General features: G+C 40.7%; 202 protein-coding genes, 2 pseudogenes and 2 riboswitches (1 of these 206 cut by a window edge). Of the genes and pseudogenes, 104 read left to right on the top strand and 100 right to left on the bottom strand.

The window, feature by feature from the left end; all coding sequences use genetic code 11:
- The 3 genes in view from H6G28_RS03990 to H6G28_RS03980 are tightly spaced (at most 47 nt apart) and all read right to left on the bottom strand, a layout consistent with a single transcriptional unit that may run on beyond the window.
- A protein-coding gene (locus H6G28_RS03990) for an alpha/beta hydrolase (protein ID WP_190669113.1) crosses the window boundary here: on the bottom strand, positions 1-418 show its 5' portion. Its footprint begins 224 nt before the window's first position; 418 of the gene's 642 nt are visible here — the first part of the coding sequence; it begins with the start codon at positions 416-418; the stop codon falls past the left edge of the window.
- A 23-nt stretch (positions 419-441) separates the two neighbouring features.
- Positions 442-2,370 (bottom strand): helicase-related protein, encoded by a 1,929-nt coding sequence (locus H6G28_RS03985; protein WP_190669111.1) that lies wholly within the window; start codon positions 2,368-2,370, stop codon positions 442-444.
- 47 nt (positions 2,371-2,417) lie between these two features.
- Positions 2,418-3,512: a serine/threonine-protein kinase gene (locus H6G28_RS03980; RefSeq protein ID WP_190590416.1), complete on the bottom strand. Its 1,095-nt coding sequence runs from the start codon at positions 3,510-3,512 to the stop codon at positions 2,418-2,420.
- Between the two features lie 244 nt (positions 3,513-3,756).
- Between H6G28_RS03980 and vapB the strand changes: the two genes are divergently transcribed.
- Entirely contained in the window at positions 3,757-3,972 is a 216-nt protein-coding gene (gene vapB / locus H6G28_RS03975) for a type II toxin-antitoxin system VapB family antitoxin (protein WP_190590327.1), read from the top strand.
- Complete coding sequence (locus H6G28_RS03970) at positions 3,969-4,355, top strand: type II toxin-antitoxin system VapC family toxin (protein ID WP_190590326.1); 387 nt, start codon at positions 3,969-3,971, stop codon at positions 4,353-4,355. The genes vapB and H6G28_RS03970 overlap by 4 nt, the downstream gene beginning before the upstream one ends.
- 284 nt (positions 4,356-4,639) lie before the next feature.
- Here the strand turns inward: H6G28_RS03970 and H6G28_RS03965 are convergent, their stop codons facing one another.
- The 3 genes from H6G28_RS03965 to H6G28_RS03955 all read right to left on the bottom strand — a co-directional run bounded on the left by H6G28_RS03965 (position 4,640) and on the right by H6G28_RS03955 (position 8,295).
- Positions 4,640-6,874: a glycoside hydrolase family 57 protein gene (locus H6G28_RS03965; RefSeq protein WP_190669109.1), complete on the bottom strand. Its 2,235-nt coding sequence runs from the start codon at positions 6,872-6,874 to the stop codon at positions 4,640-4,642.
- A gap of 136 nt (positions 6,875-7,010) precedes the next feature.
- Positions 7,011-7,241 carry a NifU family protein gene (locus tag H6G28_RS03960; RefSeq protein ID WP_062293460.1) on the bottom strand — a complete coding sequence of 77 codons (231 nt, stop codon included), beginning with the start codon at positions 7,239-7,241 and terminating at the stop codon, positions 7,011-7,013.
- A 475-nt stretch (positions 7,242-7,716) separates the two neighbouring features.
- On the bottom strand, positions 7,717-8,295 hold the full coding sequence (locus H6G28_RS03955; protein ID WP_190669106.1) for an Alr1449 family protein: 579 nt from the start codon (positions 8,293-8,295) through the stop codon (positions 7,717-7,719).
- Positions 8,296-8,377: 82 nt separating this feature from the next.
- Between H6G28_RS03955 and ureE the strand changes: the two genes are divergently transcribed.
- Positions 8,378-8,818 (top strand): urease accessory protein UreE, encoded by a 441-nt coding sequence (gene ureE, locus H6G28_RS03950; RefSeq protein WP_190669301.1) that lies wholly within the window; start codon positions 8,378-8,380, stop codon positions 8,816-8,818.
- The gene (locus H6G28_RS03945) at positions 8,796-9,485 is read left to right on the top strand and encodes an urease accessory protein UreF (protein ID WP_190669104.1); all 690 of its coding nucleotides are present in this window, start codon (positions 8,796-8,798) and stop codon (positions 9,483-9,485) included. The genes ureE and H6G28_RS03945 overlap by 23 nt, the downstream gene beginning before the upstream one ends.
- A 486-nt stretch (positions 9,486-9,971) precedes the next feature.
- Here H6G28_RS03945 and H6G28_RS03940 read toward each other — a convergent pair whose 3' ends face one another.
- Complete coding sequence (locus tag H6G28_RS03940) at positions 9,972-11,903, bottom strand: hybrid sensor histidine kinase/response regulator (RefSeq protein WP_190669103.1); 1,932 nt, start codon at positions 11,901-11,903, stop codon at positions 9,972-9,974.
- Between the two features lie 909 nt (positions 11,904-12,812).
- On the opposite strand from H6G28_RS03940, the gene H6G28_RS03935 reads away from it, so the two are divergent.
- Entirely contained in the window at positions 12,813-13,220 is a 408-nt protein-coding gene (locus H6G28_RS03935; RefSeq protein WP_190590321.1) for a response regulator, read from the top strand.
- Positions 13,221-13,338: 118 nt separating this feature from the next.
- Here H6G28_RS03935 and cdf31 read toward each other — a convergent pair whose 3' ends face one another.
- Together cdf31 and H6G28_RS03925 are read right to left on the bottom strand one after the other, a co-directional pair.
- Positions 13,339-14,229 carry a CDF family zinc efflux transporter Cdf31 gene (gene cdf31, locus H6G28_RS03930; protein ID WP_190669101.1) on the bottom strand — a complete coding sequence of 297 codons (891 nt, stop codon included), beginning with the start codon at positions 14,227-14,229 and terminating at the stop codon, positions 13,339-13,341.
- Positions 14,230-14,468: 239 nt separating this feature from the next.
- Positions 14,469-15,218 carry an ATP-grasp domain-containing protein gene (locus H6G28_RS03925; RefSeq protein ID WP_190669099.1) on the bottom strand — a complete coding sequence of 250 codons (750 nt, stop codon included), beginning with the start codon at positions 15,216-15,218 and terminating at the stop codon, positions 14,469-14,471.
- 83 nt (positions 15,219-15,301) lie between these two features.
- Here H6G28_RS03925 and H6G28_RS03920 point away from each other — a divergent pair, with 83 nt between their 5' ends.
- Entirely contained in the window at positions 15,302-15,652 is a 351-nt protein-coding gene (locus tag H6G28_RS03920) for a hypothetical protein (protein ID WP_190590318.1), read from the top strand.
- 122 nt (positions 15,653-15,774) lie between these two features.
- On the opposite strand, the gene H6G28_RS03915 is transcribed toward H6G28_RS03920, so the two are convergent.
- Positions 15,775-16,773 carry an RNA polymerase sigma factor, RpoD/SigA family gene (locus H6G28_RS03915; protein WP_190590317.1) on the bottom strand — a complete coding sequence of 333 codons (999 nt, stop codon included), beginning with the start codon at positions 16,771-16,773 and terminating at the stop codon, positions 15,775-15,777.
- Positions 16,774-17,215: 442 nt separating this feature from the next.
- Here H6G28_RS03915 and H6G28_RS03910 point away from each other — a divergent pair, with 442 nt between their 5' ends.
- Positions 17,216-18,715 (top strand): acyl-CoA synthetase, encoded by a 1,500-nt coding sequence (locus tag H6G28_RS03910; RefSeq protein WP_190669097.1) that lies wholly within the window; start codon positions 17,216-17,218, stop codon positions 18,713-18,715.
- Between the two features lie 261 nt (positions 18,716-18,976).
- On the opposite strand, the gene H6G28_RS03905 is transcribed toward H6G28_RS03910, so the two are convergent.
- Together H6G28_RS03905 and H6G28_RS03900 are read right to left on the bottom strand one after the other, a co-directional pair.
- Positions 18,977-21,232: a DUF1796 family putative cysteine peptidase gene (locus tag H6G28_RS03905; protein WP_190669095.1), complete on the bottom strand. Its 2,256-nt coding sequence runs from the start codon at positions 21,230-21,232 to the stop codon at positions 18,977-18,979.
- Between the two features lie 82 nt (positions 21,233-21,314).
- Positions 21,315-21,464 carry a hypothetical protein gene (locus H6G28_RS03900; RefSeq protein ID WP_190590311.1) on the bottom strand — a complete coding sequence of 50 codons (150 nt, stop codon included), beginning with the start codon at positions 21,462-21,464 and terminating at the stop codon, positions 21,315-21,317.
- Between H6G28_RS03900 and H6G28_RS03895 the strand changes: the two genes are divergently transcribed.
- From H6G28_RS03895 to H6G28_RS36685, 4 genes and pseudogenes are all read left to right on the top strand, one after another.
- On the top strand, positions 21,464-22,129 hold the full coding sequence (locus H6G28_RS03895; RefSeq protein ID WP_190590310.1) for a Uma2 family endonuclease: 666 nt from the start codon (positions 21,464-21,466) through the stop codon (positions 22,127-22,129). The genes H6G28_RS03900 and H6G28_RS03895 overlap by 1 nt on opposite strands.
- 262 nt (positions 22,130-22,391) lie before the next feature.
- A complete protein-coding gene (gene devC, locus H6G28_RS03890) occupies positions 22,392-23,558 on the top strand; it encodes an ABC transporter permease DevC (RefSeq protein ID WP_190590309.1) in 1,167 nt (388 codons plus the stop codon).
- Between the two features lie 20 nt (positions 23,559-23,578).
- Positions 23,579-24,253 (top strand): annotated as a pseudogene (locus H6G28_RS36690) (DevA family ABC transporter ATP-binding protein); the annotation flags it as partial.
- Positions 24,254-24,283: 30 nt separating this feature from the next.
- Complete coding sequence (locus H6G28_RS36685) at positions 24,284-25,054, top strand: cyclic nucleotide-binding domain-containing protein (RefSeq protein ID WP_242054448.1); 771 nt, start codon at positions 24,284-24,286, stop codon at positions 25,052-25,054.
- 2 nt (positions 25,055-25,056) lie between these two features.
- Here H6G28_RS36685 and H6G28_RS03880 read toward each other — a convergent pair whose 3' ends face one another.
- On the bottom strand, positions 25,057-26,253 hold the full coding sequence (locus tag H6G28_RS03880; RefSeq protein WP_190669092.1) for an HlyD family efflux transporter periplasmic adaptor subunit: 1,197 nt from the start codon (positions 26,251-26,253) through the stop codon (positions 25,057-25,059).
- Between the two features lie 418 nt (positions 26,254-26,671).
- On the opposite strand from H6G28_RS03880, the gene H6G28_RS03875 reads away from it, so the two are divergent.
- Positions 26,672-26,866, top strand: a complete 195-nt coding sequence (locus H6G28_RS03875) for a hypothetical protein (RefSeq protein WP_190590413.1) — start codon at positions 26,672-26,674, stop codon at positions 26,864-26,866.
- Positions 26,867-26,947: 81 nt separating this feature from the next.
- On the opposite strand, the gene H6G28_RS03870 is transcribed toward H6G28_RS03875, so the two are convergent.
- Positions 26,948-27,265, bottom strand: coding sequence for a hypothetical protein (locus H6G28_RS03870; RefSeq protein WP_313933924.1), 318 nt, complete (start codon positions 27,263-27,265; stop codon positions 26,948-26,950).
- 218 nt (positions 27,266-27,483) lie between these two features.
- Here H6G28_RS03870 and H6G28_RS03865 point away from each other — a divergent pair, with 218 nt between their 5' ends.
- Both H6G28_RS03865 and H6G28_RS03860 read left to right on the top strand, forming a co-directional pair.
- A complete protein-coding gene (locus H6G28_RS03865) occupies positions 27,484-27,783 on the top strand; it encodes a hypothetical protein (protein WP_190590306.1) in 300 nt (99 codons plus the stop codon).
- Between the two features lie 8 nt (positions 27,784-27,791).
- Positions 27,792-28,229 carry a type II toxin-antitoxin system VapC family toxin gene (locus H6G28_RS03860; RefSeq protein WP_242048418.1) on the top strand — a complete coding sequence of 146 codons (438 nt, stop codon included), beginning with the start codon at positions 27,792-27,794 and terminating at the stop codon, positions 28,227-28,229.
- A 71-nt stretch (positions 28,230-28,300) separates the two neighbouring features.
- On the opposite strand, the gene H6G28_RS03855 is transcribed toward H6G28_RS03860, so the two are convergent.
- The 8 genes from H6G28_RS03855 to H6G28_RS03820 form a co-directional block, all read right to left on the bottom strand.
- Positions 28,301-29,356, bottom strand: coding sequence for a saccharopine dehydrogenase family protein (locus tag H6G28_RS03855; protein WP_190669090.1), 1,056 nt, complete (start codon positions 29,354-29,356; stop codon positions 28,301-28,303).
- 108 nt (positions 29,357-29,464) lie between these two features.
- Positions 29,465-29,770: a putative quinol monooxygenase gene (locus H6G28_RS03850; RefSeq protein WP_190669088.1), complete on the bottom strand. Its 306-nt coding sequence runs from the start codon at positions 29,768-29,770 to the stop codon at positions 29,465-29,467.
- A 201-nt stretch (positions 29,771-29,971) separates the two neighbouring features.
- The gene (locus H6G28_RS03845) at positions 29,972-31,612 is read right to left on the bottom strand and encodes a lipoxygenase family protein (RefSeq protein WP_190669086.1); all 1,641 of its coding nucleotides are present in this window, start codon (positions 31,610-31,612) and stop codon (positions 29,972-29,974) included.
- A gap of 200 nt (positions 31,613-31,812) precedes the next feature.
- On the bottom strand, positions 31,813-32,760 hold the full coding sequence (locus H6G28_RS03840) for a hypothetical protein (protein WP_190669084.1): 948 nt from the start codon (positions 32,758-32,760) through the stop codon (positions 31,813-31,815).
- Positions 32,761-32,811: 51 nt separating this feature from the next.
- On the bottom strand, positions 32,812-34,245 hold the full coding sequence (locus tag H6G28_RS03835; RefSeq protein WP_190669082.1) for a c-type cytochrome: 1,434 nt from the start codon (positions 34,243-34,245) through the stop codon (positions 32,812-32,814).
- A gap of 26 nt (positions 34,246-34,271) precedes the next feature.
- The gene (locus tag H6G28_RS03830; protein WP_190669080.1) at positions 34,272-34,703 is read right to left on the bottom strand and encodes a hypothetical protein; all 432 of its coding nucleotides are present in this window, start codon (positions 34,701-34,703) and stop codon (positions 34,272-34,274) included.
- A 95-nt stretch (positions 34,704-34,798) separates the two neighbouring features.
- Positions 34,799-36,271: a c-type cytochrome gene (locus tag H6G28_RS03825; protein WP_190669078.1), complete on the bottom strand. Its 1,473-nt coding sequence runs from the start codon at positions 36,269-36,271 to the stop codon at positions 34,799-34,801.
- A 381-nt stretch (positions 36,272-36,652) separates the two neighbouring features.
- Positions 36,653-38,293 carry an NADH:flavin oxidoreductase gene (locus H6G28_RS03820; protein WP_242054445.1) on the bottom strand — a complete coding sequence of 547 codons (1,641 nt, stop codon included), beginning with the start codon at positions 38,291-38,293 and terminating at the stop codon, positions 36,653-36,655.
- Positions 38,294-38,715: 422 nt separating this feature from the next.
- Between H6G28_RS03820 and H6G28_RS03815 the strand changes: the two genes are divergently transcribed.
- The 4 genes from H6G28_RS03815 (at position 38,716) to H6G28_RS03800 (ending at position 43,905) form a co-directional block, all read left to right on the top strand.
- Positions 38,716-40,716: a hypothetical protein gene (locus H6G28_RS03815; RefSeq protein ID WP_190669074.1), complete on the top strand. Its 2,001-nt coding sequence runs from the start codon at positions 38,716-38,718 to the stop codon at positions 40,714-40,716.
- Between the two features lie 229 nt (positions 40,717-40,945).
- Positions 40,946-42,355: an esterase/lipase family protein gene (locus tag H6G28_RS03810; RefSeq protein ID WP_190669072.1), complete on the top strand. Its 1,410-nt coding sequence runs from the start codon at positions 40,946-40,948 to the stop codon at positions 42,353-42,355.
- A gap of 116 nt (positions 42,356-42,471) precedes the next feature.
- Positions 42,472-43,263, top strand: a complete 792-nt coding sequence (locus H6G28_RS03805; RefSeq protein WP_190590294.1) for an SDR family NAD(P)-dependent oxidoreductase — start codon at positions 42,472-42,474, stop codon at positions 43,261-43,263.
- Positions 43,264-43,479: 216 nt separating this feature from the next.
- The gene (locus H6G28_RS03800) at positions 43,480-43,905 is read left to right on the top strand and encodes a hypothetical protein (protein ID WP_190669070.1); all 426 of its coding nucleotides are present in this window, start codon (positions 43,480-43,482) and stop codon (positions 43,903-43,905) included.
- Positions 43,906-43,949: 44 nt separating this feature from the next.
- Here the strand turns inward: H6G28_RS03800 and H6G28_RS03795 are convergent, their stop codons facing one another.
- Positions 43,950-44,495: a cytochrome C gene (locus H6G28_RS03795; protein ID WP_190669068.1), complete on the bottom strand. Its 546-nt coding sequence runs from the start codon at positions 44,493-44,495 to the stop codon at positions 43,950-43,952.
- Between the two features lie 664 nt (positions 44,496-45,159).
- On the opposite strand from H6G28_RS03795, the gene H6G28_RS03790 reads away from it, so the two are divergent.
- The 11 genes from H6G28_RS03790 to H6G28_RS03740 all read left to right on the top strand — a co-directional run bounded on the left by H6G28_RS03790 (position 45,160) and on the right by H6G28_RS03740 (position 52,588).
- Positions 45,160-45,597 carry an RrF2 family transcriptional regulator gene (locus tag H6G28_RS03790; RefSeq protein WP_190590291.1) on the top strand — a complete coding sequence of 146 codons (438 nt, stop codon included), beginning with the start codon at positions 45,160-45,162 and terminating at the stop codon, positions 45,595-45,597.
- A gap of 95 nt (positions 45,598-45,692) precedes the next feature.
- The gene (cysK, locus tag H6G28_RS03785) at positions 45,693-46,655 is read left to right on the top strand and encodes a cysteine synthase A (protein WP_190590290.1); all 963 of its coding nucleotides are present in this window, start codon (positions 45,693-45,695) and stop codon (positions 46,653-46,655) included.
- Positions 46,656-46,670: 15 nt separating this feature from the next.
- A complete protein-coding gene (locus H6G28_RS03780; protein WP_190590289.1) occupies positions 46,671-47,363 on the top strand; it encodes a J domain-containing protein in 693 nt (230 codons plus the stop codon).
- 29 nt (positions 47,364-47,392) lie between these two features.
- Positions 47,393-48,073: a Uma2 family endonuclease gene (locus H6G28_RS03775; protein WP_190669066.1), complete on the top strand. Its 681-nt coding sequence runs from the start codon at positions 47,393-47,395 to the stop codon at positions 48,071-48,073.
- A 306-nt stretch (positions 48,074-48,379) separates the two neighbouring features.
- Positions 48,380-48,610 (top strand): restriction endonuclease subunit S domain-containing protein, encoded by a 231-nt coding sequence (locus H6G28_RS03770; protein WP_190669064.1) that lies wholly within the window; start codon positions 48,380-48,382, stop codon positions 48,608-48,610.
- Between the two features lie 126 nt (positions 48,611-48,736).
- The gene (locus H6G28_RS03765) at positions 48,737-49,609 is read left to right on the top strand and encodes a 6-carboxytetrahydropterin synthase (protein WP_190669062.1); all 873 of its coding nucleotides are present in this window, start codon (positions 48,737-48,739) and stop codon (positions 49,607-49,609) included.
- Between the two features lie 124 nt (positions 49,610-49,733).
- Complete coding sequence (locus H6G28_RS03760; RefSeq protein WP_242054444.1) at positions 49,734-50,822, top strand: NAD(P)H-dependent flavin oxidoreductase; 1,089 nt, start codon at positions 49,734-49,736, stop codon at positions 50,820-50,822.
- A gap of 176 nt (positions 50,823-50,998) precedes the next feature.
- On the top strand, positions 50,999-51,712 hold the full coding sequence (gene hetL / locus H6G28_RS03755; RefSeq protein ID WP_190590286.1) for a heterocyst differentiation pentapeptide repeat protein HetL: 714 nt from the start codon (positions 50,999-51,001) through the stop codon (positions 51,710-51,712).
- Between the two features lie 122 nt (positions 51,713-51,834).
- On the top strand, positions 51,835-51,978 hold the full coding sequence (locus tag H6G28_RS03750; RefSeq protein WP_190669059.1) for a hypothetical protein: 144 nt from the start codon (positions 51,835-51,837) through the stop codon (positions 51,976-51,978).
- Entirely contained in the window at positions 51,972-52,205 is a 234-nt protein-coding gene (locus H6G28_RS03745) for a hypothetical protein (protein WP_190669058.1), read from the top strand. Before H6G28_RS03750 ends, H6G28_RS03745 begins: the two co-directional genes overlap by 7 nt.
- Positions 52,187-52,588, top strand: coding sequence for a type II toxin-antitoxin system VapC family toxin (locus H6G28_RS03740; protein WP_190669056.1), 402 nt, complete (start codon positions 52,187-52,189; stop codon positions 52,586-52,588). The genes H6G28_RS03745 and H6G28_RS03740 overlap by 19 nt, the downstream gene beginning before the upstream one ends.
- Positions 52,589-52,690: 102 nt before the next feature.
- Here the strand turns inward: H6G28_RS03740 and acsF are convergent, their stop codons facing one another.
- Positions 52,691-53,746 (bottom strand): magnesium-protoporphyrin IX monomethyl ester (oxidative) cyclase, encoded by a 1,056-nt coding sequence (gene acsF / locus H6G28_RS03735; RefSeq protein WP_190590282.1) that lies wholly within the window; start codon positions 53,744-53,746, stop codon positions 52,691-52,693.
- A 265-nt stretch (positions 53,747-54,011) separates the two neighbouring features.
- Between acsF and hemF the strand changes: the two genes are divergently transcribed.
- Positions 54,012-55,055, top strand: a complete 1,044-nt coding sequence (gene hemF / locus H6G28_RS03730) for an oxygen-dependent coproporphyrinogen oxidase (RefSeq protein ID WP_190669054.1) — start codon at positions 54,012-54,014, stop codon at positions 55,053-55,055.
- A 93-nt stretch (positions 55,056-55,148) separates the two neighbouring features.
- Complete coding sequence (locus H6G28_RS03725; RefSeq protein ID WP_190669297.1) at positions 55,149-55,973, top strand: acyl-CoA desaturase; 825 nt, start codon at positions 55,149-55,151, stop codon at positions 55,971-55,973.
- 480 nt (positions 55,974-56,453) lie between these two features.
- Here the strand turns inward: H6G28_RS03725 and H6G28_RS03720 are convergent, their stop codons facing one another.
- Positions 56,454-57,404 carry an RpoD/SigA family RNA polymerase sigma factor gene (locus H6G28_RS03720; protein WP_190590280.1) on the bottom strand — a complete coding sequence of 317 codons (951 nt, stop codon included), beginning with the start codon at positions 57,402-57,404 and terminating at the stop codon, positions 56,454-56,456.
- A 259-nt stretch (positions 57,405-57,663) separates the two neighbouring features.
- Between H6G28_RS03720 and H6G28_RS03715 the strand changes: the two genes are divergently transcribed.
- Positions 57,664-58,035 carry a hypothetical protein gene (locus H6G28_RS03715; protein ID WP_190669052.1) on the top strand — a complete coding sequence of 124 codons (372 nt, stop codon included), beginning with the start codon at positions 57,664-57,666 and terminating at the stop codon, positions 58,033-58,035.
- 150 nt (positions 58,036-58,185) lie between these two features.
- Positions 58,186-59,088 carry an aminoglycoside phosphotransferase family protein gene (locus tag H6G28_RS03710; RefSeq protein WP_190669050.1) on the top strand — a complete coding sequence of 301 codons (903 nt, stop codon included), beginning with the start codon at positions 58,186-58,188 and terminating at the stop codon, positions 59,086-59,088.
- A gap of 458 nt (positions 59,089-59,546) precedes the next feature.
- Here H6G28_RS03710 and H6G28_RS03705 read toward each other — a convergent pair whose 3' ends face one another.
- A complete protein-coding gene (locus H6G28_RS03705) occupies positions 59,547-60,713 on the bottom strand; it encodes a homospermidine biosynthesis protein (protein WP_190590277.1) in 1,167 nt (388 codons plus the stop codon).
- A 107-nt stretch (positions 60,714-60,820) separates the two neighbouring features.
- Positions 60,821-61,342: an O-acetyl-ADP-ribose deacetylase gene (locus H6G28_RS03700; RefSeq protein WP_190669047.1), complete on the bottom strand. Its 522-nt coding sequence runs from the start codon at positions 61,340-61,342 to the stop codon at positions 60,821-60,823.
- A 600-nt stretch (positions 61,343-61,942) separates the two neighbouring features.
- On the opposite strand from H6G28_RS03700, the gene cobO reads away from it, so the two are divergent.
- A complete protein-coding gene (gene cobO, locus H6G28_RS03695; protein ID WP_190669045.1) occupies positions 61,943-62,638 on the top strand; it encodes a cob(I)yrinic acid a,c-diamide adenosyltransferase in 696 nt (231 codons plus the stop codon).
- Positions 62,639-62,699: 61 nt separating this feature from the next.
- Here the strand turns inward: cobO and H6G28_RS03690 are convergent, their stop codons facing one another.
- Complete coding sequence (locus H6G28_RS03690) at positions 62,700-63,416, bottom strand: hypothetical protein (RefSeq protein WP_190669043.1); 717 nt, start codon at positions 63,414-63,416, stop codon at positions 62,700-62,702.
- 516 nt (positions 63,417-63,932) lie between these two features.
- On the opposite strand from H6G28_RS03690, the gene H6G28_RS03685 reads away from it, so the two are divergent.
- A complete protein-coding gene (locus tag H6G28_RS03685) occupies positions 63,933-64,628 on the top strand; it encodes a Uma2 family endonuclease (protein WP_190669041.1) in 696 nt (231 codons plus the stop codon).
- Between the two features lie 35 nt (positions 64,629-64,663).
- On the opposite strand, the gene H6G28_RS03680 is transcribed toward H6G28_RS03685, so the two are convergent.
- From H6G28_RS03680 to H6G28_RS03660, 5 genes are all read right to left on the bottom strand, one after another.
- A complete protein-coding gene (locus H6G28_RS03680) occupies positions 64,664-64,999 on the bottom strand; it encodes a XisI protein (protein ID WP_190590273.1) in 336 nt (111 codons plus the stop codon).
- Positions 64,987-65,403, bottom strand: a complete 417-nt coding sequence (locus H6G28_RS03675; RefSeq protein ID WP_190590272.1) for a XisH family protein — start codon at positions 65,401-65,403, stop codon at positions 64,987-64,989. The genes H6G28_RS03680 and H6G28_RS03675 overlap by 13 nt, the downstream gene beginning before the upstream one ends.
- Positions 65,404-65,513: 110 nt before the next feature.
- Positions 65,514-66,497 (bottom strand): RNA polymerase sigma factor, RpoD/SigA family, encoded by a 984-nt coding sequence (locus tag H6G28_RS03670; RefSeq protein WP_190590271.1) that lies wholly within the window; start codon positions 66,495-66,497, stop codon positions 65,514-65,516.
- A gap of 674 nt (positions 66,498-67,171) precedes the next feature.
- A complete protein-coding gene (locus tag H6G28_RS03665) occupies positions 67,172-68,908 on the bottom strand; it encodes a helicase HerA domain-containing protein (protein ID WP_190669039.1) in 1,737 nt (578 codons plus the stop codon).
- A 109-nt stretch (positions 68,909-69,017) separates the two neighbouring features.
- Positions 69,018-69,809: a glutathione S-transferase family protein gene (locus tag H6G28_RS03660; protein WP_190590269.1), complete on the bottom strand. Its 792-nt coding sequence runs from the start codon at positions 69,807-69,809 to the stop codon at positions 69,018-69,020.
- A gap of 426 nt (positions 69,810-70,235) precedes the next feature.
- On the opposite strand from H6G28_RS03660, the gene H6G28_RS03655 reads away from it, so the two are divergent.
- Positions 70,236-71,051 (top strand): fasciclin domain-containing protein, encoded by an 816-nt coding sequence (locus H6G28_RS03655; RefSeq protein ID WP_190669037.1) that lies wholly within the window; start codon positions 70,236-70,238, stop codon positions 71,049-71,051.
- A gap of 194 nt (positions 71,052-71,245) precedes the next feature.
- Here the strand turns inward: H6G28_RS03655 and H6G28_RS03650 are convergent, their stop codons facing one another.
- Together H6G28_RS03650 and bchI are read right to left on the bottom strand one after the other, a co-directional pair.
- Positions 71,246-71,497 (bottom strand): hypothetical protein, encoded by a 252-nt coding sequence (locus H6G28_RS03650; RefSeq protein ID WP_313933925.1) that lies wholly within the window; start codon positions 71,495-71,497, stop codon positions 71,246-71,248.
- A 103-nt stretch (positions 71,498-71,600) separates the two neighbouring features.
- The gene (bchI, locus tag H6G28_RS03645; protein WP_190590266.1) at positions 71,601-72,725 is read right to left on the bottom strand and encodes a magnesium chelatase ATPase subunit I; all 1,125 of its coding nucleotides are present in this window, start codon (positions 72,723-72,725) and stop codon (positions 71,601-71,603) included.
- Positions 72,726-73,102: 377 nt separating this feature from the next.
- On the opposite strand from bchI, the gene H6G28_RS03640 reads away from it, so the two are divergent.
- From H6G28_RS03640 to H6G28_RS03635, 3 genes are all read left to right on the top strand, one after another.
- Positions 73,103-73,318, top strand: coding sequence for a hypothetical protein (locus H6G28_RS03640; protein WP_190590265.1), 216 nt, complete (start codon positions 73,103-73,105; stop codon positions 73,316-73,318).
- 223 nt (positions 73,319-73,541) lie between these two features.
- A complete protein-coding gene (locus H6G28_RS36550; protein WP_190590264.1) occupies positions 73,542-73,727 on the top strand; it encodes a hypothetical protein in 186 nt (61 codons plus the stop codon).
- Between the two features lie 167 nt (positions 73,728-73,894).
- Positions 73,895-74,206: a DUF6679 family protein gene (locus H6G28_RS03635; RefSeq protein WP_190590263.1), complete on the top strand. Its 312-nt coding sequence runs from the start codon at positions 73,895-73,897 to the stop codon at positions 74,204-74,206.
- 50 nt (positions 74,207-74,256) lie between these two features.
- Here the strand turns inward: H6G28_RS03635 and H6G28_RS03630 are convergent, their stop codons facing one another.
- Positions 74,257-75,927: an MBL fold metallo-hydrolase gene (locus H6G28_RS03630; RefSeq protein ID WP_190590262.1), complete on the bottom strand. Its 1,671-nt coding sequence runs from the start codon at positions 75,925-75,927 to the stop codon at positions 74,257-74,259.
- A gap of 260 nt (positions 75,928-76,187) precedes the next feature.
- Positions 76,188-76,310: a DUF8629 family protein gene (locus H6G28_RS37925; protein WP_524538604.1), complete on the bottom strand. Its 123-nt coding sequence runs from the start codon at positions 76,308-76,310 to the stop codon at positions 76,188-76,190.
- Positions 76,311-76,728: 418 nt separating this feature from the next.
- On the opposite strand from H6G28_RS37925, the gene H6G28_RS03625 reads away from it, so the two are divergent.
- Positions 76,729-77,319 carry a ParA family protein gene (locus tag H6G28_RS03625; RefSeq protein ID WP_190590261.1) on the top strand — a complete coding sequence of 197 codons (591 nt, stop codon included), beginning with the start codon at positions 76,729-76,731 and terminating at the stop codon, positions 77,317-77,319.
- Positions 77,320-77,324: 5 nt separating this feature from the next.
- Positions 77,325-77,588: a CopG family transcriptional regulator gene (locus H6G28_RS03620; protein WP_190669035.1), complete on the top strand. Its 264-nt coding sequence runs from the start codon at positions 77,325-77,327 to the stop codon at positions 77,586-77,588.
- 89 nt (positions 77,589-77,677) lie between these two features.
- Here H6G28_RS03620 and H6G28_RS37270 read toward each other — a convergent pair whose 3' ends face one another.
- Together H6G28_RS37270 and H6G28_RS03615 are read right to left on the bottom strand one after the other, a co-directional pair.
- The gene (locus H6G28_RS37270; RefSeq protein ID WP_277877372.1) at positions 77,678-77,800 is read right to left on the bottom strand and encodes a hypothetical protein; all 123 of its coding nucleotides are present in this window, start codon (positions 77,798-77,800) and stop codon (positions 77,678-77,680) included.
- A gap of 131 nt (positions 77,801-77,931) precedes the next feature.
- Positions 77,932-78,090, bottom strand: a complete 159-nt coding sequence (locus tag H6G28_RS03615) for a TMEM175 family protein (RefSeq protein WP_190669033.1) — start codon at positions 78,088-78,090, stop codon at positions 77,932-77,934.
- Between the two features lie 217 nt (positions 78,091-78,307).
- Here H6G28_RS03615 and H6G28_RS03610 point away from each other — a divergent pair, with 217 nt between their 5' ends.
- Both H6G28_RS03610 and H6G28_RS03605 read left to right on the top strand, forming a co-directional pair.
- Complete coding sequence (locus tag H6G28_RS03610; RefSeq protein ID WP_190590257.1) at positions 78,308-78,709, top strand: sugar ABC transporter permease; 402 nt, start codon at positions 78,308-78,310, stop codon at positions 78,707-78,709.
- The gene (locus H6G28_RS03605; RefSeq protein WP_190669031.1) at positions 78,702-80,615 is read left to right on the top strand and encodes a caspase, EACC1-associated type; all 1,914 of its coding nucleotides are present in this window, start codon (positions 78,702-78,704) and stop codon (positions 80,613-80,615) included. Before H6G28_RS03610 ends, H6G28_RS03605 begins: the two co-directional genes overlap by 8 nt.
- 190 nt (positions 80,616-80,805) lie before the next feature.
- Here H6G28_RS03605 and H6G28_RS03600 read toward each other — a convergent pair whose 3' ends face one another.
- Together H6G28_RS03600 and H6G28_RS03595 are read right to left on the bottom strand one after the other, a co-directional pair.
- Positions 80,806-81,090 (bottom strand): type II toxin-antitoxin system RelE/ParE family toxin, encoded by a 285-nt coding sequence (locus H6G28_RS03600; RefSeq protein ID WP_190669028.1) that lies wholly within the window; start codon positions 81,088-81,090, stop codon positions 80,806-80,808.
- Positions 81,090-81,356, bottom strand: a complete 267-nt coding sequence (locus tag H6G28_RS03595; RefSeq protein WP_190669026.1) for a type II toxin-antitoxin system ParD family antitoxin — start codon at positions 81,354-81,356, stop codon at positions 81,090-81,092. The genes H6G28_RS03600 and H6G28_RS03595 overlap by 1 nt, the downstream gene beginning before the upstream one ends.
- A 197-nt stretch (positions 81,357-81,553) precedes the next feature.
- Between H6G28_RS03595 and H6G28_RS03590 the strand changes: the two genes are divergently transcribed.
- Positions 81,554-81,757 (top strand): hypothetical protein, encoded by a 204-nt coding sequence (locus H6G28_RS03590; protein WP_190669024.1) that lies wholly within the window; start codon positions 81,554-81,556, stop codon positions 81,755-81,757.
- Here the strand turns inward: H6G28_RS03590 and H6G28_RS03585 are convergent.
- The 4 genes from H6G28_RS03585 to H6G28_RS03575 all read right to left on the bottom strand — a co-directional run bounded on the left by H6G28_RS03585 (position 81,719) and on the right by H6G28_RS03575 (position 83,858).
- Entirely contained in the window at positions 81,719-82,297 is a 579-nt protein-coding gene (locus H6G28_RS03585) for a Uma2 family endonuclease (protein ID WP_190669022.1), read from the bottom strand. The genes H6G28_RS03590 and H6G28_RS03585 overlap by 39 nt on opposite strands.
- A 30-nt stretch (positions 82,298-82,327) precedes the next feature.
- Positions 82,328-82,486, bottom strand: a complete 159-nt coding sequence (locus tag H6G28_RS36545; RefSeq protein WP_190590251.1) for a hypothetical protein — start codon at positions 82,484-82,486, stop codon at positions 82,328-82,330.
- A 305-nt stretch (positions 82,487-82,791) separates the two neighbouring features.
- Positions 82,792-83,025 carry a hypothetical protein gene (locus tag H6G28_RS03580; RefSeq protein ID WP_242049171.1) on the bottom strand — a complete coding sequence of 78 codons (234 nt, stop codon included), beginning with the start codon at positions 83,023-83,025 and terminating at the stop codon, positions 82,792-82,794.
- Positions 83,026-83,219: 194 nt separating this feature from the next.
- Entirely contained in the window at positions 83,220-83,858 is a 639-nt protein-coding gene (locus tag H6G28_RS03575) for a Uma2 family endonuclease (RefSeq protein WP_190669018.1), read from the bottom strand.
- 54 nt (positions 83,859-83,912) lie between these two features.
- On the opposite strand from H6G28_RS03575, the gene H6G28_RS03570 reads away from it, so the two are divergent.
- On the top strand, positions 83,913-84,491 hold the full coding sequence (locus H6G28_RS03570; protein ID WP_190669016.1) for a Uma2 family endonuclease: 579 nt from the start codon (positions 83,913-83,915) through the stop codon (positions 84,489-84,491).
- 4 nt (positions 84,492-84,495) lie between these two features.
- Here the strand turns inward: H6G28_RS03570 and H6G28_RS03565 are convergent, their stop codons facing one another.
- Both H6G28_RS03565 and H6G28_RS03560 read right to left on the bottom strand, forming a co-directional pair.
- Positions 84,496-87,882: a PAS domain-containing sensor histidine kinase gene (locus H6G28_RS03565; protein ID WP_242054443.1), complete on the bottom strand. Its 3,387-nt coding sequence runs from the start codon at positions 87,880-87,882 to the stop codon at positions 84,496-84,498.
- A gap of 135 nt (positions 87,883-88,017) precedes the next feature.
- Entirely contained in the window at positions 88,018-89,496 is a 1,479-nt protein-coding gene (locus H6G28_RS03560) for an integrase (RefSeq protein ID WP_190669014.1), read from the bottom strand.
- Between the two features lie 121 nt (positions 89,497-89,617).
- On the opposite strand from H6G28_RS03560, the gene H6G28_RS03555 reads away from it, so the two are divergent.
- The 6 genes from H6G28_RS03555 (at position 89,618) to H6G28_RS37920 (ending at position 93,191) form a co-directional block, all read left to right on the top strand.
- Entirely contained in the window at positions 89,618-90,262 is a 645-nt protein-coding gene (locus H6G28_RS03555; protein WP_190590246.1) for a sporulation/spore germination protein, read from the top strand.
- Positions 90,263-90,593: 331 nt separating this feature from the next.
- On the top strand, positions 90,594-90,869 hold the full coding sequence (locus H6G28_RS03550; protein WP_190590245.1) for a type II toxin-antitoxin system TacA family antitoxin: 276 nt from the start codon (positions 90,594-90,596) through the stop codon (positions 90,867-90,869).
- Positions 90,862-91,377: a GNAT family N-acetyltransferase gene (locus tag H6G28_RS03545; RefSeq protein WP_190669012.1), complete on the top strand. Its 516-nt coding sequence runs from the start codon at positions 90,862-90,864 to the stop codon at positions 91,375-91,377. The genes H6G28_RS03550 and H6G28_RS03545 overlap by 8 nt, the downstream gene beginning before the upstream one ends.
- A 229-nt stretch (positions 91,378-91,606) precedes the next feature.
- Entirely contained in the window at positions 91,607-91,987 is a 381-nt protein-coding gene (locus H6G28_RS03540; protein WP_190590243.1) for a helix-turn-helix domain-containing protein, read from the top strand.
- A 107-nt stretch (positions 91,988-92,094) separates the two neighbouring features.
- Positions 92,095-92,382, top strand: coding sequence for a GIY-YIG nuclease family protein (locus H6G28_RS03535; RefSeq protein WP_190669010.1), 288 nt, complete (start codon positions 92,095-92,097; stop codon positions 92,380-92,382).
- Positions 92,383-92,834: 452 nt separating this feature from the next.
- A complete protein-coding gene (locus H6G28_RS37920; protein ID WP_524538603.1) occupies positions 92,835-93,191 on the top strand; it encodes a hypothetical protein in 357 nt (118 codons plus the stop codon).
- 46 nt (positions 93,192-93,237) lie between these two features.
- On the opposite strand, the gene H6G28_RS03525 is transcribed toward H6G28_RS37920, so the two are convergent.
- The 4 genes from H6G28_RS03525 to H6G28_RS37265 form a co-directional block, all read right to left on the bottom strand.
- On the bottom strand, positions 93,238-95,067 hold the full coding sequence (locus H6G28_RS03525; protein WP_190669008.1) for an SUMF1/EgtB/PvdO family nonheme iron enzyme: 1,830 nt from the start codon (positions 95,065-95,067) through the stop codon (positions 93,238-93,240).
- Between the two features lie 52 nt (positions 95,068-95,119).
- Positions 95,120-95,497, bottom strand: coding sequence for a Pepco domain-containing protein (locus H6G28_RS03520; protein ID WP_190669006.1), 378 nt, complete (start codon positions 95,495-95,497; stop codon positions 95,120-95,122).
- Positions 95,498-95,606: 109 nt separating this feature from the next.
- Entirely contained in the window at positions 95,607-95,879 is a 273-nt protein-coding gene (locus tag H6G28_RS03515) for a helix-turn-helix domain-containing protein (protein ID WP_190669004.1), read from the bottom strand.
- A 110-nt stretch (positions 95,880-95,989) separates the two neighbouring features.
- Complete coding sequence (locus H6G28_RS37265) at positions 95,990-96,118, bottom strand: hypothetical protein (RefSeq protein WP_277883216.1); 129 nt, start codon at positions 96,116-96,118, stop codon at positions 95,990-95,992.
- 255 nt (positions 96,119-96,373) lie between these two features.
- On the opposite strand from H6G28_RS37265, the gene rsmA reads away from it, so the two are divergent.
- Both rsmA and ispE read left to right on the top strand, forming a co-directional pair.
- Positions 96,374-97,216, top strand: a complete 843-nt coding sequence (gene rsmA / locus H6G28_RS03505; protein ID WP_190669002.1) for a 16S rRNA (adenine(1518)-N(6)/adenine(1519)-N(6))-dimethyltransferase RsmA — start codon at positions 96,374-96,376, stop codon at positions 97,214-97,216.
- Positions 97,209-98,156 (top strand): 4-(cytidine 5'-diphospho)-2-C-methyl-D-erythritol kinase, encoded by a 948-nt coding sequence (ispE, locus tag H6G28_RS03500; protein WP_190668999.1) that lies wholly within the window; start codon positions 97,209-97,211, stop codon positions 98,154-98,156. Before rsmA ends, ispE begins: the two co-directional genes overlap by 8 nt.
- A 192-nt stretch (positions 98,157-98,348) precedes the next feature.
- Here ispE and H6G28_RS03495 read toward each other — a convergent pair whose 3' ends face one another.
- Positions 98,349-98,639 (bottom strand): hypothetical protein, encoded by a 291-nt coding sequence (locus H6G28_RS03495; protein ID WP_190590235.1) that lies wholly within the window; start codon positions 98,637-98,639, stop codon positions 98,349-98,351.
- Between the two features lie 178 nt (positions 98,640-98,817).
- On the opposite strand from H6G28_RS03495, the gene H6G28_RS03490 reads away from it, so the two are divergent.
- Positions 98,818-99,141, top strand: a complete 324-nt coding sequence (locus H6G28_RS03490) for a DUF3082 domain-containing protein (RefSeq protein ID WP_190590234.1) — start codon at positions 98,818-98,820, stop codon at positions 99,139-99,141.
- Between the two features lie 46 nt (positions 99,142-99,187).
- Here the strand turns inward: H6G28_RS03490 and H6G28_RS03485 are convergent, their stop codons facing one another.
- From H6G28_RS03485 to H6G28_RS03465, 5 genes are all read right to left on the bottom strand, one after another.
- A complete protein-coding gene (locus H6G28_RS03485; protein ID WP_190590233.1) occupies positions 99,188-100,015 on the bottom strand; it encodes a response regulator transcription factor in 828 nt (275 codons plus the stop codon).
- Between the two features lie 153 nt (positions 100,016-100,168).
- Positions 100,169-101,464 (bottom strand): PAS domain-containing sensor histidine kinase, encoded by a 1,296-nt coding sequence (locus tag H6G28_RS03480; protein ID WP_242054441.1) that lies wholly within the window; start codon positions 101,462-101,464, stop codon positions 100,169-100,171.
- A gap of 814 nt (positions 101,465-102,278) precedes the next feature.
- Positions 102,279-104,033, bottom strand: a complete 1,755-nt coding sequence (locus H6G28_RS03475) for a response regulator (protein WP_190668997.1) — start codon at positions 104,031-104,033, stop codon at positions 102,279-102,281.
- A gap of 21 nt (positions 104,034-104,054) precedes the next feature.
- Entirely contained in the window at positions 104,055-107,030 is a 2,976-nt protein-coding gene (locus H6G28_RS03470; protein ID WP_190668995.1) for a response regulator, read from the bottom strand.
- 315 nt (positions 107,031-107,345) lie between these two features.
- The gene (locus H6G28_RS03465) at positions 107,346-108,278 is read right to left on the bottom strand and encodes an alpha-amylase family protein (protein WP_190668993.1); all 933 of its coding nucleotides are present in this window, start codon (positions 108,276-108,278) and stop codon (positions 107,346-107,348) included.
- Positions 108,279-108,387: 109 nt separating this feature from the next.
- Between H6G28_RS03465 and H6G28_RS03460 the strand changes: the two genes are divergently transcribed.
- Complete coding sequence (locus H6G28_RS03460) at positions 108,388-108,741, top strand: hypothetical protein (protein ID WP_190589347.1); 354 nt, start codon at positions 108,388-108,390, stop codon at positions 108,739-108,741.
- Entirely contained in the window at positions 108,738-109,067 is a 330-nt protein-coding gene (locus tag H6G28_RS03455) for a hypothetical protein (RefSeq protein ID WP_190589348.1), read from the top strand. The genes H6G28_RS03460 and H6G28_RS03455 overlap by 4 nt, the downstream gene beginning before the upstream one ends.
- Positions 109,068-109,087: 20 nt before the next feature.
- Here the strand turns inward: H6G28_RS03455 and H6G28_RS03450 are convergent, their stop codons facing one another.
- Together H6G28_RS03450 and H6G28_RS03445 are read right to left on the bottom strand one after the other, a co-directional pair.
- Positions 109,088-109,243 (bottom strand): hypothetical protein, encoded by a 156-nt coding sequence (locus tag H6G28_RS03450; RefSeq protein WP_190589349.1) that lies wholly within the window; start codon positions 109,241-109,243, stop codon positions 109,088-109,090.
- A 41-nt stretch (positions 109,244-109,284) separates the two neighbouring features.
- Positions 109,285-110,424, bottom strand: a complete 1,140-nt coding sequence (locus H6G28_RS03445; protein WP_190668991.1) for an acyltransferase family protein — start codon at positions 110,422-110,424, stop codon at positions 109,285-109,287.
- A 156-nt stretch (positions 110,425-110,580) separates the two neighbouring features.
- Between H6G28_RS03445 and H6G28_RS03440 the strand changes: the two genes are divergently transcribed.
- The 4 genes from H6G28_RS03440 (at position 110,581) to H6G28_RS03425 (ending at position 117,183) form a co-directional block, all read left to right on the top strand.
- Positions 110,581-112,101 carry a glycoside hydrolase family 10-like protein gene (locus H6G28_RS03440; RefSeq protein WP_190668989.1) on the top strand — a complete coding sequence of 507 codons (1,521 nt, stop codon included), beginning with the start codon at positions 110,581-110,583 and terminating at the stop codon, positions 112,099-112,101.
- Positions 112,102-112,732: 631 nt separating this feature from the next.
- Positions 112,733-114,775: a pentapeptide repeat-containing protein gene (locus tag H6G28_RS03435; protein WP_190668987.1), complete on the top strand. Its 2,043-nt coding sequence runs from the start codon at positions 112,733-112,735 to the stop codon at positions 114,773-114,775.
- Between the two features lie 329 nt (positions 114,776-115,104).
- Positions 115,105-116,349 carry a bifunctional sterol desaturase/short chain dehydrogenase gene (locus H6G28_RS03430; RefSeq protein WP_190668985.1) on the top strand — a complete coding sequence of 415 codons (1,245 nt, stop codon included), beginning with the start codon at positions 115,105-115,107 and terminating at the stop codon, positions 116,347-116,349.
- 264 nt (positions 116,350-116,613) lie between these two features.
- Positions 116,614-117,183 carry a Uma2 family endonuclease gene (locus H6G28_RS03425; RefSeq protein WP_190668983.1) on the top strand — a complete coding sequence of 190 codons (570 nt, stop codon included), beginning with the start codon at positions 116,614-116,616 and terminating at the stop codon, positions 117,181-117,183.
- A gap of 282 nt (positions 117,184-117,465) precedes the next feature.
- On the opposite strand, the gene H6G28_RS03420 is transcribed toward H6G28_RS03425, so the two are convergent.
- Both H6G28_RS03420 and H6G28_RS03415 read right to left on the bottom strand, forming a co-directional pair.
- Positions 117,466-119,616 carry a sensor histidine kinase gene (locus H6G28_RS03420; protein WP_242049162.1) on the bottom strand — a complete coding sequence of 717 codons (2,151 nt, stop codon included), beginning with the start codon at positions 119,614-119,616 and terminating at the stop codon, positions 117,466-117,468.
- Between the two features lie 93 nt (positions 119,617-119,709).
- On the bottom strand, positions 119,710-122,286 hold the full coding sequence (locus tag H6G28_RS03415) for a sensor histidine kinase (RefSeq protein ID WP_190668979.1): 2,577 nt from the start codon (positions 122,284-122,286) through the stop codon (positions 119,710-119,712).
- Positions 122,287-122,544: 258 nt separating this feature from the next.
- Here H6G28_RS03415 and H6G28_RS03410 point away from each other — a divergent pair, with 258 nt between their 5' ends.
- The gene (locus tag H6G28_RS03410; protein ID WP_190589357.1) at positions 122,545-122,958 is read left to right on the top strand and encodes a heavy metal-responsive transcriptional regulator; all 414 of its coding nucleotides are present in this window, start codon (positions 122,545-122,547) and stop codon (positions 122,956-122,958) included.
- 71 nt (positions 122,959-123,029) lie between these two features.
- Here H6G28_RS03410 and xseB read toward each other — a convergent pair whose 3' ends face one another.
- Positions 123,030-123,263, bottom strand: coding sequence for an exodeoxyribonuclease VII small subunit (xseB, locus tag H6G28_RS03405; protein ID WP_190668977.1), 234 nt, complete (start codon positions 123,261-123,263; stop codon positions 123,030-123,032).
- Complete coding sequence (gene xseA, locus H6G28_RS03400) at positions 123,263-124,510, bottom strand: exodeoxyribonuclease VII large subunit (RefSeq protein WP_190668975.1); 1,248 nt, start codon at positions 124,508-124,510, stop codon at positions 123,263-123,265. Before xseA ends, xseB begins: the two co-directional genes overlap by 1 nt.
- A gap of 509 nt (positions 124,511-125,019) precedes the next feature.
- Here xseA and recA point away from each other — a divergent pair.
- Positions 125,020-126,090 carry a recombinase RecA gene (gene recA, locus H6G28_RS03395; protein WP_190589360.1) on the top strand — a complete coding sequence of 357 codons (1,071 nt, stop codon included), beginning with the start codon at positions 125,020-125,022 and terminating at the stop codon, positions 126,088-126,090.
- Between the two features lie 195 nt (positions 126,091-126,285).
- Here recA and H6G28_RS03390 read toward each other — a convergent pair whose 3' ends face one another.
- The 3 genes from H6G28_RS03390 to hemL form a co-directional block, all read right to left on the bottom strand.
- Positions 126,286-127,050, bottom strand: a complete 765-nt coding sequence (locus H6G28_RS03390; RefSeq protein WP_190589361.1) for an FHA domain-containing protein — start codon at positions 127,048-127,050, stop codon at positions 126,286-126,288.
- 379 nt (positions 127,051-127,429) lie between these two features.
- Positions 127,430-129,049, bottom strand: coding sequence for a serine/threonine-protein kinase (locus tag H6G28_RS03385; RefSeq protein ID WP_190589362.1), 1,620 nt, complete (start codon positions 129,047-129,049; stop codon positions 127,430-127,432).
- Between the two features lie 355 nt (positions 129,050-129,404).
- Entirely contained in the window at positions 129,405-130,703 is a 1,299-nt protein-coding gene (gene hemL, locus H6G28_RS03380) for a glutamate-1-semialdehyde 2,1-aminomutase (protein ID WP_190668973.1), read from the bottom strand.
- A gap of 108 nt (positions 130,704-130,811) precedes the next feature.
- On the opposite strand from hemL, the gene H6G28_RS03375 reads away from it, so the two are divergent.
- From H6G28_RS03375 to H6G28_RS03365, 3 genes are all read left to right on the top strand, one after another.
- On the top strand, positions 130,812-131,006 hold the full coding sequence (locus tag H6G28_RS03375) for a ChaB family protein (protein WP_062297230.1): 195 nt from the start codon (positions 130,812-130,814) through the stop codon (positions 131,004-131,006).
- Between the two features lie 97 nt (positions 131,007-131,103).
- Complete coding sequence (gene hisIE / locus H6G28_RS03370; protein ID WP_190589364.1) at positions 131,104-131,754, top strand: bifunctional phosphoribosyl-AMP cyclohydrolase/phosphoribosyl-ATP diphosphatase HisIE; 651 nt, start codon at positions 131,104-131,106, stop codon at positions 131,752-131,754.
- 672 nt (positions 131,755-132,426) lie between these two features.
- Positions 132,427-132,624, top strand: coding sequence for a DUF2811 domain-containing protein (locus H6G28_RS03365; RefSeq protein ID WP_062297234.1), 198 nt, complete (start codon positions 132,427-132,429; stop codon positions 132,622-132,624).
- 169 nt (positions 132,625-132,793) lie between these two features.
- Here H6G28_RS03365 and H6G28_RS03360 read toward each other — a convergent pair whose 3' ends face one another.
- Positions 132,794-133,513 carry a response regulator transcription factor gene (locus H6G28_RS03360; protein ID WP_190589365.1) on the bottom strand — a complete coding sequence of 240 codons (720 nt, stop codon included), beginning with the start codon at positions 133,511-133,513 and terminating at the stop codon, positions 132,794-132,796.
- A gap of 594 nt (positions 133,514-134,107) precedes the next feature.
- Between H6G28_RS03360 and H6G28_RS03355 the strand changes: the two genes are divergently transcribed.
- Entirely contained in the window at positions 134,108-134,731 is a 624-nt protein-coding gene (locus H6G28_RS03355) for a CPP1-like family protein (RefSeq protein WP_190589366.1), read from the top strand.
- Between the two features lie 179 nt (positions 134,732-134,910).
- Here the strand turns inward: H6G28_RS03355 and H6G28_RS03350 are convergent, their stop codons facing one another.
- The 3 genes from H6G28_RS03350 to H6G28_RS03340 all read right to left on the bottom strand — a co-directional run bounded on the left by H6G28_RS03350 (position 134,911) and on the right by H6G28_RS03340 (position 137,126).
- The gene (locus H6G28_RS03350; RefSeq protein ID WP_190668971.1) at positions 134,911-135,609 is read right to left on the bottom strand and encodes an HAD family hydrolase; all 699 of its coding nucleotides are present in this window, start codon (positions 135,607-135,609) and stop codon (positions 134,911-134,913) included.
- A gap of 163 nt (positions 135,610-135,772) precedes the next feature.
- Entirely contained in the window at positions 135,773-136,627 is an 855-nt protein-coding gene (gene trpC / locus H6G28_RS03345; protein WP_190668970.1) for an indole-3-glycerol phosphate synthase TrpC, read from the bottom strand.
- A 223-nt stretch (positions 136,628-136,850) separates the two neighbouring features.
- Positions 136,851-137,126, bottom strand: a complete 276-nt coding sequence (locus H6G28_RS03340) for a HetP family heterocyst commitment protein (RefSeq protein WP_190589369.1) — start codon at positions 137,124-137,126, stop codon at positions 136,851-136,853.
- Positions 137,127-138,180: 1,054 nt separating this feature from the next.
- On the opposite strand from H6G28_RS03340, the gene H6G28_RS03330 reads away from it, so the two are divergent.
- Positions 138,181-138,588, top strand: a complete 408-nt coding sequence (locus H6G28_RS03330) for a KTSC domain-containing protein (RefSeq protein ID WP_190668968.1) — start codon at positions 138,181-138,183, stop codon at positions 138,586-138,588.
- 284 nt (positions 138,589-138,872) lie between these two features.
- Here the strand turns inward: H6G28_RS03330 and H6G28_RS03325 are convergent, their stop codons facing one another.
- The 3 genes from H6G28_RS03325 to H6G28_RS03315 form a co-directional block, all read right to left on the bottom strand.
- Positions 138,873-139,880, bottom strand: a complete 1,008-nt coding sequence (locus H6G28_RS03325; RefSeq protein ID WP_190589372.1) for a DnaJ C-terminal domain-containing protein — start codon at positions 139,878-139,880, stop codon at positions 138,873-138,875.
- 299 nt (positions 139,881-140,179) lie between these two features.
- Positions 140,180-140,704, bottom strand: a complete 525-nt coding sequence (locus H6G28_RS03320; protein WP_190668966.1) for an AAA family ATPase — start codon at positions 140,702-140,704, stop codon at positions 140,180-140,182.
- A 295-nt stretch (positions 140,705-140,999) separates the two neighbouring features.
- Complete coding sequence (locus tag H6G28_RS03315) at positions 141,000-142,289, bottom strand: glucose-1-phosphate adenylyltransferase (protein ID WP_190589374.1); 1,290 nt, start codon at positions 142,287-142,289, stop codon at positions 141,000-141,002.
- Between the two features lie 502 nt (positions 142,290-142,791).
- Between H6G28_RS03315 and H6G28_RS03310 the strand changes: the two genes are divergently transcribed.
- Positions 142,792-146,979 (top strand): chemotaxis protein CheB, encoded by a 4,188-nt coding sequence (locus H6G28_RS03310; RefSeq protein ID WP_190668964.1) that lies wholly within the window; start codon positions 142,792-142,794, stop codon positions 146,977-146,979.
- A gap of 120 nt (positions 146,980-147,099) precedes the next feature.
- Here the strand turns inward: H6G28_RS03310 and H6G28_RS03305 are convergent, their stop codons facing one another.
- Positions 147,100-149,007, bottom strand: coding sequence for a transketolase (locus H6G28_RS03305; protein WP_190668963.1), 1,908 nt, complete (start codon positions 149,005-149,007; stop codon positions 147,100-147,102).
- Between the two features lie 889 nt (positions 149,008-149,896).
- Here H6G28_RS03305 and polA point away from each other — a divergent pair.
- A complete protein-coding gene (gene polA, locus H6G28_RS03300; protein ID WP_190668960.1) occupies positions 149,897-152,815 on the top strand; it encodes a DNA polymerase I in 2,919 nt (972 codons plus the stop codon).
- Between the two features lie 106 nt (positions 152,816-152,921).
- On the top strand, positions 152,922-153,878 hold the full coding sequence (locus H6G28_RS03295) for an alpha/beta fold hydrolase (protein WP_190668959.1): 957 nt from the start codon (positions 152,922-152,924) through the stop codon (positions 153,876-153,878).
- A 167-nt stretch (positions 153,879-154,045) separates the two neighbouring features.
- Here the strand turns inward: H6G28_RS03295 and H6G28_RS03290 are convergent, their stop codons facing one another.
- The 3 genes from H6G28_RS03290 to cofH form a co-directional block, all read right to left on the bottom strand.
- On the bottom strand, positions 154,046-155,563 hold the full coding sequence (locus H6G28_RS03290; protein ID WP_190668957.1) for a family 10 glycosylhydrolase: 1,518 nt from the start codon (positions 155,561-155,563) through the stop codon (positions 154,046-154,048).
- A 334-nt stretch (positions 155,564-155,897) separates the two neighbouring features.
- Positions 155,898-156,293 (bottom strand): photosystem II protein Psb27, encoded by a 396-nt coding sequence (gene psb27 / locus H6G28_RS03285; protein ID WP_190589380.1) that lies wholly within the window; start codon positions 156,291-156,293, stop codon positions 155,898-155,900.
- A gap of 167 nt (positions 156,294-156,460) precedes the next feature.
- A complete protein-coding gene (cofH, locus tag H6G28_RS03280; protein ID WP_190668955.1) occupies positions 156,461-157,594 on the bottom strand; it encodes a 7,8-didemethyl-8-hydroxy-5-deazariboflavin synthase subunit CofH in 1,134 nt (377 codons plus the stop codon).
- A gap of 424 nt (positions 157,595-158,018) precedes the next feature.
- Between cofH and H6G28_RS03275 the strand changes: the two genes are divergently transcribed.
- The 3 genes from H6G28_RS03275 to H6G28_RS03265 all read left to right on the top strand — a co-directional run bounded on the left by H6G28_RS03275 (position 158,019) and on the right by H6G28_RS03265 (position 162,835).
- The gene (locus H6G28_RS03275) at positions 158,019-159,392 is read left to right on the top strand and encodes an MptA/MptB family glycosyltransferase (RefSeq protein ID WP_190668953.1); all 1,374 of its coding nucleotides are present in this window, start codon (positions 158,019-158,021) and stop codon (positions 159,390-159,392) included.
- A 348-nt stretch (positions 159,393-159,740) separates the two neighbouring features.
- Entirely contained in the window at positions 159,741-160,976 is a 1,236-nt protein-coding gene (locus H6G28_RS03270) for a glycosyltransferase (RefSeq protein ID WP_190668951.1), read from the top strand.
- A gap of 185 nt (positions 160,977-161,161) precedes the next feature.
- The gene (locus H6G28_RS03265; protein ID WP_190669290.1) at positions 161,162-162,835 is read left to right on the top strand and encodes a glycosyltransferase family 39 protein; all 1,674 of its coding nucleotides are present in this window, start codon (positions 161,162-161,164) and stop codon (positions 162,833-162,835) included.
- A 367-nt stretch (positions 162,836-163,202) separates the two neighbouring features.
- Here H6G28_RS03265 and H6G28_RS03260 read toward each other — a convergent pair whose 3' ends face one another.
- From H6G28_RS03260 to ntrB, 4 genes are all read right to left on the bottom strand, one after another.
- Positions 163,203-163,847 carry a universal stress protein gene (locus H6G28_RS03260; RefSeq protein WP_190669288.1) on the bottom strand — a complete coding sequence of 215 codons (645 nt, stop codon included), beginning with the start codon at positions 163,845-163,847 and terminating at the stop codon, positions 163,203-163,205.
- A 201-nt stretch (positions 163,848-164,048) separates the two neighbouring features.
- A riboswitch (cyclic di-AMP (ydaO/yuaA leader) is annotated at positions 164,049-164,188 on the bottom strand.
- 17 nt (positions 164,189-164,205) lie between these two features.
- A complete protein-coding gene (locus H6G28_RS03255; protein ID WP_190669286.1) occupies positions 164,206-165,042 on the bottom strand; it encodes an ABC transporter ATP-binding protein in 837 nt (278 codons plus the stop codon).
- Between the two features lie 182 nt (positions 165,043-165,224).
- Positions 165,225-166,667: an ABC transporter substrate-binding protein gene (locus H6G28_RS03250; RefSeq protein ID WP_190668949.1), complete on the bottom strand. Its 1,443-nt coding sequence runs from the start codon at positions 166,665-166,667 to the stop codon at positions 165,225-165,227.
- Positions 166,668-166,780: 113 nt separating this feature from the next.
- On the bottom strand, positions 166,781-167,632 hold the full coding sequence (gene ntrB, locus H6G28_RS03245; protein ID WP_190668947.1) for a nitrate ABC transporter permease: 852 nt from the start codon (positions 167,630-167,632) through the stop codon (positions 166,781-166,783).
- Positions 167,633-167,728: 96 nt separating this feature from the next.
- Positions 167,729-167,932: riboswitch (cyclic di-AMP (ydaO/yuaA leader) on the bottom strand.
- Positions 167,933-168,259: 327 nt separating this feature from the next.
- Here ntrB and H6G28_RS03240 point away from each other — a divergent pair.
- On the top strand, positions 168,260-169,450 hold the full coding sequence (locus H6G28_RS03240) for a sensor histidine kinase (RefSeq protein ID WP_190668945.1): 1,191 nt from the start codon (positions 168,260-168,262) through the stop codon (positions 169,448-169,450).
- Positions 169,451-169,532: 82 nt separating this feature from the next.
- Complete coding sequence (locus H6G28_RS03235) at positions 169,533-169,985, top strand: hypothetical protein (RefSeq protein WP_190669284.1); 453 nt, start codon at positions 169,533-169,535, stop codon at positions 169,983-169,985.
- A gap of 13 nt (positions 169,986-169,998) precedes the next feature.
- On the opposite strand, the gene rnc is transcribed toward H6G28_RS03235, so the two are convergent.
- Together rnc and H6G28_RS03225 are read right to left on the bottom strand one after the other, a co-directional pair.
- Positions 169,999-170,706, bottom strand: a complete 708-nt coding sequence (rnc, locus tag H6G28_RS03230; RefSeq protein WP_190589386.1) for a ribonuclease III — start codon at positions 170,704-170,706, stop codon at positions 169,999-170,001.
- 5 nt (positions 170,707-170,711) lie between these two features.
- Complete coding sequence (locus H6G28_RS03225) at positions 170,712-171,149, bottom strand: secondary thiamine-phosphate synthase enzyme YjbQ (protein ID WP_190668944.1); 438 nt, start codon at positions 171,147-171,149, stop codon at positions 170,712-170,714.
- A gap of 167 nt (positions 171,150-171,316) precedes the next feature.
- Here H6G28_RS03225 and H6G28_RS03220 point away from each other — a divergent pair, with 167 nt between their 5' ends.
- Positions 171,317-171,994, top strand: a complete 678-nt coding sequence (locus H6G28_RS03220) for an ATP-dependent Zn protease (RefSeq protein ID WP_190668942.1) — start codon at positions 171,317-171,319, stop codon at positions 171,992-171,994.
- A 283-nt stretch (positions 171,995-172,277) separates the two neighbouring features.
- Here H6G28_RS03220 and H6G28_RS03215 read toward each other — a convergent pair whose 3' ends face one another.
- A complete protein-coding gene (locus H6G28_RS03215; protein WP_190589511.1) occupies positions 172,278-172,982 on the bottom strand; it encodes an actin-binding WH2 domain-containing protein in 705 nt (234 codons plus the stop codon).
- 22 nt (positions 172,983-173,004) lie between these two features.
- Positions 173,005-174,558: an NAD(P)/FAD-dependent oxidoreductase gene (locus H6G28_RS03210; protein WP_190668940.1), complete on the bottom strand. Its 1,554-nt coding sequence runs from the start codon at positions 174,556-174,558 to the stop codon at positions 173,005-173,007.
- 121 nt (positions 174,559-174,679) lie between these two features.
- On the opposite strand from H6G28_RS03210, the gene H6G28_RS03205 reads away from it, so the two are divergent.
- From H6G28_RS03205 to H6G28_RS03180, 6 genes are all read left to right on the top strand, one after another.
- Positions 174,680-175,168 carry a hypothetical protein gene (locus tag H6G28_RS03205; RefSeq protein WP_242048331.1) on the top strand — a complete coding sequence of 163 codons (489 nt, stop codon included), beginning with the start codon at positions 174,680-174,682 and terminating at the stop codon, positions 175,166-175,168.
- A gap of 169 nt (positions 175,169-175,337) precedes the next feature.
- Positions 175,338-175,667, top strand: a complete 330-nt coding sequence (locus H6G28_RS03200) for a DUF6464 family protein (RefSeq protein WP_190589391.1) — start codon at positions 175,338-175,340, stop codon at positions 175,665-175,667.
- 192 nt (positions 175,668-175,859) lie between these two features.
- On the top strand, positions 175,860-179,057 hold the full coding sequence (locus tag H6G28_RS03195) for a GAF domain-containing sensor histidine kinase (protein WP_190668938.1): 3,198 nt from the start codon (positions 175,860-175,862) through the stop codon (positions 179,055-179,057).
- Between the two features lie 156 nt (positions 179,058-179,213).
- A complete protein-coding gene (locus H6G28_RS03190) occupies positions 179,214-180,428 on the top strand; it encodes an AAA family ATPase (protein ID WP_242048332.1) in 1,215 nt (404 codons plus the stop codon).
- Positions 180,429-180,430: 2 nt separating this feature from the next.
- Positions 180,431-181,078, top strand: a complete 648-nt coding sequence (locus tag H6G28_RS03185; RefSeq protein ID WP_190589393.1) for a DUF3226 domain-containing protein — start codon at positions 180,431-180,433, stop codon at positions 181,076-181,078.
- 200 nt (positions 181,079-181,278) lie between these two features.
- The gene (locus H6G28_RS03180; RefSeq protein WP_190668936.1) at positions 181,279-182,475 is read left to right on the top strand and encodes a site-2 protease family protein; all 1,197 of its coding nucleotides are present in this window, start codon (positions 181,279-181,281) and stop codon (positions 182,473-182,475) included.
- Positions 182,476-182,566: 91 nt separating this feature from the next.
- Here H6G28_RS03180 and H6G28_RS03175 read toward each other — a convergent pair whose 3' ends face one another.
- The 3 genes from H6G28_RS03175 to H6G28_RS03165 form a co-directional block, all read right to left on the bottom strand.
- The gene (locus tag H6G28_RS03175) at positions 182,567-182,836 is read right to left on the bottom strand and encodes a hypothetical protein (protein ID WP_190589395.1); all 270 of its coding nucleotides are present in this window, start codon (positions 182,834-182,836) and stop codon (positions 182,567-182,569) included.
- Positions 182,837-182,986: 150 nt separating this feature from the next.
- Positions 182,987-183,250 (bottom strand): hypothetical protein, encoded by a 264-nt coding sequence (locus H6G28_RS03170; protein ID WP_190589396.1) that lies wholly within the window; start codon positions 183,248-183,250, stop codon positions 182,987-182,989.
- A gap of 42 nt (positions 183,251-183,292) precedes the next feature.
- Positions 183,293-183,844 carry a DUF4870 domain-containing protein gene (locus H6G28_RS03165; protein ID WP_190589397.1) on the bottom strand — a complete coding sequence of 184 codons (552 nt, stop codon included), beginning with the start codon at positions 183,842-183,844 and terminating at the stop codon, positions 183,293-183,295.
- Positions 183,845-184,148: 304 nt separating this feature from the next.
- Between H6G28_RS03165 and H6G28_RS03160 the strand changes: the two genes are divergently transcribed.
- Positions 184,149-185,150, top strand: a complete 1,002-nt coding sequence (locus H6G28_RS03160) for an SDR family oxidoreductase (protein ID WP_190589398.1) — start codon at positions 184,149-184,151, stop codon at positions 185,148-185,150.
- Positions 185,151-185,174: 24 nt separating this feature from the next.
- Positions 185,175-185,420 (top strand): annotated as a pseudogene (locus H6G28_RS36680) (DUF4383 domain-containing protein); the annotation flags it as partial.
- On the opposite strand, the gene H6G28_RS36675 reads toward H6G28_RS36680, so the two are convergent.
- The gene (locus H6G28_RS36675; protein ID WP_242048334.1) at positions 185,353-185,529 is read right to left on the bottom strand and encodes a hypothetical protein; all 177 of its coding nucleotides are present in this window, start codon (positions 185,527-185,529) and stop codon (positions 185,353-185,355) included. The pseudogene H6G28_RS36680 and the gene H6G28_RS36675 overlap by 68 nt on opposite strands.
- 174 nt (positions 185,530-185,703) lie before the next feature.
- Here H6G28_RS36675 and H6G28_RS03150 point away from each other — a divergent pair, with 174 nt between their 5' ends.
- Positions 185,704-186,651 carry a YihY/virulence factor BrkB family protein gene (locus H6G28_RS03150; protein WP_190589399.1) on the top strand — a complete coding sequence of 316 codons (948 nt, stop codon included), beginning with the start codon at positions 185,704-185,706 and terminating at the stop codon, positions 186,649-186,651.
- Positions 186,652-186,701: 50 nt separating this feature from the next.
- Here H6G28_RS03150 and H6G28_RS36670 read toward each other — a convergent pair whose 3' ends face one another.
- Entirely contained in the window at positions 186,702-186,887 is a 186-nt protein-coding gene (locus H6G28_RS36670; RefSeq protein ID WP_242048335.1) for a hypothetical protein, read from the bottom strand.
- Between H6G28_RS36670 and H6G28_RS03145 the strand changes: the two genes are divergently transcribed.
- From H6G28_RS03145 to H6G28_RS03135, 3 genes are all read left to right on the top strand, one after another.
- The gene (locus H6G28_RS03145) at positions 186,874-187,293 is read left to right on the top strand and encodes a DUF4112 domain-containing protein (protein ID WP_242048336.1); all 420 of its coding nucleotides are present in this window, start codon (positions 186,874-186,876) and stop codon (positions 187,291-187,293) included. The two genes, H6G28_RS36670 and H6G28_RS03145, sit on opposite strands and share 14 nt — an antisense overlap.
- Positions 187,294-187,302: 9 nt before the next feature.
- Positions 187,303-188,238 (top strand): alpha/beta fold hydrolase, encoded by a 936-nt coding sequence (locus tag H6G28_RS03140; protein ID WP_190589401.1) that lies wholly within the window; start codon positions 187,303-187,305, stop codon positions 188,236-188,238.
- A gap of 461 nt (positions 188,239-188,699) precedes the next feature.
- Positions 188,700-194,690 (top strand): AAA family ATPase, encoded by a 5,991-nt coding sequence (locus H6G28_RS03135; RefSeq protein ID WP_190668934.1) that lies wholly within the window; start codon positions 188,700-188,702, stop codon positions 194,688-194,690.
- A 475-nt stretch (positions 194,691-195,165) separates the two neighbouring features.
- Here H6G28_RS03135 and H6G28_RS03130 read toward each other — a convergent pair whose 3' ends face one another.
- The 5 genes from H6G28_RS03130 to sbcD form a co-directional block, all read right to left on the bottom strand.
- Positions 195,166-196,164 (bottom strand): formylglycine-generating enzyme family protein, encoded by a 999-nt coding sequence (locus H6G28_RS03130; RefSeq protein WP_190589403.1) that lies wholly within the window; start codon positions 196,162-196,164, stop codon positions 195,166-195,168.
- An 84-nt stretch (positions 196,165-196,248) separates the two neighbouring features.
- On the bottom strand, positions 196,249-197,352 hold the full coding sequence (locus tag H6G28_RS03125; protein ID WP_190589404.1) for an HAD family hydrolase: 1,104 nt from the start codon (positions 197,350-197,352) through the stop codon (positions 196,249-196,251).
- 144 nt (positions 197,353-197,496) lie between these two features.
- Complete coding sequence (locus H6G28_RS03120; RefSeq protein ID WP_190589405.1) at positions 197,497-199,305, bottom strand: arylsulfatase; 1,809 nt, start codon at positions 199,303-199,305, stop codon at positions 197,497-197,499.
- Positions 199,306-200,316: 1,011 nt separating this feature from the next.
- Positions 200,317-200,439 (bottom strand): hypothetical protein, encoded by a 123-nt coding sequence (locus H6G28_RS37260; RefSeq protein ID WP_277877244.1) that lies wholly within the window; start codon positions 200,437-200,439, stop codon positions 200,317-200,319.
- A 261-nt stretch (positions 200,440-200,700) separates the two neighbouring features.
- A complete protein-coding gene (gene sbcD, locus H6G28_RS03115) occupies positions 200,701-201,927 on the bottom strand; it encodes an exonuclease subunit SbcD (protein WP_190668933.1) in 1,227 nt (408 codons plus the stop codon).
- A gap of 217 nt (positions 201,928-202,144) precedes the next feature.
- On the opposite strand from sbcD, the gene H6G28_RS03110 reads away from it, so the two are divergent.
- The 4 genes from H6G28_RS03110 to H6G28_RS36665 all read left to right on the top strand — a co-directional run bounded on the left by H6G28_RS03110 (position 202,145) and on the right by H6G28_RS36665 (position 205,471).
- Positions 202,145-203,155, top strand: a complete 1,011-nt coding sequence (locus H6G28_RS03110; RefSeq protein ID WP_190668931.1) for a hypothetical protein — start codon at positions 202,145-202,147, stop codon at positions 203,153-203,155.
- Between the two features lie 65 nt (positions 203,156-203,220).
- Positions 203,221-203,697 (top strand): hypothetical protein, encoded by a 477-nt coding sequence (locus H6G28_RS03105; protein WP_190668929.1) that lies wholly within the window; start codon positions 203,221-203,223, stop codon positions 203,695-203,697.
- A 140-nt stretch (positions 203,698-203,837) separates the two neighbouring features.
- Entirely contained in the window at positions 203,838-204,935 is a 1,098-nt protein-coding gene (locus H6G28_RS03100; protein ID WP_190668927.1) for a tetratricopeptide repeat protein, read from the top strand.
- A gap of 140 nt (positions 204,936-205,075) precedes the next feature.
- Positions 205,076-205,471 (top strand): ribosomal maturation YjgA family protein, encoded by a 396-nt coding sequence (locus H6G28_RS36665; protein ID WP_313949886.1) that lies wholly within the window; start codon positions 205,076-205,078, stop codon positions 205,469-205,471.
- Positions 205,472-205,490: 19 nt separating this feature from the next.
- On the opposite strand, the gene H6G28_RS03090 is transcribed toward H6G28_RS36665, so the two are convergent.
- On the bottom strand, positions 205,491-206,699 hold the full coding sequence (locus H6G28_RS03090) for a lysozyme inhibitor LprI family protein (RefSeq protein WP_242054440.1): 1,209 nt from the start codon (positions 206,697-206,699) through the stop codon (positions 205,491-205,493).
- 899 nt (positions 206,700-207,598) lie between these two features.
- Between H6G28_RS03090 and H6G28_RS03085 the strand changes: the two genes are divergently transcribed.
- From H6G28_RS03085 to H6G28_RS03070, 4 genes are all read left to right on the top strand, one after another.
- Positions 207,599-208,780 (top strand): autotransporter outer membrane beta-barrel domain-containing protein, encoded by a 1,182-nt coding sequence (locus H6G28_RS03085; RefSeq protein ID WP_190668923.1) that lies wholly within the window; start codon positions 207,599-207,601, stop codon positions 208,778-208,780.
- A gap of 375 nt (positions 208,781-209,155) precedes the next feature.
- Positions 209,156-210,883 (top strand): pentapeptide repeat-containing protein, encoded by a 1,728-nt coding sequence (locus tag H6G28_RS03080; RefSeq protein ID WP_190668921.1) that lies wholly within the window; start codon positions 209,156-209,158, stop codon positions 210,881-210,883.
- A 348-nt stretch (positions 210,884-211,231) separates the two neighbouring features.
- Positions 211,232-214,228, top strand: coding sequence for a UPF0182 family protein (locus H6G28_RS03075; protein ID WP_190669282.1), 2,997 nt, complete (start codon positions 211,232-211,234; stop codon positions 214,226-214,228).
- A 296-nt stretch (positions 214,229-214,524) separates the two neighbouring features.
- Positions 214,525-215,505, top strand: a complete 981-nt coding sequence (locus tag H6G28_RS03070; protein WP_190589414.1) for a magnesium transporter CorA family protein — start codon at positions 214,525-214,527, stop codon at positions 215,503-215,505.
- Positions 215,506-216,050: 545 nt separating this feature from the next.
- On the opposite strand, the gene H6G28_RS03065 is transcribed toward H6G28_RS03070, so the two are convergent.
- From H6G28_RS03065 to H6G28_RS03050, 4 genes are all read right to left on the bottom strand, one after another.
- Complete coding sequence (locus H6G28_RS03065) at positions 216,051-216,332, bottom strand: Precorrin-3B methylase (protein ID WP_190668919.1); 282 nt, start codon at positions 216,330-216,332, stop codon at positions 216,051-216,053.
- Between the two features lie 317 nt (positions 216,333-216,649).
- Positions 216,650-217,942, bottom strand: coding sequence for a guanitoxin biosynthesis MATE family efflux transporter GntT (gntT, locus tag H6G28_RS03060; RefSeq protein ID WP_242054439.1), 1,293 nt, complete (start codon positions 217,940-217,942; stop codon positions 216,650-216,652).
- A 109-nt stretch (positions 217,943-218,051) separates the two neighbouring features.
- A complete protein-coding gene (locus H6G28_RS03055) occupies positions 218,052-219,419 on the bottom strand; it encodes an NAD(P)/FAD-dependent oxidoreductase (RefSeq protein WP_190668916.1) in 1,368 nt (455 codons plus the stop codon).
- A 408-nt stretch (positions 219,420-219,827) separates the two neighbouring features.
- The gene (locus tag H6G28_RS03050; protein ID WP_190669278.1) at positions 219,828-220,988 is read right to left on the bottom strand and encodes a glycosyltransferase; all 1,161 of its coding nucleotides are present in this window, start codon (positions 220,986-220,988) and stop codon (positions 219,828-219,830) included.
- Between the two features lie 129 nt (positions 220,989-221,117).
- Between H6G28_RS03050 and shc the strand changes: the two genes are divergently transcribed.
- The 8 genes from shc to H6G28_RS03010 all read left to right on the top strand — a co-directional run bounded on the left by shc (position 221,118) and on the right by H6G28_RS03010 (position 230,590).
- A complete protein-coding gene (gene shc / locus H6G28_RS03045) occupies positions 221,118-223,025 on the top strand; it encodes a squalene--hopene cyclase (protein WP_190668913.1) in 1,908 nt (635 codons plus the stop codon).
- A gap of 420 nt (positions 223,026-223,445) precedes the next feature.
- Entirely contained in the window at positions 223,446-224,636 is a 1,191-nt protein-coding gene (locus H6G28_RS03040) for a DUF4336 domain-containing protein (protein WP_190668911.1), read from the top strand.
- A 716-nt stretch (positions 224,637-225,352) separates the two neighbouring features.
- Positions 225,353-225,811: a hypothetical protein gene (locus H6G28_RS03035; RefSeq protein WP_190668909.1), complete on the top strand. Its 459-nt coding sequence runs from the start codon at positions 225,353-225,355 to the stop codon at positions 225,809-225,811.
- A 186-nt stretch (positions 225,812-225,997) separates the two neighbouring features.
- Positions 225,998-228,640 (top strand): tetratricopeptide repeat protein, encoded by a 2,643-nt coding sequence (locus H6G28_RS03030; RefSeq protein WP_190668907.1) that lies wholly within the window; start codon positions 225,998-226,000, stop codon positions 228,638-228,640.
- A 144-nt stretch (positions 228,641-228,784) separates the two neighbouring features.
- On the top strand, positions 228,785-229,156 hold the full coding sequence (locus tag H6G28_RS03025) for a hypothetical protein (RefSeq protein WP_190668905.1): 372 nt from the start codon (positions 228,785-228,787) through the stop codon (positions 229,154-229,156).
- Positions 229,157-229,274: 118 nt separating this feature from the next.
- A complete protein-coding gene (gene vap15, locus H6G28_RS03020) occupies positions 229,275-229,523 on the top strand; it encodes a type II toxin-antitoxin system VapB15 family antitoxin (RefSeq protein WP_190668903.1) in 249 nt (82 codons plus the stop codon).
- Positions 229,489-229,905 carry a putative toxin-antitoxin system toxin component, PIN family gene (locus tag H6G28_RS03015; protein WP_190668901.1) on the top strand — a complete coding sequence of 139 codons (417 nt, stop codon included), beginning with the start codon at positions 229,489-229,491 and terminating at the stop codon, positions 229,903-229,905. The genes vap15 and H6G28_RS03015 overlap by 35 nt, the downstream gene beginning before the upstream one ends.
- 238 nt (positions 229,906-230,143) lie before the next feature.
- Positions 230,144-230,590, top strand: a complete 447-nt coding sequence (locus H6G28_RS03010; RefSeq protein WP_313949885.1) for a hypothetical protein — start codon at positions 230,144-230,146, stop codon at positions 230,588-230,590.
- Positions 230,591-230,686: the final 96 nt, after the last annotated feature.

Here is a 230,686-nt window from a genome sequence, read left to right as displayed (position 1 = left end):
AATATCCACTCATCACCACTAAACCAGCCAGGGGTAACTTTAAACCCACTTCTAAAGTCATCGCCCCACCTTGCGAAAAGCCACACAAAATTGTCCGTGATAAAGGTATGCCAGTGCTGCTTTCTAAAGATTGCAAAAAGTCAGTGAGTAATTGCCGACTTTCTGGCAAACCCTCATACATATTTTCCATTCGCAAGTCATACCACGCCTTACCCACAGCAGAATAAGGATGGGGATAAGGTGCATTGGGAAACACAAACTGGTAATTCGGTAACTGGAAATAAGGTAATAAAGATGCGACATCCTCAGCATTAGCACCCCAACCGTGCAAAGCCACAATTAAGCCAACCGGGGGTTGAGAATTAGCCGAGGGGACATTGATAAATTGTAAAGACAGATGCTTGCTCCTGAAATTCAACTCTTCTCAATTGTCTAAGAATTTTACTCTGCTTCATCTTCTAGCAGAATGGTATTGAGAAGATTGAGTTCATTGGATGCCATAAAGTAGCGATCGCTAAACACTGTTTCTAATTGTGTAAAAATCCGTCTACCTGCCACAGCTACCCAAGGAAATGTGCGATAGTGAGGGACTACGGGAATGATTAAGCCTTGAGGAGTTAAAGAACGTCCTAGCGCACTTCTCCAAGCTTGCGGATCTTGTAATACTTGTTGACGGGTATCATCTTCTGATTGTTCGTTCCAGAAATGGGGATAGTCTAGTGGTAAGCCAATAACTATGTTTTTGGTTTTCAACGCTTGAATTGTGGAAGATTCAATCACAAATCCTTCTTGTTCCCGACTTAAGAGCTTATATAATTCGTTAGCTGGACGTTTGAGTTTTGATGGAAATTTGAATTTCTTACTTTCAGCAATTTCTTTTAGACAGCCTAAAAGACGACTGCTATTTTGTTTAATATCAGATTTCCATGCTTCAAAACTAAATATTTCTTCAGTTTTGCGATCGCTCCAATCTTCTATCCAGAAAGGGCCTATACAAGTTAGACTATCGGGTATCTCTAGTGCATCATGATCTAAAGATGGCAGTAAAGAACTCTGAAGCCTAGACACAGCTTTCACTAAAGCTTGTAAGGTTTGATAATTTGCATAGGACTTGGCATTTTTTTCGGATGATTGACCTCTTAAATCGAAATGTTTAAAGATGCTTGTAGATAACTGTTCCGCCCTTTTAACAATTGCTTTTGCTTCTTGAGGATGACTATCGCTAATAAAAACTTTGGCTTCACGCAAGAAATCTAATAAATCATCAGACATCAAACGCAATAATTCTTCATCCCCAACAGAGCCAACGGGTACAAATGCAATTCTATTTTTATTCAGTCCTGCATCGCCTTTAATGCGGGTAAGAATTGTAGAGCGTAACATTACCAGCAAAGTTAATAAATCACTGGACTGACGCAACCATAGTCTTTTAGGGTCGATATCCTCTCGTTCAATGATGAAATCATTGATGAGCATAACTAACCGTCTTGCTTTGTTATCTCCAGAAACTTCTTCTCCAGTTTCTAGATGTGTATACATTCCTCGACCACGGTAAATTAATTGGGCGACTTCCATTAAAGCGGCTTCAATATTAAATCGGGGAATTGCAGCGATGATGCAATCTGTTTTTGGGAAGGAAACACCTCTTGCGCCTGAAGAAGTCATCAGGAAAACTCGAACTTCATCCCGTCGTGGCGGCTTGACTAATGTCAATCGCTGATCGGGTGATACACTTTGATCCAAAACCTCTACGTCTTTTTTGTTTAGGAGAGCTTCTTTACCAGTAGTCAATTTTTCCTGTAATTGACGTAAAAAAGCTTTATCCTGAGCGAAGAAAATTAGCTGCTCTGCACCTTTGTTTAACCCATCCTTGATTTCTATGTAGGCATTTGTTAGGGTCTCTTCTTCTGATTTTTCTCGAATTGCTTGTCTAATTGTCTGCTCTGTACCGTCACTATTTTGTCCTGGTTTAATAGGAGACAACCTAATACTGTAATCAATGGTGAGTTTACTGGCGGGGTAGCTATTTGTCATGACGTGTAGCGTTGGGTGTTTTTTGGGGCCAATTTTAGTAGAAGTCCCTGTCACCCGAAAAGATTCTTCCCTTCGACTTTGACTAATTAAAACTTTATCAGGAGCGCGATCGCCTGAGTTCAAAAAGCTATCCAACACAACTTCATTACTGAGTGAAGCATCAGCCAGAATCAGCACAATTTTAAATGGAGATTGATTTGTCTCAAACGGTTTAATAAATTGCTGTTCCAACCATTCTGCTAACTTACGCACAAAGGGTGCGCCTGCACCATCACCAGCGAGTTCATCCACCATGACAACTATAGTGGGAATCCGCGCTGCAAATGCTGAAGGCAATCGTTTTTGGCGAGATGAGATTTAGGGATAAGGGAGATGCTTAATATTTAGACTGAAGTTAAGTAAGAATTTAACTGACGGTGCAATTGTTTATGGTTGAGTTTAGCTTTCCATTCTCGAATTGCGATCGCAGTTTTGGCTGTCGGTGAAATGTATGTTTGTTGGGTTGGTTTTGGTTCGGGTTGAGGCTGGAATGTTCGCAGGGGTTTTGTAGTTAAACAGTTACTTAAATTAGGTAAATTCTTCTCTAGATTTAATGCTTTAATCACATCATCTACAGTCTTGAAGCGATCGTCTAAGGAAAACCTCACCATTTTTCCTAAAATCCGGGCAAAGTGATCACTAATATTCACTTCTTTTTGCCAGCTAATTTCCCCTGTGGATGTATCATGTTCAAAGTCTAAAGGCCCTTTACCAGTTAATAAATACAGACAAGTGACTCCCACTGCATAGATATCACTGGCGTAAACTGGCCGCAATGCAAACTGTTCTGGTGGTGCAAATCCCATAGTCCCGACAAAATTAGTTGTTGCTGTTTTGTAACCAGAATCTTCAGAAATATCAACTAACTTTTCTTTAACTGCACCAAAATCAATCATCACCAATCTTTGGTCATCTTCACAACGCAACAAGTTTTGGGGCTTAATATCTCGATGAATTACCCGATTTTGATGGATATATTGCAATATCGGCAGAATTTCTTGTAAAAACTGCTTCACTTCGGCTTCAGTTTTCACGCCATTACGTCTGACTTCTCGCGCTAAAGTACAACCCCGCACATATTCCTGCACTAAATAAAACTCACCATTTTTTTCAAAGTAGTCTAACAGCATAGGGACTTGCGAATGACTACCAAGTTGCGCTAGGGTTTTGGCTTCTTGTTCAAATCTCTGACAAGCTTTTTCCCAACTTTTGGTACTGGTGGTTTTTGGGCAGAGTTGTTTAATTACACATAAAGGACTTCCTGGTAAGCGGGCGTTTCTGGCTAAAAAGGTAATGCCAAAGCCACCTCTACCTAAAATTCGCAATATCATATAGCGATCGCGGAATAGCTGCGTAGAACCACACAATTGAGCCAGTTGATTTCTTTGTAAACTGTACTCGTCTGGAAAATGGGTAATGTTTTCAGAAAAGCGATTCATGGTTTTCAAACAGCTACTCTGCATTGTTTTCAATGTAACTTTAAAAATATTTTTTTGCCAGTATCATTACTGCATGTTTGTAAAACTTTTTCAAAGTCTTCTATCGCCCAACACTTGATGCTCTCAAGTGGAACAACAAAAACAGTTGAGGGATGCAGTAGAATAACTCAACTTTTAGACCTGTGCTAGTCAGTAAGTCACGGTTCCCTTTGCTAAAATTAGAGGTGTCTATAAAGGCGGTCTGATGCTTGAAACCACCATCCTTGAACACCTCAAACAACTACCTGAATCTCTCCAGCAAGAAGTCTTACACTACACTCAATTTCTCCTGGCAAACCACGTCAAAACCAAATCTGTCTCCCCAAAACGTCAAGCTGGCTTCCTCAAAGGCACTTTTAGCTTACCCCTACCAGAAGACTTCGATGAGCCTTTGGATGATCTGAAGGAATACATGGAATGACGGCATTACTGTTGGACACTCACGCTTTTATCTGGTATTCAGAAGATGATCCTAACTTGCCTGACTCACTCAAAGCAGAGATTGATCATACAGAGCGCGTTTATCTCAGCATCGCCACATTATGGGAAATTGCGATCAAGCTTAACCTCGGTAAACTCTCACTTCAGGCAAATTACGAATTAATTGAAGCTAGTTTAGAGCCTGCTGGAATCAACCTCCTGCCGATCGCTTTTGCTGACACGATACAAATCCTCAAACTCCCACTCCATCACCGTGATCCGTTTGATCGCATTCTAATTGCCCAAGCAATACGCCATAATTTGGTGATCGTCAGTCGTGATCGTGCATTTGCGGCTTATCCAGTACAACTGTTGTGGACATAAAAATTTTGGCGTTGCATAAATGCGGGATGAAATCATAAAATTCCACTTTTAAAACTCTTGCTCTTTGCGCCTTTGCGCGGCAGTCGCTTCAAGTCGGCAGAGCCGCCCAACGCGCTGCCTTGCCTTTGCGTGAGACAAAAATCATCCCCGTAATCAGCAACGCCAAAATTTTTTGCTCAAAGCGTCAAGCTCTGGACTCGAACGTTTTAATAACAGATACACCCAACAAAGCATAAAGACTGAAGCAGTTGTTTCATACTTCAGCCTTCATACCTGATATTTTCCTACGGTACTTCAATCGGAATCAAAGCATTTTCTGGCAAATAGTCGGAGAAACGCCCATTATCAGCCAGCACTAAAACCAAACGCAGGGGATAATCAGGTGGAACTTGCAAATCTGCCCAAGGTACTGATAATTCTAAACAAGTATCTAAAGCTACTTGGGCGCGGCTAAAGCGGGGTTGCCATTGATAATCTTCTGCGGCTTCGCGGAATTGTACTGATTGTGTGAGTAAATTAATTTCCAAATGGTGATGATACAAATAATTGACTGGTGCTTGCTGCGGCACATCTTTTAAGGGAATTGGGCTATTGTGCATGGTTTTATCAGGATAGAACCACAGCAAATTTAACTCTGGCGGTAATTCCTGTCCTGGTTTGACACCACTTTTGAAGTCTAACCGGATATAAAAGTTGAGGTGATCTACCCCATACCAAAGTCGTTGGATGAGGCTGCTGTTGTGCATTGTGCCTCTCGCACCACCAACTTCGATTCTGCCGGCTTTGTCCCAATCTTGTTCGTCACCACGGCCGTCAATGACGGGGTGAATAAAGCTTTCTGGAAGATGGTTGGCACGAATTTCATGTACTTCTACAGCTTGATAGAGATAGGCTGGTACGGGTTCGTTTAAGGCTTTGTAAATGCCAGCCAGATGCTCTCGAAATAATTCATCAAAAATGGCATCTTGATTGGAAGAATGTCCTTCGCCAAACCACCAAAACCAGTCTGAACCTTCAGCAGCGTACAAAGCTTCCCAGGCGGCTGGGTTAGTTTCTTCGGTGGCTTCTGGATGGCTGGCTAACACGGCTCTGGCTTGGGTGAGGTAGTCCCAAGCTTTATTTTTTGCTGGGTCGCCAATCCAGGTGGTAAAACTACCATCTACCCAAGAACCACTGTGTAATTGCTCTTGGGGAATGGTGGCTGTGGGTGGGAATTTTTCAATAAATTCCGAGACGGTGACAAGTTGCAATTGGGGGTCATTGCTGAGATTGTGATACAAAGCTTCCAGGAACAGTTTGCCGTCTTGGGGATAAAATTCCCAACAATTTTCGCCATCTAAAGCAATGGTGACTAACCAAGGTTGGTCGCTGGGGTTTTCGCGTTGCTTTTTGGCGATCGCTTGCAGATGTGCCACTAAGTTGGCGGCGGCTTGTTTCGGCTGCATTGAACCGTAGGTAAAGCCAATTAAATCAGACAATCTATGGTCGCGGAAAACAATCGCTAAATCACCTGCTGGAGTTGTTAAGCGATAAGGGCGATACAGCACTTCTGGTTGCTGGACGTTCCCTGCACCATCCCGATGGAAGAAGTGTCGCAATGTCCAACCCAAGACCGCCTCGTCTGAGCAAATCCACTTAAATCCTTGTTTAATAATATACGGCAATACTTCTGGACTTACAGATTGTTCCGAAGGCCATAAACCTCTGGGTTCTTGACCAAAACGCTCTGTATACATATCCCAGGCTTTGCGTAGGTGGCGGGGAATGTCTTCTGCCCATTGAAAACGATGCTCTGGTAAGGTCATATTCGGCACTGCTACCCGACCAGAGTTAGTATCAGCCAGCAAAGGCATAATCGGGTGAGTGTAGGGCGTGGTTGTGACTTCTAATTGCCCTGTTTGCTGCATTTTCCGGTGTTGGGGAATAATGCGACTTAATATTTGGCGTTGTTTGGCGTAAATTTGCTGGCGATCGCTTAAACTAAAATTCCGCCCTTGTTTTAACCAAGCAGCAATTTCTGGGTCATCCCAAAACAAAGGATCTATCCAAGCTAAATTGTGCCAAGCCAGCAAATCGCTGTAATCCTGCACACCCCAATTTGCTAAACACCAAGCTTGTCCTTTGTCTTGCCTTTGTTGATATAACTCAGCATAACGGGGATGCGGATCAATCAAGGTGTGGTGATTGGCATCAAAGAAATGTTGGACAATAAATTCGTGCTGTTCTCTGGTTAGTTGTTCAGCAGCAGTTAAGCTGGCTGTTAAATAAGGGTCAAAAGCTGTACCAGCAATGTAATCTTCTAATTGCAATATCAAAGAAGGTACCAAATTCACCGTTTGGTGTAACTTGGGATATTGTTCCAGGATTAATATTAAATCTAAATAATCTTTAGTGCCGTGTAAGCGTACCCAAGGTAGCTTGTATTGTTGGGTAGATGAAAGTGAAACGCCGCTGTCAGGAGATTTGTACAGCGGCTGATGTTGATGCCAAATAAAGGCAACATAAAGTGGATGGGACATAATCGGTAATGATTAAAGATTAGGGATGAGGACTTAGGGATTTATAAAATGAAAAGTTTAAAGGCAAAAGTAAAAAGCGTTAAATTTTGACTTTTTACTTTTGACCTTTGACTTTTTACTTCTGATCCCTCAGTCCCTAAATTACTTGTTCAACTTCAGCAATTTCGGGAATCATTTCCTTAAGGCGGCGTTCCAGACCCATTCTCAGGGTCATTGTGGAGCTAGGACAAGAACCACAAGCACCTTGTAACCGTAATCTGACCACAGGGCCATCAAGTTCTACAAGTTCCACGTTACCGCCATCAGACATCAAATAAGGGCGCATTTCATCTAAAACGGTTTCTACGTTGTCAATTGTCAATTCCATTGTTTTAGACCTGTGAAGTTAGTGATGGTGATGAGGTATGAGTTTTTCGTAGATTTTTGGCACTACTAGCAACTCAATACCCACAGCTTTGTTTTTTAGCTTTGTTAAATCAATCCTAGATCCAATTGTCGCTAGATTGCTTGGCGTAGTTTTACCTTTGTTGTTTGACACAAAACAATCACTAGCGACTCAACAGCTAACATCCAGCCCTGTGACGGGATTCGTGAACTTACTAGTTAATCGAAGTGAAATACATCATAACTTTACCTTACTCCCCAGGCATATATATAGTGTTTTCATATACAGTCACAAAAATTGGGTGTGGGGAGTGTGGGGAGTGTGGGAAGTGTGGGTGTGGGGGAAAGAAAATCTTGCTGTCAGTTCTCCACTCTACTTTTCTGTAACCAAAAAAGTGCTGAATTAAAAAGTGTATATTACTACTCAGCACTCAGCACTCAATACTCAGCACTCAGCACTAATCTGGAAAAGCTAAACCTGTTCTGGGATCGCGGATATATAGTCCTAGGGTGAGACTCCGCATCACTTCATCCCAAACGGGTGTTAACTGTTCGGCTTGGTCTGCCCAAAATTCAAAGGTAATTAAGCATTGTATATTTGAGCCTAAACCGATGCAAATTCGAGAAAAAGCTTCTCTTGGTTCGGCTTGGGTGTCAATAAATTTAAGTTCTGTCCACACAACTCTGGCGGTTTGGCGTTTGAGGGTGATAACTTCGCCTTTCTCAATGACATCGCGGCTGTCTTCTTCTACGATTTTCTTTAAGGTAGCTTTCAGGGGAAACAAACTCCAGTCGTGGGGTGGTAGGTGATTAAAAGATACTTCTAAACAGCAGTCATCTTTGGGTGGTTTTTTATCCATGAACTTGAAGGATTTTTCTTGGGGTTCAAATACCCAATTTTGGGGAACGTTGAAGCGCACAGCCCCCCGGTTAGCGACAAATATTTTATAGCCTGATGGAGATTCCCAGTGGTGGTCGGGTTGGAGATCAAGCGTTTCTTTAATCCACTGGAGATTGCTTTTTTTACGCTTTGCCATAGTTTTAGCGATCGCTCACTTCGTTAATAATATCAAATTAATGAATGTTGAATGTTTCGCGCAAAGGCGCAAAGGTGCAAAGATGATTTTGACTCAACGTAAACCACCAGATGCTAATGCTGTGGTGAGTTTAACTTTAGCACTGACGGCACAAGAACGGACTCGCAGCCGTCATCGGTTTGAAATGGAAAATGGTCAGGTTGTGTTTTTGCGTTTACCCAGGGGGACTGTGTTACGGGATGGCGATATTCTACAAGATGAAAATGATGGTAGTTTAATGAGAATTGTTGCGAAGCCAGAATCTGTGCTGACTGTCTCGGCTGCATCACCACTGTTGTTAATGCGAGCAGCATACCATCTGGGTAATCGTCATGTACCTGTGGAAATTACGCCGAGTTATTTGCGTTTGTCACCAGATAATGTTTTACAAACGATGTTGGTACAGTTAGGACTGGAAATTAAAGAAGAAATTGCACCGTTTCAGCCAGAATTAGGGGCTTATGGACACCATCACCCTCACTGATAGTCATTTTTTGGCGATTTTGCAGTTAGCCAGCCCCGCTTTACCTGTGGGCGCTTACAGTTATTCTGAGGGTTTGGAAACTTTGGTAGAACATGGCATTATTACCAATCAAGATAATTTAAAACATTGGCTAACCTCAGAGTTACGTTACGGCGCAATTCGGTTAGAGGCGGCGGTGATGTTACGGGCGGCTGAATCTACAAAGATGGGGAATGTTGAAACTCTCTGTTATTGGAATCGCTGGTTATCGGCGGCGAGAGAAACCCAAGAATTACGCAACTCTAGTTGGCAGATGGGGCGATCGCTTGTGCAATTACTTGGTAAACTACAGCCAGAGTTACTCTCAACTATTCATAGTCTGGGTAATCGTTGCAATTATGCAGTTGCTTTTGGCATTGCTGTTGCTCATTGGCAAATTCAACCCAATGCTGCTTTACTCGCATATCTCCATAGTTGGGCTACTAATCTCATCACCGCCGGAATCAAACTCATTCCCCTCGGACAAACCGCCGGACAAGAATTATTACTCGGTTTACAGCCCTTAATGAGTGCAACTGTTCAAGAAATTCTTGTGTTAGAGGATGATGAATTAAGTTGTTGTAGTTGGGGCTTATCTTTAGCCAGTATGCAGCATGAAACGCAGTATACGAGATTATTTAGAAGTTAAACATCACTGAATTTTAGAATCCCGCCTCGGCATCAATTCCGAGTCTCATAGTGCAAGTCATCTCAAGATTACTCAACCCAAAATGTATTCCAGTCCATGTTTTTTGGACTTTATACCATTTCACTCTAAACATGATACAGATAGGCAAGCAGCGCCTCGACTCCGCTCGGCGACCGGAAACAAAGGTGTAGAGGAAGTGATACCAAATTAAAAAATGATTGCGACAAATGGATGGCTCAAAAGCTTACCAATCAACCCTTACCCAATCCAAAATCTGTCTTGAAAAGTTTGCTCAAGTCGGGGAACCCGCCCACGCAACTTTTCGCAAAATCTAAAATCCAAAATGGTATGATTTGTATCAGTAATTTCGTGAATTGGTATTAGCTATCAGCCTGGAACTAAATTTCTAGGCGGGATGTGGTTGAACACGAGAATTTTTGGCTTGTGTGTACCCCGTAGCCCTGTCCTGATGTTTACTGGGGGAATTTACGGCAAAGGAAGTTTAATACTGAAAGTAGAACCTTGTCCTGCACCCAGACTGATAGCTTGGATCGTACCACCATGTAGTTCTATTAAATAACGAGCGATCGCCAAACCTAAACCTAAACCGCCTTGTTTGGGAGTCTGTTCATCTTGGCGGTAGCGTTCAAATATATAAGGTAAAAATTCTGGGCTAATTCCAATACCTGTATCAGAAACAGTTATTTCAATATGAGATTCTTGACGCAATAGTTTTACATCTATCCGTCCGCCGTTTGGGGTGAATTTAATGGCGTTGGAGAGTAAATTACCGAAAACTTGCAGCAAGCGATCGCCATCTCCAGTTATTGTTGATATGGACTGATCAATCACAGATTCAATGTGAATGTTTTTCGCCTGGGCGCTGGGGTAAGCCGCCTGAATAGATTGACTGACAATCGCCACTAAATAAACTTGTCTCAATTCTAGTTGTAACTTGCCTCGCAGAATCCGAGACATATTCAGCAAGTCTTCTAAAAGTTTCGCCTGTGATTGGGCGTTGCGTTCAATTGTTTCAAGGGCGTGGTTGATATTTTCGGGACTCATATTTCTCGTCCGCAGTAACTGTGTCCAGCCTAAAATCGCATTCAAAGGCGATCGTAAATCATGGGATACCATCGCCACAAACTCATCTTTTGCGCGGTTAGCAGCTTCCGCTTCCGCACGGGCGGCTTGTTCTAATTGCAACAATCGCTGACGTTCTGCTTCTACAAGTTTGCGTTCGGTGAGATCCAGCACAAAGCAAGCACTATAACCTCTGTGATCTGTATCATCAATTCGCGCAATTCCGACCAGCACCGACACACGCTGACCATCTTTACGAAAATATTCCTTCTCAAAAGGAGTACAAACCCCAGAAATCTTTAATTCTTCTACTTTTTGCTGATCAAGAGAGTGATATTCTAATGGAGTTAAAGTATCCCAACGCAGATTTCCAGCGATTAATTCTGCCCGACTGTAGTCTAACAATTCTAAAAAAGCATCATTAGCTTCATAAATCAGACCGCTAAAATCAGCAAAATAAATCCCAATCACATTCGACTCGACAATTCTGCGAAACTTGGTTTCACTTTTTTGCAGTGCAACTTCATGATGTTTGCGAGTAGTAATATCATAAGCTGTGCCGACAATTTGACGTGGCGAACCATCTGCGTTTCTGGTGAATACCGTATCTCGACTGTAAAACCAACACCATTGGCCATTTGCATGACGCATCCGGTATTCAAATTCCAAAATTTCGTTATTTTGAATTGTGGCAATTTTTTGCAGATGTAAAAAGAATAAAGGCAAATCATCAGGATACATTGTTTGTACCAAAAATTCCTGCCCCAAATCTTTAATTTGCTGGGAAGTATAACCTAGCAATCTATTAACTTGTCCATTCAGATATAGATTGCGTTGTTCTAGCAAATCATAAACATACAAAATTCCTGGGGTTGTTTCCGCAATGCGTTCGATGAATTGCTGACTTTCGCGCAACCGTGCTTCACTTTGCTGTAATTCTTGACGCAACTTAACTTGTGCGACTGCTGAGTGAATAGTTGAATGCAAACGTCCGGCTGTTGTTTGTCCTTTGACTAAATAATCATGAACCCCACTTTTCATCGCTTGGACAGCAATGGCTTCATTACCATACCCAGTCAACATCACCACGGCTGGAACGGGTTTGGCTAGTTTCAGCAATTCTGCCAAAAATTCTAGCCCATCCATATCTGGCAATAAAAAATCTAATAAAATGCAGTCTGTCGGAAATTGGCGATATATTTCTAAGGCTTTCTCTCCTGATGCTGATTCGAGAATATTGTAATTATATTCCTGGTCTTGCAGCAGATAGCGACGATAAGCCTCACGGTCTTCTGAGGAGTCATCAATAATTAAAATTGTCAGCAGTTGCACCATGACTAGTTGCTTGCAGCATCAGGGAAAATCAAAATATATAACCAACGAGTGATAAAAATTTTAAATCTTTATACCTATTGGTGGATATCAATTGGCGGAAAAATATAGACGTTCACACAATGTCGATAGCATATTGTATCTCTTTTGAATGAGAAACAGCAGTCAAGATAATTTAGATATGACGCACAAAGGTTGTCTGTGGAGATTGGATTTAGGGGTGTAAGGGTGTGAGGTATAAGGGTTTTGGATAAATACACCTCTACACCTTTACAGCCTTGCTGAAAGCCTTGATTTTTAGTTTTGATGCGTAATTCCTATAATTGTTGCATCGGGATGAGTTGGAGAATTTTAATTAATCCCAGCAAATTATATCATAAAAAGTATTATTTTTTACATCGGACTGATTTTGGTATCAGCAATAAGTTCTGACATCAAAATTTAAAATCTTGCTCTTATACAGCACTTTTGAAGTCAGTGAGGTACGCCATGAATATTAAGTAATGAGTAATAAGTAGTGAGTAATAAGTAAATTTTTTACTCATTACTCACTACTTATTACTTTTTTCCCATCAGTTGCTGTATCTCATAAACATTGAATCTGCTGTATATCTTAAGAAATAAGACTTTAGTTAGAGTATGATTCAGCTTAATCATCTGTTATATTAAACAGGATATTGATGAGAGTATTATTTATTTTATCTGTAAATAATTATTCACAAAAATTAATTAACATACTAAACAAAAAACCAGCAAATAAAAAGTATCCAATACTAATTATCGTAGATAAAATGAGTTTTTTTAGGTAAAATCTGCTGTGAAAGCAGTAAAATTATTAATAGTATGCTCGCTGAGGAAAAACAAAAATTTCGCTTGGAAAAATCAGCATTTTTCAATGTAAACGGAGATTGTATGGAAGCTCCTCTACCGCTTGCGGGCTTAAATGTTTTGGTAGTTGATGATGATGATGATAGCCGTTTTTACGTCACTACCGTGTTAGAAACAGATGGAGCCAATGTTGTTGCAGTAGCATCAGCCGCAGCTGCACTAGAAGTATTAATGACACTACAGCCAGAAGTTTTAGTATGTGATATTGCTATGCCGGAGGAAGATGGTTATACACTGATCCGCAAAGTACGATCGCTCAAACCAGACCAAGGAGGAAGAATCCCAGCGATCGCTTTAACCGCCTACGGTGATACAGAAGACCGTATCCGCGCCTTAGAAGCAGGTTTTCAAACTCATGTTGCAAAGCCAGTTGACCCAAATGAACTAGTGGCGATCGTAGTTAAGTCGGTAACTAAGTGTGAAAATTATTAGGTTAGAGGTTAGAGGTTAGAGGTTACAGGTTAGAGGTTAGAGGTTATAGGTAATATATCTCTCCCTTGTCTCCCTTGTCCCCCTTGTCCCCCTTGTCCCCCTTGTCCCCCACATCTCCCTAACTAAAACTAATCTGTTCAGATTTATACTCTGGCGGTTCGACGTGAATTAATATCCTCACAGGGTGAAAGCGTTCTTGCAAGAGTCTTTCTACATTTTCTGTGATCTGGTGTGCAGTTTCTACATCTGGTGCATCTACAATCAAGTGCATTTCGATGAAAACTTGCCTACCTAAAACGCCTCTAGAAGCAATATCATGGCAGTTTATTACTCCTGGTACAGAAGTGGCGATTTCATGGATTGCTTCTGGTGCGATCGCCATTTGATCTACCAGCCAAGGTAAATTAGCTTGTAACACTGACCAGCCACTCCAAAACACCAGCAAAGCCACAGGAAACGCCAACACTATATCTAACCATTGAAAACCCAGCCAAACCCCAATCAAACCAAAAATTACCGAAATCGTCACCCAAATATCGCTCATCGTGTGCATCGCATCAGCAATTAAAATTGGGCTACCTACACGCTGACCAACTCTCCGTTCGTAAAACGCCACAAAAATATTTACGCCCAAAACTATTAGTAATAACCACAACTCAGGCGGTGCAATTCTCACAGGTTCACCACCTTTTATAATCCGCTCAATTGCTCCTTGAAGAATTTCAAAGCAAGCTATCCCTAAAAATGCTGCAATTCCTAAAGCTCCCACCGCTTCAAATTTTTGGTGTCCGTAAGGATGTTCACGGTCAGGATGTGGCGAAGAAAATTTACTAGCAAATAATCCTAAAACATTATTGGCACTGTCTGTCACACTATGCAAAGCATCAGCTAATAAGCTTAAAGAACCAGTCCAATAACCCACAACAGCCTTTAACCCCATCACGAATAAATTTAGCAGCAGGGTAATTATTAAAACTTTTCTAACAGTCTGGCGATTATCGTAAGTCATAGATATTTTTTAACAGTAAGTTCTATGACTTATAAGTGTAAAACTCAAAATGTTAATTAGGTAAAATAACTTTTTGCTTGTTTAGAATTATTGTCTATATACCCTATAATATTTTGTCGTATTTGTTGCGATTAATTACACTTAATTTCTGCCATAAGCTTAGTATTATTAATGCCTCAACTTTTATCATCAGCGACTTATTATCATTAATTTCTGCAAAAAATTCATTAATTTTCTTTTTAAATGAATACTCCAGTCAGTTCACACCATCGGGTCACAATTAAATCTGTATACAAAGACTTATCCAAACCATAGCTACCTAAAGCAAAACCATCGTTCCACTCAATCAGCGCAGTAACACCATCTGACAAAACACCAAAGTCAATCCCGTAAGCAGCAGTTCCTTCACCAGAAACGTTTAACAACTGCACTGCTTCTGTAATCACGCTTAAATCAACTGCTACAGATGAATTTCCCCAGTAATGTTTAATTCCCACAATCTCACCGCGAATCACAAAAACCCGATACTCTGACAACCACTCAACAACCTCAGAACAATATACAGGTGTACGGTGAGATGTTCCTTGCAAATACATTAAATCGCTGGGTGAGGCAAATACATGACCTGTAAACTGCTTTTTGCGATTTTGAGGTTTAGCAAATATGGGTGCATGATCATCATAAATTCGCTGAATAATCTGCCCAACTGTACTTTGCCAAATTTGCCGATGCAGAAATGCTTGTAAACACTGGGGATAATCAGTAAGATTTGGCAAATCTATACCTAGCTGTCGTAATGCGCCCAATACTACTGGGATATAACCAGCAACTAATGTGTCAGTAGCCAATGGTAGCTGTCGCCTGTGTAGACGTTTTTCGGTAAAAGTTTCAACCGCAATTCCTCGGTGATTTAACTCCGCCAATAAATCAGCCATTTCCGGTTCCATTCGTCCATTACCCTTTTCTTGGATAAATGCTTTCTGAATCATCTTGACCTTTGGTAGAGATGCCCCAGTCTAGACGAACTCTTCCGGTACTATTAAGTAAGTATCAAACAAATTTAATCAAGCCCATGTCTTCAACTCCTCTGACATTAAACTTAGTTGAAGGTTCTGTATCCTTCAGTTTTTCACCCCAAGCCGCACGAGAATTAAAAGCGGCGATTGATCAATTAATGGCAAGTCTGAAAGCTGTTGCGGCTAAACCTGCGGCTGGTGGTAAAGTCACCCCCCAACCGCCTTTAGAATATCGTTATACTGGCGAGGTATTTTTAGAAATTTTCTGTAATCCTAATATCTGGCCGACTCCCTTTGCTGCTAAAGTTTTGTTGACAGTGCGAGATGTCACCATTCGCTTAACTACAGAAGCTGAACTCACTCGCCTCATTGAAGACATTAACCAATATTTAGAACAAGTTGGGTAAACGGGTACTGAATTGAAAGTACTGTTAGCGGTAGCGGGGCGTTGAGCAGCGTGCTGAGTAAACATACTAATGACCAGCAGAGTGGGTACATAAACTCAAATCAAACATTTTTGCGGGAGGTATTAACTAGCCAAATAGCCGCTAATTTTATCTTTGTGTCGGCGAAGAGTGCTTAAAGCTTGCGATTCGATTTGTCGTACTCGTTCTCGACTAATACCCATCTGTTTGCCAATCTCAGATAAAGATAGGATATTTCCATCTGTCAAGCCAAATCTTAAGGTTAATATTTCGCGTTGCTGAGGATTTAATTTTAATAATAAATCTTGGATATTTTGTTTGAGAAAACTTTGGTCGGCGTATGATTCAGGAGAGATGCCATCATCTTCTAGCATACTAGATAATTCTGTATCTCTTTCGGGGCCGACTCGTAATTCTAAAGACAAAGGTTGGCGTGCTAAGAGTAGACAATCTCGAACTTGTTGTGGTTCTAAAGATAATGCTTGAGCAATGTCAACGGCGGAAGGAGTACGACCTAATTTTTGTGCTAGTTCCCGTTGAGTACGTTTGATTTTATTGAGTTTTTCTGTAATATGAATAGGTAGGCGGATAGTGCGTGCTTGTTCTGCGATCGCTCTTGTGATAGATTGACGAATCCACCAGTAAGCATAAGTGGAAAATTTGTATCCTCTTTGAGGTTCAAACTTTTCAACACCTCTTTCTAAACCTAAGCTTCCTTCTTGAATTAAGTCCAAAAAATCTAAATTGCGTTTTTGATATTTCTTCGCTATCGAAACAACCAGCCGCAGATTAGCCCTAATCATTTCTGCCTTGGCTTGATATCCTTGCTTGAGTTGTTGTAATAGTTCTGCTTCACTCAGATGGACAGATTCTGCCCATTCTGATTGTGTTGGTTGGCGCTGTAACTGCACAGTTAATTTTTCTTTAGCAGCCAGTAAAGTCATCATTTGTTGGACTTGCTGACCAAATTTTATTTCTTGTTCATGACTTAATAAAGGGATACGTCCGATTTCATGCAGATAACTACGCACCAAATCAGCCGGAAAAACAGATTTTCTGTTGGTATTGCTTGCTTCAATCGATTTATCAGATAGGTATTTCATTTTTCTATCATCCCTATAAGAATTTCTGGATTTAGCAGAAAATGATTAGCATCCTAAATATCAAAGGTTAAGTATTCGCTAAAATTTAGCCCGCGATAACTAGATACACTTTTCTATTTGAGAATTAACTTTTCTTAATGTAATAGCTTGATGTTACAGGAACTTGTCAAAGATTTGAAAAAATCATGTCTATGGAAAAATGATATCAGTTTTATTTGAGATATGAATAAAAGAGACAAGGGAGATAAGGGGGACAAGGGAGACAAGGGAGACAAGGGGGACAAGGGGGACAAGGTAGAGAGATGTTTATAAATTATTTAGGATTACTACTTAACTAAAAAATAACCAGTATAAATGAAGTTGAAAAAGTTCAGAAAAGTATTTAAAAGTGCTATATGCTTTCAGTAATTAGACTGAATTAAGTATAAATTGGTAAACAAAAGTGAATCTCCCTTTAATTACTCGTGCTGAAGCACATAACAAGAAAATAGCGATTATTGCAGATACAGGAGTATTTACATATCAAGATTTGCTGCAAGCTTCTGGTCAAATAGCGGCAAATCTATTACAAAATACAGTAGATTTACAAGAACAGCGAGTAGCTTTTTTGATTCCGCCTGGGTTTGAGTATGTAGCGACACAGTGGGGAATTTGGCGTGCTGGTGGTATAGCTGTACCTCTGTGTATTTCGCACCCAAGACCAGAATTAGAGTACGTAATTATCAATTCAGGCGCATCGATGATTATTGCCCATCCACAGTATGAGGATATCATGCGATCGCTCGCCACAGAAAACAATCTCAGATTTATCCTGACTTCGGACACACCACCAAATCATATTGTTAATCTGCCAGAAATAGATATTACTCGACGTGCGTTAATTCTCTACACCAGTGGGACAACAGGCAAACCCAAGGGTGTGGTGACAACCCATCAAAATATTCAAGCGCAAGTTACCAGTTTAATTACAGCTTGGGAATGGACATCAAGCGATCGCATTTTACACGTACTCCCCTTACATCATATTCATGGCATTATCAACGTCCTCACCTGTGCTTTGTGGGCTGGCGCAGAATGTCTGATGTTAAGCAAATTCGATGCAGAAGTTGTGTGGAATCGCATTTGCGAGGATGACTTAACTTTATTTATGGCAGTTCCAACGATTTATGTAAAATTAATCGCCGCTTGGGAAAGCACCACAGCTGAACGCCAACAAACTATGACCGCAGGTTGTAAAAAAATGCGTCTGATGGTTTCTGGTTCTGCGGCTTTACCCGTGCAGGTTTTAGAAAAATGGCAAAATATCAGTGGTCATTTTCTCCTAGAACGCTATGGAATGACCGAAATTGGGATGGCGCTGTCAAATTCTTTACATGGTCAACGTCATGCAGGTTATGTTGGTCAGCCTTTACCGCAAGTAGAAGTAAGATTAGTTGATGAAAGCGGAGAAATAGTACCAGCAGAAACACCAGGCGAAATTCAAGTTAAAAGCCCTGGCGTATTTTTAGAATATTGGCAAAATCCCCAAGCAACCGCCAAAACTTTTAAAGACGGCTGGTTTTGTACAGGAGATTTAGCGGTAGTAGAGAACGGAAATTACCGCATTCTCGGACGAATGAGTGTAGATATTATCAAAACGGGCGGCTATAAAGTATCAGCCTTAGAAATTGAAGAAGTGTTAAGAACTCATCCCGATATCCAAGAATGTGCTGTGGTGGGAGTTGCTGATCCTGAGTGGGGTGAGCGAGTTTGTGCGGCGTTGGTACTGCATCCCCAACGCCAGTTAACATTAGAATCCTTTCGGAGTTGGGCAAAAGAGCAATTGGCAGTTTATAAAGTGCCAACTAAAATACTCACAGTTGCCGAGTTACCCCGCAATGCAATGGGGAAAGTAACGAAGCCGGCAGTGGTTGAGTTATTTCGTTGCATAATTGCAGGATGATTTAGCTCACGCAGAGGAGGCAGCGCGTTGCGGGGGTTCGCCCCGTTGTAGCGACTGCCGTCGCGCAAAGACGCAAAGAGAACAAGGAGTTTGAAATCCTGTCTGATCAAATTTTATCCCATGATTCAGCAACGCCTAAAAATACGATCGCTCAAACTCTCATTCTCCGCGCCTCCCTTCGGGTTCGCAGTTCCTTCAAGTCGGCAAAGCCGCCCAACGGACTGCTCACTGCGTCTCTGCGTGAGTAAACAATCATAGTCTTCATTCCTTAAAGCGCACGTTGGGAGGACACCAAAACAAATTTTTGCTGGAAATACCCAAAGATTCTAAAATTCCCCGCATAATTTCTGTGCAGTACATCCAATGTTCCAAGTCATCATACATCCGGTCGGGATTAAACTCGGCATTGTAATGCAGCACATTGGGAATATCTAAAAACTCATCAGAGTTTTGGGGCGAAAGTAGCAAAAGTTGAAATGGCTTACCTTGGCAGTGTTTTTCTAGTTTGCTGACTAAATCTAACACGCCGCCGCGATCGCATATACCAGTGCGGACAAACAGTGCTTGGTCGCAATTTTCAACTGTGTACCAAAATCTTTGAGAACGTGCTGTATAGCGTACCCGCATCCGTTCATACACCGGAGACATATCATATACAGGGTTGTCTGTGGCTTCAACTTCATGGGCAAAGGATAAACCAGACCATTTGCTATGATAAATTCTCCCTGCTTCTGGACTGTAATCTAGCAAGCTGGGATTCCACATATCGTAAAAACGATTTTCAATGATATCTGCGATGTCTGCAATCTTGGTCGTGCGGGTCAAGTCAAAGGGAAAAGCCGGGCCATCATATTCCATTTTGTATAACATCATCCGCACCGCACAGCGATCGCCCAACGGCACAATTGCCACGCGACTAATGTCTGATAATTTACATTGATATCGAAATAACACCGCCGACTGTGATGGAATTTTCACTCGACTTTCCAGCCCATCTTTACCAATCATCATCGTGCGGAAGGGAATACCTGGGTGTAATGGGTCTTCGTAAACACCTGCTGGTACAGCTTTTAATGCTTGCCTGACTTCTTTCCACATGGGATGAATGTTATATTCATGGTCTGACTCATTAATTACCCAGAGGTGACTTTCATCTTTTTGCAAGATTCCCAAATGCCCATCATAAAACAAAACTTGGGAGTCATTGGGGGCGAATAAATTAAAAGCGGCAGTATATTCTAAATCAGATCCTGATGGTATTTCTACGGTTGTAGCGATCGCGCCATCTTCCTGTACAGCAAAAAATGGCAGTGTTCCCGGCTGGGGATTTTTGGCAACGTAAATACCAGGAAGCAACTTGGCTTTGCTCTGCACAACCGTTTGGAGTTCTTGCCAATAAGGCGCAATGGTGTAATTGTGGGGTGATGGATTACTAATTCGCAGACTTTTTTCTTCGATGTAGGCACAAACATAAAATCCCGCATGATCAAGATAAATCGGAATTTCGTTGGGTTGCCAGAAATGGGGGTTTTCTTTGGCTAATTTGGCTTTGTCGATATCAAATAATTGTAGGTCGATCGCTTCAAACATCAAGCGATGACCGAAGGTGTTGGGATGCGCCGGGTCAAAAGATATCCCCTCCCACCAGCGTCCTTGGCCATTATCTAAGGCTGGCAACCAATTCAAAATCGGCACACCCCAATTTAAAATTCTGTTGTGGGTATCTTTTAACAGCCAGTAATGCTCAGGAGAATAATTGTTATTGGGATAAACACCCCCTAAAATTGGCAACGCGCCGAGTTTGCGCGTCATTTTCACCAACTGCTGCAAACCGCTTTCAAACCGCCTTTGTACCGCCCGCCGTTCGTGGGGCGCACAATAAGCCAATCCTTCGTTCCCCAAAGATAAAGCAATAATTACGACATCAGGTTGTTCTGGTGTAACTACTGAAGCAAAGCGAGCGATCGTTCTGCTGACATTGGCTCCCGCTTCTGATACATTAACTACTCTATGCCCATATTTTTGTTGTAAAGTTTCCTCTAGTAGTCCAGCCCAACCGTCAAATAACCAAGCTTTATGACCCAAGGCCACAGAACTACCAATCACTACTATTTTTAAACTGTCAGAATCTGCTGTGAATACTGGTTTAGCAGTAGTTGACTGCTCAAGATAGCCGAAGGGATACGGCTGTAAATAACCGAATGCCCCGTCATCCACAACAATAGTACTGGAATGGTCATGGTTAATCGGTAGCCAACGATTCCACCCAAAAGCTTCCCATTCCCCATAATTACTAGTATTGAAACGCACATACTTGTATTCAATTTTCTGATCATCACCAGTATCTAAAGATGGCTGAATGTCAATTTCATCTGTCCACCATAAAGGATAGCGATCGCCACTGGTGCGGAGGCGAACACATTTAGTAATATCCCACGAACCCAACTCGGAAGTAGAACCAAGCAGCCCAATAGATTCACCAGTTTGGGTATATGCACTAACCTGGAAGCGATACATAAGATTTTTTGTGAATTTAAGAATAAAATGCCACTGGAAAGGTTGAATCCTCCAGATGCTTTGACAGTATCACATACTACATCTAAAGTCTGTATTCCAAGAACCTTCCAGAAAAATTCATAGCAATCAGGAAGGAAGTCCCGACAATAAATATTCTTTGGTGTCTGGTGAAAGCGTTATTATAGAGGCGATCGCAAATCACACTCCATCGGACTTGTAAGGTGTCTGGCAATGACCATCTCCTTAGAACAATTTAGCCAATCTTCTCTGGTGTTTCAGCAGTATGATGCAACTTGGCAAGACTATGAGAAGGTGCGAGATAACCCCGATATCGATTGGCGTAAAATTGCATTTCATCAGGGATGGTTGTGGGTTGATATGGGAACAGAAGGACTAGGACATTCTTCTTTTAGCGATTTGATAACCATAATTTTTGGTTTCTGGGCGTTCCTACACCCAGAGATAGTATTGCAATCCTACGGACGCTGTTTAATTGAAAATCCCGAAACCCACGCCTGTGCGCCAGATTTAGTTTTGTACAAAGGTGAAAATATTCCGAGATGGCAACCAGGTGAACCACGTCGGATTATTCTTGATCGTCATCGTCTACCGGATTTAGTGGGAGAAATTGCTGATACCACTTTAGGTATTGATTTGGATGAGCAAAAGCAACTTTACGCTAGTTTAGGAATTGCAGAATACTGGGTAATTGATGTTAAAGGAATGCGACTATTTGCATTTGGTTTAACTGCAACAGGTATCTATCAAGCGATCGAAGTTTCTCAGGTGTTGACAGGTTTACCCATCGCTCTGATTGAACAAACACTAGAAAGATTACCCCAAGAAACTAACACCGCAGCCGCTAATTGGTTAATGCAGCAATTACAAACAAAATAAGTGCAAATTTAGAATAGACAATTTGGCGTTGCATAAATGCGTGATTAATTAAGCTTTTTTCACAAGGTTAACGATAGATGTTTCGCGCAAAGGCGCAAAGGCGCGAAACAAAATTCATCCTCTTAATCAGCAACGCCTGTTTTTTTAGCCGCGAATTCCATTCGTCGGGGCTAGGTGCAAGATATGTCTATACAGTGATAGCAAAGGCATAAAATTGGGAAATTTAAGATTAATCTATTCCAATTGACACACAAAAGTTTACATGAATTTTTTGGGCAGAGTCCCCTTAGCTTGGTTGCAATTGACTCGCTATAAACTACGCCTAGTTGTAGCGATTTTAGGTATTGCTTTTGCAGCTATTCTGATTTTTATGCAATTAGCATTTTTAGATTCTCTCTATGAAAGCCAAACAGCACTGCATAAACTCCTCAAGGCTGATTTGGTTTTAATCAATACTGATATGAAAACTTTGGCGAACACTGGGGATTTTTCCCGCCAATATTTATATCGCGCCCTCAATTTTAGGGAAGTTGAATCTGTAAATTATGTCTACCACGCACGAGATGATTTCCGCTATGGTAGTGTTCGCGGCGGCAAAGGAATTATTATTTTAGGGATTAATCCAGATAATGTTCCTTTTGAGATTAAAGACTTTCAGACAGTTGCACATCTTTTAAAAGCTAGAGGCGTGGTTTTATTTGATCGTAACTCCGACGCAAAAGAATATGGCAGTGTTTTTCAAGATTTGCAAGTAGGAAAACCAATCGCGGCTGAAATAGCTGGACATCAGGTTTGGATTAGTGGCTTAGTAAATTTTGCTGGTGCTTCTTTTGCTGATGATGGTAATTTGATTACCAGTAGTATGACTTTTAACTATCTATTTCCTCATCGTTCTTCTAATAATATTACCCTGGGTTTAGTGACTCTTAAACCAGGAGTAAATTTACAGGCGATCGCTCAACAAATCCGCGCTCAACTTCCTCGCAAAGTGCGGTTGATGACACGCCAAGAATTTATCGAATATGAAAAGCATTATTGGGCTACTAGTGCGCCTATTGGATTTGTCTTTACTACAGGGGTTTTTGTCGGTTTCTTAGTAGGAGTAATTATTGTCTATCAAATTCTTTATGGTGAAATTACCGACCATTTACCAGACTACGCCGTTCTCAAAGCTAGAGGTTATAAACATCGTTTCTTTTTAAATATTTTGTTTCAAGAAGCATTGATTTTGGCAGTCTTGGGTTATATTCCTGGTCTAATCATGTCTTTGGGATTATATGCCATTGTCAATGGTGCCACATCTTTACCGATGAATATGACATGGCCGCGAGCTTCTCTGGTGCTGTTATTAACAATAATTATGTGCTTTACTTCTGGTTTTGTGAGTATGAATAAGCTCAGAGAGTCTAATCCGGCTGACCTATTTTAAATTAGTAATTAATCTGAATTATTGTGGTTAATCAAACAGTTATTTCTATTCAAAATCTCAATCACTTTTTTGGGGAAGCCGCACTCAAAAAGCAGATTCTATTTGATATTAATATCACTATTAAAGCCAAGGAGTTTGTCATTTTAACTGGCCCTTCTGGGTCAGGAAAAAGCACATTGCTGAGTTTAATTGGCTGTCTGCGTTCGGTACAACACGGCAGTTTAAATATTTTAGGACAGGAACTCAACGGTGCAACCCAAGAACAATTAGTCCAAATGCGGCGGAATTTTGGTTATATTACCCAATCCAGTAATTTACTCGATTTTTTAACAGTCCAGCAGAATATTCAAATGTCTTTGGAATTACAGCCGGATTTTTCTGTACAGGCGGCGCGGGCGAAAACAATTGCTATTTTAGAATCTGTAGGATTAAGGGAAAAAATCGATGTTTATCCTAAAAATCTGTCTGGGGGACAAAAACAACGGGTAGCGATCGCTTGTGCGTTGGTAACTCAACCCAAGTTGGTACTCGCTGACGAACCAACAGCCGCACTGGATAAATCTTCAGGACGTAATGTCGTCGCTTTAATGCACCGTTTAGCCAAAGAACACAATAGTGCTGTTCTCATGGTGACTCATGATCATCGCATCTTGGATTTGGCTGATCGGATTGTGCATGTGGAAGATGGCAAACTCGGTTTAGCTTTAAACCAAGAACTATCTTTGATGTTACCGGGTTTTGATGAAGCCTTACTAGAAAAAGCCAACACTAAACCAACCGTGTTGACTTACGCATCCGAGGAAATCATTGTTCGTCAGGGAGAACCAGCGACGAAATTTTATATTCTCCTGGAAGGAGATGTAGAAGTTTTCCAAGATTTCCCCGATCAGCCGACTCGCTTGTTAAATCGGCTGAGTCGTGGAGATTATTTTGGGGAAGTTGGTTTACTGCGGGGTGGAAAACGTACAGCAACAGTGCGTGTCACCAAAAATTCAGAAGTGAAAGTGATGGTGATTGAGGAAGAATTATTTCAGTTGTTCGTGAATAACTCAGAGTTGACTAGTAATGATGTCGTTCGTCGTTTGCATCAACGGGTAATGACAAGTCATTTATCCAAAGCCTTACCCAACGTCGATCCATCAGAAATTGTGGCGATCGCTTCTCAATCTAAGGGAAGTCAATACAAAGCCAATTCTATTATTGTTCAACAAGGGGAATTTGGCGATCGCGTCTACTTGATATTAGAGGGAGAAGTGGAAGTATTTGTGATTGATCAAGGGGAATCCAGAACAATTCAACTCAAATCAGGTGAATATTTTGGGAATGTACAATTTTCCAGTGGTCAAAATTATCCTGTTAATCTTCGAGCCATAGCTTGTACTGACGTTGAATTGATGGCAATTCATCGAGACAGTTTTTGTAATTTAATTTTAAAATCCAATACAAATTCCGATATCGTAGCTGCTGCACTCCACCATCAATTTCTCAACTTGTGATTTCAATTAATCTGAATTGAGGCTCTAACTTGTAACTTATTCAATGTCCTCACCCGTTCGCTGTCATCGGGACGCAGGCGAATTTTCACTTTCACGATTCTAACATCAGCTTTGGCGGTGGGATCATCATTAATGATTCCTGGCTGTTCAATTTGCAATCCAATTTGATCTACCTCTCCTTTGATTTCTCCAGTAAATCCACCATATTCACTGACAATTGTTGCTTCCTGACCGATTTTTACATAATGAATATCACTTTCGTAAACTTCAGCAATCACATACATTTGTTGTGTTTGTCCGATATCAACAATTCCTTTATTACCCACAACTTCACCAACTCTGGTGTTAATACTTAAAATTTGCCCAGCTACGGGTGCTTTCACATAAAGAGATTCCAAATCAACTTTTGCTTTTTCTAATTGAGATAAAGACTCATTCAATTCTGCTTTAGCAACTAAAATATCTGTGGGTTTGACATGAGCTAAACTATCTAATGTTGCTTCCGCAGCTTTTACACGTTCCTTACCGATGCTCACTTGTTTGCGGAGATTGGCTTTGGCTTCTTGCAATTTTTGTTCCTCAATCTCCACTTGTAAACGTCTCTTTTCCGTTTCAGCTACAGAAACCGCTCCTTTATCCAATAACTCCTTGTAGCGTTCATAGTCATCTTGGGTTTTGCGTAATTCAATTTCTTGACTAGCAATCACAGATTGTTGCACTTTGATATTTTCAGTTAATTCCGCTTGTGTTTCTGCAACTTTCATGCGTTGGGCTTCAATTTGTCCAGACTCTTCACCAGCTTGCACCTGCGCTAAACGCGATCGCGCCACAATCACTTTCGCTCTGGCATTTTCTATACTTGCTTGATATTGGTTCACATTATCCATAACTGCAATAATTTGGTCTGCACTCACTTGTTCCCCTTCTTTTACCAACAGTTTCGCCAAACGTTGATTTGCGCCTGTCGCAGACAAATGAATAATATCTCCTTGTGGTTCTAATATTCCTAAAGCTGCCACACGAACTATAGACTGTTGACTACTTGATGTTGCTTGTAATTTATTCTGATTAGTATTCCTTGATTGCCTATTAATAATCACAACAGCAAGAATACTAATCGCAGTAATGATGGACAAACCTATAGTAATTAATTGTAGCTTTGATATCGGTTTATTTTGATTAAATTCAATTTTTATCATTGTTGTATCAGAAAAAAATTCTGTTATGAAATATGATGATTACAAATAGAATGAGAAAATCATGTTCATTTTAATGAGCATGAAATATAGCAGTCTTATTTGATATATGCACAACACAGAAAAAGGATGTCAGGCGGACAAGGAAGGCAAGGGGGAGATATTTGTAAATCATTGAGGATTGCGGTAGATGTATAATTGATATGTTTATCCAGGTATTTTCCTGCTAAAAATATTACTTTGTAGGTTTGTAATTCTAGACATCAGGTTGACCGATTCTTATTTTCAGTTTTCCCTTAACAGTGGCTTCGCTAACAATTATCTGGTAAAAGAATTTTGGCGCGAGTTTAGTCGGGTAGTGAGTATGTTGAGTCTAGGCTTTGGATTGGGGTTAGTTGGTGGGTATCAATTAGGAGAGACTATGAAGCGTTATCAGGTCATAATTGCAACTACTACTGGAACATTAGCTGCGATCGCTTTTGGCTATTTCGGAGTCCAAACACTCGGCAAAGATACAATGTACAGTATCAGCGCGGGAATGTTTGGAGTGGGAGCGGGAGCTTCTGTGAGTCAAGTGGTAAGCAACAGAAAGCAGCGACGGACAGTAAGAACTTAATTAGAAAGTCAATAGCCAACAAAAATACCCCCTGATTGATCAAACAGAGGGTGAAAAAATTTTGGATTTTATATTCAAACTCTAGGACAAGGCTTTCGCTAACGCTTCTCCCAGTTGTTTGAGGGCTTTTTCTTTGGCAAAATCGGCGGCGGAACGTGCTGACTCTGCAAGAATTGTATCAGTGTTGGGAGTTAACTTTAATGCTCCACCGAGATACCCAAGAGCCTTGACGTAATAATCAGACAAGTTGGTAGAAGCTAAACGTTTCACCATTTGGTGATCACCACTTTGAAAAGCGGTTAAAGCTTGGCGATGTAATTCGGTTTCGGGAGTTCCTAAAACTTCCAGGATAGCGTTAACGGCTTGGTTGACTTTTTCTAAGGTGAGTTCAGATGACACGGCTTGTATGATTGCGATGTTTGTAACTACATATAGCAGAATACAGATCAGAGGTAACAGTTGTGTAGGGCGCGTTAGACGGCTCAAATGTTGTCAAAAAACAGATTCTTGATATCTCACGCACCCTACTAATATGCCAGTTACGTAAGTCCTGTCATAATTAGAATTAACTACTATTGCCATAGATCCATAATTTAAGTATGGAGTTGAAAAACAACATGGACAATAACAAAATTGAGGTGACTGGAATCAGTGAACCTCTCCTCCAGTTGATTGATGAGCGAGTGAGGCACTTTGGAGGCGACAGAGCAGCATATATCCGTAATTTGATTGAAAAGGATATATTCGGCACATCACACCGACACAAACAACAAAGTATCGATCTGGGTACAAAGCGTACTTTTGACCCACAACAATGGTCAGCTGACATGAAATTATTAGCTCAAGGTGCGGAAAAAATACCAGTTTTACCGCCAGAAGCATTTATCCGTGAAAGCATTTATGGGAATCATGACTGATGCTGTTCATGGCAGATACAAACATTCTATTACGGTTCGTTTCTCCTTCAGATCCAAATCATATTTTGGTTCGTGATGCCATATATTCTTTATTGCAAAGGGGAGAAGAAATCTGTTACACATCACAAATTCTGGGAGAATTTTGGAATGTATGTACGCGACCTACAACGGCACGAAGCGGTTTTGGCTTATCAATTGAGGAGACAGACCAGAAAACTCAAGTGATAGAACGTTACTTCAATTTTTTGTCTGATAGCGCCGCCGTTCATACACAATGGCGGCGTTTAGTTGTGGATTATAGGGTGTCTGGGGTTAAGGTACATGATACACGGCTGGTTGCAGCAATGTTGGTGCATGGATTAACCCATATCCTGACATTTAATGTTAGTGATTTTGCCCGTTATTCAGAAGTTAGTGCTGTTCACCCCAAAGACATAACACCATAAGACAATTGAGAATCTAAGTTTGTACTGCAAAATCTTCTGGATCAATTCCCCAATTTGCCAAAGGTGATAGTTTAATCACTCCATCTTTTTACTCCAGGTATTTCTAATACCAAATCCGCACCGTAAACATTCCCTGGGGTTTGAAATCCTGGCTTAACTTCACCTTGGATGATGTGTTTAATCACTACTACAGCAGCTAAAGCCGTAAAATCGTAAGCTTCGGGGCCGATGAGTTTTGCTGTAACTTGACGACCAGATTCATCTTCTGCAATAGCAACAACTCCAACTTTACCTTGAGCGCGTTCTGCTGCACTTGGCCCTTGTGGGAGTTGTTTAATTAAACTCGCTAAGGCGCTTTGGAAAAGAGATGAGTTAAATAACCAGCCTAAATACTGACTGCTTTCCATCAGAAAACTTACCGGGTTGGGAAAGACTGTGTAAGTTTCGATATTGGGAATATTTGTACTGTGGAATGCGGTAACAAGATCAGCACGCCAAGGGTTAGTTACGGCGGTGACTAAACCCGCACCAAAATTAACTTGACGTTTTTGTTCTGCTGGTCGAGAAGGAATTAGTTTGCCTGCTTTGCGGACGACACCCATTTCATGTAAGCTGGGCAGGACAGTATTGGCAGTTCCTTGAGAAACACCACCTTCAGTTTCATAGATTAAGGTGAGACTGTTGGCGGTTGGTAACTGAGATTTGAGGTAAATTGCAAGACAATCTGTCGGGACGACACCAAACCCAACGCCAGGAAGCAGCATAATTCCTGCTTGTTTCGCCTCCTCATCCCGTGCTGCTAAAGCCTGAAATTCGGGAACTTCGCCAGCGATATCTAAATAATGGGTGTGAGTTTGCAAACAGACATCAACGAGTGATTTGGCAGTTTTCGCAAACGGCCCGGCACAATTGAGAACAACTGTAACATCTTGCAGAGATTGTGCGATCGCCTGCGCGTCATCCAAACTAAACACCCGAAAATCAAAGTTTAATTTCTCCGCAATTGATACCAATGCACCTTGATTTCTTCCAGCCAAAATTAACTCTACACCCTGACTTTTTGCCGTTTCTGCTATTAATTTCCCTGCATAGCCAGTCGCACCATACAATAACACCTTTGCCGTCATGATTTTTCCCAAATTAAATGTTCACAAATCCCCCTAACCCATAACTTATACACATTCAAATCCCCCCCTTTTTAAGGGGGGTTAGGGGGGATCTAAACTTAACTTGACTTAATTATTAATAATCTGCTGCCATAGTTTAACTTCTGGTGGTTCTATTAAAAATTCCTCTGCTTTAGCCCCCAGCGCCCGAATATAAGGCTGTTGTAAATGTTGATCCAAAATTGCTTGACTAGCCCAATTTTCATGCAGCAAAAACACAGAAGGGTCTTCGATAGATTGATGTAAATCATAATTAATACATCCATCTTCCGCACGAGTGAGCGCAATCACCGGTTCAAATTCTGCTCTAAATTTATCTTCTAAACCTTGTTTTACTTTTAACCGAGCCGTAACTGTAACTTGTTGACTTGACATGATAGATTCTCCTGTTTAAATAGATACAGGACTTACGCACCAAGATTGTCTATGAAGATTGGGTGTAAGGGTTTTAAATACATACACTCCTACACCATCGCCAAAACCCTTGATTTTTCGTTTTTATGCGTAAGTCCTAAGATAAAAATAGGGAGTTGAGATAATAAAATTTTCACTACTCCCTACTCCCCACTCCCTTTTCTAAGTATTGATACTGTTAATAATCTGGGAAGGTTTGAGGAAATTATAAGGTATAGGACGAGTTTGATTTCTAATATCAATTTGTCGTTCTATATCATGCAAATTTTGTTGGAACTGTACCACTAATTCCTGTGCCAATGGGTCAGCAAATTCCTCATCATAATAACCCAATTTATCATAATGGTAAGATGTTAAAATATGCGTCCACATTACTTGGTCAGCAGCTTGCTTAAATGGTGGCAATATCTTCATGATGGTTTGCATATCTACACCCTTACTTTCGGGAGTTGGATGATAAGCTGCATAAGGCATATTCGGTACGAAAGCCATGTATTCGTACTGAGAGAAATTTAAAGCCGAATGGAAAGGAGCGCAGGTAAAAACTACAACCGTAATAATTTGAATTAATTGGTCGATAGTTTCTATTTTTTCTGGCATTCCTTTAACACGTCCACCATCTTGAGCAACTAATTCTCTTGCCCAATTTTGCAATTCATAATCTTCGCTTAAGTCTTGAGGCGTTTGGTAATAAAGTTGCAAATAATCTGTGACAAATTTATGAATAGCATCCCAAACCAACATCCCATCATCCCGGAACGGAAAATGCGGTAATATATCTGGGTCATCCATATTTTGACTTTTCATTAATGTCGGGAAGACAAATTTATCAACACTCCATTCTTGGTAAGTTTTGACGACAAACGTTAAAGATTCTTCCAAAGAACCAGCCATAAATTCATCGACTGGGCCACCTGGTTGTAAAAAGTGGGTGCGTCCCAAATCGTTATCAAATAACATAAACCGGAAGTGTGGTTTGAGTAGTAAAGCAATGGGATGATTGGCTGCTAATTGGCGTGCCGTGGCAATACAAAAAGGAGCCATAACAGCATGAGTATAGGCAAAATGACTACCTAATTCTTGATGGTTGCCGTCAGCAATCTGCACAGAAGTTTTGGCTAAAAACCAATCTAGATAAGGGTCATCGGGAGTGTAAATCAATCCATCTGTCCCAGCATCATTATTTAATTTAATCGCCACTGGACGCAAAGAACCACCATTTGGTAAACCATTGCTCTGCCAGTAAAATAAAGCTTGAGGCTTAGGTAAATACTTTCTCACATTTTGAGAAGTTCCACCTTTAATATCAAAGAGTGTGGGATAATCTAATAGGTAAAGTTTACCTTCTTTGAGAGCCGCTTCTAAGTTACTTTCTGTCCCGACAGATTTTTGAAATTGTGCGTTTGTGATACCGAGATTTGCTGGTAAACTATCAATTCTCCGAAGTGCTAAAGGGTTAGCACCTGATAATCTTTGCTCGGCGAAACATGAATCGGTTTTATAATTATTCATCACTGCTGGTTTAGGTAGCAGTGTCAACAGTTCTTCGTATTCTTCTAATTCATCTAAAGGGTCAAGAAAATTTCTAGCTTTGGCAGCTAACATATTTGGTGCTAGATTTGCCATACTAGCGAGGCGTTTAGCTGTATATTCTGCCGAGAATAGTTCTTGATGGGGGACTTTATCAATAACGGGAATAGGAGCTAGATAATTATGATTAAATTTATAATCTTCTCGATTTTTGACTAGCTCATCTTTACGGATGTTGGGGTTAGGATCTACCTGGGGTAAGTATGGTTTCATGATAGTTTTTAAGGAGGAAAGGAGGACAAGGGGGATAAGGGAGACAAGGAGGAAAGGGAGACAAGGGGGATAAGGGGGACAAGGGGGACAAGGGGGACAAGGGAGACAAGGGGGACAAGGTAGAGAGATGTTATGTTTTGCTTGGCTTTGTCCAGCTAATGAATATGAATTATTATTTAGACTGGGAGAGGTCGAGAAACTCAACCAAATCTGGGAGTTTCTTGTTGGACAACATTAATGATTTCTTCAGTTACTTTGTCGTTGCGCCAGTAGCTACCATGTGCGTCGCCACCAGAAAGCAAGGGTAAAAGTGTTTGTGCAAATGGTATTTCTAACCATCCGGCGTTGTGGGTGAGGATATCTTGAATATCTAAGTATTTGGTATCTCCATCCACTAAATCGATCATCAGTTTTTGCAGTGGGTAAGCAATAGGATCACCAGGATGAAGATAATTGCGCCAAGGTAGTTTTTTACCTTGACGTAATTCTTGCAGACACTCTAAAAATTTTTGCAGGTTGGGTGTAATGTCGTGGCTACTGGGTGAATCTTTACTATCTTTACCGGGGTTGATATTGGTCAAGCTAAAGATGGCTACAGGTGAACCGAGGGTGTGAATACTTGCAATGGGAATCCCTTGACGACGATCGCTATTTTTCCCAGCTACACCAAAAATGCTATCGCGGATAGCCATCACATCATCTTTACCGGGTGCTTTATCTTCATCCCAACGGCTGGCAAACAAAAGATCAAACAAAATCACTGTTCCCCAACTGTGGCTGACTATGTGCAGACGATCATCAGGTTGGGCTTGATGTAACCCGTTGGCGATCGCTTGAGTTTTCATGCGGTTGACAACTTTTGCACCAACATGACGGCTAATATAAAGTGCAGCATCGCCAGCAAAGGGAATAATTTGCTTTTCTCGAAATTCTTTAAACCAAACATCTTTCCAATAAGGTGAGACTCGAAGTTGTCCTAGCAGTTTATTTTCTAGTTCTTCGTTGACATCACCCCAGTAAAGAGAGATTTTTCTGAGATTTCGTTGGCGATCGCTTGCACTTTTTCTCAGACGTTCAAACAGTTCATCGGCGTATTTATCGTTGCGGATACTTACACCATGAATAAACAACACATAGTCTGTAGCCATTTCAACACCCCTTTTCTGCAAGTTTTATCGAAACGACGATGCTGCTTAGGTCTATAAGGTTTTTAAGTACTCAATCAGTGCTTTTTTATCGTCATTAGGCAAATCAGTACCATAAAGATGTCCCTGATTGGAATTAGCAGCAACGGTCGTATCATATTCAAAACCTACACGTTCAGCTTCTGTTCCTTCGGAAATAAAGCCAACTCTTTGCGAATCGTAAACATCGTAGCCCCGATAAAAGGTTTTGGGACGATCCTCTGGTTTTGCGAACAAATCTTGCAGAGATGGAACAGAACCATTATGTAAATATGGCGCTCTAATCCACAATCCATCCAGAGATACAGCCACATAGCCATCAGTTTTCCGTAATTGGCTGAAATCCCAAGGATAGCCATCACCAAAGTGATTGTAGGTGTCGGCGGCTTGCTGCGTCCACATATCTAAACGATGGCGGTCTGTTCCTACTTCTTCTACAGGAATGACTGTACCTGTTCTTTCACCACCAAAGGCGTGACAAGATGCACAGTTGTTAGCAAAGATTTGACTTCCTTGCGTCGCTAATTTCTCATCCACTGGGAAAGGATATTTAGGTGGCGCAAGTGTAGTGATATAGTCTTCTACTCGTTGCAAATCAGCAACAGGTAAAGAATCTTTCGTTGCACCATCCCCAATTGCGCCTGTTTGCACAGTTTCTTTGAGAGAAGTTTCTAAACCATCCCAATGCAAAGCAAATCCTTTGTGTAGTGCCTGATTCCAAATCGGCATCATATCGGAGTTACCGATAGTGTCATCTTTGGGCAGTTTTAAGGTGTTGAATTTCACCGGGTTAAACGGATCAATTCGACCAGGCCCCCAGTTAGGACGAGAATCCATCCAAGCAAAATCGGCGCTTTGTTGTAGCAGGGCTTTTTTAGTTTGGGGAATAATCAAAAACCGATAAAGTAAGTTTTCGATCCAAGAAAACTCATGATTATATTTGATTTCATCTAAAATATAATCGGCGTTAAATCTGGGGTCGCTGGCGGCTGCACCCAAAAAGCGCACATAAGCTTGGGAATTGAATTTGTTAGAAGGCCCAGCCGGGAAAATATGAGGTTTTTCTAGGGGACTGGTTCTATATGTAGCAGTATGACAAACCGCACAAGTTATACCTACACGGGGGAATCCAATGGTTTTTTTCGTAAAACCAACTGGGGTTTCTTTGCCTTCTTCCCAAGTAATTCCTAAAGAAGTGTAACCGCCTGGCCCTGGTAATTTATCAGGAAAGATGCGGGGTAAAACTAACCAAATCCAATAAGGTATTCCTTGGGCTGGTTCTGTACCAATGGAACCATATTTAAAATGTTCTGCTGGTGATTTGTAGGTAAGCGGCACATCCCGAAATAAATGATACCAAGCAATGTAACCTACACCCCCGACTAACAACACAAAAACTAAAGCAATGCTGGCGAGAATTCTGCCTAATTTCTCTTTAAATATTTTCATAAAATGACATTGCTCCTTGGTAGAAATTAGGAGAATTGTTTGGCTGGTTCTTTGGCGATCGCCTCAGCATTTTCACTCCGCGTCGCTAGAGTTAAGAAAATTGCTTCTACTACACCAAAAAATAAGTCTACAAAGGCAATCGATAAAAAGCCTTTATCTTGCCCAAAAAATAACACGGCACAAATAAAAAATGTCGAACCAAAGGCTCTAGATGGGAATATTGATATCCAAGCCGTTGCCCGATAGCGATTAGGATCAATTGCACCTGGAATGTAAAATGCACTAATGATAAATAACAGCATTCCCGCCGTTCTTACCCAGATAATTGGGTCTGGTTGGTGCATCTTTAAAAACCACAACATTAACTCTGGAAAGAAGCATGAGGGAATCACAAACAACATATTTACAATAATTCCCAACCAAGTTATACGGCTAAACCACTTTGTGTATGTATTCATGATTAGTTCCTAATTTACAGTATAAAAAATCTCCTCCACCAGCATTATTTTCTGCATAAGCTTTAACTGTTCTGACTCCTGAATTCTTGCTAAGATTACAGTTGCTTCATGTACTCAACCAACGCATCTTTGTCTGCTGGTGAGAGTTCAGTTCCATATACATGGCCGCTGTTGCTGTTTCCAGCTTCGTTCGTATCAAATTTAAAATATTGTTTGCCGTTTTCTTGGGCAACAGTTGATACAAACCCAACTTTTTCCCGATCAATCACATCGTAACCCCGATAAAATTCTTTGGGTCGATTCTCTGGTTTTTCTAGCAAATCTCGCAAAGTGGGAACTGAACCATTATGTAAATAAGGGCCGCGTAACCAAATACCATCTAGAGGTGAGTTAGCATAGCCATTTGTTTTACGGAAATTCTTAAACCGCCAAGGATAACCTGCATACAAAGTATTTTGGTTAGATAAAGTTTCGTAGGTAAAGGAATTTAAGCGATGAGGATCTGTACCAATTTCTTGAATGGGTACAACTTTACCTACATATTTTCCGTCAAAGGCATGGCAACTAGCGCAATTATTGGCAAACAGTTGTTTTCCGGTAGCAGCTAAAGTTTGATTAACTTCATAGGGATATTTAGGTTCTGGTAATGTCAATAGCCAATCAGCCACTCGTTTAATTCTATTTAAATCAATTGTCGTGGGTGTAACTCCCGCACCTAAAGCGGCACTTTTGTTACGTTCATCAACAGATTTGTTATTCCCATCCCAGTGTAATTCCATGCCTTTACGTGGTTTTTGATTCCAAATGGAAGGGAAATCGGATGTGCCGATTAATTCATCCTCACGCAATTTATCCATTGGGAAATGAAATTGAATTGATTTATAAGGATTGAATGTATCGACTCTACCCGGCCCCCACTCTGGTTGATCATCAATAAATTTCAGGCGGTTTCTTTGATTAATTAGTGCGTCGCGGGTTTGGGGAATAGCAATAAACTGATAAACTAGCTTTTCTATGGGATTTAAACCGCCACTAATTTTTTCAATTTCTGGCAGCATTCGGTTGGTAGTAAAGCGCGAATCGATCGCTACATCTGATAAAAATTTAATATATCCCTGCAAGTTGACGACATTAGCAGGCATAGCTGTGATAATTTTGCGATCGCTATTTGGTGTATCACGTATTGTCCCGGTATGGCACACCGCACAATTCAAGCCAACACGGTTAATAAACACCCGCCGTTGCGAAAACCCAATGGGTAAATCTTTTCCTTTTTCTTGAATAAATCCCAAGGAAGTATAACCTTTAGCGGGTAATTTATCAGGAAATAATTCTGGCAGAACTTTCCATATCCAGTAAGGAACTCCATTGACCGCCTCACTACCAATGGAACCATATTTAAAATGTTCTTGGATATCAGCATAATCAACTGGGGAGTTAGATATAACAGGCCAAATTAAAAATATAACTACTGCTACAACTCCCACAATTGCAGCCACAATCCACTTAAAAACCGCCTTCGTTCCCTTTACGACGGTGGGAACTAGCGTCGGACTTGTTTGAGTCATGACAAAATTACTCTCTGGTTAATAGTCAAGAGTCAATAGTCATTTGTCATTAGTAAATTGATGTTTTATGCAACTTTTTCTTAAACCTAATCCCCAACCCCTTCCCCTACAAGGGAACTATGGTGTATACACAAATATTCGTGTAGTACATCTGTCCCGCCTCGGAATTCATTCCGAGTCTCATAGCGCAAGTCATCTGAAGATGACTCAACTAAAAATGTATTCCAGTCCACTTAAGTGGACTTTGGCTATGGGCCTGGAACTTTAGTTCAAGGCGGGATGCGGTTTCATACAGCAAATTTTCGACTTGTGTGTCCACCGTAGGGGAGAGCTTTAAAAATAAATTGCACACCTCATTAAATCTGAATGACAAATGACAAATTAAATGTGTAATGCTGGAACTTCTGCGTTATGTTTTGCCGAATCATCACTATGAAAGACTGACATGACTTCTTTGATCATTGCGTCATAGTCATTATCAAAGCGACTGAGTTCATAACAACCCAGGGGATTTTCAATGACATTCAGCAGACATTTATTACAGTAAGTACATGGTCTATCGGGTAAGTCTTTACCTTGTTGCAATTGTTTTGCTAAATCGTTATTGGCAATCAATTGTCGAGCAATTGTCACACCATCACAATAGCCATCTTCAATAGCTTTGCGAATAAATGAACCTTGTTGAAAACCACCAGTACACAAAACCGGAATATTCACGGCTTGTTTAATTGCTTGGGATGAAAGTAAGTTTCTACCTTGGTTTTCTGCCAATAATTTTCTCATGACATCATCGGCGACATCATCACCAGTAAAGGCTGGCGGTGGGAGTTTTCTTTTCACCCGATTCCATAAGAATTTGAAAATTGGGTGTAGCAGTTTGTAACGGAATAAGATGTAGTTGCGAGTTGTATTTTCTCCACTAGAAAGCATTGTGTCATAAGTTTTGGTGATGACATCAAAATTAAAATCACCAATGGGGTTAAGCGGATGAGGGAATAAGCTTCCTACAGAGACATGAACAGCATCAGCACCAGCTTTTTCAGCCCATTTACAAATCTGTACAGATTCTTCTAAAGTATTGCCGGGTTTTTCACAAGGAATCACAGCATCGTTGTAATCAATGGCACTAATTTTAAATTGCAGATGAAAATCATTACCAACTTCTTGCCGAATTGCCCGAATTACATCTAGTAAAAACCGCGCCCGATTTTCGAGTGAACCACCATATTCGTCGTTGCGATCGTTAATTCCTGAACTGAGAAATTGGTTAAATAAATAACCGTTAGCACTGTGTAATTCTACTCCATCCAATCCCGCTAAACGCGCCCGTCTTGCGCCATCAGCAAACATTTGGATGGTTTCTTTAATTTCTTTTAAGGTCATTGCTTGGCAGCGCAAGCCGTGAAAAGATTCAGTATTACTGGTAGAACTTAATCCTTTTAAACCATCGTTTTCTACACCACCAATGTCTTGCTGTCTTCCTGAATGGCTGAGTTGCAAAATGAATTTACAGTCGTATTCATGTACTTTTTCACCGACTTTGCGCCAAAAAGGAATCCTATCATCGCAGTGAATTGTGGCATAGTTGGGCATAATCCGGCCGCGAATTGTTACAGGTACAAATGAAGTAATAATCGCGCCAACTCCACCACGGGCAAATTTTTCTTCCCAGTTAATTCTGGCTTGAGTACCTGAACCATCATAGTTATCCCACCTACCGGATATACTGGAGCGAAAAATCCGGTTTTTGACCGTGAGATTCCGAAATTGCAATGGCTTAAAGATAATATCGTTCTCCATACTCTCCCCCCTGTTTGCAATAGAATCAAGTATTAAAATTATTACTGTGTCAACAAAAACTACCCAGATAACTACCATTGATAGATGTTCTGGGGCTTCGTTTGAAATACTTACAAGTTCAAAATTGAGTTTTTCGGATTTCAGGTCAAAGATTAAGTTTTTGTTACTTAGTCTGCTGACCAAATATTCAACTAAAGGCTTACCCGTTAATGGTTGAGCCATTAAATCAGATTTTTTTATGAATGAGTTAAACTAGCATTCTCAACAAAACAAATCTTAAGAAATCCTGTTTTTGATGCTAAGGTTAACGCAACATTAATACTCGCTCCCAAACATAATTTGTTACAAAATTAACCTAGTTTAAAATCTCGCTTACAAGATAACAAATGATATTGATGATGCCAGGGTAAATTTACAATTTTTTAAGTAAATCAGTTGACAAAATAACGGTTTTCTTAGTGACGTTTGGTTAACTTGTGTAGTAATTTCATATATGACCGTGCCTAAAATTAAGGTGCAATATTCTTTATTTGCCATTAGCCAAAAATCTCTGAAAGATAAATCAGGAAAGCGGCAAATTAATGGTGAAGCTTTGTTATTAAGATGCACCTGATTAGGTTTAGGTGTTACTCATAGAGAGTTGTATGAACAAAATACGCCTACTGTGGAAGGGCTGTTTGGTGGTTGTAGCGGCGATCGCAATTATCATTTGCGGTTGGTACAGCACCCCAACAGCTCTAGCTGATGAGTATGGTGAAACACCTGCTCCCATCTCTCAAAAGTATAATGATGCGGATTATGCTGATAACTGCGATGGTATCGGATATCTCCCGCCATATACTAAAGAAAATCTCACTGACGCTGAAAAAAGAGGCCGTTGTACTTGGTACTTATGGACTGGTGGTAATGGCGAATACTATCGGGATATCGCCAAGCTCACCCACGGCAATGTTGACTTACTCCAGCTAATTGACTCGAAGTACCATGATGAGCGTTTGAAACGCTTTGGTGCAATCAACGACCCCGGATGTGAAAAAGCCACAGAACCAGATAAATATGGGTTGTTGTTGGATAAGTGTAAAGACCCTCTTTCTACTGGTGTGATTGGGTTACGTAAGTTCCCAAACCCCAAATTTGATCCAGCAAAATGGAATGCTGAGAAATACGTCAAGGATGTATCTATTGAGCCTCCATATCTGATTGGACAGTCTTGTGCTATTTGTCACGTTGCTTTAGACCCACTCAACCCGCCCAAAGACAAAGAACACCCCCAATGGGAAAACCTTGTGCCAGCTTTGGGTAATCAGTACATTAAGGAAGCTGCATTATTTTCGCTCAAACTCAGAGATGATAGTTTCATCAAACAAGTCTTGCTGGCACAACGTCCCGGCACATCTGACACCTCAAGAATTGCGACAGACCATATTAATAATCCTAATGCGATTAACGCCATTTTTAATTTAGGCGATCGCCCCACATATCCCGAAGTGATGAACGATGGTTCCACCAAAAATGTTAATCACATTCTCAAAGATGGTGCAGACTCCACAGGTGTAGCTACAGCTTCTTTGCGTGTGTACGTCAACATTGGGATGTGTGGTGACTATTGGCTAAAACTGCACGAACCAATGTTAGGTCGAACCCCCCAACGTCCTTTTGATATTGAAACCGCCAGAAAGAATTGCGAAGGCTGGAGACAAACAGAAGCACGGATGGCTGATGCAGAAGCATTCCTCAAAACTATCAAACCGATGCACCTCAAAGATGCACCCGGTGGTGACGCTTTCTTAACCAAAGATGACAAGGTTCTCGAACGTGGCAAGATAGTTTTTGCTGATACCTGTGCATCTTGTCACTCTAGTAAAAAGCCACCTGCTGAAATTGCAGCAGACCCCGAACAAGCGAAGAAATGGTACGAAGAATCAGTACTGAGTAGCAATTTCCTCGACCACAACTTTTTATCGGATGACCAACGCTACCCAGTCACACTACTTGGTACTAACATTTCTCGTGCTTTAGGAACCAACGCGACTAAAGGCCATATTTGGGATCAGTTCTCTTCTAAAACTTATAAAGAACTACCTTCTCCTGGTCAAGTAACGCTGCATAATCCCTTCGATCAAGCCAAACCAATTAATTTCCAAATACCAGCAGGTGGCTTAGGATATTACCGCACACCTTCACTAATTAGTATTTGGGCAACTGCACCATTTCTCCATAACAACACTTTAGGTTTGTATAACGAAGATCCTTCTGTGCAAGGTCGGATAACAGCCTATAACGATGCGATGGAAAAACTGCTATGGCCAGAAAAACGGGAAAACATTATCAGCAGAACTAACAGCAAAACTAAATTAGATTTGCCTCCAGGAGATCCCAATCCGAGATTGCGTTTACCTGTACCTAAAGGTACACCTGTCAACTTGTTGGCAAACGTCAATATGAGAGAGGCGATTACTTCTCTGAATCTGGGTAACTTATTCCAAGATTTAAGACCAGGAGGTGGCATCAAAGGTAAACTCGCCCGCGTATTATTGAGAGCGAATAAATCTCCTGACTTCATTGAAGATAGAGGTCATACTTTTGGTTCTGATTTGTCTGATGAAGACAAAAAAGCACTCATCGAGTTTGTGAAAACCTTCTAAACAACTCGTCAGAATGCTGATCATTTAACTATTCGTTCCTAAGTACAACTTAGGAACGATAAATATTTAGAATCAGGACTTACGCACCAAGATGGTATGTGGAGATTGGGTTTAGGGGTGAAAGGGTATGGGGTATAAGGGTTTTGAATAATACACCCCTACACCCTGGTCTAAACCCTTGATATTGCGTCTCACTGCGTATGAAAAATAATAAAAATGGAGAATATAAATGCAGTATTTACCAATTATTTATGTGCGTGGCTATGCAGGAACAGATCAAGATGTTGACCAAACGGTGAATGATCCATTTTACGGATTTAATAGTGGTTCAACTCATATTCGGGTGGGAGAAAAAGGTACGCCGGAAAAGTTCTTTTTTGAAAGTCCTTTGTTGCGTTTGATAACTGACCACGGTTATCGTCCGGTGTTTGATAATAAGCAGTTGAGCAGTAATATCAAAACTATTTGGATTTATCGATTTTATGATATGACTTCACCGAGTTTTGGTGAAGAAAAAACCGTCAGGCTAGAAATGGAGGAAATTGCTGAGGGTTTACGAGATTTAATTAATGTTGTGAAAAAAGAAAGTGGTGCAAACAAAGTTTATTTAATCGCTCATTCAATGGGTGGTTTGGTCTGTCGGAGTTTAATTCAAAAAATTTATCCAGATCATAATGAAAAAGCGGAAGACCATATTGATAAATTGTTTACCTATGGCACACCGCATGGGGGAATTTATTTTCAAGTCGGGGGTGGTTTAATTGAAGGTATCAGAGATACTTTGAGATGGAATAATTCTGATGATTTTGGCCCGCAAAGAATGTATGAATATTTCACACCAAAAGTGAAATTAGCGCCAGATTTACCCCAAAATTTTGATACTCAAAGTCTAGATAATGCTTTTTCACCAGATAGGGTTTTTTGTATTATTGGTACAAATGCGCGTGATTATGAAAATGGTGCTGGTTTGTCACAAAAGGCTGTGGGGCCGCAGAGTGACGGTTTAGTACAAATAGATAAAGCTTATGTCAGAGGGGCGCATCGCGCATATATTCATCGGACTCATGGCGGCCGTTATGGGATGGTTAATTCCGAGGAAGCTTATCAAAATCTCCAAAGATTTTTGTTTGGTGATATCAAGGTAAAGCTATCCTTGAGTAATGTAGAATTAATTGACAGCAAAAATACTTTTTATCAAATGGAAGTCCGGGTGGCTTTGCGTGGTCTTCCTACTCCCATACACGAACAAGCCATTGACCGTTATTGTCCCATCACGGTGGAATTAATGCGGGATAAGCCTGTACCTTTGTTTACGGCTTTCTTAATTCCGCGCTATGCAGTAAACGCCGATAATACCTGTAGATATGCAATTCGGTTAGCGTTGCATTCCTTTACAAAAAAAGAAAGAGACTGGTTGTTTGATAGTCACATTGACCAGTTACCTTTATGGTCTGATTATTTAATTGTGGATGTTACAGCCGAAGATAATATATACAAAGCAAAATATTGTTGGAACTCTGAAAGTTTAGAACCAAATATTGATTTAAGTTTAGGTGCTGATATTCTCTTACCGCAACGTGGTCGAGATGTAGTTGGTGCAGAATCAGCTATTAAATTGGAAATTTCGCAATGGCAATAATGTTATTCCTGAAGCACCAAGACTATCTGTTAAGAATGTGTGTAAGGTTTTAGGGGTGTAAGATTTGATAACACTTACAACATTACTGTTTACTCGATTTTAACTAAGGTAAAGTTATGCAAAGCGATCGCAGAAAAACTGCCCTAATTACTGGTGCATCTGGTGGGATTGGTTATGAATTTGTGAAGTTATTTGCTCAAGATAAATACAATTTGGTATTAGTTGCCAGAAGTGAGCAGAAACTCCATCAAATTGCTGCTGAATTAAGAACTAACTTTAGGATTGAGGTCAAAGTTATTGCTAAAGATTTAGCGAATCCTGCTGCGCCAGAAGAAATTTTTGCTGAGTTACAACAAGCATCAATTAAGGTTGATATTCTGATTAACAATGCGGGATTTGCCAGCTATGGTTTGTTTAACGAAACAGATTTAACTGCGGAATTACAAATGCTGCAAGTTAATGTGATGTGTCTGACTCATTTAACCAAGCTGTTCCTGAAAGATATGGTGAAGCAAGGTTATGGCAGAATTTTGAATTTGGCTTCAACTGCGGCTTTTCAACCAGGCCCGTTAATGGCAGTTTATTATGCCAGTAAGGCTTATGTACTATCATTTTCAGAAGCGATCGCTAATGAATTAGAAGGTACAGGTGTCTCTGTAACTGCACTCTGTCCAGGGCCGACAGAATCAAATTTCCAAAAACGCGCCGCAATGGAAGACTCAAAACTTGTCAGTGGTCAAAAAATTATGGATGCGGAAACTGTGGCTAAAATCGGCTATGATGCCTTGTTTGAGAATAAAACCGTAGTTGTTCCTGGTTTGAAAAATAAACTACTTTCTGAAAGTGTGAGATTTACACCCAGAAAACTTGTGACCAAAATCGTCAGAAGTATGCAAGAAAGTAAATAAGACAAGGGAGACAAGGGGGACAAGGGGGACAAGGGAGATAAGAGAGCAGTATTTCTACCTTGTCTCCCCCCTCTTCCCTCTCTCCCTTGTCTCCCCCCTCTTCCCCCTCTCAGCACTCAGCACTTTTCTCGCATCAGGATTTACACTAATACACAATTTACTCAGTACGGTGTTAGGCTGAAGTCCTTAAATACCAACTGTGTAAATTCTGATGCCATGTCTAAATTAGTATCAGCTTTATTAATTACCGCAACTTTGCTATTAACTGCCAGCCATGACTCAAAAATTTCATTGGCTGGAACTTGTGCTTCTAACTGTGGTAAGGCTCCACTTCAATTTACACCAGGACAACGTGTCCGCGTGCAAGTAGTTAACAGAACTCCGCGTGTGCTGAAACTGCAAAAACCTTCCATTACTGACCCAATTTCCCTCAATCCCGGACAGATTTTATATTTAGATCAGCTAGAAGGCACAGAACCAAACACATCTTTAATATTTTGGGATGAAACGGGTAGGTCAATAGAAGCTAATCTTTCTCGACCGAGTTTAGCTACCTTGCGTGTAGAATTGCGTCCGACTTGGCGCGTTCCTGGCGATCGCTCGGTGTACATTCAAGATGATGGTAGGATAAACGTGCTTTGAAGAAGGGAGGAGGGTGATTAGAGTTAGGTTTGAATCCCCTTCTTTCAATTAGAATTTTCCCATTCAGCAGACAGGCGACGAAAATTAAATACCTCGGCGCTGGGATGACAGCTAACACAGCTACTGAGTTGTAAGGGACGGGGTAAATCAACTTTAGGATGCAAAGCCTTAAACAAACGCGATTTATTCAAGCGATAGGGTGTTTCTTCGTCATTTCGTTGACTGCGAGAGAAATTAGCCAGATATCGCCACACCAAAATTCGGGGCGGATCAACTAATGGCTGGAGTTGTACACCATAATGTTGGGAGTCTTCTAAAAGATTTTTCCAAGTTTGGGTAGGTAAAACTTCTGGAGGGATGGCTATATGACATTTACCACAATTTTCGATGTATAGTTCTTGTCCTAGCCCGTATGCAGCCGGAACTACATCAACTGTGCCGATTTCTGAAGTAGGAGTCGCACTGTAAACACTGTTTGCTGACGCAAATAGCCAACCCATCACCAGACTCCAAGATACAATGACCAAAAATAAACCAAAAGGGCGGCGTTTTTTGCGTTGACGAGATTGGCGTTTGACAAGATTTAACATTCCTCACATCCGTTATATAAAACTTACTCAAACTTATCTATTTAGACTTTTCTAGAAAAGATAACTTGTACTAAATAGAGTTCGATGTTTACTTTCTGCTTCACTCTGGTAATGTCGGCATTATCCAGTCCACAGACTAACACTGTCTAACTGACAGCACTTCGACAGGCTCAGACCAGAGACTTGTAGCTAATCATTGTGACTGATCCGGCGTTGCTGATGTTGCGTTAGGTATTTGATTTGTGTGATAGCGATCGCACCTCACCTGGATTTCTCTCTTGTGAGAAATCCAGGGGTGTGGGAGGGGTGGGAAGTGTGGCTTTCAAGGGCAGGTTTTTAAACCTTCGATAAATAGTTGAGAATATTCTCAATTATGAAACGTAGTTTTAACTGTTCAGACAATAATTTTGGTTTTAAAAGCCCAAAAATTTGTCTAATAAAAAAAGCCTGCCCTTGAAAGACTCCCCACACTCCCCTCTCTCTCCACACCCGCTACCCATACGTGAGAAATTCGGGTTCAAATCTCATCTTCCCTCATTTCACGTTAATCGCATTAATCCAAAACCCCAGCAATTAACCGGAGTATACTAGAAAAGTATGAAATATTTATCTATCTTTCATACTTCATACTTCATAATTCATACTTCAACTTTAATTACTGCCTGTGGAACTATCGTGTAAATCAGAATACGCAATTCTTGCCCTCATCGAAATGGCAACTCATTACGAAAACGGTGAACCGATGCAAATTCGGCAAATCGCTGCTCAACAAAGCATACCCGATCGCTATTTAGAACAACTTCTGGCAACCTTAAGACGTGGAGGTATTATCAAGAGTCAACGCGGCTCTAAAGGTGGCTATCTATTGTCGAAAGAACCTTGGAAAATTACGATATATGAAGTTTTAGAATGCTTAGAAGGTTTAGATGTACGTGTGAGCGAAGAAACATCGACTATCAAAAGTTTAGATAGTGCCGTTATCGATGAAGTCTGGCAAGAAGCCTGTCTAGCTGCAAATGCTGTTTTACAAAACTATACACTCCAGGATCTTTGTGAAAAAAGAGATGCCCGTAAACAGCTAGACATCATGTATTACATTTAGTTATTAGTCAATGCTCAATGGTCAATAGTCAATGGTCAATAGTTTTTACTCTTGACTGTGGACTATTGACTCTTGACTAATTACAAAGGAATATTATGCGAGTTGCCCGTAACATTACAGAAATTATTGGTCGTACGCCCTTAGTCCAGTTAAATCGTGTTCCCCAAGCCGAGGGATGTGTAGCACAAATATTAGTCAAGCTAGAAAGTTTGAACCCGTCAGCATCGGTAAAAGACCGCATTGGGATTAGCATGATTAATGCAGCCGAAGCCGAGGGATTGATTTCTCCTGGAAAGACTGTATTAGTCGAACCAACTTCCGGGAATACCGGCATCGCCCTAGCAATGGTAGCAGCCGCTAAGGGTTATCGCTTAATTTTGACAATGCCAGATACCATGAGTGGCGAACGACGGGCGATGTTACGCGCTTATGGGGCAGAATTAGAATTGACTCCGGGGCTGGAAGGTATGGGTGGTGCAATTCGCCGCGCCCAGGAGATAGCTAATACTACGCCACACGCATATATGTTGCAGCAATTTCGCAACCCGGCGAATGCCAAAATTCATCGAGAAACAACCGCCGAAGAAATTTGGGAAGATACCGAGGGTCAGGTAGATATGATTGTTGCTGGAGTGGGTACAGGTGGTACGATTACTGGTGTAGCAGAAGTTCTAAAAGCACGAAAACCAAGTTTTCAGGCGATCGCAGTTGAACCAGCCAATAGCCCAGTCTTATCAGGCGGACAACCAGGGGCGCACAAAATCCAAGGGATTGGTGCGGGGTTTGTACCGCAAGTTTTAAAGATGAAGTTTATTGATGAAGTAATTACTGTGACTGATGAAGAAGCGATCGCATACAGTCGAAGGTTAGCTAGAGAAGAAGGTTTATTATCGGGAATTTCTAGCGGTGCGGCTTTATGTGCTGCAATTAAAGTTGCCCAACGCCCAGAAAAAGCCGGACGCTTAATTGTGATGATTCAACCCAGTTTTGGCGAAAGGTATTTAAGTACACCGTTGTTCCAAGACCTGGAAGCAAAAATAACTACCAGCGTCAGCTAAAAATTACTTAGACTAATGGTGAATTCCAAACAAACTGAGAACCACTACGAAACTCTCAAAATTAATCCTAATGCCAGCCAAGCGGAGATAAAACAAGCTTATCGCCGCTTGGTAAAATTATTTCATCCTGATAGCAATCAAAAAACAGCCGATAAAGATGAAATTATCCGCATCAACGCTGCTTATGAAGTCTTAGGTGATAGCCAAAGTCGCCTTGACTATGACCAAAAATTGCAAGATGAATCTCAAAATCGCCAACAACGGGCAGCATCAGCGCAAAAACATTACCAAGCCAATCGAAAATCAGGTAAAAATGTTGATGAACAAATTGAAGAATGGCTACGTTTAATTTATCAACCAGTTAACAGCGTTCTTGGTGAAATACTGGATTCCCTAGAAGAGCAAATTGAGCAATTAGCCGCCGATCCTTTTGATGATCAATTATTAGAATCATTTCAAGAATATTTAGATATTTGTCGAGACGAGATTAAACAAGCTCAATTTATTTTTCGTTCACTGCCTAATCCCCCTAGTTTAGCGAGAACTGCGGCACATCTCTACTACAGCATTAATCAAGTAGCCGATGGTATAGAAGAATTTGCATACTTTCCACTTAGCTATGACGATCGCTATCTGCACACAGGTCAAGAAATGTTTCGCATAGCGACCAGATTATACTACGAAGCCCAAGATTCAGTGCATAAATAAAATTAAATTGATAGCTAAAGGAGAACAGGATGAATAATGCGATCGCTGCTAATACAACTTTAGCTGAAACATTACCACCCCAAAATATAACCATACTGCACGGCATTCAATGGGACACCTATCAAAATTTAGTGCGAGATTTAGAGTCACAACCAGGAACCAAACTGACTTATGATAACGGAACTTTAGAAATACTCATGCCTCTACCACCCCATGAAACTTTTAAGAAATTACTTGGTCGCTTTGTTGAAGTAACGACAGAAGAATTAGGAATTGAAATTCGCAGTTTAGGTTCTACAACTTGGACACGAGAAGATTTACGCAAAGGTTTAGAACCAGATGAGTGTTATTACATTCAAAACGAATTAGCTGTGCGCGGTAAAGATGTCATCGATTTAACACTTGATCCGCCCCCAGATTTAGCAATTGAGGTTGATAATACTAGCAGTTCAATGAATCGAATGGGGATTTATGCGGCGCTAAGAGTACCAGAAGTATGGCGTTTTGACTGTGAGACTTTGACAATTTGCAGCTTAGTTAATGAAGAGTATCAACCTTGTGAAATTTCTTTAGCATTGCCAATATTTAAGGCTGCTGTGCTGATGCAATTTTTAGAATTAAGTTTAACAATGGGGGAAACAAGTTTAATTCGTTATGTACGGCAATGGGTAAAAGAACAATTAGCAAAATCATCCACAGTGATTGAGTGAAAATATTGAAGATTCGCGGGAGGATTTATCTCACGCAGAGACGCAAAGGCGCAAAGAAGAGAGGAGTAATACCAATTCGCAATTCGCAATTTGCAATTAAGAAATCTGGCTCAAGTAAGACTTTCCTGATTTCTATCTGTCGCATTCTTCTTTCAAATTGGTATATAGCGGTTCTCATTCCAGTGAGGTACATTTCCCTAGCCTCTAGCCTCTTTTCTCCATCTACTTGTACTGCACTCAACCGAGAAACGCTATAAGTATTTCGTGTTAGTTTAAAATCAAAGCGTTGCATAAAAACCATACATTATGTCATCAACAGCAATTACTACTGTAGTCAAAATGATGGAATCTTTACCGATTGAGGTACAAGACCGCATTGCAGAACATCTGCGAGAGTACATTGATGAATTGCAAGATGAAATTAGATGGAATATTGCTTTTAAAGGAACTCAATCAAAATTGATTGCTGCGGCTAAACAAGCTAAACAAGAAATTGCCGAAGGAAAAGCAACTTTAATGGATTATGACCAGTTATGATGTCAGTGGTCTGGAGAGATACCCGCACTAGCAAGATATTATTCCTCTCACCACAGACAAAGAAATTAGTTTATGCTGGAAAAAGTGAAAGATTAAGAAAATTTAAATTTTTCTCCCAGTGTACTCATGCAATGTATCGTAAATCGCCGCGCTCAATTTTCGGCTAGTCATCGCTATTGGCTACCCGAACTGAGTGATGCTGAGAATTTTGAGAAATTTGGTGCTGGCTCAAAATTTCCTGGACATGGACACAACTATGTCTTATTTATTTCCCTGGCTGGGGAATTAGATAAGTATGGCATGGTGCTGAATTTGTCTGATGTCAAACAAGTCATTAAACGCGAAGTTACCAGCCAACTGGATTTTTCTTATCTCAATGATGTCTGGGCAGAATTTCAAGAAACTCTCCCCACCACTGAAAATATTGCACGGGTTATCTGGCGGCGGTTAGCACCCCACTTGCCTGTAGTCCGCGTACAGTTATTTGAACATCCTGAACTTTGGGCAGATTATATGGGAAACTCAATGGAAGCTTACCTCAGTATCAGTACTCACTTCAGTGCCGCACACCGTTTGGCACATCCTGATCTCAGCTTAGAAGATAATACTGAGATTTATGGTAAATGCGCTCGGACAAATGGCCACGGACACAACTATCATTTAGAAGTGACGGTGAAAGGCGAAATTGATCAGCGCACCGGGATGATTGTTGATTTGGGTGCATTGCAGAAAGCGATCGCAGATTATGTGGTAGAACCATTTGATCACACCTTTTTGAACAAAGATGTACCTTATTTTGCTGAGGTTGTGCCGACTGCGGAAAATATCGCTCTATATATTAGTAATTTACTGCGATCGCCCATCCAAGAACTAGGAGCCAAGCTTTACAAAGTCAAACTCATCGAAAGCCCCAATAACTCCTGCGAAATCTACTGCACAGATACAGAATCAGATACTGTCGGTGCAGTAGATAGCCAACCTGTTTTAGCTAGGTTGTAGTTGTTCTAGAGGCGCGAATTTCCGCGTCTCTAATTTTTCATCACCAGAAATCCCAGCAAAAAATGACTATCCAAGAAAAGTCACACCGAGATGATAAAATTACTCCTTAGCTATTTAGTTAAGAATGAGTAATAATCAAATGCCCTCGATGCTTCATCCCTTGCAAATTGGTAAACATATCGCCCGTTATCCCATTATGCAAGCGGCAATGGCAGTGAGGGTTGCTGGCGCACAATTGGCTGGCGCAGTTGCAAATGCTGGGGGCGTGGGGATGATTGCTTCCCTGGGACTGGGCTTAGATTCTCCCTACTTTAATCAACGCAAACCGAGTAGTTTTTTTAGTGCCAATCGACTCGCACTTATTGATGAATTGTCTAAAGCCAGATGTATCAGCCCTGATGGGGTGATAGGCGTGAATATTCTTGTCGGTACGAAAGATTACGCCGAATTAGCCACAACCGCCGCAGCCGAGGGTGCAAATTTAATTGTGACTGGGGCAGGAATGCCTTTAACTTTACCAGAGTACACGGCTGATTTTCCTGATGTTGCCCTAGTACCAACGATCGCTAATTTTGATGCAGCCCAGTTTCTTTGTCAAACTTGGAAAAATCGATATAATCGCCTACCCGATGCCTTAATTGTGGAAAACTGCCAGAAGGTAGGCGGACATTTTACCCAATGTGAACAGATAAATGTGCCGGGGTTTTCAGTTGGCTGGGTGGTTTCGCAAATTCGGGATTATTTAGCCGAGACGATGGGTGTGAGGATACCTTTGATTGTGACAGGTGGCATTAGCGATCGCCACGATATTGATCAAATGTTAGCAATTGGCGCTGATGGCGTGCAGATGGGTACTCGCTTTATCACCACAATTGAATGTGATGCCAATCAGCGTTATAAAGAACGTCATTTACAAGCGAATTTAGCAGATATTGTTACTGTACCCAGTCCTGTCGGCAAACCGAGTCGGGCTTTACGCAATGCCTTCGCAGAGGAAATTATGACAGATTCATCACAGAAAAGGTCTTGTATTGCCAACTGTTTAGAAACTTGTCTGTTTCGAGACAAAGGTAAAACCTACTGCTTACTCAATGCCCTAGCGCAAGCTGCCCGTGGTGATGTGGAACATGGTTTAATTTTTTCTGGTGCTAATGTTAGCCATCCAGGGCGTATGATGTCTGTTGCAGAATTGATGGCAGATTTGACGGCTTAACACCAAAAGTATGGGTAACTTATTGCTAAATCTGCGTTGTGGCTAATGCTGGGCTTTAATTAACTTGAGTTCGACAAACATCACCAAAAAGACGAAAAATGATTCATCGAACTCATATTTAATTACAATTAAGTTTTAAAGTAATTGCTGAAACTGGAAATTTTTAACATTAATTTATGAACATAAATGACATTCTCAAATCCTATGTTGCTGGTAAAAGAAACTTCCAAAAACTGAATTTGCAAGAAGCAGAATTAACTAATGCCAACCTTACAGGTGTAGACTTTAGCTATGCTGATTTGCGCCAAACCAGACTGGGTAAAACTAATCTGAGCCAAGCTTGTTTACGAGAAGCAGATTTAAGTGAATCTATTCTTTGGGGTATAGATTTAAGTGACGCAGATTTATATCGTGCTGTTTTGCGAGAAGCTGATTTAACGGGTGCAAAATTAGTTAATACTCGGTTAGAAGAAACTAACTTAATTAAGTCAAGTTTGTGTGGGGCTAATTTGCATAAAGCAAACTTATCGCGTTCGCTGCTATTTCAAGTTGATTTGCGTCCTAGTTCTAACCAGCGCACAGATTTAGGATATGCACTGTTGACTGGAGCAGATTTGAGTTACGCTGACCTGAGAGCGGCTTCTTTACATCACGCTAACTTAGATCAAGCCAAGTTGTGTAGAGCTAATCTGAGTAAAACAATACAGTGGGGTAACTTAGCGGCCGATTTAAGTGGGGCTAGTTTACAAGGTGCAGACTTGAGTTATGCCAATTTAGAAAGTGCAGTTCTGCGAAAAGCCAACCTCCAAGGTGCAGATTTAACGGGGGCTATTCTCACCAATGCTGATTTTCAAGGAGCAATTATGCCTGATGGTAGGATTCATGATTGAAGAGGAGCGATCGGGTAGTAGTCCATAGTTAAGAAGTGTTGTTAAGACCACAAAAGAGCTTGAGATTCTGCAAAAACATACATTTACGGGTAAAGAAAAGTTTGGCGTATGTAATTGCCATCATGAATATAATTTTGCATGGCATTGATGCGCCAGCCATCATAAACGCAGTACAAACCATCAGGTTCAGTGCCGCCGAAACCTCTAGGTTGAGCGAAGCCGAAACCCAATTAACCATCAAATACATAAGATTTGACTTATGCTGATTCAGAAAATTGTCCAAGAACTGCAAAACATCCCCGAAGATAAACTCGCAGAAATTTATGATCTGATTCACTACTTTCGCTTAGGTTTAAATCGGGAAACTGCCCAACCTCTGACGATAAGCGAACTTGAACCGCGTACCCCAGGATTACTAACAGGAAAACTCAGCGATGCTTTTTTTGAACCCTTACCGGAAGAAGAACTTCAGCAATGGGAAGAAACTACCTAATTGACACACATATCCTATTATGGTGGCTCTTTGATGACCCAAAACTCGATACTGAATGCCGAGACATCATTCGCAACCCCGATCATCGCATTTTCGTGAGTAGTTTTTCTGCTTGGGAAATTGCCACTAAATACCGCATTGGGAAACTACCTGAAGCAAAACAACTCGTTGAGCAATATTCACAGATATTAAATCGGGCAAGATTTATCGAATTTGGAATCACCTCAGCCCATGCACTCAGAGCCGGAAGTCTACCAATTGCCCATCGAGATCCCTTTGATCGTATGAGCATGGCTCAAGCGGAACTCGAAAGTTTGCCCGTCATCACTTACGATACAGCATTTCAAACGGGACTGATTCAGGTAATTCCCGACCACAAGTAAAGACTATGAATGAAGCCGAAACCTCTAGGTTGAGCCCAAAGTTTACTCAGTTCATAGTCATGGGAATACTGCTTGGGTAATATAGAATGTCTTGAAGCAAGACTAACGCACAGTTTCTCGCAAAGCCTCAGCATCAATGGGCTGGATGAGATAAAGCAAGAGTAAGTTCCAAACAATAGCCGTGATTAAAGGTAGTTTACGTATCAGCTTGATAAATTTGGGCTGAGAACTACGTTCAATTTCGGCAATTTGTAAGTTATGAGCCGCGCAGCGTTGTAAGCGCGGGAAAAATTGGGGATGTTCGGTATTTAACATTACAGGAAAAGCCCGTCCGGCGGTTTCATTGGTGTTGTAAACTACTTGACGGTCAAATTCTGTTGCATCTAGTCCTAAAGTTTTGTAAAAACCAGTCCGTTCATGAACTGTCATTGTGTGGGTAGCAAATACCGACAGCAAGAAAAAGCGACTCCACAGTTTAGCTTTCCAGTTGTTCCAGAGTTGCGGTTGAGAACGTAACAGCGCCTTAAATATGTCTCCGTGGCGGTTTTCGTCCTGACACCAGCTTTCAAAGTAGCGGAAGATGGGGTAAAACTGGTTTTCCGGGTGCTGTTGTAGATGTCTGTAAATAATGATGTAACGCCAATAGCCGATTTTTTCTGAGAGATAGACGGTGTAGAGTACCCATTCTATCGGGAAAAACGTATAGGTGCGGGTTTTCGTCACCATTGCTAAATCTAGGGAGAGTTTAAAATCCCCCATTGCTTTGTTGAGAAAGCCGGCGTGGCGGGCTTCATCTCGCGCCATGAGTTGAAACATCTCTGCTAGTAAGGGACTGCGATGTTTCAGCTTGCGCGACAACTCCTTGAACAGCAAAAAGCCAGAAAATTCAGAAATGCAAGAGCGTTCTAAATAATCAATAAACGCTTGTCTCGCTTCACCTTCTATGTGTTCCCAAGACTGTTCAAATGCTTCATCCCGAACAAAGTGGTGGCGGTTATAGTCGGCTCGCATCTCGGCTAACATCGCTTGTAATTCTGTATCTTGAGTAGACAAATCTAAGTTGGCTGCTTTTTCAAAATCTGTTGTATAAAAGCGGGGAGTGAGTACAGTTTCTTGGCTGGGGGTTTTAATTCCTGGCTTGGGTAGAGTATTAACCATAAGTAATGCGGTAATCAAGTAAATAATTTCATAACTATCAAGTTATGATAAGTGGGATTCTTTGGCTAGACCTCTTTACAATCCTTCAGTAAAGTCGGAAATAACCAGACGCTAGATACTGTAGTTGACTAGAGAAAAGTCTTTGAGGGCAGGGGTTGGGATAGTTTATTAAGTTTTGAAACTTATCGGTTGCAAATTCAATTCATAACTATAGAGCTATTAAGTGGTGATAATTTCACCGACCTGAAATTATAGAGGTTTTACCATGCGCCGTCATTTCGATAAGTCTCTGCAAGAATATCCACATCACACAACCTTCCTCCCATCACCGAATCACAGCATACCCAAGGATTCACGGCAGCGAGTGTTACAATTCATGCAAAACATCCAGGATGAGATTTGCACAGGGTTAGAGCAAATTGACGGAGAAGCAAGTTTTCAAGAAGATTATTGGGAGCGAGAAGAAGGTGGGGAAGGACGTACCCGCGTGATTAGAGAAGGGCGGGTGTTTGAACAGGGGGGTGTGAATTTTTCCGCAGTCTGGGGAAAAAGCTTACCAGCTTCAATTTTGACTCAACGTCCAGAAGCAGCAGGACATGAGTTTTTTGTCACAGGAACGTCGATGGTGTTGCATCCTCGTAATCCCTTTGTACCAACAGTACATCTTAACTATCGCTACTTTGAAGCTGGGCCGATTTGGTGGTTTGGTGGCGGTGCAGATTTAACGCCATATTATGCCTTTACTGAAGATGCGGTTCACTTTCATCAGACGTTGAAAAATGCCTGTGATTCTCACCATCCAGAGTATTACCCAACTTTTAAGCGGTGGTGCGATGAATACTTTTATTTGCATCATCGTCAAGAACAGCGCGGTATTGGCGGGATTTTCTTTGATTATCAAGATGCTAGTGGTAAGCTTTACGTCGGTTCCCAAACAGATACTCCAGCCGCCATTTACAGCCAAAAAGTGGGAAATGTCGATCGCAATTGGGAAGATATATTTGCGTTTGTCAAGTCTTGCGGTGAAGCTTTTTTACCTGCTTACTTGCCCATTGTAGAACGGCGACAAGAAATAGAGTATGGCGATCGCCAGCGTCATTTCCAACTGTACCGTCGGGGTCGTTACGTCGAGTTTAATTTAGTTTACGACCGAGGCACAGTATTTGGCTTACAAACCAAGGGCAGAACCGAATCTATCCTGATGTCATTACCACCTTTAGCACGCTGGGAATATTGCTATCAAGCAGAAGCAGGAACCCCAGAAGCGGAACTGACGGAAGTTTTTCTTCAGCCTAGAGATTGGGTGTAAGAAAGGCAAAAGGCAAAAGGCAAAAGTAAAAAGTAAAAATTTTACTTTTTGAATTTTGAATTGGGATGAGGAGTGTTTGTGAAATTTAATTCCATGAAAACTTGGTCAGATAATCCCCAATCATTACGTCTTGATTGGCTAACTGTCGCATTTTTTGCGATAATTCATGCTCTGGCATTGTTAGCACCGTGGTTTTTTTCTTGGTCGGCGTTGGGTGTGCTGGTGTTGCTACATTGGCTATTTGGCAGTATTGGAGTTTGCCTGGGATATCACCGAATGTTGAGTCATCGTAGCTTGCGTGTGCCTAAGTGGTTGGAATATGCGATCGCAATTTTGGGGGCGCTATCTTTGCAAGGCGGGCCAATATTTTGGGTAGCGGGACATCGTTTACACCATGCTCACACAGAAGATGAATACAAAGATCCCTACTCAGCCCGCAGAGGTTTTTGGTGGAGTCATATTTTATGGATTTTCTACCCCAACAAAGAGTTTTTTGATTATGACTGTTACCGAAGATATGCACCGGATTTAGCGCGAGATGGTTTTTACCGTTGGCTAAATCGCTACTTTTTAATATTACAAATTCCTGTCGCCTTGCTGTTATATGCCTTCGGTGGTTGGTCATTTGTCATCTATGGTGTGTTTTTGAGATGTGTAATTTTGTGGCATACAACTTGGTTTATCAACTCAGTCACGCATTTATGGGGATATCGCACATTTGAGTGTAATGATAATTCGCGTAATCTCTGGTGGGCGGCGATTCTCACCTATGGCGAAGGATGGCACAACAATCACCATGCTTATCCTCATGTAGCGAGGTGTGGTTGGCGCTGGTGGGAAATTGATATGACTTGGTGGACAATTAAATTGTTGAAAAACCTGCGTTTGGCACAAGATGTCAACTTACCACCGAAGTAGATTCTATTCTTGCACCAAGCCCCGACAAATGGAATTCGCACGCCAGTAGTATGAAACCTTATCCCGCCTGGAACTAAAGTTCCATGCTCATAGCCAAAGTCCACTCAAGTGGACTAATGAATTTTTAGTTGAGTCCTCTTCAGAGGACTTGTGCTGTGAGACTCGGAATTAATTCCGAGGCGGGATAGATGCACTCAACTCAGATTTGTGTATACACCACAGCCTTTTCAAGAGCAGGGTTAGGGTGGTGTAAAAAATATTTGATACATCAGTTATGACGTTTAAAACATACTCTTACAAATACAACTGTAGGGGTGAACAGCCGTTCACCCCTACAATTTTTTTTCTTGATTTTCAAGATAGTTACTACGCCAAAATTGGTTTTGAGTCTTAACTGAACCTTATAAAGCCAAAATGGGTAACATTCTCAAAAACTGAGTATCCTTTTTTCTCACTCAGCACTTAAAACTCAGCACTTGCTCAAGAAGATAGATATTGCCCCATTTCTGGTTGTTGACGACGCAGAACATTCATGGCTTGCTGCTGAATTTGACGAACACGTTCGCGGCTGACATTGAGCTTTTCGCCAATTTGTGCCAAACTCCGTTCTTGGTTATCTAGCAGTCCAAAACGCAAAATTAATACTTCACGTTGTACAGGTTTCAGTGATGATAACCAGTTATCCAAGTCTTGACGCAGCATTTCTTGGGTAATTTGGTCGTTGGGGGAGATGCCATTATCACTTAAAAGTTCACTGAGTTCTGTGTCTTGGTTATCACCAACTTTTAAATCTAAAGAAATTGTCGAACTAGCAGCACTGAGATATTCTCGAATTTGGCTGGGTTCGATGTCCAATTTTTGACCAATTTCTGCCACGGAAGGACGACGACCGAGAGTTTGAAACAGTTCTCGCTGGACTTTCTTGATTTGATTGAGTTTTTCGTTAACGTGAATTGGTAGCCTAACAGTGCGGGATTTTTCAGCGATCGCTCTGGTGATAGCTTGGCTAATCCACCAGTAAGCGTAGGTTGACAATTTATAACCACGATTGGGGTCGAATTTTTCTATCCCTCGTTGCAAACCAATTGCACCTTCTTGAATTAAATCCAATAACTCTAGGTTGCGACGCTGATATTTTTTGGCGATGGAAACCACCAGTCGGAGGTTTGCTGTCACCATTTTTTGCTTTGCGCGTTGACCAATATGGCGGATTTGAGTGATTTCAGATTCGCTTTTGTTGACAAAATTAGCTAATTCTGCTAACGTAGGTTCCCTATCTAATTGTTCACTCAGCTTTTGTTTCTGCTCCTCAATGGCAATCATTTGCTGTACTTGCCTGCCATAAGTGATTTCTTGGTCTGAGGTGAGTAGAGGAAACTGGCCAATCTCTCGTAAATAAATGCGTACCATGTCAGGACTTAGGCTGGACATACAACTTTCAAACTGTGCTTATTTGATAATTTCAGACGAATCTAAAAGTATAAATCAAATAGACTCAGAAAAAATGCCAATTCGCACAAGCCATTTTGTGCTGCGATCGCGCCTGTAGTAGTTCATCAACCGAATATTGCGTGTAGATCCAGCAGGGGTGCAGGGTGCAGGGGGAATTGGGGAAAGCAAAATTCTCTGGGCAGGCTACTAGATGAGGGGTTTTAACGATAGACTGGGGAAAATTCTGGAGAAAACCTTCATGGCAAAGTCAAACGGGGCTAAAGGCGAAACCACAACTCAAGATGTAGTTACCAATACCGAGGATACAGACACGCTACAAGATGCACCCGCACCAGCCGAAAGTAGCCAAGATATTGATGAAATTCTCAACTCGCTGAAAGCTTTACTTAGCAGTGTGGAAAAACTGCAAAAGGTACGTCAAGAAGTTGGCGACATCAAGCCTTTAGTCCAACGAATGCTAGATGGTGAATTATTGGCTGGTGAAGAACTAGAATTACTCAAAACAGGGGTAAGCGGTTTAGTACGTTTAGTTCGGGCTTATGGTGATCATCAAACTGCACTAGCAAAGGCGCAACCTGCAAGAAACCTGTTAGACGAAATCCTGAAATAAGGCTAGAGGCTAGAGGCTGGAAAAATGTACTTTATCCAGATGAAATATGCTGTTACGCAAAATTAAATTCATGGAGAGAGGTGATAGTAAAAGAATGTGTGTAATTAATTTAGTTTAATTACTTAGCTAAAGTTTTTTGCGATCGCCATTATGACTAGTCCACCAGAAACAGCTCGTCTGGAAAATGCCATTAATGCTGCTTGTACAGTCGCCAAACAACAAGGGCTGAAATTTGCTGAAGCTGTGGTGCTGCAAGACAGAAGTAATTTAGTCATTCATTTACGCCCTGCGCCTGTAGTTGCACGCATCGCCACTACAACAGGTACAGTGCGGTTTGGTGATACGTGGTTTGCTAAAGAAATTGCCGTAGCCAGCTATTTAGCCGCCGCAGGCGCACCTGTGGTTAGTCCCAGCAACCTCATTCACCCAGGGACTCATCAGCACAATGGGTTAGTTCTGAGTTTTTGGGAATTTGTCGAAGAAATAGATAAATTACCAGATGCGACTGTTGTGGGAAAAACTTTGCGAGAATGCCATGAAGCTTTAGTCAACTTTGCAGGTGATTTGACAGTTTTAGATCCGTTAACTGAGAGTGAAAATCTGCTGTCTAATCTCATATCTCAAAACGCATTCAGCCTCAAAGATAGCGAAATGTTGCAAGCGGTTAATTATCACCTCAAAAGTCAATTTCAGCAGCTTCAGTTACCAATGCAACCTCTTCATGGCGACTCCAATTTTTCTAATGTCCTGAACACAACAGGCGGCGTATTGTGGACAGATTGGGAAGATACTTTTATTGGGCATATTGCTTGGGACATTGCTTGTTTAATTGCTTCTAGCTATGTTTTCGACACTGAGATGGAACGTGCAACGGCAGCTTTAAATGGTTATGGACTAGCCATAGATCAAGAAATATTAGATTTGTTTATCGAAGCGCGGACTTTTCAAGGTGTTTTGTGGAATTTTATTATCGGACAACAACATCCAGAGAGTCTACAACGGTTAGAAGTTCGGTTACGTTGGTTGCGCGATCGCTTCTCTACCATTGCTTAATTTATACCAGGACTTACGCATCAAAATTTTCTGTGGGGATTGGGTGTGAGGGTGTAAGGGTGTAAGGGTTTTGAATACTTACACCCTCATACCCCTGCACCCTGTTCTAAAACCTTATACCATTTTGGATTTTAGATTTTGCGAAAAGTTGCGTGGGCGGGTTCCCCGACTTGAGCAAACTTTTCAAGACAGATTTTGGATTGAGACAGGCTTTACTGGTAAGCTTTTGGGCAATTCATTTGTCGCAATTATTCTTCAATTTGGTATTATTTTTTCGTTTTTTTGCGTAAGTCCTATATACAGTTTTTTCGGAATATTTTGCTATTGATCGCTAAAGATAGCATTCCTAAATCATTCGTGAACCAAAAGATCCCCGACTTCTTCAAGAAGTCGGGGATCTGAGCATTTCGATTTTCACAAATCAAATACGATAGCCTCTAACCCCTAACCTCTAGCTTCTACTGAATCACTCTACCGCAAGGATAAGTTGCAACACCTTGGGCTGCATCTCCAACCACAGCCGCAGGTACTTTGTCAGATGGTTGGTTTTTAGCTGCAAGATAATCTTTTTGCAGTGTGGCTAACATTGTTTCCCGTTGATCGTACAACCGTTTTAACGGCCGAGGTGAACATTGACTTAATGTATATGCTGTCACTAACGGTAAAGCGATCGTGCTATCGGTATAACAAACAATTGTGCTGGGTAACTCTTCTGGGTCAATTTTACCCCAGCTAACCGCCTCCGATGGAGTCGCCCCAGATAAACCACCAGTATCAGGACGCGCATCAGTAAACTGGACAAAGAAATCATGTCCGCGTTCTTCTAACCCTAGTACTTCATGAATTTGCGGTTGAGTTTGCAGTAAGAAGTTTTTGGGACTACCACCACCCAGAATCACCGCCGCACTTTTACCATCTGTTTCTCTCGCATTGTAGGCGATCGCAGCTGTCTCATTCACATCAATGGCGGGATCTAAAATTAATTGCGAACCTTCTAACGCCAACGCTGCTACGTTCATCCCAATGGAACTATCTCCAGGGGAAGAAGTGTAAATTGGTACGCCACACTCGTAAGCCGTCGCCAGCAAACAAGAATGCTGTACACCCAATTGCTTTTCCACTTCCCGGACATACTTACCTAAAAGATAATGAAACTCTGCTGTTCCCATCCGCTTTTGGAAAGGTTCGGCTTGCAAAATCTTGCGAATAAAAGCATCAGTTTCTAACAATACATCGTAGCCAAATACAATGTCATAAATGCGGATTGTACCTTCTTCCCGCAGTTTGACATCATCCACAAATGGATTACCTGCAAATAGCTCAAAACCTAAGCCATAGTGCATATCATGGTATAAATTCGCCCCAGTGCTAATCATCCAGTCAATGAAACCGTTACGAATTAGGGGTGATAATGCAGAAACCCCAAATCCGGCTGGTGTCATCGCACCAGAAAGACTGACTCCCACCGTCACCCCATCTTGAAATACATCTTTACTCAGCAGTTGACAAACCTCCCGCAAACGTGCTGAGTTATATGCTGTGAAGTAATTATTGATTAAATCAACTACCCCAATATTAGATGGTATGGGTGTAGGTGCGATTTTTTGACCACGCTGTTTTGACATTTTGCACTCCCGAACAGTAAACACGCCGAATCTAATGTTATAGCAACAACCAATTCAGTGCGGAAATTACACGACTTTTCACTCTGTAACCTGTCACCTATCACCTGTCACCTGTTTTCAGCAAATTCTGGCATCGTCTGAGTGTACAAATCGAATGCACTTTGCCCAAAACAGACGAAAATCACTTGTTCGAGGGAGTTTGACTGTGAGAAAAACTTTTTGACTGTTGCGATCGCAATTTTACAAGCAGGTTCCATCGGGAATCCATAAACACCTGTACTAATAGCCGGAAACGCAATAGTTTTAACTTGGTATTGTGCTGCTAAAGCTAAACTATTGTGGTAACAACTAGCTAATAACTCATTCTCTCCATAATTTCCACCTTTCCATACTGGCCCAACTGTATGAATTACCCATTTTGCTGGTAGGTTATAACCTTTGGTAATTTTCGCTTCACCAGTTTTACAACCCCTTAACTCTCGACATTCTGCTAGTAATTCTTTCCCTGCTGCACGATGAATTGCACCATCAACACCGCCACCACCTAATAAAGAACTATTAGCAGCATTCACAATTGCATCTACCGATAACTGAGTAATATCACCCTGAATAATTTCTATCAGACTCATATTTGATTGTTGAAATACAAGTAGGATGTGTTAGCGATAGCGTAACACATCTACCGCAAGGCTTTTATTGCGTTACAGCTAACTAATGGACTAACACAGCTAAATTAAAATTCTATCCGCGTTTATCTGTCTTGAAAAGTTTTGCGCCGGGAAACCAGGACGCGCAAACTTTTCGCTGCGTCCATCTGCGGTTAATTTTTTCACAATTTAGCGTCAAGTTCTAAAATTGTTAATCAGTAACCATTTCTAGCATATATCAGTTGTTAATAACAATAACCCAAACCCTTAATAAATTTGAGGATATAACTCTCGTCAAAGTTACTACAAAACTTTATATTAAAAATGCTTTAATAAAACTATTGAATTATTGATAATAGCCCTAAAATTAGACTTCTATGACTAATAATTGTAGTAAATTTTAAAGCGTTATTGTCAAATAAATTATAAGCTTACTGTCATTTTAGATAAAATCTCTGCGCCTTATTCTATCAGTAAAGTCTTGTATAGCAATCGTAAATCATTTATCAACATCTCTCTCCCTTGTCCCCTTGTCTCCCTTGTCTCCCTTATCCGCCAAGTAGTTACTTTGATAAAATGCTGATGAGTAAAGATACACCAGAAGAATTAGAATCAGATAAAGAAATCGAACGCTTAATTGATGAAGTAATGTCCTCATCCATAAATAATGATTTTAAGCTGACTGATGAGCAGTATCGCCAAAAAATGCAGCGCCGGAAAGAAATCCAAGATCGGCGGATAGCACAAGCTGTCCCAGAGAAGGGGTTAATTATTGTCCATACTGGTAACGGTAAAGGCAAAACCACTGCGGCGTTAGGAATGGTGATGCGATCGCTCGGTCATGGCTATAAAGTGGCGATCGTCCAATTCATCAAAGGCGCGTGGGAACCCTCAGAAAAACGGGTGTTCAGTGATTGGGAAGACCAAATTGAGTTTCACGCAATGGGTGAAGGTTTTACCTGGGAAACTCAAGACCGCGATCGCGACCTCGAAAAAGCACAAGCAGCTTGGGAAAAATCTTTAGAATATATCCGCAACCCAGACTTTCATCTGGTACTGTTGGATGAAATTAATATTGCTTTAAAAATGGCTTATTTACAAATAGAAGAAGTTTTAGCAGGTTTAGTAGAGAAACCGCCTCATAAACACGTAATTCTCACAGGGAGAGGCGCACCCGCAGCGTTAATTGAACGTGCAGACTTAGTAACAGAAATGACATTAGTTAAACATCCCTTCCGTGACCAAGGCGTAAAAGCTCAACCCGGAATCGAATTTTAATTAGGTGTGAAACCTGAAGTCTGAAATGTTTACGACATCAGAGATTTCAGACTTCATACTTTTATATTGCATTTTGACACATCTGTAGAATGCGGCGATCGCCAGAACTAATAGATTGAATAGGATGATAATCTTGTAATGCTACAGAGTAAGCATAATTATTGAATTCATCATCAGAAACCGATGGAATTGTACTAGTTGTAGCCACATCTGATGTACTGACATCATCTGGAGAGCCATTTACAGTCATTGCTAACTCACCAGATTTATCAATTGTGCCTTGAAAACAACTAAACTCAGAACTAGGCATATATAAAGCACCAACTACTTTACCTTGCCGTTTCTGAAAAACGATATAACCTTGACCGATTTGGTTTGGTGTTGGTGATTGTCCATAAAGATATACCCCATCTGTTGTGGGAATATTTCCTCTAGTCATTACTCCGGCTTCTTTGCCAGCTTTTTGATAGTGTCTTGGGGATATATCTCTAGATTCAGATTCTATAGTTTCACGCTCAAAAGCTACTGTTTGCTGTTGACTACGCTGTTCCCGAATTTCTCTCAACCGCGACAACAAAGAATTATCAGAACTAACATAGTGATGATTTGTTAATCTAGAAAAATCACCATTCAAAGAGGCGGAACTTGTTACATTTTGTAACTGTTTGCTGAATACAGGTTTAGTCTGCTCACTAACAACACCAACGGTTAAAACTAAGCCAACAATAGAAATTGTTAACTGCCGAGGGGATAAGAATTTAAAAATATTGTTAAGCACCCGACCACTCCTGTTACGAAATTAACTGTCTCCTCTATGACTCACTTAAACCATAACCAATTGTCTATCGTTCAAGGTTCCGTCGATGGTTTGATTTAAATGTCTCAAAATAAAAACTCGTCAAAAAAAGAAGCTTTTTAGAATATTTGACGATAATTTCACATTATCATTACTTAAATAAATGACTCTTCACCCAACAGAATCACCCAATCGGGTGATGTAAATCTGAAATGCAATCTTTCGATGATTTTTGAGAGCTTCTCCTTTACAAATATTGATATTTTGCTCGCCGATTGATTTAACTATAATTAGCTACAACAGCCAAGCTCTGCATTCCGCAAACGATGAAAATTTGATGGGTCGGGTGAAAAGTAGAGGTTAGGGGCTAGAGGTTAGAGGCTAAGGATAATTATTTAGAGCATATTTCATCTGAATGAGGTACATTTTTCTAGCCTCCAGTCTCTAGCCTCTCTCACCTTAAAATGTGTACTGCACACAACTGAGAAACGGTTTATTATGATATCTGCTGACAACACTGCTGAACTGTTGATAACTCCACCTTTAGAAAATGGCGATAGGCTCACCCGTACTGAATTTGAGCGTCGTTACCACGCTATGCCGCATCTCAAAAAAGCAGAATTAATCGAAGGAGTTGTTTACGTGGCATCCCCTGTACGCGCAAAAACACACGGCAAACCCCATAGCCGTATTATGACTTGGTTAGGCACTTACGAAACTGCTACTCCAGGAGTGGAAACGCTGGATAACACAACTGTTTTATTAGATGCGGATAATGAACCTCAACCAGATGCGTTACTGAGAATCGAACAAGGTGGACAGTCACGCATTACCGAAGATGATTATGTGGAAGGTGCGCCAGAATTAATTGTGGAGATTGCTGCTTCTAGTGCTTCTTATGATTTGCATGAAAAACTGAAAGTCTATCGCCGCAATCAAGTACAAGAATATTTAGTTTGGCGAGTTTACGATCGCCAATTTGATTGGTTTAGATTAAATCAGGGTGAGTATCTTCAACTTGCACCAAATTCTTATGATGTAATTTGTTCTCACGTCTTTCCTGGTTTATGGTTAGCAAAGTCAGCATTATTATCAGGAGATTTAGCTCAAGTATTAGCCACTTTACAGCAAGGTTTATCGACTCCTGAACATCAGAGTTTTGTAGATAAATTATCTAGTGAGCATCAAAACTAAAATTTTGAGTATTACGTGTAAACTTAATGCTCAATTTAACCAACGCCAAAACCTGTATACTGCCTCACTAATGGTTCATGAAATGCTAATACAATATCTTCTTTCGGCACTCCTAAATTAACTAATTCATTAGCAATGCCAATCTCAGTACCGTCATGCTGTATCCAAATTTTGTCATTCTTGATATCAATATGTAACACACAGCCATGCTGCCGTCGTCTATTTTTCCACCCAACATACATCAATTGATAGTGGTTGCGAACGGTATCAAAAATTAATTGCTGTTCGATTTCATCTTTGGCTGAATCTAGATTGGCATATTCTGTTATGGCTTGTTGAACATATTTCTGATATTGCTCTAGCTTTTCCATTCTACAATTACCTCCTGAATTGGATCATAAATTATTAATTTAAGTTGATAACGTTGAATAACCGTTTTGATAAACTGTAACTGAAAAAAAGCTTGATAAACTCCTAATGGTACAGCCAAATATAAAATTCTATCTGGCTCTTTTTGTTCTAACGCAAGATGATAATTAAGGAATTGACCAATCGCTAAATGAAAATCATACATATTTGATGCGCCGATAAAACTTTTAATTTCAACTGCTATTTTTTCTCCTGCTCTTTCAGCAGCTAAAACTTGTTCTGCCCCCAAGTCAATATACATTTCAACATCACCGACTTCAATTTTGAGAGGGTCATTCGTAATTATCCATTCTTCTTTTTCTAACCCTTTCTTAACCGCGTCATGAAAAATGTCTTTAGCAGCCATTAACTTAAAATATAGTGATTTTATCCAAATAATAATCCAAATATCGCACTCTATTTTGACACAAAAAATCGCCCCCTGAATTCAGGAGGCGCATCACCGTTATTTAATTATTAACTAGCAACGTATTCTTTGACGTTGGCGCGACGGCGGCGCAGATGAGCTAAGGCTTGATGTTCGAGTTGACGAACACGTTCGCGGCTAAGATTTAAGCGTTCACCAACTTTCGCCAAGGATAGTTCGTTACCATCCTCTAAACCAAAGCGTAGGGCTACAACTTCCCGTTGTTGGGGTGTGAGTTCAGCTAACAAGGTGTTGAGGTCTTGGCGCAAAAATTCTTGGGTGGTGTAATATTCTGGGGATGGCCCATCATCTTCCAACATTTCTTGCAGTTCAGTGTCTTGGTTATCACCGACACGCACATCTAAAGAAACTGGTTGACGTGCCATATTCAGATATTCCCGAATTTGGGCTGGTTCTAATTCCAGTTCTTTGGCGATTTCGGCGGGTGTAGGAGAACGCCCCAAGGTTTGGGCTAGTTCGCGCTGCACTTTTTTGATTTTGTTCAGTTTTTCGGTAATGTGAATCGGTAAGCGAATGGTGCGCCCTTGTTGAGCGATCGCACGGGTAATTGCTTGGCGAATCCACCAGTAAGCGTAGGTTGAGAATTTATATCCCCGCATCGGGTCAAATTTCTCTACTCCTCTTTCTAACCCAAGTGTTCCTTCTTGGATTAAATCGAGAAATTCCATGTTACGCTTTTGGTATTTCTTGGCGATCGCGACAACTAAGCGCAAGTTCGCCTCAATCATTTTTTGCTTGGCGCGTTTACCTTGAGCTACCGTTTGTTTGACTTCGGTTTCTGATTGTTTAACATGGTTCGCCCATTCTGGTAAACTCGGTTCGCGGTGCAATTTCTTCGCCAAAGCTTCTTTTGCTTCGACTAGTGTCATCATTTGTTGCACCTGCTTCCCAAAGACAATTTCTTGCTCACGGGTTAGCAGTGGTACACGACCAATTTCCCGCAGATAGGTTCGCACCATATCAGCCGTGAATTTGGTGTTCAGGTTTTCAGTTTGGGTGTTAACAGTAGGCATTGGTGCGTTGTCCTCTACTCCGTAAACACAATGAATCTTTAATAACTAGAAAAATTAATTAGGAAAGGCTATCTATAAAAACCGAAATCAGGTGGTTTCTAGGGATGGCTGATTTAGAAATTTGTTCCCTCTGCTCCTCTACTTGCGGTCGCCGAGCGAAGTCGAGGTGCTGCTCCCTCGTTCTGGCTTCCATAACTGATGAACGGCTATATAAGAATAATTCAGTTCACATACTTGAGATTCCAGAAGATGAGTGTTTGAGATAGGTTCCCCCTACCCTCCCTAAATTGTTAGGTCTTTTTAAAAGCACATTGGGTTGTTTTCAAGAATTCTTCTTTATCTTCAGTTGCGCTCGGCTACTGGTAAATCCGAAGTCGGTATGAGTTTTACTTGCTTTTATCTTAGGACAAATCAGGCGGATAGTAAAGTAGTCTACAGAAGGAGAAAACTATAATCCAAAAGTAGTTAATTACAAAAAAAATTTAAACTTCCTTAGAGTGCTTACTATACCTATAGTGACGGCAAAATCCCCTCTCATGTTGCCTATCGTTAGGGAGAAAACCGAACTCTCTGGGCATATTTTTGGAGGGATGTTACGAATTGGTCAATGGTCATTAGTCATTTGTCATTGGTTCACAATCATCTTGAACAAAGGACGAAAGACAAAGGACAATTTAAAATCCCAAATCAGCTTTAGCTAGTTCTGCTGCGGCGAATACTTCTGCGTCTGGCTTTTCTTCCCAAGCCGGATCGCCGATTTCGGCATAGAAAGTAGCATCGTAAGGACGAGTACGCACAACTACTGGCATGGGAACGGCATGACCTAAAATCAAGGCTTGTTGTTTTGAGTCTAATTTCGCCAGTACCGATCGCAGTCCACCTGCGCCAGATACACCCGTAAAAATGGCATCGATGTCTTTTTCGTCGTTGAGTAAGGCTGTGATTCGAGTACCAATCTGGGACATAACTTCATTATCTATCCCTGACGGTCGTTGATCAACTACTAGCAACGTTACGAAATATTTTCGCAGTTCCCGCGCGATCGTGCCGAAGATGGTACTTTGGACAATTGCCGGGTCAAGAAAACGATGCGCTTCTTCAATGGTAATCATCAAAGGTGTGGGGCGATCGTTGGGGTTTTTGCTTTGCAAGAATTTATCAGCTTTGCGGACATAATGCTCATGTATACGTCTGGTGATCATATTTGTCACCAACATATAAGAGAGCATGTTTGACTGGGAACCAAATTCTACCACGACATTCTTGCCAGCCTCTAAAGATTGTAAGATTTTATTAATGTAGTTGTGGGGGCAAACTGCCCGCATATACTTCAAACCGTCTAGGCGCAAGAGTTTGCGTTGCAAGGCCATAATCGAGCCTTTGTGTCCCCGCTTTTCTTCGCAGAACATTTCGATTTCTTCGTTCGTCATGTTCAGCAGTTGCACAATCCAAGCTTTGTTGAATTCGCTGTAGAGAATATTGGCATTGTCTAACGCGGCTTCTGACAGTCCTAAATCACGACTACATAATTTAATATCTTCAACTTCGATTTGTTCATAACTAAGATATAGTTCCTGAGAATCGCGCACACCCCGCCGCTTAGTTGATTCAGGATCAAGGGTGTAAACTTCCACTTTCCCCGGAAATAATTGCTTTAAACCTTTAACAGTATTGACATTTTTACCTTCGGCGACGGCTTCCCAACCGTATTCTGAGTGCATATCAAAAATCAAGTTTACCGCCGCGTTTTTGCGAATCACCCCAGCCAACAGCAAGCGGGTGAGAAAGGATTTACCTGTACCGGACTTACCAAAAACGCCGTTACTGCGTTCAACAAACCGATTTAAATCAATGCACACAGGTACATCCATATCTAATGGTTTACCAATGGCAAAATTCTTTCTTTGGATGTCATCTTCCCAACCAAAGACGCGGCGAAAATCTTCTTCACTCGCGTCGAAAACCTGACTAAAGTGACTGGGAATAGTTTTGACTGGAAGTAATTCCATCGTTGTACTAGTTTGGGGTTGAAATGAAGCCAAACCCGTAGTTGATGGGACAAAAGGATTTGCAGATTTGCCGTTAGTGGAAGAAAAAGACTCATTAGATTCGGGGGTAAACATCAACATCGGCGCTAAGGCGATGGTTCCATAAGTACCGCTTCCGGCTAAGACATCTCGTAAAAAAGTATCTTCCCAACTGGGCGGATTAGCAATAATCCGGGCGTTAGCTGTGCCGAGGGATACATCTGTCAGCATACAGAAAAACCGCGATCGCATCCCTTGGACAACTAAAAACTTACCCACCCGCATATCTTCTACAGAAATATCCGGGTGTAGTCTTACTTCTAATCCACCAGTTAGTGAGCCTTGGATTACCGAACCTAATGGTTTTACCAATTTGTCATTCATCAGTTATCAGTTATCAGTTATCAGTTATCGGTTATCAGTCAACAGTTATCAGTTATCGGTTACATACACTTGATAACTGTTCACTGTTTGCTGTTAACTGATTTCAGCACTAGTCTATTTGAATCGAAGTTGGTGCTGAACCTGCGGGAGAAGCGCCGATTAATGGCTTACGAAATTGAGCATACAGGCGATCGCGCCATTCAAAGAATAATTGATAATCGGGGTTATTTGCTATGGTTGGCACGCCTTGACCTCTTAAACTAGCTGGTAAATCTAGATAAGCACCTTCGGGGAACTTCAATAATATTGATAACCCAGCCACGGCTAAGTCAGCTAAAGTTGGTTCATCTCCTGTGAGATAAGGACTATCTGTCAATAATAAAGTTAGTGCTTCTAGGTCTTGTTTTAAATCAGCGATCGCCCCTTTCACTACATCTGGGCTATATCCTACACCCAAACCCAAGACAGTCAAAATATCACTGGGTACGCCTTCAACTAAACTACGGAATATGTCTGGTGTGGATGTGGGTAATAAGGATTTGCGAAAATTTTGATCCTGACTAATCGCAGCAAAAAGAGCTTTTCTACCTTTAATCCCGATTGATTCATCTGCCCATTCTTCAATTAATAAGGTTAAAGCTTTTTGCTTGGGATTTTGTGGTATGAGTGGGCGTTCTGGATATTTTGCGTCTACATACTTAGCTATTTCTGTAGAATCAACAATATATCGATTACCATCCTTTAATACTGGCACTTGCCTTTGACCAGTGAGGCGAAATAATTCTATCTGTCCAATACCGGGTGTGACTTCAATTTTCCGGTATTCTAAACCTTTGTAATCGAGAATTAGCCGCACTTTTTCTGAGTATTGTGACAGTTCCCATTGGTATAATTCCAGCATATTATATCCCTGATTACTGAGTGAGAAAATAACTCTCTAATTTTATCTTCACTTCTCGAAAATTTGGCAAGTTAAAATAAAATCTATCCCGGAAATATGGCTATAAGTGGTAATTTTGGCTAATAGATTTTGAGGTAATTTTAAATTGTCTTGGTCAATATTTTTCGGAGCGAGCTATTTTGCTAAATTAGATAAGTTATTCTGTATCAGTTCCCCGACTGCTTATAGAAATGAAATATCTATAATTGTTCCTAAATGATTTGCAAATTTGCCACTTTTGCTATTAATATATTTATTTGCTCACAGTTTAATAGTACAAAAAATAAAATTTATCTTAAAAATCTTCCTTTTCAAGTTAGATTTTTTGGGTGGCAAAGTGATATAAGTCTTTATGTAAACTGTGTGAAATCAAAACAAACAAAATTTATGAAGGGGAATTACAGCAAGTTATTGACGAATATAGCAAGTATGGCAGGATTAGCAGGGATGAGTTTCCTTGTTACTTTACCATCACAAGCTAAAGAAGTGCTAAACCCCAGCCCCAGCATTTTTAGCGAAGCTCCTTACAATCGCAGTCAACGGATACAGGCAAATGCTAGTTATACACCAGTTCAGCCTGCGATCGCTACAGATAAAAACAACACTCGTCCCAAAACTGTAGTTGCTCAAACACCTACAAACAGAGGGCTAAATCCCCGTCCTAGCATTTTTGATGAGCCTCCTTATAACCGTGGTAGTCGGACTGAAGCAGCCCCCGTCACACCACCAGCAGAAACACCTGCAACAGAAACACCAGCGCCATCTTCCACCAATGAAACCAGCGATTCTAATAAAACAGTTGTAGCATTGGCGGAATCGAGCAGTTCTTTTAAAACCCTGACCGCAGCTTTAAAAGCGGCTGGATTGATAGATACTCTGCAAGGTGCAGGGCCTTTCACCATTTTTGCTCCTACTGATGAAGCCTTTGCCAAATTGCCCAAGGAGGCTTTAAACGACTTGTTGAAGCCGGAAAATAAAGAAGTGCTGGTGAAAATCTTGACTTACCATGTTGTAGCGGGCAAGGTATTGTCTTCTGATTTAAAATCTGGTCAAGTTACCAGTCTGCAAGGAGATCCCATTGCAGTGAAAGTTGATGAAAATGGGGTAGTAGTCAATGATGGCAAAGTTACTCAGCCAGATATTCAAGGCAGCAACGGTGTAATTCATGTCATCGACACTGTGATTTTACCACCTAGCTTGTAGTTTCCAGGGCGTTAAGACTGGGTGTAAGGGTATAAGGGTGTGGGGTGTAGAAAGTACACTTTTCCACCTCACACCTTATACATTGTTTTCTGTCCATTCTGGCGCGATCGCGGGTTAAAAGCTTTGTGGTATCTAAATTTGATTATTTACAATGTCCTAAACAACTTGGCTACTGCTATAACTTAGGTAAAAAATTAGAGAAAATCTAAAAAACAGTAGAGGCTGATTAACAGTAATAATAAAGCGGTGAAGCGAGAAACTTGGGCTTCTGGTGAGGGTGCGATCGCTTCTCGGACTAACATAGATATAGCTGCTCCAATGGCATAACTCAGGCATAGGAGCATATAAGGTAATTCTTGGGTAAACCCCCAAATACCGAGCAGTAATAACGTCAGCACTAGCATGACAAACTCGATAAATCGGGCTGGTTCGTATTGACTAGACAAAAATACACTGTTGAAGCAAAAGCGCCAAAATCTCATACTCAATCAAGCAAATAAATTTCAGGGCGCGGTGCTACACGCCCCTACTGTTTATTTTCGGGGAAAACTAGCGCACACCCGTTTTAATTTGTCCTGTGCCGTTTTTCTTTGCAGAATCTTCTTCTGGCAACTCTACGCCAAAAACGCGAGCAAAAACTTTTTCGACTTTGTAGCCAGAATCAATCGATTCTAGAGGATCTTTCCGCAACCTGTGACGCAGACACAAAGTAATCACCCGGCGGATATCATCAAGGGTGACTTCTGTACGTCCTTCAAAGGCGGTTAATGCTTTGGCTGCACGGTTGGTAACAATATCACCCCGCAAACCATCCACATCTAACTCTGAACAAACTTCCGAAATTTTCACCCGCAAATCATAGTCAATTTTGACTTCTGGTAAGAGCGTTTGAGCATTGACTACTTTTTGTTGCAGTGCTTCTTGCTCAGTTTTGTGCTGTGCCAAAAATGCTGGCGGGTTTTGGTCAAATTCCGAGCGTTGTTCGACAATTTGCACCCGCAAGGCTGGTTCTTTCACCGTGTGAATTTCGGCGTGCATTCCAAAACGGTCGAGTAACTGGGGACGTAATTCGCCTTCTTCCGGGTTTCCCGAACCGACAAGCACAAACCGCGCTGGGTGACGGATGGAAATACCTTCCCGTTCTACGGTGTTCCAGCCACTAGCCGCCGAGTCGAGTAACACGTCTACGAGGTGGTCATCAAGCAAGTTGACCTCATCCACGTAGAGAATACCGCGATTCGCTTTTGCCAATAGTCCTGGTTCAAAAGCTTTCACACCCTCAGACAAAGCTTTCTCGATGTCGATAGTACCGCATACCCGGTCTTCTGTAGCGCCCAAAGGCAGGTCAATCATTTGTACCTTTCTATGGTCTACAGGAACTTCCCCACCTTGTGCTACTGTTTGGCGGACTTCATCGCTCATCAAGTCGGGGTCGCTGGGGTGACTATTGAAGGGGTCATTAGCAACTACAGGGATTTCTGGCAACAAATCCGCTAATGCCCGGATAGTAGTTGTCTTGCCGGTACCGCGATCGCCCATAATCATGACACCACCGATTTTGGGATCAATCACGTTCAACAGCAGCGCCAGTTTCATTTCTTCCTGGCCCACAATTGCCGTAAATGGAAATACCACGCGACGCGCACTTGCCGTGGATTGAGCAGTTGGAGTCACTAAATTACCTTAATAACTTTTTTTATTACAGTTCTTTATTGTGCCACAGTTGGGGGCGGGGAGAATAGGGAATCGGGAGTGATAGACAATCCTTGTACGTAAGTTGTACGTAAGTCTTCTTAAGTAAATATCGGTATTTTTTCAACTACGTAATAATATTTAAATTATTCTCAAAGCGCGAAGTCAATGATTTTGTCAGTTGGGGTTTGTACTGATAGTTTTATTATCGGAAATTACTGTGATCACAACAAAATGTGACTTAAATCACAGTTTTTGTGTAACTAAAATCACAAGCATCTACGGTGTGATATCAATCAATCTGAACGCGAAATATTCCACACTAGATATATTAAGTTGCTGATGATGCCCTAATTACAATGATTCGCGCACTCGTGGAATCTGCTTTTCAAACTGGATATCTTAGTGTTGAATCGGAGGGTCTGCTCCATCAAGTCCTAGCGACTAAATGCTATCAGTCTGAAGACTTGTTAGTGTTGGCAGACCTATATGATGCGGTTCAAGCAGGTAAAATCAAGCGAGAAGGTTCTTCAGCGCGACTGATAGAATTTCTTACCCAGTACAAATCCAATTAAAACGAGGGGTTTGAGGAATAATGTAGGTAAGCAAAACCCTTACACCTCTCTACCCAGACACCCTAACACCCCATTTCATAGTATGGAATTTCCCCGGTAACAACCTAAAAATTTAAAACTCATTAAGATGTTGTTGTTGAAAACCATGAAGGCAAGCAAAATAATGAGTTAAGATCAAATACACAGGGGTAAAAGTACAGCAGATTCCCCAGACTTCCTAGTAATGCCCATGACTACAAGTAGGCAACTTAAACAACCGCAATCACCGCTTGTTTTGGAGTATTTATTATTACATAATGATAGGAAAGACTCACCAGCAGCTATTAAACTGGTTAGGACAAATCCCGGATTGTGTGACTTCTCTGAAGTAGACATTCTCTCTTACAACCCTGAAGGAGATTGTGTTTAACGGGTGCAGTAGCTACTGGTTTATGACCTAAAATTTACCTAGATGGTCATTAAAGGCACTACATTCTTAACCGTGACACTCACTTTTTCTAGGGATGTAAACTCTTGGGGTAACACCCAAATTTTTTCAGGTTTAACGTACGTTGTTTAAAAAGGCAGAAGCAGTACATGCTACACCGCAAGATTTATCAACTGTGTTGCGATGGGCGGGAGGTATGTGTTTTCTTGCGGGACCAGCAACGCTGGATCGAACGAGCCCGCATCATCGACATAGAGGGAGATTTGGTGACGCTACGCTATGAAACGGATGAGGAAGACGAAGTTTGTTCTTGGGAAGAAATGGTTCGCCTCGAAAGTATTGGCGCTGTCACTCAAAAGTTAGCTTCCGTACCAAGGGGTAATGTCGAACCTCTCTTAACTGAAGATTGTCCTGAAGCTGAACGCATCCGTAATCGTTTTACCGACTCCAACCCTGATTAACCAAAAGCACAGTCCTAAGTCCTGGGTGAAAGAGATTAATTTCTCTTGACTCAGGACTCGGTTGTTGATGGGCGTTCAAAAGCGGGACAGTAACCTTCCAGGGTGACTTTAAAGTTATATAAGGGTGAGACAGGGTTCCAACAACGCTGTCCCCTTTGATGTCGGCAAGTACCACAGCAATCAATATCTGATAAAGTATAGCGATCGCCACTTTGATTTAGTAATTCTCTTTGGGATAATCCACGTAAGACAATTTCTTCTCCTTGCCAACGCGCTTCAATTAAGCCTGTATCGGCAAACTCCCGCCAACGCGGGTCTTCGGTAATCGCTTCGGGTAAAGTAATGGTGATGACTGTGGCTAATTCTGTCAGTTCACCTTCGTAGTTCGTTTCAGGTGCGGCTGGTTGAACAAATGTTTCCCCAATTGGTAGTTCTACTAAGGTGTTAGCTGCTGGTGAGTGGACGTGATAGCGGTTTTGCAATTCCTCTAAGCTTGTGAGATCAGCTAAGTAAGCTGCTGAACCATGAACGAATAAGACATGCTGGGGGCGCAAGTTGTGAATTAACTGAGTTGTACCAGGGCCATCACTATGTTGAGCCAGCAAGTAACTTTCCGCAGTGGTAGAAGTTAAGTTTTGTTTGTTAATTTTTATATCAATTTTTTCTGGTACCAGAATCAGCCAAGGGCCTGTATTGGGTTGACAATATTCACTTAAATCAGTATTGGAGTCTGTAAGCACAATACAGGGTGACTTCCCCACAACAGCGCGTTGTTCTGGTTGCAAGCGCCGGACTCGCGGACGTACCCGTTCATCCCAAAATAAGGGTTGATGGCGGGCAAAGTTCTGCACAGAGGGAGGAAGATAAGGTAAGAGTTCTAAATAAGCATCGCAACCTTGAGCTACAGTACCATCTACCCAAATGTCTAAATCTCGCCCAGTGAAGTGATGATGACTCCGCAGTAGCATTAATAGTTCTTGTCCTAAACCTAATGCGGGTGTGGGGAGAAGTACAGTGTGAGAGTCTGCTATGGCGCGATTAATTCTTTCCGCTAGTTGGTTTTCTTGGTTGCGGCGGTGGGGATGACGTGATGTCCCGTAAGTACCTTCAATGATTAACACATTCACATCTAATCCCCGCAGTTCTTCTAAGCGCAAACCTTCAACTAAGCGGGAATTGGAGAGGAAAAAGTCACCTGTGTAGAGTACTTTATAAGCGCGATGTTCGGTGGTGTAGGTGAGTAAAATTGCTACAGCCCCCGGTAAGTGTCCGGCGGGAAATAACTCTACGACTAAACCTTCTTGCAATTCTACGGGCGATCGCAACGGCAGCGCATGACACAATTGGGGAGTATCTTTGAGGTTTTGTTCTGGCCAGTTTAATGGCAATAATTTTGTAGTGACTTCACTGGCATATATGGGTAAAAGCGGGAAAGCTTTATGTAATGCCAACACACCTCTAGCATGATCTGGGTGAGCATGACTGATCAATACAACATCTGCGGGTAAGGGTGAACTTCCTCGCCGTGGTGACTTGGTTAACCCCTTTTGCAGTGACGCAATATCCTCCATTCCACAATCTAGCAGAATGCGATGCGGCCCCATTTTGACCAGTAAACATACACCCTCATCATTATGCTGGACACTATAAGGAAAACAGTTTAATTCAACATTTGTTTCCTCAGTATCAAAGCGAGAGGATGCCGACAGATTATCCCTCATGCTTTCCCCCCTCCAACCTAATCACCTTTGACCCATCGCAAAAGCTTGAGTTTTGGAGATTTTGCTTTTGTGACACAGGGCTAAGTTTTGGACTGCGCCCATATACCCTGAAATTAAGGATTTTTGATTGGAGAGAACGCCTTTGACAAACCTAGATTGGTTTGCAAAAGTTAGGCATGATTTACCTTGAAAAAGTTCTGAGTGCTGAGTAACAAGATTACTCATCAGTCTCCGGTTTCTTTTTCGTTTATGACTGCTAGTTAATGTGCAGAGCCATTGCCATGATAGTTCTCTGAATCATAAAATCCATTTTTCGTACCAAAAAATAGGCACGCAACACTAAACACTACTGTTAATCCAGCCAGGATTAGTTTGACATCCATTGTCTACTACCCTCTATAAAAGACTTTCCTATCTTAATAGAATGATTCTACAGACAAGCAGAATCACTAGAAAATCTTTACTATGCTGGGGTTGATGGTGCAGTAAGTAGATTTACTCTTATGAGACAAATTCTAAAACGTTTCGGTACACCTGTCCATCTATTAACCTGAGCAGATTTTATTACTGCAAAAGTACTTTTGTACTATTTTAACATATAACAACCACTGGTAATTATAAATACTTTTATCTCTCACTTTACTTATATAATTTTGATGTCTAATAGTTTATGTACTTTTGGTTAGTATATTAATATTTTATATACAAATATCTTATCTACTAAGCATCTAAATGTTTAGACATTTTGCTATTCAGATGTTTAAATGTTTGAATTGTGTAAAATCTTGGCAGGTAAATAAAATGATCATCACCGTAGCCGCATTTAAAGGAGGGGTAGGTAAATCAACAACAGCGTTGCATTTAGCTACATACTTGCAAAACAAAGCTGACACACTATTGGTAGATGGAGATTTAAACCGTAGTGCTTTAGATTGGTCTAACCGGGGTTGTTTACCGTTTAAAGTTGCAGATGAAGCGCAAGCAGTGAGTTTGGCTAAACTTTATGAACATATAGTAATAGATACCCCAGCCAAACCGGATGCAGATGAATTAAAAACCCTAGCGAAAGGTTGTGATTTATTAGTTATACCAACAACTCCCGATGCGATCGCACTAGCCGCAACATTACAAATGGTAGAGTCATTGCAAAAACTCAAAACCAACTACCGAATTTTGCTCACCTTGATTCCACCATTACCGAATAAAGCAGGCGAAGAAGCGAGAACAACCTTATTGAGTGCTGGTTTACCTATATTTCAAGCAGGAATCCGGCGACTGGCTGTATTTCAACGTGCAGCTTTAGAAGGAGTTCCTGTAAATGCTGTTAAAGATCCTTACGCCCAAATTGCTTGGCGGTGTTACGCTGAAGCCGGAAAAGAAATATTGAAATAATTAAAATGAATAACAAGAAAAAGACTAGTCGGTTTGATGATTTAATTGATGCTGCCCGTAGTCGTCAACTCAGAGATAAATTGCCAACTGTTGACGATAAACCAACATCTCCTACTAAAAGCACAGACCCAGATTATACCCGTACAACTATTTATTTGCCTAAACAATTACACCGCCAACTCAAAGCCGCCGCAGTCTCTCAAGAACGGCAAATGAGTGATATTGTGACGGAATTAATTGAACAATGGCTGTTAACTCAATCTGGTTAACTGGCGAAAAATGAAGGGTTTGTGTAAGAGGTTGTTTGAAAAGTGATTGGCTGTGATTAAAATCACATTTTTACCCCACCTTGGAAAGGTTACGGTGTACACACAAGTCGAAAATTTGCTGTATGAAACCGCATCCCGCCTTGAACTAAAGTTCCAGGCTCATAGCCAAAGTCCACAAAGCGTGGACTATAAGACATTTTTAGGTGAGTCATCTGAAGATGACTTTTGCTATGAGACTCGGAATTCATTCCGAGGCGGGATGGATGCACTCAACCCAGATTTGTGTGTACACCGTAGCCTTTACAAGGGGAGGGTTAGGGTGGGGTAAAGAAATATTTGTACATCAGTCATGACTTTTAAAACATCCTCTAAGAAATATTGGAATTAGTGGACGGAGTGCGCCTATTTCCGCCCCATGACGCACTTTTAATTCCAGTACCATAATAGTGATGATGATTGCGATTACACCATCGCTAAATGCTTCTAATCGCCCTTTTCCCATCGGTTTATCAGGTTTTGCTATGCTTCTGTAAATTACCTTGTTGGTAAGCTGACAGCAAGTATTTGACGAAAAAGTTTAGAGTTGCGGAAGTTGAATTTTTTGTGTCTCACGCAGAGACACGGAGGCGCAGAGAGGAATGACCGCAAATTTACTCAAATCGCTCAAATAACCGATACAATCGTTTAAATAGATTCTAAATTATATTTAAGCGGTTTATATGGTAACTACATCTAATGTGCAGGTAACTGTTTCCCTGACAGAGTTGGGTTTGGATGATGAAGAATTGCAAGCCCAAGTACAAAATTTGCTTCCCCAGTTGCGCGAGGTGGATGGGGTAGAGGATGCAGATTTAGTTGCGGTGACGGATGTCCCAGAAGGTTCTAAGGCTTTGGGTGGTTTTTTGTTGGGGTTTTTGAATGCAGAGGTTAACCCCAAAAACTTGAAAGCTTTATTTGGGTTTTTGGGCGATCGCTTTGGCAACAAACCAATTAAAATTTTGGTGAAAGCGCCTGACGGTAGAGAAATCAACATCGAAGCCAGCAGCCGCGAAGAATTTGACTTTGCTTACCAAAAAGCCCAGGAATTTCTCAACAACTCGTCAAACAGCAACAATGGCTAAGGTAGCACTGCTAATTGGGATTAGTGAATATCAAGAACCAACATTAGCACCGCTACCCAAGGCTGTGGAAGATGTGGAGGCGATGCGGCGTGTGTTAGAGAACCCGGAAATGGGTGATTTTGATAGTGTCACCGTGCTGAAAAATCCCCAACGTCAGGAGTTGGAAAGGGAAATTTATAACTTGTATGCTAATCGTCAAAAAGATGATTTAGTACTTTTGTATTTTTCTGGTCATGGGGTGACGGTTGAAAATGGTGATTTTTACTTCTCGACTTGCGAAACTCAAAAAAATCAAAATAAACTGCTGCCATTCACAGCCGTAGCTGCCACAAGTGTACACAAATTGATGAATGAGAGTAAATCTAAGCGCAGGGTAGTAATTTTAGATTGCTGCTTTAGTGGTGCTTTTGCCAAAGGTTTGACAGCTAAAGATAGCGGTACAATTGACCTACAACAGCAATTAGGCGGTGAAGGGACAGCAATTCTCACGGCTTCCACTTCTACACAATATGCCTTTGCATCTGATGATTTAGACTTGTCAATTTACACTCAATATTTAGTAGAAGGCATAGAAAAAGGTGCAGCCGATAAAGATGGCGATGGTTTAATTGCGGTGGATGAGTTGCATGACTACACCAAAACCAAAGTCCAAGAAGCATCACCCGCGATGACACCGGAGTTTTATCCTTTTAAGGATGGTTTTCGGATTTTTCTGGCGAAGTCACCCAAGGATGATCCTAAGTTGAAGTATCGTAAGGAAGTTGAACGCCGCATTTATCGCGGTAAGTTTTCTATTCCTGCTCGTCGCTTGTTAAACTCATTACGTCTCCAGTTACAGCTTGATGCTGATGTGGTTGATGCAATTGAAGCGGAAGTTAAAAAACCATATCTGGAATATCAACGCAAATTAGAAGAATATGCAGCAACGCTGGTTGAAACAGTTGAAATTGAACCAACCCTAAGTGAAAGAACGCTCAACGATTTAAGAGATTATCAGCAACATTTAGGTTTGCGAGATGAAGATGTCGCACCGATAAAAAAACGCATTATTGGACAAAACCAGTTTGAATTTGAAATAGTAAAGGTGGACGCTAAAGGACAAATCATCAACCGCAGCCAGGGACGCGCCGAGTATTTTGCTGAAGATTTGGGTAATGGCGTAATTCTAGATATGGTTGCAATTCCTGGTGGTACATTCCTCATGGGTTCGCCAGAGAGTGAGGAAGGACGAAGTGACTCTGAAAGTCCACAGCATAACGTCGCTGTTCCACCCTTTTTTATGGGGAAATTTCCCGTTACACAAGCTCAATGGCAAGCCGTTGCGGCTCTTGATAAGGTAAATATTGATTTAGATTCCGACCCATCCCTTTTTAAGGGTGCTAATCGTCCTGTAGAGTGTGTTTCTTGGGATGATGCGGTGGAGTTTTGCGTTCGATTGTCGAAAAAGACTGGTAAGATATATCGCTTACCCAGTGAGGCGGAATGGGAATATGCTTGTCGTGCGGGAACAACTACGCCGTTTTACTTTGGCGAAACGATTACGACAGATTTAGCAAATTACAACGGAAATCACACTTATGATTCTGCTCCCAAGGGTGAATTTCGAGAGCAGACAACAGAAGTAGGGAAATTTCCGGCAAACCCCTTTGGTTTATACGATATGTGTGGTAATGTATGGGAATGGTGTCAGGATGAGTGGCACAACAATTATAATAATGCACCTACTGATGGCAGTGCTTGGTTAACTAAAGCATCAGGCAGTAGAATATGCTTGCGGGGCGGTTCCTGGTACAACGATCCTAAGTACTGCCGTTTTGCGTCCCGTAACTACAACTTTAGGGCAGAGCGCAACATCTACGGCACTATTGGTTTTCGTGTTGTCTGCGGTGTTGGGAGGACTTTATAGTACGATCGCAATCTCCTGTAGGTTGGGTGAAACGAAACCAAACCCAACAAATGATATCAAAAAAGCCCCATTCCTCAACTACAACAATTGAAATTCACACAGTTGGGTTACGGCGTAATCTCGGTTTACTGTGTTGCTATCAATATCTTTGTGCGCCTCCACCCAACCTACATTTACTAGCCGCGACTTCTTAAAATATAGATTCTAAATCCCGATAACCACTAACTACCCGCACAATTACCACGCTATCTTCAAAAACTTGATAAAAGATAATGTAACCATCTAGAGGTATTCCTCTCAGCCTTGGGTCAAATTTGGCGTAACTTCGCCCGATATTGGGGAATTGCACTATATTTTGGCATTTTCTATTAAATTCTCGAATAAATTTCTCGCCAGCGTTGACATTGCGAACTAGAAAATAATCTAAAATTTCCTCTAAATCTTGGCTTGCTTCCTTGGCAATAAAGTATTCCATTATCCTTGAGTCTCACGGGCTATGCGTAATTTCTCTTCTAGTCGCGCCATTACCACTTGACTATCTAAAATATCTCCATTTTCGATAGAAGCAAGTCCAGCAGCTAGTTTTTGCTGAGTTTCTTCTTCCCATTCCTGATAACCCTGTTCCCATTCTTCTAGTAGTTTTAAGGCTTTAACAATCACATCTTCAGCGTTTTCATATCTACCTGTAGCAATTCGGTTTTGGATAAATTGCTCATATTCTGCTTTGAGTTGAATGTTCATAATTTTTAGCAGTTAATTCAGGTGTTATCTAGCCACATTCTACCCAAGCTACCATTTTAGGAGGTGCGATCGCACATTATTCACGTTTTGCACCTAGCCCCAGCAAATGGAAGTCGGGTATCTAAGCCTTGACGCGATAATATACTAAATGTGGAATCGCTCTCATAATTTTTCACTGATGCAGGAGAGACAAGCTGATGAATCATTCTGAATGGAGAGTGAAGGTTTTAGAAGAAGTTCAGCAAATTCCAGATGCTGAGTTAGCACAACTGTATGAATTAATTCATGGTTTCCGGCTTAGTTCAGCAACCAAAACTAACAATGCTGCTGCAATCATGAAGTTTGCAGGTTGTTGGAACAATTTACCAACTTTGCAAAACTTGAGCCGCCGTCAATTTTAAATCAGGAAATACTGGTGATGCGATCGCATTATCCCCTACATATACTTGCTCTTCATAAAAACCCTCTACCCATTCCAATACTGTGACTTTTTGAGCAATAGGATCAACAATCCAATACTCAGGAATACCCCGCGCTCCATATTCAGAACGCTTGTAGCGATAATCACGACTGCTTTGGTTAGGACTGACTACTTCAACTACCAATAATGGTGGTGGCATTTCTGGCATAATTGTAGAGCGTTTCGCGCCCTCCATTGCCATTGCTAACTCTTCAGAAAACACCATTAAGTCAGGAACACGCACCCGCGAACCCGTGGTGACAATTTCCGTTTTCATTGATAGCCGATAAGCCGGAATACCGAGTTGTACAAAGCAGACAAGCAGAAACATCGCAATTCGGCGATTAATTTCACTCTCGGCTGTCATCAGCAGCAAGTTTCCATCTTCAAACTCATATATTGCATCTGTGCCATCGTCATAGTTAAAGAACTCCTCAATTGTCATCTTTGCAGATGCAGCTTTATCTAATGCGATCGCCATATCATTTTACTTATCATCAGCTTGAATCTATTATGGCAATTTCCGTCTCAGAGCGATCGCCTGAATGATTGCAGATTTAGAAAATTGCTGAAATAGATCACGTCGTGTGCAACTTTCTCTTAAACCTAACCCCCAACCCCTTCCCTGCGTTCGCGCAGCGTGTCGCAGACAGGGAAGGGGAGCAATCATCAAAGCCTCTCTCCGCTTCGGGGCTACTGTGTACACACAAGTCAAAAATTTTCATGTTCAACCACATCCCGCCTAAAACTAAAGTTCCAGGCTCATAGCCAAAGTCCACTCAAGTGGACTAAAAGACATTTTTAGTTGAGTCATCTTCAGATGACTTTCGCCATGAGACTCGGAATTCATTCCGAGGCGGGACAGATGCACTACACGAAATTTATGTGTACACCGTAGCCGCTTCGGGGAGAGGTTTGGAGAGGGGTCTAAAAATGCTTTTTTAAAGACGTTGCATTGCAACGTCTTTATGGTGATTAAATCATGATTTGCCGGATTAAAATACTCATCACTTCACCTGAGTTACCGGTTGGTAGCAGTGGACTCCAATCTCCGACACTGGCGTAACCAATTACTTGCAAATGGTGAATTGTACTGATCACAGCCTTAGCAGAACCCCTCAAAATATGCTTGATTGGTTCTCGCTGGGGAACTGGCTGTTGGGTGGCTTCGTGGTTGGGTGACTGCTCTAACTTTGATAATTGTGCCATCATTGTATTTGTACTCCATTACGGGGTTTACATAAAGGCGATCGCCCTCCGGCCAAAGATGCGTGCGATCGCCTTTATTATTTTCATAATAAGGTATAATTTTATACTTGTCAACTATAAATACAAAAATTCTTGTTAAGAATTATCCAGATTTTAGAGATTATAGATAGTAGGAAATAATCAGGCGATCGCCTTTATAATTGTTCTCTTATCCAAGCACGAAAAGCTTTCATTGTTGTATTTCTACCTTCAGTTTTACTCCGTTGTAAATATTCGGGTATCACTTGAGCGATGGGTAAATTAGGAAAAGCCAAGCTTTGATTAGTTGTTACATATTTACCATTAATCAAGACATTAATTTCTAATTTTTTACCTCTCCATCGCCACAATTCCGGGACTCCTAACACTTCATAATTGTTAAACCGAGTCCGCGATGTAATATCAATTTCAACAGCTAAATCTGGCGGTGGATCAATTGTTAAATCAATTCTGTCCTTACCTCTAACAGCCGCTTCATTTTGAATGTAGAAGCAATCGTCTGGTTCTACTCCAGCATCCATCTTTTCTTCGTCAAAAGTTGTAGAACCCAAACTCCAAAATTCAATGTCGAGTTCTTCTAATAAAGCTTTGACAAAATCCCCAATCATAACTTTAGCTACCTCATGTTCTGGTAACGGAGCCATAATTTCCAACACCCCTTGACTGTAAGATATGCGAGAACTGCGATTTTCGCCTAATTCTGCCAAAATATGTTTATAAGTTGACCAAGATATATTTTTAATCAACAACTGATGACCAGCAGGTACAATTAGTTGGTTGAGTTCTAGTAACATCACTTTCCTCGCTGTTTAAATTAACCTAACCAGTACCAACTCTAGGATATAACAATGACAGCCATTACATTCAACCTCAACGCCATTGTTAAACTCACTGACGAACAGTTTTATCAACTGTGTCGAGAAAACCCCGATGTCAAATTTGAGCGTAATAATAAAGGAGAGTTAACTGTTATGCCACCCACAGGCGGAGAAACAGGAAAAAGCAATTTTGAAATTGCTGTGGAATTTGGTATATGGAATCGTCAGACAAAATTAGGTGTATGTTTTGATTCTTCCACCTGTTTTAAGCTTCCCAATGGTGCAAATCGTTCTCCTGATGTTGCTTGGATAAAACAAGACAGATGGGATGCACTAACACCAAAGGAAAAAGCAAAATTTCCCCCCATAGCACCAGATTTCGTTTTAGAGTTGATGTCTCCTAGCGACGACTTGGCAGAAACCCAAGCCAAAATGCGAGAGTATATGGATAATCAAGTGAAACTTGGTTGGTTAATTAATCCTCCAGCCAAGCAAGTTGAAATTTATCATCAAGGTAAACCAGTAGAAATTTTGGATGCACCTACACAATTATCCGGGGAAGATATATTACCAGGATTTATTTTAGATTTAGCAATAATTTGGGATTAATTCATTACTTACGATTGTGGGGTTGGGTGATGGGAATTTCAATCACAAATTCTGCACCTTGTTTTGGTGTTGAGTTGCAATATAATTTGCCACCATGTCTATCTACCACAATTTGGTAACTAATTGATAAACCTAACCCTGTGCCTTTACCTACATCTTTAGTTGTAAAGAAAGGGTCAAAAAGTTTTGCAATTACAGGTTGAGTAATTCCCAAACCATTATCTGATATACGGATAGCTATTCTGTTTATATTTACTACTTCAGTCCGAATCCAAATTTGTCCTTGTTCACCCACAAAAGCCTCATCTAAAGCATCAATGGCATTACTTAAGATGTTCATAAATACCTGATTGAGTTGACCAGGATAACACTCAACAAGAGGTAATTTACTATATTCTTTAGTAACGATGATTTCTGGGTGATTTGGTTTACATTTGAGCCGATTATGGAGAATCATTAAAGTACTTTCTATACCTTCGTGAATATCTACTTGCTTAAATTCAGCTTCATCCAAACGGGAGAAATTACGCAGTGATAAGACAATTTCGCGGATGCGTTGAGTACCGACTTGCATTGACTGAAGTAGTTTCACTAAATCTGTTTTGAGAAATTCCAAATCAATATGGGAGATTTCTGCTTGAATTTCTGCTGGCGGCTCAGGAAAATGTTGTTGATAAAGTTCTACTAAGCGTAATAAATCTTGGGTATATTCGCTGGCTGGAATTAGATTAGCGTGAATAAAGTTGACTGGGTTATTAATTTCATGGGCTACACCTGCAACCATATTACCCAAAGAAGACATTTTTTCGCTTTGGATAAGTTGAGATTGCGTGCGTTGCAGTTCTAATAAAGTGGTTTCTAAATTTTGGGCTTGTTGTTGTAATTGAAGGAATACTTGTTTGCTTTCAGTAATGTCAGTTGATACACCTAATACTTGTTTAACTTTGCCATCAGCATTGCGAGTAAATGGAGTTTCTCTTGTGTAGAACCAAGACCATTCACCATTTTGTCTTTTTATCCGAAACTCAACCTCAAAAATATCCCCATCCTTAGCATTAACTATTTGTTGATGATTTTGGATGACTATCGCTAAGTCATCAGGATGAACAACAGTAGGAACTAGGCTATCTCCCATTTCTTGAATAGTTTCGATAGAGTAACCAAGCACAATAGCAATTTCTTTATTAGCATAGACATTGCGTTGTTCTTCTAAATCGAAAATGAATAGTAAATGAGGTGAAGAATCAGCAATGCGTTGAATAAAATGTTGACTAGCTTGCAGTTCTGCTTCTGCTTTTTTGCGGGCTGTAATATTTAAAGTTGAGCCAACAATCCGATAAATTATCCCTTCACTATTCTTTAAGGGATTTAAAGTAGTCAACCACCAAGTTTCTAGACCATCAAAAGTTAAACATTCTTCATATTCAATTCTATCACCAATATTTACACAGCTTTGATAACGCTGAGTTATAACTGCACCTTCAACTTCACCATGTAACTCTTTGGGAGTTTTACCAACTATCTTGTCATGATTAATGCCAACCATTTTTTCTGCTGCTGTATTACATCCAGCAAATCGAAATTCTCCATTTTCTAAAACATCGACAACAAAGATGAAGTGGGGAAACCCATCATAAATGGTGCGTAAAAATTGTTCTTGTTGTTGTAATTGAGCTTCTGCTTGTTTGCGATCGCGGATATCACGGGTAATCGTTGCCATGCACACAGGTTCACCAGTATCATGGTTTTTGATGACAAATATGCTGTAATCAACCAAAATTGGTTCTTGGTTTTGAAAATGTCGGAAACGATATTCACCTTGCCATCTACCACTTTCCATCACCGTAGGAATAATCCGTTGTCGTAAATCTTCTCTATCTTCCAGACAAAAGAATTCATTAGCGTTAAAGTCTTTACTAATTTCTTGATTGTCCAATCCCACCAGCTTTCGTCCGGCTTCGTTCAAAAAAAGTAGTTTTCTGTCTAGAGAAGCTAAACCAATGAAGTCATCGCTATTTTCAATCAAAGAAACAAACAATTGACGTTCTTTCTCAGCTTGCTTACGTTCTGTAATATCAGTAATAGTGACAACTAGTTGAATTATTTGCGATTCACTATCAAAAAGAGGTGTAACATTTAACAACCACCAAATTTCTTGTTCATTGATTACAAAAGATTCTTCAAAAAATATTGTCTTGCGAGATTGGACACATTTTCTGTAGTACTGACGATAATAATCTGCCATCTCAGGACTTAGCCCTTCTGCCATTGTTTTTCCGAGCAAAGGTTCCAGAGATATCGAACTAAGGTTAAGAATGGCAGGATTCAATTTAACGTAGCGAAACTCCGTACCGTTATCTAAAACATCTAAAACGCAGATACCATAATCTACACCTTCCCAGATGCTTTGCAGAAACTGGGCTTGTTCTTTGAATTGTTGTTCGGTTTGTTGAGCTTCGGTAATATCAGCCAAGTAACCATACCAAATAATCGCTCCGTCTGCTTGCAATTCTGGTCGAGATGAAGCACGAACCCATTTCTGTTGACCAAAAATATGACCAGCCCGCCATTTATGGTGAAATTTTTGCAGAGTTTGGGCAGATTGCATAATTGCAGCTTGCAACCCAGCCAAATCATCAGGATGGACATCTGCAAATCCCAAGGTTGCATCTTTTTCAAGTTGTTCTGGTTCTACCCCCACAATTTCACGACATCCCGAAGACACAAAGGGGAAAGATATACTACCATCAGCATCAAGCCGAAATTCATACAACATCCCCGGTATACTATCAGCCAGCTTTTGGAATCTAGCTTCACTTTGACGTAAAGCGGCGGTACGTTCATCGACTTGTGCTTCTAATTCTTCATTGAGTTGTTTGAGGGCGGCTTCTGCTTGTTTGCGTTCTGTAATATCCAAAAGGACACCACAGAAAATAATCTCGTTTTCGTCATGGTGTATGGGTGTTGATTCGCCTTGAAACCAGCGAATTTCCCCATTGGGTTTCACCAAACGCCCTTCGTAGTGCCAAGGGATAGAATTGTCTACGGCTGTTGTTGCTGAAGCGATAAAACTATCAAAATCTTCTGGATAGACACAGGCAAAAAAGCTATTAATATCCTCCATCACTGTGGCGGTTGTGATACCTGCAAGCTGCCAAATAAAATCGCTCACATAGTCTACTTTCCAAACACCATTACAGTTCGTGAATTGAAAAATTGCCCCAGATAGGTTATCTGCAATATTTTTGAAGCACCTGTCGCTATTTTCTAAGGCAATTTCTGGATGTAAGTTGGTTTGCTGATACTGGACAACTAGCTGACGCAACTCCTTGAGTTCTTTTTGCAAGGAGTCGTAAGTATTTTTATCTACAGTTATCAGATTACCAGCCATAGTTTTGTTACTTGCCTGTTAGGGAACTGAATTGCACTTAACTTATATGTTTCCCAATCTCAGTCAAACAAGAACAAGATCCCCGATTTCTTGAAGAAGTCGGGGATCTGAGTCTTTCTAAGATGAAATTTCGTCTTATATTTCTTGATTTAGCAATTCACCCAATTGATGCTTAATCAATAAACCTTTGAGGGTGGCATTTTCAGCTTTCAAGGCTGTGTTTTCTGCTTCTAGTTCTTTAATTCTTTCTTGTAAAGCTTCTTTAGTTGTACCTTGTCGATGAATGACAACTTCTTGATAAATCGCTAAATTTGCATCTTCATTCATCCAACGTTGATAAGTTTTTGTATGCTCTTGGACTGTATGCCCCATGTAATCAGCCATTGTTTTGATTGGCACTCTTAAACGATGACCGCGAATTGCATAGGCATGACGCAAATCGTAAGGTTTAAATCCGACCTCGGCATTTCTAAATCTAACTTGCAGTTTGGCAGTTTTATTATTCAAAGTACCTGTATGACAAGGCAATTTAATATTTTTTAAATCAAACAATTCTACCCAATGGGGATGTAGGGGGGGAATACCACAACTGCGTTCACCAGTTTTTGTCCCGTCAGTCAAGCTAGGATTTAATTTTACTAAATGAAAGGTGTTAGCTGTATCCATAAAAGCATCTATATCAACAGCAAATAATTCATGGGGTCTTAAACCATAGGTAGCTAACATCCCATAAGCCCATTGCCATTGTTCTGGTTCTGTCAAATTCTCTTTACTGGCATATACTGATAATGGGCTACCAATTTTGATAAATCCCTGAATAATCTCTTCATCGGTGGGGACTTTTCGCAGTGTGGGATGGGGTTTGGGGGTGGCGTAACTATAAATTGTGGCAAAGTTGGTAATTCCGCAAAACTCACAAAACTTTTTCAATTGCCAAACTAAGAAAAAGCGCGATGAGGTGTTAGGTTTAGTCTTTTCTAATGCTGCTTCTAATGCTTGGGCAGACATGGGAATATCTGGGGGTAATTTTTTAAGATGACGCAGATAATGAGTTTCCCAGGTGCGGATGCCTTGGCGGTTTTTTTCATGAGTTTTCCAAAATTGGCGCTCGTATTCTTGAATTAATTCACTGATGAGTTTGGTAGATTTTTCTGGGGCTGTGGGTTCAATTTTTTGGGCTTGTTTACCCAGTAGTTCAGCAGTCCATTGAAATTGTTTAGTGATTAATAATAAGTCTAGTTCTCGCGCCTTTAAAACTGCCATTTTCAGCCCGGTATCATTGGCAGCAAATCCACAAGAAATGGTATATTGTTTGTTAGGACTACCTTGTTTACCAATGTCACCTGGTCTACAAGGAAATGTCCCTTGTAAGCCGATGGTTTTATGACTGGTTAATTTCAGTTTGACTTTAACTTTTTCTAAGTTTAATGCTGAGTTAGCTTGCTGAATGGCATATTTAATTCTTAAATATTCTCGTTCAATTTTGGCAAATTCATCTGATGCAGGGTGTTTGGCTTTCCACTGCTTCCATTTAGAGGGTTCCCATTGGTCAATTGTGATACTCTCCCATTCAGCTTTACGGGGGTCGTAGGTGCTGGTGGCGTTACTGGGCATGATGATCTAATTTGAAGATAAGTAATCAGAGTATAAGAATTAAAGTAATACTATTGGCAAATTTATACGGAATTGATACCAATGACACTGAAGTTAAACAAGAGAGTATGGCAGTACAACTATGAGTCAAAGATATTTAATTCCATTAATTGTTGTGGCGATCGCAGCCAGTCTGGGCAGTTGTAGTTCTAATCCTACACCAACAGCCAGCAAAATTGATGACCAAGCCCCAACAACGGCCGCTCAACCTAGTCCAATTCCTAGCCAAAGCCCTAGTATGGCTCAACTACGAGACAAAAATCCCAAAATTGAGCCATTGGAAGCAACACCAAAAACTGAGACAAGTAACACTGTTAAAGCTACTCCCCGCAATACAAAAGTTGAGCCATTGGAAGCAGCGCCTAAAACCGAGACAAGTAACACTGTCAAAGTTACCCTCTACACCAGTGATGTTCAATGTCAAGAATTTATTCCCCAAAAGGTGGAAGTGTCAGCCACCGAACCTGTATCCAGCGCCATTGGTAAAATTGTCCAAGAACGAGACACCGCCGACTTTAGTTTGTCTGGTTATCGGGTGAATGTGCGAAATGGGGTAGCTACTGTTGATTTGCGTTTATCTCCCCAGTCTAAGCGCCAAATAGCTTCACTTTCTAGCTGCGAACAGTTTGCTTTATTTGGAAGTGTCCGCAAAACTTTGATGAGTAATTCTCAATGGAAAATTAAAGATGTGCGCTTTACAGAGAAGGGCGAAGACATCGTGCTTTAGTTATAGCAGAAGGCAGGAGGCAGGAGGCAGGAGGCAGGAGGAAAAGTCTTACTATTCCTGACACTCAAGCTTTGAAATTGTCCTAACATCTCTAACTACCGCTATATTTTTGATTCTGCTTTACTTTTATGGGTGGAGGCGCACAAGATAAAAATTGCGTTTCCACCCAACACTTATTTTTGTAGTTGAGAAATTTTGCGGTTTTCGGCGTATTATTTTGTTGGGTTACTACATGAGAAGCGATCGCACAGCATTCTGACTCCTGATTTCTGAATTCTCCTTACACATTGTTTGTATTGACATTGTATACACAAACCCATATATTTATAGTATGGAAAATCAAAATCGTAATATAACCATTAACATTCGCGCCCACCAAGCGCAACGAGATTTGATTGATTTAGCCGCAGAGGCTTTAGGTAAAAATCGCTCGGATTTTATGTTAGAAACTGCTTGTCGAGAAGCCCAAGCAATTTTATTAGACCGCAGATTATTTGTTTTAGATGATGAAAAATTCCAAGAGTTTATGGCAATTTTGGATGCACCACCATCAGTCAATGAAAACCTACGTCAATTACTAACAGAAAAAGCGCCTTGGGATGAATGAATCTCATCAAATATTGCAGCCTCCCCAACCAATTAAACCAGAACATAAGTTAACAGATTTTAATTCAGGTAATGCAGAATTAGATGAATGGTTGCAGAAACGAGCATTAAACAACGAAGCTAGTGGTGCATCCCGAACTTATGTTGTCACAATTGAGCAAAAAGTTATTGCTTATTATTGTCTCGCTAATGGTAGTGTATTGAATACCACTGCACCAGGGAAAGTTAGACGCAATATGCCAAATACAATTCCTGTGATGGTAATAGGCAGGCTTGCTGTAGACTCTAACTGGCAAGGAAAAGGAATTGGTCGAGCTTTAGTGCGTGATGCAGTAATTCGGACATTACAAGCTGCTAATATTGCGGGAATTAGAGCTATCCTTGTTCACGCAATGTCTGAGGAAGCCAAGCAGTTTTACGAGAGATGTGGTTTTGTTGCTTCACCTGTTGCACCTATGACGTTGATGATTACGGTGAAGGACGGGAAAGCAGCTTTTGGAATTGATTGATTCCCCAGTACCTGTAGGTATTTATGATGGTAGTTTGGGTGGAGGCGCACAACAGGTATCAGAAGCCACACGATAAATCTAAATTGTGCCGTAACCCAACACTAATTGCAGGGTTAATTTTTGTAGTTGAGAAATTTCGCGGTTTTCGGAGTATCATTTGTTGGGTTACGCTGTCGCTGCACCCAACCTACGGGAGAGGCGCAGATATAATTGGAAAAAGGTGAAGTAAATGCTGGAACTCCGCCCTATCCGAAATGAAGCTGATTATCGTGCAGTGCTTGATGAAATTGCACGGCTATTTGATGCCCAACAGAATACACCAGAATGCGATCGCTTGGAAGTTTTAACAACTTTGGTGGAAGTTTATGAACAGCAACATTATCCCATCATTCCACCAGACCCGATTGAGGCAATCTTATATTATCTTGAATCCCGTGGGTTATCTTGGCAGGATTTAGAGTCTATTATTGGAAATCGTGGGGAAGTGGCTCTTGTTTTGCATCGCCAGCAACCACTAACACTAGATATGATTCGGCGTTTGCATTCCTGTTTGGGAATTCCGGCGGAGGTATTGATTCAGCCATACTCTCTCCACAAAAATTCAGCTTGATTTATTGGGTTAAACTACGTTTCAGCTAACCTACAGGAGAGGCGATCGCACTAAGATAAGTTACACTCACAGTACTATAGTCATTTTTTCCCAATCGAGAATGATAAATGACCCAACAGTATTACATATACATTATGACTAATTCATACAACACTGTGCTTTATACAGGAATGACCAACAATCTACAAAGAAGAGTGTATGAACATAAAGAAAAGTTAGTGGAAGGATTTACGAAAAAATACAATATTAATAAGTTAGTTTATTATGAAATATTTGAAGATGCCTATATGGCAATTAGTAGGGAAAAACAAATTAAAGCAGGTTCTAGGCAAAATAAAATTGATTTAGTTAATAGTATTAATCAAGAATGGAAAGATTTATATAGTGAATTGTAATTTGTCATTGCGACCAAAGGGAAGCAATCTCCTCCTCTCGTTGGTTTCATGACTATTGCGATGGCTACCCTGCGGGAAGTCTTACGCCTACGTTACCTCGCCATGACAGAATATGCGATCGCTCTATTATGACATCATCAGTTCATTGTCATTGCGACCGAAGGGAAGCAATCTCATCTCCTCGTTGGTTTCATGATTCTGGCGATGGCTACCCTGCGGGAAGTCTTACGCCTACGTCGTTCCTCCTCGCCATGACAGAATGTGCAATCGCTCTATTATGACATCATCAGTTCGCTGTCATTGCGACCGAAGGGAAGCAATCTCATCCTCTCGTTGGTATTATGATTCTTGCGATCGCTTCGTCGCCTCGCCATGACAGAATCTTATTGAATTGGACAACTGTTCGACCTTGCAGCCTACCAAGCTATCCGACTCGGTTTGATATTCGGAGGTTGTCGCCTTCCTCGCTGGTTCAGGTCTGGACTCCTTGGTGTACGCTCGATAAATTCCCACTTACCGACTCTGACTTTGAGGAGTACTCACGCCACAGCAACCGCCACCACACGAAAACCCACATTGTTGTTACGATTCTCGCGCGTATTCCTGTTACGGTTGGCAGAACGGCAATTCCTGGCATTGTTGATCCAACTACCGCCACGCAGCAGCTAAAATCGACCAGCCCCATGCCCAAATTCTCAACAGGTGAGAAATTTGAGTTAAATGTAGTGTATAATAGTTTTGATATCGAGACACCAGATTTTGAAAAAATTTTTTACCGCCTGACGGCGGGGAAGAAGAGAAAAGAATAAGAAGTGCAAAGAGCAAAAGGGTAAGAGTGCAAAGGGCAAGGAATCCTCACGCCACAGCAACCGCCACCACACGAAAACCCACATAGTTGTCACGAGACTCGCGCGTAAGCCTGAGACGGCTGGCAGAACGGCAATACCAGGCATTGATGAACCAACTACCGCCACGCAGCAGCTTTATGTTATTATCTTTACCAGTTAACCACGCACTTCCATCTTCCGGTGCGTCTTGGTAATTTTCGTTATATACATCTTGACACCATTCATATACATTACCACACATATCACACAAACCAAAGGGATTTGCTGGAAATATTCCGACATTTGTTGTTTCCCCTCGATTTTTACCTTTGGGTGCAGCGCCGTAGGGATATTCACCGTTGTAGTTAACTAATTCTGGGGTGATGGTTTCCCCAAAATAAAACGGCGTTTTTGTATTTGCACGACAAGCATATTCCCATTCCGCCTCACTGGGTAGTCTATATTCACGTCCTGTTTTGTCACTCAATTTTTTACAAAACTCTACCGCATCATCCCAACTTACATTTTCTACAGGTCTTTTTTCGCCTTTGAATCGAGAAGGATTATTGTTGTTACCTATAATTTTTTGAAAAATATTCCCACCCATAACGGCTTGATACTGCGCCTGGGTAATAGGATATTTCCCCATGAAAAAACCAGGAACTTTTACTTCATGCTGTGGTTTTTCATTTGAATATCCGTCCCCTTCCGGTGAACCCATCATAAAGGTTCCCCCTGGTATCTGCACCATTTCTAAGGTGACACCATTTCCCAAGTCTTCTTCAAAATATTTTGCTTCGCAGTTGCGGCGGTTGGTGATGTTACCTGTTGCGTCTACCGTCACCGTTTCAAATCGAAAGGTTTTTAAGAAATTTCTTTCAACAGTAGATGTGCCTTTAGTAGACTGTTCAGCAGTAGAAATAGGTTGTGGTAAAGGTTGTTGTGGACGTTCCCAGCGTAAACGCTCAATTCTTTTAATTGCTTCAATTGGATCTCTATCATTTCCCGAAGCAGCAGCTAAAACGCGAATCCATAATTGTTCTGCTAAATCTAAATTTCTGTTGACTTCTGCTTGATAAGCATCTATTTTCAAAGTCGCAATATCAGCCAGGGTTGCATATCGCGGTACAAGAATCAGGTGCGATTTATTTACAGGTTCCGCAATAATATATGGTGTTTGCCTCGCACTTTTATGCTGACGCACAATTTCCGGCACACGAAAATTGAGGTGCTGGTTTAACCTTTCAACAGTGGCGCATTGTCCCCGAACTCCCAACCCTTCTAATAACGCCGTAGTAAAAGCACCTTGTTGCAACGCCTCAATTTCATAAGAATATTCCTGGGGACTACAGGAAAATATACTAATAACACCTTGTTGACGTGCTTCCTCAGCCGTCTGTCTCCCGATACCTTCACCCGCACGAGTTCCCAAACTGCGACAAGCATCTAAAATCAACACAACATTATCTGCACCACAACGCCGCAACCGTTCGGTGACAAAGTTAATGGGTATCGCTGTTTCTTCAATATCTGCGGGGTTCCCATCCAAAGGCATGAGATAATCACGTTCAGCATGGCGCATCCCATGTCCACTAAAAAAGAACCAAAAGTTATCACCTGCACCCATGAAGGGTTGATTAAATAACTCTAAAAATACGCGCCGCAAATTTGCACGGGTGGGACGAGTTGATTTTCCGCCAATATCAGGTGAGTCATCGCTGAAGAAAAATATCTTCTCAAACCCCGCCTCGGTGCGAAGAAACTGCTGGATTAATTCTGCATCCCGCTTGGCATAATTTAGCGGTTGCAGATAATCATACTGGTTAATGCCTACTGCGATCGCCCAATTTTTCGCCATCTGACTTAAAAGTGCTGAGTAAAAGTTTTGTCGTGTACGCAGTTCATGACGGCTACTTTGGTTCTTGTCGCTTGAATGTCAGCTTTATCGCACCTTTCCCACTGGCTTTTGCACCGCTACCAATTAACTTGACTTCTCCTTCGCCACCAATTTCTACTGATAGTTCAATTTCCTCAAGCTGCATTTTAGAACTTGCTTGCTGTTCAGCACGACTAAACAAGCGTCCTACTAGTTGCAAGAACTGAGTCATGTTCTGTTCTAATTTTTGCGCGGAGACGGGAACCGCATCCCCTTTTGTGCTGCTAGGTTCTTTGGCTTCGTCTCCCCAGCCTCGTGGGTTGTTAATTCCGCCTTTTGTCCCGTCAGGAATGGTAATTGGCGCTACGTCGTCGGTGACAATCAAAATGCTGTCTGGTGGTGTGTCTGACATATCTATGCTCGGTTTTTATTTAGCATTTTCGCATAAATATTTTGTATCACGTAGAAACACGGAGAGATTTTACATTAGATTATTAGTGATGCTTCAGATCCCCGACTTCTCAAAGAAGTCGGGGATCTTTCAGTACACCTGTTTTATCGAATGCAGATTTAGCTAATATGGAAGTTGAACGCTGATACCCTGTAGAGTAACTGGTGATGATGAAGTGCGATCGCCTAAATTTCTCGTAAGATAAATCATCAAGTAACTTGTTCTTTCTGGGTAAGTGCATTGCTTGAGCCAGTTCAGTTAGCGATATTTCTAGTGGTTCAGGAAAGTCTTTGAGTAAAATTTCTCCAGGATGACTAGGAGGACGATATTTAGGTATTCTCATGATTATGTACCTCAATCATGATAATCTACTATTTCTACTTCACAAGCTCCTTCATTTGTCCACACAAAACATATTCGATATTGCTTGTTAAGTCTAATACTATGCTGACCTTATCTGTCACCTTGTAATGCTTCTAATTTATTACCGAGAGGTATTTTCATATCATCTAAAGAAATTGCAGTAAAGATTAATCTTTGTAGGTGGCGTTGGAGACGCACAACAGATATCAAAAGCAACACGATAAATTTAAATTGCAGCGTTCATTTTTGTAGTTGAGAAATTGTGCCTTTTTCGGCGTATCATTTGTTGGGTTACGCTGTCGCTCCACCCAACCTACGGGAGATAGCTTTTGAACATCAACCAATACCACATTTTTTTGTAATGTCAATCTAAAACCTACTATCCGTTATAAAAAACAACATTTAAAAGTAAGCAAAAAGTAAGAAATGGATTTTTCGTTAAACGCCCAAAACTTTACAGGACAAGAAAAGTAGATGGTACGACCGCGCAAGGTTTTTGCTCAACATTGGCTCAAAAGTGACAAGGTACTCAACGCAATTGTGCAGGCGGCAGATTGTAGTACAAATGACCGCATCCTGGAAATCGGGCCGGGTACAGGCATTTTGACTCGGCGTTTATTACCTTTGGTAGAAGCTTTAGTAGCAGTCGAAATTGATAGAGATTTATGTAAGTTATTAGTCAAAGAATTAGGAAGTAAAGAGAATTTTTTATTATTACAAGGTGATTTTTTGGAGTTAGATTTAGCAGCGAATTTAACAGCGTTTCCCAAATTTCAAAATGCGAATAAAGTAGTGGCGAATATTCCTTACAATATTACTGGGCCAATCATCGAAAAATTATTAGGAACAATCGCCAATCCTAACCCTAAACCATTCGATTCGATAGTGCTATTAATTCAAAAAGAAGTAGCAGAAAGATTGTATGCTAAAGCTGGGTCAAAAACCTTTGGCGCTTTATCAGTTAGGGTGCAGTATCTAGCAGAATGTGAGTTAATTTGTCCAGTTCCGGCTAGTGCATTTTACCCAGCGCCAAAAGTAGACTCGGCTGTTGTTAGGTTGCGTCCGCGTCAACTAGAAACTTTAGCTAACGACCCACGCAGATTAGAGAATCTGATAAAGTTAGGTTTTGGGTCAAAGCGCAAAATGTTGCGGAACAACTTGCAATCTGTAATTGACCGCGATCGCCTGACCCAATTACTGGAACAATTAGAAATAAATCCCCAAGCCAGAGCTGAAGAAATCAGCACTCAGCAATGGGTAACTCTGAGTAACCTACTCAGCACTTTTAACTCAGCACTCAGCACTCAAGATGCGTAGTTACACCCTCATCGCTCCTGCCAAAATTAATTTGTATCTGGAAATCATTGGCGATCGCGCTGATGGTTATCATGAGTTAGTCATGATATTGCAAAGCATCGACCTCGCCGACAAAATTTCTGTCCGCGCCATCAGTGAACAAATTATTCGCGTCCACTGTAACCATCCCCAAGTCCCCACCGATAAAACTAATCTCGTCTATCGCGCCGCCGAATTAATGACCAAACAATTTCCTGAAGCGGCGGCGAAACATGGGGGAGTGGAAATTACATTAGAGAAAAATATTCCCGTCGCGGCTGGGTTGGCGGGAGGTTCCACAAACGCGGCGGCGGTATTAGTCGGGATAGATTTATTGTGGAACTTGGGACTGACTCAAACCGAAATTGAAGAGTTGGGTGCTACTTTAGGTTCAGATATACCATTTTGTGTCGCAGGTGGAACAGCGATCGCTACAGGTAGAGGAGAACAACTCGCACCACTGCCAAATTTAGATCATATATATATAGTATTGGCGAAATATCGTAGCCTAGAAGTATCTACCCCTTGGGCATACAAAACCTATCGTCAAGAATTTGGTCATACATATCTCAAAGACACCGAAGATTTAGCCGCGCGTGCAGCCGCAGTTCATTCCGGTGAAATAGTCCAAGCAATAGTTCGTAAAGATGCAACAGAAATTGCTCAAAAACTGCACAATGATTTAGAGCGTGTAGTTTTACCTGCTTATTCTCAAGTCATGCAACTGCGAGAACTGTTTGCAACTCAACCAGGAGTTCTCGGAACTATGATGTCTGGTTCTGGGCCGAGTGTGTTTGCAATTGTCGAGTCGGAACCCGAAGCACAAGCAGTCAAACAATTTATCAGAGAAGCAATTCCCGACGAAGATTTAGAATTGTTTGTGACTCGTACCATTACACACGGCATTCAGATAGCATCTTAAAAAGTGAAGAGTGCTGAGTTGAAAGTGCTGAGTGCTGAGTTGAAAGACCGTCCACAATTCATCGTGGTATCAACCTTCTCCTGATTATAAGATTCCACCCACAAGGGACGGGGAATTTACCGAGTGCGAAAGTGCTTCCTTCCTCTTTTTCTTACTCAGCACTCAGTACGGTAAAAAGTAAAAAGTGTTTGTTCAAACTAAGCCAAACTGATTCTGAACTTTGAATGCAACAATACCAAGCAAGACAACAAGTCCTAAAGCTCTGCGAAAATAATTTACACCTTCAAACAATTCTAGCCAAGCCCAAGTAAACAAAGAGCCAGTCGCCAGGGTATCAAACACTAGATGGATTTTCCCAGTCGAAAAAATTAGCGACAATATACTTGTGACAAACCACACAATCAGAGGTAAGTTTGGCATTTGAGCAATGACAATATTACCATTGCGATCACGGAAGGTTTTATCGACTAATGTATTGTCCATAATTTTCGCTGGGAGTTGTTTAATCCAATTAAAACATTCAGACACATCCCAGCCCAATGTATCTAATTGCTGATATTGGGGCAGTTCAGATATGTCTGTATGGGTATATTCAGATTAATGCAGCAAGCAAGATACAATTGTGGACATAGCTGAGACGCGATGGAATTTTTCTGATTGTATGAGTGACCAAAATATCACACCCCAAGAAACCACAACACCAACTCAAGTATCACCACTGCGCTGCATTACAGGCGCAATCATTTCTAGTGGATTAGCATATACTTTATATTCGCTGATGATTGCGATCGCTACTAACTTCGCCAGCAAACCACTCCATTCTCAAAATGAACTCGTCATCAAGATTAGCTCTGCGGTACGCACCTTAGTTGTGGGGATAGTTGCTTTAGGTAGCGGCATATTTGGGATAGTAGCGATCGGTTTAATCGCTCTAGCTGTGCAACTATTAATACAGCAGTTCTCAGCTAAACCAAAAAGCAACTAAATAAACTTTTATCTCCCTTGTCTCCCTTGTCTCCCCTTCCGCCATACTATCTCTGACTCACATGCAAGCACTTTTCCAACTGAGTGCAAGTATTCAGAAGCTGCTGCTTTTTTCGCCAATATTTGGGAGGTATGCCATGATGCTGGCGAAATTGACGAGAAAAGTGACAAGCATTTTGATAACCCAAAGCCAAAGCAATTTGTTCAACAGTTTGGCTGGTATCCTTGAGTAAAGAACGCGCCGCCATCATCCGCCGTTTCAAAATCCAGCCGTTGACAGTTTCTCCTGTTTGTTTGGCGACACGGTTAGTTAAATAAGCACGGGAGTAACCCACCGCTTCAGCAACTTTCGCTAAAGTAATTCCTTGGTGATAATTTGCTTCGATGTAGTCAAAAACTTGTTTGAGTTGGGGAACCGATGGGAAAATAGACTTTGGTGTTTCCGAGACAGTCACGTTTGCAGGTATAGGTTGTGATTGAGTCGCGTACCAATACCTCAGCAAAGCTTGTTTTTCTAACCGGGTTTGAATCGCCCTCAACAATTGCTCCACCGTTAAAGGTTTGGTAAGATAATCATCCGCGCCCAACTCCATACCTTTACGCAAAGCATCTTTAGTATCGCTACCAGTGAGAAACATAAACGGAATAATTGCTGTGAGTGGGTCTTGACGTAAATCATTTAAAACATCATAACCATCCCTATCCGGCATCGAGATATCACAGATGACCAAATCAGGTAAATTCTCTTGTGCTAACTGGATACCAATACGACCATTTTCTGCGCCGATGGTTTCATAACCCTCAGCTTGTAGACTTTCTAAAAAGAGATTGCGAGTAACAGCATCATCTTCAATGACTAAAATTGTGTGCATCATTGTTTCATCATTAGGATTTGTGGCAGGTTAAAAAACTCATTCAAAACTTTGATTATTTTCAGTACTGGGTGCTAAGTAAGGAAAAAATTTTCTGCACTTTGGTAAATATCACGTCACGCGATGCCTGTGGGAGTTCTTTTAACTCAGCACTCTTCATTTCATCGAGGGGAAAATAACTGTAAAAGCTGTGCCTACACCAACTTCACTTTTCACATCAATGTGACCACCATGTAAGTCAACTAGAGTTTTCACAATTGATAGTCCTAGTCCAGTACCCGGTAGATGAGCAATATTGCTACCTCGATAAAACGGCTCAAATAGTCGCTGTTGTTCTGCTATGGGTATACCAATACCTCTATCTACAACTTGGAAAATCACCTTCTCTGGTTCGCAGAAAAGTTTTAAATCTACCACCGCACCTGATGGAGAATATTTAATTGCATTGTCGAGCAAGTTTTTCAGAATCGGCGCTAGTAATTTTCTGTCGATAAAAGTAGTGCAGCAGGAACCTTGGCTATCAAAATTAATTTTGTTTTGACTATAGCAAGTATGAAATTGCGTGACTATCTCATGGCAAAACTGTACTAAATTCAGTGGTTGAGCCTCGATATGTAATTTAGCCGTTTCTGCTTTGGCAAATAACAAAATGTCGTCTAACATTTTGCTCAGTTGCTCGACGGCTGTTTGAATCCGCCCTAACAATGGTAGGGTTTTCTCAGTTGTCCATACATGGATGTGCTTTTTGAGTAAGCTATTAGAAAATGAAACTATATTTAGCGGTGTACGTAATTGGTGAGACACCATAGATAAAAATTGCGATCGCAGTTCGCCGAGTTGTTGTGATTTTTCTACAGCTTGGCTAAGTTCGGAAATGTCCCAAATACTCCAGACTCTCCCAATAATTTTTTCTTCTAGCCTCTGCGGTTGGGAGTATTGCGCGAAGATTCGACCATCTTTTAACTCTAAAATATCGTAGCGATCGCCTGTAAAATCACACCGCATCTCCCACATCGAATCACGTAATAACTGCGGCTGTTTCAGTTGATTTTCCAAAAAAGCTCGCCATTGCACGCTATCCCTTGATATTGTCAGAGAGTTGGGAACTTGCCACATCTCAATGAATTGTTGATTCACACTAACAATATCTGCTTCTAAACTAACTGCAATCACGCCATGAACCGTTGACTCCAAAATATACCGCAGTAAAGTCGCCGATTTTTCTAAACTCGATGTTTTCTGCTTCAGGGTTAACACTTCTTGCTGTAAATGTTTATTAATTTCTTGTAATTCCGCAATTAAATTGTGCATATTTAGTTCTAATATTTCATCACTCTCACACCTAAAAATGTAGTTCAATTCCCAGGCTTGACCAACAAATGTCAACTCGGATTGTGGTTTATGTACTAATTTAAAGATGGAACTAACTAACGTGTAACCGTCAGCCTGCATATCCCGCACTCCTTTTAACTAGTTGACAATCAAGCTATATAAATAGCCTGAATAGATGGCAATAGCTGAAGTGGAAATTAAAAATTAATTGAAATTGCTGATTTATTTAAAAATATTCTACCAATAAAAGGATATCACTTTTACTTTCTTGATATAAAAAAATATTGCTTACTAAAAAGTATTTTTTTATATAGATAATATAAAGTCAACTTCATTTAGACTACTAATTCAGTAGCCAGCCGCAGTATAAATAGCTTGTTTTTTATCAAAGAGTATTAGATATCTCAGCTTACTCACCAAGTCAATAATTAGTAAGAGATTAAATCTAAAAACTATACATTTATCTCACAATTTTGAATATGAATAGACTCAAATAAAATCCCAGAATAACGAAGGTGTTATAAACTAACATAAATTTATTACTTAGTTTTGTGCATATAATATTTAATTTTTCAAATTTTACTCCCTAGGGAATCTAACTATAAAATAATCAGCATAATCATCTGCCTCTAGATATAAATAAATCGATGAATCAGCTAAATTAAGCACTAAAATAGGCAAATAACAACATATACATCTATCTTAAGAAATAAAAAGAAATAATTTTGTATGTGTTTTAAAACACATAAAATTAATTCTGTTGACAAAAAAATCGCAGAGAGAGTCAAACATTGATGATTTTTCAGATCATGTAATACCCCTGCATTGTTGGTATTTCTTCAAAACAGTAGAGAGTTATTATTTTCCTCTGATTGCGGAGATAGAAAAACTTTATGAAATACAGACTCAACAGCCTGTCTCCTCACCTCAATAATTATTGAGATTCCGTCGGCAACGGTAAAACCAAAGTAAAACAAATCTCTTTTGGGCGCGATTCCACAAAGATAGAACCCCCCAAATGTTCTACGAGTTTTTTCACCAATGCCAACCCCAAACCAGTGCCGCCAGACGTTAAATGTCCTATATTGGGGATGCGGTAGAACTTATCAAAAATGCGAGATAGTTCAGCTTCAGGAATTTCTACACCAGAATTAATCACGCAAAGATGCAGGTGATTATTTTGATGGGAAGCAGTGATTGTGATAGTTTCTCCCGCAGGCGTGTACTTACAGGCATTTTTAACCAACTCACGCAGAATGCGACTCAGGCTAGATATATCAGTAGTTAGCAATGGTAAATCAGGAGGTAGTTTAATTTGCACATTCTGGTGCTGTTGTTGAGATTGAATAATAAATACTTCGATGCTGTAGGGAATCCAATCACCCAAGTTAATCGTCGTCAATTGTAAGGGATAAAACTCAGCATTTAAATACTGCAAATCTAGTAAATCTTGAATTAACTGGAGTTCACCTTGGCACTCTTCATGTAAAATTGTTAAGTATTGCAATATCTTGGGATTATGATGATTTACATTTGTTAATTCAGTTTCTAGTAATTGGATAAATGATTGAATATTCGCTATAGGATTGCGTAATTCGTGAGAGATAGAACAGAGAAAATCATCTTTTAATTGATTGAGCTTTTGTAACTCTTCAACTTGTGCTTGAGCCGCTTGATAAAGTCGAGCTTGACGGAGTGCGATCGCACATTGATTTGCTAACTGTTTAACTAACCTAACTTCCAGTTCATCAAAGGCTTTGGCTGCTGATTTAAACAACCACAAACTCCCCAGAGTTTTTTGATTATCAAAAATTTGACATAATAAAATTGCATATTTTCGCTCAACTTTATCCTCACCGTTGAGAAAGTACCAGCAAAATTGCGTACTGTGTTTTGTCCGCATTGTTGTGGGGAATTCCACCCAACTCTTTATTTGCTTAATACAAGTCACTCCCCAGTCAGGTTCACTATCTTTGTTATATTCATAGGCAACAGCACAAGTTTTTAAATCATTGGTACAAATAGTTGCATAACAGCAATCTAGCTCTAAACCAACTACCAACTCTGCCACTGCTGCTTGCCAAATATGTTTCTCATCTAAACTATCACGAACTGTATCTGTAATACGTTTTAATCTTCCCTCAAACTCTAGTGATCTTTGTAACTCCGCAGTTCTTTGGATAATTTGTTGTTCAAAACATCGGTTCAGTTCTTGCAAAGCTGCTTGTGCTTGTTGACGTTCTTGAATTTCTTGCTGTAAGTGTTTGTTTTGCGCCAAGAGCATTTTTCGCTGCTCATAAATAATCAACTGATTCTGCACTCTCGCTAATACTTCTGACTCTTGAAAAGGTTTAGTAATGTAATCTACTCCACCTAGTTCAAAAGCTTTAATTTTATCTGTAATTTGGTCTAATGCACTAATAAAAATTATAGGAATATTAGCAGTTTTTTCTTGCCGTTTTAATTGTTGACATACTTCATACCCACTGATTTCTGGCATGTTAATATCAAGTAAAATCAAATCAGGTGGTTCTAGCTGTGCAGCTTGAATTGCCATCTTAGCACTGACAGTTTTTTTGACCTTAAATCCGTGAGCTTCCAGGATTTTTGCTAATAAGCGTAAATTATCTGGTGTATCATCAATGAGTAAAATCAAAGCAGAATCAATTGTCAATTTTGATAAAGACATAATTTATTGGTTTAATTTTAATTAATCTAAAATATCTTTTAGCAAATTAATAATTGTCTCTAAATGAAAATTATCAACTAAATCTTTTAAAGCCTCTGCAAGTTGAGACTTACTGGCAGGAATTTCTTGGAAAAGTTGATAAAGCTTTTCATCATCAATAATTAATGCCGCTTCATAAACTTGAGCCAGCCAACTTGCTGGCATATCTGCCAAATCAGAGGTTGTTAATTTTTGTGATTGATGTTTGGATTCTGGAAATTTTGGCTGATGATTTTCCGCATAAACATAGCGCACGCCGAGATATTGTGCCATTTTCTCCAACAGAACGGTTTCTTCAAAAGGTTTAGCCACAAAATCATCACAACCTATTTGTAAAATCACTTCTCTATCTTCAACAAAAGCACTGGCAGTCAACGCGATAATTGCTAAAATTTGGTTTTGATTATGAGCGCGAATTTGTTTAGTTGCCTCATAACCATTCATCACAGGCATTTGTATATCCATCAAAATTAGATGGGGTTGCCAAGCTTTACAGATATCAACAGCCATCAGACCATTTTCGGCTGCACAGACCTCAAAACCGACAGATTTCAGCAGCTTTACCATTAACTGCCGATTTTCTAAAACATCCTCAACAATTAAAATTCGATATCGAGGTTGACCAGGTTTTAAACTAATAACTCGCCTAGTAACTTGGGTAGCAGGTAAAACATCCAGTTTTTCGGCGATAGTCATCTGCACGCTACAAGTAAAAGTTGCGCCTTGTCCGAAGATACTTTGAGCGTGAACATCGCCCCCCATTAATCTGGCAAACTGGCGGCTAATGGCTAGTCCCAAGCCTGTACCTTGCATAAATTGTCTGCCACCTTTAGCTTGTGCAAATGCTTCAAAAATTAACTCTAAATCTTCGGTGGTAATGCCAGGGCCAGTATCTTCTACCACAAATTCTACAATTACCTTACCCGATTCTTTGGCATATTTAGCATAGGAAACTCGCAGCGCCACATAACCAACCACTGTAAATTTAATGGCATTGCCCAGTAAGTTAATTAATATTTGTCGCAGTTTACCTTCATCACCACAAACATATTGATTTACCTCTGGACTAAACTGCGTAATGATGTTTATTCCTTTATCAGAAGCTTTGAGGGCAAACATTTCTTGAATTGAAAAAATTAATCGATATAAATCAAAGTAGCTTTCATTTAAAGTGAGTTGCCCCGCTTCAATTTTTGACATTTCTAAAACATCATTAATTAAAGCTAATAAATGTTCACCACTACGACTAATAATGTCTAAATGTTCTCGGTCATTTTGCGACAAAGAGCTATTACGAGTCATAATTTGGGTGAAACCTAAGATAGCATTGAGTGGTGTACGCAATTCATGACTCATTTTAGCTAAAAACTGGCTTTTGGCACGGTTAGCAATTTCGGCTTGCTCGGCTGCTTGCTGAAGTGCTACATGGGAAAATTCTAAAGCTGCTAACATCAAATTATTCTTCATTTCCTGTGCAACTTCAATTTCAAATGCTTGCCAGGGATAGGATTTATTTTTAACTGTTTGTTTCCACAGTTCAAATGATTTACGAGGAGTCAGACGTAAAGTATTATCTGTAGCTAGAGAAATTGATGCTTGCGGATTCCCCGCCCAATTCACAGTCTGGACTTGCTCAGGGCGTAACCAAATAATATGATAAGACCTGTGATTCAGGAAAATTGAAATGGCGAGAATACCACTAACTTTATTTTTAAATTTTCTGGACGGAGGATAGAGTTGTGGTAATGAGTCAGTGTAAAAAACTTCTTGTCGTTGTTGATCAGCAAGCCAGGTTATTAGCTTTCGGATATCACTTTCTGAGGGGGTTTGCCCAATTAAAGTTAATTGTTCTTCTAATAATATGGCAACACCTTGAGCTTGCACTAAGTTTAACAAATTAGATTTGTTGCGTTTAAAAACATTGCCAATATAGTCTAACTTATTAGATAATGCTTGTCTGAGTTGTTCTTGAATTATTTTAACTTTTTGGCGGTAAAAATTTAGTTCTCTTTCTTGTTGATTGATTAATTGAACTGAGGCAAACTGCCCAATAAATTCACAAATTTTGCGAATTTCATAATCAACATTTCTAGGTGTATGATGGTGACAAGCAATCATCCCCCAAAGCCGATTTTGATTGATCAGGGAAATACACAAAGTTGCGGTGACACCCATATTCTGCAAATATTCTATATGCCAGGGTGAAACGCTTCTTAATGTTACTGTACTTAAATCTAAGAGTGGATGAGAGGGAATTAACTTGACTGGCTGATAATTGATGTCGGGAATTAAGCGTAAATATTTTTCGTAGTAAAGTTGTCTGGCTTGGGCGGGAATATCTGAAGCTGGATAATGTAAGTCTAAATAACTTTCGAGATGACTGAGCTTATCTTCGGCAATCACAACTCCACTGTAGTCTGCTTCTAATCTATAGAGCATAACCCGATCAAATTGGGTAATTTTTCTGACTTCTTTGACAATAATTTGAAATAGTTCTAGGGAATTTTTAGCATTGGTTATTTGGGAAACTGTTTGTTCTAAAAGATGACAATAACCAAAAAATTGACTATTTTGTGTATGTGAGCGTGGTTCTAATTCTAAGATAAAAATATTTTGCGATCGCTGGATGGTTGCAAGAAAAAAATTGGGCGCATTTTCTCCAAGAAATTGCGATAGTTCAGATTTTAATTCCAACAAATGCACAAATGGTAAAACTTCTTGTTGCAGAGCATCAATAATCGATTGTACTTGTTTTGAAGCGAAAAGTAATGTTAAATTATTTCCAATTAAATCGGCTGCGGAAATCCCAAAAAATTCACTTGTATTTTCACTAGCTTGTAGAATCTTGAGATGTGGTAATTCCAAAGCTAACAGGACACCAAATGGTTGAATATAACCAGGAATGTTGATTGGTTCCTGATCGCAGTCAATGACAGTCATCGTATCAAAATCGGTCATTTTGAAATTGTAATATTTTATTTTTTCGAGAGAATTTGATGAGCAAAAAAGACATTTTATACCAAGTGTTTTCAGTTTACACTGTATTTAGCCAGAGATGGAATGAGGAAATGTTGGGAACGAGATGAATTTTGTGTTTCCGTGAAAAATTGTATGATCAAGTTAGTTATTTTTGCATATAACATTTATCCCAAAAATATCTTAGTGGCAAAAGTTTGGTAATTGCGATCGCTCCCCCAATGCCAATAATAAAAGAGCGTATATACATATATATATACGCTCTACGAGGAGAGAAAATTGGCAGTAAAGAGAAACTTATTCGTAAATAACAAACCCAGCCGCAGGGACAGTAATTTTCACCGCTTTCCCATTCCTGGCTGCAACTTTCACTGTTTGACCGACTTGTTGTTTATCGGTAGAGTAAATGCAAGTTAGGAAATCACCTTCATTGTGTAATTCGTTATCAATCGTCACCCAAGCTTCACGAGGTTGATCATAGTCGGTATTGATAGCTGCGACTATTTCTTGGTCGCTGAGAATACGAGACCAAGGGACAACAGAACGAATTTCATTACCGATGATTTGGGGTAAACCAAAGTTTACGCCATCACCAGAAATCGGACGGAGATATTGACGACCACGACTTAAAGCTTTCTTCGTGCTTCTAATTTTGAGAATTTGGGAAATTTCTTGATAAATGTAATTGTCTTCGTTAAAGAAGTGAACGCCTTTAGTAGCAAATGCGCCAAATTCACCGCCGAACATAGACTCGCGCAAATAGTGATCGCTATCTCCATGTCCATCAAAACCTTGTTCTGTACCATAATAAATACAAGGGATACCCAGCGTTAAAGCGTTGAGTGCTAAAGCGTTCAGTACTACTTTTGTCGCATCTTTATCTGCACAAAATCTGGCTTTGTTTTGTCCCTTACGTACTTGGTCATGGTCGTCGAACATCGTCACGACCTTATCTCTAAACCAAATGTGAGATTCTTTCTGTACCAGTAAAGAATTACGGAACAAACTAAAGTAATCTCTAGGGTTACGATATCCTTTCACCAAATATTCCAGTTTGTCAGGAATCTCATCAACACCTAAAGCAGCATCTAAACCTGTCTCCTCTAAAGTTTCAAATGCTCTCCTTCTTCCGCCAGTAATTTCACCAACCAAAAAGAATCTTTCTTTACCAATACTTTGGGCAAACTCATGAATCATCGAAGCAAAAATGCGCGTTGCGCCTTTATCCATGTGTTTGACAGGGGGGTGGGGTTGAAATGTACCTCATCCAACCGAGAACCGCTATATGTCATTACGAGGAACGAAGCAATCGCAAAATCTTACCATTCTGAGCGAGTTCATGAGATTGCTACTCTTCTCCCAAAGGGAGACGCTACGCGAACGGGAAGCCACTTCGTGTCTACGTCATTCCTCTGGAGCGAGACGCTACGCGATCGCTTGTCAGAAATTATTCAGCCGGATCTACAGTTTGGATCTTAGTGGAATTCCAATGCAAAACCTCCCACCTCCATCCAATATGCCTGACGGAAGAATGTATCCGCCACTTGATGACTATATAACTCGACATCCCGACGGTAGTATTACGGCAAAGTCACGAGGTCATCGCATTAAGATAGATGCGGATGGTAGTATGACAATCACAAACAGGAAATCAGGACAAGTAGAATTCAGTAAACCTGGATCTGGACAATGATTTACAAGAAAGAAGATTTTAACGATTCAGGAGACCAAGCATCTGAGTCAACAATACTCGATAAGATTTCTGTCCTTGCTAAACAAATAAAATTGTCTTTTCCAGGAGCAATAACGACCCTAGAAATCTTTTCTTCATGTTCTGCCATGCTTGACATTCGCCTAAATAACAAGCTGTTTGTCTTGGATTATTCTCCTACAAATGGTTTTGGGATTGATGAAGTGAGAGAAGAAGATGCTTTTAACACAGGCTACAGATTTAACACGAAAGATTTCTATATCGCCACAGAGGAACTGAATAAGTTGATCAAATCTACAGAAAAATAAAGTGTCTGCCATGAAAAGCATTAGTCATGATTCTCATAAATACTTTCACGGGTAAAAGCCTCTGGCTGTAATGCTCTATCACCGCCAAAGTTTCTCACTCGTTCATCAATCAACCTGAGTAGAGGTTCACTAATTCCAGTGACTTCAATTTTGTGATTGTCCATATTGTTTTTCATGATATGTCTCCAATGTAGGGGCAATGGCTGGAAAGCCTCTACTAAATTTTGAAAAACCAACGCCGACGATACATTCCATAAAGAATTGTCCACCACAATAAAACCATGACTATGGCAAATGCAAGTGAACCATTGAATCTCCCCGCCCAAGAGCGAAATAGGTTGTCATAAATCCAATTGTAGGTTGTGCTGCTGCCGATGTTAGTTTTGAGTAAAATTCGGGTGAGTATGCCAGAACCAACAAACAAAAAGATGGCATTCAGCCCCATCACTTCTAATGGTAGTCCCCAGTTTCTCAAATTGCGGACTTCGATGAGTTCATAACACAAAGCTAAAGTGAGTAATGCCCAACCTGCGGTAAACACAACATAAGAACTTGTCCAGAGTTGTTTATTAATGGGAAATAAAAATCCCCACAATAATCCAATTACTAAGGCAATTAAACCAAAAATTACTAAATTTACACTTGTGCGGCTTTTAATTGGCTGAATGCGTAACCAGTCGCCTGTAAAATATCCCAAAAAGACAGTGACAACAGATGGCAAAGTACTAAATAAGCCTTCTGGGTCAAAAGCGCCGCCGCGATAAATATGCTTACCTAGAATTATGCGGTCAATGTAACCACTGAAATTTCCTTCTGGGGTGAGATTTCCTGCGCCAAAGCCAGGGACGGGGATAAATTGCATCGCCAGCCAGTAACCGATGAGGATAACAGCTGTTAGTATCCATAACCAACGGCGGGAAAGATTGAGAACTGCTAAGGCTGCAAGTACATAAGCTAGACTAATGCGCTGCAACACCCCCATAATTCGCAGTGTGCCGAAATTGGGTGGTATGCCTTTAATTAACCAATCAAGGGTTAAAGAAACCAGCGCCAGGAACAAGCCCAGGGCAAATAATATCAGACCACGGCGGAAAATACGCTGATAGACAGTAGCCGTCGGGCGATTTTCTGGGGTGTACTTGGCGAAAGAAAACGGCATTGCGACACCGACAATAAATAAAAAGAATGGAAAAACCAAGTCTGTCGGTGTGCAACCATGCCATTTTGCATGGTCGAGAGGTGGATAGACATAATCCCAATTACCGGGATTATTCACTAAAATCATAGAGGCGATCGCAATTCCCCGAAATACATCCAGGGAAACGAGGCGCGTAGAGGGTGTAGAGGAATTTTTCATAACGTTATAGTTTAATCTGTTCAACGCTCCTCCAAAACTTTTGTGAACATCAAAGACATTTTTCTTAGTGGATTTTTACGTCTAGGAAAGCAGCACAGGAATTTAATTCTTACCGCCTGTCTCCTGTCTCCTGTCTCCTGTCTCATCCCAGTCCAAATGGCTGACTCCTCACCCCAGCCAGCCGCTATCATTCCCCCATCACCCAGCCGAGAATTTCGGGGGGTGTGGGTTGCAAGTGTGGCTAATATTGACTGGCCTTCTAAACCGGGTTTAACCACCAGTCAACAACAAGCCGAGTTAATTACAATACTCGATCGCGCGGCCAAATTAAAACTCAATGCCGTGATTTTACAAGTCCGTCCTGATTGTGATGCCTTATACCAATCTACATTAGAACCTTGGTCAGAATTTTTAACAGGACAAATGGGTAAACCACCCGCACCTTATTATGACCCCTTAGCTTTTGCAGTGGCAGAAGCCCATAAACGCGGACTGGAATTACACGCTTGGTTTAATCCTTATCGCGCCAGTCATCCCCAGGGCAAATCAACAGTTGCACCGAATCATATCAGCAAAACTCATCCACAATTAGTCAAACGTTACGGCAAATATCTCTGGTTAGACCCCGGTGAAAAAGCCGTGCAGGATTACACCGTGCAAGTCATTATGGATGTTGTGAATCGATATGATATCGATGGTGTGCATATTGATGATTACTTTTATCCCTATCCCGAAAAAGATAGAAGAAATAAAAAAATTGATTTTCCTGACCAAATTAGTTGGCAAAAATATCAACAATCAGGAGGGACAGCAACCCGTGATGATTGGCGGCGAGAAAACGTCAACACCTTAATTCAACGACTTTATCAAAGCATTAAAACAGCTAAACCTTGGGTGAAATTTGGTATTAGTCCTTTTGGCATTTGGCAACCAGGATTTCCCAAACAAATAGGCAATGAAAAAGCGTTTAATGCTTATCAAGAACTATATGCAGATTCTCGCAAATGGTTAATGAATGGTTGGTTAGATTATCTCTCACCCCAACTTTATTGGAAAATTGCACAGCCCCAAGAAAGCTATCCTGTATTGTTGAATTGGTGGACATCACAAAACACTCAATCTCGACATATTTGGCCAGGAATTTATACTAGCCGCATCGGACAAAACAGCCGCACAGCTTGGCCTGCTAAAGAAATTGTCTATCAAATTAAAACAACTCAAGGTCATGTTGGTTCTGATGGCAATATTCACTTTAGTATGAAACCTCTGCTACAAAATCGCGGCGGCATTGCAGATTTATTACCACAAGATGTTTATCACCATCCCGCATTAGTCCCGGCATCACCTTGGTTAGATAATACACCACCCGAAAAACCACAAGTCAGTTTAGCAAAAGATGTCACTGGGACTAAAACAGTTGTGAGATGGCAAGCTACAGGTAAACAAGCAGTTTGGTTATGGGTTGTGCAGACCAAAATAGGTAATGAATGGAATACCAATATTTTACCGGCTGGGCAGAATTCAACTTTGTTAAATAATCATCAAGTTGAAGATGTCGCTGTGTCGGCGGTGACTCGTTATGGTGTGCAAGGAACAAGCGCCGTTGTGGAAATTCCTCGATATCAGGCGAGACAATCTAATGTTCGCAGTTCTGTGCCAAGATTAAATTCTCGTTAATGAAGTTCTGATACTCATTAATGAGTCTTTGATACTCACGCGAGAGTCTTTTATACTCGTGCGCGAGTCTTGAATACTCGTGAATGAGTCTTTGATACTCACGCGAGAGTCTTGAATACTCGTGAGCGAGTCTTTGATACTCACGCGAGAGTTTTGAATACTCGTGAATGAGTCTTTGATACTCATGCGAGAGTCTTGGATACTCATGCGAGAGCCTTTTATACTCGCTCACGAGTCTTTAATACTCATGCGAGAGCCTTTGATACTCGTGAATCAGTTTTACCTCTCCCTAACCTTTCCAAGGGAAAGGCTACTGTGTACACACAAGTCAAAAATTTTTATGTTCAACCACATCCCGCCTAGAACTAAAGTTCCAGGCTAATAGCTAAAGTCCACTCAAGTGGACTGGAAGACATTTTTAGTTGAGTCATCTTTAGATGACTTGCGCTATTAGACTCGGAATTCATTCCGAGGCGGGACAGATGCACTAAACGAATATTTGTGTGTATACCTTACCCTTTGTAATGGAGGTTGTAGGGAGCGGTGAAGACTAATAAAGCTAAACCGAGAAATATTAGAATTAACAGGCTGAAGCGTGTAGTAAAATTTGCCTAAGTGCGTAAAACTACACATGGCTTTAGACTTCTCCGGTCAAAATCTCCGAGGACGCAACTTCAAAGGACAAAACCTTGCAGGTGCAAACTTTAGCTATGCCGATATTCGAGGCGCAAACTTTAGCGGTGCGAACTTGACAGGGGCAAATTTCAGTCACGCCAAAGCTGGACTGCAACGCCGATGGGCAATTTTTTTAGTCCTTGTCTCCTGGTTATTGTCGGGACTGTCAGGAATTTTATGGGCTTTAAACGGTTTCTTCGTGTTACTAATATTTGCTACTCCTTTAGATAATCAGATTGCTGGCTGGATTGTCTTAATCGTAGTAATTGCCTTTTTCCTGGTCACAATTCGCCAAGGAATATTAGCCGGAGCCGTAGCTGTAGCCTTCGCTGTAGTCTTCGCAGTATCCGGAGCCATAACCGTAGTCCTAGTCGGAACTCTAGCCTTAGTCGTAGCCGGAGCCGTAGTCGTAGCCGGAGCCGTAGCTGTAGTCGGAGCCGTAGCCGTAGCTTTCGCTGTAGCCTTCGCTGGAGCCGTAGCCTTCATCATAGCCTTAGCTGTAGCCGTAGCCGGAGCCGTAGCTGTAGCTTTCTTTGTAGCCGGAGATAGAGCCGAAGCCTTCACTGTAGCCGTAGCCGTAGCCGTAGCCGTAGCCGGAACGCTATTTAACATCTACATCGCTTGGCAAGCGATGAAAGGAGAAGAAAAGCATTCTTTGATTCGTAATCTCGCTATTGCCTTTGCAGCTACAGGCGGTACAAGCTTTCGTAACGCTAACTTGACTAATGCCAACTTCGCCAAAACCACGCTCAAAAGCACAGATTTCCGCAATGCTATCCTCACCCGTACTTGTTATCATCAAGCCAAGATGCTTGACCGTGTTCGCCCTGGTAACACCTATCTGCAAAACTCACAAGTACCTCAACTACTAGTTACAGGACAAGGACAAGACAAAAACTTTGACCGCCAAAACCTGCGGGGTATAAACTTACAATCAGCTAACCTAGCAGATGCCAGCTTTATCAGCACTGACCTCAGTGAAGCTAACTTGCAAGATGCTGATTTATCCAGAGCCAAACTTAAACAAACCCAACTCGACGCAACCGATTTAACAGGCGCAATTCTCACAGGTGCATTCATTGAAGATTGGGGCATTACCAGAGAAACTAAACTGTATGGAGTGAGGTGTGAATATATCTTCATGCGCTTACCCACGAAAGAAAATCCCGACCCCCTCCGCAAACCAGATAATCACCAAGAAGTATTTCAAGACGGTGACTTTGCCGAATTTATCCAACCAATTTTTGACACCCTCGACCTTTATCACAATCAAGGCGTTGACCCCCGCGCCATTGCAATTGCGTTCAAAAAATTAGCAGAAAATCACCCCGAAGACGAGTTAGAAATTGTCGCAATAGAGAAACGCGGCGATGATAAATTATTAATCCGCGCCAAAACTGCGGTAGACGTTAATAAATCGCAACTGAGTGCCGAATATTTTGCAGATTATAATCAACTCAAAGCTTTATCTCAAAGTCAACAATCATTACTTATAGAAAAAGACGATCGCATTCGTAGTTTAGAAACTATGCTGACAACTGCTCTCAAGCAGCCCAAATATTATATAGAAGGAGATAATAAAGTGTCGGATATTAGCGGTATTAGTATTCAAGGCAGCAGTAATGTTAGTGGTATTGCGGGTGGTGGTTCTGTTGCCAACTTAGGAACAATTAGCGGCAATGTAAATATTGCCATTAATGAGTTACCCGATTCCCCCAATAGTGAGCAACCAGGAATTAAAGAATTACTCACACAATTACAACAGGCAATTTCCCAATCTTCAGAATTATCTGATGAAGATAAAGCCGAGGCTTTAGAACAAGTGAAAACTCTAGCCGAAGCAGGTCAAAATCCCCAAGAACCTGCCAAGCAAAAAACTGCCAAAACAGCCATCACCATGTTAAAAGGTTTATTTTCTGGCTTACCCGCCGTCGCTACATTGGTAGAAGCAGCAAATAATTTATTACCTGTCATTTCTAAACTATTTGGGTTGGGATAATTCTGGAGGTTTAGATACCCGACTTCTTAAAGAAGTCGGGGATATTGGGGAACACATATCTTGCACATAGCCCCCACGAATGGAATTCGCGGCTATGAAAACGTAGACGCGCAAGCGGCTTCCCGCAGGGTAGTCCGCCTACGCAGACTAATGCAAAATCAAGGGTTTTGAACCCACGCAGGAGGTCACTAGGCTTGTCCTGAGCGTAGCCGAAGTGCGGGTTTTGTCTGTGTCCAAGACGCAACTCTTGTCTGCTCTCGCCGTGACACCAGTAAAAATTTTTATATTGAATATAAAGATTGATTAAGATTAATGGCGTACTGAAAAATATGATTAAGATGTTAGCTGAAAACTGGACTGTGATTGAAGCAAATTTACAGATTAACTGGCTGCTGGTAAATAACTGTTTGCAGTTTGCGGCTTGGGGAGTTTTTTCCCTGTTGCTGGCGGAGGTACTCAGGGATACTTACCATGCTTTATGTCACAAAGTAAGTTGGTTAGCTAAATGGCACAACAAGCATCATGCAGCCTATCGCCGCGACTTATCGGTAGTTTCTCTGAAAATGTATCAAGAGTCTCAGCTTTACCATGACATTGTAGAGTCGGTGCTTTTAGTCTTTGTTTTAACAATAGTTGCCTTATTGGTGAACCAATGGGGGTTGTGGTTCGGGGTATTATATGCTTGCACCTTTTTGTATGGGGCATCGGTGCGATATTTTCAAGGGAAAATAGAGACGGACTATAATCACTTACCCGGCCCTTTAGAAATTATTCCTTCGAGTTTGTGGGTAAATCGTGCTTACCATTGGCGACACCATTTTGATGATGTGAACGCTTATTACAGTGGCGTGTTTCCGTTGGTGGATAAAATTTTAGGTACAGCACTTTCTCTTAAAGGTAAAACCATCGCCATAACCGGTGCATCAGGAACTCTGGGACAAGCGTTAACAGCAGAACTGATTCAACACAATGCCAAGGTTGTAGCGATTACTACAAATCCAGATAAGTTAGTCACTCAAACCGGGGTAATGGTACTTCCTTGGGAGTTGGGGAATGAGGTACAACTGCGAGATAGGTTAGAAAAAGTCGATATTTTGATTATCAATCATGGTGTGAATGTTTATGGCGATCGCACACCCCAAGCCATCAATTCATCTTATGAGGTGAATACTTTTTCAGCATTGCGGTTGATGGATATCTTCATGACAACGGTGACGGGGCCACAAGACAAAGCCACCAAAGAAATTTGGGTGAATACTTCGGAAGCAGAAGTATCACCAGCCCTCAGTCCACTTTATGAACTGAGTAAACGCACCTTGGGAAATATTATTACCCTCAAACGTTTAGAAGGTAATTGCATTATTCGCAAATTAATCCTCGGCCCGTTTAAAAGTCAACTTAATCCCTATGGGGTGATGTCAGCTACCCAAGTGGCAAAATTCATTGTATTTTTAGCAGTCCGAGACTTTCGCAATATTATCGTGACAATTAATCCCCTGACTTATTTGCTATTTCCTTTCAAGGAGACTAGTACATGGCTGTATTATCGCGTGTTTAGTAAAGCTAAGAACTAGTAGTCTGCCAAGGAAACTTTGCGTTGTGGTCAGCAGAGGAGCAGAGGGGCAGAGGGGCAGGGGGGAAAGACTTACTGCAAGTTTCTCCCCTGCTCCCCTGCTCCCTTGCTTACCTCCACGTAGCAATTTTGGGTTGGTACACTACTAGAATTAATGCGATCGCTCATCAGTAAGATGTAGGATGGCGATCGTATGTATAATTCTGACTCGGTTCTAGCAGATAAAATGAAACAAAGACAGGCAACCAGCTAAACGGAAACTATTATGAGTCAAGCTATTGAAGGAGTACGTTGGACAATCCACGATATAGAGGTTCTACCTGAAAATGAGTGGACACGCTACGAAATTATCAATGGAGAACTGTTGGTGACTCGCACGCCTCACTATCGTCATCAACAAATATGTGGTAAAACTTTTCGCCAGCTTGATATTTGGTCAGAGTCTAGTGGTTTGGGCATGACAATTATATCTCCTGGGTTGATTTTTTCGGAAGCAGATAGTGTTATCCCCGATGTAGTTTGGGTTAGCCGAGAAAGATTAGCCCAAATTGAAGATGAAGCAGGACATTTAACAGCCGCGCCAGAATTGGTAATCGAAGTATTATCTCCCGGTACACAAAACGAACGTCGAGATAAGGAAGCAAAACTGAAACTTTACTCAATTCATGGTGTGCGTGAGTATTGGATTTTGAATCGCTTTACTAAACAAGTGGAAGTTTATCGCCGAGAAAAAGCCCAGTTAATTTTAGTTGCAACTTTGATAGGTGATGATGAAATAACTTCGCCACTTTTACCAGGATTTTGTTGTTCTATTAGTTGCTTTTTTCCTGAATAATCATAGCAGAAGGCAGGAGAGAAGAGGGTTATAGCTTTGTTTACCTTTCTTAACTTAGTTTTGTTTTTTCCCACCGAATTACTTATTCATACTAATACCAATTTGAAAAATGATTGCGACAAATGGGTTACTGAAAAGCTCGCCAGTAAGCAATTTCCCAATCCAAAATCCAAAATCTAAAATCCAAAATGGTATAAGTTGCTTTCAGAAATAGTATTCCTACTCCCCACTCTCTACTCCCTACTCCCAGCCCAAATTACTATCTTTGATTGCAACTTGGTATCAGCTAATTGGTAGGGTGAACCAAAATGTTACGCCTGTTTCTAATCCACTTTGGACACCAATTTCACCACCATGTGCTTGAACAATTTGTTTACACAAATATAAGCCCAAACCTAAACCTAAAGAATAAGGATTATTCTTGCCCCGAAAATATAAATCAAATAATCTTTGGCTTTGTTCTGGGCTAATACCAACACCGTTATCGCTGACGGTACAATAAATTTTTTCACCTTCAACTATGGCATTAATTGTAATTTGCAATCCTGGTAAATTATGTTTGATGGCATTGCCAATTAAGTTAGAAAATACTCGCCATAGTTGTGTTGCATCGGCGTTGATTAAGGGTAAATCTGCGGTGACAAGATTGATGAGATGAGTTTGATTTTTTCGCAGCATTGGTTCTAAATCTGCGATCGCATCGGCGATAATCATATCTAACTGTACAGGTTGACGCTGTAAAACTAACCCTTGCATATCGTTGACATGGGCTTCCATCAAGGAATTAATTAAGTTTAATTGGCGATCGCTACTCTGCACCATCCGTTCTAAAGTGGTACGGGGTAAAGAAATTACATTACTCTCCTCTCCTGCATTTTCTAGCAAATTCTTCAGCACCATCAAACTACCCAAGACTGGGTTACGTAAGTCATGAGATACTGCATGGAAAAAGACTCGCAGTGCTTCTTCGGTACGCTGGCGATCGCGCAATGCTGCCTGAAGTTCGCTAATATCTAAAATTATCCCCACTAAGCCGCCCAAGGAACCATCGACTTTAGAAAAGCTGGCTTTGTAAAATATGACATCATGTTTGGTTTGATCAGCAAACACCAAAAAACTTTCATAAGTTTGCACTTGTTGTTGTTCCAACAAGGTCATATCTGCGTGATAATATTGGTCAGCCAGTTCTCTGGGTGCTAAGTCATAATCAGATTTACCAAGAATTTGTTCTTTGCGTAAACCCAGAACTGCTTCAAAAGCTGTGTTGCAACCAAGGTATAAACCTTGAGTATTCTTATAAAAAACAGGAGTGGGAATTGTATCGATTAAAACTTGTAAGAAATCGATTTGTTCTTGTAAGGCTTCCTCGGCTTGTTTGCGTTGGGTAATATCCTCAATTAACCCTTCATAATACAGTAATTTTCCGGCTGCATCACGCACAGCATAGGCTTTTTCCGAAATCCAAACTATACTGCCATCTTGGCGATAAATTTGTGATTCAAATTCGGAGATAATGCCATACTTTTCAATTAACCGCACAAACTCAGCCCGACGCTTGGGGTCAACATACAACTGATTTTCAATATCTGTAAAATTAGCTGTAACTTCTTCTGGTGAAGAATAGCCATAAATTTTAGCTAATGCCGGATTAGCTGTAATATATCGACCATCAGGACTACTTTGAAAAATCCCTTCAATGGCGTTTTCAAAAATACTGCGATATTTGGCTTCGGCGACGACTAATTTGCGATTAGCTGATTCTAATTCTTTGCGGGCGTAAAATTCCGAACGTTGTAGGCGATCGTATAAATAAACTCCCAAATCACAGATAACACAAAACCAGAATATATATAAAACAAATGTTACATTATATATTTCTGGATGTTCTGGTTTAAGTGTTTTTAATCCCAAGGCAGTATTCACAATAAAATAGTAACCTAAAATACTTACCTGAGATATAAAATGGAGCGGCCAGCGCACTGGCATAAATATAGCTTGACTAAGAAATAGCAACGACCAACCAACAATATCTGGTAAGGCAAAACCTTTAATTGTGGCGAACAATTGCGACGCAAAACCAACTGACCAAGATGTACCTAAAAATAATCTACCTGGGTGACGATGACCAAAGCGAGTTTTATGTAAACTAAAACAAATCAATAAACTCAGTAACATGGAAACGTTAATCGCCAGTCCTTGAATCCTGACTATTCTTGGTATCTGTACCAATTCTTGTAGAGAAAAGAATAAGTCATAAATATCGCGGACAGTAAAAGTCAATAAACAAATAAATGCCAACCATAACCACAGACGTAATCTCTGCCAAAAAAAATGATTACGCCAAGAGTGATATTCACCAGTAATTACATCAATTTTTGGTGCTGAAAAAACTTGTTGCCACCAAATTCCAAATTTTTGCAATAATTTAGCCATTAGTGTCTTACCAACTTTGACCATACCATCGCAGGTGTTGTTCCATTTTCTCCCTCGTATTTATTATGATCAGTTATGGCTACATTTTGACGACTAATCGGCTACAGACAATGTGAACCAAAATGTTAATCCTCGTTTGCGGTTACTAATTACACCAATTTCGCCGCCATGTGCTTGAATAATTTGGCGACATAAATACATTTTCAACCCTAGAATTGTGGAACAAGGTGCTTGGGGTTCTCGCACATATAAATCAAACAGGCGATCGCCTTCTGTTTTACTCATGGTGACACCGTTATGTTCAATTTGAATTTTGACCATACTTTCCACAACGGTGGCTGTCAGCGCCAATTTCAACCCTGGGGGATTTTGTTGCAAACTATAAATTAACAAGGTCAGCAACACTGTTTGTAACTGTGTAGGATCTGTCTTGATTAATGGCAAATCTTCGTTAATTAAGTTTTCGAGTGTTGCCTGATTTTGCCACAACAGTGGTTGTAAGTCGGGCAGAATTTTTTCGAGGAGTGTGTTTAAATTTACCTGCTGGAGATTTATAATAACACCTTGCTCCATCCAGCAATGAATTTCTAACAAAGAGTTAATCATTGTGAGTTGGCGATCGTTCCCTTGAATCATCCGTTCAATTACTGAACTAGGTACAGGAATTGACTGAGAAACAGCAGGGTAAGAAGTTTCTGCTGGTGGTGTATGGGAACAGAGGAGGACAGGTGGTGATTGTTCCCCAACTCCCAAATCCCGACTCCCGACTCCCCCATTTTCTAGCAAATTCTTCAGTACCATCAAATTGCCCATAACTGTGGTGCGTAAATCATGGGCGACTGTATGCAGTACCACATCTTTAACTTGTTGCAGTTTTTCTAATTCCTGCATTTTTTGTTGCAGTTGGGCGGTGCGTTCTTCTACTTGGCGTTCGAGGTTGGTGTTGAGTTCGGCGAGTTCTTGGTAAAGTTGCGCTTGCTGAATGGCGATCGCTAATTGTTCTGATAATTGTTGGAGTAAGTCGATTTCTATCGGTTGCCATTGACGGGGGGCAGAACATTGATTAGCAACTAAAGCACCAATTAATTCTTCCCCTAACATAATTGGTACAGCTAAACTTGCCCTTGTCTGAAATTGTTGATAATTGGCTTGTAATTTTGGCGATACTGTGATTTTGCTGACATCTTCCACTACACGCACGCGATGAGTTGCAAAAATAGTTTTCAATTCTTGCAAATAACTTTTATCTTCTGGTGTCCAACCCAATATAGAAGGATATTTGGGGTCTACTGATTCTGCGATTTTTTTGACTTTTACCTCATAATTATTCAGCCCAATAAAAACCCGATCAGCTTGTAGAAATTGCCTGACTTCTGACACAGTGGTTTGGAGAATTTGCTCTAAATTCAGGGAAGAGCGAATCCTAACCAGCGTTTCCGTCAACAAGCGATCGCGTTGTGCTGTCAACCGCATTTGGGCTTCTGCTTGCTTACGGGCGGTAATATCATGATTAATCGCTAAAATACAGGGTACACCATCTAAATCAATCACATCGGCAGACAGTAAGGTGGTGCGAATTTCCCCGGACTTGCGCCGAAAGGTAAATTCTAAGTTGCTGATGGCTCCCTTGGTTTGTAAATCTGCTACTAATTGAGTGCGATCGCTTTCATTTACCCAGATTTTTAAATCAAAAGCTGTATGACCAATTACTTCATTCTGCTCATAGCCTGATAGCTGCATAAAACTATCATTCACTTCGATGAAGCGTCCTTCTTTCAATGTACTAATACTAATTGGATCGGGACTACAATTAAAAGCTTTAGAAAACTTTTGTGCCAAATTTTGTAGTGAAGTTTCTACTTGTTTACGCTCTGTAATATCCCGAACAATCGCTAATACTTCATCAGCGCCGCTAACTACTAACCGCGCCTCATAATCACGAATACCCTTTGGTGTTGGTAATTGATATTCGCAAGTTTGCAAACTGCCAGCATCCAAAGTTTTCGCAATGGTTTCTTGTCCAATTAAGGCTAGATCATTTGGTAATAAATCTCGCATATTTTTACCAACTATCTCTTCTTTCGTTAAAGTGAGACTGATACCATCACCTTTCAAATCAAGATATTCACCATCACGACTCATCCGAAACATCAAATCTGGAATTGCTGCCAAAATTGCTTGGTACCTCGCCTCACTGGTGCGTAACTCTTCTTCGGTTTGTTTTCTAGGAGTAATATCTATCACTAAACCATTACAGAGAATATCACCGTTTGCTTCTGCTTCTAGTTGGCAAGCTCCTTGAATATACTTGAGTTTACCACTAGGAGTCATAATTCTGCCTTCCCAATGCCAAGGTTTAAGTGTACTAAAAGCTACAGCCAGAGATTTCTTAAACTTGGTTCTATCTTCGGGATGAATTAGCTGGTATAAAATTTGCCAGTCTGCTTGAATTAGTTCTGGTTCTAATTCTGACAAGTCTCGACAACCAGAACTTACGTATAAAACCACCTGGGAACCATCCGCCTGTTGTCGGAATTGAAAAATCATCCCTGGTAAAATAGCAGCAATTTTGTCCAACAAAGTGATAGTCTCTGGCAGAAATTCAAGTTTACGTAGTAATTTTAAGGATTCATCCACTATTTCACCCTTTGATACCCAAGCAACTGACATGATTTGTCAAGAGATGGTAACTATGACGACAATTTCGCTGTTGTCAACATCAGTGCTAACAGCAGCAAAACATAGCCTTATTTCAGGTTAATTCTTGATGGGGCGATCGCATTCACCCAATCGGGTGAACCATTGGCTTACACCACTTTGGATTGTAAATTAGTTGATGCCCGGAACAATATTTTCTTGAGACTCTCCAGTAGAATGGAGAGTTTAAGATAAGATCAGTAATCATGTCTGACTAAAAGTTTACGAATTATGTTCACCCCAACAGCAACAAAACAAATTGGTGTAGTTGCCAAAGAAAGCGGCGTACCAATTAAAACCATTCGCTACTACGAAGAACTCGGACTACTTCAATCATCAGGTAGAACCGAAGGCGGATTTAGATTATTTAACTCTGATGTTTTAGCGCGACTACACTTTATCAAACGCGCTCAAAGTTTAGGCTTAAGTTTGTCAGAAATTAAAGAGTTTTTAAATGTTCATGATAGTGGTAAATTACCTTGTGAACATATCAAAGCGAAATTAGAAGACAAGGTAAAAGCTATTGATGAACAAATTCAACAATTAATGATTTTGCGACAAGAATTATCAGGCTTACTTTCTGGTTGGGAAATCAAACCTGATCATTCTCATTCTACTATTTGCCCCATCATTGAAAATGAATAATTCTCCCCAATGAGAGTCGATATTTCGATTTAGCGGTCTATAATCCGTGGTGAGTCTGACTTCGGAATTCTTCAATCATCATTTAATGTTTCAATCAATAAATCTACTTGCTTTTGTCTTTGTTGCAAAAAGCTTTCACACTGACGTAAATACTCAACAGCAGTGGCAAACTGCTCAAACACGTCTTCCAACTCCAATTCACCGGCTTCAATGCGGGCAATAATTTTTTCAATTTCTGATACCTTCGCCTCGTAATTCACATTTGCGATCGCTTCCGCATCCGAGGAACTTTTACGTTTAACCATTAATCTTTGAGGGTTTTTGTCGTCACTTCCGTAACTTTTACTTTAACTTCTCCCTGCCCCAACTGAACCAACAATTCTTGACCAACAGTTAACTCACTTGCATGACGCGCTATCGCTCCATTTTCTTGGCGTACCACGGCGTAACCTCGCTGTAACACCGCCTTTGGGTCAAGGGTAGCTAACTTCTGGCGCAACAATTCTAAATGCTGTGTGGCTTGTCGCGATCGCTGGCTAGTAACTTGTAAAAGTTGCTGACGTTTCCAGCCTAACTTTTGCATTTCTTGTTTGACTTGTCTATCTAAGCCTACACGTTGCAAGCGATTACGTAAGATTTGCAGTTGATTGACGGCCGATGTCCTCACTTCATACACTGCATCATACAAAGCATCAATTCGCTGCTGATGTTGAGCAGACAATTCTGATAGCGACGGTACAACTAATTCGGCGGCGGCGGTCGGTGTATGTACGCAGACATCAGCCGCTAAATCGACTAAAGATTCATCTCGTTGATGACCAATCCCCGTAATTACCGGGATAGAACATTCTGCCACAGCCCTGACGACTCGCTCATCATTAAAGCAAGCTAATTCCTCAACTGCCCCACCACCCCGTGATAAAATTAGCACCTCAGCCCGACCATCTTTTTCAACTCTGGCGATCGCTTTCACTATTGATTCTGGTGCTTGTTCGCCTTGTACTGTGGCTGGCGAAAATAATACTTGTAAGCCAGGATATCTATGTTTAAGGGTTTTTTGAATATCACCCCAAGCCGCCGCCGTGGGTGAAGTCACAACTGCGATCGTTTGGGGATGGGGTGGTAGCGGCCGCTTTTTTTCAGGGTCAAATAACCCTTCCGCTAACAAGCGGTTACGTAATTGTTGATAGCGTAATGCTTGTAAACCCACACCAGCAGGTAAAGCTTGCCAAACTGTTAACTGATACTCTCCTCTTTGGGGATACAAGCGTATACTCCCCAAAATAATTATCTGTTCACCAACCGCAGGAATCTGCACAAGTTTTGCTACTTGACTATTCCACGCCACGCACTTAATCGCTGCTGTCCCATCCGGGTCTTGCAGTGTAAAAAATAAACCACTGCGATGATGATTGGCGCTGGAAACTTCCCCTGTGATCCAAACTTGTCGTAGTTGCTCATCTTGCTCTAACAGCAACCGGATATAATCAGTTAACCCAGCTACCGAAAGTGCTGTATTGAAAGTTACAGAGTCAGTAAAATCAGAAGTCATCAATTAAGGGGGCCGAATAAAAAGGACTCAGAAGACAGAATTCAGAATTGGTGAATACTCTTACCATAAAGGGATGGAGTTTAAATTAAGAAGAAATTTTTATTTTGATTTCGCCCAGGTGGGACGAGGTTTTCCACCAATATTCATCACCCAGCGATGCACTGAGCCTGCTGAAGTGTCATACAGAATTCATACTGAATTCTGACTCCTGATTTCTGAATTCTTCTTCATAAACTAGCAAAACTTCTATCCAAATCCTAACAAAACCGTGTATTTTTCAGATTGGTAGTCTTGAACACTCAGATAAAATTTTGCTGAGGTGGGAATAACTTACCACTAGACCTGGCGAAAGCCATAATAGTTGAGGGGGGTAAAGACTCATCAAAGTTGTGACGTTTGTTTCTTAGAGAAATCCGATTTCCGCATTTTCTGGCTAAAATAGTATATCTGTTCTACTTCAACTCCAAACCTAACACTCCATAAATCCATATATATAGATAGAGGCAGTAATGGCTATCAACACTGACAATTCCGGTAAGCAAAAAGCCCTGAATATGGTACTCAACCAGATTGAGCGCAGCTTCGGTAAAGGTGCTATTATGCGCCTGGGCGATGCAACCCGGATGCGGGTGGAGACAATTTCCACAGGCGCACTCACCTTAGATTTAGCCCTGGGTGGTGGTTTACCCAAAGGGCGGGTAATTGAGATTTATGGCCCAGAAAGTTCTGGTAAAACCACAGTCGCCCTACACGCCCTCGCCGAAGTGCAGAAACAAGGTGGAATTGCGGCCTTTGTGGATGCGGAACACGCCCTAGACCCTACTTATGCGGCGGCTTTAGGTGTAGATATCGAGAATTTACTGGTTTCTCAACCTGATACTGGAGAAGCAGCTTTAGAAATTGTTGATCAACTGGTGCGCTCATCTGCCGTTGACATTGTAGTTATTGACTCAGTAGCAGCACTAGTTCCCCGCGCTGAAATCGAAGGCGATATGGGAGACGCACACGTTGGTTTACAAGCACGTTTGATGAGCCAAGCCCTCCGTAAAATCACGGGTAATATTGGTAAATCTGGTTGTACAGTAATTTTCATCAACCAATTACGGCAAAAGATTGGTGTCACCTACGGTAGCCCAGAAACTACAACTGGTGGTAATGCGTTGAAGTTTTATGCTTCTGTGCGTTTAGATATTCGTCGCATTCAAACCTTGAAAAAAGGAACTGATGAATTTGGGAACCGCGTTAAGGTAAAAGTTGCTAAAAACAAAGTTGCACCACCTTTTAGAGTGGCAGAATTTGACATTATTTTCGGTAAGGGAGTGTCAATTTTAGGTTGTTTGGTTGATATAGCCGAAGAAACAGGTGTTTTAACTCGTAAAGGTGCTTGGTATAGTTACAACGGCGACAACATTTCGCAAGGTAGAGATAACGCGATTAAATATTTAGAAGAAAAACCAGAATTCGCCGAACAAATTAAACAACAGGTGCGCCAAAAACTTGATATGGGCGCGGTTGTTTCTGCTAATTCTGTAGCTAAAGCCAGTGAAGATGAGGAAGAAGAATACGAAGAGGAAGAATAGTATTTACTATTGAACAGTGAATCAATTAGTGGCGAACAGAAATACGCCACTAATTTAGCAATCCTAAATGAGTTGTGAAAATCGAGAGGATCAGATACCCGACTTCTTAAAGAAGTCGGGTATCTTTTGGTTCACGAATGATTTAGGAATGCTATTGCAAAAATCAAATTGGAAAATCTTAAACTCCGTTCATAGCTAAGAAGGCGTAACTCGGCTGAAAAATCTATCTAAGATGTCTGATTTCTGTTCTGTACTAAAACCATCATGGCTATGTTGATAGTCTAAACCAAGGTTTTTGGTAAATGGAACAGCTTTATCAGTAATTTCAGGTAGGTATTTTCCGGGCGCAACATGACTTAAGGTATCATCTAAGTTGCAGTTTTTGCGAGATGAAAGCTGCATCAGTAACTCAACAGCTACCGTCGGTAAAATGCGAGAAGTCTGATTATAGAAAAAATAAAAACTCAGACTACCGATACGGATGCGATCGCCTTCTTTGAGTTTCATTGTTTCATAAACACGTTCGCCATTCACAAAGGAACCATTCGTACTTTTAAAATCGACTAGGTAAAACCCGTCTTCATCATATTGGATGGCAGCATGACGACGAGATAGGTATTTATCATTAATACAGATACCACAGTGGCGATCGCGTCCAATTGTCCAAATTCGCTGCGGTTGTAGTAAAGTCTGGGTTTGATTTTCAGCCAAATTAGTTACCAAGTAAACCTTCTCATCATCTACTACACCCTGCACATAGCTTGTATTTAACCCTGTCACACCAGGCAATGAACGGCCTTCCATCTGAAGAATGTCATCTAGAAGTCCACTATGGTGTTCGTACAACTTGACAAATACTTGATATAAACTTAGTCTTCTTTCTATCTCTTTACTTTGAAAGTCAGCGATTTTAGCTGAAGCTTTTAGTATGAATAGATTTGATTTGCTGATGTCGGTCATGGACTTTTTTCTCAGCCTAAAATCAGGAACAGTGGCTTTTTGAGTTTTTGCTTTCAGACAATGGAGTTGGATGATTTTGACTAAGAATTCCTACTTGTATTTTGGTACTTAGTATAAGTATCATGCAACTTTAGTTTTTTAAAAAAATTGTTTTATTTCGTTTTATATTGTAAATTACTGTAGTCTTATTTTAACAGATACTAATTATTAAGAATAATTTAAGTATTTCTTAAGTAATATTAGAAAGATTAAAGCTAAAGGATTAATTTCGTAATTCACCCAAAAACAAAAATTAAGTATTGAGTATCAATACTTAATTCTTAATTTGAATTATTCAAATTTATTTATGAATATTTTCCTATTTCCTGTTTATCTGGACTTACAATAAACCACGTTTACCATTCGGGCGTACTGTCATCCAATTAGTTTTGGCTAGAGCCAGTTGCTCATCTAAAATTTTGGCACCAGTCAGATTAGCACCACATAAATTAGCGCCTCGGAGATTAGCATTACTCAGATGGGCGTAGCTGAGATCAGCACCCCGTAAATCTGCTCCTTCTAAATCAGCATGGTTGAAATAAGCTTTGCTTAAATTTGCATCTCTGAGATTGGCGCGAGTGAGACTAGCCCTACCAAAGTCACTGTTGTGAAGATTTGCGCCTTGAAGATTAGTGCTTTGCAGTTGAGCCGAATGAAAATTGGTTTCTGACAATTCACTACCTTGGAGATTGAGAAAGTTTAAATTGTGTAAGGCAAAATCTCGTCTTCCCTTGAGATAGGCTGTTAATAAAGTTTGGCTATCTAATCTGCGTCCAGCTTTAGATTGTTGATTACTTGCACTATTACTATGACTGTTAGGTAACATTCCGGGTTTACCTACAGAGGCTGCACGCATTCCACCTTGATCAGAAGCAGCAGCCTCGGCAATTTTTGCTCTGCGGGCGCGAATTGCGGCGGCTACCTGTGCTACTCCTGTCGCATTACCCCCAACTGCGGAAGGATTGCTGCATAAAATTGCCGAGTTCTCTCCACGCTGCGGTGTTTTTTCTTTAGAATTATTTTCAGATTTTACTAGCAAGCTTTTAGCCAAACTATCCAAGTAAGGCTCCATTTCTAATGCTCTGAGAACTTCTGCTGCTGACTGGTAGCGATTGCGGACAGAAACATCTAACATTTTTCGCAACACACCTGTCAAGTGATCACTCACATGCACCAAATGTTCCCACATCATTTCCCCTGTGGTGGGATTGTAATCTAAATCTTTAGGAGTTTTGCTGGTGAGCAAATAAATACAAGTTACTCCGAGGGCATAGATATCACTTGCGTAAACCGGACGCATCGCCATTTGTTCTGGAGGTGCAAAGCCAGGGGTACCAATTGCGTAGGCGGTTAGGGCAGTATGCCCTGATTGACTCGGCGCAGCTTGAGTGACGTGGTTTTTCACCGCACCAAAGTCAATTAGCACCATTCTGGCATCTTGGGTGCGACGAATTAAGTTGGCTGGTTTGATATCACGGTGAATTACCTTCTGCTCATGGATGTATTGCAGTACAGGTAACATCTCACTCAAAAACTGTTTCACACCAACTTCAGTCAATACACCATTAGCTTTGACTTCCTGTTGCAAGGTAGCACCGCTAATGTATTCCTGAACTAAATAGAATTGTTCCTGTTCTTCAAAATAGTCCAGTAATCTGGGGACTTGAGGATGGTTACCAATTTTACCTAATGTTCTGGCTTCACGCTCAAAGAGTTCTCGCGCCATTTGCAAAACATGGGGTGCGTTTCCTGATGGTCGTAGTTGCTTGATGACGCAACTTGGTTCTCCTGGTAAAGCTTCATCTTGAGCCAGAAAGGTTGCGCCAAAGCCTCCTTGACCTAACGGTTTACTCACCCGATAGCGATCGCGCAGCAGTAGGCGCGAGCCGCAAGACTGACACCTTTGGCTATATACCACATTTTCTGGATTGGGACAGGTTGGATTTAAGCAGTAGCTCATGCACTGTCAACTCGCTGCGCGAAAATGGCTGGGAGCATTACACTCTAATTCAATTATTGAGACCAAAACTGACTCTGAGCAGGTAATTTATGCTGGAAATCCTTTGAAGAGTTCCTAAAGTTTGACTGCTTGATCTAAGCGATCATCACAACAAGATAGCTGATTGACCGCGCGATCGTCAGTAGTTATCAAGCTATTTGTGTAATAACTAGTTTTCAAATCAAAATTCTACGTATTTTTACAGTCACGTAAGTAGTGCTGAGTGGAAAGTGCAGAGTGCTGAGTTGAGAAAGCGCCGTAGGCGCTTATGTTTTTTGCTTTGCAAACTATTTACTCAGCACTCTGCACTCAGCACTTACAAACTAGACAATACTTCCCGTGCCACAGCAAGAGTCTGCTCAATATCTTCCTCAGTATGTGCCAAAGAAGTAAAGCCAGCCTCAAACTGAGAAGGTGCTAAATAAACACCACGTTCTAACATTCCGCGATGAAAACGCCCAAATTTGGCAGTATCTGACTTTTTGGCATCTTCATAGTTATGAACAGGCCCAGAAGTAAAGAATAAGCCAAACATGGCGCTAATCTGACCACCACAAGCAGCGTGACCAGTTTCTTGAGCAATTTGCAGTAAACCGGCGGCTAATTTTTGCGTAATTCGGTCAAGATACTCATAAGTACCAGATTTTTGTAGCAATTCCAGGGTTTTAATCCCAGCTGTCATCGCCAATGGGTTCCCGGAAAGAGTACCAGCCTGATACACAGGGCCAGCAGGAGCGATCATGGACATAATATCCCGCCGTCCTCCATAAGCTCCGACTGGTAAACCACCACCGATAACTTTACCTAGTGTTGTCAAATCGGGAGTAATGCCAAATTTCTCTTGAGCGCCACCATAAGCGATCCGGAAACCCGTCATGACTTCATCAAATACTAATAAAGCTCCATGCTCATGGGTGAGTTCCCGTAGACCTTCTAAAAACCCAGCATCAGGAGGAATAAACCCAGCATTCCCAACCACTGGCTCTAGAATGACACCAGCAATCTGGTCGCGGTTTTCTTCAAACAAGGCTTTGACGGCTTCCAGGTCATTGAAAGGAGCTGTTAGGGTGCTGCTAGTTGCTGATTTTGGTACTCCTGGGGAGTCGGGTAAACCAAGGGTGGCTACACCAGAACCAGCTTTAACCAAGAACATATCAGCATGTCCGTGGTAACAGCCTTCAAATTTGATGATTTTCTCACGATTGGTAAAAGCCCGCATCAGCCGCAAAACTGCCATACAAGCTTCTGTGCCAGAGTTGACAAATCTGACCATTTCGATGCTTGGAACAGCATCAATCACCATTTCTGCGAGTACGTTTTCCAGAACTGATGGCGCACCAAAACTTGTACCTTTTTCTAAAGCTTCATGAAGTGCTGCGATCACTTCTGGATGAGTGTGTCCGCAAATAGCAGGCCCCCAAGTGCCTACATAGTCGATGTATTGGTTGCCATCAACATCCCAGATGTATGCGCCTTTAACATGGTCAAAAACTATGGGTTGACCACCGACAGATTTAAATGCTCTGACAGGAGAACTCACTCCTCCCGGCATGAGGTTTTGGGCGGCGGCGAAAATTTCTTGTGATTTTGTGGTTTTAATTGTGGTGTTTACCAAGGTTCTCTCCTAAAAGTGAGAAAGAAAAAAGCTCTATCTTAGGATAGGGTTAAATACTGTGCGTAATTTCTATCCTATAGAAATAGCTGAACCAGGAAAATAACAACTATGTTGTATAAGTCCAATGAAGACTTGCCTTTAGAAATCCGAACTCGGTTATCTGAGGCATACCAGGAACTTTACCGTGCAGCGTTTAACTCGGCTCTCCATTGGTATGGTGAAGCATCGAAAGCTCACCAAGTGGCGCTAAGTGCTGTGAGGATGCAGTCTGCAATGGACAGAAATGTTGTTGTTTCAGGCTAGATAATTAAATTTTCATTTTGAGAAAACATTCCAGCTGTCATATTGAGAATGGTATCGTGAATCCATGAATCATTGTTGTTAGAGCAAGTAAGCTGGTATGTTTTCTACCGAACCAAATTCATTCCGTCACGCTATTCCCGTTGAAGAGATTCGCTACGACGAACGGGGTTTGGTAGCGGCCATTGTGCAGGACTATTTGGATGGCACAGTCTTGATGATGGCTTGGATGAATCGGGAATCGTTACAAAAGACTTTGGACACTGGAGAAACTTGGTTTTGGAGTCGTTCGCGTCAAGAGTTATGGCATAAGGGCGGGACTTCGGGACATATTCAAAAAGTACAGAGCATTCGCTATGACTGTGATAGTGATGCTTTGTTAATTGGGGTGGAGCAAATCGGAGATATTGCTTGTCATACAGGTGAGCGCAGTTGTTTTCATCAAGTAGATGGCAAAATTCAACTACCACCAGCCGATACATTATCTCAGGTGTTTCAGGTGATTTGCGATCGCCGCGACCACCCCACAGAAAGTTCTTATACCTGCAAGTTATTCGCAGGCGGTGATAACAAGATTTTGAAAAAGATTGGTGAAGAATCGGCTGAGGTGGTGATGGCTTTTAAGGATGATGAGCCAGAAGCCATTGCAGGTGAGGTTGCGGATTTGCTCTATCACACCTTGGTTGCTTTGGCTCATCATCAAGTTGATTTAAAGGCTGTATATCGGAAACTGCAAGAACGGAGACGTTAAGGGAATAGGGACTAGTAGTGTACCAACCCAAAATTGCTACGTGGAGGTAAGCAAGGGAGCAAGGGAGCAGGGGAGCAGGGGAGAAACTTGCAGTAAGTCTTTCCCCCCTGCCCCTCTGCCCCTCTGCCCCTCTGCTGACCACAACGCAAAGTTTCCTTGGCAGACTACTAGGGGCTAGGGAGTGGAAAATAGAGGATGTAAGTAATTTTCCTGACTTCTGACTCCTGCCTTCAAACTTTTTGTAATTCTTATCATTCGTTGAACTTTTCCTCACTGATTCCACAGGGTTTCCACAGGGTTTTTAGTAGTTTTCCACAGACACACTACGAGATGATCAGCACTTGCTGGGTTACTGGGGATTTTGGGGTGATAGTTGTAGCTGGTTTCAGTGACTGAGTTTTTGTGAATTTATGTAACAAAAACTCTGGTTTAACCCTGATTATTCCGTGAGTTTTTCTTTTCTTAAGCACTTTTGTTAACATTTCGCAGCATTGACAAAACCACCCCCTCTTGAAGCACAATGATGCGACTGGCACTTTATTTCTACCCGAATTTATCTGGGAAAATAAAAAATTCCTGAGATGTTTGGAGGCAACAGAAGCGACAATTTTGATTTTTTGCTTCAAGAGTGGCAGTAAATTCGCTTGATCGACCTCAGAGAAGGAAAATCTCATGAACACAAAGGTGAGCATTTTTACGGAAATTCCCGAAACACTCCATGAATCGCTCAAAACTTATTTAGAAACTCACCCTGATTGGGATCAAACCCGTGTGTTAACAGCAGCTTTGTCACTGTTTTTACTCCAAAATGGGGATAGCGATCGCCGTGCTGCTCGTGTTTATTTAGAAACTTTATTCCACAACTGCTAGTTATGTAGTAGGGGACAGGGGACAGGTAACGGGTGATAGGTGACATTCCTGATATGTTAACTGTCTTGGCGATCGCTAGATCAATCAGGATTGAGGCAAAAAAGAATACATAATAGTCAGGGCGAACAAATGTTCGCCCTGACTTAGTGTTAAGTATGAAATAATTAATTCAAGGGTTAGTTTCCAATTGCGGTGAATGAGTAGGACATTCAAACTTATAACCTACGCCGCGTACAGTTTGAATTAATGCTGGTTGACTGGCATCAGCTTCAATTTTCTTCCGAATTTGACCGATATGTACATCGACAACCCGTTGGTCGCCAACATATTCATAGTCCCAAACCTCTTGAATGAGTTCGGCGCGTCGCCAAACTCGTCCAGGATGACTGGCTAAAAAATGCAGTAAGTCAAATTCTAATGCTGTTAGAGGTACTGGTAGGCTGTTTAATGTCACTTCCCGCCGAACGGGATCAATCATCAGTTTTTCAAAAACTAGGCGTTTTTGTTCTGCTGTTGTCACAACCCGTTGTCGCCGTAAAATTGCGGCGACTCTGACTTCTAACTCTCCTAGACCAAATGGCTTGGTGAGATAGTCATCAGCACCTTTAGCAAAGCCGCGAATCTTGTCAGCTTCATCCGCACGGCTAGTGAGCATGAGAACAAACACACCATTACGACTTTGCATCTCTTGGCAGAGGTTGAACCCGATCACGTCTGGTAAGTTTACGTCTAAAATTACCAAGTCAGGGTTAAATTGCTCGAATAGCGCCAAGGCTGTTTTACCATCCTCAGCCGCCTCCACCTGATAGTTCTGCTTAATCAAAAAGCGTTGGATTAAGTTGCGAACCGCAGGGTCGTCATCAACTACAAGAATCTTGGCAGGAGCCATGACCATCACTTTGCACAAAAATTCGTAAGATTAACAGGAGAATTGCGTACTTTGGGACTGTTACACAAACTTTGCTGGTGTTCCCGTACTTGAGATGCAGCCATTGTAATGGCAATTTGATGTCAAATCATTAAATAGTCTCAACATGAGCCACAGCAGTTGTGTAACTTTGGAAAATTTCCTACTCCCAATTACGTGGTAATTTAAAGCTTTTCAATTTTAATATCGATATGCTTGTGGATACCACTAGTGATTGTGAAGCTGGTTCATCTAAATTGCCTCAAGGCACGGTAAATTGCCAAATTTGAAACATAAAAGTTAATTTTTTCATAAAAAAATAAGTTTTAAGAAGTCTTAGTTCAAATTCTAGAGTAAAGCCACCACTGGTCAACGACATGAGGGGATACACGGAGTTCTAGCAATATGTTAAAGTTGCTATAGTTAAATTTCCTGGGTCAGTTTAACTTACCCGTGCTACTATCCTGGTAGAGCATATAAGTTGCTTGCAACATTTGTTTAAATCTAGGCAAAACCTAAAGTTGTTTTCCAAACAGCAAAATACCTCTGCTGACTAAGGCTGAAGTGTAAACTCCCATGAGCGATCAAAATCCCTACGACAAACTTGGGGTGTCCGAAGAAGCTAGCTTTGATGAGATTCAGGATGCTCGCAATCGCCTATTGGAGCAACACAGTGGCGATGCTAAGGCTCTGGAACTCATTGAAGCGTCTTATGATGCGATTTTAATGGATCGGTTACGGATGCGTCAGGAAGGCAAAATCAAAGTACCTGAGCGAATCCGTTTCCCAGAACTACGAGTCCAATTTCCTCCTAAAGAAGTTTCAACTCCTCGTGAACAGTCGCCTGCATGGCTACAGAGGCTATTAGATCAGCCAACAACGGCAGATGTACTGTTACCAGGTGCTTGGTATTTAGGTTTGAGTGCTATTGGTATTTTCTATCCCGCCTCTGGTGATCAAGTTTTACAGTTGGCGTTGGTGGTTGGGGTAGGTGTTAGTGTTTACTTTCTTAATCGTAAAGAAGGTAAGTTTGGTAGAGCCGTTTTGTTAACGCTGATTGGTCTGATATTAGGCTTGATTATTGGCGGATTGATTGCAAGCGGTTTACCACAAATCGGTTTGGTGGGGTTAAATCCTGAGCAATTTTCTACGGTGTTCACATTTATATTATTGTGGTTAATTAGTAGCTTTCTGCGGTAATATAAAAAATTTACTATTGATTATGGGTAGCAGAATCAATCATCTGCTACCCATATTTATAGGACTTAACAATCAAGGGTTTTGGGAAGGGTGTGGGGGTTCAGGGGTGTATGTATCTAAAACTCTTACACCCCACACCCAGTCTCCACAGACAATCTTTGTGCGTGAGTCCTAATTGATTATCTGAGGGTTAAAGTACTCTTTTCTAAAATCAGAGCTACTGCTGAACTTAAATTAGGAACAATCAAATCTGGGCGGTATAGTTCTAGTTGAGCGCGATCGCGGATACCAGATTCTACAGCCATAACTTTAATGTTATGGGTTTTAGCGGCAGTGATATCGGCTTCTGTGTCTCCCACCATCCAGGTATCGCTAACGAAAGACAGTTCTTTTAAGGCTTTGGCCATTAACAATGGCTTATCTTCAATATCACGGGTTTTAACATAGTCGTTGCTCAGACAATAACGACGATTTTCGGGGAAAAATCTGCCTAAATCAAATTTTTGAAAAGCAAAGTCTAATTCCCACACTCGCCGCATAGTCATAACTGCTAAGTCAACTCCGGCTGCTTGAATTTTGGCTAATGCTTCTACAGCACCCGGTACTAAGGTGTCATAGTCAAAATAAGGTTCTGTATGTACTGTTTTCCGCCGCAGTTGGGAAAATTCTTGTGCTTGTGCTTCATCCAGTCCAGAAGTTAAGGCAATTTGTTTTTCAGGAATTCTCGCTCGCTTTTGTTGCCAAAATTCAGCTTTACTTAATTGTCTTACTGCTTGTCCTGGACGTTGGGTTTTTTCTAAACAATATTGATAAACACGATAGTACCGTTCAGAAACATCAACAATGGGGCCGTCGAAGTCGGTAAATAGTCTTAGCATCGGCGGAAATTATATGTTAATTTTTCTTAAGAGTAACTTAATTGTGTATCAATAGTCATTATTTAATTAATTGATGTAAATATTTATTTCAAATCATTGGGTTAAGCAATACAAAACCCAACGATTTGAAAGTTAATGAGTGGGGAATAGGAAAGAAGACTAACTATTGAAATGTTGAAGCATCGCTGTTAAGTAAACGACGGACAGCTTGTTCTATATCTGTTTCTTTGATTAAAGATTCACCGATTAAAACGGCGTTGGTACCAGCCGCCGCCATCAGGGATAAGTCAGCGTGGGTGTAAAGTCCTGATTCACTGACGACGATCGCACCCAAGTTTTGAATTTGCGATCGCCTAGCAGCTAGTAATCTCTGAGTTGTGCTGATATCAACGGTAAAGTCTGCTAAACTTTGGTTATTAATGCCAATTAAGCGGACATCATCTAGCTGCAAGACTCGATCAAGTTCAGCTAAGGTATGCACTTCTATTAAGGCACTCATCCCCAGATAATGAATAATGCGTTGAAAATCTTGCAGTTGTCTATCTGTGAGAATTGCGGCTATGAGTAGAACTGCATCTGCACCTGCGGCGCGTGCTAAATAAATTTGGCAGGGATCAATAATAAACTCTTTACAAAGCAGTGGTACTGATACTTTGTGGCGAATCATCCGCAAACTTTCAAAACTACCTTGAAAAAATGTCCGTTCGGTAAAGACAGAAATACAAGCTGCACCAGCACGTTCGTAAGCTTTGGCGATCGCAATAGCATCAAAGTCTGCGCGAATCATCCCATAACCAGGAGATGCTTTTTGAATTTCTGCAATTAAACTAGGTTTATAAGGGTTTTGTTGTAAGGCTGTGAAAAAATCTCGGATGGTGGGTGCAGCTGTTAACTGACGTTGCAAAGAAGCTAAAGACATGTGTTGTTGAATCTGTGCTACTTCTTGCTTTTTCTGCCACACAATTTCTCTTAACATAGGCTGGAGATGAGGATTCACAGTAGTCATCGGATAAATCATAAGTTGTCAAAAATTGGGAAGTGAAATGAATTAAAAACATGAAGTATTCACATCAGCACAATAAATGAGGCTGATGAGAAATTTTTCCAACGAGTTATTTGGCATTTATAGCAATCAAATCTGCTATAAATTGCAATGCAAAACATAAACATCAGCCAGAAATATCCGACTAATGTAGGAGTTTTTTCGGGAATATAAGGCTATATAGATAATTGCTGCGGTTTTAAGAGCGTACCCAATTTGATTTGATGTCAAAAACGCCTATTTTCTGTTCAGAAGCGTTAGTTTCTTTTGGCTTTGCGCCGTGGAGTAGGTAGTTATTTTTGAGGAGACGAATATAGGTACGGTAGGGAATGTAATCTATGGGGTTATAACCAGAAAACCTCAGCATTAAAACACATGCCCAAGAGTATTTACCTGCAATAATCGCTTTAATAATTTGTTCAACTTGTTCTGTATTAATTGGCTTGGCATTTCGTAGGTTATCTAGTTGATACATAAAACCCTCTTTTTAGCTTTCATCCTAGATTTTCTAGGTTGGATTATATTTAGTACCAAAAACTCTGTTCAGGGTATCCGTCTATTGTTTTACGGATATAAATAGGACGGATAATTATAGGCTAGGCTATCAATATGCACCTACATATTTGCCCCCAAAAATGCGGCGTATATCGATGAAAACTTTTTTAATTACACTAGGGACTGTAATTTTGATCATCTCCAGACCAATAGCTTCTGCCGAAAAAGTTCTGCTCGGAACTTGGCAAAATTAGTCGAATGCCACTTCAACTAATTTGGCATACTCATTTCATGGTTTGGTAGAAGACGTTGACCCTTGTAGTTAATAGATTGGTCTGTACGTGGTAGATGAAGAGTGTAATTTACACTGAAGACAAGCTGACGATGATGTGTCGTGTTCTTGTTCTGCAAATGATTCTGTGCTGTATTGCTGATTGCGTGTCATTGCCAATAGTTGGGGGTGGTGTGATAAACACTCCCTGAACAGTGGGAATAATGGATATCGCCTTGGATATGCGTAGTTGCTGGTAAATAAGCCTCTACGAATCCAGGTGAAACATTTTGATTTCAGTGACAGTGCAGAATACATGAACATCGCCCAAGGTGTGGTAGGTGAAGGAATCACAAATCATCGGCATTTCTGGGAAACTTTTGCTGGGGTGTGGCGCGATCGCTTTGCTACCTCAACAAAACAAGTTTGACACTACAGCACTAAATCAATAAGCACCAACAAAATTTGAAAATAGGGGTGGATGGGCATCAACTAGCATTGTGATTTGCGAGAGTGATTAATCCATAGTCCCGCCCCTATCTAATAAACCGTGTTGCAGAAACTGCTTCTTTGTTAAGACTACTGAATATTACGTCACAGATATATGATGATTGTTTTGCTAGACCTATCTATTATTTCGTTCTTGCTATGGAAACTTGACGACGAAGTTATTTTATAGTACAAAAATACTAATATAAGTTGCCGATCGCACAGGCACAAGTAAATTACACTCCACAACCATACCAGCAGGAGCGCCAAGTTAATGAAGCTATCGAAAATAGACTTAAGCAGTTTAGTAGGGATTGCTCATTCTGACGGATACTTGCAATTATTACTAGATAGAGGTGATGAACTAGAATTTTTAGAAATTCCTGCACCAGTGCAAGCTTATGAAGGGTTGCAACACCTGAATGAGATTGTGGCAGAAACACTCACCTTACCTGTGCTGGAAGAACCGATTGCGATGCTACCAGTCAATTCATCAATGGCGATCGCAGTGGGATATAGTGACAGCGATCGCATCTTACAAGTAGAATTTCACAACGGCGCAGTTTATCAATATGCGGAAGTAGAGCCAGAAACGTGGGAAGATTTACACGATGCTGACTCTGTTGGTGAGTTTTTCAATCAAGAAATTAAAGGGCGATATTTTTCAGAACGGGTAGACTAGGGGGCAGGTAAAAGATAACAGGTGATGAGGAATTCTCTGTTCCCCAACTTTTTATACTAATAGGACTTACGCATAAAAACGAAAAACCAAGGATTTTGGCGAGGGTGTAGGCGTACAGGGTATAGGGGTGTATGTATCTAAAACCCTCACGCCACACACCCTTACACCCTTGCACCCAATCTTCATAGACAATCTTTGTGCGTAAGTCCTGATTAAGTTGCTGTCAGAAATAGTATCCCGACTCCCCATTTCCCGACTTCCCACTCCCTACTCCCGACTCATAATTACAACTTAACTTGGTTTAAATGACTGCGGGGATTATATGTACGTATCGCCCGAATTTTTTCATAATATTCGCGTTCTTGGGGGCTGAGGTCTTTTGGTGGTGCGATCGCAACTTTCACCAATTGATCACCACGTCCACCTTTGGGTAAAGGCCAGCCTTTGCCCCGTAAACGCAGAGATTGACCAGAACGCACCCCCGCAGGCAATTTCACATTCACATTTCCATCAGGGGTAGGTACATCAATGGAAGCGCCTAAAGTTGCTTCATCTGGTGTAATTGGCACTTCACAGACCAAATTATCACCTTCAATTTGGAAGAATGAATGAGGTTGCAGTTCCACCTTTAAATATAAATCGCCCCGTTGTTGAGTCATGGGGTTAAATTGACCTTTACCCCGCACCCGCAAACGACTACCGGGTTTAGCACCAGCCGGAATGCGAACATCAAGTGTTTCACTCCCCAAATTAAACCGCTTCTGCACACCAGCAAAGGCTTCCAAAAAAGTCAGGTTAATTATGGCTTCCGTATCTTGGGCTGTACCTGCACCAGCATCTTGAAAGCCAAAATCGTTAAAGTTGCCAAAACCGGCACCAGGTCTACCTGTGTTAGTACGGTAAGAGTAACTTTGTCTACCACCAGGCGCACGAGAACCCGCCGCACCACCAAAGCGTCCTAATAACTCATTAATAAACTCATCAAAACTGCCGTATTGGCTGAAGTCGAAACCACCCATATCAACCCCAGCACCGCCGCCGGGGAAGCCTTGACCGACTTGTTTCCAATATTGACCAAATTGGTCATATTTTTGACGCTTATCTGGGTCAGATAAGACTTCATAGGCTTCATTGACTTCTTTAAAATTGGCTTCTGCCTGCTTATTGCCAGGATTTACATCAGGGTGATACTTTCGGGCTAATTTCCGAAAAGCTTGTTTAACTTCCTCTGGACTGGCAGTCTTACTAACTCCCAAAACTGAATAATAATCTTTGAAGTCGGTTGCAGCCATCTACCAGCCTCCTGTAAAAATTTACTTTAAGTTTTTTTGTAAGATGTCAGATTTATATTTTGCTAGGTATAATGCCGAGCAATTAGATTCTGATTTTAAATTAACAAACAAAACACAATTGCAAGTGGGGTTCTTGCTCACTGCGTCAGCGCAATTCCCGTACTTTGGGAAGTGTGGGAGGTGTGGGAGGTGTGGGAGGTGTGTGAGGATGGTGAAGAAATCTTTCCCCCCTCTCTCCCCACACTCCCCACACTCCCCACACTCCCCTCTCTCCCCTCTCTCCCCACACCCTTATACCCCTACACCCCACACCCTATTTTAATCAAGTCGTCTAATCCTTCTTCGATGCTGGGTGGAGCGTCTCGGAGTTGGCGGTGCATTCGGAAGATGACTTCTTCGGGAACTTGGCGATCGCGTCTTTTATTGCGAGCCAAACACAGCCATACTGGTGTAGTGAGCCAAATTCCCACCACTTGCGTAAAACCTATGTCACGGCTAAAGGTAATCAAGTCGCGGCGATGGCTTCTTTGAACATTGGTAGCATCAAAAATTGCTGATTGATTAGCCATAACTGTTTTTTGAAGTTGCTGTTCTAATTCTTGCCAAATCAAAAACCACGGCCCTTGAATAATTTCATCGCCAAACAATTGCCCCCGGATGGCATCTGTAGAAATCAGTTGCATCTGGGGGCATTTAGCTATTAATTGTTTTGCTAAAGTTGACTTGCCGCTACCCGGCAGACCGATGAGTAAGAGGAGTGCTGAGTGCTGAGTGCTGAGTGCTGAGTGAGAAAACAGTGAAAAGTAATAGTTTGTCGTACTCATAATTCAAAGTTTCAAACTCAGCACTTTCAACTCAGATAGCAAGAGGTGGGTTTGAATCCCTCTTTGTATTACCACTACGGTGTACACACAAGTCGAATTACCCCCCTTAATCCCCCCTTATAAAGGGGGGAAATAAGCAAATCTAGTTCCTTTATTCCCTTGGAAAGGAGGGAAATAAGCAAATCTAGTCCCCTCCCCTTTCCAAGGGGAGGGTTAGGGTGGGGTAATTCCATAACTTGTGTGTACACGGTAGCTTATTACCCTCCTGCCCCCTGCCTTTCAACTCCTGCGTTCCTTAAATAATTGTCCCATCGGTAATGACTGCACCTTTGAGGACAACTACAATCCCACTACGGATGTAGAAGCCTTGACTTTCTCGGTCAGCTTCTTGGACGTTATCTTTGTTGATGATTTTAACATCGTGACCAATGCGGGCATTTTTATCAATAATTGCCCGGCGAATGATGGTATCTGTACCAATGCCTACGGGGAGATCACCTTTGTCGATGCTGCATTGACGCTCAACAGAAGCTTGATAAAAGTCTGCGCCCATGAGCAAAGATTCTTCGATGATACAGCCCGATTCAATCCGCGATCGCACTCCTAAAACTGAATGTTGAATGCGGCAGTTTTTCAAAATACAGCCTTCACCAATAATTGATTCGGTGACATGGCAATCTAATAATTTGGTGGGTGGTAGATAACGCGGACGGGTGTAAATTGGTGCTTCTTCATCGTAGAAGCTAAAAGGTGGTTGTGGTTGCTGGGTTAAGGCTAAATTGGCATTATAAAATGCTTCAATTGTCCCGATATCTTCCCAGTAATCATCAAATAAATAAGCTTGAATGTTATAATCTTGGGCTGCATCAGGGATAATTTCTTTGCCAAAGTCAGTCCGTTCGAGTTTTTCCCGCAGCAACTTGATCAAAACATCTTTCTTAAAGACATAAATCCCCATTGAGGCGATATATGGCTGGTCTTCGGCCTGTTCTTTGGTTAATCCCAAAATGGTGGTATCAACCTGCATTTTTGCTAAAGCCTCACCTTTGGGCTTTTCGCTAAAGTCAACCACTCTCCCAGCATCATTGATTTTCATCAAGCCAAAGTCAGAAGCCCGACGGTTATCAATGGGAATTACCGAGAGGGTAATATCAGCATTGGTTTCTCGATGACGCTGGATGAATTGACGATAATCCATCCGGTAAAGGTGATCACCTGAGAGAATCAAAAATTCATCTACATCCCATTCCTCCAACATCCACAAGTACTGTCGCACTGCATCGGCTGTACCTTGGAACCAGTTGGGGTTTTCTGGAGTTTGTTGTGCAGCCAACACTTCCACAAACCCTTCACTGAATCCGCTAAAGTTGTAAGTACGAGCAATGTGACGGTTCAGAGAAGCTGAGTTGAATTGTGTCAGGACGTAGATTTTAAAAATTTCCGAATTAATACAGTTACTCACAGGGATATCAATTAAGCGATATTTCCCCGCTACGGGAACTGCTGGTTTTGCCCGGAGTTTGGTTAAAGGGTAAAGGCGGGTGCCTGCGCCACCACCGAGAATGATTGCTAAAACTTTTTTCACAAAATTTCTCCCGACTGCCTTTCAACTCTCACTTTCAGTTTATGACTGTATGTAGCCTCTGATAAGGGGGGGATCAAAGATTCTCCGGGATGATTTTTAGAAAATAATAACTGAGGACTTACGCAGTCAGACGAAAAATCAAGGATTTGGGAAGGGTGGCGGGGTATAGGAGAGATTATCTATGAAGATTGGGTGTAGGGGTGTGAGGGTATAGGGGTGTGGGAGGGGTGTGGGGAGTATGGGGAGAGAGGGGAGTGTGGGGAGAGCGGGGAGAGCGGGGAGTATGGGGAGTGTGGGGAGTATGGGGGAAAGATTTCTTCACCATCCTCCCACACCTCCCACCCCTCCCACACTTCCCACACCCTCTTACCTTTACACCCATTTTTAACAGACAACTTTTGTGTGTAAGTCTTGAATATCTATCTCTGGCTGGCTACAGTCTAAGCAACAACATCGTATTTTATGTACAGCTCATGTAATGCCCTGTAATCCTTTGTAGATCATGAACTCTAGGCGGACAAAAAAATCTCAGTCTTCTAATTCCAACGAACAGCAACAAACATACCAAAATGAATTATTTCCCATTGTCGGGATTGGTGCATCTGCCGGAGGTTTGGAAGCATTTACCCAATTACTCAGCCATTTGCCCAAAAATACAGGGATGGGATTTGTGTTTATTCAACACTTGAGTCCCGACAAAAAAAGTATCTTGGCTGAGATTTTGTCCCAAACCACTGAGATGCCAGTCACACAAGTTGAAAATGGTATGGAGGTGGAACCGAATCATGTTTATGTGATTCCCCCCAATGCGATGATGACCATCTCTGAGGGCAAGTTAAATTTGAGTCCGCGCCAGAAAATTCGCGGACAAGTAATGTCAGTTGATACATTCTTTTTTTCGTTGGCTCAGGAACGGGGTAGTAAAGCTATTGGCGTGGTGTTGTCTGGGGGTGATTCTGATGGCGCACGCGGGTTAGAAGCAATTAAAGAAGCGGGAGGTATTACCTTTGCCCAAAGTGAAACATCGGCTCAGGTGAGTAGTATGCCAAATACGGCTGTGGCTTCTGGTCAGGTAGACTTTGTATTAACACCACAAGCGATCGCTCAAGAGTTAGCTCATCTCAGTCTTCATCCCTACATTCGTCCCTCAAATCCCGCACAATCAATTGAAGTTCGAGCAACTGAAGAAAATGCTTTATCGCAAATCTTTAGTCTGTTAAAGGCTACCACAGGCGTTGATTTTAACTTTTACAAGCAAACCACCCTCAAGCGGCGCATTCTGCGGCGCATGATTTTATACAAACTAGAGAGATTAGAAGATTACACCAATTATCTTCAGGAGCATCCCGCAGAAGTTAAAGCATTGTATTACGATGTCTTGATTACTGTTACTAGTTTTTTCCGTGATCCAGAAGCTTTTGAAGCTTTAAAAACTAAAATATTTCCCCAGATTACCAAAGGGCAAAACCTTAATACCCCAATTCGGATTTGGGTAGTGGGATGTTCCACAGGAGAAGAAGCCTATTCAATTGCAATTTGTTTATTGGAATATTTACAGAATCAAGGCATTGATAAACCGATTCAATTGTTTGCTACGGATATTAATGAAATCGCCATTGAAAAAGCCAGGATCGGGATTTACCAACATAACCAATTAATTGATGTTTCTCCTGAGCGTCTGCAACGTTTTTTCACGCCAGTAGAAGGTGGCTACCAAATCAGCAAACCAGTCAGAGAGGTTTGTGTTTTTGCCAGACAAAACTTGATTAGTGATCCGCCCTTTTCCCATCTGGATTTAATTACCTGTCGCAATGTCTTGATTTATTTGAGTGCGACTATCCAAAAGAAACTGCTGCCACTTTTTCACTATGGTTTGCAACAAACTGGCTTTTTGATGTTAGGTACATCCGAGACAGTGGGCGAATTTAGTAATTTGTTTACTTTGATTGACCGCAAGTACAAAATTTACTCGCGTAAAATGGCTGTGACACGCCTGGGAATTAATTTAATTAGCAGTAACTATCCCAGCGAAACTTTGAATCAGCCACTACCAGTCAGTGAGAGAATCTGGAATGATGTGGAAATCCAGAAAGTGGCTGACCGAATTGTGTTAGAGCAGTATGCTCCGGTTGGTGTAATTATTGATAGTGATTTAGAAATTTTGCAGTTTCGTGGGCAAACAAGTCCTTATTTACAACTACCATTAGGTAGACCAAGTTTTAATTTGCTGAGAATTGCTAAAGAAGAATTAAAACTAGAATTACGCACGGCAATTCACCAAGCTAAAAAGCGTGGTGTGATGGTAAAAAAAGAAGGCATTCAAGTTAGAGATAACGACCAAATTAAACTGGTAAAAATTGAAGTTTTACCTTTTAATGTCCCAGCTACTACAGACCGTTACTTTTTAGTGATGTTTGCTGAGATGCCAGCAAATATAACTTCTTTGTTAGATTTATCTAGCGATAATATTAAAAGCAAACAAACTCATAAACAAGAAGAAATTAACCAACTGCGACAAGAGTTAGCCACTACTAAAGAATATTTACAATCGATTATTGAAGAACAACAAGCTACCAATCAAGATTTAAGGGCAGCTAACGAAGAAATTCTCTCTAGTAACGAAGAGTTGCAAAGCACTAACGAAGAACTAGAAACTGCAAAAGAAGAAATTCAAGCCACGAATGAAGAATTAAACACAATTAATGATGAACTACAACGCCGTAATCTAGAATCCACCCAAGTCAGCAACGATTTACAAAATCTCCTCAGCAGTATTAATATTCCCATCTTGATGTTAGGTGGTGATTTACGCATTCGGCGGTTTACTCCGGTTGCAGAAACTATATTTAACTTAATTCCTCCCGATGTGGGGCGGCCATTCAGTGATATTAATCACAATTTAAATATTCCTGATTTAGAGCAGCAAATTATCGAGGTGATCAACACACTCAATTTTAAAACTCAGGAAGTCCAAGACCAAGAAGGTCATTGGTATGATTTACGTATTCGCCCCTATCGCACTATCGATAACAAAATAGATGGTGCTGTTGTGGTATTGGTTGATATTGATGCTCTCAAACGCAGCGCCAGACAGGTTACAGCTGCTAGAGATTATGCAGAAGCAATTGTCGCCACTGTGCGAGAATCTTTGGTGGTATTAGATACAGATTTGCGGGTAATTACCGCTAATCAGTTTTTCTATGAAAAATTTAATGTATTACCAGCCGAAACCGAACAGCGTTTGATTTATGAAATCGGCGATGGCCAATGGAATATTCCCCAATTGCGATCGCTCCTAGAAAATATTCTGCCGCAACAAAGTCAATTTCAAGATTTAGAAGTTGAGCATGACTTTCATCCAATTGGGAAGAAAGTTATGCGGTTGAATGCGCGGAAATTGTCGCACATTCATGATATGCCGATGATATTGTTGGTGATTGAAGATATTACCCAACAAACACAGCTAGAAGCAGAACGAACTCAACTATTGGCACAAGAACAATCAGCCCGTGAAGCCGCCGAGACCGCCAACCGCGCCAAGGATGAATTTTTGTCAATTCTGTCTCACGAACTGCGAAACCCGTTAAATGCAATGCTGGGGTGGGCAACTTTACTCCGCACTCAGCAACTGAACGAAACCACAGTCAACCAAGGTTTAGCAGCCATTGAACATAGCGCCCAAACCCAAGCCCATTTGATTAGTGATTTGTTGGATATCTCCCGCATTAGTTCTGGTAGGCTGCAAATGAATGCCCAAGAAATTGAACTAGTGCCAATTATTGAAGCAGCGATCGCGGTGGTACGTCTAGCCGCAGACACCAAAAATATTCAAATTAATCCGAATTTTGCCTCCACCAGCCGACCAATGATAGGAGATCCAGTCCGCTTACAGCAGGTACTCTGGAATTTACTCTCAAATGCCATCAAATTTACCCCAGCTAACGGCAGAATTGATATCACCTTAGAGTACACAAATTTACAAGCGCAAATACAAGTCAGTGATACAGGTCAAGGCATCAGTGCAGAATTTTTACCTTATATTTTTGAACGCTTCCGCCAAGCAGATGGCAGCAAAACACGTTCTAATCCAGGTTTAGGGTTAGGGCTGTCGATTGTGCGTCACTTGGTAGAACTCCACGGCGGGACAATAGAAGTCCACAGCCCCGGAGAAGGTCAAGGCGCAACATTCATTGTCAAACTGCCTTTACAAGCCAATCAGCCAGAAATTCCTGTACCGATTCCTCCCTTACCATCCGTCACCAGAAACAACCTACCGGAAATCCCACCCGATGACCTTCCCGCCTTAGCAGGTGTGCGGGTACTAATAGTAGACGACGAACCAGACATCCGCCAATTATTTCAAATAATTCTGGAAGAATATGGAATTGAAGTTACAGCCGTCGCCTCTGCTAGTGCTGCTTTATCAACTTTAGTGGCAAATCCTGGCGGTTATGATGTCCTTTTGTCTGACATTGGTTTACCAGAACAAGATGGTTATATGCTGATACGCCAAATCAGAGAACTCAGCCCCGAACTTGGTGGGCAAATTCCCGCCGTCGCCCTCACCGCCTATGCTACTGATGCAGATTATACCGAAGCTTTAGCCGCAGGCTACCAGATGCACCTTGCTAAACCTGTTGAACCTATGCAGTTAGTAGGTGTTGTTGCAGCTTTGAGTGGGAGGGGGTAGGGTAGGGGGCAGGGTGCAGGGGGGCAGGGGGCAGGGTGCAGGGGGGCAGGGGGACAAGGGGGACAAGGGGGACAAGGGAAGGGAGTAATCTTTCTACCTTGTCTACCCCCTCTACCTTGTCTACCCCCTCTCAGCACTCAGCACTCCATTCACTGGATGTTTGACTAGCGATCGCACTGCGGCAATAATGGCATCAGCATCGATTTTGGCGGCGTGGAGTAGTTCTTCTGGGGTTCCTGATGTGGGCATTTCACTCACGGCTAATTTGATCAGTTGTAGTTGTGGCCCTTCGTAAGTTGGCATTTCCCCAACGCCAGCGAAAGCATCTAGCACCGCCGCACCTAATCCGCCTTCTAGCCAATGATCTTCGACTACGATTAAGTTACCTTCGGTGTCTTGTGCGGCTTGATGTAGGGTTGGTATATCAATGGGTTTGACTGAGTAAGCATCGATGATGCGGACTGTGATCCCGGCGTTTTTCAGTTGTTCATAAGCTTTGAGGGCTTCATGTAAGGTAATCCCCGCACCGATGATGGTGGCTTGGTCTTGGTCAGAACTGCGGATAACTTTACTACCACCAATGGGAAATTCTGCTTCCGCACTGTAAATGACGGGTGTAGCTTCGCGGGTTGTACGTAAGTAAACAATACCTTGGCGATCGCTCATTTGCGCTACTAATTTGGCGGTTTGATTAGCATCGCTGGGATACAATACAGTGCTACTCCACACAGCCCGAAACGCCGCTAAATCTTCTAACCCCATTTGGGAAGCGCCATCTTGACCGATAGAGACACCAGCATGAGAACCCATTAATTTAATGTTGGCACGGGACACAGCCGCCATCCGAATAAAATCGTAGGCGCGGGTTAAAAAGGCGGCAAAGGTAGAAGCAAAGGGTTTATATTTTCTGACTTGCAAACCCACCGCCGCCGCAATCATTTGTTGTTCGGCGATGTACATTTCAAAGTAACGTTCGGGAAAAGCTTCGGCAAAGTCTTCGACATACGTGGAATTACTGACCTCAGCATCAAGGGCAACTACATCTGGTTGAGCATTGCCTAACGCTTTTAAAGCATCGCCATAAGCCCGACGTGTGGCTACTTTTGCGCCTTTTTCATAACGAGGCAGTTGCAGGGGTTGGGGTTTACCCGTAGGAACCGGTTCTTGGGTTTCTGGTTGATGAACTTGGATAATCATCTGACGTTCACCGCCTAATTCGGCAATTGCTTGCTGTTCTTGTTCAGGTTTTAAAACTTTGCCATGCCAACCGCCTAAATCTGCCAAACTAGCCACGCCTTGACCTTTCTTGGTGCGGGCGATAATTACGGTCGGGCGATCATTAACGGCGATCGCGGTATTCATGGCATGATCTATTTGGGTAAAATCATGACCATCAATTTCTATGGCTTGCCAACCAAAGGCTTTCGCACGATGAGAGTATGCTTGCGTATTCCAGCCTAATTCCGTTTGCCCCCGTTGACCCAAGCGGTTGACATCAATAATGGCAATTAAATTATCTAAGGTATAGTGTGCAGCATGGTCAAAGGCTTCCCAAACCGAACCTTCGGCGGTTTCACTATCTCCCAGTAACACCCAGACATGATAGGGAAGTTGGTCAAGATATTTCCCAGCTAACGCTAACCCCACAGAAATCGGTAAGCCTTGCCCCAGAGAACCCGTTGCCACATCCACCCAAGGTAAAATAGGTGTGGGATGACCTTCTAAACGACTACCCAATTTTCGCAGCGATCGCAATTCTTCATCGTTAATCACACCTGCGGCTTTGTACATAGAATAAAGCAATGGTGCAGCGTGACCTTTAGAAAAAATCAGGCGATCGTTATTCGGATTTTCGGGATGTTCAAAATCGTAGTGCAAATATTTATTCAGTAAAACCGCCATCAAATCCGCGGCCGACATAGATGATGTCGGATGACCAGAACCCGCAATTGTGGTGGCGCGAATGCTATCAACACGCAACTGTTGGGCTAATTCATACCATTGATGCAATTCTTCTTGTGTAGTCATAATTATTTTCCTAACTTAAAATAATTGCCATTAAGATTTGGGATGTTGATGAAAAATTTGTGGGAAATGATGACAGGATGTTTTAAAACTCCTAGTGTTGGTAGCCAAACATTTTAGATCCCCCTAAATCCCCCTTAAAAAGGGGAGCCACTGCGTTGGGCGGGTTCCCCGACTTGAAGCAAGTGGCGTGGACTTAAAGAGACTCTTAGCCCCCCTTTTTAAGGGGGGTTGGGGGGATCTGTAAGTGCTAATAATCACAGCGAACCACTTTTAAAACAACCTCTGAGATAAAAATAATTTAACGCTGAGAAACAGCGATGTTTTTTATCAGCAGATAAAACCACTATCAATCAATTCACGAATAAGATATGATTGCTCTTGTCAAAAATCTCTCTATCTGGGTTTACTTTAGATAGGAGAATCAAAAAACTCTTCTGACTAAGGGAATAAATAATATTTATATCTAGAAGAAGACTGCAAAAATCACTAAAGTAGTTAGGGATTATTATTCAGAGTGCAATTAAATTTTGCTTAGGGATGAATATTGAAATGATAAATAAATTATTGTGTGGAAATAAAACAGTCAATCGCGTTTCCTAATGTGTTGATGTATAAAGTCTTGGACTTCTTACATAATTTTTTGTGTCTCACGCATTCGCCCTTGGCGTTCCGCTTGCGGTAGGCGCAAAGGCGCAAAGAAAGATGCTACTATGATCATGATTTTTATAAGAAGTCTATTCTGGCTTATACCTTACTAAAATAAAAACCACTAAACGTCAAAAAATAATCAAAAATATCTGCGTCCATCCGCGTTCATCTGCGGTTAAATTTATCCCATAATCTTGACTGATAAACTCTTTAATTCCCCATTATTCGCTACAATATAAATATGTCTGAAAATTCTACTACCATAACTACAACACGCCCCACATTCATCTTAGTTGATGGACATTCTTTAGCATTTCGTTCTTATTTTGCTTTCGCCAAAGGACGAGATGGCGGACTGCGAACTAAAACGGGGATACCGACGAGTGTCTGTTTTGGCTTTCTCAAATCTTTGCTGGAAGTGATGACAACACAACAGCCAAAAGCAATGGCGGTTGCGTTTGATTTGGGTTTACCGACTTTCCGCCACGAAGCTGATGATACATACAAAGCCGACCGTCCGGGGACACCAGAAGACTTTGTTCCTGATTTAAAAAATCTGCATGAATTACTCGAAGGCTTGAACCTGAAGATTTTTACTGCGCCTGGTTACGAAGCTGATGATGTGTTGGGAACCTTAGCGCAAAAAGCCACGGCGGCTGGTTATAAGGTGAAAATTTTAACAGGCGATCGCGATTTATTTCAACTCATTGACCCAGACAAAGAAATTACCGTTTTAAACTTTAGTCCTGATGCACTCAAACGCGCCACAAATAGCATCACAGAATTTAGTGTAGAACAAGTTAAAGAAAAATTAGGCGTATTACCTACACAAATTGTCGATTATAAAGCTTTGTGTGGTGATAAATCAGATAATATTCCTGGGGTGAAAGGCATAGGTGAAAAAACGGCAGTTCAGCTATTAAATACCTATGGTTCTTTGGAGAATATTTATGCAGCCATAGCAGAAATTAAAGGCGCAACCCAAAAAAAACTCACCGAAGGTCAAGAGGATGCGAAAAAGTCGCAATATTTAGCACAAATAGTCACCGAAGTACCTTTAGAAGTTAACTTAGACAACTGCCAATTAACCGGATTTGACACAAGTAATCTCACTCCTATTTTAGAAAAACTAGAGTTCAATACTTTTTTAAAGAAAATCAACGAAATTCAACAGAAATTTGGTGGTGAAGTTACAGAAACTCCCGCCAATGTAGAAGCATCCAGCATAGATGATGATGGTGATGATTTATCATTTTTCACTGCTGCTGAAACAGCCGCATATCAACAGCAACCAGTTTCAGAAATTCAGCCACGGATAATTAATAGTGAAGCTAAACTGACTGAGTTAGTAAATATATTGCAACAATTTACTGACCCTACAAACCCAGTAGCTTGGGACACAGAAACCAGCGATTTAGAACCACGAGATGCAGCTTTAGTCGGAATTGGTTGTTGTTGGGGAACGCAACCAGATGAATCAGCATATATTCCCCTGGCGCATAAAAACGGGGAAAATTTACATCCAGAAACAGCACTTGCAGCACTACGTCCAATTTTAGAAAGTGCTAATTATCCGAAGACATTCCAAAATGGTAAATTTGACCGCTTAGTATTTCGCTGTCAAGGAATTAACTTAGCTGGCATTGTCTTTGACACCATGCTGGCTAGTTATGTTTTAAATACCGATACTAGTCATAATTTAACTGATTTGGCTTTACGATATTTAGGTTTATCTATTCAAAATTATGCCGAATTAGTTCCTAAAGGTAAAACCATTGCTGACTTAGGTATTGCGGCTGTCGCCAATTATTGTTGTTTCCAAGTTTATGCGACATGGCAACTAGTACCAAAATTGCGCGAAGAACTGGATAAATTTCCAGCTTTATCAAAATTATTACTAGAAGTAGAACAGCCATTAGAAGCCGTTCTCGCAGAGATGGAATACACAGGTGTCAGCATTGATTCTGCTTATCTGCAAGAACTTTCACAACAGTTAGAAATCGATTTAGCTAAGTTAGAAGCACAAGCAACAGAAATAGCTGGCGAAAAATTTAATTTAGGTTCTCCAAAACAGTTGAGCCAAATATTGTTTGAAAAGTTAGGATTAAGTACTAAATATTCTCGTAAAATTCAAACTGGCTATTCTACCGATGCCGCAACTTTAGAAAAGCTATTAGAAGTTGATAACACTGGGTTTGTCGAGGCGATAATTGAGTATCGCACATTATCTAAATTAAAATCTACTTATGTAGACGCTTTACCTGCGTTGGTACGTCAAGATACTCAACGTGTGCATACGGATTTTAACCAAGCCGCCACATCAACTGGTAGGTTATCTTCTTCCAACCCAAATTTACAAAATATCCCCATTAGAACTGCTTTTAGTCGGCAAATTCGCAAAGCATTTTTACCCGAAAAAAATTACTTAATGGTTGCTGCTGACTACTCACAAATTGAGTTGAGGATATTAGCACATTTGAGTCAAGAACCATTGTTAGTGAAAGCATATCAACAAAATGAAGATATTCACACAGTAACAGCGCGATTGGTATTTGAAAAAGAAGATGTTTCCCCAGATGAAAGAAGAATAGCCAAGACAATTAACTTTGGTGTAATTTATGGTATGGGTTCGCTGAAATTCTCACGTTCTACAGGGATAGATAAGAATGTTGCTAATGAATTTATTAAGCGATTTAACGAACGTTATGCTAAAGTATTTGCATATTTAGAGAGCGTGAAAAAACAAGCGATCGCACAAGGTTATGTTGAAACTATCCTCGGTAGGCGGCGTTATTTTGATTTCCAAACCAACAGCTTACGCAAGTTAAAAAATACTAATCCCGCAGATATTGATTTGAGTAAATTAAAAAATATAGGTGCTTTTGATGCTGGCTTGCTGCGTTCTGCTGCCAACGCACCCATTCAAGGCTCTAGTGCTGATATTATCAAAATTGCAATGGTGAGATTGCATGAAATTTTAAAACAATATCAAGCACGTTTATTATTGCAAGTTCACGACGAATTAGTGTTTGAAGTTCCGCCTCACGAATGGGAAGAATTACAACCACAAATTAAATCAGTGATGGAAGATGCTGTAACTTTAACTGTGCCATTACTGGTAGAAGTCCGCGCCGGGGAAAATTGGATGGAGACGAAGTAAACTTCCCATAAGACTACACAAATAAAGCCAGCCTAGCCTATCCGATGTTTTGAGACTTTGTATGCAAGAGCAAGTATGATAGATTATTTCATACTTCATACTTCTAATGGATACCATTAATTTTGATGGTGTAAATGGGCATCGCCACTGGTTTTATGAACCTTATGTTTACACTGGCGTGGCTGACATTGATGAACGATTAAGTGGTTTTCCTGTCGCCGTTTTTTTACCACAGCACCAGCCTACACAAGACACACCCTTAGTAATTGGTTTGCAGGGGATGTGTGCGCCTTATGGTTGGAATGCTTTTATTGTGCCGACATTAACGCAAATGGGTATAGCTGTGGCTTTATTCGATACACCTTTTGCGGGTGAACGTAGCTTAGTACGTACATTTACAGCTGTAGTGCAGAACGAAATTAAGCCATTAATTGACCGAGGTATTGCCTTTGATACAGCATTACTTTTATCTATATTTCGCAGTACTGCCCAGGATATTTCTAGAATACGAGATTTTTGCTGCGATCGCTATAATCTGAGTCAGACAAAATTGGCATTATTTGGAGTTAGTATGGGAGTCTTGCTATCTGCATATACCTTTACAGCACATAGCTTGGGAGATAGACTACTAGGCACTATTGGTCATGCTGATCTGCCATCATTTGCTAAAAGTTGGGGATATGGTTTTTTACCTGATTTAGCAGCTTCGCCCCTTGGTAATTTAGCAGAAATATTCTTAAAAAAATTCCAGCCGGATTTACAACCTGTAGTGCAGCTTTTACAATTAGCTAAACATCTCAAATATGAAGATAAATATACTTGGGAATGTAACCCGATGAACTATGTTCAACAAGTCGAACTTCCCAGAAGAGTGCGTTTTTTAATTGGCGCGAATGATCCAATTGTTAATATTAAAGATACTCGTGCTTGCGCTCAAAAATTTCCCGATGGGGCTTATTATGTGGTTCCAGGAATGGGACATGGAACCAGACAACAAGGGCTAACATTTGTGGATCATGTACGTTATTTTCTCGCTACCCAGTTGAGCGACTGGCAAAGATAGAAAAGAATATGCTAAGGCAAGTGCTTTGTCTAGGGTTTTAGGATCAAGTTGCAATTCGACTTTTTCCATACAGGCTGATGTAGAAGTGTTGATGCTAGAATCACCCTAGCATCTGGGAGCGTTGACGAAATAAAGCGCCATTACTGTTACTTTCGGACATAGCATAATTAACGCAGGCGGCAGAATTTGCGATCGCTATCATTTTCTGGATATTGCCAAGAATAGGCAAAATGGCTCACACCTGCGAGTTGCGGCGCATATTTGCGTAGGGCTTGCATTTGGGCTTCTAGGGATGGGCGCGTGCTGGTTGATTGTCCCCATGCACCGGCTAAGGCGGGAATAATTTTTGTCCCCGGTTTAGCAGCACTAATCACCCGTTGCACTTGGTCGGCAATACAGCTAACATCACTACAAGTTGCATAAGCCATCGCGTGCCATTGCAAGTTACTGGGAAATCTATCCCAAGGTTGCAAGCGGGAATCATAGCCTTGTCCCACCATTTGGTTGCCATCTGGGAAAAACACTACTCCGGCGGGAATGCCTAGCTGCTGTACTGGGTAACTGGCTAAAGCAACAAAATCTAAGATACCTTGCATAGCATGGGCAACCATTAACTGCCAGAGTTCAACTTGCAAAGTCGGCTGTCTGTTGGTTGCTGGTAACAGGGCTTTGTCTTGTGGTGGCGGAACGCGCCCTTGCCACATCGGTTCCCCTTCTTGGGGATACAGTTTATCCACTTCATCAATATCGCCGGCGGTGACATATCCCTTACTCAAGAACCGCCGCATCAAATCCAAACCTTTAGTATTCAACGCCCGCTTAAATAAAGCTTCTTGCGTAGCTGGGGTAAATAGCCATAAATCAGTGACTTTTGTAGCGATGGAATCAGTGCCAGCTTGTCTGGGATAACGCACATAATCAAATAGCAAACCATCCGGGCGACGGCGTAGTACTTGCTGTACCATCTCGAAGTAATCGCGTTTGGCTTGCATATTGTAGGGGTCGATAAATACCTGGGAACCGTTATCTACAACATATAAACTCGTTTGCCCTTTGCCATTCCGAGCGATCGCAGGTTCTCGATCTGGTCTTTTGGCGTAGTTATAGCCGAAATTTGCGGTATACATCCACGAATAAACCTTTAGCCCCCGTTCTCGCCCTTTTTGAATTGCCACGGCCAGTAAATCAATCTTTTCCGTCCCTGGAGTCCGTATTACAGAAGGCCAAACTGTGGGATTATCGGCGGCTGGTAATAATACCTGCCCATCATAAAAGGTTTCTACATAAATTTGGTTATAGCCACGGTTGACCATCCGATCCATAATTTGGTCAATTATCCCTGGTTGAATGTCGCAGGGATATAAACGCACCCAAACAGCTTGAATTTTTGGCCAAGTACGACTGCGGCATTTTTGTACATCTTGGGCGTGTTGGCGTACTAGCTTTTGATACTGGCTTTGGGCATCGCGATCGCCTTTGAGTGCCGACAAACGCAATTTTTCCTTTGTTTGGGCGGCTGTGTTTGATAACTTGCAATCTTGGTTAACTTGTGCTTGTGCTGGTTGGCTGATCAAGTTAGGTAGCAAAAGACTACTACTAAAAACCACAACCCACAAACGTTGCCATAATAATTTTGCAGAACGGTGAGATATACCGACAAGGTAGATGTACAAATTCACGGGCATTGACGATTAAGGTGTATCAATTGTTATAGCAAGAGGTATAGGGTGAAAGTATTAGTATTTCTAGCGTTGACGCTCGGAAAATCCTCTTTCATTTAAATACAGCTATTGCATCTAGGAATTACGCAATTACACGAAAAATTAAAAGTTTGGAGGTATAGGGATTCAAGGGTGTAAGTGTTCAAAACCCTTACACCCCATACCCTACACCCATTCTTCACAAACAATCTTTGTGCGTCAGCCCTAACAGATATACCTGTGTCAAAATAAATAAATCAAGAGTCCAAAGTCATAACTCTGGACTCTTGAATCTGAAAAAATATCACTAGAGGAATAGTTAAGCACCACGCTTGAGTGCAGATTCTACTTGCTGAAACTCCTGTTCTAGACGATTTTTCAGTTTTTGCGGAACTGGACGGTTTGGGTAAGAACTGTAGTGTCCCGCAAGAGAGTTAAGGGCGGTACGCATGGTTGTAAAAGAACTTAAACCAGAAATTGAACCAGCGCGTTGATAGCGGGCTGAGAAATCGTTAATTTTTTGCCGCGCATCTGCTTGAAGTGCGGCTTTATCTGGTGAATCGTCAGTTACTTCTAGGGCTTTTCTCAGGGTACTGACTACAGCCAATGTGTCTTGGCGATAATCCCCAGTTAAGGTATCAGGGCTAGAACAACCGATTAAGCCAATAGCTAAAACTAAAACCAAAGCAAGCAGACGCGACCAATAGCGTTTCATAAGCATTATTTGAAACTACACATAAATCATCGTCCATCCTATCTTGGAATGGTATCTAGGGGATCAGGAGAAGCATGAAGGACAAAATCAGCAACAAATTTTATCAAAACAGTATTCAGGAATCAGTATTCCACATTCCTCCTGACTCCTGACTTCTGAGTTCTTTTTCACACTTTTTGATACAAAGTATCTCTTTGTTGATAAGGTCTTCCTAAAGATGCGATCGCAGTTTGTAAGGTGTCCACTTCCATACAAGTACCGCCCACAGCACCAGCCATTGTGGTGATATGTTCTTCCATCAATGTGCCACCAATATCGTTACAACCCCAAACTAAGGCTGCTTTTGCCCCAGCCAACCCCAACTTTACCCAACTGGGCTGATGGTTAGGAATCCAATTACCCAAGTAAATTCGGGCGACTGCGCCTAATAATAAAGCATCCGCTAAAACTGGTTGATCACGCCCTACCCGACGGCGTAAAGATTTTGGTGCTTCTTGACCCACAAAGGGTAATAAGATAAATTCTGTGATGCGTGCTGGATAGTCTTCATTGATGGCTGTTTGTTGGAGCGATCGCAATTTTTCTAAATGCCCAATTTGTTGTTCTGGGGTTTCGATATGCCCCGATAACATGGTACTCGTGGTAGATAAACCCAATTTATGGGCTGTGGAGATAATTTCTAACCAAGTCTCTGTGTTAATTTTTTCAGGACACAACACTTTTCGCACTTCATCATCCAACACCTCAGCCGCCGTTCCTGGTATCGAACCAACGCCAGCATCCCGCAAAGCTGCAATCACCGTTGCATAATCCAGCCCATCAATTCTGGCAATAAACTGTATCTCTTGGGGCGAAAAGGCGTGTAAATGAATTTGGGGAAATTCCTGTTTAATCGTTGCAACTAACTTCAGGTAATAAGGCAAAGATTTACCGTTAATCTGCGCTTCGGGGTTTAATCCACCCTGCATACAAATTTCCGTCGCCCCCCGCTTAACCGCATCTTGGGATTTTTCTAAAATTTGCCCCCAATCTAACCAATAAGCACCAACATCATCAGCATCGCGGCGGAAAGCACAAAAACTACAATGCTGTTCACAAATGTTAGTAAAATTAATATTACGGTTAATTACATAAGTAATAGTATCGCCTACCTGATTGTAGCGGAGTTGATCGGCTGTGTGGCGAATTGCCGCGATCGCTTCCGAATCAGTTTGCTTTAACAACAATACTCCCTCTTCAGGAGATAAATCGTACCCCATTAAGGCACGCTCAAGAATGTTTGCAACAGAAGTGTTGATCACAATTAATAACTAAAACTGTATTGTTTTTATTGACATTATCTAGCGAAAATCTAGGGCTTTGTATGGAGATTTTTATTTATACATCAGAAATCTACGATTTATTACTTAAGAAAATTTGCTATTCGTAAAAATACTTATCAAAAAATATTTGATGTTTTTTAATATAAAATTCAGTATTTTTACGGAAACATTTTTTTAATGCTTCAGATAAACTCTATTAGCTCCTGAGTTATTACTTACTTATTTTTACATAGTAGTACTAATTCTGTAATTACCTAATTATTGCACCTACTCGTTAGGTGCATTTGTTTTATAAGTAATCTGACTTATAGTCATCCGATGTGATTTCCGAAAAAATTCAGTATGTGTAGTAGCGTGTTAGAAGTAAGCCGTAAGGTACCGAAAACTTAGTGGTAGATATGTGATGAATCAAAAATCCATATTTATAACGTATGTAGCTACTATCTTAGCTATATGTCTTGCTATTGATACATCATGGTTAGGTATTAGTAAATTTATAGAGCTACAAGCTCATACAGGGGGTAGATACCCCATATTTCCTAACTTATTTAGTCAGTTAAGAACTGGGCTGGAGTATTTAACTCTTAATATTATTTATTTATTCTGGTTGAGAAATAATTTCTCTATCAAAAATTTGAAATTTCAAAATATTCTCAAAAATTCTACTTTATTTTTGATCATTGCTTTTCTTGCCTACCCCCTTGGCAATGATGTTTATTTATATTTACAATATGGTGTCATGAATTTGAACCATGTTAATCCATTTATTCAAGGTGCTGGTAATTTTTCATCTCATTTATCTCCCTTTTTACGCTGGGGACAAACTTCAACTTATGGGCCTATTGCTCAAATATTTTTTGTAATAGGCGCATTATTTACCTCCATACATATAATTTTAGGAATTTATGTTTTAAAATTATTGTTTTTAATATTTCATCTTGTTAATACCTATCTAATTTATAGCTTATTAAATAACTCTCAAGCTCAAACAATAGTTACAATATTTTATGTTATCAATCCACTCATTCTATTTGAGCAAGTAACTAATGCTCATCTTGATGTATTAGTTGGTACAACATTATTGTTATCTTTTATTTGCTTTAAATATTGTCGATATGTATGGTTAATTGTTACTCTTGTATGTGGATTTTTCACAAAAACCATACCAATTATTTATATACCTCTAGTCTTAGTGAGGCTAGTTAAAGAAAAAAAATGGAAATCTTTAGCACTAGCCACATCTATTATTATCATAGTAATTCTAATTTTAGAAAGAACTATTTTACCAACAATTGGGACGTGGAAAAGTCTATTGAATCCAGGAGCTACAGGAGCATCAGCTTCATTACATAAAATTTTGCTCGTATTATTTAGCTCTGGTTCTAACGAATTATTGCCAAAACTGCAATTAATTACTTATATAGGATTTGCAGTGTATTATTGCTTTATTTTATTAAAAATTTTCTCTAATAATAATTACAAAATTAACGATTTAATTTTAGATATAGGCAGAATTACTCTAGTATTATTTTTATTTGCTACTGCTTGGAATATGCCTTGGTATGTTTCTCTTATATTACCAATGACGGCATTATTAAACTTTAAAAATCATGTTTTTCTATTTACCAGCTTGGCTTTTTATTTATCTAGCAGTTGCTATTATCTATTAGCAAGTTTCCATGTACTTCAAAGTATAGTTATGGTTGGATTACCAATTTTAGGATTTTTATTCAGTCCCCAATTGCAACGACAGCTAAGAATGAACTTTCCAGATTAGTTACAAAAATGATAATGTTACTTAATCCAATAACGACTCAAGACAGATGCACGCAGATAAATTTGTACTTAGGTAGACTAGTAAAGGCTACCATTTGAAGAAGTAATTAGGAAAAAAGTACTTTTTGACAATTTATGTATTTTTAAAGGACGGCGCAAAAATAAGTTCATAGTATTATCTTAAATTAATTGTTATAGTAAAAACACGTAAAAATAAATTTCAAGTTTGTATATTTTATGAAATTTTTACAAGCTGTGGTAATCTGTATAAATATTTAGTGTAAATTAGAAGTCAAATTCATATTTGATTCAAAAAGACTTGTGAATGTCATTACCTGGATTTTACTCAATGTCTAATAGTAAAGACAATTTATTGTCAACAGTACAATCCGATATTTTGCTGATTTCTGACTCTCCTCCTGCGGGTACAGGTATAGATGGCGAAACAATACATTTTTCGTTGGTAATTCCAACTTATAAAGAGAGGGAAAATATTCAAAATGTTATTCAGATATTAAGCCGGTTATTGGATGAGTCTCTTTTAGGAAATTACGAGTTGATTGTTGTAGACGATGATAGTCCAGACCGCACTTGGGAAGTTGCACAATCGCTGATGACAGAATACCCCCAATTGCGTGTAATGCGTCGGCAAAATGAACGGGGATTGTCTTCTGCTGTGATTCGTGGCTGGCAAATTGCTAGGGGAAATATATTGGGGGTAATTGATGGGGATTTGCAACATCCGCCAGAAGTTTTGGCACAGTTGTTACATAGTATTGAACAAGGTGCAGACTTGGCGGTTGCTAGTCGTCATGTAGACGGTGGTGGGGTAAGCCGTTGGAGTGCGGTGAGACGTTTTTTATCTCGTGGCGCTCAAGTTTTGGGTTTGATTTTCTTACCAGGGGTATTAGGAAGAGTTTCTGACCCCATGAGTGGTTATTTTATGGTGCGTCGCCGTTGTATTGCAGGGGTACAACTGAATCCTGTCGGCTACAAAATTCTCTTAGAGGTCATTGCGAGGGGAAACGTAGCAGAAATAGCTGAGGTGGGTTATGTATTCTGTGAGCGCAAACAAGGTGAGAGCAAAGTAACTTGGAAACAGTATGTAGAATACTTACACCATCTATTGCGCTTAAGGTTGACTACAAAACAGGTAGGACAAAAATCTGCTTTTCCCATTGGTCGATTTCTCCGCTTTGGCTTGGTGGGGCTAAGTGGTGTATTTGTGGATATGGCAATTCTTTATTTATTGAGTGACCCATCAACTTTAGCTTTACCGTTGACACGGAGTAAAATCATTGCTAGTGAGATTGCGATTTTCAACAATTTTTTGTGGAATGACGCTTGGACATTTGCCGATGTAGCGATGCAGCAGCAAGAATGGCATCATCGTGCAAAGAGATTTTTAAAATTTAATTTGGTATGCTTGGCGGGATTGGTCATCAACGTTGTGGTGTTAAATTTGGTGTTTAATTTTGTGATACCCAATCGTTATATTGCAAACTTGATTGCGATCGCAGTTGCGACTGTTTGGAATTTTTGGGTGAACTTGAAACTGAGTTGGCGCGTAACTGATGTGAAATGAGGGAGTTTGTTGGGAAGGGAGAAATCTAAAATGAACTTAAATTTACAAATCAAGTCAGAATAGCAAAGAGTTGACTTGTAAATGGCGCGGCTATGAAAGTTTTGTTTTGGAGTGCATCGAAGTTTTACAAAAATGCGATCCTGTTGTTATCTACCTTTGCTAACCGCCGCGTTACCCCACAAACCATGTCGGGACATTGGCATTTTGTAACTAATACTCGCTGGTTTCATCCGTTGCTGTTACTGCTGTGGTTTTTGATTGGTCTGGGTTTGCGGTTAACTAATTTAACAGCTAAACCACCTTGGACTGATGAATTTTCGACTTTAGTGTTTAGCTTGGGGAATAGTTTTTTACCAGTACCCTTAGACCAAGCGATCGCACCTGATATTTTATTACAACCATTACAACCCCAAGCAAGTGATACTGTACAAGATGTTTGGGCGCACTTGAGCCACGAAACTAATCATCCGCCACTATATTTTTTCTTGGCTCATTGGTGGATGCAGTTATTTCCGACACAACAAGGTCTAGTTTCATTATGGGGGGCGCGATCGCTGGCGGCAATCTTTGGTGCTGCCTCAATTCCCGCTATTTATGGTTTAGGATGGCTAACTTTTCGCTCTCGCTTGATTGCACATATCGCTGCTGCCATTATGGCGGTATCACCCTACGCAATTTTTTTGGCACAAGAAGCACGTCATTACACTTTAGCAATTTTGTGGGTAATTGCATCTTTGGCTTGTTTAATTATTGCGACACGCCACATTCAAAATCGTACACCGTTACCCATCACCACAGCACTAGCTTGGGTAGTAATTAATGCTTTCGGAATTGCGACACATTACTTTTTTGTTCTTACCCTTGGTAGTGAAGCTTTAGTATTACTTTTTCTCGGCTGGCGACAACGTAATTTTATCTCTCCACCGTGGCGGCGAATTTATGCGGTTGCTGCTGGTACTGCTGTTTCCGGGATAGTTTGGCTACCCATATTTTTGCAGAATAACTATGGCGATAAATTAACCGATTGGATACAACAACCGCGCCAAGGTTTGGAGTGGTTAAACCCATTTTTTCAAGCCTTTGCTGCTTGGGTGACAATGCTTTTTTTATTGCCAATTGAATCACCGCAACTAGCAATTATTTTAATTTCTGGTTTAGTAATGTTGATTTTCTTTATTTGGTTTTTACCAATATTGATTCGGGGAATCAAAGTGCAATTACAACAACCAGAAACTCAGGTGATTTGGGGGATTATTTTAGCTGCGATCGCTTTATTTTTTGTCTTTACCTATTTCCTGGGAATTGATTTAACTAGAGGCGCACGTTATAACTTTGTTTATTTTCCGGCTGTCATCCTTTTACTCGGAGCAAGTTTAGCAGTGCGTTGGCAAACTCAGCAAAACAATTATAAAATAACAGGTCAACAAGCCATAGCGATAATTTGGCTCATGGGGTTTTGTAGCGCGGTAACGGTAATTTGTAATTTGGGATATCAAAAATACTATCGTCCTGATTTATTTTTACAACTCATCAGCCAAACATCCCAAGTTCCGGCGGTAATTGCCACTACTCAAATTACTCATGTCCAAATAGGTGAAATGATGGGTGTTGCCAGAGAATGGAAACTTCAAAACCAACCCTCACCATCGCTACAATTTATTCTTGCTCATCAAGACCAAGACCCAAATAAATCTACAAACACCCTCAATAATATTTTAAAATCTCTACCTAAACCTTTTGATTTATGGTTAGTAAATTTTCATGCACCCATAGCAGCAGAAACCGAAAAATGTCTTGCTGAAACTAAATCTTTACCAGCAGTTAACGGCTATGAATACAAGATTTATCATTGTGAATAGTCAAAAGCTGAAGATGCCATTTACCTGTTCATCAAACGAATCAATGAGTTCTAAATCATAGCTTCACTTAACTCGATGTGCAAGTCATAATCCTGACTCAAACGCCGAAATTGTTTCCGAAATCGCTCATCAGCTTTAAAGTATAAGTCAATACAGTTCAGTTAAGGCAACAACTTAGACTGGTGTAGGTTGGGTGGAGGAACGGAACCCAACATTCACGCATACTTTGTTGAGTTACGCTATCGCTACACCCAACCTACTATTCTTTTAACTGAACCGTATTAAAGTATAAGTGGCTTGTATTAAATAAGAATTCAGAAGTCAGAATTCTGGCTCCTGAATTCTAGTTTGTTATTTCATACAGTACTTATTCATCAATGCCATTAGGTACGCCTAAAATCGCACAAGGAAAATTAAAACCTAGCGCCTGAATCATCTTATGATTAATAGATTTACACCCCAGTAATAAAACATCAGCCGCTTCTATTTTCACAACTTTTGTCAATTCTGTAGCAACGTTACCAAAGCGTAAATGCGATTTAAAAGAACCCTGCCATTCTTCGGCTAAACTACGTGCTTGCCAAAGAATTTTATCAGCTTGTTCTAGATGAGTAATAGTTTGTGCTTGTAAAGGCTGGGCGATGCCTTTAATTTTTGGTTGAGTTAAGACAGAGGTTGCAGATTGGTACATATTACTAACTCCACATTCGCAGGGAGTTAAATAATTTGCCCAATTCACTTTATCTAAAGACTTTTCACTTTGATTTTGTTCTACGACATAAACGGCTTGGACTATAACTTGCTGATTTGTGGCTAAACGTGTTTGATGAGCAATCCAAAAAGCAATATCTAGTGCTGTGTGACTATGAGGTGAACCATCATAACCAACAATTAAATTGATGGCTTTAGCTGTGGGAGAATTGGTCAAATCACTTCTTTTTGGCTCTGGTATTAATACCATTTGCTCAACTAAATCATCTCTACCTATGGCGCTTTGGAGGCGCACTAGCATTGGCTTAATGTTCACAGTTTGACTTCTCCTAAAGCAAATGAACTAACAATGAGAAGCAGGGTGAATGAAGTATGAAGTATAAAGTGTGAAGTATGAAATTTTCATTAGCAATTTCATCCTTGAGACTTGATTCTTCAAGATTCATTTTTATCCTTTATTTCAAGAAACCCCAATAATAACTGTTATTACAGCCAAATTTTTGGGAGTTCCCTCCATTGCCGACGGAGTTAGCTGACGGGCTAAGACTGGAAGGTGTCTTTCTAAAAGATTAGCCCCATATATGTGGTTCCTCCGTTTCAAATCACGGTTGTGGATGAATTTGAATTAGGCGACCCGCTAAAAGAAATAATAAACTAATTTACTCATTTTGGGTGAAGTATTTATCAAGAAAATTCAAGGCATAATTACGCAATTCAAAATATTCTTTAGAATTACGCATAGCAGAGCGATCGCGGGGATGATCGAAAGGTACTTCTAAAATTTCCCCAATATTAGCGGCTGGGCCATTAGTCATTAAGACGATGCGATCGCTCATATAAATAGCCTCATCAACATCGTGAGTAATCATCATCACGGCTTGGCGGTTGTTTTCCCAAATATCTAATACCTGCCGTTGTAATTTTCCTCTAGTTAATGCGTCTAATGCCCCAAAAGGTTCATCCATCAGCAACATTTTCGGACGAATTGCTAAAGCCCTGGCAATACCTACCCTTTGTTTCATACCTCCAGAGATTTCATCAGGATACTTATCTGCTGCCGGGGTTAAGTTTACCATTGCCAAGTGTTCGTTAACAATGCTAATTTTTTCAGCGCGAGTTGCATTTTTTAACACTTCATCCACGGCTAAACGGATGTTTTCTCTAACAGTTAACCAAGGTAATAAGGAGTAGTTTTGAAAGACCATCATCCTTTCTGCACCTGGCTTGCGGATTTCTTTGCCATCTAGTCGCACTGACCCTGAAGTTGCTGTTTCTAACCCGGCAACAATTTTTAACAAAGTCGATTTACCACAACCAGAATGACCAATTACGGAAATAAATTCATCTTCACCAATGCTGAGATTGACACTATCCAAAACCACAAAATTACCTTTATCTGGTGTCGGATATGACTTGACTAAATTTTCAATTTCTAAGAAGTTATTACGAGACATAACTTGCTGTTCAGTATCGATTGAAGTGGGTGTATATTTCATCATCACAGGCTCCGCTAAAATTTGAACTATTTGTTAGTCAATGTTGATAGGGGCTAGGGGCTAGAGGTTAGGGGTGAGAAAATTCAGGAATTTATTTGTGGGATTCATCACATGAGGTTCTATCTAGAAAAAGTACACAGTCATAAATTACTAACCTCTAGCCTCTACCCTCCAGCCCCTTCTTAAGACATAAAAAAACGTACTGGAGATTTAGCCCGAATTTCAAAACTTTTGAGATAGCCTACAGGGTCACTAGGGTCGAAGGGTTTTTTGTCAATAAATACTTCTGCTGCTTCAACTTTGTAATCGTCTTTAGGGCATTCAATACCCATTTCTGCGGCTATTTCTCGATATAAATCTGTTCTCCAACCTTTTTCGGCTAATTCTTCAGCATTTTTAGGAAATTCCTGAATTTGTCCCCATCTGGCGGCTTGGGTCATTAACCAAATACTTCTTGAACACCACATAAATGTTGAGTGTTCGCCTGGCTGTTTGGGCAAGTTGTCGGGAATATCGTAAAAGATGGTAGTGTCAGCAGCTTTGATGGTGCGGTCTTTGCCATCAAACCCGCCATAGTTGTAACTTCCTAAAATACCTGGGGCTGTAAATTTGGTAAGTGGTGCGCCCTGTTTTTTCGGTCTCGCACCTGTAAAGGAACGGTCAGTCAGTAGTTCGGCGACTTCTTGGCGATTTTCTGGTTTACTGCAATATTGGCAAGCTTCAATCATCGCCTTCACCAGAGAACGATAAGTTTTGGGATATTTGTCGATGAAGGGTTCCATCACACCTAATAATCTATCTGGGTGTCCTAGCCAGACTTCTTTGCCTTGAGCGAAGGTAAAGCCAACACCTTCATTACCTGCAATTGCTCTAGTATTCCAAGGTTCAGCTACCATGTAAGCTTGCATTGCCCCAATTCGCACGTTCGTTACCATCTGGGGAGGCGGGACGATGATGACGCGAAATTCTTTGAGAGGATCAACACCAGCCGCCGCAGATATATAACGCACGAAGTATTCGTAAATCGCGGAACTCAGAACTACTGCCCAAACTCGATTTTCTGGTGGCTGTTTATCAAAGTAGGCGCGGAAATCTTTACCAAAGGCTTCTAATGCGCCGTCGCCATATTGTTGTTGATATTCGTACCACGGACGTAAGCCAAAATCCCACATAGCTTTGTTCATCGTCATGGCGTTACCGTGGCGGTGAATGGTCATAGCTGCACACAAGGGTGCGTGACGTGCGCCTTCCGCACCAATTCTGGCATTGGTGACAGCCCCCGATACAACAGGGGAAGCATCTAAACGACCAAAAATTAAACCATCACGGGAAGTTGCCCAACTGGCTTCGCGGTTGAGTTTGACGTTTAAACCATACTTGCGAAAGAAACCTTTTTTCCAGGCGATCGCAAATGGCGCACAATCATTAACAGGAACGTAACCAACGGTAATATCCGGTTTTTCTAAGTCTTGAGGTCTGACTACGGGTTTGATGGCTAAGGCTTCTTCTGTCAGACCTGATGCTGACCTATCTCCCGAAATTCCACAGGATGACAAGGCAATTCCGGCTGTTGTTGTGCCAATTCCTAATAAAAAATCTCTTCTAGTCCAGTTATTGTCAGTCATTGTTGTAGTTCTTTGATTATGTTCGCGCAAAGGCGCAAAGGCGCAAAGAGACTCTACGATTTCTTGGCGTTCTTGGCGACTTGGCGGTTCGATATTAAAGGCTGGTAAATCTGTTATTTCGCAGTTGTTGGGCGATGAGTCACAAATTCTTGGAGTTTACCCACGGCGAAATCGAGAATTAGTCCAGTCAAACCAATCACAAATACAGCCAGAAAAACAGAACTGAGATTCAACCGACTCCATTCATCCCAAACAAAAAAGCCAATACCAATACCGCCTGTCAGCATTTCTACGGCGACAATAACTAACCACGCAATGCCTAAGCTAATTCGCAAGCCTGTGAAGATATAAGGTAAACTGGCAGGCCAAATAATTTTAGTAATTCTGCGCCAACGGGGCATTTCTAACACCTGTGCCACATCTATATAATCTTTAGGAACACTGGCAACTCCCAGGGCTGTGTTAATAATGGTCGGCCACAAGGAAGTGATGAAAATTACAAAAATGGCTGAGGGATCTGCCAAGTTAAAGATAGCTAAAGCAATGGGCAACCAAGCCAAGGGTGATACTGGTTTAAATATCTGAATAATGGGGTTGAGGGCTAACATTGCTGGTCTGGACATCCCAATGAGAAATCCCAAAGGAATGGCGACGACTGCACCTAACAAAAAACCAATCAAGACGCGGCGCAGACTGGCTAGTAACAGCCAACCAATGCCCAAGTTACCCGGCCCGCGTTGATAAAAGGGATTTAATATGTAGTCTAAGTTAGCAATTAACGCCTCTGGTGGTGTGGGCATTAATTCATGGTTGACTAAAGCAACCGCCCACCACAGCAAAATAATGCCTAAAAAACCCAGAATAGGTAAAAAGACGACATCTTTAGTAATAATGGGCTTGCTTTTCTGCCATACAGCTTTACCGGCGATCGCGGCGATCGCTGCTAAATTTAATTGCAATATCATCTATAACCTCAACAGGTTTCAGTACGGGTACAAAAATCTGAGCAGTACCAGCCTTGGACACTGATGAGATCAAAACATTATAAAAATGCTATCTCTTCAGTCTCCTCTCAATGCCTACGAAGTTAGCTGACGGGCTAGGGCTGAGAGATGCCCCTCTTTTTAAAAGTGCTGAGTAATGAGTGCTGAGTTAGATGATCACTAACTTTTTACTTTTTACTTCTACTAAGATACGCCCCAAAATTTGGTTCCTCCGTTTCAGCGTTACGCACTTTGACGCGCTGAATTAGGCTGACTTACTCGAATTGAAAACAATATAGCGAAATATAACATTGCTGTCCAGTAAAAACAACTTCTTGGGATAGATTCTATTGATTGATATTGCTTAATTTATTTATCTTTTGGGCTATCAATGATGTGTAACAAATATCTACTATTACCTCGTTAGTATTACCCAACAAAAAGCCAAAAAGTTCAATCTCAATAGCTAAAATCTATCTCTATAGGTACGTAGTTTCCTACTTGTTATAGTTGAATAATTCCGTTAATTCAGCACCAAAAAATCACCATTCTCGATACACTAGTTCTAGTCCAAAATTTCCTAACTAAATCTTTACAAAAATTAACGTAATGGATTTTAGTCTCATACTGGCTGAAAATACTAACAGTATCATCGAGAAATGGGTGATGGCAGTTCGGCAAGACAGGCAGATTGAAAGTGCTGATGACTTGTCTTATACAGCGATTAGAAATCACATTCCTGATGTGTTTCGCGCCATGATTAGTGTACTTGCCCCATCTCAAGAAAGTGATATTAAGTCGATACTCAAAGCCAGTTGGCAGCATGGTTTACTGCGGGCGGAACAAGGTTTTGAACCTACTGAAATTGCCAGAGAATATCGCTTATTAAGAATAGTAATATTTGATACTTTAGAAGCAGATTTATTGCAAGGAACGCCAGTGGAAATTGTGCGTTATATGCGTTTAATTGATGCTGTCATAGATGAAGCGATCGCACGCTGTTTTAAAAGTTATGTTGAAGAGCGTTTGCGAGAATTAAAGCATCTACATTTATCATTAACTCTACATAACGAAGAACTCACACGGTTAATTAATGCTAATCAAGATACATTTTCGCAACTAGCCCACGAATTGAAACATCCTCTGACATCAATTATTGGCTATTCTGATTTATTTTTACGACAACAAAAACGAAATTCTGATATTAAAGACTCTTATACAAATTTAGAACATATTGAGCGAGTATTACGCAATGGCAGACACTTGCTGCGTTTAATTAATGATGTATTAGAACTATCCAGATATGATGCGGGTAAAGTACAACTGCAAATCGCGCCTACCAATGTCAAAGAATTGGTAATTAATGTGTGTGAAATGTTGGAACCGTTAGCAGAAGAGAAAGATTTACAAATTATTGTAGACTGCGATCGCTGTCCGGTAGAAATATTCACAGATGAGTTTCAATTACAACAAGTAATCACCAATCTTGTCAGTAATGCCATTCGCTATACAGAGTCGGGTAGCGTTAAGATTGTATGTCAAATTTTAGACGAAAATACTTGGTCATTTACAATTGCTGACACAGGAATTGGGATAGCGCCAGAAAACCAAGCACGGATATTTGAACCTTATTATCGTGTGAGTAAAGGCGATCGCGCCTACTTCCCCGATAGTACAGGATTAGGGCTGGCGATCGTTTCTCGGTTAGTCAAATTACTTCAAGGCGAAATCAATGTAGAATCTCAGCTAGGCGTTGGTTCCACATTTACTGTCACTTTCCCCTTAAAAATCAATACCTGATAGAAATAATTACATCCTTCACAAGTTCCTCAGATTTTTTGCCTAAATTAAAAACTGGGCGATTATAAATCGAGAAGGTTTTATCATGCTGAATTATAGAGAAAGAATCATTACTCTATGGACAGCATTTCTCCTGGGAACATTGTTTCATACACAACTAGGTTTAATGCCGCTATTTCATGGTTTATCTGTAGCCGAATCTCAACACGCCTCACAACTGAGTGATATTTCTGTAATTTTGTGGCTGATGTTGGGATTTTTTACACTACCAATATTGGCGATAATTGCTACTTCTTTTACGGAAGCTAAACGCTACCGCGTGTCGCATTTTGCATTGACTGTGTTTTATAGCGTGATGAATTTGCTTCATCTTGTAGCAGATTTACTTGTGCAGCCAATTCTGTGGTATCAGATAACCTTGATGGTGATTTTATTACTCATCGGTTTGTTATTAAACCTTGTGTCTTTTCAATGGATGAAACTACAACCTAAAAGCAATAAACCACAACCAAGGCTAACTTCTCCACACACTTAGAACAGGTTGAAGTTTATCTCCAACCTTGTTCTTCCAACCACTTCAATACTTTTTCAGCAGCATCTTTTTCAGCTTCTTTTTTATTGCGTCCTTTACCTCTTATCTCATCAAGTAGTTCCTCGTATCCTTCAACAAATACTTTAGCTGTAAATTCTGGTGCATGATCTGGAAGACCAGGTACAGGAGATGTTTCATACTTGGGAGGAGTGGGAATATGTTGACTGTGTACCCATTCCTGCAAGCGATTTTTAGAGTCTACATTCGAGCGAATTACAAAAATTTGTTCAGGTACAGATTTAAATATTTGTTTAATAACCTTACGAACCTCATCAATATTACATTTTTTATCTATATAATAAGCACCAACTACAGCTTCAAAGGCACTACTAAGTAAGTTAGGATTGTCACGACCACCATCTCGAATTGCACCTTGTCCTAAACGAATTTCCTTTTTTATCCCTATATCAATAGCAAATTTCTCTAATTGCTTTTCATCTACTAATGCAGAACGCCGCCGTGTTAATTCATCCTCTCCTTTGTCCTCGTATTCATGATAAAGATACTCACCACTTAAAAAGTTGAGTATAGCATCACCAAGAAATTCCAGACGTTCATTATGTTCTTCTCCTGGGTGTTCATTCACATAAGAACGGTGAGTAAGTGCTTGAATTAAATATTTTTCATCATCGAATGTGAAGTATTTAATTTGAATGATAGTCATAGGTTTCACTCACCGGAAATCTGCACTGATACAGTTCGTTGGCGTGGCCCATCTAATTCAAAAAATAATACAGATTGCCAAGTTCCTAAAGCTAATTCCCCATCCACAATGGGAATTACTTCACTGGTGCTTAACATCATTGCTAGTAAATGAGAATGGGCATTCATCGGTTCATCTTCGGGAACATCTCGTAAATGCAAATCATTGTGTAAATAACGGTCTGATGCTGGTGCTAATTTAGCAAAGAATACTTTGATATCTTCTAATAACCTGACTTCATATTCATTGATAGCTAAAGCTGTTGTTGTGTGGCGCGAAAAAACTAGAACTTGTCCGTTTTTAATTGAGGTTTGAGCAATTAAATCTTTGATTTGTGGGGTGATGTTGTGAATATTAATTCCTGGTTCGGTGGCGATTTCGATTAATTGATGAATTATGGGCATTTTTCTTTCCTACTCCCTACTCCCCATTCCCTACTCCCTGGGTAAACAAATAGATTCAGGAATCAAACCGTATTCCTATATCTATGCAGACTATCAGAAATCCTACTCAAAAATGGAGCGATCGCCCCATAATTAAGAAAGATTAAGCCTGAGTTAAAAAACTGACAATGAGCCAAACAGCCCTCAATTTAGTAGCCATATCAGTCTTTCTGATGACTTTTTCGGTACTGCTGGGGCCTTTAATTAACTTATCGCCGACAATACCAGCACTCGCCACGTTCACCATTTTGGGAATCGCTACTTTAGACAGTTTTAGCTTGCAAGGTAAGGGTGGAACTATCTTGCTAGATTGGATTGCGGGATTTTCGAGTGAACACCGCGATCGCATTATCCACCATGAAGCGGGACATTTTTTGGTAGCTTCGGTGCTGGGTATTCCCGTCACTGGCTACACCCTCAGCGCCTGGGAAGCTTGGCGAGAAGGACAACCAGGACAAGGCGGTGTTGCTTTTAATGATACTGAATTAGCTGCACAATTAGAAAAAGGTACCATTAGCGCCCAAATGCTAGACCGTTACTGCACAATGTGGATGGCTGGTATTGCGGCGGAAGCTTTGGTATTTGAACGTGCTGAAGGTGGCGGTGATGATAAAGCGAAGTTGGCGGAAGTCCTAAAAGTTGTCGGTTTTTCTGAGTCAGCTTTTCAGCAAAAACAACGGTTTCATGTTTTGCAAGCAAAAACTCTGTTAGAAGAAAATTGGTCAAGTTATCAAGCTTTAGTCCAAGCTATGCAACAACGTGCTTCTGTGGAAGAATGCCAAAGTGCGATCGCTAGTGCAGAATAAAAATATAACGAAAAATTAAGTGTTGGAGATAGGGTGAAGGGGTGTATGTATCTAAAACCCCTTCACCCCCACACCCTTACACCTCACAAGTGTAGGTTTTTAACAGAGTGATGAGTAGCGACTCTAAAAATCATGATTTAATCAGAGTTTCATCACCCTCACACCCTTACACCCCTACACCCTAAATCAAGATTTTTGGGGCAGAACGTAAAAAACCTACACCTGTCAGCACCCTTACACCCAGTCTCCACAGAAAATCTTTGTGCGTAAATCCTGTAAACTATTAATTTAATCCCAAAAGATAACCAATAGCTTTCATGACACCCAAATAAAAATTACCTTCTCTTTCGCGGAACAGTTGAAAGGGGTGCATAGGAGAACCAAAGAAAGGTCTGAGAGTCCAACCTAATTGGCTACCAACAAAGGCATAAAGAAACAACCAAGATTGTAAGATTCGCTTGCGAGTTTTACTACCATCATCCTCTTGCTCAATAACTGTATTCGCTGCTTGGTATAAAGCGGAAATCCCAATAAATCCGGTGATGGCAAAGATTAATACATTTAATACCAGGATAAATTGATAGTTATTGGTGGTGAGCAAGAAAAAGAGAGTTATAGGTGCAAAACTAAATAGCAGCACACTAGTAACGGAAACTGCCGTAAGGACTAAAATAAAATGCTGTCCAAAAGTCCGCTTGGAACCAAAGATAATATTAGAGAAAAACAGTGTGGGCAGACAAATTAGTAAAGTAATTAAATACAGTGCTGGTAGTTTTACCGCCGAAGAAATAGCCTGCATCCAACTATGAGAAGAGCCAATAATTCCCCCGTAGATGGCAATAAAAATAGAACTACAAACCAGCAAAGAAATTATCTTACTAGGGATTCTAATTCCTTGACGAACTTCTTCTAAAAAACCTTGGCGATCGCGCAGTAAACCAATTAACACCGCAAAGTATTTAATACTGCCAGCTTTCCGTTCCATTATGTCATCCTCACAAACATACTATTTAACTTTCATCGCAGTAATCAGCACCAGAACCATACTTCCAAGCATCTATTAAGCGATGCCAGTAATATTGTTGTGGATGTGGTAGGCTCTTAATCCATGTTTCTAACATTGGACTCAGATTAAATAAGGCAGTGTAAACACCTAAATTTCCATAATGCACCAACCAATCAAGTAAGTTAACTAAACCAACTTGGGGAATTATCTTGGCAATTAATTGTGGATGAGATAACCCAGTTTTAATTAATGTTTGTGTCAATGCCGAAAACTGCACCACATCTTGCAAAAATGGCTTGAGGACTGGATTACCGAGCTTTTGCATTTCTTCAAATACCGCCGCCAGCAATTGATTAATTTGCTCTGGGGGAATATTTTGATTTACACCCACACTCATAGCTTTTTGAAATAACCAAGTCACGCTCAAATTTGGTTGATATGGTTGCAGTAGTGACAATGCTGGTGCAGATAATTGGTTTGTTTGTAATGCTGCTTCAATCCCAAAAGTTAAACGTTTGAGGTGACGCACCATTGCACCAAAACCACCAAAACTTAACGGCGATTGACTACCACTGCTATCTCCGGCTGGTAAAATCCGATTCCAAGGAGTTTTGAGTGGGCTATCGCGGTAAGTCGGGAAAAAACCAAATAACGCCCGTTGAAATTTTAAATCTGACAATTCTACGCCTTGATATGTGGGCAGTAGGCGCAGATATTCTTCAAATAAAGTTTCTAAACTCAAGCGTTGTGGATGGGCATCCATGTAGGTAAATAAGTAGGTGGTTCTGCCGTCTTTAGCGGGAAAAGCTTCCCAGAAGTATTGGCACTGATTCTGCAAGGATGTAAAGGATAACAACAAATCGCCTGATGGATTTTCCGGAAAACCTTGAGCGCAACTTCCCACAACTAAACATAAAGCATCAGGTTTTTTGCCTTGGCGTGCTTGTTTGGTAATGGGTGAAAGGTGTCCCATTGCATCGATGAGTAATTTAGCAGCAAATTGCTGATTAACAATCACACCATTGGGATGAACGATAACTTCAGTAAAGGGTGTATTTTCTAATAATTTTCCACCAGCCGCCAGAAATTTATTTTTTAATGTTGCGAGTAAATAAACAGGATCTACGCCAATATTGAGAACGTTTTCTACCCAAACTTCTACACCACCATAAAAGCTAACTCTAGCTGGATTATATTGAGTGGCGATCGCACTTTCTAATTCTGCTTTTGTTAACAAGTTTAATTGTAAAAATACTTCTAATTCTTGGCGTGAAATGTTCCATTCTTGTTCTCTGCCTTTTAATATTCCACGCTCCATTAACGCTACACGCAATCCTCTAACTGCTAAAGCACAACCAATTAAAATACCTAAAGTTCCACCACAAATAATTACATCCCAGTCCAGATGAGCTAAATCTTCTTGATTTTCCTTAACTACCGTTGGTATGGGTGCGGTATTTTCTCGAATGGCTGTCAGGATGTCATCAGTACGACGTAACCCACGCAAGACATCACCCGGAAGTTGAGACAGAATTTTTTCAGTTAGTGGACTAGACATACAGCGTTTCTCGGTGGAGTACACTCATGATCGTATCTTTGTGGGATTTCCTTAATTAGTACATTTGTATTAAAATGCTGCTACAATGCCTAACAAGCTCAGTAGCATTAGCAGAGGAACTATGAAAAAAATTGCACATAGTTACAAAAGTTCCATCTTACCTCCCGCATCACAGCCTGCGATCGCACCCTTACAACCGCAAGAAGAAAAAATCATCAGTGGTTGGGAGCGTTTAGTAGCCCAAGCCCAAACTATCAATCAAATGGCCGCAGAGTTAGAAACTGAGATTCTAGAATTAAAAGCGATCGCTGCTACAATCAACAGTCAAAGAAATTATTGGTCAGGAAATGGTAAATCTCGTAAAAACGTTTTTAAATACTTTACAGTCAGTATTCCTTGGGTAAAACAAAAGTCAGATGATTCTTTAATTCTGACAACAAGAAAAGTTGATTTATTCCGTGCGGAAAGAGAAGCCGCCTCACTCGCACAAAAACTGAGACAGCACAATAAAAACCGCAGATTAGCCGCACAAAGACACCACAAAAACCAACAAAAAGCTGATATTGAACCAAAAACTTTTTCCTTGGGGGCGCTAATCAACAAATCTTAAAGTTATAAAAAATTAACCGTGGTTCACCCAATCGGTTGTAGCGGTTATGCTGATTGAAGTGGCACTGGTAGTTTTTGCCAGATGCCACGCCCTAGTTGCATTCTGGCAACCACTAGAATGTCATATCTGGGACGATCAATCAATCAGCGCATAAAAGGGGTAAAAGAAGGTGTTAAATATAAAGACACTTTTGGTAATTATCGTTGGTTTTTTACCGTCCCTGTTTTCTTTGTGGTTAATTAGGAAAACCCATTTAAGAACAAGGGCGCAGCTGAGACAAGCAGCCATGAATTTTGCCGGGACAAGGGGTAGACACAACATCCAACGAATGGAGGGCGATCGCTACTACTTAGAAGGAGTAGGCTATTTAATTGGTGACATTAGTTGCAAATTTAACGCCCGTTCTGGTTATATTCGTTGTGCTGTTAACCCCTGTGGCCCCTGTCAAGGTTGTCGTTACTATGAGCAGAAAGAATTAACTAGTAGCGAATCCACTTAAAAATTGAAACTTGCATAAAAATCAAGAATGTACACTGCAACAAGGTTTTTTACTACTCCCTACTCGCAACTCCCTTACTATACAAGTCAATTCCGAAATTAACCCAGATTCCTACAGCTTGTTGTTGCTATCTGTGAGTCAAAAACTAAAACCGGGAACACTGTAAATAAGTGTTTAAGTTTTCAACAGTTTATGACAACAAACTATTATGATGCGACAACATCTTTACAAGAATGTCAAAAGCAATTACAGCTTGATGTGCAGTATCAAAAAATCCTAGCGAGGATTTTAGCGAAAATTCGGGGATCAGTACCGTTAGAATCTTTGTGTTCAACTTCCTGTCAAGACATTTGTCGGCAGTTAAAAATTGAGCGTGTAGCAATTTACCAGTTCAATTCTGACTGGAGTGGTAGTTTTATTAATCGTTTGGGCTTTGCTGAACCACCTTGGAATACCCTGATTGCTTTTGGTCAAGACTTGGTGTGGCAAGATTCTCATTTACAAGAAACCCAGGGCGGAAGATATCGCACAAATGAGCCGTTTGCTGTGGCTGACATTTACGATGCAGGTCACTCCCGTTGCCATATTGAAGTCTTAGAACAGTTTCAGATTCGGGCGTATGCGATCGCACCTATTTTTGTGGGTGCTAAATTATGGGGTTTAATGGCAGCTTATCAACATTCGGCTGCTCGGCAATGGGAAAATCACGAAGTTAAATTTTTAGCGCAAGCCGCCAGTCATCTAGGTATAGCAATGCAGCAAGCCGAAATGATTGAGCAAACCAAACAACGCACCGCCGAACTACAAGATGCGATCGCTAGACAACGGGCTTTAACAGAAGTAGTTGGTAATATTCGCTCATCAGTCAATACCGAAATTATCCTCAACACTGCTTGTCAAGAACTCTGCAAACTCCTCAAGCTAGAGAGGGCGGCAATTTATCGCTTTAATGACGACTGGAGTGGTGAATTTGTCAGCCAATTCGGGATGGTAGAAGCGCAGTGGGATCGAATCAGCCCATTTGGGAAAAATTTGGTGTGGGAAGATACCCACATGCAAGAAACCAAAGGGGGACGCTACCGCAACAACGAAAGTTTTGTGGTCAACGATATTTACCAAGCTGGTCACTCACGTTGTCACATTGACATTTTAGAGCAATTTAAAATTCGCGCTTATGCCTTAGCACCAATCTTTACTGGGCCGAAACTTTGGGGACTAATTGCAGCCTATCAGCATTCTGGGCCACGCCAATGGGTAAATTACGAAGTTGAGTTTTTGGGACAAGTAGGAGCGCAATTAGGTGTTGCAATCCAACAAACCGAGAATTTGAACCAATCGAAACAACAAGCAACCGCCTTACAAGAAGCGATCGCTCGTCAACGCGCACTCACAGAAGTCGTCGGTAAAATTCGCTCCTCTCTAGATATTGATTTGATTTTGAAAACAACTTGCCAAGAAGTATGTAAGCTGTTGCGAGTCGAGAGAGTTGGCGTTTATCGCTTTAATCAAGATTGGAGTGGCGAATTTGTGAGTCATTTTGGTATGGTTGAGGCACAGTGGGATAGCATCAACCCCTTTGGCAAAAATCTCGTTTGGCAAGATACTTACTTACAAGAAACCAAAGGCGGACGTTATCGCAACAACGAACATTTTGCTGTCAACGATATCTACCAAGCTGGACACACTCGCTGTCACCTGGATATTTTAGAGCAATTTAAAATTCGTGCCTACGCATTGACTCCGATTTTTGTCGGCAGAAATTTGTGGGGCTTATTGGCAGCTTATCAACATTCTGCACCACGCTCTTGGGATACTGTAGAAGTAGAATTTTTGGGACAGGTAGCCAGCCAACTAGGAGTAGCACTGCAAAGTTCTCAAGTGATGGCTCAAGTGCAGACTCGCGCTGATGAACTGCACAAATCCGCCGAACAGCGCCGGATTTTATTTGATTTGGTGGTTAAAATCCGAGAATCATTGGATTTAGAGACCATCCTCAAGACTACAGTACAGGAAATCAGGCGATCGCTCATAGCAGATCGAGTCGGGATATTTCGCTTTGATCCGAATGTGGGTTTTTGTAGTGGCGAATTTATCGCTGAAGACGTACTACCAAAATTCGATTCTGCCTTGTCTGTAAAAGTGCAAGACTATTGCTTTGGCGACCATTTCGCACCGCAATATCGTCAAGGCCAAGTGCAAGTAATCTCTGATGTCAACAGCATTGGTTCCAAAGTCCCCCATCTAGATGTCATTGAACGCTTCCAAGTCAAAGCCCAAATTGTTGTCCCCCTCATGGAAGGTGATGAACTCTGGGGTTTGTTGTGCATTCACCAATGCACCCATGCACGTCACTGGGAAGAAGAAGAACTCGAATTTGTTACCCAAGTAGCTGCTCAAATCAGCGTTGCTTTGCGTCAAGCCAACTTATTCCAACAATCTAGTTTACTCGGTCAAACCCGTGAAGAAGCAAATCAACTCGCCCAAGCATTGAACGAGTTACGTACTGCCCAAATGCAAATTATTCACGCCGAAAAAATGGCGAGTTTGGGACAGTTAGTAGCGGGGGTTGCCCATGAAATTAACAACCCAATTAATTTTATTTACGGCAACTTGCAACACGCGCACCAATATACTCAAGATTTACTCCGTTGCGTCAAACTTTATCGCCAACATCATCCCGATGCTGCCCCTGAAATTCGAGAGTTTTTTAGTAACACAGAAATCGAATTTCTCTTTGATGATTTACCAAAATTATTTCAGTCGATGCAAGTAGGAAGTGAACGAATTTGTGAAATTGTTGCCTCATTACGCAATTTTTCTCGCTTAGATGAAGCTGATTTTAAAGTAGCAAATATTCACGAAGGTATTGACAGTACATTGATGATTTTGCAACACCGCTTAAAGCCTTCCGGTGATAGCCCTACTATTCATGTCATCAAAGACTATGATTCCTTGCCTTTAATCGAATGCTATCCTGGTCAATTAAACCAAGTATTTATGAATTTGCTCTCTAATGCTATTGATGCTTTAGAAGAGCGAAATGTCCAATCTACTCCTGAATTACTAGCAGTGCAACCTAGCGAAATTCGGATTTCTACTTCTCTGATGAATAAAGACTGGATTTCGATTCGGATTGCTGACAACGGATTTGGTGTAGAAGAAAATATTCTGGCGCGATTGTTCGACCCATTTTTTACGACTAAAGTTGTTGGTAAAGGTACAGGACTAGGACTTTCTATCAGTTATCAAATCGTTACAGATAAACATAAAGGTAAGATATATTGCCACTCGGAACTCGGCAAAGGTTCAGAGTTTGTAGTTGAACTACCAATTCGTCAGGTAACAAGTAGTAAATCATTAGCTAAAATCAATCCCTCAGAGCAGAAATAATGTTAAGGTGCGTTATGGAAAATATTCCTAACGCACCACAAATCTTTGGCGATGCGTTACAGGTTAAAATAGGAAGTATATGCTTTGCAAGGTACACAGCAGCTATCACATACGCTGAAGGATACGGAAGGATAAGCGACCATATCATAAAATTTAATGATTGTTTCTTTTCCTAGATTGAGGAATGTTAAGACTGCTTATACTAAGACAAGTGATGAACTCTTGCTTGTCTTCGGCAACAAAATTATGTTGAAAACGATAAAACTAGAAAATTTCCGTAGTTTCCAATCTTTTGAGCTTCAGCAGCTTGGTAGAGTTAATCTGCTTGTTGGTAAAAATAATAGTGGTAAAACATCAATATTAGAAGCTATTCAACTTTTATGTTCTCGAAATAATCTTGAACCGTTACGTCAGACAATGATGAAACGGAGTGAATATTGTGTTGATGATGAGCTTAAACCAGCTCAAGAGTTTGATATTCGTCACCTTTTTTATGGTCATGAGATTGAACAAGGGAGTAAGTTCTCAATCACAGGTACTAATAGCAATATTCAACAGGGGCTTTTTGTATCAATAGAACTAAGCAAAATTTCTTCAAAAGAGATACTTAGCTCATCCCATGAACCTCTGTTTCTTTATGAAGAAGAAGTTCCAGATGTCTTAAGGAAACTTTATTTCAGTATTCAGTGGAATTATGGACGAGAAGAAGAGGCTTTGGAATTACCTTTGTCAGCTAATACTGGACTTCATTCAGAATATATTCGACGAGTGCGTAGAGACAGTAAAAATCCAGTACCAAAAATACAATTCGTTACATCATCTTCGCTAGGAACTGAGAAAATGGTTGAACTATTTGATCAGATAGTACTAACACCAGAAGAAAAACTTGTAGAGCAGGCACTTCGTAGCATAGATTCTAAAATTAAACGGATTGCTCCAGTGAGTTCTCAAAAATTAAGGTATTCCTTAGATTCACGGGGTGGTTTTTTCGTACTTCTTGATAGCGGTCAACGTGTACCAATTGGGAGTATGGGTGATGGTATTTGGCGAATATTAGGGCTTGCACTAGCTACAGTATGTGCTAAAGATGGATACTTATTTGTTGATGAGATTGATACTGGACTCCATTTTACAGCCATGTCTGATATGTGGAAAATGATTTGGGATACTGCCAAAAGATTAAACGTACAAGTTTTTGCCACTACTCATAACAGCGATTGTTGGACTAGTTTAGCTAGTATTGCAGAACAGGGAGATACAACTGAAGATGGTATTAGAATCCACAGAATTGAGCGAGGTAAAAACACAAGTGTAGTTTTCACAGAACCTCAAATTGTCATTGCGGCTGAAAGAGACATTGAGGTTCGTTAGTCATGGTTAAAAAATATAATCCTAAGAAATTATTAGTTGAAGGAAAAGATGACGAACGAGTTATTCCAGAATTGATAGAAAAAAATGGAATTTATTGGGGTAAAAAAGGAGAAGAAATTGTATTCATAAAAGATTGTGACGGTTATCCCAATATAGACTCAAACCTTATATCTACAGAATTACAAGCATCAGGACTCACTCATTTAGGCGTGATGATAGATGCAGATGAAAATTTATCTGCTCGTTGGCAAAGTATAAGAAGTGCGTGTTTGCCGAGTATACCTGATATTCCTGAAGAACTGCCAGAGACAGGACTTATACACATGACAAAAAATAGAATTAAGTTTGGTATCTGGATTATGCCAGATAATCAAATAAGTGGTATGTTAGAAACTTTTTTAGCTTACCTAATTAGAGATGAAAGTGAATTTATTTGGCAATATGCTCAGAAAGTAGCACAAGAAGCAAAAAATAAAGGAGCGCCATTTAAAGATTCTTATATTGATAAAGCCAAAATTTACACTTGGTTGGCATGGCAAGAAGAACCAGGTAGACAACTACATCAAGCTATAAAATATAAAGTTCTCAATCCTCAACATCCAAACGCGCAAATATTTTTTACATGGTTTAAAAATCTATACGATTTATAATCTTACCTTTTGCTATTTATAAGAAGCGATCGCCGATATGTTTGTAAAATATTAATGGTGGGCGATCGCTGTTTTAATGTAACTTCTAATACATAGATTATTTAGTGTAAATAAAACCATGTTCCCACCTAGAGAAGTTGAGAAATTTCTTATGGGTGACTAAAGTGAACTGCTGATGATTGTAGATTTAGGACAATGTAATGCAAACAAATTGGAAAATTGGGACTTTATTTGGCATCCCGTTGTTTTTAGACCCTTTGTGGTTTGTGATTTTAGGACTAGCAACCCTGAATTTTGGTGTGGCTTACCAAGAATGGGGGTCTGTCATCGCCTGGAGTGCGGGGATAGTCATGGCATTGCTGCTATTTGCTTCGGTATTGTTACACGAATTAGGTCACAGTTTGGCAGCGCGATCGCAAGGTATTAAAGTTAATTCCATCACCCTATTTTTGTTTGGTGGAATTGCCGCAATTGAAGAAGAATCGAAAACTCCTGGTAAAGCCTTTCAAGTAGCGATAGCCGGGCCTTTGGTCAGTGTGGGGTTGTTTTTCTTATTGCGGCTGGTAGCAATTTTCATCCCTGAGACTAGTCCTCTGAGTATGATGGTGGGGGATTTGGCGAGAATTAACTTGGTTGTCGCCTTATTTAACTTGATTCCAGGCTTACCGTTGGATGGTGGTCAGGTGTTAAAAGCAGCACTGTGGAAAGTTACAGGCGATCGCTTTCAAGCAGTACACTGGGCCGCAAGATCAGGGCAAATTTTGGGTTATGCAGCGATCGCGTTAGGATTTGCGGTAGATTTCTTTACAAGAGAATTAGCACTCGGTTTGTGGATTGCGCTGATTGGTTGGTTTGGGATTCGTAACGCCAACACCTACGACCGCGTGACTACTTTACAAGAAACTTTGTTGAAAATGGTAGCTAGTAGTGCGATGACGCGGGACTTTCGCGTAGTTGATGCTGAACAGAGTTTACGCGCCTTTGCTGACGCATATTTATTAGAAAGTGCTGCACCACAAGTTTATTTTGCTGCGTCGGATGGCCGTTATCGCGGTCTGGTGGCGATTGATGATTTGCGCTTAGTCGAAAGAAGTGAATGGGAAACCCGCACTCTGCAAACTATCGTTCATCCTCTCACAGAAATACCAACAGTCACCGAATCAACTGCGATCGCAGAAGTAATTAACAAACTAGAAAATGAACAGTTATCACGTATTACTGTACTATCTCCGGCTGGTGCGGTAGCTGGCGTAATTGACCGGGGTGATATTGTGAGTGCAGTTGCACAAAAGTTAAGTATTCCATTCACCGATGTGGAAATTAAGCGGATTAAAGAAGAAGGTAGTTATCCGCCAGGGTTGCAGTTGGGAGTAATTGCTAAGTCTACTGTTAATTAAATTTTTAACCGCCGATAAACGCGGATGAATGCTGATAGTTAAAGAAGATTATTTGTGTTGATTCGTGAGTATTGGCGGTTATTGTTTGATATCAGAATTTACTAGATTGATATGACCTGACTTTTTGCTTTGCTGCTTTCTGTCTGATACGTTTAGTTTCGGCTTTATTTGGTACGTGAGGTCTTTCACTTAATACCTGTTTTAACTCTGCATAGGTAATTTTAATTCCAGAACCTGGAGGAAAGTCCCCGTTGTTATAGATCACATAATCATCTGGATAGCGGAAAACCTCATAGCAATTATTTCTGACACCGAGAAGTTCTTTTGTATGCAATGTTCTTAACCAATCTATTCCGTTCATAAAAATCTCAAAAAAAATAATTAATAGCAATCAAGTTTTCAACTCACTCTCCCATTCTTCTTCGCAGCTTTGTTTACTGAGAGTATCTTCGCATTAGTACCTCCGCAGGAGAAGTGAGTCAAAATGTGTCTGCTAAATAATTGTGTTCACCTACTTACTAGATTGATATGATCTGACTTTTTGCTTTGCTGCTTTCTGTCTGATACGCTTAGTTTCAGCTTTATTTGGTATGTGAGGTCTTTCACTTAATACCTGTTTTAATTCTGCATAGGTAATCCTAATTCCAGAGTCTGGAGGAAAATCACCATTGTTATAGATAACATAACCACAATAAAGAAAATACTGAGAATAATCATTCTTAATTGTAAGAATTTGCTTTGTATGCAATGTTCTTAACCAATCTATCCCATTCATAAGAATCTCAAAAAAATCAAATTACTATTTAATATACTATTTTCATTTTATTATGTCATTATAACGAATGAAACCTCCCTTCAGTGCCTTAAACGAGCAGAAAACAGATTTTAATAACTGTAATATTACTAAGATGGGAAATACGTAAATATCTAATATCATTATTACCAGTAAACCTCCTGCTGTTAATGAATTTAACATCATCAATATTAATATACCAATAACATGCAAAATAATCATAATATACGCTAACTCTAGTTGAAAATTTAGAGCTTCTTTACCATGCTGATATATGAAAAAATCAGTATTTTTCTTAATTTTCCATAAAAATAATGTGATTGCCACGCTAATAAAAGGAAGACAACAAACACAAGTTAATTGAATTAACATAACGACGAAAAGCATAAACCTAACTTCAGCATTACAAATTGCGTGTGGTCTCACAAGACAGATAGAGACTCCTGGCGGAAGTGGAGCAAGCTGAAGTAAAGCATTATGCAATGTGTATTGGAAAAACAACAAAGGTATCCAAATAAATGCGTTAAGATGGCAAATTGCAGCCCATATACGAACAGTTAATGGTAAATGTGACATTGTTGAAAGGTCATACTACTAATTCTGAGTATTCCCTCAAGTGCCTTTAAGTTTAAACTCAAATTTTGCCTATTGAGTTTTTCTTCGCGCCTCCAGTTACTGAGCGCAGCGCCGCCTTGAGCCTATCGAAAGGTCGAAGTATGCACATCTGGGTGAGATAAATATTTTTTTGTGTATGGGACACTACCTTTAGTTATTAAAAATAATATAACCCACGAAAGAGTTAGCGGTTGGATGTATTTTTTAACATCGGGAAAGATACATTAATCTTTCAATTGCGCTCATAGAAGTGTAGAACTTATCCATGCAGTTAAAGCCCATAAATCAGCAAGTCGTTGCAGTCGTTGGTGCTTCCAGTGGTATTGGACGTAAAGCCGCCCTGGAATTTGCTCAACGTGGAGCCAAAGTAGTTGTTTCGGCGCGTGGTGAATTAAAGTTAAAGTCGCTGGTGGAAGAAATTCGTGGCTTTGGTGGCGAGGCAAGTTATATTGTTGCTGATGTGCAAGAATTTGACCAAGTAAAAGCGATCGCAGATAAAACTGTCGAGTTATACGGGAGACTTGATACTTGGGTTCATGCTGCGGCGATTGGAATGTTTGCCACTTTTGACCAAACCACTCCAGAAGAGTTTAAGCATGTCATTGATGTAAGTTTGATGGGTCAAGTGTATGGTGCAATGGCGGCGTTACCCCATCTCAAGCATGAAGGACGAGGCGCACTAATTCATGTATCATCAATGGAAGGTAGGCGATCGCTTCCTTATCAAAGTGCTTACTCTTGTGCTAAACACGGCATTGAAGGCTTTCTCGAAGCGATGCGAATTGAATTGATTCATGACAAATGGCCTATCAATGTTACAAGTATTAAGCCAGCCGTCATTAACACTCCATTTTGGAGTAATGGTTTAACTAAATTAGGCGTGAAACCATCAGGAATACCACCTTACTACGACCCCAAAATTGTAGCTGATGCCATAGTTTATGCAGCAGAACATCCAATTCGGGATTTATTAGTTGGAGATATAGCTAAATTACTCGATTTAGCTCAGAAAATATCGCCTTCATTAGTAGATTCGTTGTTATTACTGTTAGGTTTTAATCTTCAACTTAGTAGTGGCGAATTAAAATCGGAAGACGCACCCAACAATTTTTATCAACCTGTTCCAGATGATAGAGTTGATGGCGATTATCAAAACTTAGTCATTCCCAGCATTACTGATGCTTTGGGCAAATTACCACTTTTTCAAATAGGTACAGGCGCTTTATTGGCTTTACTTGCAGCACAAGTATTCAATCAAGTTGAGTAATGGCATTTCTCAATTATTCTTGAACCAGGAACCCATGAATCTTTCATTTCTTTAGCTGAATCTCCTAACGCTTATGCTGCGGAATTTGGTTATATATTTGGTTTATTTCCTACCAATTTTTTACATGATTTAGTGCGGTGTGCTGTTGGGTTGTTAGGCATTGTTTCTTATAACAGTGCTAAAAGTACGCGGTTATTTAATGCTACTTTTGCAGTGGCTTATGACATAAAATCAGCATCACCAAATATTCCCCAAAGGTGGGGACGAACATCTGTTCGTCCCCACTTAAATTGTTTTGTTTCCAAGCATCAAATTTTGTTTCTGACTTCTGACTTCTGACTCCTGACTTCTGACCTCTGACTTCTGCAAGCCAAAGCATTTAGATTTACCGATGACACTAGTACAGGTCGGCGTAAATAAACAGACCATTTGGAATTACTACAAAGCTTGTGGTATCACTATTCTTTCTTTTTCCTTTTGACTTTTTACTTTTGCCTTGTTGTACTAGATAAGTTATTGTGGCATTGTGCTTGTGAAGACTTAATAGCTAGTTATGCCAAAGCCGCGTTTTGTCCGTTTTTTTCGCCATCTGAATTGGCGCATTCTCAAAAAAACCTTTGCTCGGACAATCGAACGACGACTACTAGGACTTGCTGCTGAAATTGCCTTCAATGCTATGTTATCGTTGTTTCCGGCTATTTTGGCTGTGCTGACAGCGATTGGTTTGTTGGCAGAATCATTACAAGATACCTTTAAACAGATGGCGGCTTTATTGAGTCAAATTGCGCCAGAAGAAGCGATGATTTTGATTCGGGACTTTGCCAGCAGGGAAATTGCCCACTCTAAAAATAGTAGTTTGTTTTCTCTCAGCTTTGCGATCGCCCTTTGGACTGCTTCTGGTGCTATCAGTACAGCTATGACAGCATTTGATCAAATCCATCAAACTCCGCCACAACAAAGCCGTCCTTTTTGGCAAGCTAAACTGATTTCGTTGGGCTTAACAGTTGGTACAATAGTACTGTTAATGTTGGCTTCGTTTTTAATCTTTGTTAGTGACCTATTATTAAAAATAGCCGTCTATGAGCATAGTTCTTTACTATTTTTGCAGCACCTTTGGCAGTTATTACGCTGGCCTGTGAGTTTAAGTATTGTTGCTACGGCTTTTAGTTTTGTGTATCGCTATGGCCCTAGTGTGTGGAATCCTGGCACACCAATTATGCCAGGGGCAAGTTTAGCAGCGATTTTTTGGGCAATACTCTCATCATTATTCCGGCTTTATGTCACTAATTTTGGTAACTACAATAAAGTTTATGGCGCAGTCGGGACTGTCATCGTTTTAATGCTGTGGTTGTGGATGAGTGCGGCTGTTTTACTCATTGGAAACCAACTCAACGTAATTGTCGGCGAAGATATGCGCTATCAAAAGATAGGGAGTCAGGAAGCAAAGGCACAGGAAAGCAGAGGAGTAGAGGAGCAGGGGAGCAGGGGAGCAGAAAAATAATATATTACCTCTCAACTCAGCACTCAGCACTTTCAACTCAGTACTCAAAATTAAGTATTAGGACAAACCCTTGTCAAATTACCAAGCAGCAGTAAAATATTGAACGGTTCCAACTTCAAAGAAGCGATCGCTTGAATGCCTGATTCTTCCCCACGGTTTTCTAATATTGATCCTGACGCTAAAGCACCTTCCTTGAGGCGACTGCGCCAGTTGAGTCGCGTAATGGATAAAGCCATCACTATTCCTGGTACAGATGTGAGTGTCGGTTTAGATCCATTATTAGGACTGTTACCTGTCGGTGGTGATGTTGTGGGATTGATATTTTCCAGCTACATCATTTTAGAAGCTGCCAGATTAGGTGCGCCTAAAGCAACTTTAGGCAGAATGATTTTGAATATCATCATTGATAGTTTGGTGGGCAGTTTACCTGTAGCCGGAGACTTATTTGATTTTGCATGGAAGTCGAATGAATATAATCTCAAGCTGTTAGAAGAACATTTAAAAATTCCTGGCGGTACAAAAAAGGCCGATACTGGGTTTGTGTTAGTTGTTTTAGTCGGTTTATTATTGCTAGGTATTGTTTTAATCACAATTCCAATATTATTAATTAGCACTTTGTGGCGAGTATTAACTGGTGGTTAGTATAAAAGCATGAAAGATTGGTGGCAAGAAACTTTTCCGCAAGGTCGGCAAAACCTCATTATTACTGATGCTCAAGGATATCCTGTGCAGATTGCCTATGGAGAAAAAGGTACAGGTAAACCCTTAATTTTAATGCACGGTATGGGCAGTTGGAGCTATAACTGGCGTTATAGTGTGGAACCATTATCAAAATATTTTCGGGTGATTTGTTTTGATGCCAAAGGCTTTGGATTTTCTGAAAAACCTTTTCTGCGTCGAGAACATGACGGTCATCAAGTAATTGAATTAGAGCGGATTATTCAAGAATTATGTGATGAACCTGCGGTTGTAGTTGCCGAGTCTTTGGGTGGTTTAGTTGCTTTAGCATTAGCACAAGAAAAACCAGAATTAATTTCACAGTTAATAGTAGTTAATGTGCCAATTTTTGCTGACCGCTTACCCCATTGGGCAATGTCAATTTTAGCTCACACACCCATCGAAGTGTTGCAAGCAATAGACTCTTTGCGGTTAGCTTATTTTGCTGCACCACTCGTCAGAGAAATTATGGCAGTTGAACGCCGGAGAGTGCTATTTGACCCATCAATTTTGTCACAGGAAGATGTGTATTGGATTACTTATCCTTTTATCGAAATTCCTGGAACTTTAGTAAAAGTTGCTGAAGATTTGCAACTGGCGGCGCGAGAAATTGCTAACTTGCAAAGTAATCAACCTAATATGCTCACAAGGATTCAAAGCAAGCTATCTCATATTGAGTGTCCTACACTAATTTTATGGGGTGATAAAGACAGTTGGTTTCCGGCTAGTCATGGCGAAAAGCTTCATCAATGTATTGCTAATTCTAAATTTCACATCTTGACTGATTGTTATCATGATGCTTCTACAGGTTCAGCTAAAGTGATTAATACAGAAATTTTGAAATTTTTACAGGAAACAAATGTTATTTAGTTAGTAGGTAAATACTTTTATAAATATTGCAAAATATTGCGGGTTTAGAGTAGAATCACTAGTACAAAAATCCTGAAGTCTGAAGTGAAGAAACCCTGATAGTAAGCTCTTCAGCAATTTATAATGGGTGCTTGATTTCTGCCAACCTGTACTAGTATTTCTAGACTATTCAATTCTCTGTTTAGGGAAAATTTGATTAATCATGCTGCATCCTGAGCATGAATTAATACTTAGTTGCGATCGCGGCTGAAATATGAAATACTAAGTATCAAAATTCTAAATAATCAGAATATCTGACAAAAAACCTTGATTTGTTAATGATTCTGGATTCTGACTTCTGATTCTTAAATTCTTATCTGTCAGTTAACTTAATTCCGCTAACACTAAAACTCATACGTCTAGCTGGAGAAACAGACACTGCGTATGGGAATACTTATATTTGGTATTTAAGAGTTGGCAATATGCTGAGTGTGACTGGATATCGTTTGATTGCAGAAATCTACAATGGCGCTAGAACTCTAGTGTATCGAGGATATCGAGAAGTTGACTCATTGCCTGTAGTCATTAAGCTGCTCAAGAATCCTCATCCTAATTTCAGTGAAATTTTATCATTGCGGAACCATTATACAATCACCAAAAATCTCAACTCCCCTTTTATTATTCAAACCTATAGCCTGGAACCTTACCAAAATGGTTATGCGCTGGTAATGGAAGACTTTGGCGGAATTTCTCTCCAGGAGTGGGGGGTGGGGAAAAACTTAAAATCAATACAAGAATTTTTAGAAGTAGCGATCGCACTCTGCGATGCCTTAAATGTACTGTATCACGAACGCATCATCCATAAAGATATTCAACCCAGGAATATATTAATTAATCCTGCAACTAAACAAGTTAAATTAATTGATTTTAGTATTGCATCTTTACTGCCGCGCGAAACCCAAACCATTGTTAACCCTAACGTCTTAGAAGGAACTCTCGCTTACATATCGCCAGAAAACACAGGGAGAATGAATCGCGGTATAGATTATCGTACAGACTTTTATTCTTTGGGAATAACATTTTATCAATTACTTACAGGAAAGTTACCTTTTTCAGCAAATGATCCAATGGAGTTGCTTCATGCTCATATTGCTGAAATTCCGCCAAAATTGCCCGATATTAACCCAAGAATACCCCAAGTCATTGCTGATATCGTCATGAAAATGATGGCTAAAAATGCTGAAGACAGATATCAAAATGCTTTGGGACTGAAATCTGATTTAGAAAAATGCTACCGACAACTCCAAGCAACTGGCCAAATTCCTGACTTTCCAATTGCACAAAGAGATTTTGGCGATCACTTCATTATTCCTGATAAATTATATGGCAGAGAAAATGAAATTAAAACGCTCCTGGCAGTTTTTGAGCGCGTCAGTTTAGGCGCAACGGAAATTATGCTGGTGGCTGGGTTTTCTGGTATTGGTAAAACTGCGGTTGTGAATGAAATACATAAACCAATTTTGCGCCGACGTGGTTATTTTATTAAAGGCAAATTTGACCAATTTAACCGGAATATTCCCTTGAGTGCGTTTGTGCAGGCTTTCCGTGATTTAATTGGGCAGTTATTAACAGAAAATCATTCACAAATTCAAGCATGGCGGCAAAAAATATTACAAGCTCTGGGCAAAAATGCACAGGTAATTATTGAAGTTATTCCCCAATTAGAAAAAATTATTGGCAAACAACCACCAGCCGCAGAATTATCAGGAACAGCCGCCGAAAATCGGTTTAATTTATTATTCCAAAAATTTACCCAAGTTTTTACCAGTGCAGACCATCCCCTAGTCATATTTTTAGATGATTTACAGTGGGTTGATGGGGCATCCTTAAAATTAATTCAGCTATTAATCACTGAGGCAAATTACCTTTTATTAATTGGGGCGTACCGCAATAACGAAGTCCAAGCAGGACATCCATTGATGTTGACTTTGAGTGAACTACAAAAAAATCAAGTCACTATTAATAAAATTAGTTTAGCACCACTCCATCAATTACATATCAATCAATTAGTTGCTGATACACTCAAATGTCAAGCAAGTTTGGCATTACCGCTTTCGGGCTTGGTATTTCAAAAAACGCAAGGCAATCCATTTTTCATCAACCAATTTCTCAAAGCACTGCACCAAAATGGGTTAATTACATTTGATGTGGAATTGGGTTGTTGGCAATGTGAAATTACCCAAATCACGACTCAATCACTCACAGAAGATGTTGTGACCTTTATGAGTTGGCAACTGCAAAGATTACCACCAGCCACTCAAAAGTTATTGCAGTTAGCAGCTTGTATTGGTAATTCTTTTGATTTAGATACTCTAGCAATTGTTTCCCAACAATCTCCAATAGAAGCGGCTGCTAATTTATGGAAAGCTTTACAGGAAGGCTTAGTATTACCAATTAATGGAGTTTATAAATTTTATCTTGGCACAGAAAATCTGCTCAATAAATTACATAAAACACAAAATGTTGCCTACATATTTTTACACGATCGCGTCCAACAAGCAGCATATATTCTCATTCCTGAATATCAAAAACCAGTGATTCATCTCAAAATTGGTCAACTTTTATTAGAGAATTTGACTCCAGAAGCACAGGAAGAACGCTTGTTTGTAATTGTCAATCATTGGAATGACGGCATCACTTTACTTACCCAATCTTCAGAACGAGAAAATTTAGCTCAATTAAATTTAGCGGCGGGGAGAAAAGCCAAATTAACTCATACCTACAAAACAGCGATCGCTTATTTTGAACAAGGTATCCAACTTTTGCCGCCAGATGCTTGGACAAGACTCTACCCTCTGACTCTAGCCTTACACCAAGAAATCACAGAAGTTTGCTATCTCAATTCCGATTTTGCCGGGGTGACAAAATGGGCTGAGATTGTCTGTCAAAATGCCCAGAATTTACTAGACACCATCAAAGTTCGGCAAAACTGTATTATTGCAGCTAACGTCCAAGGCAAAATTGCCGATTCCCTGCAAATTGGATTAGATTTTTTAAGCTCCTTGGGAGTAGAATTTCCCGCACAGCCGACTCAAGCAGATATTCAACAAGCATTTGCCAGAACGCGATCGCTATGGGTAGATAAATCTATCGAGAGTTTGTTAGATTTGCCCCCCCTCAAAGATCCTCATCTGTTAGCCCAGATGGAAGTTTTAACCGTCTTGTCCTCAGCAGCTTATATTATCGCACCTGATTTAATGCCATTGCTGATTTTCAAACAAGTGGAAATCTCCATTCAATTTGGCAATTCGCCTACTTCGGTGTTTGCTTACGGTGACTATGGTGTAGTTCTCTGCGGTGTGATTAATGATATTGAAAACGGCTACGAATTTGGAGAATTGTCCATAAAATTGCGCGATCGCCTGCAAATTGAGGCATTTAAAAGCCGCAATGGGTTTGTAAATTACTACTTTATTAAACATTGGAAAGATAACTTATCTAAGCTTTTACATCCCCTAGAACAAGCTTATCAAAGCGGCATCGCCACTGGAGATTTAGAATCAGCTAATCTCAATGCTGGCGCTTATTGCACCTATGCTTATTATCAAGGTCAGGCTTTACCAGAATTAGTCCTCAAGATGGATTTTTATCGGCATGTGATCATTAAGCATCAGCATACTCATTGTTTAGTTTTGCAAGCAGTTTGTCATCAAGCAGTAATTAACTTACTAAGTACTAACCCACATCCTGAACACTTGACTGGTGAGATTTTTGATGCAGACGCAGCCTTACCCCAACTACGAGAGGATAAATATCTTTCTGGTTTGTTGCAATGGTATATCAATCAAACAGTGTTGTATTACCTATTTCACCAGTATGAAGCGGCGGCTCGGCTGTCGGCGCAAACAGTGGAGTATCTTAGTAGCGGAACTGCAACATTGACAATTGTCATCCATACCTGGTTTGATGCCTTAATTCAACTGAATCTTTATGCGAGTGCGACACCACAAGCGCGTCAAACAATTTTACAGCAAGTCCAACAGCAACAAGATAAGCTACATCATTGGGCAACTTTTGCGCCCAGCAATCATCAACACCGTTGGGAATTAGTCACAGCCGAAAAAAATCGGGTTGTGGGTAATCAAATTGCAGCAATGGAATATTACGATCGCGCGATCGCCAATGCTAAAACCAACGGATTTATTCAAGATGTAGCCCTCGCCAACGAACTCGCCGCCAAATTTTATCTAGCTTGGGGTAAAGAGAAATTTGCCGCTATTTATATGCAGGAAGCTTATCGCTGTTATGAACTTTGGGGAGCTAAAGCCAAAACTCAGGATTTAGTACAAACCTATCCCCACCTACTCACATCCATCACCAACCCCACACCAGGGACTAAATCAAAACTGACTCCAGAATTTTCCGCCACCCTGGATTTAAACACAGTTATCAAAGCCAATCAAACCCTCTCCCGCGAAATTCACACTGATCGACTACTACAGAACTTGATTCAACTGGTGATTACCAATGCTGGTGCAGACAAAGCCGCACTTTTTTGGAATTATGACGGTGCTTTGGAACTGGGAATTAAGTATTTTAACGATACTGTTCAATCTCTAGAACGCAAACCTATCGAGAAATGCCAACACATCCTCCGCCCATTGATTCATTATGTCGAGCGGACTGGGGAAACAGTGATTACCGACTATAAAACCCATATCAGCACCATTAATGATCCTTATTGTCTCCAGTATCAACCCAAAAGTATTTTATGTACGCCAATTCTCAATCAAGGGCAATTAGTAGCTGTTTTGTACTTAGAAAATGCCGTCACCTTTGGAGCTTTTACCGATGAGCGAGTGGAATTGCTGAAATTACTATGTTCCCAAGCCGCAATTTCCCTGGTAAATGCCAGATTATATGAGCAATCCCAATCTTATGCCCAACAATTAGAGCGATCGCTCCAAGAACGCCAACAAGCCGAAGCCGCCCTAGCAGAAAGTGAAGCCAAATTTAGAGGTTTGGTGGAAGGAGTCAGCGATGTGATTTGGTCAGCAGAAATAGATGGTACACTGACTTATCTCTCTCCCCAGTTTCAAACAATCTTTGGATTTAACCCAGATGATTGCATTGGTAAATCCTTCTCGATTTTTATCCATCCCGATGATCAAGAACAGATTCAAAAACCAGTTAGATGTTTGATTGAGCAAGGTGAAACAATTCTCCAGCAAGAGTTTCGCCATCTTTGCCAAGATGGGAGTTACTTGTGGGTGACAGTCAATGTTACGCCCATTCGGGATGCTGGCGGTAAGGTAATTCGATACCAAGGCATAATTCGAGATATCAACGACTCTAAGCGAATTGAAGCAGAACAAAAGCGACAGCTGGCAATTCTCGAAAGCACCTCAGATTTTGTTGGTACATCCGATCCCCAAGGTAAAATCCTCTACCTCAACCAAGCTTGGCGCAATTTATTGGATTTAGATGGAGCCGCGCCAGCCAACCGAGTTAATATTACCGAACAGCATCCAGCTTGGGCGTTAGAGATAATTATCAACCAAGCATTGCCGACAGCGAGAATTTCAAGAATGTGGGTGGGAGAAACGGCGCTGCTAGATCACAAAGGAAGAGAAGTTCCAGTTTCGCAACTAGTGATTGCCCACAAATCTAGCAATGGTGAAGTGGAGTATTTTTCTACCATCGCACGAGATATTAGCGATCGCCAACAACAAGAACAACAACTCAAACAAGCCAATGCAGAACTGATGCGTGCAACTCAACTCAAAGACGAGTTTCTGGCTACCATGAGTCACGAATTGCGTACCCCTCTGAACGTAATTTTAGGTATGACGGAGGGATTGCAAGAAGCAATCTTTGGGCCAGTGACCGAAAAACAACTCAAAACCCTCAAAACCATCGAGCGGAGTGGGTTTCATTTACTGGAATTGATTAACGATATTCTGGATATCTCCAAAATCTCCTCTGGCCAGATTGAACTCCAATATACCAAAACCGCAGTTATTCCCTTGTGCGAACAAAGTCTCGAATTAATCAAACCCCAAGCCGCCAAAAAATCAATTCAAATAGAAAGTAAATTACCTGCTGATGTACCTAATTTATATATAGATGAACGACGCATTCGCCAAGTATTAATTAATCTGCTCAATAATGCGGTAAAATTCACCCCAGATGGTGGTTCAATTACTATAGAAGTGATTTTTCCCAAGGTAATTGATCAGCAAAATTATCTGCAAATTGCCATCACAGATACAGGTATTGGTATCGCCCCAGAAAATCTCCACAGAGTTTTTGAACCTTTCATTCAAGTTGATAGTAGCCTCAGCCGCAAGTATCAAGGTACAGGGTTAGGACTAGCTATTGTCAAACGCATCGTTGAATTACATGGGGGAGATGTTACCTTAACTAGTGAGCTAGGCATTGGTAGTTGTTTTGCGATCGCTTTACCGTACTGAGTGCTGAGTGCTGAGTAAGAAAAAGAGGAAGGAAGCACTTTCACACTCGGTAAATGCCACGTCTAATTGTTGTACAGTGACTTTTTATTTGTCGTGATGCCAAATTACTGTCATTGAGCCTGTAAAGCTTGTACTCAAAGACCGTTAGCTTAAAAGTAGCAGGGAAAAATACAAGCTATATCAATAGTAATAGTTGCAAGCTTAAAGTGAGTAAGGCTTAACTTAATGACACTAATAGGACTTACGCCACAGGTTACAGCAGAACATGGATATACGCCCTGGTGAAAAGATACAACGAATTAGGAGAGGGAGGATTAGGCGATGCCTTCGGCGGGCTTCGCCTACGCAGATGCTCAAATCAAGGGAAACAGCACCTAGTAGATGATCTCAAGCAACCGGACATGATATAACTTTTCACTGTACACCAGCCGCAGCCATTGATAATTTTTTCACGAAAGTTGAGGTTATGCGATCACTATAAGTTCTTGACTAAACGAAACCCGATATGAGTCGTTCCGGTATCAGGTGCTTGAGATTCCCTGGCGCCTGGCCGATAACGACTACAATAATTTTTAGCGCACAGGTAAGAACCTCCTTTAATAACGTGCAATGCACCCTCATCAGGTTTTTTGGGGTCAAAACTGGCCTCCTTATTCGGACCGACTGGATTAAGACTATGATCCTTTCCTGAGTGTCCCACACGATACCAATCAGAGGTTAATTCCCAGACATTGCCTGTCATATCATACAACCCATAGCCATTAGGCGGATAAGATTCTACGGGGGCGGTTCCTATATTTCCATCTTCTTCCTTGTTGAAGAAGGGAAAAATCCCCTGCCAAGTATTGGCCTTTTTGGCAGAATATTGATTGCCCCAAGTAAAATCTTGATCTTTAAGTCCCCCTCGCCCGGCATATTCCCATTGTGCCTCAGTCGGGAGAGATTTCCCGATCCAATTGGCATAAGCAAGAGCATCATCATAAGCGATATGAACAACAGGATGGTTATCTTTCCCTTCGATGTTGCTATCAGGTCCGTAAGGATGTTGCCAGTTAGCACCGACAACCCAATGCCACCAGCTTAAATAAGCTATCTTTTGAATGCCGCCGGAAGGAGGTTGAAAGACAAGAGAACCGGGTTGACGTTGTTCATTGGTTAAATCCGGAAATTGTTCTTTAGGTAGAGGTCGTTCTGCAATGGTTTGATAGCTTGTAGCTTCCACAAACTGGCGAAACTCTGCGTTAGTGACTTCGTGGCGATCAATGCAGAAACTATCAACAGTAATATCTTTAGCAGAACGTTCTGATTCATAGTGAGTATCTGAACCGATATTAAAGGTTCCGCTAGGAATCAATACCATGCTCTCTGGACATTTATTGTTTATGGGAGATGCTTTTACTGGAATGGAAGAACTGAAAATTAAAGAGAGAGTTAGTAAACAGAGAATGAGTGACTTTAGGACAAAATTCTTCATCAAAGTAAGTGGGCAAATTTTAACAATATAAAGTCTTAATTTAACGGGCGGTAGGGTAGGATAGCCCACCCTACGGATTAAAATTTAGTTAGAACAAACAGGATGTGTTCTTGATGGGTTTGACTTAAAAATGGACTTAAAATCATTCTTCATACTAACTACAATCCAATTATCATGATTTTGGGCATAGTCGAGAGATTCATTATCAGGTACTTCCACACCATCTTTCAAATGAGTGCTTCCAGGCACATCATTGTATTTATATTCTCGCTCACAATCATCATGGTTAATTAACACAATTAAGGATTTATCAAACCCAGAATCTGTGTATTTAAACATCTCAAAATCACCACTAGAGTTACCCACAGCAATCAAAGGTCTTTTCCCAATAAAGAGTTCAATACCTACGGGTTTACCCTGTTGATCGCCATAGTGAGCTAACGATAATTTACGCACCAAACTTCCCCCCTGTCCATCAATTTTATTCGACTCATCATAGGTTGTCTTAATGGCAGAACCGATCACTTCTTCAGAGGGAATGCCATAAGCTTCATCAGAAAAGGAACGGACAAAATAAATGCCACCGCCAGAACAAATATAGACTTTGAACCCATTCTCTTTGAGGTAATTAACTAACTCAATAACGGGTTGATAAGTTAGGTTGATGTAGGGCGTATCGAACCTTATAAAACCTTTATCATCACTAGAAGCCAATTTATTATGATTGGTATTAACCAGAAAATCGTGAGCTTGAGTCTTATATTGACCGTTGGTTATTCCAATTGTACTGGGGATTTCGCTGAGAATGATTTTACCCTCGGCTGAAATAGGCTCTCCTATAGTTTTCTCGATTTCTTTTTGCGTCATTTTCACTAAGTTACTGACTCTGACGTTTGATGATTTCTTCAATCTGTCTTTAATAAAATCTTTTTGAAAATAATGAGGTCTTTCAGCCCATAAAGTTCCATCATTATCAAAGACAGCAATACGATCTTTTTCTGAAATACCATCCGCAATCACTTTGTTAACAAAATCAACAATTGCTTGTTTATTAGTAGAAGTGTCAGACCAAGACTCTAAGGCTGCATAAGCCGGCAGACAGCTAAAAGCTCCTCCCAAGCAAAAGATTGATAAGAAAACTGCGAGAAAAAACGAGATAGTCTTTCGGTTAATATTGGGAAAATTCATGACAAATTTAAATATATTCAAAAGAGTTTGCAGGGTTGTTCAGAGAAAAAGGAGGATCGATCTTTAACAATAAATAGTATTTGAAAGATTCTCCTAATTCTTCTGTGTAGTATACTGTAGTGTAATCAGGGAGTTAAGATAGCTTTAGTTTTCAACTCCATCAACAAGCTTTTCAAGGAGTTCTCTTAACGGTGTAATAACGGGAATTTTCTCTTTTAATCTGTCGATTTTAACCTTTTTTACTACCCCATCTACTATCTGATCGATAGTAAAAGAAGCAGGTTTTTGGCGAGGGGGATAATCAACAAAGGTTTGGAGAAGCCCTGCAACATAGGACGTTATGGGGCCGGCTAAGAAAATTCGGCGGAACTTCCAGTCAGCATAATACTCTGACTCGTGGGGAGCTTTTTCAAAGGGATCACGCCGTAAGTTAATTATGATGGGTACTCTCAAGTCAACAAATGGTTCTGCCCAAACATCAAAGCCTTCCGCCCGTTGTTCCTTAAAGATTAATTTCCAGTCGTTATAGCGAACTGCTGATGGATAACCGTCATCGGTGAAATAGATATACCCGTTACGGGGGGAACAATAGGAAGGAGTTGATCGCTCCGAGTTAATAGGACAATTTTTCTTGAATTCTGGGTGATTTGTTAACCTGTCAGCAGTATATAAGTAGGGCAAGAAATTATAACCGTCTAAATGAACAGCATATTGCTCATATTCGGGATATTGTGCCTTTAGTTTCAGGTCATCGCCATCTGCTAAAAGTTGTCTCTGGATATTATCCACACCCGCAGCAGCCATCAGGGTTGGAACCCAATCAATGTGAGACATGATTTCATTAGAAACCACACCTTCGGGAAAATGGTTTTTCCAGCGAACAATAGCAGGAACCCGGAAACCTCCTTCCCAATTGGTATTCTTTTCACCATGAAAAGGCGTTGTCCCCCCATCTGGCCAACTAAACACTTCTGCACCGTTGTCTGTAGTGTAGATAATGATGGTGTTTTCATCTAAACCTTTGTCTTTGAGGAAGTTGATCAGTGACCCGACTTGTTGATCATGTTCGACCATGCCATCAGCTTCAATTCCTTGCCCAGTGACTCCCTGAGATTCTTCTTTGAGGTGGGTAAAGACGTGCATCCGAGTGGTATTAAACCAAACAAAAAATGGCTCACCTGCTTTTTGAGCATCTGCAATGAATTCTTGAGTATGACCTAAAACTTCTTCATCGATGGTTTCCATACGCTTTTTAGTTAGTGCGCCTGTATTGCAGACCACTTGATCCCCAGTCTCTCCAACCTCCTCAGCAGGGGTTTCGTTTTGGGTGGGGTCACAGGTATAAGAATTTTTACCCGCAAAGCTATGGAGTACGCCTCTGGGTCGGAATTGATCGAATATGGGAGATTTCCCTTCGGGTAAATAGTCTTCGTTTTCGGGTTCTTCTTCAGCGTTTAAGTGGTAGAGGTTGCCAAAAAATTCGTCAAATCCGTGAGCGGTTGGTAGATATTCATCCAAATCACCGAGATGGTTTTTCCCGAATTGACCAGTACGATAACCAAGGGGTTTGAGTAACTCTGCTAGGGTGGGGTCTTCTTTCTTTAAACCCACCGGTACACTGGGTAGCCCCACCTTAGTCATCCCAGTACGGATGGAAGCTTGACCCGTAATGAAGGCTGCACGACCAGCTGTACAACTATTTTCCCCATAATAATCGGTGAACATGATTCCTTCTTTAGCAAGGTTGTCAATATTCGGGGTACGATAGCCCATGATGCCTCTGTTGTAGGCGCTGATGTTAAACCAGCCAATATCATCCCCCATGATCACTAGGATATTAGGTTTGTTGGTATCGGCAAAAGCAAGGCCAGTAGGTAGACATGGGAGTATCCCGGACACCACAAACATTAGAGAAAAGAAAAGACACAGCACTATTTTTGAGATTTTGTTCATGAAAATAACTCCTATTTTGTGAGTGAATTAATCCCAAAGCTTAAAGATATGGGTTATTTTGAGAAAAAGATAAATATAGCGTTTTCCAGTCCAATGAATTACACACCAATTTATTCACTGTTCACGGTTCTATGTTCCCCCGTTTCACACGCTTCTCTTTACCTAAAAGATTTACTGCTATCTGCCGCATTACTGCAAAATTAGGAAGAATTTTCTCAAATACTTCGCAGTATTTAATAAACTTGTCTTTGTTGATAAGTCTGATTCAAAGCGTTACAGATGCAGATTTGTTGGCTAATAAAACCATCGTGTTGCAACGATAGCAGCCCAAGATATATCTTTAGTAGAGCCAGAGTAGCTAAGTTAATCCTATCCAAACAAACGGACAGATATTTATGGATTTGGTCTGATGCTTTTTAGTGGAAAAACGTAACCCTATAAATTTGCAAAGATAGCGGTCATTTGGAGCGTGGTTGTTACGCTGTTATAAAGTGTTAACTATCAAGCTTTATAGGTTACAAGAACCATATACCTTTAGATAGATGCGTGTCAACTACTTTTTGCTCAATTAAGCAAATTCTTATGATTTCTTGCCTAATTTTGCGCTCTAAATAGAAAAACAGTTGAAGCAACTATGCTATTTTAGGTGTTGAATTAGGCTAGTTTACTGCCCAATTCAGGCAAATAAGTCTCCTTAAGATTCACGGCACTTAATACTTGTACTGTGTTTTTAAAATTCAAAGTTGAGTTAAATTCAGGAGTTGGTAAAGGCTCAAATCACAGCAAACTCAGGAAAATTCAGGTTACAGACCTGAACTCTACCCCAAATCACCGTCATATCAGAGCAACAATAGTCGCCCCCTTTGCAAGCCAGTTTTTCGGAGATAGTCAAGTGAAGGTAATTCTTAGTCAGCAACCGATGTTAAGGCGCGATCTCTTCTTCCTCCTTCATTCACTGTCCGAAGAACGCAACAGCACTCCAGGCGTAAGTAACTGCAACAGATTTAAGTGTCATTCTGGGTCAGGAAACCGCCGCATCATCTCCGCTAACTCAACAGCCTCCCCATCTACCGTATAAACAACCCCAGCAGACATCACCGATCCTGTGCCGTCTCGCCCTCTCAAAAGGCGCACTCACATCTGCGGTAACAGTGTTCTTGTCTATGTCCTAATAAACTTTGCGTTGATTCTATCAACCAGTGCAATTGTACAGTGACTTTTTATTTGTCGTGATGCCAAATTACTGTCATTGAGCCTGTAAAGCTTGTACTCAAAGACCGTTAGCTTAAAAGTAGCAGGGAAAAATACAAGCTATATCAATAGTAATAGTTGCAAGCCTAAAGTGAGTAAGGCTTAACTTAATGACACTAATTTGTCTTAACGCCATTTAATTTTTCACTGTACATCATCAGATAGTAATTTTTCTGCTGCTTCTAGCATAGTTGCAGCGATTTCCTTGAGGTCTTCACGATTATTTAAGTAAGTTTTCAAAGCTTCCATTGGGTCGATGCTGTTACTCGCACTCAATTCGGGAACGCGGGGACGAGCTAATTGACTGAGTAATTCTGGTTGAATGGTGTAGGTGTGGGCTGATTGTAAGGCTGTGTGTAAGGCAGCATTTTCGATCACATCTAACTGTTCAGAACGGAGTTTGTAAATTAATCGCACTACTGCATCTTGAATATCATATTTGGCGATCGCTTTCAAAATTGCCCCCTGGGGATCTTCGGCTTTGGAAATATCCACTTCAATAGTGCGGAAACTGCGAACGAGTAAGGGACAAAATTCCCAAGTTGTATTTCCCCGTTCCAGTTCAATCATCACATAACCTTTGTCTTCTTTTTCTTCGCTAAAATCTACCCGTTCAATACTCCCCGGATAAATGACTGGCGGGTTGTTCTGTTTATTTAAATTCTGGTGTTTGTGGACATGTCCCAAAGCTACATAATCAAAACAAGGGCGTGTCAACAACGACAACGGTAAAGTAAAACCTTTACCCACCGCTAACAAACGTTCTGCGCCTAAAGTTGCATTATCCGCCATCAAGTGTGCTAATAATACAGTCGGCGCGTCTGGGTCAAGGCGACGAATTTCCCCTTCGATGACAACTTGTAACCTTTGGGTTAATAACTCGTTGACTTCTGATAACGATAAACCTTCAGTTTCTTGGCGCGTCATTAATGTTGAACGAGTCAACCAAGGGAGAGTAATGACTTGCACTTTACCGTTACGAGTTTCGATGTGATGAGTTGTTAATGTGTCACCTACCACAAATCCCGGTACACCCAAAGTTCGATAAATATTTAAGCTTGCGCCTCCTAAGCCTTGGGAATGTTGGTCATGATTTCCCACCAACAATACTGTCGGGATATTCGCATCAACCAGCCGACGAAATTGACTTGCAAAAGCTTCTTGGATATATGGCGGCGGTGTCGCATCAGGAAAGGCATCACCACCAAAGATTACCAAATCTACAGCATCTGTCAATGCGCGATCGATGCACAGGGATAAAGTCTGCACAAAATCCTCTAACCGCGTGTTTAACCCAGTCGCCGGGTTAATTCGACCGTGGGAAAAACCGCTTCCCATGTGGATATCTGAAAGATGGAGAATTTTAATCATAAAAATTTCAATAATTCCGTGTTTCCATATTAATGATAAATAAGTAGGTCGGTGCAATTACAGATAACTAGTGAGGGCTGTCATTTGTCATTTGTCATTGTCTTTTTAATTCACCCCATCGCGTTGGTGAGTGGGTAACGATTCCCTTGGAGGGAAATCGAGATTAAACAGTACCTGCAATTAAAATTAACTTAAAAACTGGCGATTTTCTCCCAAGATGAACTGCAAAACTTTAATTTACGATCCGAGTAAGCAAGAGGTAATTACTTTAACTGTTGATCAAAAGCGTTATAAATTGGTACGTTGGGATGTTGCCGATAAAGCCCAGATGTTGTCAGAGTCTTCTTTGGAACGATATACAGAATTAAGTTTACTTACCAAAATACCCCAAGCAGATGCGATCGCCATTATTCAGTGTAATAATATTTACCAACTTCCATCCAAGTCAGTCAATGCCATCTTAGAAATTCGTCGCTGGGAAGATTTTAGCTGTATCCAGGAAATAGAGTTACCTGAATGTAACGATATACCAAGTTGTGTCACGATTACTCCCTGTCAACAGTACATCGTTGTTGTCGAATTATATACTTCGCTGTATCTAATAGAATTGTCATCGGGTATAATTCAACGTTTTGCTTTCGAGACAGAATATAGTTACAGCTTGGTATTTGACCCAAAGATGCAGTTTTTTATCAACTCATCAATTGACCAATTCAGCTATTTTCAACTTCATTGGATTGATGATTTAGCGACTGGTAAATTTTCTCTTCGGGGAGGTTTTTGGGGGGATATGCGCTGTCATAAAGATACCACTATTTTTAGTCCCAACGAGGACGCTTTTATCCATACTTGCTATCATTTTGAACGGAAATTATTGGTGACATACCGTCGATTTAATCGTTCCCAACTATTTAGCGATCGCAGTCATTGGGGAATAAATAATCATCCTACACCAACTTCTGTTCTCGATAAAGTTTGGGAAGTTTCCCTACCCTACATCCAACATCAACATGATGAGGAAAATCTTTGGCAAAGTGATATTGCTTTTCTCAATGACCAAACCCTAGTATTAGGAGCAGGAAAAACCCTGGCTTTGCTAAATATTCAAGATGGAGTTGTGAAAGCAGAGTACCAAACAGATGCAATTATACAGGCGATCGCAATAGATACTGCATATCAGCGAGTAATTGCTGCTACCCGTAATGGGGTGTTATGCTTTCATCTGTAGCACTTGGCGATCGCAATTTTCTTATCAGCAACACAAAGTTAGAACAGCGTTATCTCTTGTAGTCAATGAAAAAACTTATTCCAATCTCGATTATTAGAATTCTAACACTAGGTTTAATTTATTGTTTATTACGTTTTGCCTTCCCAGTAAACTTTTTAAAAACTCATATAGTTGACTGTACTCAAGCTCATAAAATCACCAAAATATCCGACAATTTTATCAGTACAATTGGTGATCCATCGGCAAAAGAAGCAGAAATTATTGCACAAAGATATATAACAAAAGCCTTTTGTTTAAATGACTTAAATGGTGATTCTAGCTTCAGCCCTAAACCATATTTCTTTAATGTCTCAAACTTAAGTTCTAAGTATCAAATTATTGGTTACAGTGGTGCTGGTTTTCGTAGTCCAGGCAATTTACAAGTAAAATTTGACAACGGGACTATCCTAAATTTTTGCTTTAGCAAGATGGTAATTAACTGCAACCAAGCTCAAGAATGCGATTGTCCTCATGATTTTAACTGGGAACCCAAACCAAAGTAATATGAATAATGCTAATTGTCAGATATTTTACTTAGATGCTGATTGGTATTGGTTTCGTGTATCCGATGATTTTTAGGGATGACAATTGAGTTAGTTTTGAGTTATGGATAAGTGACATTACTACAGATGAAGTCACAAATATGAAATCTCATATTCACCATACCTTGATTTTGCTAGTAGCGATAACAGGGATAACATTGTTGTCAACTCCATCTATATCTAGTGATACTCATCAATCAATATCTTCTATCACAGTTAAGTCTACAAAAGAGAATTCATTACCCCAGTTATGGAAGGTGAAAATTAACGGAAAATCTGGATATGTTGATGCCAGAACAACTTATAAAGTAGAACTTCAATCAGAAAAATATCCCTTAAAAACTCAAATTTCACCAGCAGAAATTACCGAATTTAATCGGATTTTTGAATTTGGTAAATTTAACCACCAAAAAGCGATCGCTCTCCGCAAACGGCTACAACCTTTAGCCGATCAAAATGATGCAGTTGCTTGTTACTGGCTGGCAAAAACCTACAATTTGGAAGAATTTGGCATTAGGAAAGAGAGCGATCGCCAATCAGCTTTGAAATGGTATCACAGATCAGCAGAGCTTGATTACGCACCTGCCGCATATTTTCTCTACAGAGCCTATTTTTCCGGATGGATGGGTTTACAAAAAGATGAAAATGAATCTAGCAAATGGCTGCATGAAGCCAAGAAAAAATCTTCTGGAAAATTATTGTCCGAAATCCTCATGGAATTTGTTTTTTTTAGCGACCCAAGTGTAAAATCAATCAACTTGAGAACAATTCCAAAAAATGCTGGGAATTATCTCGAATATCTACGCCAAATATATATATTAACTCCTAGTAATAGCTGGGTAATACACAAATATGGTAATGCACTCTACGAAGCTAAACGTTACACAGAAGCCTTAGCGGTTCTCATTAATAGTGATAATGCCTTTATTTGGCAAAAAATTGGTCAGATGTATGAGCAAGGTTTGGGTACTCCAATAGATATAGAAAAGGCTTTGTTTTGGTACAAAAAAGTAGCAATTGAAGGTAAAACTCAAGAAAATGGAGCCAATCCAATTAGTACATATGGTAGATTGGAAATTTATCGCTTAATCTGCTTGAAAAAAATTACAACACAGCAAGCAGCACCGTTATATAGTCCTGAAAAATATCAGAGTGAATTTGCTCAGTTTAGCGATAGTAAATGTAATTATGGCTCTTAATATGATGTATGTACTCCAGCCTTGGCTCTTACGTAGCCTATCACCATTGCCAAATTAATTCACTAATTGGATTCATGATTTTAGGCGAATTTGAAAGAACAATGTTACGATCCTGACGAATCACACCCAGGAAATCAATTGTGCCTAAACAATTCTTTAATCTCAAGTGGTTGAGATTTAATCGTACCTCTTTCACTCTGTTTGCAATTTTATTTGCAATAGTTTTAATAATTGCCCTCTGCTTCCGAGATGATTGGATTAGACCGTTACTGGGCGACGTTTTAATTGTCATGGTGATTGCTTACTTTGTTCATGCTTTTATTGCAGTTCCATTACGGAAGGTTGCTATTGGAACTCTCATCTTTGCCTACTTGATTGAGTTTCTTCAGTTTCTTAATCTCATTGATATTTTAGGCTGGCGAAACTCCCAACTAGCTCATTTAACAATTGGATCTACTTTCGACTGGCGAGATTTGGTTGCTTATACGGTTGGGATTGCGATCGTTTTCCTCACTGCCAATCGTTTGAAGTCATAAACTACTATTATTTTCCTCTTTATCGAGTATTCATCATTGCTTTGAGATGACGCAAACGCCCCAGATTTAACCGATTTGGGCATTGCTTACTTCTGGTTTGACTACCAAAAAACCGTGACTCAAACTTGCAATACTGAGTTTGATAACGCTCCCAAAGAGGCTGAGTCTTATCTTGTCCAGATGTAACTTGTGATTGCTGCGGCTCGTCTTCTGAATCATATACAGCTATCCCCTTTAGATCCGCAATGCGATCGTTATTTAGCCGAGCTAAACAGCGATGATAGAGCATCGGTGCCATAGAACCTTCCTTAAAAGGTTCAACCAACTCAGTACAATGTGCTTCACGATAGTCTTGCCAGTATTTCTGTGCGATCGCAAATGTTGGCTGATACTGCTTCGATAGTCTTTCTGCCCAATCGCCATAAATACTTGATTGCAAAAACTGAGTTGTTTTTGACCAATAGACCGCGCATTGATTTAACCCAAACTGTGTCTTATCCACACAATTTAGCTCTGGAATTCCAGGTAGCACAAAACTATTGAAGAGAGCTAAACCACGAGTAGGTGCTGCCAGAAGGTCTTCTAGTTGGTGAAGTCGAGCCTCTCTGAGAAGCTGATGACATTCCGCCAATCTCAGGGAGTTAAAAGCGAATAGAGCTTTTTCGATCTGGCAATACTGAGTTTGATATTGCTCCCAGTGACGTTGCACCGATGAATTTCTCAATTTGAGTCGATCAAGTAAGGATTCAAATCGAGGATCGTGAGATTGGAGGGTAATAATCTGACCACCTCTCTGTAATTCTAGAATGCGATTGTTATTTAATCGCGCTAAACAGACAGATGTTGCAATTGGAAAATCTGGCGTATTGCGTAAGCGTTGAGTTAACTGTTGACAGTGTTGTGTTTGAAACTGATGCCAGGATTGATCTGCGATCGCCAGTTGATGTTGCAGGGGTGCAATAAGTTGGGACTCAACATCTTGATAAACCAATGATTTGAGCAAATGGGTTACTTCTGCCCAACGCTTTGCACAGCGATATTCACCCGCTTCAACCTGTCGAACACAGTCCGGTTGCAAAACTCCACCAAATCCTAATATTACAGTTGGACGAGGTAAAGGAGTCAGTGGCTTGGCATCTGGCACAGGGAGAGCTTGGCTCGGTTCCACACCAATTTGAGTTGCAAATAAAATGACACTCGCAAATATCGCAATCTTAAATTTTATCATTTTTCTCATCACCAATCCTGAGTAGCCTTCAAGCACTATCCCTAGCATTTAGATTGTATGTTTCAGTAAAGTTGTAGCTTAAGATACTAATTATTCTCATACTGATACTATTATTCAAAAACTCCTGGTTTGTAAGCACATACAACAGTGTTTACTAAGATAATTTACGGTAATTTAAGTTTTGCATTGCTTTCGTAGATATTTATACGGAGATTGTTATTGTTAAACAAAGCATAATCATTTCATTAAGGAAATAAAAAAATGAACAGTTCTAAACCCAATCAGCTAGGTGTATCCGTAGTTATGGGCGCTTTGATTATGTTAACTAGTGTGAGTATTATCACGATTATGAATATGTTCTAGGTTGAATGCTGAGAATTTTTGCAAATAAACTTTACAAAACCCTGTGTAGTACTGCACAGGGTTTTTATATTTTGTTATCTCATCACTGTGTTGTTATTTATAAATTAGCCTGCAAAGTCTTGCTATATATAAATTTGAGCATTCTGGTTCTCAGGCTGTGATTTTGGCTAAAGATACTTGCAGTTTCAGGTTTATTTTTTTTAACTATATTGGCTGGATACTATTCCGGATTTGTACTGAGTCTACTGAGAATAGGAAATAAATCTGTTTAATCACTTCTAAGCAAAATGAGAGCAAATTTCTCTACTTTTAGCAAATGAGAAATTTGAGATTTTATTGTCTATAAGCATAGTTGCATTCCAATGCTGATCGTTGGAACAAATTTTCATGCTGTCAGGATAATAAATATTCATTTCATTGGCGTGATAGAAGAAGATTGACCAAACATCAACCTAAGCTTTACTACTTTGAAACACTAGTTTTGGGCTTGGGTGATTTTTGGGTAACTCATCAGTTTTAGCAAGGTTAATAATGTTATGACAACAAGATTTTTTCGGGGAATTAATTACACTGTTGAATCATTAATAGGAAGTGACCAAACTTTTCAGAGCAATCAAAAAAATACTTGGCTAGAAGTTTTAGGTACGAATAACGTCATCAAGACTGGCAGAGGGAATGATGTCATTATAGAAAATGTTAAGTTCCTGTTTATTAGTAATTATCCTCCTTATGTTGGCCCCGCAATTTTTTATGGTGGTTATGGTGTAATACCTGAAGCATCAATAAGAGGTACTACAACTATTGATACTGGACTTGGTGATGATTTTGTTGTTTTAGGAGAGGGTAATTATATTGTTGATCTCGGTCAAGGTAACAATATTGTTGATGGTACTGGCATTTTTGGTAATATCAAAATATCGGCTGGCAACGGCAATAACATTATTGATTTGACAGGAATTGCTAATTCTCAAGTTAATCTTGGTAATGGTAATAACTCAATTTATCTAGGAGCAGGTAATTCTTCTGTATCCACAGGTGCAGGAAATGATTTGATTACCACAACTATTAATGGGGCATTTACAATCTTAATTGATATTGAATTTTTTGGAGCAGAACCTTACAAACAAACTATTAATGCAGGAAATGGCGACAACCTGATTAAAGTAGTCGTAGCTGGGGAAACAAGTATTACAACAGGTTCAGGGAAAGATTTCGTTTTAGCTACCTCTGCAAATATTGAACTTTTTGATGGAGCGCCTAATTCTGATGTTGTGGATATTCTGACAGGAAGTGGTAGCGATACTGTCATTACAATTGGCACTAAAAGTTTCATTAATTCTGGTTCTGGAGATGATTTAATCATATCTGGTCTGGGCGACGACACAATTTTTACAGGAAGTGGTCGTGATGTGGTGAATCTTCGCGGAGACACTTTTTTTGCTCCGGCCCCTATCCAAGACCTTGAAGAAATATACTTTTCTGAAGCCACTGTTCAAGGAGGTGGCAATGATACCGTTTATTTGGGAAGCGGTAATAAAACGGTGATTTTGGGAAGCAGTGGCTTTGCTACAATCTATGGTTTTGATAAGAAGGATCGTTTAGATGTTAGCGGTTTAAATGCCACTTTTACGCAAATGGGAAATGACACACTCATCAGTTCAGGTGATCATTCTTTAGGAATTATCAAAGACTACACAGGTTCAGTCGCTTTGGTGTAACAGTTAATTAAGAATTAGATTGAAAAGGCCTAACGCCACTGTGCTAGACGGGTTCCCCGCCTCTCTCAGTGGCTTCCTAGGTAACTAATCTTTGTGGGAGTAGATTATAGGACTAATATTTGATTCCTGAAATCTACGTAGCATCTGTTAGCGACCGTAACATATTTACCGCAAAGCTTTCGGTGTGTTAGGCGTAAGCCGTAACACACCCTACACATACTGCATAGGGTTTTTATATTTCGTAATTTAATTATGATCTCAAGGCTTCGGCTAAGTATAAACTATTTGCGAAGGAACAAAGATAGCTTTAGGTTGATCCGTAATACTAGGTTTTGAGCTTGTAAAAGTTAAAAGAAGCTTGAGGATGAGTGACGGATGCTAAGAAAATACACTGGCAATACTAAAGCAAAAAATCTAAAGCAGTTTTTCATAACTCTGACCGTTTTAACTCCACTGTTAATTACAATTCCGGTTTACGCCAGCAAGCCGGAACATATCAAACAACTAATAGATACAAATAACTGTGCGAAATGCGATTTAAGCGGGGCAAATTTTAGCTGGAAAAATTTGCTGCGTGCTGATTTATCGGACTCAAATTTGGGTGGTGCGGACTTAAGTAATGCAGATTTGAGTGGCGCTAATTTGCGTAATAGTAATTTAAGTAAGGCGAAACTATCTCGCGCTAATATTTTTCGGGCTAATTTGGATAAGGCCAACTTAAGTGACGCTGATTTGAGTAGCACTAACTTGAGTGGTGCTGATTTGCGTAATGCAAATTTAACTCGTGCTGATTTGACGAATGCTGACTTGAGTGGTGCGAATTTAAATGGAGCAAATTTGCAAGATGCTAACTTGCGGGGTGTGCGGTTTGATAATGTCAACCTCCAAGGTGTGAATTTGAATGGTGTTGATTTAAGTAATGCAGATTTGCGGAATTTTAACTTCCGTGGCGTGTCGCTGAATGGGGTTAACTTGAGTCGGGTGAATTTGAGTGGTTATAACTTGAGGGGTATAGAACTGAAAAATGCCAATCTCAGTTATGCAAATTTACAAAATGCTGATTTGAGTAATGCCAGATTAAATAATACTGATTTGCAAAATGCTAATCTCTACAATGCGAATTTGCAGGGTGCAGATTTGATTGGCAGTAAACTTAACAGTGCCAACTTGGATAATGCAGATTTAAGGGGTGCAAATCTGGATGCTGATAGTTTACCTCAGAATATTCGTGCTGATGCTTTGGATTACAGCCGTTGGGGAAATACACTCAGTGGTCAGAGAAAATATCAAGGTGCGATCGCCTATTACAACAAAGCGATAGAATTAAATCCTAGAGATGCTCAAATTTATACTAGTCGCGGTTATGCTCACAGTAAGTTGAAAAATTACCAAGCTGCGATCGCTGACTACAAAAAAGCAATTGAAATTGACCCTAGTTATGCAAAAGCATACAGCAATCGTGGCTTAACTCGCATCGAACAAAATGATTATACCAGCGCGTTAGCTGATTTTGACCAAGCAATTCGCTTCGACCCCAACAATGCGGAGGCTTATAACGGACGCGCCACAATTCGCCGCATTCAAAAAGATTATACAGCAGTCATTACCGAAGCTTCTCAAGCCATTAGAATTAATTCTAAATTTGCCGAGGCATACAATAACCGAGGGTTAGCGCGGTTTGCTATGCAAGATTATCAAAGCGCGATTCAAGATTATGATAAAGCCATTGATAACTCTAGTGGTTGGGCTTGGGCATATCTTAACCGAGGACTTGCTCGCGCCGCCATCAGCCAGCATAAAGATGCAACTAAAGATTTTGACCGCGCTATTGAAATTGATGAAAATTATACCGAAGCTTATTATCAACGCAGCGTCGCCAGATTTAATCGTAAACGATATGAGGATGCAATTAAAGATTGCGATCGCGTCATTCAACGAGACCCCAATTATGCCGCAGCTTATGAAAACAAGGGCAATTCTTTATTAGCACTGAAAAAGAAAGCGGAAGCAAAACTCACCTTTGAACAAGCGATGAAAATCTATTCACAAAAACAAGATAACCCTAGTTTAGAAAGATTACAGCAAATCGTTGCGGGATTGTAGAGCAATCCTAAATGATTGGTGAGTTACGCAAAATTATGAAGAAACGAACCGCAAAGGACGCATAGACGCGATAGCGGCTTCCCGCAGGGTAGGACGCAAAGTTATAAGAGTTTAAGAGAGTTTTAGCTTAGTCCGCGAAGGTGGTCACTGAGCCTGCCGAAGTGCGGACTTTGTTTTTATAGCCGCGAATTTCATTCGTTAGGGCTAGTTGCTACTATACTCTCCGCGCCTCTGCGTCTCTGCGTGAGACAAAAAACCGAGTTCCCGCATTTCTCATGTGAGAGAGATGCTGAGATTTCTATATATTGAGATGATAGAAATATTGAGAACACAAATTTGGCTGCCACAATGCTTTGGAAATGGTGCTTGAGACTCTTCGTAATACTCTTGGGACTGTGGCTGTTATTAGATTTCGCTTCCCGTCTAGGCGCAGAGATTTTTTGGTTTCAAGAAGTCGGTTATTTACAAGTATTCTTATTAAGGTTAGTTACTAAGGTTAGTTTAGTATTATTTGTCACGGTTGTCAGTGCGGTCTATCTATGGGGGAATTTATGGTTAGCACAAAAGCTAAAATATCCCGCATCTTTGAAAATTGCTCAAATTAAGCGTGAAGAAGCTGGATTGAGTGCAGAGTTAAAAAATCTGCTCAGTCCGCAATATGCAAAATATGATAACAGTCAAATTACTTACACTGGTGTATTACCAATTAAATTGCGCTGGCTGCTACCTGTAGTTGTTATCTTCAGCTTGTTGGTGGGGTTAATGTTGGCGCACTACGGTCAAATTTCCTTCGCTTATTGGCAAGCTTCGGCTAACAAAGCTAGTTTACCTGTGATTTCGTTGTTTCGCCTAGAAACAATTTGGGCGTTGGGTAGGCAAATTACAACTCAGATTTTATATGTTGCTTTAGTTGGGGGTGTAGCGATCGCTATTTTAATGTATCCACGCTGGTTATTAACAGCGATCGCCGGGACATTTAGTATTTTATTTGGTTGGATAATGCACCAGAACTGGGGAAAGGTTCTGCAATATTTTTATCCCACAAGTTTTAATTACTCTGAGCCATTATTTAACCAAGATATTAGTTTCTACATCTTTTCTCTACCAGTTTGGGAATTGATGGAACTCTGGTTAATGGGTTTATGTTTATTTGGGTTCCTCGCCGTTAGTCTTACCTATCTGCTTTCGGCGGAGAGTTTAAGTCAGGGAATTTTCCCAGGGTTTTCATCCCAGCAGCAGCGTCATTTGTATGGGGTGGGTGGCTTGTTAATGCTAGTCGTCGCCTGGAGTTATTGGCTGAGTCGGTACGAACTGGTTTATTCTCAACAAGGTGTGAGTTATGGCGCTAGTTATACCGATGTGACAACTCAGTTACCAGCTTACACCTTGTTGTGTGTGTTAGCAGTGGCGATCGCATTTTACCTGTTGGGGCGGACAATTTTCTGGCGACCAAAATCAACCTATCGCAAATTTGTAGGTTACGGGTTAAGCGTTTATTTATTGATAGCTGTTGCATCTGGCGTGATTTTACCCCAGGTAGTGCAGTATTTAATCGTGCAGCCCAACGAATTGCAGCGAGAAGAACCTTACATCAAAAGGTCTATTGCTTTGACTCGCCAAGCTTTTGATTTAGAAGCCATTGACGCAAGAACTTTTAACCCCCAAGGAACTTTAACCGAAGCTGATATTAAAGCTAATGACTCGACAATTCGCAATATTCGCCTGTGGGATCAGCGTCCACTTTTAGATACTAACCGCCAATTGCAACAAATTCGTCCTTACTATCGCTTTCCGGGTGCAGATATTGATCGTTATACTTTAGCAAGTGACGCAATTGAACAACCTCCAACAACTAATACAACACCCACAGAATTAATAGAACGGCGACAAGTTTTAATTGCAGCGCGAGAATTAGATTATGGTGCTGTACCCCAACAAGCGCAGACATGGGTAAACCGTCATTTAATTTATACACATGGTTATGGATTTACATTGAGTCCTGTAAATACAGTTGCGCCTGGGGGACTACCAGAATATTTTGTCAAAGATATTGCTGGGACTGCGAATGGCGCTCTCACAACTTCTAGTGCTGCAATTCGAGATAGCATCCCCATTGGTTTACCCCGGATTTATTACGGAGAAATTACGAACACTTATGTAATGACTGGTACAAGAGTCAGAGAATTAGATTATCCTAGCGGCAGTGATAACGCTTACAACATCTACGATGGTTCAGGTGGCATTTCTATCGGTTCTCTGTGGCGGCGTTGGCTATTTGCAATGTATTTAAAAGATTGGCAAATGTTGTTTACGCGGGACTTTTTACCAGAAACCAAGGTATTATTTCGCCGCAATATCAATCAACGTATTCGCGCTATTGCACCTTTTTTAAAATTTGATAGTGACCCTTACTTAGTCGCGGCTGATCCTCGCATTGGTACTGGGTTTCCTGGTGTCAACAATAACCTATTTTGGATTGTTGATGCTTATACAACAAGCGATCGCTATCCTTATTCTGACCCAAATAACGATGGAATTAACTATATTCGTAACTCTGTTAAAGTCGTGATTGATGCTTACAACGGTACAGTTAATTTTTACATTGCTGACTCTCAAGATCCCATTATTCAAACATGGGCTAACATCTTTCCCAAGATGTTTAAACCTCTGAGTGCTATGCCAGCCACCATCCGCAATCATATCCGCTATCCAGTGGACTTTTTTCAAATTCAAGCGGAACGGTTGATGACTTATCACATGACAGACCCCCAGGTATTTTACAACCGCGAAGACCAATGGCAAATTCCCAACGAAATTTATGGTGATAAATCCCGTCCAGTGGAGGCATATTATTTAATTACTAGTCTGCCGACTGTTCCCTTTGAAGAATTTATCTTACTGTTACCCTACACTCCCAGACAACGGACAAATTTAATTGCTTGGTTAGCGGCGCGATCGGATGGCGATAATTACGGTAAGTTATTGTTATATATCTTTCCCAAAGAGCGCCTAGTCTACGGTACAGAACAAATTGAAGCACGCATTAACCAAGACCCCGTAATTTCTCAGCAAATTTCTTTATGGAATCGTCAAGGTTCTAAAGCAACTCAAGGAAATTTGTTAGTTATTCCCATCCAGCAATCATTATTGTACGTCGAACCAATATATTTAGAAGCAACTCAAAATAGTTTGCCCACATTAGTAAGGGTAGTTGTTGCCTACGAAAATCGCATTGTCATGGCGCAAACTCTAGAACAAGCACTAAAAGCCATCTTTCAACCAGAAGTTACACCAGAACCTGCTATTGTGCGCCCCTTTGAAGAAGGAAATTCACCTAGCCAGTAATATTATGACATGCAACGTCTCGAAAATTTTGGCAGCAATTTAGGATCAATTTCATTCAATTGTTAAATATCTGCCATGCACCATCAACAAATTCATGATATTTATGGAAAGCATGAGTTGTTGTGATTCTGACTGAGAAGCAAAGTTATATTCTTGCTTGGTTATTCATGCTTACCCTTGATACTAAGTTGCGTTCCAACATAATTTCTGACTCCCCATTCTCACCCCAGGTAGAGACGTTATACACAACGCCTCTACCACTTTGACTGCAACTTAGTATGAATTAGGAATGCTATATGCTAACGCTGCTGACATTTTCTCAGAACCACGTAGAAATATTTTCCGGTAAAGATGTTAATGCCATCCTAAAAAGAATTGATGGTTCGCATAATATTTGGTTACGCTGTCTTCATTTCCGCGATCGCACCGGAACCGCTAAAATTATCAACCACTTTCACCTCGACCCATCCCGCATCGACATGATTTTTAACCATTCCTTCACCGGAATTGATGAAGACATGGAAGATTGCTTATTTGATGGCTATGAAATTTTAACTCACCAAATCAAAAATCGGGAATTTCAAGTGGCGCGGGGGAGTATTATTTTAGGGCGTAACTTTATTATTACCTTTGAAACCACAGAAATTAAAGTTTTAACTTTATTACTAAATAATATTCAAAAACGCCACATAGAAATTCAAAGCTGGGGAGTAGATTACCTTTTATATTTAATTTCCAAAGATATCTTAAATAATTACCATACTGTATTTGATTATATTTCGCGGCAACTTGATGATTTAGAAGATGAAGTCTTAGCCAATTCTGGCAATGAAACAACTTATCAAAAAATTGCTGCTATGAGACAGTCTACACGTTCTGGGCGGCGCAATTTTCAAAATCTCAAATCACTGCTGGCAATGATGAATTATGATGATATTCAATGGATTAGCCAACCAGTCAAAGAATTATTTCATCAAGAATTAGGATATCAAATCGATAACCTCTGGCAAGAATATCAAGCATTACGGGCTTGGATGTCAGAATTAATGGAAATTCAACGCGATAACATCGCCAGTAAAACCAGTGAACGCATTAATCGCTTAACTATTCTTTCCACAACATTCTTACCCATCACCTTTATTACTGGCTTTTATGGCATGAACTTTAAATACATGCCAGAGTTAGAACAACCTTGGGCTTATCCACTAGTAATTAGCATCATACTATTGATTGTGATTTTTAGTATTACCTTTGCTAAACGGCAACGTTTGTTGTAAACATAGCAATTCTATTAAATTTGTGAAAATCAAAAGGCTCAGATCCCCGACTTCTTAAAGAAGTCGGGGATCTTTTGGTTTACAAACGTTTTAAAAATGCTATATACAGCCTTTCCTAGTCTGCTGATGTACAAATTTATCTGCGTCCATCTGCGGTTAATTATTCTTGCTTGTACTTCACTAAAATAAAAAACACTATAGCAATCCTAAATGATATACAAACATCCCTCTACCTTGTCTCCCTTATCCACCTTGTCTTCCTTGTCTCTTTTGTTCATTTCTCAAATAGGACTGCTATATATATAAATCCTTTAAATAATTAATTACTTGCAATCACAATGCAAGGCAACACATTCGCAATGCAAGGCGACACATTCACAATGCAAAGTGACACATTGGTAATGCAAGGCGACACATTCACAATGCAAAGTGACACATTCACAATGTAAGGCGACACATTATTAATGCAGAGTGACAAATCAATACAGTTTGCTTATACTCAAAACCCAAGTGTACTGAGAATGACTCCGGGTAGATTTCAAAAATCAAACCGACTTTTTATATTTTGCTTTGCGCTGCGATTTAGGTGGCGTTCTATGCGCCCCAAAATATTTCTCACTCCGATAACGTAGCCATACACGTAACACTTGCGGAATCTGCTCTTTTTCTTCCTTAGTGAGTTTGTTGTAAAGAGCTAAGGCTCGTTCACGTTCACCTCGACAAGCAGCATTATTATGAGCATCCCAATAGCTACGTGCTACGCGAATTCGCCGACAGACTTCTTTGATTAACGCTTCACCCACAAGAGGAGTTTCTTGGTTTGTCATTTGCAAGATACTGGAATTTTTTCAATGATTATTAATGATATCGTAGCGATTTTAACTGATATCAACAAATGACAACTCAATTTTTCATAACCGCCGCACTCAACATTATCTTCTAATTCCTGAATGTTGTTATAGCGGTTCTCATTCCAGTGAGGTGCATTTCCCTAGCCTTTAGTCTCTAGTCTCTAGCCTCTTTTCTCCATCTACTTGTACTGCACTCAACCAAGAAACACTATAGTATAGCGGTAGTCAGATATGTTAGGACAATTTGAAAGCTTGAATGCCAAGAATATTAAGGCTTTTTCTCCAGCCTCCTGCTATAAGTACCGTGCTAAAGTAATTGTTCTTGCTGCCATAAATAAAGACATAGACAACCATAGTAGATGACTAGAGTGAAAATACCAAGCTGTAACCGCTAAGGGAATAAAACCAATTGCTGTAGCTGTTAGCATAGCTTGGCGTAGTATGTGACCTTTTGTTAATCCTAAAAAATAACCGTCTAGTGCATAAGCAATTGAACCAAATCCTAAAACTGGTAATAACCAAGGCACATAAACACGCAACTTATGAATAATTTCAACATGATTTGTCAGTAATCCTAAAAGTTGTTCTGGAGCCAAAATAAATATAGTGGCGAAGGTTAAGCCTATAATTAAACTACTAATCAAAGAAACCTTTAATAGTTGTTTTAAAGAACTAGTATTACCGCTACCTTGATAAATCCCTGCCAAACTTTCAGTAGCGAATGCTAAACCATCAATGAAATATGCTGCCAAGCCAACGATTTGCATAAGTACGGTATTGGCTGCTAAAATTTCAGTCCCTAAACTTGAACTTAAATTAGTAAACATTGCCATTGTTGATATCAAGGCAAAAGTCCGAATAATAATTTCGCCATTGAGCATTAAGGCTGTCTTGATGGCAGATATATCAAAGAGTTGTTTCTGGAAAGCTTGTATATTTTGCCATGAAACTTCCTGACAAAACAGCCCAATACCTACTGTGAACATGAGATATTGACTTATGGCTGTGGCTAAACCTGCTCCTTTACTTTCCCAACCAAACTGCACAATAAATAGATAATCAAGTAATACATTGCTAAAGTTACCAATCGCTGAAAGTAACAGGACTTTGCTACTCTTTGCCTGTCCTAAAAACCAACCAATCAAAACAAAGTTAATCAGCGTAGCTGGCGCACCCCAAACTAAAGCATTATAAAATTCTATGCCCGATTTTTTGACTTCTGGTGCTGCACTTAAAATTGCAAAACCTAATATTTGTAAAGGTTGTTGCAAGATAATAATTGTAATCCCTAATAGTAAAGCTAAAATTCCATGCTGTAACCCAATCAACACTACTGCTTGATTGTCTTTACGTCCTATTGCCTGGGCAACCATTCCAGTTGTCCCCATACGTAAAAAACCAAATGTCCAGTAAATATAATTAAACAAAATCGTTGCTAATGCCACACCTGCTAAATGACGAATTTCTGTTAAATGTCCTAAAAACATGACATCTAATAGTCCAGCTAAGGGAACCATTAAGTTAGAAATCACATTTACAGATGCAAGTTGGAAAAATTGGCGGGTGAATGTTGAAGGTTGATGCAAAATAAATCAGATGAATAAATTTAGAGACTACTAATATATATATAAAGCATCACAATAAATTTAGGATTTACGCAGAGAGATTCATTCAAACAAACTATCTAATCATGAATTAAGCATTTAGCGGCTGTCTATTGTTAGCTGGGGTGTAATGATTTCTATGACTGCTATCTTCAAATTGAGCGAATGCTAAAGCTTCTTTTTCGGTAATTAATCTGGCGCTACGTCTGCGGGTGAGGTAGTTCCATCCCCACTGAATCATGACTAAGACTTTACTATCAAATTCAATCAAGAAGTAGATGTGAATTAATAGCCAGAATACCCATGCAGAGAAACCTTTTAACTTAATCAAACCTATGTCTACAACGGCTGAATTTTTGCCAATCATGGCTAGGTTGCCATAATCAGTATATTTAAATGGTTGCAGAGTTTTACCGCACAGACGTTTTTGAATCAATGCGGCGACATATTCACCTTCTTGTTTAGCGACGGGTGCGACTCCAGGGAGGGGTTGACCATTTTGGTGGGAGAAGTTGGCTAAGTCACCCACAACGAAAATATTCTTGTATCCTTTAATGCTTAAGTCTGGTTCAACAATCACTCGTCCACTGCGATCGCATTCTACACCAGTTTTTTCGGCTAATACTTTACCCATTGGTGAACCTTGCACGCCTGCTGCCCATAATACAGTTTTGGCGGCAACTTCTTTGAACTCATCACCTTGTTTCAGGGTAATGATATCGTTTTCAATGTTTGTGACTCTGGTTTTTTTCTGAACAACTACACCCAGTTTTGTTAAGGATGCTTCCGCTTCTTGGGATAACTCTGGCGCAAGGGCGGGAAGGATGCGATCGCCACCTTGTAGTAGTAAAATTCTAGTCTCTGAGGTATTGATGTTGCGGAAGTCTTCTTGTAAGGTTTTATATGCTAATTCTGCGATCGCACCTGCTAATTCTACCCCGGTAGGGCCTGCACCCACAATCACAAAAGTCAATAAAGCACGGCGTTTTTCAGGATCAGTTTCATGTTCTGCGGCTTCAAAGGCTTTAAATATCCGGCGACGCATTTCTATCGCATCTTCTACGGTTTTCAAACTAGGTGCAACTTCTCTCCAGTCATCTTTACCAAAGTAAGAATGCTTTGCACCTGTAGCAACAATTAATGTGTCATATTTAATTGTTCTTTCACTGAGAATCACTTCTTGGGTTGCGGGATTAATATCATTTACCTCTCCCATCACCACTTTCGTATTTTTACTTTTGCTGAGTATAGAACGCAATGGTGCAGAAATGTCAGCCGGTGACAGCGCACCTGTCGCAACTTGATATAAAAGTGGCTGAAATAAATGGAAATTTCGTTTATCGATGAGAGTAACATTTACATTAGCTTTGGCAAGTGCCTTTGCTGCATAAAGTCCACCAAAGCCACCACCAACTATGACAACCTGATGTGGTTGATGATTCTCAAGTGAAGCTTGCATAATTAATATTCCCTTGGGTTAAGAGTTTTGTAATCATTCTTAACTAAGGTGTAACAAATTCCTGAGATTTATGACAGTGTGTGTTGAACAGTTAGAAAAATAATTGAATTGACCAAAGTTACGAATCATCAGAATGCAGATGAGCAAGTTTAAGCAATCATCGTGCAAGCCTGATTTTGTAGGCATTATCTAAAATCAAGCAGTAGGTATAATTAATCAATTGGTGATGGTTGTCAGAGCAATAAATTTGTGTTTATTGATAATGAGTGACTAAATAAATCAGTCGATCAATAGTGAGTGAATACTCTTGCAAATATGAAGAATTAAATATTGATTCAAATTATACATAGAGCTAGATTTATTAATTGCGTTAGCGAGGAACGAGCGTCATTGCGAATTGGTATTATTTCATCCCGGATAAACTCGTCCTTTCCAAGCACCGCCGCGTCCTTGCCAATGGCGGATAGCTGAATCTATAGTCATTAAAGTGTAGAGAAAGGCGATCGCAGGTAAACTTAAAGCTAATAATGGTGAGCATTGATAAAAGCGGATAATTGGCAAGTAAGCCAATGCCATTAATAGCCATGTTGCTAAACCTGTAATTGCAATCATCCAATTGCCTAAAATTACACTAATCACCACACCCAAAGGTGGTAAAAGGTAAATCAAGGTCATAGCAATTACAGTTCCGAATAACAATATAGGTGAGTAATTTAATTGTGTATAGGCAGTCCGCGCCACCATATTCCAAATTGTTTCGAGGGAATCATAAGGGCGTAAACTGCGAGTTAAACTACTTAATCCTAACCAGATACGTCCTTGGCTGGATTTCACCGCATTCGCTAAAGCACAATCATCAATTAAAGCTTGACGAATAGCGGCAATACCACCGATTCTTTCTAAAGCGGTGCGCCGAATTAAAATGCTACCACCCGCCGCCGCCGCCGTGGAATTTTTCGGATTATTGACCCAGCGAAAGGGATAGAGTTTTTGAAAGAAGAAGACAAACGCCGGAATTAAAAATTTTTCCCACCGACTATCACAACGTAGTCGCACCATCACAGAAACCAAATCTAAATTTTCTTGTTCGGCTTTGGTGACAAGTCGCCGCAGATTATTGACATCATGTTCAATATCTGCATCGGTCAGTAAAAAATATTCTGGGACGAGTGCTTTAGCTTGTTGGATACCTTGCTGCACTGCCCAGAGTTTACCCGACCAACCAGAGGGTAAAGGTTCACCAGAGATAATTTGCAAGTGCTGGGGTTTATCAACAGCGTGGGCGACTCCTTCAGCACAGGCGGCTGTGCCATCAGTACTGCGATCGTCTACTAAGAAGATATTAAAATTGCCATCATAATCTTGCAGTAAAAGCGATCGCAAACTCATCGGCAAAACATCCGCTTCATTCCGGGCTGGAATCACCGCACACACTGACGGTAAAGATTCTCGCTGCGGCTGGATGACTTCTAATTGCTGGTCTAAACGCCAAAACTGTCCCCGCAAACTCAGTAATCCTAACCAAATTATTAAGGATAAGACCATCAACCCTAGTACAATTGCCACAATAACCTCTTGCAAATTATCAGTGTCTCAGACAGAATACTATGTCTGCTGATTGTGGGAAAACATTTTTTTCTCCGTATTGCCGTGTTGAAAACTGGATGTTGAGTGAGTGTTGAGTTTGAGAGAGATTTAATGCAAACACAAGACAGGGTAAAAGTCAATCAAGTTGCAGATGCGATCGCAGCCAGCCAAAAATATCTGCTGTCAATGCAATATCCCGCAGGTTACTGGTGGGCGGAGTTAGAATCGAACGTCACCATTACGGCGGAAGTGGTTCTACTGCATAAAATTTGGGGAACCGATAAAACTCGGCCATTACATAAAATTGAAACCTACTTGCGTTCTCAGCAACGGCAGCATGGCGGTTGGGAACTGTTTTATGATGATGGTGGTGAACTCAGCACTTCCGTAGAAGCATACATGGCGTTGCGGCTGTTGGGTGTTCCCGCCACTGACCCAGCCTTAGTACGGGCGCGAGAATTTATTCTGCAACGGGGTGGAATCAGCAAAACGCGCATCTTTACCAAATTACACCTCGCCTTAATTGGCTGTTACGACTGGCGCGGTATCCCCTCCCTCCCGCCTTGGATTATGCTGTTACCGCCAGCTTTCCCCGTGAATATTTACGAAATGTCTAGCTGGGCGCGTTCTAGCACTGTACCACTGTTGATTGTGTGTGATAGCAAACCTGTTTATCAATTTGACCAAGCCATTAACTTAGATGAGTTATACGCCGAAGGTGTGAATCAAGTCCAGTATGAATTACCCCGCCAAGGTGATTGGACAGATTTATTCTTAACTTTGGATCAAGGATTTAAATTAGCCGAAAGCCTGAATTTAGTTCCCTTCCGCGCAGAAGGAATTAAAGCCGCCGAAAAATGGATTTTAGAACGCCAAGAAGTTACAGGCGACTGGGGCGGGATTATCCCGGCGATGTTAAATTCGATGTTGGCCTTAAAGTGCTTGGGTTATAGCCCAAATGACCCCATTGTGGAACGGGGACTCCAAGCCATTGATAATTTTGGCATTGAGACAGACGATCACTATTGCGTCCAACCTTGTGTATCGCCCGTGTGGGATACAGCTTGGGTAATGCGGGCGTTGATTGATTCTGGTTATGCACCTGATCATCCAGCAATAGTCAAAGCTGGAGAATGGTTATTGCAAAAGCAAATCCTGGATTATGGTGATTGGGTGGTGAAAAATCGCCAAGGTAAACCAGGTGCTTGGGCGTTTGAATTTGACAATCGCTTTTATCCTGATGTGGATGATACAGCCGTAGTGGTCATGGCTTTACACGCTGCCAAACTACCTAATGAAAGTTTAAAACAAGCTGCGATCGCCCGCGCCTTAAACTGGGTTGCATCTATGCAGTGTCGTCCTGGTGGTTGGGCAGCTTTTGACTTAGATAATGATCAAGAATGGCTCAATGCTATCCCCTACGGTGACTTAAAAGCCATGATTGACCCCAATACCGCCGATGTCACCGCCAGAGTCATCGAAATGTTGGGTGCTTGTAACTTATCCATTGATTCCCATAACCTAGAACGCGCCCTATCTTACCTCCTCGCCGAACAAGAAACCGAAGGTTGTTGGTTTGGGCGTTGGGGCGTAAATTACATCTATGGTACTAGCGGCGTTCTCTCGGCTTTAGCATTAATTAACCCGCAAAAGTATCAACGCCAAATCGAAAAAGGCGCAACTTGGTTAATCGGATGTCAAAATTCCGATGGCGGTTGGGGTGAAACTTGCCGTACTTACAACGATCCTAGCCTGAAAGGCCAAGGACGTAGCACCGCATCTCAAACAGCTTGGGCGTTAATTGGGTTAATCGCCGCCGGTGAAGCCACTGGCAAATTTGCAATGGAAATTATTGAACGCGGAATTGATTACCTAGTGAAAACCCAAAAATCAGACGGTACTTGGTTTGAAGCCGACTTTACAGGTACTGGCTTCCCCTGTCATTTTTATCTCAAATATCATCTGTATCAGCAATATTTCCCGTTAATTGCTTTAGGCAGATATCAAAACATCAAATAACGCACAATTTTTCAACAAGTTAAACCACAGATGGATATATGGCTGTTCATCTGTGGTTTCTAAAATTACAACAAAATCAACAAAGTCAGGACTTACGCAAAAATCGCCCAAAAGCTTAATTTACCGTAGACGCGAAGCGGCTTCCCGCAGGGTACCGCCAAGTCGCCTTAGACGCGCAAGCGGCTTCCCGCAGGGTAGAACGCCAAGAAATCGTAGAGTCTGCGTAAGTCCTAAAAGTAATCACTCAAAAAAAACGAAAGAATGATTTTGGAGGGGGTTTGGGGGACGCAACCGTCACCCAATCGGGGGTTTGGGGGAGAATCCCCCATATCTTACTCAATCGCTATATTTCAGCTACGCCTGCTCTGATTATTTTAGGATAAAGACATGGCAAGAGATTAGGATTGGGTCAATTCATCTATGTATCTCAGCAACAACCCAAAAGATTGGTCATGGCCGTTTTGGCCTGTTGTTCCCTTTTATCCCTACAAACAACGGCGGACACTTTGCCAAGAAATTGTGAAAGATACAATTTGGACATTCGACCAAGTGCATGGCATTCTCTACACTATTGTGCCGATTCGGATGACTGTGGTGAAGCTGACAGGTGGTGGTTTGTTGGTTTATGCACCTGTAGCAGCAACTAAAGAATGTATGCGGATGGTGCAGGAATTGGTAGCAAAACATGGTGAGGTGAAGTACATTATTTTACCAACCAGTTCTGGTCTTGAACACAAGGTTTTCGTCGGCCCCTTTGCCAGAAACTTTCCGCAAGCACAAGTGTTTGTTGCACCTCATCAATGGAGTTTTCCGTTCAACTTACCACTGAGTTGGTTAGGATTTCCCCAACAACGAACTCAGGAAATACCAGAAGATGCGAGTCTTGCGCCGTTTGCAGATGATTTTGAGTATGAGGTGTTGGATATTAACTTGGGACGAGGTTCATTTGGGGAAGTGGCTTTGTTTCACAAGCGATCGCACACCCTACTGTTAACCGATACAATCATCTCTATCTCCGAAAATCCTCCGGCTATCTTGCAATTAGATCCATACCCCTTGCTATTTCACGCCAGGGAAAATGCCCTCCAACCCATTGAAGATAACGCCACAAACCGCCGTCAAGGATGGCAGCGTATTGCCTTATTTGCAATTTATTTCCGTCCCAGCGCCTTAGATATCACTGGACTCGGTGAAAGTTTCCGCGAAGCTTGGCAAGCACCAGACCATTCAAGAAAAGCATATTTCGGCTTATATCCGTTTCGTTGGCAAGCCAATTGGCAACAGTCATTTTACGCCCTAAGTCGTAATGGTCATCCATTTGTCGCCCCAATTTTGCAAACGCTTATTCTGCCCCAAGCACCACAACAAGTCATCGACTGGGCTAACAAAGTTGCCAAATGGGATTTTCACCAAATTATTTCTTGTCATTTTGATGCGCCTATTGCTACCACTCCCCAGCAATTCCGCCAAGCATTTAGTTTCTTAGAAAAGCAGCCATCAGTCAGTGCAGAAAGTCAACCTTGGTTAGAAAAAGACTGTCAATTCATCAAAGAACTAGAAGCAAATTTACTCAAACAGGGTATCGCTACTCCGCCCAAAGAGAAGGTGTAATAAGTAAGCACGCAAAATTAATTTCTGGACTCACAGAAATAGAGGGGTTCTTACTTGCTTGTAATACAGTCGGAACCCCACCCCGCATTTGCTTAAGCAAACTATACCCTCCTCGCTTGCGGCTATGGTGTACACACAAATCTCGGTTGAGTGCATCTGTCCCGCCTTGGAATAAATTCCAAGTCTCATAGCGCAAGTCATCTGAAGATGACTCAAAAAAAAATTAATTTGAGTCTACTTCAGTAGACTTTTGCTATCAGCCTGGAACTTTAGTTCTAGGCGGGATGCGTTTCATACTGCCTATTTTCAACTTGTGTGTACACGGTAACTTTGCTTGCGGGTGGGGTTGAAATGTACCTCATCCAACCGAGAACCGCTATAGATTTTGCGTACACATTTGTTATTTTTGGACTCGCAAAAATAGATTTCGTGTACACATTTGTTATTTTTGCATACGCATTTGTTATTTTTAGATTCGCAGAAATAGATTTCGCGTACACATTTGTTATTTTTGCGTACACATTTGTTATTTTTGGACTCGCAGAAATAGATTTCGTGTACACATTTGTTATTTTTGCATACGCATTTGTTATATCTGGATTCGCAGAAATAGATTTTGCGTACACAATTTTAGATTTTGAGCCAAAAAACAAAAATAAATGACAATTACGTTAATATGAGCTTGTATCAATAACTTTAATTACCTGCGTATATAAATGGATATTGCACTGATCGTTAAAATTCTCGCTCCCTGTCTGCCATTTCTGCTCAACGTGGGTGGTAAAGTTGCAGAAGGCGCATCACAAAAAGTTGGTGAAGATGTTTGGAATAAAGCTAAAGCTATTTGGGGTAAGTTACAACCCAAAGTAGAAGCGAAGGAAGCCGCAAAAGAAGCTGCTGCGGATGTAGCGCAAACTCCAGACGATGAAGATTTACAAGCAAGTTTGCGAGTGCAACTGAAAAAGATTTTGGATGCTGACACAGCACTGGCTGAGGAAATCACCAAGATTTTGCAGGCATCGGCGGAGAACTCAGGAGACAACATTCAAGTCAGCGCCAACGCTTACGACAACAGCAAAGTCAAACAAGTCGGGAAGATTGAAGCTAATGAGGTGAGTTTTTCAACGCAGAGGGGCGCAAGGGTAACACAGAGGAGCGCGGAGTGTTACTCTTAATTCTCTAAACCTCTGCGTCTCTGCGCCTCTGCGTGAGGTTTTTTACAATTTTCACTTACCAACACCAAATTCCGAGTTCCCAGCACAAAGTTTCGAGTTCCGAACACCAAATTCCGAGTTCCCAGCACGAAGTTTCAAGTTCCGAACACCAACATCCAGCAAAATTTGTCCATCTGCTGACAAAATATGACGGAAGAACCAAATCCCATTCACCCCAAGATAAAATTAGAGGGAATTGCTAAAGATAAGAGCAAACTAACTCAAGTTGGTTCAATTACAGCAGATAATGTCTATTTAACCACAGAGCAACTGCAAACCGTTTTTCATATCGAAAGCAGTAGCAAAGCAGAATCACCTGGAGTTCTCAAAGCTGGGAATCCAGCTAAAAGTTTGAATGGCTGGCAAGGACGAACAACAGAATACGCTCAAATACAGCAATGGTTAACTGATGAAAATACCTTTTTAATGGGTATAGAAGGCATCGGTGGCATAGGTAAATCGATGCTGGCAGCTAAAATTTATGATACAGTCGCGGGTTTCCCCAAGCGGTTTTGGGCTGATGTTAGTAATGGGGCAAGTTTTAGCGATTTAGCCAGAGAAGTATTAACACAATTCGGCTTTCCGGTGCCAGAACAAGAAACGCAGTTAGTAGAAGCGTTAGTTAGGTGCTTGCGTTCTGGGCAATTTTTACTGATTATTGACAACCTGGAGATTTTATTACAACCTGATCGACAGTGGAGAGGTCTATTTTACGGCGATTTTTTTAAAGCATGGATGGAATTTGGCGGGAATAGTAAGCTGTTAGTCACCACCAGAGAAAGACCAGAGTTACCACAAATAATTCATTGGCTACCCTTGAAAGGTTTGCAAGTAGATGAAGGGGAAACATTGTTAACAGCATTGGGTGTTAAAGGGGATTTAAAAGAGTTTGTCGAATTAGTAGATGGGCATCCCCTATTGTTGAGATTGGTAGCAGATTTATTAAAAGAAGAATATTCACAAGACCCGGATTTAAGCAGATTAGCAGATTTAGGCTTGGGTAATTTGCGCCAGTTGTTGACAGATCCCCAAGTGGTAGGTGTGCATCGCCGGGAAAATGTGGGGATGGTGTTGGTATTGGATGCTAGTTTTGCAAGATTGAGTGAGTTACAAAAGGCGTTATTGCAGAATATTAGTGTGTATCGTGGTGCGGTTGATAGTGCAGCCGCCGTGGCGGTGTTACCGGGAAATGCAGAACCAGAGATTGAGGGAGAATTGCGGAATCTGGTGAAGCGTTCTTTGTTGGTAGAACAACTCAATGGTAAGCGGCGATTTGGATTTCAGCCTGTAGTGTTGGAGTATGTGCGGTATAAAGCAGGCGAACAGAGTGAGGCGCATCAACGAGCTATTGATTATTATCGCTCAATTGCTAAACAACCACCTTGGACAATAAAAGATGATGTTCAAGAATACTTGGAAATCTTTCATCACTTTTATGAGTTGCAAGATTATAACTCTGCCTTTGATGCGCTTCGGTTTTGCGATGATTTTTTAACCTTGCGGGGTTATTACATCGACCAAGTGGAATTATATGGGCAGTTGGTGAGTAGATGGGCAGAAATAGGCGATAGAGGAAATTGGAAATATACAGCTTCTCTCACTTCATTAGGTAATGCTTACACTTCCCTGGGAGATTACCAACAGGCGATAGAGTTCCACCAGCAGTCTTTGGAGATATCAAGGGAGATAGGCAATCGCAATTCTGAAGGCTTATCCTTAATGAATTTGGGTAATGCTTACAACTCTCAAGGGCAATACCAAGAAGCGATGGATTTCTACCAGCAGTCTTTGGATATTGCTAGACAAATTGGCAATCGCAAAGCCGAAAGTAATTCTTTAAATAATTTGGGTGCTGCTTACAACTCCCTGGGACAGTACCAAGGGGCGGCTAAGTTTTTCAAGCAGTCTTTGGCTATTTTTCAGGAAATCGGCGATCACAAGGGTGAAGCTAATTCTTTAATGAATTCGGGTCTTGCTTACCTATATTTAGGAAAATACCAATGGGGGATTGAGTTTTTCAAGCAGTCTTTGGCTATTTTTCGTGAAATCGGCTATCGCAAGGGTGAAGGTAATAACTTAGCTAACTTGGGTATTGCTTACAAAGCCTTGGGACAATACGAAGAGGCAATTGAGTCGCTGCAACAGAGTTTGAATATAGCCAGAGAAATCGGTGATCGCAATGGTGTTGGTAGTTCCTTAAACAATTTAGGCAATGCTTACAAATCCCTGGGAGAGTACCAACGGGCGATTGACTTCCACCAGCAGTCTTTGGAAATATCAAGGGAGATTGGCGATCGTAATGGTATTGGTAGTTCTTTGGGCAATTTAGGCAATGATTACCATTTACTGGGAGAATACCAACGGGCGATTGAGTTCTTCCAGCAGTCTTTGAAAATATCCAGCGAGATTGGCGATCGGAATGGCGAAGGTACTTCCTTAAACAATTTAGGTAATGCTTACTTATCCCTGGGAGAGTACCAACGGGCGATTGAGTTCTTCCAGCAGTCTTTGGAAATATCAAGGGAGATAGGCGATATTCTAGGGGAAGCAATAGCCTGGTTTAATTTAGGTTTGACATTAGAAAACGTCAACCGAGAATCAGACGCGCTTGGTGCTTATCGCAATGCACGCGAACTATATCAAAGAATGGGACTTGATGCCAATGTGCAAGATTGCAATGATAGAATTGAGCGTCTTTCTCAACCAAAAATGCCTGTAGTTTCTCGCCGTGGTTTTTGGGCGTGGTTGCGGTGGTTGTGGCGTTGGCTTCGCTCTTGGTTTCGGCGGTGATTTTGTCTCACGCAGAGGCGCGGAGTCGCAGAGAGGAAGCAAAGCTAAACAAAAATTGGAACAAGTAAACTCTGTTGATAGTAGTCTACCAGTTTACATTGTGATTGTTGAGTTTAGTAAACCTTTGTGTTTTGTAGTGAAAAAATGAACCAGATTCAAGATTTACATAAACAAGCAATGGATTTTACTGAAATGGCACAAGTCGCTAAACTCAAAGGTGACTCTGTTTTAGCTTTACAACTCTCCAAACAAGCATTTGAAAAAGAACGGTTAGCAGCAGAATTAATCGTTAGTAATCTGGAAGCAGAACCAACACGTTCAGTCTTACATCGTAGTGCCGCAACTTTAGCAATTGACTGTGGAGAAATGGCAGCAGCAGAACGTTTAATTGCCATAGCTTTATCAGGAAATCCACCTCAAGAGATTGCCGAAGAACTCAAGGATTTATTTGTGCGGATTAACATTGATAAATATTTTGCCCGTCGTGGTATTGAATTTGATTCAGCTAAACTATAATTATGGATGATATGAAATGCAAAACGAAACCATATATAAAAAATAATCTTTTTGTATTCCTATAATCTGTAAAAATGATAATAAACATATAATTAGGAATAAAAGAGTATTTGACGTTATGTTACAAAATACCTATCAACTACCATTGACATTTGAACAAATTCTTACTCTGGTCAAACAACTGTCTGATTCCGAAAAGCTTTTACTCAGCAAAGAACTAGAAAAGGAAACATTGAATAAGAAGTTAACTCAGTTACTAGAAATATTTCAAACTGATGAATTATCTTTAGAGGAAATTACAGAGGAAGTAGAAAACGTGCGTTCTCAAATTTATGCCAGAAAACAAAGTAATCAAGGTAATTATTGATACTAATCTTTGGATTAGCTTTCTGATTGGTAAGGGATTAAAAGAATTAACTAATCTTTTAGTTGAAGAAACGATACAATTAGTGATTTCTGAGGAAATTTTAGAGGAAATTATCTTGGTAACTCAACGTCCTAAGTTACAAAAATATTTTCCGCGCAATAAAGTTGATGAATTAATTCAAATTTTACGGACTATTGGCTTATTTGTAACAATTAAAACAGAAGTATCTATTTGTCGAGATCCCAAAGATAATTATCTCTTAGCATTAGCAAAAGATAGTGCTGCTAATTTTTTAGTCACTGGTGATCAAGATTTATTAGTGATTAAGGTTTTTGAAAATACTGAAATTATTACTTACCAAGAATTTTTACTTAAATTATAAACTAATAGGTTTTAGTTCTATATTCGTGTTTTTTGGGCGTGATTGCGTTGATTGTGGCGCTAACCAAAATCTATTCACCATTTTATTTTCAAGGCAGTCTATTCAACAAAGTGGGATGCTCCCTAATTTCATACTTCACACTTCATATTTGTAATATTGTATGAGTAGAAATCAGGAGCAAATTCCTGTGATGCAGCGTCATATTCAGTAAATATCACTAAAGTTTAGGTTTGACTCGATGTCCAACAGTCTTAGGGGTAAGCTGCCACTTTTACTGACATTCTGCTTAGTTACTAGCTTGTTACCTGCCTCTGGTTCTGTATTATGTCCAGCGATCGCTAATAACAACTACCTTGCTGATCGAGATTATGGCAGAAATGGGAGTAAGGGGACAAGTGGGCGATCGGGCAGAGATGGCCGCGACGGTCAAAATCAAACTATTTTTGTCGATGGTTCAGCAGTCAACCTCGATTTATCTGGTCAAGATGGTGAGGATGGCGAAAACGGCGGATATGGTTATCGCCCTGACTGCGGTTATCAACCAGAGAACAAAAATCATGATATTCAAGCAGCTAATGGTGGTGCTGGTGGCGATGGTGGTAAAGGCGGAAATGGTGGAAATGGCGGTTCTGTCACGGCTTATTACACTAATTTAGCCGACTTACGCACATTGGTGACAAGTTAAAGCTGTAAGTCTTTTGTCAAGAGGCTTTGAGAGAATTGTTGAAAAAAAACTGGTCAGACCCTCGTTGAAGATCAGGAAAAGGAGCGACAATTAACT

The sequence above is a fragment of the Nostoc sp. FACHB-190 genome (assembly GCF_014696905.1).
Classification (GTDB): domain Bacteria; phylum Cyanobacteriota; class Cyanobacteriia; order Cyanobacteriales; family Nostocaceae; genus Nostoc_B.
Note: the sequence above shows the minus strand (reverse complement) of the source record. Positions and strands in the feature narration are given on the sequence as shown.

Coding starts and splice junctions, on each gene's coding strand:
- H6G28_RS03170 (WP_190589396.1), bottom strand. CDS start 183,250: ATGAATGGGATAGATTGGTTAAGAACATTGCATACAAAGCAAATTCTT.
- H6G28_RS03670 (WP_190590271.1), bottom strand. CDS start 66,497: ATGCCTACTGTTAACACCCAAACTGAAAACCTGAACACCAAATTCACG.
- H6G28_RS03455 (WP_190589348.1), top strand. CDS start 108,738: ATGATTTACAAGAAAGAAGATTTTAACGATTCAGGAGACCAAGCATCT.
- H6G28_RS03365 (WP_062297234.1), top strand. CDS start 132,427: ATGAACACAAAGGTGAGCATTTTTACGGAAATTCCCGAAACACTCCAT.
- H6G28_RS03600 (WP_190669028.1), bottom strand. CDS start 81,090: ATGGAATACTTTATTGCCAAGGAAGCAAGCCAAGATTTAGAGGAAATT.
- H6G28_RS03675 (WP_190590272.1), bottom strand. CDS start 65,403: ATGGCTGCTAAAGACATTTTTCATGACGCGGTTAAGAAAGGGTTAGAA.
- H6G28_RS03270 (WP_190668951.1), top strand. CDS start 159,741: ATGTCTAATAGTAAAGACAATTTATTGTCAACAGTACAATCCGATATT.
- shc (WP_190668913.1), top strand. CDS start 221,118: ATGCAAACACAAGACAGGGTAAAAGTCAATCAAGTTGCAGATGCGATC.
- H6G28_RS03750 (WP_190669059.1), top strand. CDS start 51,835: ATGAATATAATTTTGCATGGCATTGATGCGCCAGCCATCATAAACGCA.
- H6G28_RS03010 (WP_313949885.1), top strand. CDS start 230,144: ATGTCCAACAGTCTTAGGGGTAAGCTGCCACTTTTACTGACATTCTGC.
- H6G28_RS03640 (WP_190590265.1), top strand. CDS start 73,103: ATGATTCGCGCACTCGTGGAATCTGCTTTTCAAACTGGATATCTTAGT.
- H6G28_RS37925 (WP_524538604.1), bottom strand. CDS start 76,310: ATGGATGTCAAACTAATCCTGGCTGGATTAACAGTAGTGTTTAGTGTT.
- H6G28_RS03460 (WP_190589347.1), top strand. CDS start 108,388: ATGAGATTGCTACTCTTCTCCCAAAGGGAGACGCTACGCGAACGGGAA.
- H6G28_RS03700 (WP_190669047.1), bottom strand. CDS start 61,342: ATGAGTCTGATAGAAATTATTCAGGGTGATATTACTCAGTTATCGGTA.
- H6G28_RS03425 (WP_190668983.1), top strand. CDS start 116,614: ATGAGTCAAGCTATTGAAGGAGTACGTTGGACAATCCACGATATAGAG.
- H6G28_RS03915 (WP_190590317.1), bottom strand. CDS start 16,773: ATGAAATACCTATCTGATAAATCGATTGAAGCAAGCAATACCAACAGA.
- H6G28_RS03255 (WP_190669286.1), bottom strand. CDS start 165,042: ATGAAATATACACCCACTTCAATCGATACTGAACAGCAAGTTATGTCT.
- H6G28_RS03630 (WP_190590262.1), bottom strand. CDS start 75,927: ATGAGGGATAATCTGTCGGCATCCTCTCGCTTTGATACTGAGGAAACA.
- H6G28_RS03305 (WP_190668963.1), bottom strand. CDS start 149,007: ATGACTACACAAGAAGAATTGCATCAATGGTATGAATTAGCCCAACAG.
- H6G28_RS03860 (WP_242048418.1), top strand. CDS start 27,792: ATGGCAGATACAAACATTCTATTACGGTTCGTTTCTCCTTCAGATCCA.
- xseA (WP_190668975.1), bottom strand. CDS start 124,510: ATGACTTCTGATTTTACTGACTCTGTAACTTTCAATACAGCACTTTCG.
- H6G28_RS36675 (WP_242048334.1), bottom strand. CDS start 185,529: ATGCTTTGGCTTGCAGAAGTCAGAGGTCAGAAGTCAGGAGTCAGAAGT.
- H6G28_RS03330 (WP_190668968.1), top strand. CDS start 138,181: ATGAAGCTATCGAAAATAGACTTAAGCAGTTTAGTAGGGATTGCTCAT.
- H6G28_RS03545 (WP_190669012.1), top strand. CDS start 90,862: ATGAATGAATCTCATCAAATATTGCAGCCTCCCCAACCAATTAAACCA.
- H6G28_RS03175 (WP_190589395.1), bottom strand. CDS start 182,836: ATGAACGGAATAGATTGGTTAAGAACATTGCATACAAAAGAACTTCTC.
- acsF (WP_190590282.1), bottom strand. CDS start 53,746: ATGGTTAATACTCTACCCAAGCCAGGAATTAAAACCCCCAGCCAAGAA.
- H6G28_RS36670 (WP_242048335.1), bottom strand. CDS start 186,887: ATGGCTTTATCCATTACGCGACTCAACTGGCGCAGTCGCCTCAAGGAA.
- H6G28_RS03220 (WP_190668942.1), top strand. CDS start 171,317: ATGAGCCAAACAGCCCTCAATTTAGTAGCCATATCAGTCTTTCTGATG.
- sbcD (WP_190668933.1), bottom strand. CDS start 201,927: ATGATTAAAATTCTCCATCTTTCAGATATCCACATGGGAAGCGGTTTT.
- H6G28_RS03830 (WP_190669080.1), bottom strand. CDS start 34,703: ATGAATACATACACAAAGTGGTTTAGCCGTATAACTTGGTTGGGAATT.
- H6G28_RS03465 (WP_190668993.1), bottom strand. CDS start 108,278: ATGGATAAAGGCGCAACGCGCATTTTTGCTTCGATGATTCATGAGTTT.
- H6G28_RS03390 (WP_190589361.1), bottom strand. CDS start 127,050: ATGACCGACATCAGCAAATCAAATCTATTCATACTAAAAGCTTCAGCT.
- H6G28_RS03040 (WP_190668911.1), top strand. CDS start 223,446: ATGTATCTCAGCAACAACCCAAAAGATTGGTCATGGCCGTTTTGGCCT.
- H6G28_RS03960 (WP_062293460.1), bottom strand. CDS start 7,241: ATGGAATTGACAATTGACAACGTAGAAACCGTTTTAGATGAAATGCGC.
- H6G28_RS03845 (WP_190669086.1), bottom strand. CDS start 31,612: ATGAAACCATACTTACCCCAGGTAGATCCTAACCCCAACATCCGTAAA.
- H6G28_RS03575 (WP_190669018.1), bottom strand. CDS start 83,858: ATGTTACTAGAACTCAACCAACTAATTGTACCTGCTGGTCATCAGTTG.
- H6G28_RS03165 (WP_190589397.1), bottom strand. CDS start 183,844: ATGTCACATTTACCATTAACTGTTCGTATATGGGCTGCAATTTGCCAT.
- H6G28_RS03570 (WP_190669016.1), top strand. CDS start 83,913: ATGACAGCCATTACATTCAACCTCAACGCCATTGTTAAACTCACTGAC.
- H6G28_RS03585 (WP_190669022.1), bottom strand. CDS start 82,297: ATGGCGATCGCATTAGATAAAGCTGCATCTGCAAAGATGACAATTGAG.
- trpC (WP_190668970.1), bottom strand. CDS start 136,627: ATGATTTATCCGATGACTACTGTGAATCCTCATCTCCAGCCTATGTTA.
- H6G28_RS03015 (WP_190668901.1), top strand. CDS start 229,489: ATGCCAGAAAACAAAGTAATCAAGGTAATTATTGATACTAATCTTTGG.
- H6G28_RS03560 (WP_190669014.1), bottom strand. CDS start 89,496: ATGCCCAGTAACGCCACCAGCACCTACGACCCCCGTAAAGCTGAATGG.
- H6G28_RS03810 (WP_190669072.1), top strand. CDS start 40,946: ATGCAGTATTTACCAATTATTTATGTGCGTGGCTATGCAGGAACAGAT.
- H6G28_RS03625 (WP_190590261.1), top strand. CDS start 76,729: ATGATCATCACCGTAGCCGCATTTAAAGGAGGGGTAGGTAAATCAACA.
- H6G28_RS03805 (WP_190590294.1), top strand. CDS start 42,472: ATGCAAAGCGATCGCAGAAAAACTGCCCTAATTACTGGTGCATCTGGT.
- H6G28_RS03085 (WP_190668923.1), top strand. CDS start 207,599: ATGACAACAAGATTTTTTCGGGGAATTAATTACACTGTTGAATCATTA.
- H6G28_RS03035 (WP_190668909.1), top strand. CDS start 225,353: ATGGATATTGCACTGATCGTTAAAATTCTCGCTCCCTGTCTGCCATTT.
- H6G28_RS03835 (WP_190669082.1), bottom strand. CDS start 34,245: ATGAAAATATTTAAAGAGAAATTAGGCAGAATTCTCGCCAGCATTGCT.
- H6G28_RS03710 (WP_190669050.1), top strand. CDS start 58,186: ATGACTAGTCCACCAGAAACAGCTCGTCTGGAAAATGCCATTAATGCT.
- H6G28_RS03205 (WP_242048331.1), top strand. CDS start 174,680: ATGAAAAAAATTGCACATAGTTACAAAAGTTCCATCTTACCTCCCGCA.
- H6G28_RS03225 (WP_190668944.1), bottom strand. CDS start 171,149: ATGCCCATAATTCATCAATTAATCGAAATCGCCACCGAACCAGGAATT.
- H6G28_RS03595 (WP_190669026.1), bottom strand. CDS start 81,356: ATGAACATTCAACTCAAAGCAGAATATGAGCAATTTATCCAAAACCGA.
- H6G28_RS03420 (WP_242049162.1), bottom strand. CDS start 119,616: ATGGCTAAATTATTGCAAAAATTTGGAATTTGGTGGCAACAAGTTTTT.
- H6G28_RS03970 (WP_190590326.1), top strand. CDS start 3,969: ATGACGGCATTACTGTTGGACACTCACGCTTTTATCTGGTATTCAGAA.
- H6G28_RS03840 (WP_190669084.1), bottom strand. CDS start 32,760: ATGGCTACAGACTATGTGTTGTTTATTCATGGTGTAAGTATCCGCAAC.
- H6G28_RS03185 (WP_190589393.1), top strand. CDS start 180,431: ATGGTTAAAAAATATAATCCTAAGAAATTATTAGTTGAAGGAAAAGAT.
- H6G28_RS03190 (WP_242048332.1), top strand. CDS start 179,214: ATGATTGTTTCTTTTCCTAGATTGAGGAATGTTAAGACTGCTTATACT.
- H6G28_RS03565 (WP_242054443.1), bottom strand. CDS start 87,882: ATGGCTGGTAATCTGATAACTGTAGATAAAAATACTTACGACTCCTTG.
- H6G28_RS03250 (WP_190668949.1), bottom strand. CDS start 166,667: ATGACTGACAATAACTGGACTAGAAGAGATTTTTTATTAGGAATTGGC.
- H6G28_RS03030 (WP_190668907.1), top strand. CDS start 225,998: ATGACGGAAGAACCAAATCCCATTCACCCCAAGATAAAATTAGAGGGA.
- H6G28_RS03865 (WP_190590306.1), top strand. CDS start 27,484: ATGGACAATAACAAAATTGAGGTGACTGGAATCAGTGAACCTCTCCTC.
- H6G28_RS03360 (WP_190589365.1), bottom strand. CDS start 133,513: ATGGCTCCTGCCAAGATTCTTGTAGTTGATGACGACCCTGCGGTTCGC.
- H6G28_RS03410 (WP_190589357.1), top strand. CDS start 122,545: ATGTTCACCCCAACAGCAACAAAACAAATTGGTGTAGTTGCCAAAGAA.
- H6G28_RS03940 (WP_190669103.1), bottom strand. CDS start 11,903: ATGGTGCAACTGCTGACAATTTTAATTATTGATGACTCCTCAGAAGAC.
- vapB (WP_190590327.1), top strand. CDS start 3,757: ATGCTTGAAACCACCATCCTTGAACACCTCAAACAACTACCTGAATCT.
- psb27 (WP_190589380.1), bottom strand. CDS start 156,293: ATGAAACGCTATTGGTCGCGTCTGCTTGCTTTGGTTTTAGTTTTAGCT.
- H6G28_RS03075 (WP_190669282.1), top strand. CDS start 211,232: ATGCTTTGGAAATGGTGCTTGAGACTCTTCGTAATACTCTTGGGACTG.
- H6G28_RS03290 (WP_190668957.1), bottom strand. CDS start 155,563: ATGCCCGTGAATTTGTACATCTACCTTGTCGGTATATCTCACCGTTCT.
- H6G28_RS03070 (WP_190589414.1), top strand. CDS start 214,525: ATGCTAACGCTGCTGACATTTTCTCAGAACCACGTAGAAATATTTTCC.
- H6G28_RS03130 (WP_190589403.1), bottom strand. CDS start 196,164: ATGAAGAATTTTGTCCTAAAGTCACTCATTCTCTGTTTACTAACTCTC.
- H6G28_RS03815 (WP_190669074.1), top strand. CDS start 38,716: ATGAACAAAATACGCCTACTGTGGAAGGGCTGTTTGGTGGTTGTAGCG.
- H6G28_RS03680 (WP_190590273.1), bottom strand. CDS start 64,999: ATGGAAAAGCTAGAGCAATATCAGAAATATGTTCAACAAGCCATAACA.
- rsmA (WP_190669002.1), top strand. CDS start 96,374: ATGGTACGACCGCGCAAGGTTTTTGCTCAACATTGGCTCAAAAGTGAC.
- hemF (WP_190669054.1), top strand. CDS start 54,012: ATGCGCCGTCATTTCGATAAGTCTCTGCAAGAATATCCACATCACACA.
- H6G28_RS03515 (WP_190669004.1), bottom strand. CDS start 95,879: ATGAGAATACCTAAATATCGTCCTCCTAGTCATCCTGGAGAAATTTTA.
- H6G28_RS03295 (WP_190668959.1), top strand. CDS start 152,922: ATGGATACCATTAATTTTGATGGTGTAAATGGGCATCGCCACTGGTTT.
- ntrB (WP_190668947.1), bottom strand. CDS start 167,632: ATGATATTGCAATTAAATTTAGCAGCGATCGCCGCGATCGCCGGTAAA.
- recA (WP_190589360.1), top strand. CDS start 125,020: ATGGCTATCAACACTGACAATTCCGGTAAGCAAAAAGCCCTGAATATG.
- H6G28_RS03980 (WP_190590416.1), bottom strand. CDS start 3,512: ATGAATCGCTTTTCTGAAAACATTACCCATTTTCCAGACGAGTACAGT.
- H6G28_RS03550 (WP_190590245.1), top strand. CDS start 90,594: ATGGAAAATCAAAATCGTAATATAACCATTAACATTCGCGCCCACCAA.
- H6G28_RS03125 (WP_190589404.1), bottom strand. CDS start 197,352: ATGAATTTTCCCAATATTAACCGAAAGACTATCTCGTTTTTTCTCGCA.
- H6G28_RS03090 (WP_242054440.1), bottom strand. CDS start 206,699: ATGATAAAATTTAAGATTGCGATATTTGCGAGTGTCATTTTATTTGCA.
- H6G28_RS03905 (WP_190669095.1), bottom strand. CDS start 21,232: ATGTATCGCTTCCAGGTTAGTGCATATACCCAAACTGGTGAATCTATT.
- H6G28_RS03265 (WP_190669290.1), top strand. CDS start 161,162: ATGTCGGGACATTGGCATTTTGTAACTAATACTCGCTGGTTTCATCCG.
- H6G28_RS03120 (WP_190589405.1), bottom strand. CDS start 199,305: ATGAACAAAATCTCAAAAATAGTGCTGTGTCTTTTCTTTTCTCTAATG.
- H6G28_RS03590 (WP_190669024.1), top strand. CDS start 81,554: ATGAATCATTCTGAATGGAGAGTGAAGGTTTTAGAAGAAGTTCAGCAA.
- H6G28_RS03470 (WP_190668995.1), bottom strand. CDS start 107,030: ATGACCGATTTTGATACGATGACTGTCATTGACTGCGATCAGGAACCA.
- cdf31 (WP_190669101.1), bottom strand. CDS start 14,229: ATGACTTACGATAATCGCCAGACTGTTAGAAAAGTTTTAATAATTACC.
- H6G28_RS03925 (WP_190669099.1), bottom strand. CDS start 15,218: ATGATTCAGAAAGCATTTATCCAAGAAAAGGGTAATGGACGAATGGAA.
- H6G28_RS03415 (WP_190668979.1), bottom strand. CDS start 122,286: ATGTCAGTTGCTTGGGTATCAAAGGGTGAAATAGTGGATGAATCCTTA.
- polA (WP_190668960.1), top strand. CDS start 149,897: ATGTCTGAAAATTCTACTACCATAACTACAACACGCCCCACATTCATC.
- H6G28_RS03350 (WP_190668971.1), bottom strand. CDS start 135,609: ATGCTAAGACTATTTACCGACTTCGACGGCCCCATTGTTGATGTTTCT.
- H6G28_RS03660 (WP_190590269.1), bottom strand. CDS start 69,809: ATGCTGGAATTATACCAATGGGAACTGTCACAATACTCAGAAAAAGTG.
- H6G28_RS03440 (WP_190668989.1), top strand. CDS start 110,581: ATGGCTGACTCCTCACCCCAGCCAGCCGCTATCATTCCCCCATCACCC.
- H6G28_RS03540 (WP_190590243.1), top strand. CDS start 91,607: ATGCTGGAACTCCGCCCTATCCGAAATGAAGCTGATTATCGTGCAGTG.
- devC (WP_190590309.1), top strand. CDS start 22,392: ATGAATTTTTTGGGCAGAGTCCCCTTAGCTTGGTTGCAATTGACTCGC.
- rnc (WP_190589386.1), bottom strand. CDS start 170,706: ATGACTATCATTCAAATTAAATACTTCACATTCGATGATGAAAAATAT.
- H6G28_RS03080 (WP_190668921.1), top strand. CDS start 209,156: ATGCTAAGAAAATACACTGGCAATACTAAAGCAAAAAATCTAAAGCAG.
- H6G28_RS03325 (WP_190589372.1), bottom strand. CDS start 139,880: ATGGCTGCAACCGACTTCAAAGATTATTATTCAGTTTTGGGAGTTAGT.
- H6G28_RS03795 (WP_190669068.1), bottom strand. CDS start 44,495: ATGTTAAATCTTGTCAAACGCCAATCTCGTCAACGCAAAAAACGCCGC.
- H6G28_RS03655 (WP_190669037.1), top strand. CDS start 70,236: ATGAAGGGGAATTACAGCAAGTTATTGACGAATATAGCAAGTATGGCA.
- H6G28_RS03480 (WP_242054441.1), bottom strand. CDS start 101,464: ATGCAGGCTGACGGTTACACGTTAGTTAGTTCCATCTTTAAATTAGTA.
- H6G28_RS03065 (WP_190668919.1), bottom strand. CDS start 216,332: ATGACAAACCAAGAAACTCCTCTTGTGGGTGAAGCGTTAATCAAAGAA.
- cysK (WP_190590290.1), top strand. CDS start 45,693: ATGCGAGTTGCCCGTAACATTACAGAAATTATTGGTCGTACGCCCTTA.
- H6G28_RS03935 (WP_190590321.1), top strand. CDS start 12,813: ATGGAAGCTCCTCTACCGCTTGCGGGCTTAAATGTTTTGGTAGTTGAT.
- H6G28_RS03740 (WP_190669056.1), top strand. CDS start 52,187: ATGGGAAGAAACTACCTAATTGACACACATATCCTATTATGGTGGCTC.
- H6G28_RS03685 (WP_190669041.1), top strand. CDS start 63,933: ATGATATCTGCTGACAACACTGCTGAACTGTTGATAACTCCACCTTTA.
- H6G28_RS03435 (WP_190668987.1), top strand. CDS start 112,733: ATGGCTTTAGACTTCTCCGGTCAAAATCTCCGAGGACGCAACTTCAAA.
- H6G28_RS03355 (WP_190589366.1), top strand. CDS start 134,108: ATGAGCGATCAAAATCCCTACGACAAACTTGGGGTGTCCGAAGAAGCT.
- H6G28_RS03920 (WP_190590318.1), top strand. CDS start 15,302: ATGTCTTCAACTCCTCTGACATTAAACTTAGTTGAAGGTTCTGTATCC.
- ispE (WP_190668999.1), top strand. CDS start 97,209: ATGCGTAGTTACACCCTCATCGCTCCTGCCAAAATTAATTTGTATCTG.
- H6G28_RS03895 (WP_190590310.1), top strand. CDS start 21,464: ATGACCATCTCCTTAGAACAATTTAGCCAATCTTCTCTGGTGTTTCAG.
- xseB (WP_190668977.1), bottom strand. CDS start 123,263: ATGGTTAAACGTAAAAGTTCCTCGGATGCGGAAGCGATCGCAAATGTG.
- H6G28_RS03320 (WP_190668966.1), bottom strand. CDS start 140,704: ATGAGTACGACAAACTATTACTTTTCACTGTTTTCTCACTCAGCACTC.
- H6G28_RS03340 (WP_190589369.1), bottom strand. CDS start 137,126: ATGTATCAACTAGATAACCTACGAAATGCCAAGCCAATTAATACAGAA.
- cobO (WP_190669045.1), top strand. CDS start 61,943: ATGAGTAAAGATACACCAGAAGAATTAGAATCAGATAAAGAAATCGAA.
- H6G28_RS03535 (WP_190669010.1), top strand. CDS start 92,095: ATGACCCAACAGTATTACATATACATTATGACTAATTCATACAACACT.
- H6G28_RS37270 (WP_277877372.1), bottom strand. CDS start 77,800: ATGACTCACCTAAAAATGTCTTATAGTCCACGCTTTGTGGACTTTGGC.
- H6G28_RS03555 (WP_190590246.1), top strand. CDS start 89,618: ATGAGTCAAAGATATTTAATTCCATTAATTGTTGTGGCGATCGCAGCC.
- H6G28_RS03705 (WP_190590277.1), bottom strand. CDS start 60,713: ATGTCAAAACAGCGTGGTCAAAAAATCGCACCTACACCCATACCATCT.
- H6G28_RS03025 (WP_190668905.1), top strand. CDS start 228,785: ATGAACCAGATTCAAGATTTACATAAACAAGCAATGGATTTTACTGAA.
- H6G28_RS03615 (WP_190669033.1), bottom strand. CDS start 78,090: ATGGGAAAAGGGCGATTAGAAGCATTTAGCGATGGTGTAATCGCAATC.
- vap15 (WP_190668903.1), top strand. CDS start 229,275: ATGTTACAAAATACCTATCAACTACCATTGACATTTGAACAAATTCTT.
- H6G28_RS03775 (WP_190669066.1), top strand. CDS start 47,393: ATGAATAATGCGATCGCTGCTAATACAACTTTAGCTGAAACATTACCA.
- H6G28_RS03955 (WP_190669106.1), bottom strand. CDS start 8,295: ATGGCAAAGCGTAAAAAAAGCAATCTCCAGTGGATTAAAGAAACGCTT.
- H6G28_RS03770 (WP_190669064.1), top strand. CDS start 48,380: ATGTCATCAACAGCAATTACTACTGTAGTCAAAATGATGGAATCTTTA.
- H6G28_RS03620 (WP_190669035.1), top strand. CDS start 77,325: ATGAATAACAAGAAAAAGACTAGTCGGTTTGATGATTTAATTGATGCT.
- H6G28_RS03160 (WP_190589398.1), top strand. CDS start 184,149: ATGCAGTTAAAGCCCATAAATCAGCAAGTCGTTGCAGTCGTTGGTGCT.
- H6G28_RS03445 (WP_190668991.1), bottom strand. CDS start 110,424: ATGAAAAATTCCTCTACACCCTCTACGCGCCTCGTTTCCCTGGATGTA.
- H6G28_RS03965 (WP_190669109.1), bottom strand. CDS start 6,874: ATGTCCCATCCACTTTATGTTGCCTTTATTTGGCATCAACATCAGCCG.
- H6G28_RS03210 (WP_190668940.1), bottom strand. CDS start 174,558: ATGTCTAGTCCACTAACTGAAAAAATTCTGTCTCAACTTCCGGGTGAT.
- H6G28_RS36685 (WP_242054448.1), top strand. CDS start 24,284: ATGTTACCGGGTTTTGATGAAGCCTTACTAGAAAAAGCCAACACTAAA.
- H6G28_RS03665 (WP_190669039.1), bottom strand. CDS start 68,908: ATGAATGACAAATTGGTAAAACCATTAGGTTCGGTAATCCAAGGCTCA.
- H6G28_RS03525 (WP_190669008.1), bottom strand. CDS start 95,067: ATGGCGAAAAATTGGGCGATCGCAGTAGGCATTAACCAGTATGATTAT.
- H6G28_RS03310 (WP_190668964.1), top strand. CDS start 142,792: ATGAACTCTAGGCGGACAAAAAAATCTCAGTCTTCTAATTCCAACGAA.
- H6G28_RS03055 (WP_190668916.1), bottom strand. CDS start 219,419: ATGCAAGCTTCACTTGAGAATCATCAACCACATCAGGTTGTCATAGTT.
- H6G28_RS03720 (WP_190590280.1), bottom strand. CDS start 57,404: ATGTCCAGCCTAAGTCCTGACATGGTACGCATTTATTTACGAGAGATT.
- H6G28_RS03495 (WP_190590235.1), bottom strand. CDS start 98,639: ATGGACAATACATTAGTCGATAAAACCTTCCGTGATCGCAATGGTAAT.
- H6G28_RS03135 (WP_190668934.1), top strand. CDS start 188,700: ATGCTGAGTGTGACTGGATATCGTTTGATTGCAGAAATCTACAATGGC.
- H6G28_RS03605 (WP_190669031.1), top strand. CDS start 78,702: ATGGCTAAGGTAGCACTGCTAATTGGGATTAGTGAATATCAAGAACCA.
- H6G28_RS03875 (WP_190590413.1), top strand. CDS start 26,672: ATGAAGCGTTATCAGGTCATAATTGCAACTACTACTGGAACATTAGCT.
- H6G28_RS03725 (WP_190669297.1), top strand. CDS start 55,149: ATGAAAACTTGGTCAGATAATCCCCAATCATTACGTCTTGATTGGCTA.
- H6G28_RS03100 (WP_190668927.1), top strand. CDS start 203,838: ATGAAATCTCATATTCACCATACCTTGATTTTGCTAGTAGCGATAACA.
- H6G28_RS03180 (WP_190668936.1), top strand. CDS start 181,279: ATGCAAACAAATTGGAAAATTGGGACTTTATTTGGCATCCCGTTGTTT.
- H6G28_RS03520 (WP_190669006.1), bottom strand. CDS start 95,497: ATGTCAGACACACCACCAGACAGCATTTTGATTGTCACCGACGACGTA.
- H6G28_RS03275 (WP_190668953.1), top strand. CDS start 158,019: ATGAATCAAAAATCCATATTTATAACGTATGTAGCTACTATCTTAGCT.
- H6G28_RS03375 (WP_062297230.1), top strand. CDS start 130,812: ATGTTGTATAAGTCCAATGAAGACTTGCCTTTAGAAATCCGAACTCGG.
- H6G28_RS36545 (WP_190590251.1), bottom strand. CDS start 82,486: ATGATTGCTCCCCTTCCCTGTCTGCGACACGCTGCGCGAACGCAGGGA.
- H6G28_RS03855 (WP_190669090.1), bottom strand. CDS start 29,356: ATGACGGCAAAGGTGTTATTGTATGGTGCGACTGGCTATGCAGGGAAA.
- H6G28_RS03260 (WP_190669288.1), bottom strand. CDS start 163,847: ATGCTAGTGCGCCTCCAAAGCGCCATAGGTAGAGATGATTTAGTTGAG.
- H6G28_RS03385 (WP_190589362.1), bottom strand. CDS start 129,049: ATGAGCTACTGCTTAAATCCAACCTGTCCCAATCCAGAAAATGTGGTA.
- H6G28_RS03150 (WP_190589399.1), top strand. CDS start 185,704: ATGCCAAAGCCGCGTTTTGTCCGTTTTTTTCGCCATCTGAATTGGCGC.
- H6G28_RS03430 (WP_190668985.1), top strand. CDS start 115,105: ATGATTAAGATGTTAGCTGAAAACTGGACTGTGATTGAAGCAAATTTA.
- H6G28_RS03635 (WP_190590263.1), top strand. CDS start 73,895: ATGCTACACCGCAAGATTTATCAACTGTGTTGCGATGGGCGGGAGGTA.
- H6G28_RS03110 (WP_190668931.1), top strand. CDS start 202,145: ATGAACTGCAAAACTTTAATTTACGATCCGAGTAAGCAAGAGGTAATT.
- H6G28_RS03820 (WP_242054445.1), bottom strand. CDS start 38,293: ATGGCTCAACCATTAACGGGTAAGCCTTTAGTTGAATATTTGGTCAGC.
- ureE (WP_190669301.1), top strand. CDS start 8,378: ATGATTTTGACTCAACGTAAACCACCAGATGCTAATGCTGTGGTGAGT.
- H6G28_RS03850 (WP_190669088.1), bottom strand. CDS start 29,770: ATGTCAAGTCAACAAGTTACAGTTACGGCTCGGTTAAAAGTAAAACAA.
- H6G28_RS03140 (WP_190589401.1), top strand. CDS start 187,303: ATGAAAGATTGGTGGCAAGAAACTTTTCCGCAAGGTCGGCAAAACCTC.
- H6G28_RS03240 (WP_190668945.1), top strand. CDS start 168,260: ATGGATTTTAGTCTCATACTGGCTGAAAATACTAACAGTATCATCGAG.
- H6G28_RS03715 (WP_190669052.1), top strand. CDS start 57,664: ATGGCAAAGTCAAACGGGGCTAAAGGCGAAACCACAACTCAAGATGTA.
- hetL (WP_190590286.1), top strand. CDS start 50,999: ATGAACATAAATGACATTCTCAAATCCTATGTTGCTGGTAAAAGAAAC.
- hisIE (WP_190589364.1), top strand. CDS start 131,104: ATGTTTTCTACCGAACCAAATTCATTCCGTCACGCTATTCCCGTTGAA.
- H6G28_RS03580 (WP_242049171.1), bottom strand. CDS start 83,025: ATGGCACAATTATCAAAGTTAGAGCAGTCACCCAACCACGAAGCCACC.
- H6G28_RS03490 (WP_190590234.1), top strand. CDS start 98,818: ATGAGTGACCAAAATATCACACCCCAAGAAACCACAACACCAACTCAA.
- H6G28_RS03195 (WP_190668938.1), top strand. CDS start 175,860: ATGACAACAAACTATTATGATGCGACAACATCTTTACAAGAATGTCAA.
- H6G28_RS03485 (WP_190590233.1), bottom strand. CDS start 100,015: ATGATGCACACAATTTTAGTCATTGAAGATGATGCTGTTACTCGCAAT.
- H6G28_RS03105 (WP_190668929.1), top strand. CDS start 203,221: ATGAAAAAACTTATTCCAATCTCGATTATTAGAATTCTAACACTAGGT.
- H6G28_RS03825 (WP_190669078.1), bottom strand. CDS start 36,271: ATGACTCAAACAAGTCCGACGCTAGTTCCCACCGTCGTAAAGGGAACG.
- H6G28_RS03760 (WP_242054444.1), top strand. CDS start 49,734: ATGAGTAATAATCAAATGCCCTCGATGCTTCATCCCTTGCAAATTGGT.
- H6G28_RS03745 (WP_190669058.1), top strand. CDS start 51,972: ATGCTGATTCAGAAAATTGTCCAAGAACTGCAAAACATCCCCGAAGAT.
- H6G28_RS03475 (WP_190668997.1), bottom strand. CDS start 104,033: ATGTCTTTATCAAAATTGACAATTGATTCTGCTTTGATTTTACTCATT.
- H6G28_RS36550 (WP_190590264.1), top strand. CDS start 73,542: ATGCCCATGACTACAAGTAGGCAACTTAAACAACCGCAATCACCGCTT.
- H6G28_RS03765 (WP_190669062.1), top strand. CDS start 48,737: ATGCAATGTATCGTAAATCGCCGCGCTCAATTTTCGGCTAGTCATCGC.
- H6G28_RS03610 (WP_190590257.1), top strand. CDS start 78,308: ATGGTAACTACATCTAATGTGCAGGTAACTGTTTCCCTGACAGAGTTG.
- H6G28_RS03145 (WP_242048336.1), top strand. CDS start 186,874: ATGGATAAAGCCATCACTATTCCTGGTACAGATGTGAGTGTCGGTTTA.
- H6G28_RS03945 (WP_190669104.1), top strand. CDS start 8,796: ATGGACACCATCACCCTCACTGATAGTCATTTTTTGGCGATTTTGCAG.
- H6G28_RS03800 (WP_190669070.1), top strand. CDS start 43,480: ATGTCTAAATTAGTATCAGCTTTATTAATTACCGCAACTTTGCTATTA.
- H6G28_RS03450 (WP_190589349.1), bottom strand. CDS start 109,243: ATGAAAAACAATATGGACAATCACAAAATTGAAGTCACTGGAATTAGT.
- H6G28_RS03780 (WP_190590289.1), top strand. CDS start 46,671: ATGGTGAATTCCAAACAAACTGAGAACCACTACGAAACTCTCAAAATT.
- H6G28_RS03880 (WP_190669092.1), bottom strand. CDS start 26,253: ATGATAAAAATTGAATTTAATCAAAATAAACCGATATCAAAGCTACAA.